At 72.5% G+C, this 230686-nt stretch carries 192 protein-coding genes and 2 pseudogenes (2 of these 194 running past the window's edge); 85 read left to right on the top strand and 109 right to left on the bottom strand.

Annotated features, from left to right (window positions below; genetic code table 11):
- The 4 genes from M4486_RS13250 to M4486_RS13235 form a co-directional block, all read right to left on the bottom strand.
- Positions 1–127, bottom strand: the 5' portion of a protein-coding gene (locus M4486_RS13250; protein WP_249477720.1) for a hypothetical protein. The gene continues 143 nt to the left of window position 1, outside the view; 127 of the gene's 270 nt are visible here — the first part of the coding sequence; it begins with the start codon at positions 125–127; its stop codon lies beyond the left edge, outside the window.
- A 61-nt stretch (positions 128–188) separates the two neighbouring features.
- Complete coding sequence (locus M4486_RS13245; RefSeq protein ID WP_249477719.1) at positions 189–422, bottom strand: hypothetical protein; 234 nt, start codon at positions 420–422, stop codon at positions 189–191.
- Positions 423–441: 19 nt separating this feature from the next.
- Positions 442–1068: a cysteine hydrolase family protein gene (locus tag M4486_RS13240; protein ID WP_249477718.1), complete on the bottom strand. Its 627-nt coding sequence runs from the start codon at positions 1066–1068 to the stop codon at positions 442–444.
- 136 nt (positions 1069–1204) lie between these two features.
- On the bottom strand, positions 1205–2755 hold the full coding sequence (locus tag M4486_RS13235) for a purine-cytosine permease family protein (protein ID WP_249477717.1): 1551 nt from the start codon (positions 2753–2755) through the stop codon (positions 1205–1207).
- A gap of 201 nt (positions 2756–2956) precedes the next feature.
- On the opposite strand from M4486_RS13235, the gene M4486_RS13230 reads away from it, so the two are divergent.
- From M4486_RS13230 to M4486_RS13215, 4 genes are all read left to right on the top strand, one after another.
- The gene (locus M4486_RS13230; protein ID WP_249477716.1) at positions 2957–4048 is read left to right on the top strand and encodes an FUSC family protein; all 1092 of its coding nucleotides are present in this window, start codon (positions 2957–2959) and stop codon (positions 4046–4048) included.
- A 99-nt stretch (positions 4049–4147) separates the two neighbouring features.
- Complete coding sequence (locus tag M4486_RS13225; RefSeq protein ID WP_249477715.1) at positions 4148–4975, top strand: hypothetical protein; 828 nt, start codon at positions 4148–4150, stop codon at positions 4973–4975.
- 45 nt (positions 4976–5020) lie between these two features.
- The gene (locus M4486_RS13220) at positions 5021–5443 is read left to right on the top strand and encodes a PH domain-containing protein (protein ID WP_249477714.1); all 423 of its coding nucleotides are present in this window, start codon (positions 5021–5023) and stop codon (positions 5441–5443) included.
- A gap of 64 nt (positions 5444–5507) precedes the next feature.
- Positions 5508–5912: a PH domain-containing protein gene (locus M4486_RS13215; RefSeq protein ID WP_249477713.1), complete on the top strand. Its 405-nt coding sequence runs from the start codon at positions 5508–5510 to the stop codon at positions 5910–5912.
- A gap of 49 nt (positions 5913–5961) precedes the next feature.
- On the opposite strand, the gene M4486_RS13210 is transcribed toward M4486_RS13215, so the two are convergent.
- Together M4486_RS13210 and M4486_RS13205 are read right to left on the bottom strand one after the other, a co-directional pair.
- Positions 5962–6399: an ASCH domain-containing protein gene (locus M4486_RS13210; RefSeq protein WP_249477712.1), complete on the bottom strand. Its 438-nt coding sequence runs from the start codon at positions 6397–6399 to the stop codon at positions 5962–5964.
- The gene (locus M4486_RS13205; protein WP_249477711.1) at positions 6399–7997 is read right to left on the bottom strand and encodes a phospholipase D family protein; all 1599 of its coding nucleotides are present in this window, start codon (positions 7995–7997) and stop codon (positions 6399–6401) included. The genes M4486_RS13210 and M4486_RS13205 overlap by 1 nt, the downstream gene beginning before the upstream one ends.
- Before the next feature lie 102 nt (positions 7998–8099).
- Between M4486_RS13205 and M4486_RS19885 the strand changes: the two genes are divergently transcribed.
- Positions 8100–10160, top strand: coding sequence for a nicotinate phosphoribosyltransferase (locus tag M4486_RS19885; protein ID WP_346731749.1), 2061 nt, complete (start codon positions 8100–8102; stop codon positions 10158–10160).
- Between the two features lies 1 nt (position 10161).
- Positions 10162–10932 carry an NUDIX hydrolase gene (locus M4486_RS13190; RefSeq protein ID WP_249477710.1) on the top strand — a complete coding sequence of 257 codons (771 nt, stop codon included), beginning with the start codon at positions 10162–10164 and terminating at the stop codon, positions 10930–10932.
- 12 nt (positions 10933–10944) lie between these two features.
- On the opposite strand, the gene M4486_RS13185 is transcribed toward M4486_RS13190, so the two are convergent.
- Positions 10945–11433 carry an SRPBCC family protein gene (locus M4486_RS13185; RefSeq protein ID WP_249477709.1) on the bottom strand — a complete coding sequence of 163 codons (489 nt, stop codon included), beginning with the start codon at positions 11431–11433 and terminating at the stop codon, positions 10945–10947.
- Positions 11408–11776: an ArsR/SmtB family transcription factor gene (locus M4486_RS13180; RefSeq protein WP_239204966.1), complete on the bottom strand. Its 369-nt coding sequence runs from the start codon at positions 11774–11776 to the stop codon at positions 11408–11410. The genes M4486_RS13185 and M4486_RS13180 overlap by 26 nt, the downstream gene beginning before the upstream one ends.
- 97 nt (positions 11777–11873) lie before the next feature.
- Between M4486_RS13180 and M4486_RS13175 the strand changes: the two genes are divergently transcribed.
- Both M4486_RS13175 and M4486_RS13170 read left to right on the top strand, forming a co-directional pair.
- Positions 11874–12272 carry a hypothetical protein gene (locus tag M4486_RS13175; protein WP_249477708.1) on the top strand — a complete coding sequence of 133 codons (399 nt, stop codon included), beginning with the start codon at positions 11874–11876 and terminating at the stop codon, positions 12270–12272.
- On the top strand, positions 12272–12874 hold the full coding sequence (locus M4486_RS13170; protein ID WP_249481141.1) for a TetR/AcrR family transcriptional regulator: 603 nt from the start codon (positions 12272–12274) through the stop codon (positions 12872–12874). Before M4486_RS13175 ends, M4486_RS13170 begins: the two co-directional genes overlap by 1 nt.
- A gap of 25 nt (positions 12875–12899) precedes the next feature.
- Here M4486_RS13170 and M4486_RS13165 read toward each other — a convergent pair whose 3' ends face one another.
- The 3 genes from M4486_RS13165 to M4486_RS13155 form a co-directional block, all read right to left on the bottom strand.
- Positions 12900–13382, bottom strand: coding sequence for a nuclear transport factor 2 family protein (locus M4486_RS13165; RefSeq protein WP_249477707.1), 483 nt, complete (start codon positions 13380–13382; stop codon positions 12900–12902).
- A complete protein-coding gene (locus M4486_RS13160; protein ID WP_249477706.1) occupies positions 13379–13996 on the bottom strand; it encodes a DJ-1/PfpI family protein in 618 nt (205 codons plus the stop codon). The genes M4486_RS13165 and M4486_RS13160 overlap by 4 nt, the downstream gene beginning before the upstream one ends.
- 75 nt (positions 13997–14071) lie before the next feature.
- Entirely contained in the window at positions 14072–14614 is a 543-nt protein-coding gene (locus M4486_RS13155) for a DinB family protein (RefSeq protein ID WP_249477705.1), read from the bottom strand.
- Between the two features lie 155 nt (positions 14615–14769).
- On the opposite strand from M4486_RS13155, the gene M4486_RS13150 reads away from it, so the two are divergent.
- From M4486_RS13150 to mraY, 5 genes are all read left to right on the top strand, one after another.
- On the top strand, positions 14770–15456 hold the full coding sequence (locus M4486_RS13150; RefSeq protein ID WP_249477704.1) for a TetR/AcrR family transcriptional regulator: 687 nt from the start codon (positions 14770–14772) through the stop codon (positions 15454–15456).
- Positions 15456–18152: an ABC transporter ATP-binding protein/permease gene (locus tag M4486_RS13145; protein ID WP_249477703.1), complete on the top strand. Its 2697-nt coding sequence runs from the start codon at positions 15456–15458 to the stop codon at positions 18150–18152. Before M4486_RS13150 ends, M4486_RS13145 begins: the two co-directional genes overlap by 1 nt.
- Positions 18149–19897 carry an ABC transporter ATP-binding protein gene (locus M4486_RS13140; RefSeq protein ID WP_249477702.1) on the top strand — a complete coding sequence of 583 codons (1749 nt, stop codon included), beginning with the start codon at positions 18149–18151 and terminating at the stop codon, positions 19895–19897. Before M4486_RS13145 ends, M4486_RS13140 begins: the two co-directional genes overlap by 4 nt.
- 110 nt (positions 19898–20007) lie before the next feature.
- Entirely contained in the window at positions 20008–22176 is a 2169-nt protein-coding gene (locus tag M4486_RS13135; RefSeq protein ID WP_488154000.1) for a HelD family protein, read from the top strand.
- Positions 22173–23273 carry a phospho-N-acetylmuramoyl-pentapeptide-transferase gene (mraY, locus tag M4486_RS13130; RefSeq protein WP_249477701.1) on the top strand — a complete coding sequence of 367 codons (1101 nt, stop codon included), beginning with the start codon at positions 22173–22175 and terminating at the stop codon, positions 23271–23273. The genes M4486_RS13135 and mraY overlap by 4 nt, the downstream gene beginning before the upstream one ends.
- Here mraY and M4486_RS13125 read toward each other — a convergent pair.
- Positions 23243–24097 (bottom strand): alpha/beta fold hydrolase, encoded by an 855-nt coding sequence (locus M4486_RS13125; protein ID WP_283257926.1) that lies wholly within the window; start codon positions 24095–24097, stop codon positions 23243–23245. The genes mraY and M4486_RS13125 overlap by 31 nt on opposite strands.
- A gap of 43 nt (positions 24098–24140) precedes the next feature.
- Entirely contained in the window at positions 24141–25475 is a 1335-nt protein-coding gene (locus M4486_RS13120) for an FAD-binding oxidoreductase (RefSeq protein ID WP_249477698.1), read from the bottom strand.
- A 438-nt stretch (positions 25476–25913) separates the two neighbouring features.
- On the opposite strand from M4486_RS13120, the gene M4486_RS13115 reads away from it, so the two are divergent.
- Both M4486_RS13115 and M4486_RS13110 read left to right on the top strand, forming a co-directional pair.
- Positions 25914–27788, top strand: a complete 1875-nt coding sequence (locus M4486_RS13115; protein ID WP_249477696.1) for an HNH endonuclease signature motif containing protein — start codon at positions 25914–25916, stop codon at positions 27786–27788.
- Positions 27789–28126: 338 nt separating this feature from the next.
- Positions 28127–28819: an aspartate/glutamate racemase family protein gene (locus M4486_RS13110; RefSeq protein ID WP_249477695.1), complete on the top strand. Its 693-nt coding sequence runs from the start codon at positions 28127–28129 to the stop codon at positions 28817–28819.
- A gap of 58 nt (positions 28820–28877) precedes the next feature.
- Here the strand turns inward: M4486_RS13110 and M4486_RS13105 are convergent, their stop codons facing one another.
- From M4486_RS13105 to M4486_RS13090, 4 genes are all read right to left on the bottom strand, one after another.
- Positions 28878–29309, bottom strand: coding sequence for a VOC family protein (locus tag M4486_RS13105; RefSeq protein ID WP_249477693.1), 432 nt, complete (start codon positions 29307–29309; stop codon positions 28878–28880).
- A 26-nt stretch (positions 29310–29335) separates the two neighbouring features.
- Positions 29336–30649 (bottom strand): MFS transporter, encoded by a 1314-nt coding sequence (locus M4486_RS13100; RefSeq protein ID WP_283257925.1) that lies wholly within the window; start codon positions 30647–30649, stop codon positions 29336–29338.
- Positions 30646–31485, bottom strand: a complete 840-nt coding sequence (locus M4486_RS13095) for an alpha/beta fold hydrolase (protein WP_283257924.1) — start codon at positions 31483–31485, stop codon at positions 30646–30648. The genes M4486_RS13100 and M4486_RS13095 overlap by 4 nt, the downstream gene beginning before the upstream one ends.
- A gap of 65 nt (positions 31486–31550) precedes the next feature.
- Positions 31551–32435, bottom strand: a complete 885-nt coding sequence (locus M4486_RS13090) for an oxidoreductase (RefSeq protein ID WP_249477691.1) — start codon at positions 32433–32435, stop codon at positions 31551–31553.
- A 133-nt stretch (positions 32436–32568) separates the two neighbouring features.
- Between M4486_RS13090 and M4486_RS13085 the strand changes: the two genes are divergently transcribed.
- Both M4486_RS13085 and M4486_RS13080 read left to right on the top strand, forming a co-directional pair.
- Entirely contained in the window at positions 32569–32967 is a 399-nt protein-coding gene (locus M4486_RS13085) for a serine/threonine protein phosphatase (protein WP_249477690.1), read from the top strand.
- 10 nt (positions 32968–32977) lie between these two features.
- A complete protein-coding gene (locus M4486_RS13080) occupies positions 32978–33727 on the top strand; it encodes a VOC family protein (protein ID WP_249477688.1) in 750 nt (249 codons plus the stop codon).
- A gap of 27 nt (positions 33728–33754) precedes the next feature.
- Here the strand turns inward: M4486_RS13080 and M4486_RS13075 are convergent, their stop codons facing one another.
- From M4486_RS13075 to M4486_RS13065, 3 genes are all read right to left on the bottom strand, one after another.
- The gene (locus tag M4486_RS13075) at positions 33755–34174 is read right to left on the bottom strand and encodes a YccF domain-containing protein (protein WP_249477687.1); all 420 of its coding nucleotides are present in this window, start codon (positions 34172–34174) and stop codon (positions 33755–33757) included.
- An 83-nt stretch (positions 34175–34257) separates the two neighbouring features.
- Positions 34258–35301 (bottom strand): cation diffusion facilitator family transporter, encoded by a 1044-nt coding sequence (locus M4486_RS13070; RefSeq protein WP_249477686.1) that lies wholly within the window; start codon positions 35299–35301, stop codon positions 34258–34260.
- Positions 35298–36275, bottom strand: coding sequence for a LysR family transcriptional regulator (locus M4486_RS13065; protein ID WP_249477685.1), 978 nt, complete (start codon positions 36273–36275; stop codon positions 35298–35300). The genes M4486_RS13070 and M4486_RS13065 overlap by 4 nt, the downstream gene beginning before the upstream one ends.
- A 71-nt stretch (positions 36276–36346) precedes the next feature.
- Between M4486_RS13065 and M4486_RS13060 the strand changes: the two genes are divergently transcribed.
- Positions 36347–37318 (top strand): EamA family transporter, encoded by a 972-nt coding sequence (locus M4486_RS13060; RefSeq protein ID WP_249477683.1) that lies wholly within the window; start codon positions 36347–36349, stop codon positions 37316–37318.
- On the top strand, positions 37315–38139 hold the full coding sequence (locus M4486_RS13055) for a methyltransferase domain-containing protein (protein WP_249477682.1): 825 nt from the start codon (positions 37315–37317) through the stop codon (positions 38137–38139). Before M4486_RS13060 ends, M4486_RS13055 begins: the two co-directional genes overlap by 4 nt.
- A 33-nt stretch (positions 38140–38172) precedes the next feature.
- Here the strand turns inward: M4486_RS13055 and M4486_RS13050 are convergent, their stop codons facing one another.
- Entirely contained in the window at positions 38173–38961 is a 789-nt protein-coding gene (locus tag M4486_RS13050; protein ID WP_249477680.1) for a fructosamine kinase family protein, read from the bottom strand.
- A 37-nt stretch (positions 38962–38998) separates the two neighbouring features.
- On the opposite strand from M4486_RS13050, the gene M4486_RS13045 reads away from it, so the two are divergent.
- Together M4486_RS13045 and M4486_RS13040 are read left to right on the top strand one after the other, a co-directional pair.
- Positions 38999–39250 carry a hypothetical protein gene (locus tag M4486_RS13045; protein ID WP_249477678.1) on the top strand — a complete coding sequence of 84 codons (252 nt, stop codon included), beginning with the start codon at positions 38999–39001 and terminating at the stop codon, positions 39248–39250.
- A 66-nt stretch (positions 39251–39316) separates the two neighbouring features.
- Positions 39317–40267 (top strand): CPBP family intramembrane glutamic endopeptidase, encoded by a 951-nt coding sequence (locus M4486_RS13040; RefSeq protein ID WP_249477676.1) that lies wholly within the window; start codon positions 39317–39319, stop codon positions 40265–40267.
- Here M4486_RS13040 and M4486_RS13035 read toward each other — a convergent pair.
- Both M4486_RS13035 and M4486_RS13030 read right to left on the bottom strand, forming a co-directional pair.
- Entirely contained in the window at positions 40257–41795 is a 1539-nt protein-coding gene (locus M4486_RS13035) for an APC family permease (RefSeq protein ID WP_249477675.1), read from the bottom strand. The two genes, M4486_RS13040 and M4486_RS13035, sit on opposite strands and share 11 nt — an antisense overlap.
- Before the next feature lie 166 nt (positions 41796–41961).
- Positions 41962–42753 (bottom strand): SDR family oxidoreductase, encoded by a 792-nt coding sequence (locus tag M4486_RS13030; protein ID WP_249477674.1) that lies wholly within the window; start codon positions 42751–42753, stop codon positions 41962–41964.
- A gap of 183 nt (positions 42754–42936) precedes the next feature.
- On the opposite strand from M4486_RS13030, the gene M4486_RS13025 reads away from it, so the two are divergent.
- Positions 42937–43245: a 2TM domain-containing protein gene (locus M4486_RS13025; protein WP_249477673.1), complete on the top strand. Its 309-nt coding sequence runs from the start codon at positions 42937–42939 to the stop codon at positions 43243–43245.
- A gap of 33 nt (positions 43246–43278) precedes the next feature.
- On the opposite strand, the gene M4486_RS13020 is transcribed toward M4486_RS13025, so the two are convergent.
- On the bottom strand, positions 43279–43872 hold the full coding sequence (locus M4486_RS13020; protein ID WP_249477672.1) for a mycothiol transferase: 594 nt from the start codon (positions 43870–43872) through the stop codon (positions 43279–43281).
- A gap of 142 nt (positions 43873–44014) precedes the next feature.
- Here M4486_RS13020 and M4486_RS13015 point away from each other — a divergent pair, with 142 nt between their 5' ends.
- On the top strand, positions 44015–44893 hold the full coding sequence (locus M4486_RS13015; protein ID WP_249477671.1) for an alpha/beta fold hydrolase: 879 nt from the start codon (positions 44015–44017) through the stop codon (positions 44891–44893).
- Positions 44894–44990: 97 nt separating this feature from the next.
- Positions 44991–47252 (top strand): FUSC family protein, encoded by a 2262-nt coding sequence (locus M4486_RS13010; protein WP_249477670.1) that lies wholly within the window; start codon positions 44991–44993, stop codon positions 47250–47252.
- 36 nt (positions 47253–47288) lie between these two features.
- Here M4486_RS13010 and M4486_RS13005 read toward each other — a convergent pair whose 3' ends face one another.
- The 3 genes from M4486_RS13005 to M4486_RS12995 all read right to left on the bottom strand — a co-directional run bounded on the left by M4486_RS13005 (position 47289) and on the right by M4486_RS12995 (position 50828).
- On the bottom strand, positions 47289–48647 hold the full coding sequence (locus tag M4486_RS13005; protein ID WP_249477669.1) for an MFS transporter: 1359 nt from the start codon (positions 48645–48647) through the stop codon (positions 47289–47291).
- A gap of 409 nt (positions 48648–49056) precedes the next feature.
- Entirely contained in the window at positions 49057–49791 is a 735-nt protein-coding gene (locus M4486_RS13000; RefSeq protein ID WP_249477668.1) for a MerR family transcriptional regulator, read from the bottom strand.
- A 170-nt stretch (positions 49792–49961) separates the two neighbouring features.
- Positions 49962–50828, bottom strand: a complete 867-nt coding sequence (locus M4486_RS12995) for an EamA family transporter (RefSeq protein ID WP_249477667.1) — start codon at positions 50826–50828, stop codon at positions 49962–49964.
- 105 nt (positions 50829–50933) lie between these two features.
- On the opposite strand from M4486_RS12995, the gene M4486_RS12990 reads away from it, so the two are divergent.
- Positions 50934–51911: an aldo/keto reductase gene (locus tag M4486_RS12990; RefSeq protein WP_249477666.1), complete on the top strand. Its 978-nt coding sequence runs from the start codon at positions 50934–50936 to the stop codon at positions 51909–51911.
- Between the two features lie 53 nt (positions 51912–51964).
- Here the strand turns inward: M4486_RS12990 and M4486_RS12985 are convergent, their stop codons facing one another.
- The 3 genes from M4486_RS12985 to M4486_RS12975 form a co-directional block, all read right to left on the bottom strand.
- The gene (locus M4486_RS12985) at positions 51965–52363 is read right to left on the bottom strand and encodes a MerR family transcriptional regulator (protein ID WP_249477664.1); all 399 of its coding nucleotides are present in this window, start codon (positions 52361–52363) and stop codon (positions 51965–51967) included.
- 40 nt (positions 52364–52403) lie between these two features.
- Entirely contained in the window at positions 52404–53234 is an 831-nt protein-coding gene (locus M4486_RS12980; protein ID WP_249477663.1) for a phosphotransferase enzyme family protein, read from the bottom strand.
- 63 nt (positions 53235–53297) lie between these two features.
- The gene (locus tag M4486_RS12975; protein ID WP_429798301.1) at positions 53298–54815 is read right to left on the bottom strand and encodes a dicarboxylate/amino acid:cation symporter; all 1518 of its coding nucleotides are present in this window, start codon (positions 54813–54815) and stop codon (positions 53298–53300) included.
- A 184-nt stretch (positions 54816–54999) separates the two neighbouring features.
- Between M4486_RS12975 and M4486_RS12970 the strand changes: the two genes are divergently transcribed.
- The gene (locus tag M4486_RS12970) at positions 55000–55824 is read left to right on the top strand and encodes an IclR family transcriptional regulator (protein ID WP_249477662.1); all 825 of its coding nucleotides are present in this window, start codon (positions 55000–55002) and stop codon (positions 55822–55824) included.
- A gap of 22 nt (positions 55825–55846) precedes the next feature.
- Here M4486_RS12970 and M4486_RS12965 read toward each other — a convergent pair whose 3' ends face one another.
- A complete protein-coding gene (locus M4486_RS12965; protein WP_249477661.1) occupies positions 55847–56683 on the bottom strand; it encodes an aldo/keto reductase in 837 nt (278 codons plus the stop codon).
- A gap of 327 nt (positions 56684–57010) precedes the next feature.
- Between M4486_RS12965 and M4486_RS12960 the strand changes: the two genes are divergently transcribed.
- Together M4486_RS12960 and M4486_RS12955 are read left to right on the top strand one after the other, a co-directional pair.
- Entirely contained in the window at positions 57011–58498 is a 1488-nt protein-coding gene (locus M4486_RS12960) for an APC family permease (protein ID WP_249477660.1), read from the top strand.
- An 85-nt stretch (positions 58499–58583) separates the two neighbouring features.
- A complete protein-coding gene (locus tag M4486_RS12955; protein ID WP_249477659.1) occupies positions 58584–58982 on the top strand; it encodes a universal stress protein in 399 nt (132 codons plus the stop codon).
- Positions 58983–59024: 42 nt separating this feature from the next.
- Here the strand turns inward: M4486_RS12955 and M4486_RS12950 are convergent, their stop codons facing one another.
- Complete coding sequence (locus tag M4486_RS12950) at positions 59025–60458, bottom strand: sulfatase family protein (protein ID WP_249477657.1); 1434 nt, start codon at positions 60456–60458, stop codon at positions 59025–59027.
- Between the two features lie 35 nt (positions 60459–60493).
- Positions 60494–61924, bottom strand: a complete 1431-nt coding sequence (locus M4486_RS12945) for a sugar porter family MFS transporter (RefSeq protein WP_249477655.1) — start codon at positions 61922–61924, stop codon at positions 60494–60496.
- Positions 61925–62072: 148 nt separating this feature from the next.
- Between M4486_RS12945 and M4486_RS12940 the strand changes: the two genes are divergently transcribed.
- The gene (locus tag M4486_RS12940; protein ID WP_249477654.1) at positions 62073–63038 is read left to right on the top strand and encodes a sugar-binding transcriptional regulator; all 966 of its coding nucleotides are present in this window, start codon (positions 62073–62075) and stop codon (positions 63036–63038) included.
- A 39-nt stretch (positions 63039–63077) separates the two neighbouring features.
- Here the strand turns inward: M4486_RS12940 and M4486_RS12935 are convergent, their stop codons facing one another.
- Entirely contained in the window at positions 63078–63803 is a 726-nt protein-coding gene (locus tag M4486_RS12935; protein WP_249477653.1) for a FadR/GntR family transcriptional regulator, read from the bottom strand.
- Positions 63804–63810: 7 nt separating this feature from the next.
- A complete protein-coding gene (locus M4486_RS12930) occupies positions 63811–64536 on the bottom strand; it encodes an SDR family oxidoreductase (RefSeq protein ID WP_249477652.1) in 726 nt (241 codons plus the stop codon).
- Positions 64537–64666: 130 nt separating this feature from the next.
- Here M4486_RS12930 and M4486_RS12925 point away from each other — a divergent pair, with 130 nt between their 5' ends.
- A complete protein-coding gene (locus M4486_RS12925; RefSeq protein ID WP_249477650.1) occupies positions 64667–65458 on the top strand; it encodes an SDR family NAD(P)-dependent oxidoreductase in 792 nt (263 codons plus the stop codon).
- On the opposite strand, the gene nhaA is transcribed toward M4486_RS12925, so the two are convergent.
- The 3 genes from nhaA to M4486_RS12910 form a co-directional block, all read right to left on the bottom strand.
- Positions 65446–66873 (bottom strand): Na+/H+ antiporter NhaA, encoded by a 1428-nt coding sequence (gene nhaA, locus M4486_RS12920; protein WP_249477648.1) that lies wholly within the window; start codon positions 66871–66873, stop codon positions 65446–65448. The genes M4486_RS12925 and nhaA overlap by 13 nt on opposite strands.
- A 36-nt stretch (positions 66874–66909) precedes the next feature.
- The gene (locus M4486_RS12915) at positions 66910–68415 is read right to left on the bottom strand and encodes a sodium:proton antiporter (RefSeq protein WP_249477647.1); all 1506 of its coding nucleotides are present in this window, start codon (positions 68413–68415) and stop codon (positions 66910–66912) included.
- A 167-nt stretch (positions 68416–68582) separates the two neighbouring features.
- Positions 68583–69860, bottom strand: coding sequence for a M20/M25/M40 family metallo-hydrolase (locus M4486_RS12910; protein WP_249477646.1), 1278 nt, complete (start codon positions 69858–69860; stop codon positions 68583–68585).
- A gap of 203 nt (positions 69861–70063) precedes the next feature.
- On the opposite strand from M4486_RS12910, the gene M4486_RS12905 reads away from it, so the two are divergent.
- Together M4486_RS12905 and M4486_RS12900 are read left to right on the top strand one after the other, a co-directional pair.
- Positions 70064–71503: an MFS transporter gene (locus tag M4486_RS12905; RefSeq protein ID WP_249477645.1), complete on the top strand. Its 1440-nt coding sequence runs from the start codon at positions 70064–70066 to the stop codon at positions 71501–71503.
- Positions 71504–71546: 43 nt separating this feature from the next.
- Positions 71547–72530, top strand: coding sequence for a PhzF family phenazine biosynthesis protein (locus M4486_RS12900; RefSeq protein ID WP_249477644.1), 984 nt, complete (start codon positions 71547–71549; stop codon positions 72528–72530).
- A gap of 115 nt (positions 72531–72645) precedes the next feature.
- Here M4486_RS12900 and M4486_RS12895 read toward each other — a convergent pair whose 3' ends face one another.
- The 3 genes and pseudogenes from M4486_RS12895 to M4486_RS12885 form a co-directional block, all read right to left on the bottom strand.
- Positions 72646–73479: an SRPBCC domain-containing protein gene (locus M4486_RS12895; RefSeq protein WP_249477643.1), complete on the bottom strand. Its 834-nt coding sequence runs from the start codon at positions 73477–73479 to the stop codon at positions 72646–72648.
- A gap of 257 nt (positions 73480–73736) precedes the next feature.
- On the bottom strand, positions 73737–73976 hold the full coding sequence (locus tag M4486_RS12890; RefSeq protein ID WP_283257981.1) for an OST-HTH/LOTUS domain-containing protein: 240 nt from the start codon (positions 73974–73976) through the stop codon (positions 73737–73739).
- A gap of 444 nt (positions 73977–74420) precedes the next feature.
- Positions 74421–74993: pseudogene (locus tag M4486_RS12885) on the bottom strand (NYN domain-containing protein); the annotation flags it as partial.
- 45 nt (positions 74994–75038) lie between these two features.
- On the opposite strand from M4486_RS12885, the gene M4486_RS12880 reads away from it, so the two are divergent.
- Together M4486_RS12880 and M4486_RS12875 are read left to right on the top strand one after the other, a co-directional pair.
- Positions 75039–77240 carry a prolyl oligopeptidase family serine peptidase gene (locus M4486_RS12880; RefSeq protein WP_249477641.1) on the top strand — a complete coding sequence of 734 codons (2202 nt, stop codon included), beginning with the start codon at positions 75039–75041 and terminating at the stop codon, positions 77238–77240.
- 143 nt (positions 77241–77383) lie between these two features.
- A complete protein-coding gene (locus M4486_RS12875) occupies positions 77384–78646 on the top strand; it encodes an alpha-hydroxy acid oxidase (protein WP_249477640.1) in 1263 nt (420 codons plus the stop codon).
- Positions 78647–78891: 245 nt separating this feature from the next.
- Here M4486_RS12875 and M4486_RS12870 read toward each other — a convergent pair whose 3' ends face one another.
- The 7 genes from M4486_RS12870 to M4486_RS12840 form a co-directional block, all read right to left on the bottom strand.
- A complete protein-coding gene (locus M4486_RS12870) occupies positions 78892–80547 on the bottom strand; it encodes a cation:proton antiporter (RefSeq protein ID WP_249477639.1) in 1656 nt (551 codons plus the stop codon).
- Positions 80548–80751: 204 nt separating this feature from the next.
- Positions 80752–81285, bottom strand: coding sequence for a lamin tail domain-containing protein (locus M4486_RS12865; protein WP_249477638.1), 534 nt, complete (start codon positions 81283–81285; stop codon positions 80752–80754).
- A gap of 149 nt (positions 81286–81434) precedes the next feature.
- Positions 81435–83243 (bottom strand): ABC transporter ATP-binding protein, encoded by a 1809-nt coding sequence (locus M4486_RS12860; protein ID WP_249477637.1) that lies wholly within the window; start codon positions 83241–83243, stop codon positions 81435–81437.
- Positions 83240–85081: an ABC transporter ATP-binding protein gene (locus tag M4486_RS12855; RefSeq protein WP_249477636.1), complete on the bottom strand. Its 1842-nt coding sequence runs from the start codon at positions 85079–85081 to the stop codon at positions 83240–83242. Before M4486_RS12855 ends, M4486_RS12860 begins: the two co-directional genes overlap by 4 nt.
- Before the next feature lie 375 nt (positions 85082–85456).
- Positions 85457–86668, bottom strand: a complete 1212-nt coding sequence (locus M4486_RS12850) for a Fic family protein (RefSeq protein WP_249477635.1) — start codon at positions 86666–86668, stop codon at positions 85457–85459.
- 121 nt (positions 86669–86789) lie between these two features.
- Positions 86790–87128, bottom strand: coding sequence for a hypothetical protein (locus tag M4486_RS12845; protein ID WP_249477634.1), 339 nt, complete (start codon positions 87126–87128; stop codon positions 86790–86792).
- A gap of 60 nt (positions 87129–87188) precedes the next feature.
- Positions 87189–88709, bottom strand: coding sequence for an alpha-amylase family glycosyl hydrolase (locus M4486_RS12840; RefSeq protein ID WP_249477632.1), 1521 nt, complete (start codon positions 88707–88709; stop codon positions 87189–87191).
- A gap of 287 nt (positions 88710–88996) precedes the next feature.
- On the opposite strand from M4486_RS12840, the gene betT reads away from it, so the two are divergent.
- From betT to M4486_RS12825, 3 genes are all read left to right on the top strand, one after another.
- A complete protein-coding gene (betT, locus tag M4486_RS12835; RefSeq protein WP_249477631.1) occupies positions 88997–91219 on the top strand; it encodes a choline BCCT transporter BetT in 2223 nt (740 codons plus the stop codon).
- 80 nt (positions 91220–91299) lie between these two features.
- Positions 91300–92775, top strand: a complete 1476-nt coding sequence (locus M4486_RS12830) for an aldehyde dehydrogenase family protein (protein WP_249477630.1) — start codon at positions 91300–91302, stop codon at positions 92773–92775.
- 99 nt (positions 92776–92874) lie between these two features.
- Positions 92875–94437, top strand: a complete 1563-nt coding sequence (locus M4486_RS12825; RefSeq protein WP_249477628.1) for a GMC family oxidoreductase — start codon at positions 92875–92877, stop codon at positions 94435–94437.
- Between the two features lie 242 nt (positions 94438–94679).
- On the opposite strand, the gene dhaM is transcribed toward M4486_RS12825, so the two are convergent.
- The 11 genes from dhaM to M4486_RS12770 form a co-directional block, all read right to left on the bottom strand.
- Positions 94680–95102 (bottom strand): dihydroxyacetone kinase phosphoryl donor subunit DhaM, encoded by a 423-nt coding sequence (gene dhaM / locus M4486_RS12820; RefSeq protein ID WP_249477627.1) that lies wholly within the window; start codon positions 95100–95102, stop codon positions 94680–94682.
- Positions 95099–95794 (bottom strand): dihydroxyacetone kinase subunit DhaL, encoded by a 696-nt coding sequence (gene dhaL / locus M4486_RS12815; protein ID WP_249477626.1) that lies wholly within the window; start codon positions 95792–95794, stop codon positions 95099–95101. The genes dhaM and dhaL overlap by 4 nt, the downstream gene beginning before the upstream one ends.
- A gap of 70 nt (positions 95795–95864) precedes the next feature.
- Entirely contained in the window at positions 95865–96863 is a 999-nt protein-coding gene (gene dhaK / locus M4486_RS12810) for a dihydroxyacetone kinase subunit DhaK (RefSeq protein ID WP_249477625.1), read from the bottom strand.
- Positions 96864–96894: 31 nt separating this feature from the next.
- Positions 96895–97716, bottom strand: a complete 822-nt coding sequence (locus tag M4486_RS12805; RefSeq protein WP_249477624.1) for a TetR/AcrR family transcriptional regulator — start codon at positions 97714–97716, stop codon at positions 96895–96897.
- Entirely contained in the window at positions 97713–99527 is a 1815-nt protein-coding gene (locus tag M4486_RS12800) for an ABC transporter ATP-binding protein (RefSeq protein WP_249477623.1), read from the bottom strand. Before M4486_RS12800 ends, M4486_RS12805 begins: the two co-directional genes overlap by 4 nt.
- Positions 99524–101425, bottom strand: a complete 1902-nt coding sequence (locus M4486_RS12795; RefSeq protein WP_249477622.1) for an ABC transporter ATP-binding protein — start codon at positions 101423–101425, stop codon at positions 99524–99526. Before M4486_RS12795 ends, M4486_RS12800 begins: the two co-directional genes overlap by 4 nt.
- 176 nt (positions 101426–101601) lie before the next feature.
- Entirely contained in the window at positions 101602–104361 is a 2760-nt protein-coding gene (locus M4486_RS12790) for a sugar-binding protein (RefSeq protein WP_249477620.1), read from the bottom strand.
- A 40-nt stretch (positions 104362–104401) separates the two neighbouring features.
- Positions 104402–105526 carry a carbohydrate kinase family protein gene (locus tag M4486_RS12785; RefSeq protein WP_249477619.1) on the bottom strand — a complete coding sequence of 375 codons (1125 nt, stop codon included), beginning with the start codon at positions 105524–105526 and terminating at the stop codon, positions 104402–104404.
- A gap of 17 nt (positions 105527–105543) precedes the next feature.
- Entirely contained in the window at positions 105544–106350 is an 807-nt protein-coding gene (locus tag M4486_RS12780; protein ID WP_249477617.1) for a carbohydrate ABC transporter permease, read from the bottom strand.
- Positions 106347–107228: a carbohydrate ABC transporter permease gene (locus M4486_RS12775; RefSeq protein ID WP_249481136.1), complete on the bottom strand. Its 882-nt coding sequence runs from the start codon at positions 107226–107228 to the stop codon at positions 106347–106349. The genes M4486_RS12780 and M4486_RS12775 overlap by 4 nt, the downstream gene beginning before the upstream one ends.
- 86 nt (positions 107229–107314) lie before the next feature.
- Entirely contained in the window at positions 107315–108670 is a 1356-nt protein-coding gene (locus M4486_RS12770) for a sugar ABC transporter substrate-binding protein (RefSeq protein WP_249477615.1), read from the bottom strand.
- Between the two features lie 117 nt (positions 108671–108787).
- Between M4486_RS12770 and M4486_RS12765 the strand changes: the two genes are divergently transcribed.
- The 3 genes and pseudogenes from M4486_RS12765 to M4486_RS12755 form a co-directional block, all read left to right on the top strand.
- Positions 108788–109558: a DeoR/GlpR family DNA-binding transcription regulator gene (locus M4486_RS12765; protein WP_249477614.1), complete on the top strand. Its 771-nt coding sequence runs from the start codon at positions 108788–108790 to the stop codon at positions 109556–109558.
- Positions 109555–110997 carry a family 4 glycosyl hydrolase gene (locus M4486_RS12760; protein WP_249477612.1) on the top strand — a complete coding sequence of 481 codons (1443 nt, stop codon included), beginning with the start codon at positions 109555–109557 and terminating at the stop codon, positions 110995–110997. Before M4486_RS12765 ends, M4486_RS12760 begins: the two co-directional genes overlap by 4 nt.
- A 105-nt stretch (positions 110998–111102) precedes the next feature.
- Positions 111103–111723 (top strand): annotated as a pseudogene (locus M4486_RS12755) (alpha/beta hydrolase); the annotation flags it as partial.
- 381 nt (positions 111724–112104) lie between these two features.
- On the opposite strand, the gene M4486_RS12750 reads toward M4486_RS12755, so the two are convergent.
- Genes M4486_RS12750 through M4486_RS12740 form a run of 3 tightly spaced genes read right to left on the bottom strand, consistent with a single transcriptional unit; the run spans position 112105 to position 114272 of the window.
- Positions 112105–112551 (bottom strand): hypothetical protein, encoded by a 447-nt coding sequence (locus M4486_RS12750; protein ID WP_249477611.1) that lies wholly within the window; start codon positions 112549–112551, stop codon positions 112105–112107.
- Positions 112548–113708, bottom strand: coding sequence for a serine hydrolase domain-containing protein (locus tag M4486_RS12745; RefSeq protein ID WP_249477610.1), 1161 nt, complete (start codon positions 113706–113708; stop codon positions 112548–112550). Before M4486_RS12745 ends, M4486_RS12750 begins: the two co-directional genes overlap by 4 nt.
- Before the next feature lie 3 nt (positions 113709–113711).
- Entirely contained in the window at positions 113712–114272 is a 561-nt protein-coding gene (locus M4486_RS12740) for a helix-turn-helix domain-containing protein (protein ID WP_249477608.1), read from the bottom strand.
- 391 nt (positions 114273–114663) lie between these two features.
- On the opposite strand from M4486_RS12740, the gene M4486_RS12735 reads away from it, so the two are divergent.
- The 3 genes from M4486_RS12735 (at position 114664) to M4486_RS12725 (ending at position 116637) form a co-directional block, all read left to right on the top strand.
- Positions 114664–115509, top strand: a complete 846-nt coding sequence (locus M4486_RS12735; protein ID WP_249477607.1) for an undecaprenyl-diphosphate phosphatase — start codon at positions 114664–114666, stop codon at positions 115507–115509.
- Positions 115510–115657: 148 nt separating this feature from the next.
- Positions 115658–115945 (top strand): YciI family protein, encoded by a 288-nt coding sequence (locus M4486_RS12730; protein ID WP_249477605.1) that lies wholly within the window; start codon positions 115658–115660, stop codon positions 115943–115945.
- A gap of 113 nt (positions 115946–116058) precedes the next feature.
- Positions 116059–116637, top strand: coding sequence for a dihydrofolate reductase family protein (locus M4486_RS12725; RefSeq protein WP_249477604.1), 579 nt, complete (start codon positions 116059–116061; stop codon positions 116635–116637).
- Between the two features lie 69 nt (positions 116638–116706).
- Here M4486_RS12725 and M4486_RS12720 read toward each other — a convergent pair whose 3' ends face one another.
- The gene (locus M4486_RS12720) at positions 116707–117201 is read right to left on the bottom strand and encodes a hypothetical protein (protein WP_249477603.1); all 495 of its coding nucleotides are present in this window, start codon (positions 117199–117201) and stop codon (positions 116707–116709) included.
- Between the two features lie 44 nt (positions 117202–117245).
- On the bottom strand, positions 117246–118160 hold the full coding sequence (locus M4486_RS12715) for a LysR family transcriptional regulator (protein WP_249477602.1): 915 nt from the start codon (positions 118158–118160) through the stop codon (positions 117246–117248).
- A 164-nt stretch (positions 118161–118324) separates the two neighbouring features.
- On the opposite strand from M4486_RS12715, the gene M4486_RS12710 reads away from it, so the two are divergent.
- From M4486_RS12710 to M4486_RS12700, 3 genes are all read left to right on the top strand, one after another.
- Positions 118325–119155 (top strand): LamB/YcsF family protein, encoded by an 831-nt coding sequence (locus tag M4486_RS12710; protein ID WP_249477600.1) that lies wholly within the window; start codon positions 118325–118327, stop codon positions 119153–119155.
- Positions 119152–121083 (top strand): 5-oxoprolinase subunit B/C family protein, encoded by a 1932-nt coding sequence (locus tag M4486_RS12705; RefSeq protein ID WP_249477598.1) that lies wholly within the window; start codon positions 119152–119154, stop codon positions 121081–121083. The genes M4486_RS12710 and M4486_RS12705 overlap by 4 nt, the downstream gene beginning before the upstream one ends.
- Positions 121084–121369: 286 nt before the next feature.
- Positions 121370–123952 (top strand): alkaline phosphatase PhoX, encoded by a 2583-nt coding sequence (locus tag M4486_RS12700; protein ID WP_249477596.1) that lies wholly within the window; start codon positions 121370–121372, stop codon positions 123950–123952.
- Between the two features lie 130 nt (positions 123953–124082).
- Here the strand turns inward: M4486_RS12700 and M4486_RS12695 are convergent, their stop codons facing one another.
- The 5 genes from M4486_RS12695 to soxR form a co-directional block, all read right to left on the bottom strand.
- The gene (locus M4486_RS12695; protein WP_249477595.1) at positions 124083–125663 is read right to left on the bottom strand and encodes a carbohydrate-binding domain-containing protein; all 1581 of its coding nucleotides are present in this window, start codon (positions 125661–125663) and stop codon (positions 124083–124085) included.
- A gap of 119 nt (positions 125664–125782) precedes the next feature.
- On the bottom strand, positions 125783–126604 hold the full coding sequence (locus M4486_RS12690; RefSeq protein ID WP_249477594.1) for a VTC domain-containing protein: 822 nt from the start codon (positions 126602–126604) through the stop codon (positions 125783–125785).
- Positions 126601–127350, bottom strand: a complete 750-nt coding sequence (locus M4486_RS12685; protein ID WP_249477592.1) for a DUF4956 domain-containing protein — start codon at positions 127348–127350, stop codon at positions 126601–126603. The genes M4486_RS12690 and M4486_RS12685 overlap by 4 nt, the downstream gene beginning before the upstream one ends.
- 149 nt (positions 127351–127499) lie before the next feature.
- The gene (locus tag M4486_RS12680; protein WP_249477590.1) at positions 127500–127988 is read right to left on the bottom strand and encodes a VOC family protein; all 489 of its coding nucleotides are present in this window, start codon (positions 127986–127988) and stop codon (positions 127500–127502) included.
- Between the two features lie 23 nt (positions 127989–128011).
- Positions 128012–128521, bottom strand: coding sequence for a redox-sensitive transcriptional activator SoxR (gene soxR / locus M4486_RS12675; RefSeq protein WP_249477588.1), 510 nt, complete (start codon positions 128519–128521; stop codon positions 128012–128014).
- Positions 128522–128603: 82 nt separating this feature from the next.
- Between soxR and M4486_RS12670 the strand changes: the two genes are divergently transcribed.
- Entirely contained in the window at positions 128604–129476 is an 873-nt protein-coding gene (locus M4486_RS12670) for an MBL fold metallo-hydrolase (RefSeq protein WP_249477586.1), read from the top strand.
- 31 nt (positions 129477–129507) lie between these two features.
- On the opposite strand, the gene M4486_RS12665 is transcribed toward M4486_RS12670, so the two are convergent.
- The gene (locus M4486_RS12665) at positions 129508–129915 is read right to left on the bottom strand and encodes a VOC family protein (protein ID WP_249477584.1); all 408 of its coding nucleotides are present in this window, start codon (positions 129913–129915) and stop codon (positions 129508–129510) included.
- 219 nt (positions 129916–130134) lie between these two features.
- On the opposite strand from M4486_RS12665, the gene M4486_RS12660 reads away from it, so the two are divergent.
- The 3 genes from M4486_RS12660 (at position 130135) to M4486_RS12650 (ending at position 132992) form a co-directional block, all read left to right on the top strand.
- Positions 130135–131466, top strand: a complete 1332-nt coding sequence (locus M4486_RS12660; protein ID WP_249477583.1) for a multidrug effflux MFS transporter — start codon at positions 130135–130137, stop codon at positions 131464–131466.
- 319 nt (positions 131467–131785) lie between these two features.
- Complete coding sequence (locus M4486_RS12655; RefSeq protein WP_249477581.1) at positions 131786–132382, top strand: manganese efflux pump MntP; 597 nt, start codon at positions 131786–131788, stop codon at positions 132380–132382.
- A gap of 34 nt (positions 132383–132416) precedes the next feature.
- On the top strand, positions 132417–132992 hold the full coding sequence (locus tag M4486_RS12650) for a sugar O-acetyltransferase (protein WP_249477580.1): 576 nt from the start codon (positions 132417–132419) through the stop codon (positions 132990–132992).
- Between the two features lie 76 nt (positions 132993–133068).
- Here M4486_RS12650 and M4486_RS12645 read toward each other — a convergent pair whose 3' ends face one another.
- Complete coding sequence (locus tag M4486_RS12645; protein ID WP_249477579.1) at positions 133069–133851, bottom strand: ABC transporter ATP-binding protein; 783 nt, start codon at positions 133849–133851, stop codon at positions 133069–133071.
- 152 nt (positions 133852–134003) lie between these two features.
- Here M4486_RS12645 and M4486_RS12640 point away from each other — a divergent pair, with 152 nt between their 5' ends.
- The 6 genes from M4486_RS12640 to M4486_RS12615 all read left to right on the top strand — a co-directional run bounded on the left by M4486_RS12640 (position 134004) and on the right by M4486_RS12615 (position 140678).
- The gene (locus M4486_RS12640) at positions 134004–135059 is read left to right on the top strand and encodes an Ldh family oxidoreductase (protein ID WP_249477578.1); all 1056 of its coding nucleotides are present in this window, start codon (positions 134004–134006) and stop codon (positions 135057–135059) included.
- Positions 135059–136057: a proline racemase family protein gene (locus M4486_RS12635; RefSeq protein ID WP_249477577.1), complete on the top strand. Its 999-nt coding sequence runs from the start codon at positions 135059–135061 to the stop codon at positions 136055–136057. The genes M4486_RS12640 and M4486_RS12635 overlap by 1 nt, the downstream gene beginning before the upstream one ends.
- A gap of 85 nt (positions 136058–136142) precedes the next feature.
- Positions 136143–136754, top strand: coding sequence for a P-loop nucleotide/nucleoside kinase family protein (locus tag M4486_RS12630; RefSeq protein WP_249477575.1), 612 nt, complete (start codon positions 136143–136145; stop codon positions 136752–136754).
- 9 nt (positions 136755–136763) lie between these two features.
- The gene (locus M4486_RS12625; protein WP_249477574.1) at positions 136764–138245 is read left to right on the top strand and encodes an amidohydrolase family protein; all 1482 of its coding nucleotides are present in this window, start codon (positions 136764–136766) and stop codon (positions 138243–138245) included.
- A gap of 313 nt (positions 138246–138558) precedes the next feature.
- Positions 138559–139482 (top strand): phosphodiester glycosidase family protein, encoded by a 924-nt coding sequence (locus tag M4486_RS12620; protein WP_249481135.1) that lies wholly within the window; start codon positions 138559–138561, stop codon positions 139480–139482.
- Between the two features lie 5 nt (positions 139483–139487).
- A complete protein-coding gene (locus M4486_RS12615; protein ID WP_249481134.1) occupies positions 139488–140678 on the top strand; it encodes a bifunctional glycosyltransferase family 2/GtrA family protein in 1191 nt (396 codons plus the stop codon).
- A gap of 223 nt (positions 140679–140901) precedes the next feature.
- On the opposite strand, the gene M4486_RS12610 is transcribed toward M4486_RS12615, so the two are convergent.
- The 5 genes from M4486_RS12610 to M4486_RS12590 form a co-directional block, all read right to left on the bottom strand.
- Positions 140902–141144, bottom strand: coding sequence for a hypothetical protein (locus M4486_RS12610; RefSeq protein WP_249477572.1), 243 nt, complete (start codon positions 141142–141144; stop codon positions 140902–140904).
- A 94-nt stretch (positions 141145–141238) separates the two neighbouring features.
- Positions 141239–142090 carry a response regulator gene (locus tag M4486_RS12605; RefSeq protein WP_249477571.1) on the bottom strand — a complete coding sequence of 284 codons (852 nt, stop codon included), beginning with the start codon at positions 142088–142090 and terminating at the stop codon, positions 141239–141241.
- On the bottom strand, positions 142087–143466 hold the full coding sequence (locus M4486_RS12600) for a sensor histidine kinase (protein ID WP_249477570.1): 1380 nt from the start codon (positions 143464–143466) through the stop codon (positions 142087–142089). Before M4486_RS12600 ends, M4486_RS12605 begins: the two co-directional genes overlap by 4 nt.
- Before the next feature lie 125 nt (positions 143467–143591).
- The gene (locus M4486_RS12595; protein WP_249477568.1) at positions 143592–144158 is read right to left on the bottom strand and encodes a universal stress protein; all 567 of its coding nucleotides are present in this window, start codon (positions 144156–144158) and stop codon (positions 143592–143594) included.
- On the bottom strand, positions 144155–145672 hold the full coding sequence (locus M4486_RS12590) for an MFS transporter (RefSeq protein ID WP_346731747.1): 1518 nt from the start codon (positions 145670–145672) through the stop codon (positions 144155–144157). Before M4486_RS12590 ends, M4486_RS12595 begins: the two co-directional genes overlap by 4 nt.
- Before the next feature lie 306 nt (positions 145673–145978).
- Here M4486_RS12590 and M4486_RS12585 point away from each other — a divergent pair, with 306 nt between their 5' ends.
- From M4486_RS12585 to M4486_RS12575, 3 genes are all read left to right on the top strand, one after another.
- Positions 145979–147457, top strand: coding sequence for an amino acid permease (locus M4486_RS12585; protein ID WP_249477567.1), 1479 nt, complete (start codon positions 145979–145981; stop codon positions 147455–147457).
- 105 nt (positions 147458–147562) lie between these two features.
- On the top strand, positions 147563–148489 hold the full coding sequence (locus M4486_RS12580; protein ID WP_249477566.1) for a class II glutamine amidotransferase: 927 nt from the start codon (positions 147563–147565) through the stop codon (positions 148487–148489).
- A 16-nt stretch (positions 148490–148505) separates the two neighbouring features.
- On the top strand, positions 148506–149450 hold the full coding sequence (locus tag M4486_RS12575) for a CPBP family glutamic-type intramembrane protease (protein WP_249477564.1): 945 nt from the start codon (positions 148506–148508) through the stop codon (positions 149448–149450).
- A gap of 102 nt (positions 149451–149552) precedes the next feature.
- On the opposite strand, the gene M4486_RS12570 is transcribed toward M4486_RS12575, so the two are convergent.
- Positions 149553–152270, bottom strand: coding sequence for a LuxR family transcriptional regulator (locus M4486_RS12570; RefSeq protein WP_249477563.1), 2718 nt, complete (start codon positions 152268–152270; stop codon positions 149553–149555).
- A gap of 533 nt (positions 152271–152803) precedes the next feature.
- Here M4486_RS12570 and M4486_RS12565 point away from each other — a divergent pair.
- Positions 152804–154345, top strand: coding sequence for a sugar transferase (locus tag M4486_RS12565; RefSeq protein WP_249477562.1), 1542 nt, complete (start codon positions 152804–152806; stop codon positions 154343–154345).
- 222 nt (positions 154346–154567) lie between these two features.
- On the opposite strand, the gene M4486_RS12560 is transcribed toward M4486_RS12565, so the two are convergent.
- The gene (locus M4486_RS12560) at positions 154568–156226 is read right to left on the bottom strand and encodes an FAD/NAD(P)-binding protein (RefSeq protein WP_249477561.1); all 1659 of its coding nucleotides are present in this window, start codon (positions 156224–156226) and stop codon (positions 154568–154570) included.
- Positions 156227–156475: 249 nt separating this feature from the next.
- Here M4486_RS12560 and M4486_RS12555 point away from each other — a divergent pair, with 249 nt between their 5' ends.
- The 5 genes from M4486_RS12555 to manA all read left to right on the top strand — a co-directional run bounded on the left by M4486_RS12555 (position 156476) and on the right by manA (position 163178).
- Entirely contained in the window at positions 156476–157426 is a 951-nt protein-coding gene (locus M4486_RS12555) for a serine hydrolase domain-containing protein (RefSeq protein WP_249477559.1), read from the top strand.
- A gap of 136 nt (positions 157427–157562) precedes the next feature.
- Positions 157563–159299, top strand: a complete 1737-nt coding sequence (locus M4486_RS12550) for a pyruvate dehydrogenase (protein WP_249477557.1) — start codon at positions 157563–157565, stop codon at positions 159297–159299.
- 459 nt (positions 159300–159758) lie between these two features.
- Complete coding sequence (locus tag M4486_RS19825) at positions 159759–160544, top strand: transglycosylase family protein (RefSeq protein WP_283257923.1); 786 nt, start codon at positions 159759–159761, stop codon at positions 160542–160544.
- A 146-nt stretch (positions 160545–160690) separates the two neighbouring features.
- Entirely contained in the window at positions 160691–161941 is a 1251-nt protein-coding gene (locus tag M4486_RS12540) for a hypothetical protein (protein WP_249477556.1), read from the top strand.
- Positions 161942–161981: 40 nt separating this feature from the next.
- Complete coding sequence (manA, locus tag M4486_RS12535; RefSeq protein ID WP_249481132.1) at positions 161982–163178, top strand: mannose-6-phosphate isomerase, class I; 1197 nt, start codon at positions 161982–161984, stop codon at positions 163176–163178.
- 33 nt (positions 163179–163211) lie between these two features.
- On the opposite strand, the gene M4486_RS12530 is transcribed toward manA, so the two are convergent.
- Positions 163212–164294 (bottom strand): MauE/DoxX family redox-associated membrane protein, encoded by a 1083-nt coding sequence (locus tag M4486_RS12530; RefSeq protein WP_249477553.1) that lies wholly within the window; start codon positions 164292–164294, stop codon positions 163212–163214.
- 101 nt (positions 164295–164395) lie between these two features.
- Here M4486_RS12530 and M4486_RS12525 point away from each other — a divergent pair, with 101 nt between their 5' ends.
- Positions 164396–165847 carry an MFS transporter gene (locus tag M4486_RS12525; RefSeq protein WP_346731746.1) on the top strand — a complete coding sequence of 484 codons (1452 nt, stop codon included), beginning with the start codon at positions 164396–164398 and terminating at the stop codon, positions 165845–165847.
- A 241-nt stretch (positions 165848–166088) separates the two neighbouring features.
- Here the strand turns inward: M4486_RS12525 and M4486_RS12520 are convergent, their stop codons facing one another.
- On the bottom strand, positions 166089–167441 hold the full coding sequence (locus tag M4486_RS12520) for a GAF domain-containing protein (protein ID WP_249477551.1): 1353 nt from the start codon (positions 167439–167441) through the stop codon (positions 166089–166091).
- 366 nt (positions 167442–167807) lie between these two features.
- Between M4486_RS12520 and M4486_RS12515 the strand changes: the two genes are divergently transcribed.
- On the top strand, positions 167808–168749 hold the full coding sequence (locus M4486_RS12515; RefSeq protein ID WP_249477549.1) for a glycosyltransferase family 2 protein: 942 nt from the start codon (positions 167808–167810) through the stop codon (positions 168747–168749).
- A gap of 40 nt (positions 168750–168789) precedes the next feature.
- Positions 168790–169806 (top strand): glycosyl hydrolase, encoded by a 1017-nt coding sequence (locus M4486_RS12510; RefSeq protein ID WP_249477547.1) that lies wholly within the window; start codon positions 168790–168792, stop codon positions 169804–169806.
- A 92-nt stretch (positions 169807–169898) separates the two neighbouring features.
- Here the strand turns inward: M4486_RS12510 and M4486_RS12505 are convergent, their stop codons facing one another.
- From M4486_RS12505 to M4486_RS12475, 7 genes are read right to left on the bottom strand one after another with little or no spacing between them, the layout of a single operon-like run.
- Positions 169899–171317, bottom strand: a complete 1419-nt coding sequence (locus M4486_RS12505; RefSeq protein WP_249477545.1) for a lipopolysaccharide biosynthesis protein — start codon at positions 171315–171317, stop codon at positions 169899–169901.
- A complete protein-coding gene (locus M4486_RS12500) occupies positions 171314–172501 on the bottom strand; it encodes an aminotransferase class I/II-fold pyridoxal phosphate-dependent enzyme (RefSeq protein WP_249477543.1) in 1188 nt (395 codons plus the stop codon). Before M4486_RS12500 ends, M4486_RS12505 begins: the two co-directional genes overlap by 4 nt.
- The gene (locus M4486_RS12495; protein WP_249477541.1) at positions 172498–174354 is read right to left on the bottom strand and encodes a polysaccharide biosynthesis protein; all 1857 of its coding nucleotides are present in this window, start codon (positions 174352–174354) and stop codon (positions 172498–172500) included. The genes M4486_RS12500 and M4486_RS12495 overlap by 4 nt, the downstream gene beginning before the upstream one ends.
- A gap of 10 nt (positions 174355–174364) precedes the next feature.
- Positions 174365–175564 carry a Wzz/FepE/Etk N-terminal domain-containing protein gene (locus M4486_RS12490; protein WP_249477540.1) on the bottom strand — a complete coding sequence of 400 codons (1200 nt, stop codon included), beginning with the start codon at positions 175562–175564 and terminating at the stop codon, positions 174365–174367.
- Positions 175561–176757, bottom strand: a complete 1197-nt coding sequence (locus M4486_RS12485; RefSeq protein WP_249477538.1) for a glycosyltransferase — start codon at positions 176755–176757, stop codon at positions 175561–175563. Before M4486_RS12485 ends, M4486_RS12490 begins: the two co-directional genes overlap by 4 nt.
- Entirely contained in the window at positions 176754–177956 is a 1203-nt protein-coding gene (locus M4486_RS12480) for a hypothetical protein (protein ID WP_249477537.1), read from the bottom strand. The genes M4486_RS12485 and M4486_RS12480 overlap by 4 nt, the downstream gene beginning before the upstream one ends.
- Positions 177956–179140 (bottom strand): glycosyltransferase family 4 protein, encoded by a 1185-nt coding sequence (locus M4486_RS12475; protein WP_249477535.1) that lies wholly within the window; start codon positions 179138–179140, stop codon positions 177956–177958. Before M4486_RS12475 ends, M4486_RS12480 begins: the two co-directional genes overlap by 1 nt.
- 306 nt (positions 179141–179446) lie before the next feature.
- Between M4486_RS12475 and M4486_RS12470 the strand changes: the two genes are divergently transcribed.
- From M4486_RS12470 to M4486_RS12455, 4 genes are all read left to right on the top strand, one after another.
- Complete coding sequence (locus M4486_RS12470) at positions 179447–180412, top strand: acyltransferase family protein (RefSeq protein ID WP_249477533.1); 966 nt, start codon at positions 179447–179449, stop codon at positions 180410–180412.
- Between the two features lie 186 nt (positions 180413–180598).
- Positions 180599–181540 (top strand): methylenetetrahydrofolate reductase, encoded by a 942-nt coding sequence (locus M4486_RS12465; protein WP_249477531.1) that lies wholly within the window; start codon positions 180599–180601, stop codon positions 181538–181540.
- Entirely contained in the window at positions 181537–183969 is a 2433-nt protein-coding gene (gene metE / locus M4486_RS12460) for a 5-methyltetrahydropteroyltriglutamate--homocysteine S-methyltransferase (RefSeq protein WP_249477530.1), read from the top strand. The genes M4486_RS12465 and metE overlap by 4 nt, the downstream gene beginning before the upstream one ends.
- Before the next feature lie 204 nt (positions 183970–184173).
- A complete protein-coding gene (locus M4486_RS12455; RefSeq protein ID WP_249477528.1) occupies positions 184174–187083 on the top strand; it encodes a hypothetical protein in 2910 nt (969 codons plus the stop codon).
- A 253-nt stretch (positions 187084–187336) separates the two neighbouring features.
- Here the strand turns inward: M4486_RS12455 and M4486_RS12450 are convergent, their stop codons facing one another.
- Positions 187337–188725, bottom strand: a complete 1389-nt coding sequence (locus M4486_RS12450; RefSeq protein WP_429798300.1) for an MATE family efflux transporter — start codon at positions 188723–188725, stop codon at positions 187337–187339.
- A gap of 182 nt (positions 188726–188907) precedes the next feature.
- On the opposite strand from M4486_RS12450, the gene M4486_RS12445 reads away from it, so the two are divergent.
- Positions 188908–192846, top strand: a complete 3939-nt coding sequence (locus M4486_RS12445) for an efflux RND transporter permease subunit (protein ID WP_249477527.1) — start codon at positions 188908–188910, stop codon at positions 192844–192846.
- A gap of 151 nt (positions 192847–192997) precedes the next feature.
- On the opposite strand, the gene M4486_RS12440 is transcribed toward M4486_RS12445, so the two are convergent.
- The 3 genes from M4486_RS12440 to M4486_RS12430 form a co-directional block, all read right to left on the bottom strand.
- Positions 192998–193918 carry an endonuclease domain-containing protein gene (locus M4486_RS12440; RefSeq protein WP_249477525.1) on the bottom strand — a complete coding sequence of 307 codons (921 nt, stop codon included), beginning with the start codon at positions 193916–193918 and terminating at the stop codon, positions 192998–193000.
- A gap of 386 nt (positions 193919–194304) precedes the next feature.
- The gene (locus M4486_RS12435; RefSeq protein WP_152353709.1) at positions 194305–195093 is read right to left on the bottom strand and encodes a ferritin-like domain-containing protein; all 789 of its coding nucleotides are present in this window, start codon (positions 195091–195093) and stop codon (positions 194305–194307) included.
- Positions 195077–196270, bottom strand: coding sequence for a hypothetical protein (locus M4486_RS12430; RefSeq protein WP_249477523.1), 1194 nt, complete (start codon positions 196268–196270; stop codon positions 195077–195079). The genes M4486_RS12435 and M4486_RS12430 overlap by 17 nt, the downstream gene beginning before the upstream one ends.
- Positions 196271–196699: 429 nt before the next feature.
- On the opposite strand from M4486_RS12430, the gene M4486_RS12425 reads away from it, so the two are divergent.
- Both M4486_RS12425 and M4486_RS12420 read left to right on the top strand, forming a co-directional pair.
- Complete coding sequence (locus M4486_RS12425; protein ID WP_249477522.1) at positions 196700–198877, top strand: hypothetical protein; 2178 nt, start codon at positions 196700–196702, stop codon at positions 198875–198877.
- 157 nt (positions 198878–199034) lie between these two features.
- Entirely contained in the window at positions 199035–199541 is a 507-nt protein-coding gene (locus M4486_RS12420; RefSeq protein WP_249477521.1) for a mycothiol transferase, read from the top strand.
- A gap of 78 nt (positions 199542–199619) precedes the next feature.
- On the opposite strand, the gene M4486_RS12415 is transcribed toward M4486_RS12420, so the two are convergent.
- The 3 genes from M4486_RS12415 to M4486_RS12405 all read right to left on the bottom strand — a co-directional run bounded on the left by M4486_RS12415 (position 199620) and on the right by M4486_RS12405 (position 202763).
- On the bottom strand, positions 199620–201125 hold the full coding sequence (locus tag M4486_RS12415; protein WP_283257922.1) for a peptide MFS transporter: 1506 nt from the start codon (positions 201123–201125) through the stop codon (positions 199620–199622).
- A gap of 59 nt (positions 201126–201184) precedes the next feature.
- Positions 201185–202111 (bottom strand): SDR family oxidoreductase, encoded by a 927-nt coding sequence (locus M4486_RS12410; RefSeq protein ID WP_249477520.1) that lies wholly within the window; start codon positions 202109–202111, stop codon positions 201185–201187.
- 199 nt (positions 202112–202310) lie between these two features.
- Positions 202311–202763: a DoxX family protein gene (locus M4486_RS12405; RefSeq protein ID WP_249477519.1), complete on the bottom strand. Its 453-nt coding sequence runs from the start codon at positions 202761–202763 to the stop codon at positions 202311–202313.
- Between the two features lie 195 nt (positions 202764–202958).
- Here M4486_RS12405 and dnaB point away from each other — a divergent pair, with 195 nt between their 5' ends.
- Positions 202959–204338 (top strand): replicative DNA helicase, encoded by a 1380-nt coding sequence (dnaB, locus tag M4486_RS12400; RefSeq protein WP_200503355.1) that lies wholly within the window; start codon positions 202959–202961, stop codon positions 204336–204338.
- A 278-nt stretch (positions 204339–204616) separates the two neighbouring features.
- Positions 204617–205825, top strand: coding sequence for an ATP-binding protein (locus M4486_RS12395; RefSeq protein ID WP_346731745.1), 1209 nt, complete (start codon positions 204617–204619; stop codon positions 205823–205825).
- 29 nt (positions 205826–205854) lie between these two features.
- Here M4486_RS12395 and M4486_RS12390 read toward each other — a convergent pair whose 3' ends face one another.
- Positions 205855–206472: a GNAT family N-acetyltransferase gene (locus M4486_RS12390; protein WP_249477517.1), complete on the bottom strand. Its 618-nt coding sequence runs from the start codon at positions 206470–206472 to the stop codon at positions 205855–205857.
- Positions 206469–207473: a hypothetical protein gene (locus M4486_RS12385; protein WP_249477515.1), complete on the bottom strand. Its 1005-nt coding sequence runs from the start codon at positions 207471–207473 to the stop codon at positions 206469–206471. The genes M4486_RS12390 and M4486_RS12385 overlap by 4 nt, the downstream gene beginning before the upstream one ends.
- 57 nt (positions 207474–207530) lie before the next feature.
- Here M4486_RS12385 and M4486_RS12380 point away from each other — a divergent pair, with 57 nt between their 5' ends.
- The 3 genes from M4486_RS12380 to yczE all read left to right on the top strand — a co-directional run bounded on the left by M4486_RS12380 (position 207531) and on the right by yczE (position 210714).
- On the top strand, positions 207531–208922 hold the full coding sequence (locus tag M4486_RS12380) for an MFS transporter (protein WP_249477513.1): 1392 nt from the start codon (positions 207531–207533) through the stop codon (positions 208920–208922).
- Between the two features lie 89 nt (positions 208923–209011).
- On the top strand, positions 209012–209989 hold the full coding sequence (locus M4486_RS12375; RefSeq protein ID WP_249477511.1) for an alpha/beta hydrolase: 978 nt from the start codon (positions 209012–209014) through the stop codon (positions 209987–209989).
- Positions 209990–210051: 62 nt separating this feature from the next.
- A complete protein-coding gene (gene yczE / locus M4486_RS12370; RefSeq protein WP_249477509.1) occupies positions 210052–210714 on the top strand; it encodes a membrane protein YczE in 663 nt (220 codons plus the stop codon).
- Here yczE and M4486_RS12365 read toward each other — a convergent pair.
- Positions 210692–211228 (bottom strand): GNAT family N-acetyltransferase, encoded by a 537-nt coding sequence (locus M4486_RS12365; protein ID WP_249477507.1) that lies wholly within the window; start codon positions 211226–211228, stop codon positions 210692–210694. The genes yczE and M4486_RS12365 overlap by 23 nt on opposite strands.
- On the bottom strand, positions 211225–211524 hold the full coding sequence (locus M4486_RS12360; RefSeq protein WP_249477506.1) for a hypothetical protein: 300 nt from the start codon (positions 211522–211524) through the stop codon (positions 211225–211227). Before M4486_RS12360 ends, M4486_RS12365 begins: the two co-directional genes overlap by 4 nt.
- Before the next feature lie 200 nt (positions 211525–211724).
- On the opposite strand from M4486_RS12360, the gene M4486_RS12355 reads away from it, so the two are divergent.
- Positions 211725–213065: a serine/threonine-protein kinase gene (locus M4486_RS12355; RefSeq protein ID WP_249477504.1), complete on the top strand. Its 1341-nt coding sequence runs from the start codon at positions 211725–211727 to the stop codon at positions 213063–213065.
- Positions 213066–213080: 15 nt separating this feature from the next.
- On the opposite strand, the gene M4486_RS12350 is transcribed toward M4486_RS12355, so the two are convergent.
- From M4486_RS12350 to upp, 6 genes are all read right to left on the bottom strand, one after another.
- Complete coding sequence (locus tag M4486_RS12350) at positions 213081–214760, bottom strand: serine hydrolase domain-containing protein (protein WP_249477502.1); 1680 nt, start codon at positions 214758–214760, stop codon at positions 213081–213083.
- Between the two features lie 265 nt (positions 214761–215025).
- Positions 215026–215907: an SWIM zinc finger family protein gene (locus M4486_RS12345; RefSeq protein WP_249477500.1), complete on the bottom strand. Its 882-nt coding sequence runs from the start codon at positions 215905–215907 to the stop codon at positions 215026–215028.
- On the bottom strand, positions 215904–219254 hold the full coding sequence (locus tag M4486_RS12340; RefSeq protein WP_249477498.1) for a DEAD/DEAH box helicase: 3351 nt from the start codon (positions 219252–219254) through the stop codon (positions 215904–215906). The genes M4486_RS12345 and M4486_RS12340 overlap by 4 nt, the downstream gene beginning before the upstream one ends.
- 88 nt (positions 219255–219342) lie before the next feature.
- Positions 219343–221157: a chromosome partitioning protein gene (locus M4486_RS12335; RefSeq protein WP_249477497.1), complete on the bottom strand. Its 1815-nt coding sequence runs from the start codon at positions 221155–221157 to the stop codon at positions 219343–219345.
- Between the two features lie 528 nt (positions 221158–221685).
- Positions 221686–222582 (bottom strand): winged helix family transcriptional regulator, encoded by an 897-nt coding sequence (locus M4486_RS12330; RefSeq protein ID WP_249477495.1) that lies wholly within the window; start codon positions 222580–222582, stop codon positions 221686–221688.
- A gap of 386 nt (positions 222583–222968) precedes the next feature.
- Positions 222969–223607, bottom strand: a complete 639-nt coding sequence (gene upp / locus M4486_RS12325; protein WP_200503340.1) for a uracil phosphoribosyltransferase — start codon at positions 223605–223607, stop codon at positions 222969–222971.
- Between the two features lie 122 nt (positions 223608–223729).
- Here upp and M4486_RS12320 point away from each other — a divergent pair, with 122 nt between their 5' ends.
- Positions 223730–224275, top strand: a complete 546-nt coding sequence (locus M4486_RS12320) for a dihydrofolate reductase family protein (RefSeq protein WP_249477493.1) — start codon at positions 223730–223732, stop codon at positions 224273–224275.
- 64 nt (positions 224276–224339) lie between these two features.
- Positions 224340–224783: a nucleoside deaminase gene (locus M4486_RS12315; RefSeq protein ID WP_249481128.1), complete on the top strand. Its 444-nt coding sequence runs from the start codon at positions 224340–224342 to the stop codon at positions 224781–224783.
- Between the two features lie 13 nt (positions 224784–224796).
- On the opposite strand, the gene M4486_RS12310 is transcribed toward M4486_RS12315, so the two are convergent.
- The 5 genes from M4486_RS12310 to M4486_RS12290 form a co-directional block, all read right to left on the bottom strand.
- Complete coding sequence (locus M4486_RS12310; RefSeq protein WP_249477492.1) at positions 224797–225411, bottom strand: response regulator transcription factor; 615 nt, start codon at positions 225409–225411, stop codon at positions 224797–224799.
- Positions 225408–226712, bottom strand: coding sequence for a sensor histidine kinase (locus tag M4486_RS12305; RefSeq protein WP_249477490.1), 1305 nt, complete (start codon positions 226710–226712; stop codon positions 225408–225410). The genes M4486_RS12310 and M4486_RS12305 overlap by 4 nt, the downstream gene beginning before the upstream one ends.
- A 97-nt stretch (positions 226713–226809) precedes the next feature.
- The gene (locus tag M4486_RS12300; RefSeq protein WP_249477488.1) at positions 226810–227649 is read right to left on the bottom strand and encodes an ABC transporter permease; all 840 of its coding nucleotides are present in this window, start codon (positions 227647–227649) and stop codon (positions 226810–226812) included.
- The gene (locus tag M4486_RS12295; protein WP_249477486.1) at positions 227646–228626 is read right to left on the bottom strand and encodes an ABC transporter ATP-binding protein; all 981 of its coding nucleotides are present in this window, start codon (positions 228624–228626) and stop codon (positions 227646–227648) included. The genes M4486_RS12300 and M4486_RS12295 overlap by 4 nt, the downstream gene beginning before the upstream one ends.
- Positions 228623–228928 carry a hypothetical protein gene (locus M4486_RS12290; RefSeq protein WP_249477485.1) on the bottom strand — a complete coding sequence of 102 codons (306 nt, stop codon included), beginning with the start codon at positions 228926–228928 and terminating at the stop codon, positions 228623–228625. The genes M4486_RS12295 and M4486_RS12290 overlap by 4 nt, the downstream gene beginning before the upstream one ends.
- A 237-nt stretch (positions 228929–229165) precedes the next feature.
- On the opposite strand from M4486_RS12290, the gene M4486_RS12285 reads away from it, so the two are divergent.
- The gene (locus tag M4486_RS12285; RefSeq protein WP_249477484.1) at positions 229166–230194 is read left to right on the top strand and encodes a methionine ABC transporter ATP-binding protein; all 1029 of its coding nucleotides are present in this window, start codon (positions 229166–229168) and stop codon (positions 230192–230194) included.
- A protein-coding gene (locus M4486_RS12280) for a methionine ABC transporter permease (RefSeq protein ID WP_249477482.1) crosses the window boundary here: on the top strand, positions 230191–230686 show its 5' portion. Its footprint extends 200 nt past the window's final position; only the first 496 of its 696 coding nucleotides appear in the window; it begins with the start codon at positions 230191–230193; its stop codon lies off the right edge, out of view. The genes M4486_RS12285 and M4486_RS12280 overlap by 4 nt, the downstream gene beginning before the upstream one ends.

Below are 230686 nucleotides of genomic sequence, written 5' to 3'. Positions count from 1 at the left end.
GGGAGGCGAGCGCGACCCGCTGCCAGCGGAATCGGTCGGCGGCGCAGTGATAGCAGGTCACCGCCTTCGAACCCGCGACGGCGGTGACGACCATGTCGCGCACCGCACGCAGCTGCTTCGCGTCCATCGGCGTATGCCTCCTGCCCCTCCGGCCGTCCGTCGCGGTCTCTTCCGCCTCGTCTACCTGGTCAGTCCTCGACGGGCACGAGCTCGACGCGGCCGTCCTCGAACTCCTGCATCTTGCCGCACTGCACGCAGGCCAGCGCGATCGCCTCGGGGCTGAAGGCCGCGAAGCCGAACAGCTCGGAGGTGCCGGAGTTCAGCAGCACGCGCCGCGAGCGGAACTGGTTGCCCTCGCAGTGCCCGCACACGATCTGCGTGCCTGCGGCGCCCGCGATGAAGATCTCGTCCTTCTTGGCCATCGGTGCCCCCTCGGATCGATCAGTTCTGCCTCTCACCCTGCCATGACCCGGCGGCCCCCTGCAGCAGCTCGGCGGACGTCGTCAGCCGGACCTGCGGCGCGTACAGACCCATGACCTGCAGGGCCGTCGTGGCATTCTCGCCCGTCGAGGCGGCGCAGGCGTCGGTCACCACGCGCACGCGCGCCCCGGCGTCGGCCGCGGCGAGGGCGGTGGAGAGCACGCAGCAGTCGGTCGAGACACCGGTCAGCAGGAGGTCGGGGTGCGGTCCGACGACCTCCTCGAGCCCGGCGCCCCACTTGCCGAACGTGGGCTCGTCGACGGTCGGATGCGCGGTGAGACCGTGGGCGGCCCCGACGAGATCGAAGAGCGGATCCTCCGGGGCGACGTCGGCGAAGGGCCAGGCGGCGAAGTAGTCGGCCCAGGACCCCGAGCGGTCGGCCGTCGGCAGCCAGCGGGTCACGACCGTGCGCTCGGGGCCCACGTGCGCCGCGAGGAGCGCGATGCGCTCCATCGCCTGGTCGAAGAACGGCGAGGACCACTTCGAGGACGGGTCGGCGAAGATCCGCTGCGGATCGACGACCACGAGCCAGGGGGAGGGGGACGACACGGGGTCGTCGGGGTGCGGATGCGCAGGCTGCGAGGTCATGGGACTCCTTCGTCGTGAGGCGGACGGCGCGCGGGATGCCGATGACCGCGCCGAGCGGAGCCCCAGACTATGACCCGCAGCCCCTGCCGCGCCGCCCGGTTGCCCGGGTCTCGGAGTCGCCCGAGCGCTTCGCACCTCACCGCCCGCGGCGCGTGAGCCCGACCTCCTGGTGGCGGATGCGCGGGCGGCGGAACACCATCGCGACCGCGAAGGACAGCACGAGCGCGAGCAGCACGCCCAGGTTCGAGTACGCCCACGGGCCGTCCCAGTAGGCGCCGTCGGGCGCATCGATGAAGGTGCCCAGGCCCAGCGGCTCGAGCAGGTAGCCCTGCCAGTCGTTGTACGACGCGTCGGAGTACTGGTTGACCACGAGGCCCCAGCCCAGCGCCGAGGTGACCACGAGGGTCGCGATCGAGGTCCAGTCCACGGCCCCGTAGCGTCCGCGGGCGTCGAACAGCGAGGTCTCGTCGTAGTCGGTGCGGCGGGTGAGCACGTCGGCGATGAGGATGCCGGCCCAGGAGGCGATCGGCACGCCGAGCGTGACCAGGAAGCTCTGGAAGGGGCCGATGAAGCTGCCCGCGAAGAACACCACCCAGATGGTGCCCGCGGTGAGGATCGCGCCGTCGACGAACGCGGCCGCCGGTCGGGGGATGCGGATGCCCAGGCTCAGCAGCGTCAGGCCCGAGGAGTAGATGCCGTTGACCGCGCCGGAGACGAGGGTCAGCACGGCGACGATCCAGAAGGGGATCAGCGCCCACAGCGGCAGCAAGGTCACGAGCGTCCCCACCGGGTCGTCGCCGATCTTCGCCATCACGTCGGCGTCGGAGCCGGCCAGCAGCAGTCCGAACACCACGAGGATCACGGGGGCGGCCGAGCCGCCGATCGTGTTCCAGGCGATGATCGCGCCGTCGGACGTCGCGCGGCGCTGGTAGCGGGACCAGTCGGCCGCGATGTTGATCCAGCCCAGACCGAAGCCGGTCATCACCATCACCAGCGCGCCGATCATCTTCTGCACGTTCCCGCCCGGGGCCGCCATCACCGCGGAGAGGTCGATGTGGGGGATCGTGAGGATCATGAACAGGATCGTCATCGCGCCTGTCGCCCAGGTCAGCACCGACTGGATCCGCATGATCGTGTGATAGCCCAGCACCGAGGCGGTCACGATGATCGCTGCGATCGCGAGGGTGGCGATGACCAGCACCGTCGTCCCGGAGGCGAGGCCCAGGGCCTGGAACACGGTCGCGGTGGCGAGCACGGCGGAGATCGCGAGCGAGGTCTCCCAGCCGATCGAGGTGAGCCACGAGATGATCCCCGGCAGCTTCTGACCGTGCACGCCGAAGGCGGCGCGGGAGAGCACCATCGTCGGTGCGCTGCCGCGCTTGCCCGCGATCGCGATCAGGCCGCACAGGGCGAAGCTGACGACGATCCCGATCACGGCGACGACGACCGCCTGCCAGAAGGAGATCCCGAAGCCCAGCACGTAGGCGCCGTAGCTCATGCCGAACACCGACACGTTCGCGGCGAACCACGGCCAGAACAGCTGGTGGGGCTTCGCGGTGCGCTCGGACTCGGCGATGATCTCGATGCCGGTGGTCTCGACCAGCGGAGAGCCGACGGGGCCGGCGGGTCCGACGGGGCCGACGGAGGAGTCGGACGGGCCGACGGGGCGGGGATCTGCGGACGACATCGTCGCCTCCGGGGTGTGTGGTCACGCGGGCGGACCGCGCTGCAGGGACGGGGTGCATGCCATGCGCCCCGGCCGACGCGCGGTCCGACCAGGGGACAGCGGGAGACCCATCATCCCACCCGGGAGGGCGCATGAGAGATTGCAGGCAATCGACGGGACACCCGGGACCGCAGGCGGTCAGTCGTCCTATCGTGGAAAGCCGTGCGCCCCTCTCTCCCCGATCCCCGGTCCCTCAGCGGGCATGTGTCCTCGACCGCCCGCAGCATGGTCACGCTCGGCCCGGGCAGGGCCGACCTCGCGCCCGCCGTGAGGATCGCGGTCTCGCTCGCGGCGCCGCTCGTGATCCTGCTGCTGAGCGGTCACATCCAGTGGGCGATGTTCGCCTCCTTCGGCGGGTTCACCTCCATCTACGCGCGGTACGTGCCGACCGCGATCCGCGTGAGCCACCACGTGCGCGTGGGCGTCCTGCTGACGATCTGCGTGGGCATCGGCGCCCTGCTCTCCCAGCTCGCGGCCGCCGACGTGCTCGGCCACGGGATGCACCTCGCCCTGACCACGGTGGCCGGGGCTCTCGCCGCCGCGATCGGCTCGGTGCTCGTGATGAGCAAGGGCCTGCGTCCGACGGGGGCCGTGTTCCCCGTCTTCGCGGTCACCGCGGTCTCCAGCGCCCCGTCGGTCGCCTCCTGGTGGCTCGCCCTCCTGATCGCCGGCGCCTCGGCCGGATGGTGCGTGCTGCTGGGATTCCTGGCTCGCTGGACGGGCGAGGCGAACGTCGACGCCGCAGCCCCGGACACCTCGGGCATCACGGGCAGGATGCGCCGCCAGGAGTTCGCCCGCTACGGCTTCGCCGCGCTGGTCAGCGGCATCATCGCGTCCCTCACGGGGATCCCCTCCCCGTACTGGGCGCAGGTCGCGGCCGTCGTCCCGCTCTCGGCGCCCGGTCGGCGCCTGCAGGTGGAGCGCGGGCTGCACCGGATCGTCGGGACGGCCCTGGGCGTGGGGGTGACGGCGTTCCTGCTCTCGTTCCCCAGCCAGCCCTGGCAGCTGCTGGTGTGGGTCATCCTCATGCAGTTCCTCGCCGAGTTGTTCGTGCTGCGCAACTACTCGCTGGCGCTCGTGTTCATCACGCCGCTCGCGCTGCTGATGGTGCAGCTGGCGAGCCCGCGGCCCGTGGGATCGCTGCTCGCCGCGCGCGTCTCGGAGTCGGCGATCGGTGCGGTCGTGGGCATCGGCACGGTGCTGCTGGCCGTCGCCCTCGAGCGCCGGCGGGCCCGGCGCCTCGGCGCGGCCTGACGGACGCCACGGGCGGCGCCGCCGGCGGCCTCGACACAGGAAGCAGACGGGCGAGGCCTACCGATCAGCGCCCGACAGGCTCTGCATAGGGTGTTGCCCGTGACCACCACGATCGCCGAGACCACCCTGCTGGCCGCCCTCGACCGCACCTATCGCGGGCGCCCGGCGAAGCCGTCGATCTATCGCCGCCTGCACGAGATGCTCGATCCCGAGGAGACGGTCCACTGCGTCGCCGACGGGTACCGCGACTACACGAGCGAGCATCTGCTGCTGCTCACGGATCGTCGGGTGCTGCTGGTCAAGGCGCCGATCCCAGGCCGCTGGAAGGCGATGCGCGACGTGCCGGCGACGGCGGTGCTGGGAGGGCGACAGGTCACCGGGACGCTCACAGCGGCGTCCGTGGAGATCGGGGTGCAGGGGCAGAAGCCGGTCACGATGAAGATCGGCAGCCACGAGGCCGCGGCCGAGCTGCTGCGCACCCTCGAGGCGCTGCGTGCCGGCGCCGCCCCGGGAAGATCCGCGGAGGGCAACGGCGCCCTGCCGGAGACCGACGGGGGCGCCACGGCCGTGTCCGTCCCCTCCGAGGTGCAGGGGCTGCTCGCGCGGGGCGAGCGGGTGCACAGCGTCTTCGAGGGCTGGTCGACGTGGTCGAGCGAGCACCAGCTGCTCGTGCTCAGCGACCACCGAGTGCTGCTCGCGGGTGAGCAGACGCCGGGGAGCTGGATCACCCAGCGGGAGACCGCGGCGCCGTCGGTCACCGGCGTGCGCAGCGCGGGAGGGACGGCCCTGAAGGCGGCCTCGGTCACGGTCGAGGTGCGGGACCAGAAGCCGATCAGCCTGGGCAAGGGAGCAGCGGAGCCGGCGCAGGCCTTCGTGCAGACGCTCGAGGGCCTGCTGCGCCAGGGGCGCGGGCCGGCACTGCGCTGACCGCTCGGCACGGGAAGCCGATGCGGCCCGCGCTACGGTGACCCCGTGAACCACGCCGACCCGACGCATGCCGAGCAGACGTTCTTCGCCGTCATGCAGCGCAATGACGAGCCGCGCGACGTGTGGGACCTGAACCTTCCTGAGAAGATCCTCGATCCGGACGAGACCGTGATCGACGTGAAGGTCGGGGACACGACCTCCGATACGAACCCGCTGCTGATCGCCACTGACAGGAGGGTGCTCCTCGCGAAGGAGGGCTCCATCAGGTCGTGGAGGGTCCTCAAGCAGGCGCCGGCGGCGGAGGTCGTCGGCGTCGATTACAAGCCCACCCTGTTGTCGGGGAAGCTGCGCGTGCACCTGCGCGACGGGTCCGCCATCACGCTCGTTACCGCCACGAAGGGCCATGCTGAGCGCTTCGTCGCGACCATGCGGGGCCTGCTGGATGGCGCTCAGCGTTCGCGGCACTGACGCCGACGAAACACGCGGGCCCCTTCCGGCCCGGCCCGGCGCGTCCCCCCGCTACGGTGGCCCCGTGAGCCTTGCCGACCCGACACACGCCGAGCAGACCTTCTTCGCCGTTCTGAACAAGAACGACGAGGCAAAGAACGCGCTCACCGTCGATCTGCCGGAGCGGGTCCTCGATCCGGAGGAGACCGTCCTCGACACGAAGGTCGGCGACATCCAGAACGACACCACCCCGATCCTCCTGGCGACCGACCGACGCGTCGTGCTCACACGCCGACGTGCGTTCGGCTCGTGGAAGATCCTCAAGCAGGCGCCGGCGGCGGAGGTCGTCGACGTCGACTTCAAGCCCACCCTGCTGTCCGGGAAGCTGCGCGTGCACTTGCGCGACGGAACGCAGATCGTGCTGTCGACAGGGACGAAGGACCACGCGCAGCGGTTCGTCTCCACGATGCACGGGCTGCTCGGGCGCTGAGAGCGCCGCACTCCGCCCCGCCACCGGCGAGATCGGCCGGCCGACTGCCTCAGAGCCTGCGCACGACCTCGAAGGTCTCGCACACCACCTCGGTGTCGTCGTCGATCACGATCCGGGGCTCCCCGAGCCCCGCGATGAACTCGACCGAGCCCCAGAACTCCTCGTGGCCCTCGCGCCAGGCCGCGGCGTCGGGATGGCCCTCGCCCTCGGCGCGCGCGTGGCCGTCGGTGACGTCGGCCAGCCGCACCACTTGCACGCCGGTCGCGCGGATCACCGCGACGGGGCGCTCGTCGGAATCGACCACCGCCTCCTCGGCCCCGACGACGGGCAGGGGCGCGCCCTCGCGCACGTACTCCTCCCGCAGCGAGGCGGTCGCGGTCTTCGCGCCGGACAGGATCGCCCCGACCAGCTGGTCCCTCAGGGGGCCCGGGAAGGCGAACTCGGCGAGGGGGAGTGCGGCATCGTGCGCCGCGTCGTGCGCGTCCATCAGAACCAGTCCGTCCCGCGCAGCCTCCGCGGCCGCGCATCGGGGTCGTCGGCGATCTTGTAGACGAGCCGGCCCAGCGGCAGCTCCCGTGCGGGGATCGGCGTCTGCACGTACCGGCGCAGGCGCCCCGCGGGCCGCGGGCCCTGCTTCCCGCCGTCGTGCCAGGCGTCGAGCCGTGCGGCGCTCTCCTCGAACGCCCGCACCATGGCGTCCGGGTCCACGAGGTCTGCGTCGTCACCGTCGGCCCGATCCAGGTGCTCGCGCGCGAGCTCGAGACGCACGTCGCGGGGGAGGACCCGGGCGAGGTCGTCGTCGGAGCGCAGGCGCGTGGGCTCGCGCGGATCCTCACGCTGGTCCACGAGCGCGCACGCGATCTCGGTGTCGTAGGTCCAGGAGCGCAGGTTCACGTTGTCCGAGCCCACGGTCATCCAGACGTCGTCCACGAGGCACACCTTCGAGTGCACGTACACCGGTGTGCCGTCGTGGTTCTCGATCCCGAACACGTGCACGCGCTCGCCGCCCGCCTCGTGCAGCAGGTCCAGGGCGGCGTTCCGCGAGCTCATGGCGCTCGCGTTCGCGATCGTCGTGTCCGCGGTGGTGAAGGTCGACAGGACGATCACCAGGTGGGTGCCGGGGTGCTGGCGCAGCGCGTCGGCGAAGCACGAGAGCACCTCGGGCGACCAGATGTACTGGTCCTCGAGGTAGATGATCCGCTCGGCGCGCGGGACCGCCTTCACGTAGGCGCGGGCGATGCTCCGCTCGCCCGAGGGCGCGAAGGGGAAGCGGGGTCGCTTGTGCGGGTAGGTGCGCAGCACCTGCACGTCGACCGTGCCCGAGGGGTCCGGATCGGGCTCCTGCAGCGGGAGCGGCTCGGCGTGCTGGTCGTCGCGGTGGATGCGCGCCTGGATTCGTGAGAGCGGGTCCAGGGAGGGCGGTGTCGGGTCCTCCCAGCGCTCCCGGAAGGTCGCCTCGAGGTCGCCGACGGCGGGCCCGCCCACCTCGACCATGAGGTCGTGCCACGCGGGGGTCCCGCCCCAGATCGCGCCCATCGAGACGGTCTGCGGATCGCCCAGGTGCCGGGCGTCGTCGCGGCGGGTGTGGCACAGGTCGATGCCTCCGCAGAATCCCGCGTCCCGCTCGGGATGCCCGGGGTGGCGCAGCACCAGGAACTTCTGGTGCTGGGAGCCCAGCGGCAGCACGCGCTGGTCGAGGATGACCTCGCCGCCGGCCGCCCGCACCGTGTCCGCGAGGCTGCGGTTCTCCTCCTCGGAGTAGTGGATGGAGTCCAGGTGCGAGCGCCAGAACAGCGCCTTGACGATGACGCCGCGGCGGGCGGCGTCGGCGATCAGCTCGACGATCGTGAGCTCGTCCTCGCCGACCCTCTCGTCCGGATCGCCGCGCCAGTCGGTGAACAGCAGCAGGTCGCCCGGTCCCTGGGCGGTGATCAGCTCCCGCAGGCGCGCGAAGTAGTCGGCGCCGTGCACGTGCACCCGGGCCGTGTTGCCGCTGGTCAGCGCCCGTCCCTCGTGCCGGTGGTCGAGGCGCGTGAAGGTGTTGCCGCGCTCGATCGTCGAGAGGAACCAGTCGTCGGTGCTCATCCGTCCATCACACACCATCGCCCTGTGCGCGCGGGGCTAGGCTGGGACGGGCCCTCGGGCCCGCCATTCCGTCACTCCGCAACCGATGAAGGGCGAGCGCTCATGACGGCATCCGCGTCGCGCCGCGGCACCGGCAGCATCCCCGCGAGCACCGCACTGCTGACCGACATGTACGAGTACACGATGCTCTCGGCCATGGTCGAGGACGGTAGCGTCCACCACGAGGCCGTCTTCGAGGCCTTCGCCCGTCGCCTCCCCGAGGGCCGACGCTTCGGCCTGTTCGCGGGCCTCGGCCGCCTGCTTCCTCTCCTCGAGGACTTCGCGCCCGACGCGGAGGACCTCGCCTACCTGCGCGAGGTCGGAGCGATCACGGAGGCGACCGCGGAGTACCTGCGCGACTGGAGCTTCACCGGCACCATCACCGCCCTGCCCGAGGGCAGCCTGTACTGGCCGCACACGCCGCTGCTCACCGTGCACGGGACCCTCGGCGAGTGCCTGCTGCTGGAGACGCTCGTGCTCTCGGTGCTGAACTTCGACTCGGCGATCGCCTCCGCCGCGGCGCGCATGGTGATCGCCGCGGGGGATCGCCCCCTCATCGAGATGGGCTCGCGCCGCGTCCACGAGGAGGCGGCCGTGGCCGCCGCCCGGGCCGCCTGGATCGCGGGCTTCGCGACCACCTCGAACCTGGAGGCCGGCAGGCGCTTCGGCGTCCCCGTCGCGGGCACCGCCGCCCATGCCGCGACGCTCGCCCGGCCCACGGAGCGCGACGCCTTCGCGGCCCAGATCGCGACCTACGGGCCGGGCACCACGCTGCTCGTGGACACCTACGACATCCCCGCGGGCATCCGCACCGCGGTCGAGGTCGCCGGGACCGGGCTCGGCGCCGTGCGCATCGACTCCGGGGACCTGATGACCGTCGCCCCCGCCGCCCGCGCCCAGCTCGACGCGCTCGGCGCGACGAGCACCCGCATCACCGTGACCAGCGATCTCGACGAGTACGCGCTCGTCCACCTCGCCGGCGCCCCGATCGACGGCTACGGCGTGGGCACGCGGGTCGCGACGGGCTCGGACCATCCGACGGCGGGCATGGTGTACAAGCTCGTCGCCGTGGGCGACGGTCCCGGCACGCCGCTGCGCAGCGTCCAGAAGCTCTCGGCCGACAAGGGGTCGACCGGCGGCGCGAAGACCGTCTCCCGCTTCCCCGACGGCCGCGAGGTCTGGACCCTCGACGGCTCGGTGCCGGAGGGCGCGAGGCCCGTGCACGTCGACGTGATCCGCGACGGCGTCCCGCAGCGCGTCGCGAGCGCCGAGGAGGCGCGCGAGGTCGCCGCCGTGAGCCTCGCGAGCCTTCCCGCGCGCGCCCGCGAGATCAGCGAGGGCCAGGCCTTCCGCGCCAGCGAGCAGTGGGACGAGGCGGGGACGGGCGACGCGGGGGAGAGGATCGACGGGGGAGAGACGGCCGACGCGGAAGAATCGCCGCGCGACGGAGTGGCGGCCGACGCACCCCGCACCCTCGTCGTCGTCGACGTGCAGAACGACTTCTGCGAGGGCGGCGCCCTCGGCGTGACCGGCGGGAACGCCGTCGCCGAGCGCATCGCCGCCCACCTCTCCGAGCGCGCCGGCGACTACCGCCGCGTGGTCTTCTCCCGCGACTGGCACCTCGCCGAGGGCGACAACGGCGGCCACTTCGCCCTCCCGCCGTCCGCGCCCGACTTCGTGGACACCTGGCCCGTCCACTGCGTGCAGGGCACCTGCGGCGCCGAGTACCACCCGGCGATCCTGGGGGCCCTCGAGCGGCTCGTCGGCAGCGGCGCCGAGGTCGTCCACGTGGTGAAGGGCGAGGGGGCCCCCGACTACAGCCTCGCCCAGGGCCGCGTGGCAGGCGTCGACGGCGGCGCCCCCGCCGGCGGCACCGACCTGCCCTCCCTGCTCACGGGAGATGTCGACGTCACCGGCCTGGCCTTCGACTACTGCGTCGCCGCGAGCGCCCGCGACATCGCCGCGCTGCCCGGCGCGGGCACCGTGCGGGTCCTCGGGGACCTCACCGCCGCCGTGCATCCCGAGGCCGATGCGGAGACCGTGCAGCACCTGACGGAGGCGGGGATCCGGACGGTCTCGCCCGCACGCTCCGCCGCCCCGACCGACTCCCGGAAGGACGCCTGAGATGCCCGGCAACACCGCTCCCGCCGGCTACGACGCCAGCAAGCACCCGCCCTTCGCGGTGACGGTCGACCTCGCCGTGTTCACCATCCGCTCGGGCGCCCTCAGCGTGCTGCTCGTGCGGCGCGGCGCCGACCCGTACGAGGGCAGCTGGGCGCTGCCCGGCGGCTTCATCGAGCCCGACGAGGACGCCGCGACCGCGGCGGCGCGCGAGCTCGTCGAGGAGACCGGCATGGACACCGCCGGCTACCACCTCGAGCAGCTGCGCACGTACTCGGCGCCCGACCGCGACCCGCGGATGCGCGTCGTCTCCGTCGCCCACCTGGCGTTCGCCCCCGACCTGCCGGATCCCACGGCGGGCGACGACGCGGCGTTCGCGCGCTGGTGGGGCGTCGAGGAGATCCTCGAGGACCCCGACGCCCCGCAGCTCGCCTTCGACCACCGCGAGATCCTCACCGATGCCCTCGAGCGCGTCCGCGCGAAGGTCGAGTACACGACCCTGGCCACGCAGTTCCTCTCCGAGCCGTTCACGCTCGCGGAGCTGCGCAGCGTCTACGGCGCCGTCTGGGGAGCCCTCCCGGACCGCGGCACCTTCATCCGCAAGGTGCTCTCGACCGACGGGTTCGTGGTGCCCGACGACCGCTCCGTCGACGGCACGCCCACCGGCAGCCCGCACCCCGCGCTCTACACGCGCGGCGAGGCCACGGCCCTGCAGCCGGCCCTCCTGCGCCCCCGCGCGGGAGACGAGGTCTGGGAGGGCTTCGGCGAGGTCTGAGGCGGGAGCCCCTCAGCCCACCAGCGCGTCGATCTGGTCGATCGACTCGCGCGAGCCCTCCTCGACGCCCATGTCGATGACCTGCTGCAGGCCCTCGCGCGTGGGGTGGATCGAGACGTAGACGGCGCGGGTGCCGCCGTCCGCGGCCTCGAAGGTGGCGGTGTTCTCGGCGACCGGGAGGTCGGTGTTCACGGCGAAGCCGTTCTCGGCGTCCGCGAATCCGTCGCGGTAGCGGAAGAAGCGGGGCTCGTCGACCTCGAGGATCTCCCAGAAGCCGCCGAGCTTCTCGCCCTCGGGGCTCGTCATGTAGTAGTTCATGCGGCCGCCGGGCGTGAGGTCGTGGTCGACGAAGGTCGCGGGGTACGTGGGCGGGCCCCAGATCCTCTCGAGCTGGCGCGGGTCGGCGTAGATCTGCCAGATGCGCTCGACGGGTGCGTCGAACTGCGCGGTGATGGTGATGGTCAGGGCGTCGAGGTCAGTGGTGATGTCGGTGACCGGCATGGTGGTCCTCCTGGTCGGGGCCGTCGGCGAGCAGGTCGTCGATGCGGCTGATGCGGTCGCGCCAGATCTCCTCGAGATCGCGCAGCAGGGCGGCGGCCGATCCGACCGCCGCGACGTCGCCCCGGGCGAGGGATTCCCGCCCCTGGCGGCGCCTGGTCACGAGCCCCGCGCGCTCCAGCACGGCCACGTGCTTCTGGACCGCGGTGAGGCTCATGTCGTACTTCGGCGCGAGCGCCGACACCGACTTCTCCCCGACCAGCACGCGCCGCAGGATGTCCCGCCGCGTGCGATCGGAGAGCGCATGGAACAGCGCATCCGCGCGGTCCTCGTCGATGTCGAGCACACGCACAACTTACAACCGAATGGTTGCAGGTTGTCAAGGGGTGCGAGTGTACGCGCGACCCCTTGCCTGTTGACCGAGCGGTCAATAGGGTGGCCGCATGGTCGCATCGCCCCGCCTCCCGCTCGCCTCCACCCTCGCCGCCGTCTACCTCGTGCTCGTGCTCGTGACGATCCCGGCGCTCGTCGTCCTCGCGGTCCTCGCCCCGCACCTCGCACCGGTCGAGGCCTGGATCCATGCCGTGATCGTCCTGCTGCTGGGGGTGCTGCTCCCGCTGCGGCTGCGCCGGGCCGCCACCGGCTCCCGCTCCGCACTGCGCGCGGCCGGCATCATCGCCGCCGTGCTGCTGCTGGCCAACGTCGTCGAGGCGCTGGTCCCCGGCCTCTTCCCGGTCTGGATGCGCGCGGAGATGATCGTCATCGCGGTGCTCATGGCCGGCGTCGTCACCGGCGTGAGCCTCGAGGCCGCCCGCACGAGCCCCGGCGGACGGGCCGCGTGATGGCGGGCCGCCGGCTCCCGCCCGACCAGCGTCGCGCCCAGATCGTGCAGGCGACCATCGATGCCGTCGCCGCCCGCGGCTTCGCGGCCAGCAGCCTCGAGGTGATCGCCGCCCGGGCGGGCGTCTCCAAGGCGCTCGTCGCCCACTACGCCACCTCCCGCGACGCGCTCATGGCCGAGGCCGCGCGGACCGCGCTCGTCCAGCTGCGCAGTCAGGTCGCGCAGGGGCTCGACGCGGAGGTCGACGCCGCGGCCTTCCTGCGCGCGGCGATCAGGGGAGCGGCGCGGCTCGCCCGCACCCACGAGCGCGAGCTCGCGGCCCTCGAGCAGATCGTCGCCGGCCTGCGCGACGAGGACGGCGGGCCGGTGCTCGGCATCGCGGACATGGAGGAGACCTTCGAAGGGCAGGAGGGCGTCTTCGCCCGAGGACAGCGCGACGGGGTCATCCGGGCCGGGGCGGATCTGCGCACCCTCGCCCTCGTCTACGAGGGCGCCGTCGAGGCCATGGTCTCGCACCTGCGCGCCCATCCCGAGGCCGACGCCGACGCCTTCGCCGAGGGCGTCGCCGACGTGCTGCTGTCCGGGATCGCGGGGCGGGACTGACGGCTCGACGCCCGGGCCCGACGGGTCAGTGCGCGGGCAGCTCGCCCTCGCCGGGCGTGACGCGCAGGTCCGCCTCGTCGATCGCCACGTCGTTGATCGAGGCCTCGCGGCGGCTCATGTACCCGAGGTCGTCGAACTCCCAGAGCTCGTTGCCGTAGGAGCGCCACCACTGGCCGTCGGCGTCGTGCCACTCGTACTGGAAGCGCACGGCGATGCGGTCGTCAGTGAACGCCCAGAGGTTCTTGCGCAGCCGGTACTCCTGCTCGCGCTCCCACTTGCCGCGCAGGAACTCGATCACCTGCTCGCGGCCGACGAGGAACCGGTCGCGGTTCCGCCACACGGTGTCCTCGGTGTACGCGCCGGCGACGCGCTCGGGGTCGCGGGTGTTCCACGCGTCCTCGGCGGCCTGGACCTTCGCCCGCGCGGTCTCCTCGGTGAAGGGCGGCAGCGGAGGGCGCGGGGCCGGATCGGTGCTCGTGGGGTCGCTGCTCGCGGGATGTGTGCTCATCGTGCGTCTCCTTCGTCGTCCCACACCGGCGGCGCGGGGTCGTACTCGATGCCGTGCTGCACGTCCCGGCCGCGCTGCGGGGAGACGAGGCGCCCCACCAGGTGCAGCGCCATGTCGATCCCCGCGGAGACCCCGGCCGAGGTGACCACGTCCCCGTCCTCCACCCAGCGCTCGCCCTCGCGCACGTCGATGCTCGGATCGATCTCGCGCAGCAGGTCGACGGAGCCCCGGTGGGTGATCGCGGGACGGTCGCGCAGCAGCCCGGCGGCCGCATAGACGAGAGATCCGGTGCACACGCTCGTCATCAGCTCTGCGGTGCCGGCGATCCGGCGCACCCGCTCGAGGTGTGCCGCGTCCTTGAACAGCGCCCGGGTGCCGCGGCCGCCCGGGTGCAGCAGGACGTCCACGTGCTCGAGGTCCTCGAGGGCGGTCGTCGGCGTGATGACCATGCCCTTCGCGGCCGTGATCGCGCTGCCGCCGACGCTCGCGGTGGCCACCCGCCAGCCATCATCGGGATGGTTCTGCGTCCAGTACGAGAGGGCCTCCCAGGGGCCCACGGCGTCGAGCTCCTCGACGCCGTCGAACAGGAGGATGGCGAGAGTGCGCGCGGTCATGGCTCGATCCTCGCGCGGGGCGGCCGCGAGCACCAGGGGTCGGGCGCGCCGACCTGCCCGCCGAGGTGCTCGCCGCTACTCGCCGACCTCCCCGTCGATCGACTCGCGCAACAGGTCGGCGTGGCCGTTGTGGCGCGCGTACTCCTCGATCATGTGGGTCATGATCCAGCGCAGGCTCGGGCTGCGCCCGTCGGGGAACCGGCGCTTCGCGGCGATGCCCAGCCCGCCCTCCTCGTACGCCCGGGCGGCGAGCTCGCGGGCCCGCTCGACCGACGCGGTCCACAGCGCGCGCACCTCGTCGGGGTCGTCGACGACCGCGGTCTCCCACTCCCACTCGGGTCGGGCCCTCCAGTCGACGGACGCCCAGGGCTCCCGCAGCGGTTCGTCGTGCAGGTCGCGGCTGAACCAGTCGTCCTCGACGTAGGCCAGGTGCTTCATCATCCCCGCGAGCGTCATCGGGCTCGGCGGGAGGGTGCGTGCGAGCTGCGCGGCGTCGAGGCCCCGGCACTTCCAGGCGAACGTGGCCCGCTGGTAGTCGAGGAATCCGCACAGGGTCCCCCACTCGTCGGCGTCCAGGGGCGGGTCGAGGCGGCCGTGCTCGTCGAGTTCCGGTGTCATGCTCCGCGAGCCTAGACCCGGGGTCCGACGGGCCCGTGGCCGCCCGCCCGTCGGCCCGTCGCGGACCGCTCACCGGCCGACCCTTGCGCCGCCACCCGGGTTCGCTTAGCCTCCCCTTAGTTGATACCCATAACTTCGAGGACGGGAGGGCGCCGATGGCGCGCGTCGGCGGACGGCCCCCGCAGATCCGGAGCGAGGACATCGTCCGCGCCGGGCGCGAGCTGGGACTCGAGCGCCTGAGCCTGAACGCCGTCGCCGAGCGCCTCGGCGTGACCTCGACAGCGCTCTACCGGCACGTCGAGGGGCGGTGGGGCCTCGAGCGCCTGGTGGGGGAGAGCATCCTCGCCGACATCGAGCTCGAGGACGACCCCGCCCACAGCACCGAGCGCCACCTGCTGAGCTTCGGGATGCAGCTGCGCGCCGCCATCCTCGCGAGCCCCGGCCTCGCGAGCTACGTGCAGACCCTCTTCCCGCGCGGCGAGAACGGCCGCCGGCTGCTCGCGACGGAGGTCGAGGCACTGGGTCGACGCGGCTACGACGCCGACGCCGCGATCGTGCTCGCGACCGCGGTCGCCTCGGTCGCCATCGGCTATGCCGCCGCCGAGGAGACCCGCAGGCGGCACGAGGAGGGCCTCAGCTCGCAGCAGCTCGCGGCCGAGGCCCAGCTGCGGGCCGACACGACCCTCGGGCCGGCGGTGCGCTCCCTGCCCGATGTGGGCGACGACGACTACGTGCGGCTCTGGCTGGGCGCCGTGGTGCGCGGATTCGCGGCGTCGGCGCCGCCCGGGTCCAGCGCCCACCAGATCAGGGCCGCGCTCGACGCGGCGGAGAAGGAGCAGTGATGGCCAGGAGAGGCGTGGGCGGCGCGATCATGCGCGCGTACGGCGCGAAGGACCACGAGGCCACGGTGACGGGCACCGAGACCCTCGCGCCGGGGTTCGTGCGCATCCACATGCACTCGGACACGCTGCTCGAGGACGACGTGCTCGCCCCGGCCGCGGCCGTGCGCTTCTGGTTCCCGGACCACGAGGGCAAGGACTTCGAGCACCAGCGCGGATACACCGTCGCCCAGGGCGACGCCGCGACCGGCGACTTCGCGATCGACATGGTGCTGCACGAGCCCGCCGGGCCCGCCTCCGCCTGGGCGCGCAGCGCCGAGGTCGGGACGACGGTCCAGGTGACGCCGTTCGGCAGTCCCCGCTTCGACCTGCCCGACGAGCTCCCCGCCGGGTACCTGCTGATCGGCGACTCGGCCTCGATCCCCGCGATCAACGGGATCCTCGCCGTCGTCCCCGCCGAGGTGCCGATCGAGGTCTACCTCGAGGAACACGCGGAGACCGATCGCAGCATCCCCCTCGTCGACCATCCGCGGGCCGCGGTGCACTGGGTGCCGCGTCGGGGCGAGCAGTCGCTGGCCGCCGCCATCGAGACCCGCGACTGGTCGGACTGGTACGTCTGGACGGCGCCGGAATCGGGCTCGCTGAAGATCCTGCGGACACGCCTGAAGGAGGAGTTCGGCTTCCCCCGCAGCGAGATGCACGCGCAGGCCTACTGGTACTACGGCCGGGCGTTCGGATCGAACCGCTCCAAGGCCGCACCGGAGCCCGTGCCGGAGCCGGTGCCGGCGCCGGTGCCGGAGAGCGGGGCGGAGCAGGAGGCGCGGGCGTCCGCGCCCGCGATCGAGGAGGAGCAGGAGAGCGCACCGGTCCCCGCTGCCCGCACATCCACAGGCCGATGGCGCACGCAGGCCGGTGGCCGTCTGCTCGCCCCGATGCGGACGCACCTGATCGTCGCCGGCGTCGTGCAGGCCCTCGTCACCCTGCTGCAGCTGGCGCCGTTCGTGCTGCTCGTCGAGCTCGCGCGCCGTCTGCTGCGGGGCGACGACCCGTCCCGCCTGTGGGCCCTCGGCATCTGGGCCGTGGTCCTCATGGGACTCGGGGTGCTCGCCTCGGCGGCGCTCATGGCGTGGCTCCACGCCGTCGACGCGCGCTTCGCTCGCGACGTGCGCGAGCGTCTGCTCGCGAAGCTCTCGAGGGTCCCGCTGGGATGGTTCGACGCCCGCGGCTCCGGGCGCATCAAGCAGCTCGTCCAGGACGACACGCTCTCGCTGCACTACCTGGTCACCCACGCCGTGCCCGACGCGGCGGCCGCCGCGGTCGCGCCGATCGGGGTGCTCGTCTACCTGTTCGTCGTCGACTGGCGGCTCGCCCTGATCCTGCTGATCCCGGTGCTCGCCTACGTGTGGGGGATGATGGTGATGCTGGTCCAGTCCGGCCCGAAGACCGCCCTCGCGCTGCGGTGGGCCGAGCGCATGAACGTCGAGGCCGGCGCCTACCTCGACGGGCAGCCCGTGATCCGCGTGTTCGGCGGCGCCGCGGCATCGAGCTTCCGCGCCCGCCTGGGGGAGTACGTCGAGTTCCTGCGGGCCTGGCAGCAGCCGATGCTCGGGCAGCGGACCTTCATCGACCTCGTGACCAGGCCCGGAACGTTCCTGCTGCTCATCTGCGCCCCCGGCACCCTGTTCATCGTCACCGGCTCCATGGCGCCGATCGACCTGCTGCCGTTCCTGCTGCTGGGAACGACGTTCGGGGCGCGCCTGCTGGGCGTCGGCTACGGGCTGGGCGGCCTGCGCACGGGGATGCTCGCCGCGCGCCGCATCCAGGTGGCGCTCGACGAGCCGGAGCTCGAGACCCTCCCGTCGCCGACGGACGGGACGGCCCCCGCCGCCGCCTCCTCGGCCGAGCCCGCCCGCGCGGGCCGCGTCGAGTTCGACCGCGTCGGCTTCTCGTACCGACCCGGCGTGCCCGTGCTGGAGGACATCGACCTCACCCTGGAGTCCGGCACGGTGACGGCGCTCGTCGGCCCCTCGGGATCGGGCAAGTCCTCGCTCGCGGCGCTCCTCGCCCGCTTCCACGACGTCGACGGCGGCGCGATCCGCGTGGACGGCGACGACCTGCGCTCCCTCACCGCCGACGAGCTCTACACCCGCATCGGCTTCGTCCTCCAGCAGACCCAGCTGGTCCAGGGCACCGTGCGCGAGAACATCGCCCTGGCCGCGCCGGACGCGGGCGACGCGCAGATCGAGGCCGCGGCCCGCGATGCGCAGCTGCATGAGCGGATCCTGCGCATGCCGCAGGGCTACGACACCGAGCTCGGTCCGGACGCGGCGCTCTCGGGCGGGGAGCGCCAGCGCCTCACCATCGCCCGCGCGCTGCTCGCCGACACCCCCGTGCTCGTGCTCGACGAGGCCACGGCCTTCGCCGACCCCGAGTCCGAGTACCTCGTGCAGAGGGCGCTGAACCGGCTGACGGCCGGGCGCACCGTGCTCGTGATCGCCCACCGCCTCCACACCGTCACCGGCGTGGACAGGATCGTCGTCCTCGACCACGGGGGCATCGCCGAGACCGGCACGCACCAGGAGCTGCTCGCGCGCGAGGGCAGGTACCGGCGGCTGTGGGACGCCGGCAGGCCCCTCGCGTCGGCCCACGGTGCGGGACCCGGCACGGGCTCCGGCACGGGAACGGAGGCGGTCCGATGATCCGCGCGATGCTCTCCCTCCTGCCCCCGCACAGCGGCGGCCTCGTCGCCCGGCACCTCGCCCTCACGGTCCTCGGCGTGGTCTTGCGCGCCGTCGGCTGCGTGCTGCTCGTGCCCCTGGTCGCGGCGCTGTTCAGCGGGACGCCCGCCGACGCCTGGCCGTGGCTGGGCGCGCTCGCCCTGGTCACCGTCGTCGGCTGGATCGTCGACCGCTCCGCCGGCCGGCTCGGCTTCCGCCTGGGCTTCGGGATCCTGCGCGACGGCCAGCGCACCGTCGCCGACCGCATCACCGGCATCCGCCTGGACTGGTTCACGGCGGAGCACACCTCGACCACGCGGCAGGCCGTCGCCGCGACCGGTCCGGACCTCGTGGGCATCATCCTGAACTTCGTGACGCCGCTGCTCAGCGCGGTGCTGCTGCCCACGGTGATCGCGATCGCGCTGTTCCCGATCGCCTGGCAGCTGGGCGTCGCCGCACTCGCCGGGATCCTCGTGCTGCTGGGGGCCATGTGGGCCTCGGGGCGCCTCTCGCGCAGCGCCGACCGCGCCGCCGCGCATGCGAACAGCAGACTCACCGAGCGGGTCCTCGAGTTCGCGCGCACCCAGCAGGCGCTGCGGGCGGCGCGCCGCGCGGAGCCCGCTCGCAGCCACGTGGGGGCGGCGCTCGCCGCGCAGCACGGCGCGACCATGCGCACCCTGCTCCTGCAGGTCCCCGGCCAGGTGCTGTTCGGGCTGGCCAGCCAGATCGCCCTGCTCCTGCTCGCGGCGACCACCGTCGTGCTCACCGTGCGGGGCACGCTCAGCGCGCCCCAGGCGATCGCGCTGATCGTCGTGATCGTCCGCTGCCTCGAGTCCTTCACCGTGCTCGCCGAGCTCTCCCCGGGGATCGAGACGACCACGGGCGCGCTGCGGAACATCCGCGAGGTGCTGCGCGCACCCCGCGACCCCGAGGGGACGGCGGATGCGGCGCCGGCCGACGCCCCGCGGATCGAGCTGCGCGGCGTCGACTTCCGCTACGGGGAGGACGACCAGGCGGGGCCGGCGGTGCTCGAGGACTTCGATCTCGCGCTCGCACCGGGCACCACCACGGCGATCGTCGGCCCCTCGGGGTCCGGGAAGAGCACCGTGCTCGCCCTCCTCGCCGGGCTCCAGCAGCCGAGCGCGGGCTCCGTGCTGATCGACGGGACGGACCTCTCCGCGCTCGACCCAGACACGCGCCGCGGGCTCATCAGCATGGTGTTCCAGCATCCCTACCTGTTCGAGGGCAGCATCCGGAAGAACGTCCTGGTGGGGGACCCGCAGGCCGGTGAGGACCGGGTCTCGGAGGCCGCGGGCCTCGCCCGGGTCGACTCCCTCGTGGACCGCATGCCCGACGGCTGGGACAGCGCGGTCGGCGAGGCGGGCGGAGGCCTCTCCGGCGGGGAGCGCCAGCGCGTCTCCATCGCCCGCGCGCTGCTCAAGCCCTCGCCCGTGCTGCTCGTGGACGAGGCCACGAGCGCGCTGGACACGGAGAACGAGACGGCGGTCGCCGCCGCCCTCACCGACGATCCGACCCCGCGCACACGGGTGATCGTCGCCCATCGGCTCAGCAGCATCCGCGCCGCCGACCGCGTGGTCTTCCTCGAGGACGGACGCATCGTCGAGGACGGGACCATCGCGGACCTGCTGTCGGCGGGCGGCCGCTTCGCCGAGTTCTGCCGCCAGCAGGACGCCGCCGGGGCCTGGCGGCTGACCAGCCGTCCCTGAGCGCCGGCGGCGCTCCGCCCCTGCTCAGGACACGAGCCGGGAGAGGAAGTCAACGTTGACCTTCGCCGCCGCCGTCCTCATAGTTGGTGGGTCTTCGAGAGGCGGGGTGCGTGGACGAACGGACGAGTTCGGCAGGTCATAGCGATATCGATGCAGGTGGGAGCCGAGAGGGCCAGACGGAGGTCGAGCAGCGCGCGGTGGACCGCATGCATGAGCGGCTCGACCGGGAGGTGCAGGAGCGGACGGCCGCGCAGCAGCGGGCCCTCGCGGCCCCCGTCGGCGGCCCGGCGGACGCCTACGCGCGGGACGTCGAGGTGCACCGGCTGGCGGAGAGGATCCGGCAGCTGCGGGCGGCCGAGCGCTCGCTGTGCTTCGGGCGCATCGACGGCAGCGGCGAGGCGGGCTCCGCGCCTGAGGACGGTCTGCACATCGGCAGGATCGGCATGCGCACCCCGGACGGCGACACGCTGCTGGTGGACTGGCGGGCCGAGGCCGCGCGCCCCTTCTACGCCGCGACCATGGTCAGCCCGATGGGGCTGCGCAGGCGCCGCCACCTGCGCACGGACGGCCGACGGGTCGTCGGCGTCAGCGACGAGATCCTCGACGGCAGCGCCCCGCTGCCGGGCGACGTGGTCGGCGACGGGCCGCTCACCGCGGCCCTCAGCGGACCCCGCACGGGACGGATGCGCGAGGCCGCCTCCACCCTGCAGTCCGAGCAGGACGACATCGTCCGCTCGCCCCACCGCGGCGTCACCGTGGTCGACGGCGGACCGGGCACGGGCAAGACGATCGTCGCCCTGCACCGCGCCGCCTTCGTGCTCTACGCATGGCCGGCCATCGCCGGGCGCGGCGTCATGGTGTTCGGCCCGAACCGGCGGTTCCTCACGTACATCTCCGACGTGCTGCCCTCGCTCGGGGAGAACGACGTGCACCTGGCGACGCTCCCCGACCTCGTCCGCACGGAGCCCGCGCGCACCGAGCCCGACCGCATCGCCCGGCTCAAGGGCCGCGCCGAGCTCGCGGACGCCCTCGCCGCGCACGTGCGCGGCCATCAGCCCCACGGGGTGCCGCTCGAGCTGCGCACCGCTCACGACACCGTCGTGCTCGACGCCGAGCTCGTCGACGCCGCCCGACGCTCCGCGCTGCAGGGCGCGTCCGGGCACACCGAGGCCCGCGCCCTGTTCCTCGAGGCGATCGTGGACGACCTGGTCAGCGAGCTCGAGGCGCGCACATCGGGCGAGGACAGCGCCTTCGAGGCGGAGCTCGAGGCCGCCTACGGTCTGAACCTCGACCGGGCGGTCGCGGGAGACCTCACCCGCATGGGCGGCGACGGCGCGCAGGGGACGGGCGCTGATCTCGACATCGACTGGGAGCAGATCCACGAGGACCTGCTCGAGGATCCCGCCATCGACCGCGCCGTCGAGACGGTGTGGCCGCGACTCGATCCCGAGGACGTGGTGCGCCGGGTCCTCGCCGATCCCGCGGCGCTCGCCCGCGCACTGCCGGAGGCGTCGGCCGAGGACCTCGAGCAGATGGCGGGGACGGACGGCCGCGCAGGTTCGGACGGCCCGACGGGCTGGTCGTTCGCCGATCTCGCCCTGCTCGACGAGGCGCGAGCGCTCGTGGACGGTCCGCCCGAGGACATCGTCGGCCACATCGTCGTCGACGAGGCGCAGCAGCTCTCCCCGATGCAGTGGCGCGCTCTCGTGCGGCGCTGCCCGGAGCGCTCGATGACGGTGGTCGGGGACCTCGCCCAGGCGGGCCCCACCAGCACGATCCGCAGCTGGGACGAGGCGCTCGCCCCCTTCGTCCAGGACCGCTTCGAGCATCGGACGCTGAGCATCAACTACCGCACCACCGCGGAGATCCTCGAGTCGACCCGCGAGCTGCTCGCGCGGATCGCCCCGCAGCAGCGGCTCTCGCGCTCCCTGCGCCACGGCGAGGAACCGTCCCGGGTGCCCTCCTCGCGCGGCAGGCTCCTCGAGGACCTGCGGCGCGCGGTCGACGAGCTCCGCGCGAGCGACCCCAACGGCCTCGTCGGCGTGATCACCACGGCCGACGACGCGGACGCCGCGCAGGACGCCCTCCGCGGCGGCGGCGCGAGCGTGATCGCCGCGCCCGAGGCCCGCGGTCTCGAGTTCGACAGCGTGATCGTCGTGGACCCCTCCGCGATCGAGGCGGCCGGGGAGGCGGGGGCGCGGGACCTCTACGTGGCGCGCACCCGCGCGACCCACCGACTGGTGACCCTCGAGCCGGGATGGGATGATCCCGAGTCATGACCCTGATCCTCCTGGGCACGGCGATCGCCCTGATCGTCGGCGCCGTCGGCACGCGGCTCTACACCGAGCTCGCCAAGCGCAGAGGGTGGGCCCAGTTCGTGCGCATGGACGGGCCGACGACCCACCTGTCCAAGCGCGGCACCCCGCAGATGGGCGGGATCGCCATCATGGGCGCGACGCTCGCCGGCTACCTGCTCGCGCACCTGGTCACGTGGTCGGCGCCCACGGTCTCCGGCATGCTCGTGCTGTTCCTGATGCTCGGCGTCGGGTTCGTCGGCTTCCTCGACGACTGGACGAAGATCCGCCGAGAGCGCTCCCTCGGGCTGCGGTCGTGGCAGAAGCTGCTGGGCCAGACCACGGTGGCCGTCGTCTTCGCCCTGCTCGCCACCCGCTTCGCCCGCGACGGCATCACCCCGGCGAGCTTCCGGATCTCCCTGGTCCGCGACACGGCGATCGACCTCGCCGCCTTCGGGGTGATCGTGGGGACCCTCCTGTTCGTGGCGTGGGCGGTGCTCATGATCACCGGCGCGAGCAACGGCGTGAACCTCACCGACGGCCTCGACGGCCAGGCCGCCGGCGCCTCCGCGATGGCCTTCGCCGCCTACGCGTTCATCGGGATCTGGAAGTCGCTGCAGAACTGCCGCGCACTGGTCGAGCCGGGCTGCTACGAGGTGCGCGACCCCCTGGACCTCGCCCTCGTCGCCGCCTGCCTCGCCGGCGCCTGCATCGGCTTCCTGTGGTGGAACACGCCGCCCGCCATCCTGTTCATGGGCGACACCGGCTCCCTCGCCCTCGGCGGGGCGCTCGCCGGCCTCGCGATCATGACCCGCACCGAGCTGCTGATGGTCGTCCTCGGCGGCCTGTTCGTCTTCGAGACCGTCACCGTGATCCTGCAGGTCGGCTTCTTCAAGCTCACCAAGCGGCGCAACAACGGCGTGGGCAGGCGCCTGTTCCTCATCACCCCCATCCACCACCACTTCGAGATGCGCGGCTGGAGCCAGGTCACCGTCTCGATCCGGTTCTGGCTGATCAGCGCGATCTGCGTGGGCGCCGGGCTGGCGCTGTTCTACGGGGAGTGGGTGCTGAGGGCGGGGTGAGCGCGGTGGCCGTCGGCGCTCTCGCCGGCGGCGCGGCGCAGCACCTTCGTGAAGCGCTTGGGCCGGGAGAGGTTCGCGAGGTGGCCGGCGTCGTCGAGGATCACGAGGCGCGCGTCGCGCGCGGCCTCCACGAACAGGGCTTCGTGCCGTCGGAAGGGATCCTGCGCGCCGTTGATGAAGGTCAGGGGCACGTCGATCGCGGCGACGTCGGCCAGCAGGTCGAGCGATCCGATGGTGCGCACGACGCCCCGGACCACCCCGTGGGCGCGCCCGCCGCCGTAGTAGCGCCGCGCGGCCTTCTCGCTGTGCCGACGCGCGAAGGCGCGGGCGACCCGCGCGTCGGAATCCCCGGGGACCCAGTCCTTCATGCTGATCCAGAGCCCGTAGATCCGGGCGAGCGCCGGGCCCGGGACGATCGTGCAGTCGGCGGCGACCACGCCGGCGAGGCGCCCGGTATGCGTGCCGGCCCAGTGCAGGGCGAGGAAGCCGCCCAGCGAGAGGCCGACCAGCAGCGGCGGCTCCTCGCACGCGCTCACGGCGTCCTCGATCGTCGCGAGCGCCCCGTCGAGCGTGAACGGCTCGTCCCGGCGCCGTCCGTGCCCCGGCAGGTCCGGTGCGATCACCGTGTACCCGCGGCGGCGCAGCCTGCGGGTCTGGCCCTTCCACATGGTCCGCGATGACCGCACGGCGTGGACGAGGACGACGCAGCGGGTCGCGTCGTGTCCGACCGTCTCGCTCAGGTGCACAGGGTTCCCCGCTCTCGCACGTTCTCGGCTCTCTCGGCTCTCGGGCGATTGACGCTCTTTCGCCCCATGATCGGGCATGCGGGGCGCGCTGTCAGCGGTCGCGAGTCGGGATGATGGTGCCTCAGGAGGGCAGGGGCGTGGCGGTGAAGACGCCGTCGGGGTCGAAGCGGGCCTTCGCCCTGCGCAGACGCTCGGCGTGGTCCCCGTACGAGGCCGCGACCTGATCCGTGAACTGCGGGGCGAGGAAGTTCGGATAGCCGCCGGGGAGGGCGAGCGGCTCGAGGACGCTCCGCACCTGCTCCGCCCACTCGACGTAGGGCTCCGGGTCCTCTCCGTCGGTCCATCCGGCTGAGATCTCCAGGGCCACGTGCTGCTCGCGTCGGCCGAAGGCGGTGGCATCCGCTGGCACGTCGGTCGCCGCGCCGTGGAACTGGCGCATACCGATGCCGGCACCGGGGCCCGGCCGGTCCTCGGCCGCGGTGAGCAGCGCCTGGATGACCTCGGGGGTCAGGGCGCGGACCGTTCGTGCGCGCATGCACCAGTGCATCCCGTGCGGCACCTGCTGGTCGAAGCCCGCGAGCAGATCCTGCTGCGTCGTCGGCTTCATGTCCTCGACGAGGGGAGTGCCGAGTCCTCGCACCTCGTCGAGCGCGGGGCCCGCCCCGCCGGGCTCTCCGGACCACACAGCGACCACGAGCACGCAGGGGCCGACGTCGGGGACGTGCGTGAGCTCGGCGAGCAGGGTCAGGCCGCGATCCGCACGTGCGATGAGCTCGGCGCAGCCGTCGAGCACCGTCGACGCCTGCGACCCCGGGAAGAGCACGGTCCCACCGACGATGCCGGAATCGCGGTGCAGGGCGATCCGCATCGACGTCACCACGCCGAAGTTCCCACCGCCGCCCCGCAGCGCCCACAGCAGCTCCGGGTCCTCCTGCGTCGAGGTGACCGTGCCGTCGGCCAGGACGACCTCCGCACCCAGGATGTTGTCGCAGGCCAGGCCCGCCGTGCCCAGAAGCGGGCCGTAGCCGCCGGCGAGGGAGAGCCCGGCCAGCCCCACCGATCCGGCGGTGCCGGTCGCGGCGAGCAGCCCGCGGGGGCTCGACTCGGCGACGAGATCCCGGGCCAGGGCGCCGCCGCCGACGATCGCCTCCGTGCCCTCGATCCTCACGTCGCGCAGGTCGGCGAGGTCGATCGTGAGCCCGTCGGCCGCCAGGGACCGGCCCAGCCAGTCGTGGCCCCCGCCGCGCACGGCGAGGGGAGTGCCGTGCTCCCGGGCGAGCCGGACGAGCGAGGACACCTGGTCGGTGCTGCGTGGTCGCGCGATCACGGCCGGTCTCGTCGTGACCCCGCCGTTCCACAGGTCGAGCGAGCGGGCGTACATGTCCTCGCCGGGCAGGGCGTGGGTGATGTCCGGGTGCCGGGCGTGGAGGTCGGTGATGAGGTCGTGCTGGCTCATGCGGGTCCGTTCTCTCGGGTGGCGCTTCGTGCGGGGTTCGAGGGGGCGTGAAGAGTTCATCGGAGACCGTGTGGTCGGCACAGGGTCAAGGGGTCGGGATGTGGGGTGTTGGGGGTGCCCGCTGAGGTCTGGGTATTCGCGGCGGTTCCTCCACATGGGGGTGTTTTCCACGGGGTTATCCACTACGGGGCGGCGGATGCAGAGGAAGCGGGGAATATCCGCAGGCTTATCCACATTCTCCATAGAGGTCTGGCTTTCCGTGGCGCGGCGGGATAGAATCGGACATATCGAGAGCGAGCGCCAGCGGTTTCATTGGTGATGTCGACGGGTTCTGCTTTCTGGCCTCTCGAATCAGAGTTATCGCATCGCGCAGTCTCGCGGAGTCTCGCGCGGGGTCGTGGAATGCCGGGGAAGGGGGGGGTGGGTGAGATGAGTGCGGTGGAGCAGCCGGAGTCGCAGGGGCGGCTGGACCTGCCCGGGGAGCCGGCGATCGAGTCGACGTTCACGATCCTCGATGATCTGGAGAAGATGACCGAGCGTCAGCGCGAGGACATGCATGCCCACACGCCCCGGTTCGTGACCGCACCCCCGGAGGGTGTGAAGCCCTTGTTCGTCGTGAAGGAATCCAAGAAGCCGGTCTGCCGCGATGTGGTGGCACGCAGGGTCAAGGCCCGCCCTGATGTGGAGCTCACTGCGCAGGTCCGTGCCCTGTGGGACGAGGGTGTCGATGAGTCCTATGAACTCTCCCGGCGTTTCGTGGCCCTGGCGCCGTTCTGGGCGGGGCGCGAGGACATGGACGCCGACCCCTACGAGGTCGAGCAGCAGGACCTGATGGTCGCTGTGGCGATGCGCTGCACCCGCGGCCAGGCCACCAAAGCCATCACCGACGCCCACCGGGCCGTGGACCTCCTCCCGCGCTGCACCCAAGCATTGGAGGCGGGGGAATTCCCGGCGGAATGGTTCCGGACCCTGTTGCGGCGCACCGCGGATTTCACCCCGGCGGAAATGGTCCTCGTGGATGTCACGGTCGCCTCGTGGTGTCTGGCGATCATGCCGAGAGTATTCACGAAATGCCTCGACCTGCTTGTCACGAAGATTCAGCAGCGACACCCGAAAGAACCCGAAGAAGTCTCCGCCACCCGCCGCCGCATGGTCCTGGACCCTGGAACCCTCGACGGCGTCGCGTCCCTGCGGATCATCGGCCCGGCCCCGGAGATCAAAGCATTGGCCGGGAAGTTCGACCTGGCGGCTCGTGCGATCCAGAACGCCCAGCGTCACGCCCTGATGGAGGGCACCGAGATCCCCTTGGATCCGGATCGTCGGGTGGAGAACGAGGGCATGCCCCTGTCGCTCAACCTGATCCGCTATCACCTCGCCCACGCCGCGCAGATCGACACCGGCGGCATCACCGTCCCGGAGGCACGGTTCCGGTTGAACGTCCTCGTTCCCTTCCTCACCCTGGTTGGTGGCGACGACGCACCGGGTGTGTTGGAGGACGGGACGCCGATTCCCGCGCAGATGGCCCGTGAGATCGCCGGCAAGAGCGAGGAATGGTTCCGGGTCCTCACCGATCCGTCATCGGGTGAGTTCTTGCCGCGGCCGGCGGACAAGTACCGGCCCACGGGGGCGATGCTCGAACACCTCCGCCTCCGCGGCCAATCCTGCGGCGTTCCCGGCTGCGAACGCGCAGCGTCCGTGGCCTCCGAAGCGGACCACATCGTGGAGTACAACCATGCGGATCCGGTGTGTGGTGGTCGGACGGCGGTGGAGAACCTGCACTTCTTGTGCTGGTTCCACCACGCGATGAAGACCGCCGGGCGACTCGACCCCATCCGTGTGGAAGCGGACGAGTCCCCGGCAGGGACCGCGGGCACGGTGTGGGAGATGCAGGAACGCTTCCGCGTGTTCCGCGAGGACGACACCGACCTCCTCACCCCACAAGCCGTCGCCCAGCTCGACGCCGTCTGGGACTCGATACAGCGCAGGCAGGACGACTACGAGCAGCGGGGCGCTGGCGAGCACGACAGCGAAACCCCCAGTGGCGGGGTGACTGGTTCGCCTGAGCCGTCAGTTCTGGACTCACCGTGGCCGATCCGGCCTGGTGTCCCTGACCCGTGGCCCCGCGTCGACATGGACCACGCCGGAGCACCCGACCTGGAAGAAATCCCCGTCGAGAAACCCGTCAGGCGCAGGTACCAACCACTCCCGACGTTCCAGTACGACGGCGACATCCCCATCAGCGCCACCACCCGAAAACCACGCAAACGCCAGGATCCACCTCCGAAGTTCGACCCCGGACCACCACCCTTCTGACCCGAGAGCCCGGCCCGGTCGGCTCCGGCAGAGCGCGAGGTCAGACCCCGCACAGCACCACCCCCGCCTGTAGAGGGGCACACCACCGTGCCCCTCTACAGGCGCGCCCCAAAGGAGGCGGACGGCTGATCGTCGCCCTGCCAGCCCCTATAAGCCGGTGCGTCATCGGCTTCTCGGCCTTCGCAACGCAGAGCCCAGCTCGCACCGACGCCTGCGCGCCTTCGCCGTATCCGCGCCACGTGCAAGGATCGGGCCTCGGCGGAACGTGCCGCAGAGACCCGAGCAGCACGCTCGGAACGCAGACCCGAAGCGCAGACACCAGGTAGAGGAGCACTCCCATGAGGATGATCGGCATGCTGGGCGGGATGAGCTGGGAGTCGACGGCCGAGTACTACCGCCTGGCCAATCAGGCCGTGCGCGAGCGCCTGGGAGGGACGCACTCCGCGCGGATCGTCCTGGACTCCGTGGACTTCGCACAGATCGAGGCCATGCAGGAAGCCGGGGACTGGGACGCGGCCGGGCGGCTGCTCGCCGAGCGCGCACACGCCCTCGAAGCTGCCGGCGCCGACCTCCTGGTGCTGTGCACCAACACCATGCACCTGGTGGCCGATGCCATCGAGGCGGCCGTCGACATCCCGCTCCTGCACCTCGTCGACATCACGGCCGATGCGGTCGCCAGTGCCGGGATCCGCCGCGTCGGCCTGTTGGCCACCGCCTTCACGATGGAACAGGGCTTCTACGTGGACAGGATGCGCGAGCACGGCATCGAGGCGATCGTCCCGGACCCCGAGGACCGCGCACTCGTGCACCGCGTGATCTACGAGGAGCTGGTCGTCGGCGTCGTCAGCGACTCCTCGCGCCGCGAGTACCAGCACGTCATCCGGCGCCTCGTCGACCGCGGCGCCCAGGGGATCATCCTGGGCTGCACCGAGATCGAGCTGCTCATCGGGGCCGACGACTCCCCGGTCCCGGTGTTCCCGACCACGCGACTGCACGCGCAGGCCGCCGTCGACGCGGCGCTGGCCGAATGAGCCGCAGTCTCGGCGCTCACGAGAGGCTCAAGGGAAGCGGGGCGACATCCTCACCCCCTCACCCCAGCTCAGGAATGCGCAGCGACCCGTCCGCCTCGAGCGGGAACCCGGGGTTGAAGGCGATCTCCCAGAGGTGGCCGTCGGGATCCGCGAAGCAGCCGGCGTAGCCGCCGTAGAACGTCTCCGCCGGAGCCCGCGTGATCGCGGCGCCGGCGGACTCGGCCCGCGCGATGAGCTCGTCGACCTCCTCGGCCGAACGCAGGTTCTGGGCGAGCACGATCCCGTCGAACCCGTCGCCCGACGGGAGAGCCGGGACTCCCGAGTCCCGGGCGAGCTTCTCGCGGCTCCACAGGACCAGCCCCATGCCTCCCGCCTGGAAGAACACGGTCTCCTCGACCTCCTGGCCCCGCCAGCCGAGCGCCTCGTAGAAGGACGTCGAGCGGCGGAGGTCGGAGACCCCGAGGGTGATGAGGGTGATGCGCTGGTCCATGATGTGCTCCTCGTGTCGGGCGGTGCTCAACCTGCTGCGGGGCCTGCAGCGGGCTCGGGTGTCGTGGCCTCGTCCTCCGGCGCCGCCGAGCGGAACCGCCCGCTCAGCGGCAGCATCAGCAGCGCCGCGAGCAGCGGGCCGATCGCGAGGGTCACGAACGCCGAGTACACCGATCCGGTCGAGGCGAACACCGCCCCGACCACCGTCGGCACCACCACGCTGCCCAGCTGCCACACCGCGTTGAGCGTGCCCGCGGCCGAGCCGGAGTCGCCCGCGCCCGCGTAGTCGAGGATCAGAGCGTTCTGGATCGGCGAGTAGCAGTATGCCGCGAAGCCCAGCACGGGGGCGGCGATGTAGAACGCCGGCAGGGAGCCCAGCGCCCCGAACACCAGCAGCATCAGCGCGAACAGCACGAGGATGCCCGCGGCCAGGTACTTGCGGTGGAAGGGCACGCGCCCCGCCACCAGGCCGATCACGGGCTTCATCACCACGGCGGTGATCGCGAACAGGGCGACGATCCCGCCCGCATGCACCGGGTCGATGCCCTTGCCCTCGATCATCAGGGTGTTCGACCAGGTGATGAAGCCGTACGTGCCCCACAGCGAGAAGAAGCCGGCGATGCCCAGCACGAGCAGGTCGCGGCTGCGCAGCACGCGGCCCAGGTGCGGGGTGCGCGGCGCCGCCGGTGTGGCGAGCTCGGCGCCCTCGGCCTGCGGGGGCCGCGACCGGTGCAGCACGGCGATGACCAGGCCCAGCACGATCGAGATCGCGCCGAACAGGTGGTAGGAGAGCCGCCAGCCGTGCTCGGCGATCATCGTGGGCACCACGAGGTTCGCGACCACCGTGCCCAGCGACGTCGCGGTCGTGAACAGGCCGACGGCGAAGGTCCGCTCGCGGCCCGAGAACCAGGAGGAGATCGACTTCGCGCCCGCCGAGTAGTCGGCTCCCGCGAAGAACCCGACGAGGGCCTGCGCCACGAGACCGAGCGCGAAGGACTCGACGCTGCCGAAGAACACCATCCCGGCTCCCGCGAGCACCATCGACGCGGTGAGCACCACGCGCGGCCCCACCCAGTCGGAGGCCAGGCCGCCCAGGAAGTTCGAGACCACGTAGCCGATGTAGTAGCAGGTCGCGAACACGCCCAGGGAGGCGAGCGCGACCCCGAGGGCCTGGCCGACGCTCGGCGCCGCCGGGCCCCACACGGACCGGTCGAGCGAGGTCATCGTGAAGGCCGCCCAGGCCAGCACCAGGATCAGCCAGCGGCGCGGATGCGGGGCCGGGAGGGCGGAGGCGGCGGGAGCACCGGGGGCGGGGGAGAAGGCCGAGGAGGAGGTGGTCATGCGGATTCCTGACGCGTCGATGCGGGGGAGGGGGCGGAGGGGGACGGGGCGTCGAGCAGCGGCATGACCTGCTCGAGGATCGGCTCGGCGGGGGCGAGCGTCCCGGCGTGGGTGCGGCCGGGCAGGGGGACGAAGCGCGCGTCGGGCATCATCGCCGCCGCGTGCTCGGACTCCTCGAAGCGGGGGTGGTCGCGATCGCCGGCCATCCAGAGTGCGGGGACCGGGCACGCGGCGAGTTCGGCGTCGGGGATGCCGGGGGTGGTCTCGGTCGCCGTGAACAGGGCGGCCATCGCCAGGGGATCGGCGGCGAGGAAGGCGGTGCGGGTGCCGCGGTCGCGTCGGCCGCTGACCTCCGGCCCCAGCCCCTGCGCCCGGCAGAAGCCCTCCATGCCCTCGCTGCGCAGGGTCTCGACGGTGCCGGGGAAGAACACGGTGTCCACGGAGCCCTGCTGCGCGGAGGCGGAGCCGCCCAGGGAGACCAGGTGCGTGACGCGCTCGGGACGGCGCACGGCCGCGGTGACCGCGATGCGCGCGCCGAGCGAGTAGCCCATCAGCGCGGCGCGCTGGATGCCCTCGGCGTCGAGGACGGCCATCATGTCCGCGACGAACGCGTCCTGGGTATAGGCCGACGCCTCGTGCGGGGCGTCGGACCGTCCGTGCCCGCGCAGGTCGATGCGGATCACCGTGCGGTCGCTCCTCAGCGCGTCGACGTACCCGTAGGCGCGCCAGATCGCGCGGGAGAGCACGGATCCGTGGAGGAGGACGACCGCGGGGCCCGAACCGGTCACGTCATAGGCGATGCGGGCGCCGTCGGAGGGGGAGGGGATCTTCGGCACGGGCTGACGGTAGTCCTCGCCGCGCGGGAGCGGCAAAGCCGTCCCGCGCGGCGAGGTCCTCCCGGTCAGTGGCTGACGGGCGACTCCTCGACCTTCGCGAGCTGCAGGAGGTCCTCGGGGTCCAGCTCGATGTCGTCCACCGCGAGGTTGTCCTCGAGGTGGGCGACGGAGGCGGTGCCGGGGATCAGCAGCACGTTCTCGTACTGGGCGAGCAGCCAGGCGAGCGCGACCTGCGTGGGCGCGACGCCGTGCTTCTGGGCGACCGCGGCGATGTGCGGCTCGGCCGCGATCTTCTCGGGGCCCCCGGTGAACGCCGAGCCCAGAGGGAAGTACGGGACGAAGGCCAGGCCGTGCTCGCGCGCGACCTCGAGGGCCTCCTGCCCGGAGCGGTCCAGGATCGAGTAGGGGTTCTGCACCGAGACCACGCCTGCCGCCTCGACCGCGCGGCGCACCGTGGCCGCCGGGACGCTCGAGATGCCGATCTGCGCGATCTTGCCCTGCTCGCGCAGCGTCACGAGCGCGGCCAGCTGCTCGTCGAGGTCGGGCTCCTCGCCGCCGGGAGCATCGAGCTCGTAGCGGCGCAGGTTCACCATGGCCAGCTGCTCGGTGCCCAGGGAGCGCAGGTTCTGCTCGACCTGCTCGACGATCTGGTCGGGCTCGCCCGCGGGCAGCCACTCGCCCTTCTCGCCGCGCTGCGCGCCGACCTTCGTCACCAGGCGCAGGTTCTCGGGGTAGGGGTGCAGGGCCTCGCGGATGAGGTCGTTGACGACGTCGGGACCGTAGAACTGGGCGGTGTCGATGTGGTCCACGCCGAGCTCGACGGCGCGGCGCAGCACCTTCTTGTTGTTCTCGGGATCGGCAGGCGGTCCGAAGACGCCCGGGCCGGCGAGCTGCATGGCGCCGTATCCGACGCGGCGGACGGTGAGGTCTCCGATGTGTCCAGTGCTCATGGGGGCCATCCTGCGCCTCGCCGACGGGGAGCGCCAACGGGTGCGCTGTGGGCGGAATGCGCGGCGGGCCCTTGGGCGGCCCGGCGCGCAAACACCTCGCCATCCCCGACGGCGCCGCGTAGATTCGCACGCCATGAGCACAGGTGCCTCCCCGCGTCCCGATGCGGCCGACGTCTTCGACCACCTGCGCGCCGAGGACGGCGAGCACGTGGGCTACATGGAGATGACCGCCGACGGCGGCTTCGTCCCCTACGACCTGCTGTGGCAGCGCCGCGGCGAGCCGATGGACCTGGATGAGGCGGAGGCCGTGCTCGACGGGATCGGCCTGCGGCTCCTCGCCGAGGACTGGCTGCTGCAGGAGGAGGCGGGGTGGACGCGCGTGCGCATCCGCGAGATCGATCGCGACCGCGTCATCGTCGGCCGCACGACAGAGAACATGTCCGGGCACGTCGCCAAGGCCATCGACCTGGTGGGAGGCATCGACGTCGAGCTGCCCACCGACCGGCTGCGGCCCGCGGGCGCCGCGCGCTGAGGGGGACGCCGTGCACCTCGAGAACATCGTCATCGACGCGGTCGACCCGCACCGACTGGGCGGCTTCTGGCGGCAGCTGCTGGACGCCGAGCGCCTCACCGACGGGCCGGAGGGGTTCGAGATGCGCGTGCACCTCGATCCCGGGAACGGCCCCGAGCCGGGCGCCTTCCTCGACGTGTGCCTCCAGCCCGTCCCCGTGCCGCCGACCGAGGCCCTGCGCCTGCACCTCGACCTGCTCGGCGGGCCCGGGCAGGCGGAGGTCGTCGAGAGGGCCCTCGCGCTCGGCGCGCGGCACCTGGACATCGGACAGGGCGACGTGCCGTGGGTGGTGCTGGGCGACGTCGAGGGCAACCCCTTCTGCGTGATGGAGGAGCGCGCGGCCTATCGCGGCACGGGCCCGATCGCCGCGCTCCCGCTCGACTCCGCCGATCCCGCGCGCGACCGGGAGTTCTGGTCGTGGCTGACGGGATGGGCGCCGGTCGAGGGCGTCGCCGACGCATCCCTGCGCCATCCCTCGCGCCGCGGGCCGCTGCTCGAGATGTGCGCGGAACCGGCGCCCAAGCGCGCGGCCGACGGCAAGAACCGGATCCACCTCGACGTGCGCCTCGGAGCGGGCGAGGACGCCGACGCGGTCGCCGCGGAGATCGTCGCGCGCGGCGGCGCCGAGCAACACCCCGACTGGGGCGACCTGCCCTGGCGGGTGTTCACCGACCCCTCGGGCAACGAGTTCTGCGTGCTGCCCGCGCCGTCGGGCGCCTGAGCGGGGCCCTCGCCGGGACGGCCGACCTCAGCGGGCGGTCGGGAACATCTGCGCCCGGGCATCGGAGGAGGAGATGACCTCCTTGCCGAACGGGAAGCAGGTGACCGGGATCAGCTTGATGTTCGCCCAGGCCAGCGGGATGCCGATGATCGTCACGGCCTGCGCGACCGCGGTCAGCACATGCGCGATCGCCAGCCACAGCCCGGCGACCAGGAACCAGATCACGTTGCCCACGGCGCTCATGGCGCCGCCGCGATGGGTGTCCACGACCTCGCGCCCGAAGGGCCAGATCACGAAACCGGCGATCCGGAACGACGCCAGGCCGAAGGGGATCGTGACCACCAGAATGCAGGCGATGATCCCGGCCAGCACGTAGCCCAGGAACAGCGACCAGCCCGCGGTGAGCAGCCAGATGATGTTGAGGATCAGGGTGAGGATCGAACGCATGCCCCGATCGTAGGCGGGGCGGCGCGGAGGCGTCGATGGGGGTTTCCCCCGGTCCTCGGCCCCCGGTCCTCAGGCTTCGGCCTTCAGTCCCCGTCGGAGGGTCCGTACCAGTCGGGCAGCGGCGAGGGCTCGAGCCGGGTGGTGTCGCCGGGGCGGGCGAGCGTCAGCAGCGCGCGCTCCACGTCGTCCTCGCGCTCGAGCAGATCCTCCACGGCCTGCACCTTCTCGCGCAGCTCGGACTCCTTGACGTCGCCCACCACGTCCACGGACGCGACCACGAAGAGCTTGTTCGCACCGATCCACTCCGTGTGCAGGAAGGTCACTGTCTCGATGTCGGGGTTCTCCTCGAGGATCGCCAGCAGGCGGTTCCTCACCAGCGGCGTCCCGCCCTCGCCGGTGAGCAGCGAGGCGTTGCGGCCGATGAGGATCACGGCGATCACGCCCAGCAGCACGCCGACGAGGATCGAGCCGAGCGCGTCCCACATCGCGTTCCCCGTGATCTGGTGCAGGAACAGTCCGAGTCCCGCGATCACGAGCCCCACGAGCGCCGCCGAGTCCTCGGCGAACACCGCGCGCAGCATCGGGTCGGACGTGGTGCGCACGTAGCGCAGGGGGCTGATCCGACGCCGCTTCGCCCCCGCGCGCGTCTGCCGCAGGGCCTGCAGGAACGAGGTGCCCTCGAGCAGGAAGGAGATGCCGAGGACCACGTAGCCCCAGGTGTAGTCGGCCCCCTCGTCGCCGCTCGCGCCGAGCGACTGGATGCCGTGCCAGATCGACACCCCGGCGCCGACGGCGAACAGGCCGATCGCGGCGAACATCGCCCACACGTAGCCCGAGCGGCCGTAGCCCATGGGGTGGGCGGCGTCGGCCGGCTTGCGGGCGCGGCGCTCGCCGATCAGCAGGAAGACCTCGTTGCCGGTGTCGGCCCAGGAGTGCGCGGCCTCGGCGAGCATCGAGGCGGATCCCGTGAGGGCCGCGACGATCGACTTCGCGATCGCCACCAGCAGGTTCGCCCCGAAGGCGAGGATCACGGTGAGGCCGCTGCCGGAGGAGTCGTCGGAGCCGTCCCCTGCCTGCGGGGTCGGCGCGAGCGGCGCCGGGTGAGCCTCCTGCGGGGCTGTGCTCATGCCTCGTCCCTCTCCTCGTCTCCGGTGCTGCGGGCCCTGCCGTCCCATGGGCCGCCCGCCCATTGTGCGCCCGCGGCGGCCCGCGTCGCCGCGTCGGCCGCCTCGCGCAGCACCTCGAGCACCCGCCGCACGGCCGAGCGCTGCGCCGCGTCGGGCCGCATCAGGGCGCTCACGTGGCGCAGGGTCGGCACGCCCTCCACGGGGCGCAGGGCGATCCCGCGATCGGTGCGCGTGGTGTATCGCGGGAGGATGGCGAGGAGGTCGCTGCGCGCGACGAGGGCCTCGATGAGATGGTTGTCGCGCAGGCGCTGGACCACGTGCAGGCGGGTCCCCGTGGCCATCGAGATCGTCTGCAGCACGCGGTCGAAGGGGAAGCCCTCGGGCACGCCGATCCAGTCCTGGTCAGCGAGGTCGGCCGCGGTGAGGGTCGCGCGGGAGGCCAGCGGATGGTCGGCGGACATCGCCACGTCCAGCGGCTCGGCGCCGAGCGGCACCACCCGGCAGCGCTCGCTCCCGGCGGGCGCCGGCCCGATCAGCGAATGGCCGATGACGATGTCGTGGTCGGCGGTGAGCGCGGCGAAGCGGGCCTCGGCGATGTCGTCGTCGTGCAGCACGAGGTCGATCCCGGAGCCCTCGAGCGTCGACACCGCGTGCGGGTAGAGGTAGACCGCGGCGCTCGCCAGGGCGAGCACGTCGACCGTGCCGCTGGGTGCGCCCAGCAGGTCGTCGAGCCGGGAGGCGACCCCGGCGACCGCCTCGGCGACCTCGTCCCCGCCCCGGGCCAGCAGGTCCCCGGCCTCGGTGAGCCGCAGACCCCGGCCCTGCGGCCGCACGAGCTGCACCCCCAGGTCGCGCTGGGCGGCGCGCAGCTGCTGCGAGACGGCCGACGGGGTGCGGTGGGTCGCGGCGGCGACGGCGGTGACGCTGCCGCGCGCGGCGAACTCGCGCAGGAGCTCCAGGTGACGCACGTCCATGCAGCAACGCTACAGCGATGGTGCAGAACTCTGCGATTGTGCTGAAGTGAGGGCCGGTGCACCGTGGACCCATGCCCAGCCGCCACCGCCTCCTCGCGATCGCCGTCGCCGCGATCTGGGGCGTCAACTTCCTCGCGATCGACGCCTCCCTGGCGCAGTTCCCGCCGCTGTTCCTGGTCGCCCTGCGCTTCGCCCTCATCGCGATCCCCACCGTGCTGCTCGTGCGCCCGCCGCAGGTCCCCCTGCGCTGGCTGCTGGGCTACGGCCTCGGCTTCGGCGTCGCCCAGTACTCTCTGCTCTACATCGCGATGACGCTGGGCATGCCCGCGGGCCTCGCCTCCCTCGTGCTGCAGGCGTCGGCCCCGTTCACGGTGCTCCTCGGCGTCCTTTTCACCCGGGAGTCGCTGGGGCGGCGGGCCGGGATCGGGATCGGCGTGGCGGTCCTCGGCCTCGCCGTCGTCGGCTGGCACCGGGCGGAGAACGCGGCCATCTGGCCCTTCGTCCTCACCCTCCTCGCGGGCCTCGGGTGGGCGATCGGCAACATCTGCACGCGGGAGGCCCGTTCGACCCAGCCCCTGCGGCTCGTGCTCTGGATGTCGGTGATCCCGCCGATCCCCACGCTCGTGCTCTCCCTCCTCGTCGAGGGGCCGCAGCGCATCGCCGCCTCCGCAGACGGCCTCCTCACCGGCCCCGGCCTGCTCGCGATTCTCGGCCTGCTGTACACGGTGGTCATCGCGACGCTGGTCGCCTCGGGGATCTGGAGCTGGCTGATGTCGCGCCATCCCGCGGGGTCCGTCGCGCCGTTCTCGATGCTGGTGCCCGTGGTGGGGATGAGCGCGGCCTGGATCGTGCTCTCCCAGGGCGTCGCCCCGCTCGAGCTGGCCGGGGGAGTGCTCGTGGTCGGTGGCGTGCTGCTCGCGTCATGGGCGCCGCGGCGGGCACGACGGGCACGACGGGCCGGAGGAACCGTGGCCGACGAGGAACATCAGATGGCGAGACCTGCGCCCGGGGCCGAGGAGGCGCGCGTAGCGTCGCGCCCATGAGCGAGCACCCCGGTCACGGCCACGAGCACCACTACACCCACGGCTACGAGGACGCGGTGCTCTCCTCCCACCGGCACCGCACCGCCGAGAACTCGGCCGCGCACCTCCTCCCGCACCTGCGCGAGGGCATGCGTCTGCTGGACGTCGGCAGCGGCGCGGGCACGATCACCGCGGACCTCGCCCGCATCGTCGGCCCCGAGAACGTCACCGCGATCGAGGTCTCCGAGGAGTCCGCGGGGATCACCCGCGACGAGCTCTCCCGCCAGGGCCTCGAGGGCGTCGAGGTCCGTGCGGCCGACGCCCACCACCTGCCCTTCGCGGACGCCGCCTTCGACGTCGCCCACACCCACCAGGTGCTCCATCACGTCGCCGATCCCGTCCGCGTGCTGGCCGAGATGCGCCGCGTGACCGCGCCCGGAGGCATCGTCTCCGCCCGCGAGGCCGACTACGGCGCCTTCCGCTGGTGGCCCGAGCTGCCGGGCCTGGAGACGTGGCGCGAGCTGTTCATCGAGGCCATGGCCGCCAACGGCGGCACGCCCGACGCCGGTCGGCGCCTGCTGGGCTGGGCGCTCGAGGCGGGGCTGAGCGACGTGGAGCCCGGCGCGGGCACCTGGTGCTACGCGACCCCCGCCGACCGCGCCTTCTGGGCCGGTTCCTCCTCGCAGCGCATCACCGCGGGCGCCGTCGCCCAGCAGCTCCTGAACGCCGGCCGCGCGAGCCAGGACGAGCTCGACGCGATCGGCGAGGACTGGAAGCGCTGGGCCGACGATCCCGCCGGCTGGTTCGTGCTGCTGCACGGGGAGATCCTCGCGCGGGCGTGACCGGCGCGGACGGCACCCGCGTCCGGGCCGTGCTCAGGTCGTGAGATCCCGGGCGCGCTCGGTGATCTGCTCCGCGACGCGCACGCTCTCGGCCCCGTAGCCGCCCCCGAACAGGACCACGTGCGCGAGCAGCGCGAAGAACAGGTGCGCGGGCAGGTCCTCGCGCCACCCCGTCGGCATGGGGTGCGCGGCCTCGTAGCCCGCGAGGATCGCGTCGATGTGGGGCGCGCCGAACATCGTCAGCAGCGCGAGATCCTCGAGACGGTGCCCGCCGTGCGCCGAGGGGTCGATGAGCGTCCCTCCCGCGTCCGTCCACATCAGGTTCCCCGACCACAGGTCGCCGTGGACGCGCGAGGCATCCTCGCGCCCCTGCCCGCTCACGCCGTCGAAGGCGCCGCCGGCGATCGCGTCGATCGCGCGGGAGACGGCCGCGGACCCGTCGGCCCCGAGCTGCGGGGAGGCGCGGCGCGCGAGCGGCTCCAGACGGTCCTGCGCCCAGAAGGTCGCGAAGTCCTCGCGGGCGGTGGTCGGCAGTTCGAACGGCGAGTCGAGCGGACCGAACCACGAGGTGTCCGACGGGGAGGCGCCGAATCCCTCGGCCCCTGCGTCGTGGAGATGGGCGAGGCGCCCGCCGAAGGCGCGGGCATCCTCGGGGGAGGGCCGCACCGACTCGAGGCGCTCGAGGCGCAGGTGGTCCTCACCCTCCTCGAGCACCTCGACCACGGGCACCGCGCGCGGCGCCGCGAGCCAGGCGAGGCCTGCGGCCTCGGCGGCGAAGAAGCCCTGCGGGGCGCCGGGACGCTGCTTCAGGAAATCAGACATGTGCCACCGTAGGCATGACGACGGAGAGGAGACCACCATGACCGACGACGAATCCACCGACGGGAAGCAGTCGCGCAATCCCCTGCGGCGCGGCGCGATCCCCTCGCTCCCGCCGACCGCCGCGTTCCCCTGGTCGCGACCCGACGAGGACATGGAGGAGGTCGCCGAGGCCGAGAGCGCGAGCGAGACGGATCCCCGCCGCGACGCGGACTTCCTGGACAGCGGCACCATCACCCTCGACGTCCCCGCGGAGGGCGAGAAGGGGCCGGGCAGGCACGACGCCCCCTGACCAGCGGACCCGACGGTTCGGGCCCGGGCCGGGACACGGGCGCCCATCGGGTCCATGATCGGTGCCATGAGCACCTCGGCCCCGCCGCCGGCCCTCCGCCCGACGGCCTCCCGCGACCCCTCGCCCACGGCCCCGATCGACCGCAGCGACCGCCGTCGCTGGCTCCAGCTGATCCTCGGGGTCGTCCTCTTCCTCGTCGCCGAGGTCGTGATGGGGGCGGTCTCGGTCCTCGCCTCCGTCCTCGCCGGCGGTGACGTCGCGGACGGGCCGGCACCCTGGGCGTTCCTGCTCGGCGGTGTGCTCGCCGCGGCGGTCGGGGTCGGCGGCTTCCTGCTGATCGTCGGGCCCGTCGGCCGCAGCCCCGGCCTCGCCCTGCGCGGGCGCGGCAAGCTCGTGGAGCTCGTCGTCGGCCTCGTCATCGGCACCGTGCTGATCTCGCTGAGCGTCGCCCTGATCGCCCTGCTCGGCGGCTACCGGGTCACCGGCATCTCGCCGTCCCCGCAGCTGCTCGCGCCGCTCGCGATCGGCATCGGCGCGGGATTCGTCGAGGAGATCTTCTTCCGCGGCATCCTGCTGCGGCTCATCGACGCCTGGATGGGCAGCTGGGGCGCGCTCGTGCTCACCTCGCTCGTCTTCGGACTGATCCATCTCACGAACGACGGCGCGAGCGCCGCCAGCGCCCTGGGCCTCGTGATCGAGGCGGGGATCCTGCTGGGCGCCGCGTATCTGCTCACGCGCAGGCTGTGGCTCGCGATCGGCATCCACATCGCCTGGAACGCGGTGCAGGCGGGCGTGTTCTCCTCCGTGGTCTCCGGCACCGGGCGGCAGGAGGGCCTGCTGATCGCCGACATCGACGGGCCGACGTGGCTGACGGGCGGGTCGATGGGCGTCGAGGGCTCGCTCGTCACCGTGCTCGTCGGGCTCGCCGCCGGGGTGGTGATGCTGGTCCTCGCGGTGCGGCGCGGGAGGATGCTCGGGCCCGTCGGCCGACGGGAGAGGGACGGGATCAGCGGGTGATCTCGGAGCTCTCCGCCCCTTCAGAACGGGACCCGGCCGACTCCGCCGCGACCGTCTCGCGCCGCAGCCTGCGTCCGGCGACGAAGCCGACGAGGGCGATCGCGATGATGAAGACGATCGTGCCCAGGGTGAGCGCCTCGAAGGCCGCGTAGGGCACGCCCATCGCGCTCGAGAAGTCGTAGGGGACGCCCAGCAGGGTCTCCAGGGTGCCCGGGAACACCGAGACCCAAGAGCCCAGTGCCACGAAGGCCGTGGTCACGACGCCCAGCGCGATGAACACGCCGTTCGGGCCGGGCACGCGGAAGGGCCGCGGCTGGTCCGGGAAGCGCAGGCGCAGGCGCACGGCAGCGGGGATCACCAGCAGGTAGCTGAACAGGTAGGTGGTGATGGCGACGGAGAGCACCACGTCGAACAGCGCCGCGCTCGAGCCGGTCAGCTGCATCGCGGCGATCATGAACACCGTCGCGACCGTGCCGGAGAGCAGGTTGACGCGGATCGGGGTGCCCAGGCTGCGGTGGAACTTCCCGAAGAAGCCGCCGAAGAAGGAGCCGTCGGCCGCGGCGATCGCCTGCATGCGGTCGGACATGATCATCCACGCCGCACCCTGCCCGATGTTCGCGAGCAGGAACAGGATGACGGCCGCGGTGAGCACGACGGGCGCCGCGGCGCCGTAGACGGAGAACACGGTCGCGACCGCGCGCAGCAGACCGGAGACCCCGTCGATGTCGGAATGGGGGATGACCAGCAGGATCGTGAAGACCGGGATCAGGTAGAGCACGCCGGCCATCGCCGAGGAGCGCAGCACGGAGAATGCGACGTCCTTCTCGGCGTTCTTCATCTCGCCCGAGGCGCTGGAGCCGGACTCGAAGCCCAGGAACGCGAACAGCAGCAGCGGGGTCAGGGTGATGAACCCGGTGACGGTGGGGGAGAAGTCGCCGATCGCGAGGCTCTGCACGCCGTGCTGGGCCGCATAGATGATCGCGGTGAGGATGAACAGGGCCAGGAACACGATCTTGCAGACCGCGCCCATCGTCGGGATCCACTTCGCGCGTTTCAGGGACAGGATCGCCGCGAGCACGGTGATCCAGATGAACGCCGTCTTGAAGGCGTAGTCGGCGAACGAGCCCTCGGCGAAGTGCACAAGATGCTCGCGGGCGGCCTCCGCGCACAGGAACGCCATCGACCCGCCCACCCACACGGGCTGCGTGATCCAGGTGAACGCCGAGGCCACGGCCGCGGCGGGGCGCCCGAAGGCCTGGCGCACCCACAGGTACACGCCGCCCTCGCCCACGAACGCGGAGCCGGTCTCGGCGAAGATCAGCGCGTAGGGCACCAGGAAGACGATGATCAGGAAGACCAGCCAGGTGAACGTCTCCGGTCCCTGCGAGGACACCGAGCCGAGCATCTCGAGGCCGACGACGGCCGAGACCACGATGAACACGATGTCGAAGCGCCCGAGCGTCCGATGCAGCACCTGGTTCTGCTCCTCGGCGAAGCGGGTGCTGCCGTCGGGGCCGATCTCGGTCATGCCGGTGCTCTTCTCTGGCGGGGGCGGAGGAGGGGCGCGGAGGGCGTCCGGGTGACGGGACACCGTCTCTGCGCCGGGGCGAGCATAGTCTCCGCGGCCGCGCCCGCGCCCCCGCGCCCTCGATGCGGCCGGGCATCCTCACACCGCGGGTCTCACACCGCGGGTCTCACACCGCGGGCGTCGCGAAACCTCCGTTGGACAGCAGCAGCTGGCCGCGGATCCATCCGCCGCGCTCCGAGACCAGGAACCGCACGAGGTCCGCGACGGTGCTCGGGGCGCCGAGACGCCCGCCGGGGGTCTGGGCGGCGCCGGCCTCGCGCACGGCGTCGTCCATCCAGCCGGTGTCGATCGGGCCGGGGTTCACGACGTTCGTGCGGATGCCGCGATCGGCGAGCTCGTGCGTGCCGGCGAGGACGAGCCGGTCCAGCGCGCCCTTGGTCGCCCCGTACGGGAGGTTGTGGGCGGTGTGGTCGCTGGTGAGGGCGACGACCGCCCCGCCGGGGGTGCCGTCGCCGACCTCCACCTGCTCGGCGAAGGCCTTCAGCAGCAGCCAGCTGGCCCGCACGTTCACCGCATAGTGGCGGTCGAAGCTCTCCACGGTGGTGTCGAGGATCGCCGAGTCCACGGACTCGCAGTGGCACATGACGAGCGCACCCAGGCGGCCCAGCTCGGCGCTCGCCGCGCCCAGGATCCGCGGAGGCTCGGCCGGATCGGACAGGTCGCCGGGGACGAGGACCACGCGCCGGCCGAGGCCGCGCAGCTCCTCGGCGAGCACCTCGACGTCGGAGGGCTCGGCGTTCACGCGCCGGTCGTAGTCGTCGGAATAGCTCAGGGCGAGGTCGAAGCCGTCCTCCGCCAGCGCGCGCGCGATCGCGGCGCCGATCCCGCGGCGCCGGCCCACGCCGGTCAGCAGCGCGGCGCGGGGGAGGGGCAGGTCGTCGGTGTTCTGGTGCGTCATGGGGCGGACGCTACGGCGGGGCGTGCAGGTGGGCAACGGGATTAACGGGCGGCCCGGCCGACGGACAGGAGGGTTGTCCCGGGCCGGACGTGACAGCTGTCAGGGGAGGCGCGGGCCGGTCGCGCCTAGCGTCGAGTGCATCGACAGCACACGCGCCGACGGCGCTCGGCCAGGAGGGTCACCATGGATCGCTTCGACGACAGCTTCCCCCGCTCGGACAGCAGCGACGCGGAGACGGATCTCCGCCGCCGCGCGGTCGACCGCCTGCACGCCCGTCGCAACCTCGTCATGAGCCTCGCCGTGTACGTCGTGGTCAACGGCATGCTCGTGGTCTTCTGGGCGCGCAACGGCGGCGGCTTCTTCTGGCCCTTCTTCCCCATCGCCTTCTGGGGCATCGGGCTGCTCTGGCAGGTGCTCGGCGTCTTCGGCGGCGGGGTGAGCGAGGAGAGGATCCAGGCCGAGATGCGGCGGCTGGGCGGCGAGGGCCGCTGACGTGCGCGGGCGGCGCGGCCCCACGGGTTCCGATCAGCCCGTGATCGTCCCGGCGGGCGCCTCGTAGGGGCTGAAGAACTCGTTGGCCCCCTGCCCTGACAGGGTCATGAGGATCGCGGGGATCGTGACCCCGTCGATCTGCTCGCGGATGATGTCCGCGTGGCCCGCGTGGCGTGCGAGCTCCTCGACCTGGTGGACCAGGTAGTAGCGCTGCAGGATCGGCATGGGTTCGGTGATCCCGAACCAGGGGGCCGGCGCCTCCTGGGACGGCGCCGCCGGGTCCGTCGCCCGCAGGGCGGCGAGGTAGTCCTCACGCGTGGCGTCGAAGACGGGCAGCAGCGCCGCGGCCGACTCGTCCTGCCCGAGCCGCGTGCTGTCCTCGAACTCCACGAATCCCTCCTGCGTCGGGGGAACGAGGCGCGGCCCGTCGGTGAGGCGCTCAGTCGCCCCGCGCATCACGTAGATCGAGTGCTTGATCAGAGCGCCCACCGAGAGCGCGCTGCGGCAGGGCGCGGCATGCGCCTGCTCCTCGGTGAGGCCGTGGATGCTCGCGCGCAGGGCATCGAGCTGTGCGTCGATGTATCCGACGAGGCCGTCGATCTCGGTGTCCTGGGCGGGTGCGTACATGGTGTGCTCCTGGCTCGGTGCGGGGCCGTGAGCGGGACGCTCCGCGGCCATGACCACAGACTGCGCTGCGATGCGGACGATTCCTGTCCCCTGAGACGGGGACCCGCGCGGCGCGCCCCGCGTCCCCGATACCGTCGGCCCCATGCGCATGATCCCTCTCGCCGACGGCACCGAGCTCGCCACCTGGACAGACGGCGAGGCCGGGGCCCATCCGCCCGTCGTGCTCGTCCACGGCGGGCCGGGCCTCTGGGACGACCTCGGCGACCTCGCCGCCCTGCTCTCCGACCAGACGCTCGTGCACCGTTACGACCAGCGCGGATGTGGACGCAGCGTGCCCCGCCCGGTGCCCGACGGGCAGCTGGCCGTGGAGCAGTCCGTCGCCGACCTCGAGGAGCTGCGCGCCGCCTTCGACGCCCAGCACGGCGGCCACGAGCGATGGATCGTCATCGGCCACTCCTTCGGCGCCTCCCTCGCCCTCGCCTACGCGGGCGCGCACCCCGAGCACGTCGCCGCCGTCGGCTTCCTCAGCGGCACGGGCATCGGGGACTGGCGCACGGGCTTCCGCGCCGAGCGCGACCGCCGACGCGAGGGCGCCGGGATCACCGAGGAGCTCGCCCGGCTCGACGCCCTCGGACCGGACGGACGCACCGGGGAGCAGGAGACCCGCTGGCGCACCCTGCAGTGGGCCACCGACTTCGCCGACACCGCCGACGGGCTCGTGCGCGCCGAGCGCCTCGCCGCCGTCGGGCTCGACATCGAGCACACCGCGAACCGCCTGCTGGCGGCCGATCCCGCCGTGGCCGACGATGCCCTCGTCGCCGACCTCGCGAAGACCGACGCGCCCGTCTGGTTCCTCCACGGACTCGCCGATCCGCGCCCGGTCACCGGCGTCGTCGCGCTCGCCGCCCACGCGCGCCGCGGACGCAAGCGGATCATCGAGGGCGCCGGCCACTCCCCCTGGATCGAGCGGCCCGAGCGCACCCGCGAGGTGCTCGAGGAGGTCCTGCGCTCCGCCGGGTGAGCAGGGCGAGGACGACGACGGGCAGGGAGCGCTCGGGAGGCGCGGCTAGACTCCATGGGTCCCCGACACCCCTGCCGCCCGAGGAGGCTCCCACCCAGTGCCGCCGCTGCTCTCGCGCCCGTTGGACGCTCTCATCGCCTCCGATCCGGGTCTGAGCAGACTCCGCATGGGCCTCGCCGGGGCCTGCTGCGTCGCCGCGAACCTCGCCGCCGAGGCACTGCTGGGCACGGCCCTGCACCTGGAGCCCGCCGCACTGCTGCCGACGATGATCCTCGGCGCGGTGATCGCGATGATCGGCTCGAACGCCCTCGCGCGGCCGATGGCCCGCGAGAGCCTGCGCGCAGCGCTCTTCTTCCCCGTCGCGATGGGCGTCGGCCTGGTCGTCGGCACCCTCGTCGGCGACTCCCTGTGGCTCTCGCACCTCGTGTTCGTGCTGGTCATGTTCGGTGCCGTGTACGTGCGGCGCTTCGGCCTCGACTTCTTCTTCTACGGCTTCCTGCTGTGGATGGGGTTCTTCTTCTCGCTGTTCCTGCGCCCGACGCCCGGTCAGCTGCCGCACCTCATGCTCGCCGTGGTGGTGGGCACCGCGGTCGTCACCCTGCTGTGCACCACGGTGTTCCGGCCCCATCCGCGGCGCACGCTCGCGCGGGTCTTCCGCAGCATGGTCGCGCGCCGCAGCCGTCTGCTGCGGCTGATGGCCTCCCGTCTGCGCGCGCAGTCGCAGAGGGAGCGGGACCGGCTGACCCGACGGGTCTTCGACGAGCGCGCCCTGTTCGACGAGATGGTGCTCATGAGCGACGGCTGGGCGGCGAACGCCCGGGCGCTGCCGGTGGGCTGGAGCGCGGAGACCGTGCGCCGCAGCCTGCTCGAGGGCCAGCTCTCCCTGGACCTCGTGGGCTGGGCGTCCCTGCACCTCATGGAGGCGCCGCCGCGCGTGCGCTCGCTCGCGGCGCGGGCCCTGGTCCATCTGGCCGACGGCGACGCCGAGAGCGCCCGCAGGGTCGCCGCGCTGCTCGAACGGATGATGGCGCGCGAGGGCGCTCCCGGACAGGACCCCGCGGCCGACGGGGCGATGGATGCAGGCCGTCTGCGCCGCGAGGTGCGCTCCCTGGTGCGCGGCATCGACGAGCTCGTGCGTCGGCCGGCCGATCCCCATCTGCCCCCGGACCTCGAGCGCAACGCCGAGTTCACCCCGGCCGCTGCGCTCACGGGTCTGGGCATGCTGCCGGGGCCGCCGTCGGTCGCGAAGGACGTGCGCGCCCGCGGCGCCCGCTGGAACCCGGTCGTGCGCGCGCAGGCGACCACGCGGCAGGCCGTGCAGGTCGCGATCGCCGGTGCGCTCGCGATCCTCGCGGGCACGCTGATCAGCGACTCCCGCTATTACTGGGCGGTGATCGCCGCGTTCGTGGTGTTCACGGGCACCGGCACCCGCATGGACTCCTTCGGCAAGTCCCTGAACCGCGTGATCGGGACGGTGCTGGGCCTGGTGGTGGGCATCGCGCTCGCCGCCCTCACCGCGGGCCATCCGATGATCGAGCTCGCGGTCATCCTCATCAGCGTCTTCTGCGGCTTCTACCTGATCCGCATCTCCTACGCCTACATGATGCTGTTCGTGACGATCCTGGTCGCGCAGCTCTACGGGATCCTCGGTCTGTTCTCCGACGCCCTGCTCCTGCTGCGCCTCGCGGAGACCGTCGCGGGCGCGGGCATCGGCGTGCTCGTGGCGCTGCTGTTCGCCCCGGTCAGCACGCGCGACACCGTGGCGCGCGCGGAGCGCGAGGTCGCCGCGTCGATCGGCGACCTCATGGAGGGCACGGCGCTCGCGCTGCGCGAACCCGGCCCGGGGGCCCAGCACGAGGTCGACGCCCTGCTGCTCGCGACGATCGGCGCCCGCAGGCGGCTCGCGCTCGCGGCGGCGCCGCTGACGCGCTACCACCTCACCGAGCACCGTCCGCGCCGGGTGCGCCGCCGGCTCACCGTGGTGGCGACGTCCGTGAGCATCGCCCGCACCGTGACCAGTCGCGTCATGGCACGGGCCGCGAGCGGTGACGCTGTCAGGCCGACGGACCCGTCGGACCAGGTGGAACCGGTGGACCCGCCAAGGGTCGATCCCCGGGTGGCCGACGCCTGCGATGCCGTCGCCGCTCTGGCCCGCGACGTCGCCGATGAGGAGCGCGTGGCGGAGGCGAGCGCCGCCGTCGGCGCCGCACCCGCGCCCGACGAGGGGCCGCAGGACTCCCGCGCCGCCCACGGCTCCCATGCCGCCCGCACCTCCCGGACCTGGGAGGACGAGACGCTCGAGCAGCTGTCGATGCTCGCCCGCTCCCTGCGCGAGATCGGCCACCCGGCCGCGCGCTGACCGACTGACCGAGGGGGCGGGCCGGCGGCCAGCGCCTCAGAGGTGCTCGGTGGGCCTCTCGAGCAGCTCCTCCGCCTCGTCGAGGACCTCCTGCTGCGAGGCGGGGAGATCCGAGGTCTCCGCGTCCACGTCGCCGGTGCCGGGAGAGGCGCTCGGCGCCTGGCCGTGGGCCTCGCCGAGCGCCGCGTTCACGAGGGCCGCGAGCACCACCAGGCCGGCCGCACCGGCCGGCAGCCACATGGCGGCCTGCGCCCCGACGTTCTCGGCGAAAGCCCCGGTCAGTGCCGAGGCGCCGGACTGGCCGACGATCGTCGCCGAGCCCAGCATCGTCATCACCGTCGCCGAGCGCCCGCGCGGGGAGCGGTCCGCGGCCAGGCTGTACAGCGTCACGACCGTCGGCCCGATCCCGATGCCCGCGATCGCCATCGCGCCCGCGGTCCCGGCCAGGCCGCCCGCGAGGCCGAAGGCGATCATCGCGGCGAGCATCAGGGCGGAGAACACGAGCCAGCGCCAGCGGAGCGCGAACCGCTCCGGGAACAGCGAGATGCTCAGCGCGAGGATCGTCGAGCCCACGCCCATGATCCCGTAGACGAGCCCGGCGGAGTCGCCGTGGCCGGTCTCCGCGAGGAAGGCCGTGAGCGAGGTGAGGACCGCGCCGAAGAAGAGGCCGACGCCGAGCGCGCCCGCGACCACCACGAGCACCCGCGCGCTGCGCAGCTCCCGCGCCGGGGCCTGGATCACGGGCGATCCAGTCGCCGGCGCCGCGGCGCGCGCCGTCGGATGCAGAGCGAAGGCGGTGACGAACACGAGGGTGAGGACCGCCGCGCCGATCATCGGGGCCGCGGCGCTCATCGTCGTGGCCAGCAGGCCGACCACGACGGGGCCGAACACGAAGGCGGTCTCGTCGGCCGCGGACTCGTAGCCCATGGTCGCGTTGAGGCTCTTCGCACGGCGTCCCGAGGGCAGGCGGGTGAGGATCAGGTGCACGAGGCGGCTGCGCGAGAGCGGACCGATCTGCGGGGAGGACGCGCCGATCACGAAGCCCACGGCGAGCACCGCGGGATCGGGCAGCGAGCTGAAGGCCACGGCGGCCATCGCGAGCAGGGCCAGCGAGTTCACGATCCCCGCGAGCAGGATGACGGGGCGCTGGCCGATGCGGTCGGCCGCCGCGCCCAGCAGCGGGCCGACGAGCGCCGAGCCGAGGCCCACGACCGCCGAGTTCAGTCCGCCCAGCGCGATCGAGCCGCGTGCGGAGACGACGAGGGTCAGCGTGCCCACGACCATCATCGCGAACGGGAAGCGGGCCACGAACGCGATCGGGAAGTAGGCGAGGCCGGCGGCGCGCGTCAGGGTCGTGGCCTGCGGGGCCGGCGTCGGGTTCTGCGGCGAGGTCATCGATCCTCCGGACGGTGGGGTGCCGCCTTGGACGGCCCGCGCCGGAAGAGATGTGCCGGATGATCTGCGGACCCGAGGTGATGCACTGCTGATGGGACGCACGGAGCCTATCCGGGGGCGCCGCTCCGCGGCCAGGGGTCCGCTCCGGGACGGCCGCGGAGGTCACAGATCCGAGGGTGCGGGATCGCACCTGATATCCGGTGCGTCACGGTATGGCGCACGGCGCACGGGGCACGGGGCACGGGGCACGGGCACGGGTCGTCGACGGGCGGTTGTCACGGAAGGGCCGCTGGTGAGGAGCCATGGCGATATCGCCACGGCTCCCCAGCATCGGCCCGTCCGCGACAGGACCGGCCGGATCCCCCCGCCCTGCCTCGCCTGCGGCCGCCCCTGCCCCGCCTGCATCTCGTCAGCCCGGGCCCATGGCCCCCGATTCGACGTAGGCGAGGAGGGCGTCGCGCACGTATGCGCCATGGCCCCGGTAGGTCGCGTCGAAGCGCGGGTCGTCGGCGTACATCGGCACGAGGTTCCGGATGTACGTCGGCGTCGGGTCGGTGTACCGCGCGAGCCAGGCGACGTGCCGCGCGCAGATCGCCTGGACCTGGGGATCCTCCGGGGGCAGGCCCTGCTCGTCGGCGGAGGCGAAGGCGTCGACGAGGGACTGGGAGAGGGCGCGCTCCGTCTCCTTCTCCTCGGCGCTCATCGAGTTCCAGGCTCCGATCGACCGCCGATGGGCGTCGGCGCCCCAGCACTCGGTCACCTCCTGCGCGAAGACCTCGGGGTCGAAGCCGTCGAAGGTGCGCTCGGTCATGATGCTCTCCTTGCTCCGCAGTGACTGCAGGGTCGTGGTGACCGACGCGAGCTGCCTGCTCAGGCGGGAGATCTGCTCCCACAACAGGTCTGCGTGCTCGGTGAGGGCGTCGACATTCGGGGTGGGCCGGGAGAGCATCTCCCGGATCGCCTCGAGTCCCAGGCCGAGGTCCCTGAGCGCGACGATGCGCAGCAGCACGGCCACGGCCTCGTCGTCGTAGAACCTCTGCCCGGCATGATCCGTGCGCGACGGCGGGAGCAGTCCGCTCGCGTCGTAGTGGCGCAGGGTGCGGGTCGAGATGCCCACGCGCTGCGCGAGCTCCCCGATCGGCACGTCGGCCGGCTACGTCGTCATCGGTTCTCCTGTGCTCGGCCTGTTCTCGGCGTGGTCGCCGGATCATCCTCGTCGAACGCGGCGGTCCCGCGTCGGCAGGAGCGACGCGAGGAGTTGACGTCGCGTCAAGCGCAAGGCCGGCCGTGCGCCGATCTCTGCGCGAGGCCGGATCACGCCACGATGAGGACGATGCCGCCGAGCACGATCGCCGCCCCCAGCACCCGGCGCACCGGGTCCGGCTCGCGGAACAGCCACCAGGCCAGCAGCGACCCCACCACGATCGAGGACTCGCGCGCCGGCGCCACGAGCGAGACCGGCGTGGACCGCATGGCCTCGAGCACGAGGACGTACGCGAGCGGGGAGAGCACGGCGACCACGCCGATCTCCTGCCACCGTCGGCGCAGCACGCCGACCACCGGCAGCGCGCGTCGCCGGCGCAGGGCGCCGGGCGTCATCGCGAGCGCCTGCAGGGTGCAGCCGAAGGAGAAGTAGACGACGGGCGCGAGGCCCCACGCGGTCACCGCGTGGTCGTCCCACAGGGTGTACGCGGCGATGCCGACGCCGGTCGCGGCGCCCCAGGCGATGCCCGTCGACGCCCGGTGCCGCAGGGCGCGCGCACCGCCGGCGGCCACGACCACGATCCCGGCGATCACCACCACGGCCCCCGCGATCGCCGGCCACCCGGGGCGCTCCCCGAGCACCGTGAGGGCGAGCACGACGGTCAGCAGAGGGCCCGTCCCGCGGGCGACGGGGTAGACGACGCCCAGGTCGGCGCGCTGGTATCCCGTCTGCAGGCACAGCTGGTAGGCGATGTGGAAGACCGCGGAGACCGCGGGACCCACCAGCAGCTCCCAGCTCCAGGGCCACCCGGCGCGGGCGAGGAGCATGAGCCCGATCGGCAGCCACAGGACGGCGGAGAAGACGTTGTACCACCACACGAACACGTACCCGTCGCCGCTCGCGCGTTTGGCGGCGAGGTTCCAGAGGGCGTGCAGCACAGCCGCGGTGAGCACGAGCGTCAGGGCGGAGGGCGTCATGGGCGCTCGGCCGCACTCACGATCGTGCGGGCGTGGGACGACATTCGAGAAGGCTACGCGGAGGCCCTTGACCTGGAGCGCGCTCCAGCATCCATGCTCATGCGCATGGCACGCATCGCAGCACCCGCACCCGCCCTCCCGACGACGCCCGCACCGCCCGCCCTCGGCACCATGCACATGGGCACGCGACTCGACGAACGCGAGAGCTTCGGCCTCCTGGACCGCTTCGTCGAGCTCGGCGGACGCTGGCTCGACACCTCCGACAACTACTACTTCGACCAGGACCCTTCGGGACTCGGCGGGCAGAGCGAGGCCGTCATCGGCCGCTGGCTGCGCGCGAACCCCGGCGCCCCGGTCAGGATCAGCACCAAGGTCGGCGCCGAGCCGAACCGTCCTGGTGGTTTTCCGGACGATCTCGAGGGCCTCGCGCCGGATGCCGTAGACCGCGCGCTCTCCCGCAGCCTCGAGCGCCTCGGCGTCGACGCCGTCGACCTCTACTGGGCGCACATCGAAGACCATGACGTGCCGTTCACGCAGGTCGTGGACACCTTCGGAGTTCTCGTGGCCGACGGGCGCGTGCGCGCCTGGGGGCTGTCGAACCATCCCTCCTGGCGCCTCGCCGTGGCCCGGCTCCACGCCCGCGAGGCGGGCCTGGCGGGCCCGTCGGCCTACCAGCAGCGCTTCTCCTACCTGCAGCCCCTGCCCGGCACCGAGGTCGAGGGGCAGCCCGTGGAGCTCGGCATGCTCGGCGCCGACGGTCTCGACCTTCTGCGCCGCGACCCGGCGCTGACCGGCTGGGTCTATACCCCGCTGCTGCGCGGCGCATACGACCGCGCGGACCGTCCGCTGTCCACCGAGTACCGCCATCCTGGCAACGAGAGGCGCATGAAGGCCCTCGCCGAGGTGGCGGGCGGTCGCGGGCTCAGTCGCGGCCAGGTGGCGCTCGCCTGGCTCACCGGCGGTGCGCCCGCCCTGGTGCCCATCATCGGCGGCAGCCGGATCGAGCAGCTCGACGAGGCCTGGCGAGGAGCGACCACCGTTCTCACCGCGGAGGAGAGGGAGACCCTCGACGCTGCGGGGTGAGGGCCGACGCCGTCGGAGGGGGCGGACTCGCTCCGCGACCGTCACCCCTGCACTCAGTCGCGCGCTCCGTAGTAGGCGATCTTGTCGTCGAGCACCTCGAGGGCACGCCGCGTCGCCCGCTGCCGCTCCTCGAGCTCGGCACGCCGCTCCCCCAGGAAGGCGACGCGATCCGTGGGATCCGCGCTCTGCGTCAGCAGCCTCGTGAATCGTCGCAGGTCGTCGATCCCGAGGCCGGCATCGCGCCGGCAGGTGACGATGCCGATCCAGGCCACGTCGTCGGCGGAGTACCGGCGTCGGCCGGCGGCGTCGCGTGCGATCGGGCCGATCAGCCCCTCGCGCTCGTAGTAGCGCAGGGTGTCGAGGCTGAGCCCGGTCGCGGCGGCTGCATCCGCGGGGGAGCGATCGGCGCTGTCCGGGTCGACGGCGCTGCGGGGCTGGTCGGCGGCGTCCATGCCCCGGAGAGTACCGGGGCGACCGGCGGTCTCCGCGCCCTCAGCTGAGCGCGCCTCGCCACTCCCCCTCATGGGCGGCAGCGAACGCGGCCGCCTCCCGCCAGTGCTCGCCGTGACCCGTCATGAACATCGACCCCCACGGCTCGCGACCCTCGGCGTGCGAGCGCACGAGCAGGTCGTGCATCGCCTGCGTGCGCTCGGCCAGGAGTCGCGGCAGCTGGGCGCGCAGGTCCGCGTCGGCCTCGTAGCCGTCGACGACGAGGGCCCGCAGGCGCGCGGCGACGTCCGCGGGGTCGGCCCCGGCGACCATTCCCGAGAACGACTGCGCCGCATAGGCGAGGTCCCACGCGCGGGTGCTCGGCCCGGCGCCGTCGAGGTCGATGAGGATCATCCGCTCGCCGTCCACCAGCAGGTTCCAGGGGGCGATGTCGTGGTGGCAGATCAGCTCGGGCGGTGTCGGGGCGGGCAGCAGCACCTCCCAGCGGGCGCCGAGCGGGTCGGAGGTCCCGCGCCCGGCGGCGGTGATCCCCGGAATCGGGGAAAGCGGGAACCGGTCCCGCGGCAGGGCGGCGCTCGCCTCGTGCACGTCGCGCACCAGGCGGCCGACGCGCTCCAGACGGCCGACGTCGAGCTGCCCGATGTCCATGGCGAGGACGCCCGGCACGTGCTCGATGATCTGCCGGCCCGTGTCGTCACGGCCCAGGTGGGCGGGCACGTCGATCCCCGCCGCGCGCAGCGCCTCCGTGTACCGGGCGACGAGCGGCGTGCCGGCGTGCCACGGCTTGCGCACGGTGTCGCCGACGCGCACCACGCCCGCGCTCGCGTTCCCACCGGTCAGCGGGATCTCGCGGGCGTCGTCTCCGGTCTCCACGCCCGGGACGGTACCGCGCAGAGGCCGAGCACGGCGACCGATTTCCACTGGTCGCGGGCGCGCTCAGACCTGCGGGCGCGCCGCCTCGGCGGCCTCGGTGCGCGTCGTCCTGTCCGCGTCGGGCGCAGTGGGATCCGCGATGGCGTCCTGCGCCGGTGCGCCGGGCTCCTGGGCGGCGACCTCGGCCTCGACCTCTGCGAACGCCTCCGCCTCGGCCTTCTGGTCGGCCTGGATCTCGGCGAAGGACGTGCGCACGGAGTCGTCGTAGGCGTTCTGGTCCAGAATCTTCTCGCGCTTGGCGACGATCACCGCGACCAGGGACTGGCCGGTGACGTTCAGGGCGGTGCGGCCCATGTCCAGGATCGGGTCGATCGCGAGCAGCAGGCCCACGCCCTCGAGCGGGAGGCCCAGGGTCGACAGGGTCAGGGTGAGCATGACGGTCGCGCCGGTCATGCCGGCGGTCGCCGCCGAGCCCAGCACGGAGACCAGCACGATCAGCAGGTAGTCGGTGATGCCGAGCGGGACGCCGAAGAAGTTCGCCACGAAGATCGCGGCGAGCGCCGGGTAGATGGCGGCGCAGCCGTCCATCTTGGTGGTCGCGCCGAGCGGGATCGAGAAGGAGGCGTAGTGGCGCGGCACGCCCATGCGCTCGGTGACCGTCTGGGTCATCGGCATGGTGCCCAGCGAGCTGCGGGAGACGAAGCCGAGCGAGGTCGCGGGCCACACGCCGCGGAAGAACGAGCCGATCGAGAGGCCGCTGGTGCGCAGCAGGATCGGGTAGACCACGAGCAGCACCAGCAGCATGCCGATGTAGACGTCGGCCACGAACACGCCGAGCTGCCCGATCGCGTCCCAGCCGTAGCTGGCCACCGCGTTGCCCAGCAGGCCCACGGTGCCGATCGGCGCGAGGCGGATGACCCACCACAGCAGCTTCTGGACGATCTCGAGGGCGGAGCCGGTGATCTTGAGGAACGGATCGGCCTTCTCGCCGACGGAGAGCACGGCGATGCCCACGGCGATCGAGATGACGAGGATCTGCAGCGCGTTGAAGCTCAGGGAGATCGAGCCGTCGTCGCCCGCGCTGCCTTCGATGCCCAGGAAGTTCGAGGGGACCAGGCCGATGAGGAAGTCGAGCCAGGTGCCCTGCGTGTCGGAGGCCTGCGCGGTGTCGGCCGAGACGCTCGAGTTCGCGCCGGGGCTCGTGATCGCGCCCAGGCCGATGCCGATGAGCACGGCGATCAGCGAGGTGATCGCGAACCAGAGCAGGGTCTTCCAGGCGAGTCGGGCGGCGTTCGTGACCTTCCGCAGGTTCGCGATCGAGGTGACGATCGCGAGGAAGATCAGCGGCGGGACCAGGGCCTTCAGCAGCGTGACGAAGGCGGTGCCGATGGTGTCCAGGGTGGTGGTCAGCCAGTTGGCGCCCTCCTCTCCGCTGCCGGGGCCCATCGCCGAGGCCACGAGGCCGAGGGCGACGCCGAGGACCAGGCCGATGAGGACCTGCCAGCCGAAGGGGATGCGCGCGATCGCGCGCAACGGGTTGCGGGTGCTGCGCGGGGCGGGGGAGGGGGTCGTGGTGCTCACGAGGGACGACGTTAGGAGCACGCCCCGGCCAGGTCAATGCCTTGACCATAGGGTCACATAAGCGAGGCTATGGATCTGGTCGGTCGGCGGCCGGTCATCCGCGCGGAACCGGGTGCCCCGCCGCGGAGGAGAACCGGCCGACGAGTCCGGCGATCCGGGCGCGCAATGGCATCCTGGTCGGACTATGGCATCCCGAACCCCGGACCAGACGTCCCCGAAGCCGCCCAAGGCGCCGGCCGCGGACGCCACTCTGCGCGTGCTGACGTACCTCTCCTCGCGGCGGGCGCCCGTGGCCGCCGCGCGCGTGGCCCAGGACCTCGAGCTGCCGAGGTCGACCACGTACGACCTGCTCGGGACGCTCGTCGCCCACGGCTATGCGCTGCATCTTCCGCAGGAGCGGCTGTACGCGCTGGGGCCCGCCGCCTACGAGGTCGCCGTCGGCTACATGCGCCATGCGCCGCTCGCCCGGGTGGGCCGGGTCGTCCTCGAGCGCACCGTCGACACCATCGGCGAGTCCGGTCACCTCGCGGTGCTCCACGGCCGCGACGTCCTCTACGTCGTCGAGGACCGCGCGAAGGGGCGCGGCAGCCTCGTCACCGATCAGGGTGTGCGCCTCCCCGCGCACCTCACCGCGACCGGCCGGGCGATGCTCGCGGCCCTGCCCCTCGTGCAGCTGCGCAGCCTGTTCACCTCGCGCGAGGATCTCGTGCCCCGTCGGCCCGGGGTCGGGCCGACGACGCCCGCGCAGCTCGCCGCGATCCTCGAGCAGGTGCGCCGCGACGGCTTCGCCCGCGAGGACGGCGAGGTCACCCCCGGATACCGCTCGGTCGCGGCGCCCGTGCTCGACCACGCGGACTGGCCGATCGCGGCCATCGGCCTCACCTGGCAGTCCAACCGCCTGGGCGAGGACAAGGTCGCCGAGTGCGCGCGTGCCGTGCGGGCCGCCGCCGAGGAGGTCGCCCGCGCCGCGACCGGCCGGCGCCCTCGCGAGGAGCGCGCCGAGGACTAGTGCGCCGCCGGGCCGCGGCGTCTCAGAACTCGATGCCCGCCGGGTCGGCGCCGATGCGGCCGGCCTCGCCCCGGTCGAGGGTCGCGAGGCGCTCGAGGTCCTCGTCGGTGAGCTCGAGCTCCGCGGCGGCGAGGTTCGAGACGATGCGCTCGGGCGTCACGGACTTCGGGATCACGATGTTCCCGATCGCGAGGTGCCAGGCGATGACGACCTGCGCGGCGGTGGCCCCGTGGGCGGCGGCGATCCCCGTGATCACCGGGTCCTGGAGCAGCTCGCCGCCCTGGCCCAGAGGAGACCAGGCCTCGGTGAGGATGCCGTGCTCCCGGCCGAAGGCGCGCAGCTCCTCCTGGGCGAAGTCGGGGTGCAGCTCGATCTGGTGGATCACCGGGGTCACGCCCGTGGCCTCGATGATCTCCTCGAGCTGTGCCACGGGGAAGTTCGAGACGCCGATCGAGCGCGCCTTCCCCCGCTTCTGCAGCTCCACGAGCGCCTTCCACGCCTCCACGTGCTTGCCCTGCTTGGGCTTCGCCCAGTGGATGAGGTAGAGGTCCACGTACTCGAGGCCCAGGCGCTCGAGCGAGGCGTCGAGCGCCGCGATCGCGCGGTCGTAGTCGTGGTCGTCGTTCCACAGCTTGGTGGTGACGAAGACGTCCTCGCGCGGCAGGCCGGAGGCGCGCAGGGCGCGGCCCACGCCCTCCTCGTTGTCGTACGCCTTGGCGGTGTCGATGTGGCGGTAGCCGGCCTCGAGGGCCTGGCCGACGACGTCGGCCGCGACCTCGTCCTCGACCTGCCAGACGCCGTAGCCGAGCTGGGGGATGGTGTTGCCGTCGGCAAGGGCGATGTTCGCGACGCTGCTCATGGTGCTCCTCGTGCGGGTGGTCTGCGGGGCGGGCGGGTGCCGGTGCGGGGCTCGGGCGCGCAGCCGCCTCTCGATCGGGAGGTCGGCCGACGCCGCGCTGCGCACGGGTGCGTCCAGCCTAGGCCGACGGAGCTCCACCGTCGGCCCCTGCGCCCCGGCGCTGATCCCGTGAGCGCGCTCACGCTGCGGTAGGATCCCCAGATCGCGGGCCCAGGGCCCGCGCCGCGGGTGCCCCGCCCGCCCGAGTCGGCGTCACCGAGCGCGAGATCCGCGCCGTGCGCCGTACCCGCCCGATACCTTCCCCACCTCCGACCCCGGGAGTCCCTCATGACACAGGAAACCGGCGCCGGCTCCGGCGCACCCGGCGATCCCACCCTCCCCGCCCCCGACGGCGACGGCTCGTCCTCGGGCCAGGGCACCGAGCTCAAGAAGGCCATCACCCCCGGCCTGCTGCTGCTGTTCATCGTCGGCGACATCCTGGGCACCGGGGTCTACGCGCTGACCGGCCAGGTCGCCGGCCAGGTGGGCGGCGCGGGCTGGCTGCCGGTGATCCTCGCGTTCGTGGTCGCGATGATGACGGCGCTCTCCTACGTGGAGATGGTGACGAAGTACCCGCAGGCCGCGGGCGCCGCCCTGTACGTCCACAAGGCCTTCGGCATCCACTTCGTCACCTTCATGGTGACCTTCGCCGTGCTGTCCTCGGGCATCACCTCGGCCTCCAACAGCGCGATCTTCCTCGCGGAGAACGTGCTGGCGGTCTTCCACCTCGAGGACTCCCTCGGGGCCGACGCCTCGCATCACGTCGCGGTGATCATCGCGCTCGTCTTCATCGCCGTCGTGGCCTGCGTGAACTCCTACGGCGTGAGCGAGTCCGTGAAGGCCAACGTGGTGCTCACCCTCATCGAGCTCAGCGGCCTGGCGATGGTGCTGATCATCGGCTTCCTCGCGATCGGCCGCGGCGACGCGGACTTCTCGCGGGTGGTGCTGTTCGAGGCGCCCGAGGACAAGAGCATGTTCATGGCCGTGATCGGCGCGACCGCCCTCGCGTTCTTCTCGATGGTCGGCTTCGAGGACTCGGTGAACATGGCCGAGGAGACCGTGAACCCCTCGAAGAACTTCCCGAAGATGCTGCTGGGCGGCCTGTCGATCACGGGCGTGGTCTACGTGCTGGTCTCCCTCACGGCAGTCGCAGTGGTCCCGATCGGAGAGCTCACCACCGCGACCACGCCGCTGCTGAGCGTGGTCTCGCACGGCGCGCCGAACCTGCCGATGGACACGATCTTCCCGATCATCTCGATCTTCGCGGTCGCCAACACCGTGCTGATCAACATGATGATGGCCTCGCGACTGCTCTACGGCATGGCCAAGCAGGGCGTGCTCCCGCCGTTCCTGGGGGTCGTCCTCAAGGGGCGCCGCAGCCCCGTGGGCGGCATCGTCTTCTCGACGCTCCTCGCCTTCGCGCTCGTCGTGGTCGTCAGCTACGCGCTGCCGGAGACCATCATCAAGAACCTCGGCGGCACCACGGCGCTGCTGCTGCTGATCGTGTTCTGCCTGGTCAACGTCTCCGTGATCGTGCTCCGCAAGGACCCGGGCGCGAAGGGGCACTTCCGCACCCCCACCGTGGTGGCCGTGATCGGCGGGGTCACCTCCCTGATCCTCGTCACCCCCCTCGCCCAGCCCAAGGAGAACTACTACATCGCGGGCGGCCTGCTGGGCGTGGGCCTCGTGCTGTACGCAGTCACCTACCTGTACAACTCCGCGATCAAGGGCAGGCGCACGCGCTTCCACGACCAGGACGAGATCGGCCGCGAGTGAGCGGCCGGGTGCCTGGTCGCGGCGCTCGTCGAGACCTCGCGATCCCGATCCACCCTGAGCAACCCCGAGACACCTGGAGTCGACGATGAAGATCCTGCTCGGCTACGTGCCCAGCCCCACCAGCGAGGCCGCCCTCGAGTACGCGCTGGAGGAGGCGAGGACCAAGGACGCGACGCTCGTGGTGCTCGCCTCCGAGCGCAGCGACGATCCCCGCAAGAACGCGGGCGACGCGGGGCGCGAGCCCCTGCACGAGCGGCTGGAGGCCGGCGGCGTGCACTTCGAGCTGCGGAACGTGCCGCGGCGCGACGACGCGGCCGACGACATCCTCCAGACCATCGACAACGAGAAGATCGACCTGGTCGTGCTGGGGGTGCGCCGCCGCACCCCCATCGGCAAGATGCTGCTGGGCTCCACGGCCCAGCGCGTGATCATGGAGGCTCCGTGCCCCGTGGTCTGCGTGAAGCCGAAGGCGCGGGGGCGCTGACCTATCTGGCGTGCCGAGTTGCGTCACCCGCTAGGGATACGGTCAGCGGAAGGCAGCTGACCAACCGGCGGTGAGGAGTGCGCTCTCGGCTCTCCAACGGGCGATGACACGGGAAAGCCGGTCTCGCTGACTCCGATGGGCGGCAGATTCCCACAGGTTCACCATCTCGTGGGGGTCGTCTTCGAGGTCGAACAGTTGCCCGTCCTCGTGGTCGATGAACTCGACGAGCTTCCAGCGGTCGTCCCGCACCATCGTCATCAGGTCAGTCTTCTGCAGGATCATGTCCCTGGCATGCTCCGCGAAGGCGTATTCCCTCCCGAAGTCGGCGTCACCTCGGATCCCAGGCATCAGCGAGTGCGCCTCCATCCATTCAGGCGGGGTCACGCCAGCGAGCTCGAGGATCGTGGGCCCCAGATCGAAGAGGGAAGTGAGTCCGTCCACCCGATGGTCTGCGACGATCCCTGGGCCCGCGACGATCGCCGGTACACGGACGCTCGACTCGTACATCGACCACTTCTGGATGTGCCCGTGGTCGTTCAGGCAGTCACCGTGGTCGGAGGTGAAGATGATGACGGTGTCCTCGAGGACGCCGCGCCGCTCTAGGGCGTCCAGCAACTGTCCGACCTGGGCATCGATCATCGTCACATTCGCCATGTAGTGCCTGCGCTGGCGGTCGATCTGCTCGGGGCTGGGGTGCTCGAGGTGCACGATCGCGTCGTGGTCGACCTCAAGGTTGTCGCGGATGAGGTCCTTGATGGCTGCCGGCTGGTGCTCGCGATCCTCCGGCGAATCGTAGGGCGTCGGCATGGTGCGGCCCGTGTATTGCCGAAGGGCGTCGGCCGTGGGGTCGTATGGGGGGTGTGGGCCAGGAAAGCCGACCTGCAGGAAGAACGGCTCATCGCCGGGGTAGACATCCAGCCAGTGACTCGCGAGGCCGCCGACGAAGTTGTCGACATGGAGGTCGTCGGGGGCATCCCATTCGAAGGCGCCGAGCCGCTCCCGGTAGTCCGGGATCCCGCGGTACTTCGTGGCGCGGTCCGGCTTCACGAGTCCACGGGCATGGAAGGCCTTGTCCCACTCGTCGAGGAAGAAGGGGAGAGCGGGGTTCGATCGGTCCTTGTTCTCCACGACATGGCGCTCGTGGAAGCCGACGCTGCTGGTGTACGGGTAGGTGTGCATTTTCCCGACGTTGGCACAGCGATAGCCCGAATCGGCGAGCAGCTCGACCCAGGAGTGGGTCCAGGGATCGTTGTTCTTGAGGACACCCGTCGAGTGGGGATACATCCCCGTGAACAGGCTTGCGCGCGACGGCGCGCACGACGGCGCGGTCACATAGGTGCGGGTGAACGTTGTTCCGGAGCGCACCAGCTGATCCAGGTTGGGGGTGATCGCGTGCTCGTGGCCGAGTGCCGCGATCGTGTCGAAGCGCTGCTGGTCGGTGATGACAAACAGGATGTTCGGGCGGTGCGAGGTCATGGATTCCTTTCGGACTCAGGTCGTGGTACTGGCGCTCAGGAGTGGGGAGCGTGCGAGTGGCGCGGCGCGATGGTGCCATCCGATTGTGTGGCTTCCGGCAGCGAATCGGCCGTTCCGCGCCGTATCTGCGCCTCGATCTCTTCGAGTGACCGTCCGGACGTCTCAGGGACGACGATCAAGAGCAGAGCGATCGCGATCGCGCCGACCGTCGTGAATGTCAGGAACGCAAAGCCGGCGCCCCCGGCCTGGAGAAGGATGGGGAATAGCAGTGTGACGACGAAGATCGAAGCGAAGTTCGCGACCTCGGAGATGCTCATGGCGGTGCCGCGGATCGAGATCGGAAGGATCTCGGTCTGCACCACGCGCGAGACGGGTGCCCAAGTGGAGGCGTAACCCGCCTTGAAGACCGAGAAGCAGATGATCGCTACGGTGCCTGTGACCACGCTGGTCAGACCGAACGACCAAGTGGCGATCGCGCACAGCAGCATTGCGCTGCCGGTGATTGCCGCACCGCCGATGAGGATCCGTCGACGGCTGAAGGAGTCGGCGTAGCGCAGAGCCCAAAGCGTCGCCGAGACCGCGATGGACCCGAATCCAATGGTCGTGATCAGCGAGGCGCTCTCGCTGAAGCCGATTGCCGTGAGCACGGTGGGGGAGTAGTACGTGATCGCGTTGATGCCCAGGAACTGCGCGAGGACAGTCAGCAGAATCGCGATCAGCGCAGGTCGGCGCGCCCACGGTGCGAGCAGGGTCCGCCAGGAGCCGTGGGAGGCCGCCAGGCCGAGCTGGATCTCGGCAATCGTGTGTGCGGGATCGGGCCCGTCGTCACGGCGCGCCAGTCCGGCTGCGGCCTCCTCCAGGCGTCCCCGAGCCACCAGCCAGCGGGGGCTCTCGGGCAACAGGAAGACGCCGACGAACAGCAGCACCGCTGGGATCACAGCGAGCGCGAGCATGATCCTCCAGGCTCCGGAGGCCGACAGCGCGAAGTTCGCGATGTACGAGAGAAGGATCCCGAAGGCGTTCATGAACTGCACGAGGGAGACCACCCGGCCGCGGGTGCCTGCGGGAGAGAGCTCCGAGAGGTAGATCGGGATGTTCACAGAGACGAACCCGATCCCCAGGCCCAGCACTGAGCGACCCAGGATCAGTACGGCAGCGCTACCAGCGGTCGCCGCCAGAAGAGTCCCGACGAGAAACACGATGGCGGCGACCTGGAGCAGGCGGCGTCTACCCAGACGATCCACGAGCAGCGCACTGGAGACCGCCCCGATGATGGCGCCGATCGTGAACGAGGAGGTGATGAGGCCGGACTCGGTGGCCGTCACCGGGAAGTCATTCTTGATGTAGAGCAGGACTCCCGAGACCACCCCGGTGTCGTAGCCCCAGAGGATCGCGCCGAGTGCTCCGAACAGATAGATGAACCACGGGGGGATCTGGCGCGCGGAGCGCGACGGAGTCGAGTGCATGTCCTGTCCTCCTGGGGACGCCGGTGTCGCGGAGTGCACATGTGAGCGTTCGAAGAGCGCCGCAGATGTGCCCTCAGCGTAAAGAGCGACCGAACGACCGCGCAATCAATGACGGTATAGAGTGCTCACATGTGCAATACTGGCGCGCATGGTGGATATGCGACGCCGGGAGGAATCGGTCAGCGAAGAGCTGATGACTGAGGTTGCTTCGGCGTACTACTTGGAGGAGTGCTCGAAGACCGAGATTGCGCACTCAACAGGTCTCAGCCGATGGCAGGTTGCCCGCGTGCTCACGGAAGCACGGGATCGTGGATTGGTGACCATCCGTGTCGCGGTCCCAGAACCGCCGCTCGGAACTGCCGGCGTTCTGGCGGAGTCCCTGGGCGTGCGGCGTGTGATCATCGCCGGGCGTTCCGCGATCTCTCCTGGCGAGGGGTCGCGGTGGCGAAGCACTCACGCCGTCGCCGCAGCGCTGGCTGCGTACCTCTCCGAGTCCGTGCAGCCCGGTGAATCCCTGGGCCTGGGATGGTCCCGGGTGATCGAGTGCCTGCCCGCGGAGCTGGATCGACTGGCGCCGTGCGACGTTGTCCAGATCGCAGGGGCTCTCACGTTCGCGGGTGATCGGATCGGGTCGGTCGAAGTGGTCCGTCTGGTCGCGCGCATCGCCGAGGGGACGGCGCACCCGATCTATGCTCCGCTGGTCGCGCCGAGCAGCGAGATCGCCACCGCACTCATGCGCACGGAGGAGATCTCCCGGGCGCTGGGGCGAGCAGAGCGCGTCGACCACGCTGTCGTGGGGATCGGCACCTGGACCAGTGAAGGGTCGTCGATCCTCCCTCTGCTCCCGGTCGATCTCGTGCGGCGCACCACTGCAGCCGGGGCATGCGCCGTCATCTCCGGCCGAGTCCTGGACCAGAGTGGTGCAGCGCTCGATGCAGGGTCCGACGGCCGCATCGTCGGGATGACGCTCCAGCAGTTGCGCCAGGTGCCCTACGTTGTGGGCACCTGTGTGGGCGCACATCGCGTGGAGGCCGTGCGTGCTGCCGTGCGGAGTGGGCTCATCGACACGCTCGTCGTCGATGAGCCTTTGGCAGTAGCTCTTCTGGATTCTTGAGGGCGAACCGGTAGCGAAGTGAGTCGAACCAAGGCCCAGTCAGGAATCGAGGTCTCCGGTGCGTTCCACGATCTCTCGCATCGCGGCGGTTGCGGCGTGGGGCTCACCTGCCAGGATCCGCCGGACGACCTTTCCATGCAGATCGACATCATGGGGCTCGGGAGCCAGGTCCATGCGCTCGTGGAGCGCACGCTCTCTCAGGCTCTCGTCGATCACGGCCTGCAGGCGGATGAACATCGCATTCGCCGAGAGGGCGAGCACCTGCGAATGGAGCAGGCTATCCGCGTGTAAGTATGCGGCGGCGTGGGCAGGCTCCGTCGCGTCACCGATGCCGCTGGCCACGGTGCGTAGCTCGCGACCGGCGTGAGCGAGGGCTCCGCAAGCCCGATTCGAGACTTCACCTCTGCTCACACGCCGTGCCGCCAGTGCCGCCGCCTCGGGTTCGATGGCTCGGCGCAGCTCGCGCAGCTCCGCGATCTGCTTGATCCGGCCAGGAGAGCGCAAGCGCCATCGGATCACCAGCGGATCCATCGTGTCCCAGTGGTCGAAGGGCAGCACGCGCAGGCCCACACGGCGCCCTGCCGTCAACATCCCCAGCGTAGAGAGCACTCGCGTCGCCTCGCGCACCACGCTGCGCGAGGCCCCCGTGCGTGCGACCAGTCCCTCGATGGTGTCGGCGTGCTCAGCGGGGAGCTCACCGAGGACGATGGCGCAGCCCAAGGTGTCCAGCGCGCTGTCAAAGCGGGATTCGCCAGGGGGCCTCATGGGCGTATCACCTCTGAGACACGGGTGAGACGACCAGCTCGTCGACCCGCACGTGCGAGGGTGAATCCAGGACGAACTGCACCGCGCGTGCGATGTCGTCCGCGGTGAGCATCACAGATCGGGCTTCGGCGTCGGGGACCTGCGGGCGCTGCTCGAGGAAGTCGGTCGCGACGTCGCCCGGACACAGGTGACAGGAGCGGACACCGTACGGGGCCTCCTGTTGATTGAGCGTACGAACGAGGGAGCTGAGTGCCGTCTTGCTGGCCGAGTACGCGACGCCGGCTCCGGGCTGGAATGCCCAGCCTGCGAAGGACGAGATCACCACGATGAGTCCACCGCCATCACGCAGGTGCGGCAGCGAAGCACTGATCACGCTGGCCGTCGCTTGAAGATTGGTACGCACGATGGCGTCGAACTCCCCGAGGTCCTGGTCCTCCCATCGTCGCCGTGGTGTGTTCAGGCCGGCGGCGAGGACCACGGCATCGAGCCCGCCGAAGTGGTCAGCGACCTGGCGCGCGGTCGACGCGACTGCGTCGCGGTCTTGGACGTCCAGGGGGAGGACGGTCGTGTCGCCCCCGGCCGCGGTGATTTCGGCGGCTGTCTCCTCGAGCGCCTCGCGGCGCCGTCCGCTGATGGCCACCCGCCAGCCGGTCGTTGCTGCGCTGATCGCCGTAGCTCGTCCCATGCCGCTGCCGCCACCGGTCACCCACAGGCTCGGTCCTCGAGTTCGCATCCGGTCTCCTCGGGTCAATAGTCGTCGGAGCGAAATGGCCCCGACCGCAATAGTATGCTTATTGTCGTCGGCGCGCTCGCGATGGGCGATTCCGCCCGCCGTTCCGACAGCGCGAGAGAAAGGATCATCGATGGAGCTGGATCTCAAGGACCGCGTCGTGGTCGTCACGGGCGCCGCGCGCGGCATCGGCGCAGTGATCGCCGGGCGCTTCGCCGCCGAGGGCGCGCGCGTGGTCGCCCTGGACCTCGCCTTCCCCGAGGAGGGCGACGGACCGGGCTCTCCCTCGACGAGCGGCCCGTCGACCTCTCCGATCACCCGCCTCACCTGCAACGTGGCCGACCCGGAGTCGGTCTCCGCTGCCGTCTCGGAGATCGTCGAGCGCCACGGCACGATCGACGTGCTCGTGAACAACGCGGGCATCAACGTCGACGGGCCCGTCGCCGACCTCGAGTGGGAGCGCTGGCGCGCGTGCTTCGACGTGAACATGGGCGGCGTGTTCCTCATGAGCCGCGCCGTCGCCCCGGTCATGCAGGAGGCCGGCCGGGGGCGGGTCCTCAACGCGGCGTCGTTCGCGGCCATCGTGCCGAGCGTCGGCAGCGCCGCCTACGCGGCCTCGAAGGCGGCGGTCGTCCAGTTCACGCGGGTGCTCGCCTCCGAGCTCGGTCCGTGGGACATCACGGTGAACGCCTATGCGCCGGGCATGGTCCCCACCGCGATGAACGGCTTCGCCGAGATGCCCCCGGACGCCCAGGACCGCCTCCTGGACACGCTCTCGCTGCGGCGCTGGGAGAGCCCGGACGACGTCGCGAACCTGCTGATCTTCCTCGCGAGCGACGCCGCGGGCTTCATCACCGGCACGCTGCTGGACGTCTCCGGCGGCAAGCTCGCCACCCAGATCCCGGCGCGCGCCTACGGGCGCTGATCCGAGGGGCCCGTCGGGCCCGTCGCACCCGGCCGGCCCGTCGGGCCCGTCCGATCCGACGGCTCCTCCGCATCCCCGCCGAACACGTCGGGGACCCCGTCGGCGTCCGCGTCGGCCGCCTCGCGCTCGGCGATCTGCTTGTAGTGCCGGTCTCGGGGCAGCAGGATCACCGCGCCCACCACGGCGGCGAGCACGGAGGCGGTGAGCACGCCGACCTTCGCGTGGTCGTGCATGGGGTCGGACGCCTCGAAGCTGAGCTCCGAGACGAGCAGCGAGACGGTGAAACCGATGCCCGCGAGCGCCGCCATGCCCACGAGATCCATCCAGCGCACATCGGGATCGAGGTTCGCGCGCTGCAGACGCGTGACCAGGAACGTCGAGCCGACGATGCCGAGGATCTTGCCGCACACGAGCCCGACGACCACGCCGATCGTGACGCTTGACTCCCAGGCCTCGAGGAGCCCGCTGGCGCCGCCCACGGCCACGCCCGCGCTGAAGAACGCGAACACGGGCACCGCGATCCCGCTGCTCAGCGGCCGGAAGCGGTGCTCGAAGGTCTCGGCCAGCGAGTACTGCGCGCCCAGGCGGGTGCGCGAGCGGACCGGCACCATGAAGGCGAGGACCACGCCGGCGATCGTCGCGTGCACCCCGGAGTTCAGGAACAGCGCCCAGGTGATCGCCCCGAGCGGCAGCAGCAGGAACCATGCCGCGCCGTAGGAGATCCGGAACAGGGACTCGGCGCGCGTGGCCAGCAGGCGGTACGCGGCGATCGGCACGATCGCGAGCACGAGGTAGAGCAGGTGCAGGTCGCTCGAGTAGAAGATCGCGATGATGAGGATCGCGATGAGGTCGTCGACGATCGCGAGGGTCAGCAGGAACGTGCGCACCGCGCTGGGCAGGTGCGAGCCCAGCAGGGCGAGCACGGCGAGGGCGAAGGCGATGTCGGTCGCGGCGGGGATCGCCCAGCCCGTGAGCGCCCCCGGCGGACCGAAGACGTTGATGACCGTGAAGATGACGGCGGGCACGGCGACGCCGCCTGCCGCGGCGACGACCGGCACCAGCGCCTTCCCCGGTGAGCGCAGGTCGCCCACCGTGAACTCCATCTTGAGCTCGAGGCCCGCGAGGAAGAAGAAGATCGCGAGCAGCCCGTCGGCCGCCCAGTGCCCGATGCTGAGGTTCAGGTGGAAGCTGCCCACGTCGAAGCCCAGATGCGCATCGCGCACCCCGAAGTACGCCGGGGCGAGCGGAGAGTTCGCGAGCACGAGGGCGAGCACGGTCGCCCCCAGCAGCACGAATCCGCCGGTGGTCTCCTGCGTGAGGATCCGCTCGATGCGCAGGTGCTCGCGGTAGGTGCCGCGTTCGAGGATCCTGCGGCGTCGTCGGGACTCGTGCTCGGTGCGTCGCTGACTGGTCATGGTGCGGCTCTCCTCGGGAGTGGGGGTGCCGGGGTCTCAGGGCTCATCGGGCCGGGGCGGGGAGTCGAAGGCCCCTGCGGGCTTCCGGCTGCGGCCGACGGGCGGCACGGCGGGGCGCGTGCCGCGCACGTCGGGGTCCAGGTGCGCGAGTGCCGCGCCGACCTCGCCGTCTGTCGTCACGAACAGCATGATGATCCGGCCGAGCAGCAGCAGGGTGAGGGCGAGCCCGATGGCCTTCAGCCACAGCGGCTGGGCGATGAACAGCAGCATCATCGCGATCAGCGTGGGCGCGAGGTACATGACGGCGCGCTGCACGTAGCCGCCGAAGCTCGGCATCTTCACGCCCGAGGTCTCGGCGAGCGACTTCACCATGAAGTTCGGGCCGTTGCCGATGTACGTCATCGCTCCGCACAGCACGGCGCCCAGCGAGATCGCCATCAGGTACAGCTCGGGGACGTCGGCCACGCGCGGCTCGCCCGGCAGCTGCGAGGCCATCTCGAAGAAGGTCGCATAGGTGGGGGCGTTGTCGAGCACGGAGCTGAGACCGCCCGTGAACACGAACAACGTGATCTCGTTCAGGGGGAGCGACGGGGCGGCGGAGCGCAGCACCGCGAGCGCCGGGATCATGGTCAGGAAGATGCCGACGAAGAGCGCCGCGACCTCCTGGATGGGCCCGAACTCGAACTCGTTCTCGTCGTAGCGGATGCTGCGGCTGCCCAGGAACAGCGAGCACAGGGCCGCGCCGATCATGACGATCTCCCGCCAGGGCACGTACTGGGTCCACGTCGCATGGCCCTCGACGATCGCGTCGGGATCGAGCGAGGGGATCAGGGCGACCGCGAAGATGATGATCGCGAACCAGATGGCGTTGCTGGCGCCCACGAGCTTCAGCGGGATCACGTTCACGGTGTCCGCGTAGACGTCCTCCTTCGCCTCGTGCGCGATGATCCGCCGGTCCAGCGCCCAGTACGTCAGCAGCAGCATCGCGTTGACGAACAGCCACATCGGCAGCAGATGGAAGGTCCAGGTGAACGGCACGCCGCGCAGCATCCCCAGGAACAGCGGCGGGTCGCCGAGCGGTGTGAGCAGGCCGCCGCAGTTGGCGACGATGAAGATCGCGAACACCACGGTGTGCGCCTTGTGCCGCCGCTCGAGGTTCGTGTTCAGCAGCGGACGGATCAGCAGCATGGCCGCGCCCGTGGTGCCGATGAAGCTCGCGAGCACCCCGCCGATCGCGAGGAAGATCGTGTTCACGCGCGGCGTCGCGGCGATGTCGCCGCGCAGGAAGAAACCGCCGGAGACGATGAACAGGGCGAGGAGCAGCGCGATGAACTGCCCGTACTCCACGAGCGCATCGACGACCAGGTGCCACTCGCCCACGGCGATCACGCCGATCGCGACGGGCAGGCCCAGCAGGAGGGCGTAGACCAGCTGGTTGCGCGGGCGGTCCCAGAGCTTCGAGAGCGCGGGGACGAGCGGTGCGATCGCGATCGCCGCGAGCATCAGCACGAACGGGGCGATCGTCCAGGCCGGGAATGTCATCGGGCCTCCAGGGCAGGACGGGGTCGGGGATCAGGGCACTCTATGCCCTGATGCCGACCAGACTTCCCGGCTCACCGCAGCCCATGGTGCCACGGCGCACGCGTTCGGGCGTGAGCGTCCGGGAGTCGGGAGGACGTGGGTTGCGAGGGCCGAGATTCCGCTGACGCTCAAGAGGCCGCGAGCGCTCCCGCGACGTTCCGCAGGAAGCGCTCGCACCAGGCGAGCTGCTCGATCTCCACGAACTCGTCGGTGCCGTGGGCCTGGGCGATGTCTCCCGGGCCCACGACCACCGCGGCCATGCCCGCGTGCTCGTAGATGCCCGCCTCGGTGCCGTAGGTGACCTTCTCCTCCGTGCGCTCGGCGCCGAGGGCCACGGCCGCGCGGGCCGCGGGCCCGTCGGCCGAGCCGTCGAGCCCGTACAGCAGGGAGACGACGTCGAGCTCCGCGCCCACCCTCTGCGCCGCCGCGGGGTCCGACGGGTCGACGGGTGCATCGGCCTTCATCTGCTGGTCCAGTCGGTCGATCTCCTCCTGGATGCGCGCGACGATCGGCTCGACGTCGACCTGCGGGAGGGCGCGGAACTCGAATTTCAGGTGGACGTCCTGGGGGACGGTGTTGGTGGCGATGCCGCCGTCGAAGAGGTTCACGCCGCCGGTGGTCCAGGCGACGGGGAAGGCGGGGTCGTGCGGGCCGTTCTCCCGCAGGTCGTCGACGATCTCGCGGTGGAACCAGTCCACGAACCGCGCGGCGTAGCGGATCGCGTTCAGGCCGTGGGGGAGGAGGCTCGAGTGGGCGGCGACGCCGTGGAAGTCGGCGTGCAGCACGTTCATCGACTTGTGGGCGGGCACGGCCCGCATCGACGTCGGCTCGCCCACGAAGGCGACCGCGGGCCGGATCCCGAGCTCCTCGAGCTGGGTGACGAGGGCACGGGCGCCGTTGCAGGTGGTCTCCTCCTCCCAGGTCGCCGCGATGTGCACGGGCACGGTGCGGCGGGCGGCGGCGAATTCGGGTGCGAGCGCCGTCGCGATCGCCAGGTAGGACTTCATGTCCGCGGTGCCGCGCCCGTACAGCCGCCCGTCGCGCTCGGTGGGCGTGAAGGGGTCAGACGCCCAGTCCTGGCCGGTCACCGGCACGCAGTCGGCGTGCCCGGCGAGCAGGACGCCACGGCGGCTCGGATCCTCGGGGTCGATGAAGCGCCCGTCGGCCTCCGGCCCGTCCTCCGCGTTCGCGGGGAAGGTCGCCACGAGGTTCGCGTTCCTCCCGTCGCCCCTGGGCAGCACGTGCACCTCGGCGCCGGCCTCCCGCAGCGCCCGCTCCATGAGCGCGATCGCGGGCAGGTTCCCGGTCGCGGAGGTCGTGTCGAGCGCGACGAGCGCCTCGACGAGCTCGCGAGCGGTCGAGGCCAGTGTCGGATCGGGGGTCGGAACAGCGGAAGACGAGGTCATGGGCCCACTGTACGGGCGGCGGCACCGGTGGCGGGCGGCCCGATGACGGCATGCGTCCGGGCGTGTCCGCCCGCAATGTCCGGTGGTCACAGCCGCAAGAGGCTGTGCATTCTGGCATGTGCCTGGTAGGGCACATACGCTGAGGCGTCGGCCGAACTCGAGTGCGGGGGCGAGTCCCGTGCGTCATCGTCGATCGGAGACACGTGAACACGTCATCCGCAGTCCCGTTCAAGCATCCGGACGAACCTCCCACGACGACGACGGGAGGGACCCCTTTCGCGGATCTCCCGCCGCGCAAGACCATCAGAGAAGCGGTCGCGGCCTCGGCGATGGGCAACGCCACCGAGTGGTACGACTACGGCGTCTACGCCGTGGTCTCGACCTATATCGCCTCGCACTTCTTCCCCGAGGGCTCCGCAGCCCAGTTCTGGACCTACGCCTTCCTCGCGATCTCCTTCATCGCCCGCCCCTTCGGCGGCTTCATCTGGGGACCTCTCGGCGACCGGCTGGGCAGGAAGCACGTCCTCGCCCTCACGATCATCATCATGTCGCTCGCCACGACCCTCATCGGCGTGCTCCCCACGTACGAGCAGGTCGGCATCCTCGCGCCGATCCTCCTCGCCGTGCTGCGCATCGTGCAGGGCTTCTCGACGGGCGGCGAGTACGGCGGCGCGGCCACGTTCATGGCCGAGTACGCGCCGGACAAGCGTCGCGGCCGCTACGGCAGCTTCCTCGAGTTCGGCACGCTCGGCGGCTTCGCGCTCGGCACCATCGTGGTGCTGATCCTGCAGCTCATCCTCTCCGAGGACGCCATGGCCTCCTGGGGCTGGCGCCTGCCGTTCTTCCTCGCGCTGCCGATGGGCCTGATCGGCCTGTACCTGCGGTCGCGCCTGGACGAGACTCCGGTCTTCCAGGACCTCGAGCACGAGGGCGAGGCTCAGCAGTCCGCCGTCCACGGGCTCGTCAGCCTGATCCGCGACTACTGGAAGCCGATCCTCACGATGGCGGGCCTCGTGATCCCGCTGAACATCGCGAACTACACCCTGCTCACCTACATGCCGGGCTACCTCGAGACCAAGATCAACATGTCGGCGAACCAATCGCTGGCGACGATCCTCATCGGCGAGGTCATCATGATGGCGCTGCTGCCGTTCTGCGGCGGTCTCTCCGACGTCATCGGCCGCAAGAAGATGTGGTGGACCTCGATGATCGGCCTGTTCGTCATGGCCCTGCCGATGTACTACCTCATGGGCCAGGGCTTCTTGTGGGCGATCATCGGCTTCGCGGTGCTGGGCCTGCTGTACATCCCGCAGCTCTCGACGATCTCCGCGACGTTCCCGGCGATGTTCCCGGCCCACGTGCGCTTCGCGGGCTTCGCGGTGACGTACAACTTCTTCACGTCGGTCTTCGGCGGCACGGCCGCGCCGATCAACGAGGCCGTGGTGAGCGCGACCGGGTTCCTCGAGTTCCCGGCCGTGTACGTCATGTTCGGCTGCCTCTTCGGCATCGTCGCCCTGTTCTTCCTCAAGGAGACCGCGGGCGCCTCGCTGGTGGGCACCGACGTTCCCGAATCCCAGCGCGAGGACTACGGCGTCGAGGCGATCACCGCCGAGACCCAGGCCCTCGACGACTGCGGCCGCTGACCGCGAGGGGGCCGAGGCGCGGCCGGTCTGACAGGATCGAGCCATGACCTCGCCCTCCGCGGCCTCCGGCGCCCGTGCGGCCGACGCCGCAGTATCCGCATCCGCCCCGAGCACCGAGCCCGGGAAGACGCCGAGCACTCGGCGCTTCCGACAGGTCGACGTGTTCGGGGCGGATGCGTTCTCCGGCAATCCTCTCGCCGTCGTCGTCGATGCCGACGGTCTGAGCGAGGAGCAGATGCAGCGCATCGCCTCCTGGACGAACCTCTCGGAGACGTCGTTCCTGCTCGGCCCCGCCCGACCCGGCGCCGACTACCGCGTCCGCATCTTCACCCCCTCGACCGAGCTCGACTTCGCCGGCCACCCGACCCTCGGCAGCGCCTTCGCCTGGCTCGCTGCTCAGGCGGACGGCGGGGAGGCGACGGGCTCGGCCGACGAGCGCATCCTCGTGCAGGAATGCCGTGCGGGACTCGTCGAGGTGCGGGTGGACGGCGACGATCTCGCCTTCGCCGCTCCGCTCCTCGTGCGGAGCGGACCGATGGACGCCGACCACCTCGCGGACGCCGCCGCGGCGCTCGGGATCGACCCCGCGGACGTCCTCGATCACGCCTGGGTCGACAACGGTGCCGGATGGTGCGTCCTCGAGCTCGCCTCCGCGCAGGACGTGCTGGACCTCGAGCCCGACATGGCGGCGATCCCGGGGCGCAAGATCGGGGCGCTCGGGGTCGTCGGGACAACGGCCGACGCCCCGACCGCGGACGCCGACGGGCCCGCCTACGAGGTCCGCGGCTTCGTCGCGGCTGATCCCGACGCAGGCACGCCCGGCTACGAGGACCCCGTGACCGGCAGCCTCAACGCCGGCATCGCCCAGTGGATGCTCGAGCGTGGGCGGCTCGTCCCGCCGTGGACAGTCCGGCAGGGCACCCGGCTGGGGCGCGACGGCCGCGTCCTCGTCGACGTCGACGTCGAGGGGACGGTATGGATCGGCGGGACGGTGAGGACCGGCATCCAGGGCGAGATCATCGCCTGAGACTCGGTTCCGTGGGCCCGGTGGGTCGGCGCCGACTGCTCGGCGGGGTCGGATCCGCATCCCGAGCCGGGCCCGAACTGCTCCGATCGGCCGGGTCGGGACGCGTCGCGTCGGGTCAGCCGATCGACGGCGGAGCCGTGTTGGTGCCCGCGAGCCCGTACGCCTCGCCTTCCTCGACGAACAGCCGCAGCCGCTCGTTGAGGTCCAACCAGCCCGCGTCGTAGCCGGCGGCGACACCCTCGGGGATCTCGCCCATCTGTGAGTGGTCGACGGTGACGCGGGTGCCCTCACCCTCGTCGGCGAAGACGTACGTCACGATGCCCCAGCTGGGGCCGCCCATGCCCATGTTCCCCGTCCAGGCGTAGGTGAGCTCGTGGTCGATCTCGGTGAGGGTGCCCCAGGCGGCGCGGTGGGACCCGGAGTGCTCGACGATCGGCGCGCCGATCTCGACGGGCATCTCGATCGCGGACCCGGGCTGGTCGAGCAGGGTGTACGGCGCGCCCCACCACTGCGAAGGGTGCTCGCGGAAGGCGCGCCACACGGCCTCCCGGGACGCGGCGATCACGATGGACTGGGTGACGTGCATGGTCGTGAGTGACATGGCGTTCTCCTCGGCGCTGAGTCGCAGTCGATGCAGGGAGGCGGCGAGAGAGCGGTCCGGCGGAGCGAGCCAGCCGATCGTCGCCTCGTAGAGGGCGGAGCCGTTCAGTGTGTTGATGCGCTCGCGGCCGCTGCGGGTCGCGAGCACGAGATCCGCTTCGCGCATCTGCTGCAGATGGCGCAGAGTCGCGAAGCGGCTGGTCGAGAGGCCCTCGTCCTCGAGGGTCTCGTGGATCCGTCCGGTGGGGGCGGGAGCGCACCGCAGGATCTCGACGATCCGGCGCCGCGCAGGATGGGCGAGGGCGTCCCAGACCGACGTGTGCCCGGTGAAGGCATCGGGATCGGCCATCGGGGACCTCCGCCAAGACATGTGCGGTAATCCGCACATGTTGAGCATGCGCGCGGCGCGGTCAGGAGTCAAGGGGGCCGAGGGACCAGGGGGCGAAGGGAAGGCGCGACGCCGAGAGCCGACCCCGGCTGCCGTACCGAGCATCGAGAGGTGAGTTGTTGCTGCTATCCGGGCTCCATAAGAGCAACAACTCACCTCTCGCCGTCCGATCTCGTGCGCCGACCTCGCCGGTCAGGCGCGCCGACCGACGGGGCCGCTCAGCTGGTGCGGCGGCGCCTGCCCGAGCGCTTGGCCGTCTGCTTCACGGGCGGCTCGATCGCGCGCACCAGGCGCTCGTGCCCGGTCTCCTCGAGCTCGGCGATCTCGTCGTTGGCCTTGAGGAAGTCGGAGAACGAGCGGAAGCCCAGCAGCTTCTCGCTGAACGAAGGGTCCATGCGGCGCATGTACGTCTTCACGAGCGAGCTGTGCAGCCACTCGGTGTCGTCCCGCTCGCCCAGCTGTAGGGCGCGGCCCAGCAGCCTGCTCGCGGCCGCCTGCGCCTCCTCGGGGCTGATGTCGTCGGAGTCGTCGATGTCCAGATCCGCATCGAGAGCGTCGAGGTCCGCATCCGAGGCGACTGCATCGGCTGCATCGGCCTGGGCTGCGCTGTCGGCCGCGTCGCCTCCGCGCTCGGAGCCCTTGTGCTTGCCGCTCTTGCCTCCGTTCCCGGCGGCGCCCTTGGCGCCCTTCGACCCCTTGGCAGCGGAGCCGGAGCCGTCGGCCGTCTCGGCGCCGGTGGGCCCGGCGCCGGCACCGTCGGACCCGTCGGACCCGTTGGGCCCGTCGGACCCGCTCGGCCCGCCCGCGCCGTTCGTTCCGTCCGATCCGTTCGAGCCGTCGGCCCCGCCCCGGCCCTTCTTCGCGCCGGAGCCGCCGCGCGAGGAGCGGGACTTCGCCGGCTTCTCGGGCAGCTCGATCCCGGGCAGGGTCTCGTAGGAGTCGAACTGGTCGCAGGCCGCGGCCAGGGACTTCGCGGTCGAGCCGGCGACGCCCACCGCGGCGACGTACGTGCCCAGGCGCTTGCAGCGCTGCGCGAGCGGGACGTAGTCGCTGTCCCCGGCGACGATCACGACGTGCGTGAGGTCGGGGATCCGGAAGCAGTCCTCGACGGTGTCGACGGCCAGGCGGATGTCCGCGCCGTTCTTCGCGTAGGCGGCGGCCGGGAAGAGCTGCACGAGGTCCACGGCGCGCGCCACCAGCTGCGAGCGGTACTCGGCGTTCACGGGCGCGGACCAGTCGGCGTACGCCCTCGTGAGCATGATGGAGCCGAAGGACGCGGCGTGGTCGATGAGCGCGCCCACGTCGACGGTCGCCTCGGCGAGGCGCTCGGCGACGTCGGGGTCGTTGGGATCGGCGGCGATCTTCTGGCGGTCGCGGCTGAAGGAGTGACGCCCGTGCACACGGTCGTACCAGGACATGACGATGTTGTCGAAGTCCAGGTAGACGGCGACGCGGGGATCGGTGGAGTCTGCCATGGGTCCAGTCTGCCCGCTCCGCGTCGCCCGGCATACTCTGGCCCCATGACGACGACGCTTCCGTACGGCACCTGGCCCTCGCCCATCACCGCCCAGCAGCTCGCCACCGGGGGAGCACGTCTGGGCGGCCCGGTGTTCGTCGGCGAGCAGCTGTGGTGGCTCGAGGGCATCGCCGCCGAGGGCGGGCGCCAGGCGATCGTGCGCACCGCCGATGCCGTCGCCGCCCCCGCCGCCGCGGGCGAGCGCTCACCCGCGACGGGCTCCGAGCGCACCGGGACGGTCACCGTGCTGCCCGCCCCCTTCAACGCCCGCTCCCGCGTGCACGAGTACGGCGGCGGCTCCTGGGCCGCGGTCCCGGACGCGCCCGTCGACGAGGACCCCACCGGTTTCCGCGGCCCCCTCGTGCTCTTCGTGAACTTCGACGACCAGCGGGTCTATGCCTTCACCGAGGGGCAGGAGCCGCGTCCCCTGACCCCCGTCGGCCCCGAGGTCGGGTCCGCCCACGGACCCTCCCTGCGCTGGGCCTGCCCCGCTCCGGTGACCCTCGCCGACGGCTCCCGCGAGGTCTGGTGGATCTGCGAGGACCACACCGGCGGCGCCGAGGGGCCGCACGCGGACCCCGACGGCGCCCCGCACATCGAGCGCTTCGTCGCCGCGGTCCCGCTGGACGGCTCGGCCGCCGAGGACCCGGGCGCCATCCGCCGCGTCACCCCCGCCTCCCGCTTCGTCGCCTACCCGCGGCTCAGCCCCGACGGCACGCGCATCGCCTGGATCAGCTGGGAGCATCCGCGCATGCCCTGGGACGGGACGCTCCTGCACGTCGCCCCGCTGATCGGCGGCAGCGCGGGGACCGGCGAGATCGTCGCCGGCGGACCCGGCGGACCCGGCGGACCCGGCGGACCAGGCATCCCCGGCGGGCCCGGCGGCGCGGCCGAGGGGGACCGCGAGATCTCCGTGCTGCAGCCCGAGTGGCTCGACGATGAGCACCTGCTGTTCGTCTCCGACGAATCGGGCTGGTGGAACCCGCGCGTGTGGTCGTCGGCCGACGGGAGCCGTGCCGTGCTGCCCGCGGACTCGCCCTTCGCGCAGCAGGAGTTCGGCGGCGCCATGTGGGGCCTGGGCACCACCTGGTACGCGGTGCTCGACGCCGACCACGCCCTCGTCGCCCACGGACACGCCGGCGAGACCCTGGGCGTGCTCACGATCTCCAGCGGGGAGCTCGTCGACCTCGACCTCCCGCTGACCTCGGTCACCGCCATGGACGTGCGCGAGGACGGCGCCCTGACCCTGCTCGGCGCCTCACCGGCCCGCTTCCCCGCCGTCTACCTCACCCGCATCGAGGGCGGGCTCGCCGCCCCGCACATGGGCGTCCTCCACCAGGTGCGCTCCTCGCGGGACGACGCCCCGGACCCCGACGTCCTCCCGAGCGCCGAGGAGATCGAGGTGCCCCTGCCCGATGGCGGCACCGTCCACGCGATCTGGTTCGCCCCGCGCCAGAGCGGCATCGAGGGCCCGGCCGAGGAGCTCCCGCCCGTCATCGCCCGGGTGCACGGCGGACCCACGTCGGCCGTCCCGCCCGTGCTCAGCCTCCCGGTCGCCTACTACACCTCGCGCGGTATCGGCGTGGTCGAGGTCAACTACGGCGGCTCCACCGGCTACGGTCGCGCCTACCGCGACCGCCTCAAGGGCCAGTGGGGCATGGTCGACGTCGCCGACACCGTCGCCGTCATGGAGCACCTGGTCGACTCGGGGCTGGCCGACGGTCAGCGCCTCGGCATCGAGGGCGGCAGCGCGGGCGGCTGGACCACGCTCGCCTGCCTGACCCGCACCAGCACCTTCTCCGCGGGCGTCTCGAGCTTCGGGGTCGCCGAGCTCGAGAACTTCATCCGCGACACCCACGACTTCGAGTCCCGCTACATCGACGGGCTCGTCGGCCCCTACCCCGAGCGGAAGGACCTGTACGCGGAGCGCGCCCCGCTCAACCACGTCGACGAGCTCGAGTGCCCCGTGCTGCTGCTGCAGGGGGACGAGGACCGCATCGTCCCGCCCAGCCAGTCCGAGATGTTCCGCGACGCGCTCGCCGCCAAGGGCATCCCGCACGCCTACCTCCTGTTCGCCGGGGAGCAGCACGGCTTCCGCAAGGCCGAGAGCATCATCCGGGCGACCGAGTCCTCGCTGTCCTTCTACGGGCAGGTCTTCGGCTTCACCCCGCCCGGGGTCCCCGTGCTCGAACTCGTGACACGCTGAGGGGGCGGCCGACGGTGTCCCACACCGCGGTCCCTCTCGATCCCCGGCCGCCCGACGGCGATGCGCCGCCGTCCTCGGCGCCATGCTCCAGGAATGATCCGCACGCGACGCCCCGGCACCGCACCCCGCACACAGGAGGCCCCATGGTCACCCGCCAGTTCCCCAAGCCCGCCGAGATCTTCGAGCTGATGAAGTTCCGCAAGCCCTCGCTCGACTTCACCGGCACGCGCCTGGAGAAGGCGCAGTCGATCTACGATCTGCGGGCGATCGCCAAGCGCCGCACGCCCGCCGCGGCCTTCGACTACACCGACGGCGCGGCCGAGCGCGAGATCTCGATGAACCGTGCCCGCAAGGCCTTCGAGGACGTCGAGTTCCACCCCGGCATCCTCACCGACGTCTCCCACGTCGACACCAGCGTGCAGATCCTCGGCGGGTCCTCGGCGCAGCCGTTCGGCATCGCCCCCACGGGCTTCACCCGGCTCATGCAGACCGAGGGCGAGATCGCCGGTGCGGGCGCCGCGGGCGCCGCCGGGATCCCGTTCACGCTGTCCACACTGGGCACCACCTCGATCGAGGACGTGAAGGCGACCAACCCGCACGGGCGCAACTGGTACCAGCTGTACGTGATGAAGGACCGGTCGATCTCCTACGGGCTCGTCGAGCGGGCCGCGAAGGCCGGCTTCGACACCCTCTTCTTCACCGTCGACACCCCCATCGCGGGCGCCCGTCTGCGCGACAAGAAGAACGGCTTCTCGATCCCGCCGCAGCTCACCCCGGGCGTCGTCATCAACGCGATCCCTCGCCCCTGGTGGTGGATCGACTTCCTGACCACCCCGAAGCTCGAGTTCGCCTCGCTCACCTCCACGGGAGGCACCGTCGGCGAGCTGCTGGACTCGGCGATGGACCCGTCGATCGACTACGACGACCTGCGCGAGATCCGCGAGATGTGGCCCGGGAAGATCGCCATCAAGGGCGTGCAGAACGTCGAGGACGCCAGGAAGCTCGCCGACCTGGGCGTCGACGCGATCGTGCTCTCCAACCACGGCGGCCGACAGCTCGACCGCGCGCCCGTGCCCTTCCACCTGCTGCCCGAGGTCAAGCGCGAGGTCGGCTCGGACGCGGAGATCATCGTGGACACCGGCATCATGAACGGGGCCGACGTGGTCGCCGCGATGGCGCTCGGCGCCGACTTCACACTCGTGGGCCGCGCCTACCTCTACGGCCTCATGGCCGGCGGCCGGCGGGGCGTGGACCGCACCATCGAGATCCTCTCCGACGAGGTCCAGCGCACCATGCGCCTGCTCCAGGTGCACTCGGTCGAGGAGCTCGAGCCGCGCCACGTCACCCAGCTGCGCGACCTCGGGCCGATCCCCCGGCCGGGAGTGCACGAGGGCGCCGAGGGCTGACGTCCGGGGCCGGGGCCGGTGCCGGTGCCGGTGCCGACTGGGCCTGGGCCGGTGCCGGGCTGGGCCCGGGCTGGGGCCGACGGCTTCATCCGGAGCTTCGATGTCGCTGGGTGAGGTCTCAACGCCTATATGGGCTCGAGACCTCACCCAGCGACATCGAAGCGGGGACTGCCAGCTGCTGGTCGGGCAGGCAGCCGCCCCGGGGGTGGAAAGCTCCCGCCGACCTCGGTGCTCGTCAGTGCTCGTCAGTGCTTGCGGGCGCGCATGCGCGGCGGGGCCGCGAGCATCTGCAGGTCCAGCTGGCGCAGCACCACATCGGCCGCCTCGGGGTCGATGCCGGGCTCCGAGCGCGCCAGGAGCACCTCGGTGCGCGCGGCGTCCAGGCCCACGGTCTGCGCGGCGACCATGAGCTCGCGCCCGCGCTTCATCTTCTTGCGCCGCGCCGCGAGGGCCTTCTGCGCCTCTGGATCGACCGGGGAGCCGTCGGGGTTGATCGCGCTCATCGCCTGCGTCGTGGAGTCCAGCTCCTGGCGCAGGCCCTTGAAGCGCTTCTTCACCGCGCGCATCTGCTCCTCGGTGAGCTCGCCGGTCTCCTCGAAGCGCTCGTGGATCGCGCCCAGCGCGGCGCGCTGCGCACGGTGGGTGAGCTCGGCGATCTCCTGGTCGGCGACCGTGCCGTCGTCCTGGAGCTTGAGCAGGCGCAGCAGCCAGCCCAGCACGAGGCCCGTCGGCACCAGGGTCACCAGCAGCACCGAGCAGGCCACGATCACCATCATGTTGCGGGCGTCGGCCTCCGACCCGGAGACTCCCGAGGTGGGGATCGCGAGGGCCAGGGCCAGGGTCGCCAGGCCGCGCATGCCGCACCAGGTGAGGACCGTGGAGTCCTTGAGCGTGAGGTTCTCACCGGCGTCGAAGCGGGCGATCGGCTTGATCAGGAGCATGCCCACCAGTCGCACCGCCACCACGATCACGCAGGCCACGCCCGCGACCGGGAGGTAGCGGAGCACGTCCGCGCCCTCGTTGGCCACGATGTCGCGCAGCTGCATCCCCATCAGGCCGAAGGCGAGGCCGGTGACCAGCAGGTTCGCCACGTCCCAGAAGGTCGCGCGCGAGATCCGGGCCTCGGAGTCCTCCGCGCGGGCGCGGCGACGGGTCTCCAGCGCGGTGACCACCACGGCGATCACCCCGGAGGCGTGCAGCTCCTCGGCGAGCATGTAGGCGGCGAAGGGGACGACGACGCTCATCGCGGTGCGCGCGGCCGTCGTGGTCACGCGATGGGAGGCGAAGCGGTAGAGGAAGCCGATCACGAGGCCGATCGCGACGGCGATCGCGGCGCCCACGAAGAAGTTCAGCACGAGGCCCACGCCCTGGCCCACGCCCAGGGTGTCCGGACCGGTGAGGGCGCTCAGCGCGGAGGTGAACAGCACGATCGCGACGGCGTCGTTGAACAGGCCCTCGGTCTGCAGGATCGACAACAGGCGCCGCGGCATCCGCGCGGGGCCGGCGACGGCCTCGACCGCGACCGGATCGGGAGGGGCGACCATCGCGCCCACCATGAGCGCGAGCGGGAAGGACACGGCCGGCACGAGCACCCACACAGCGCCCGCCACGAGCAGGGCCGTGGTCGCCGTGAGCCCGACGGCGAGGAACAGCAGGGTGCGCCAGCGGAAGCGGAAGACGGACCAGTCGGTCTTCTGCGCGGTCGCGAACAGCAGCGGCGGCAGGAACAGGGGCAGGATCAGGTCCGGGTCGATCTCCAGGTGCTGAAGACCGGGGATGCAGGCGATCGCGGAGCTCGCCAGGAGCATGAGGATCGGATAGGGGAGTCGCAGACGCTCGCCCAGGGCGACGCAGACGACGGTGACGGCGAGCAGGCCGATGACCAGCGCCAGGTTGATCATGGGCGGCTCCGGGATCGTGGACGGCCGGCTGCGCGGGAACCGGCAGCGGCGGGCGGTCAGAGGCTTCGGGCGAAGTGGACGCACACCGCCGGCGCGGTCCCAGGTCGCGGGAGCCCTCCCACTCTATCGCCCACTCCGTGCGTCACCTGCTCGCCGGCTGGGCGCGCAGGTGACGCACGGGAAGGGAAGGGAGCCGGACGGGAGTCAGCAGTACGCGGTCGTCGCGGTGGTGCGCACGTACTTCTTCGTCGCCTTCTTGGTGAGCTTCTTGTACGTGCAGGACTCGAGCTTCTTGCCCTTGGAGTTGTAGGTCCGGGCGGTGTCGTGGGTGTTGTTCCAGATGTAGCTCTTGGTGCCCCAGTACAGGGTTGAGGAGGTGTTCTTCCCCTTGCCCGAGCGGATCGTGAGGGTCTTGCCGGGCTTGATCTTCGTGCCCTTGGGGAAGCGGAAGCGCTGCGGGCCGTTGTCGCGCAGCGTGTACCCGGTCAGCGAGAGGGTCTTCTTCCCCGTGTTCTTCAGGACGATGTACTCCTTGTTCAGGTGGCCGTTCTTCCACGTGTCGCGGCCCGAGGGGTCGTAGACGATCTTCACGATGTCCAGCGGCTTCTTCGTCGCCGCGTCGGCCGACGGGGCGATCGCGAGCGGGCCCGCGACGAGCGCGAGCAGCAGCAGGAGGGCGAGCAGCGGACGGATGTGGGCGTCCTGGAATCGGGCGCGCTGGAGGAGGGGCAGATGCATGGTGACCTCTGGAGGATCTGAGGGGCCGCGGGGCGTCATCGTCCTGCGGGAACCCGGTCCGACGGGGATATGTCGGAAGGTAGCACCCGGAACGGACGACGACACCCCCTGGGCCATGTCATCTGCGCGACATGGCCCCGCGGACACCGTCAGAGTGACTCCTGCCACGCCTGGTAGAGCGCGGCGAAGCGACCGCCGGCGGCGACCAGCTCGGCGGGGGAGCCGTCCTCGACGACCTCGCCGCCGTGGACCACGAGCACCCGGTCGGCGATCATCACCGTCGAGAGGCGGTGTGCGATGATCAGCGCCGTCCGCTCGCCGAGCAGCTTGGTCAGCCCCTCCTGCACCATACGCTCGCTGGGGATGTCCAGCGAGCTCGTGGCCTCGTCGAGGATCAGCACGCGCGGATCGGCGAGGAAGGCGCGGGCGAAGGAGATCAGCTGCCGCTGGCCCGCGGAGACGCGGCCGCCGCGCTTGTTCACGTCGGTGTCGTAGCCGTCGGGGAGGTTCTCGATGAAGTCGTCCGCGCCGATGGCGCGGGCCGCCCGCTCGATGTCCTCGCGCGGGGCCCCGGGCATGCCCAGCTCGATGTTGTCCGCGACCGTCCCGGAGAACAGGTACGCCTCCTGGGTGACCATGACGATGTTGCGCGTGAGGTCCTGCATCGAGATGTCCCGCAGGTCCACGCCGTCCAGCAGCACCTCGCCCTCGGTCGCGTCGTAGAAGCGGCTGATGAGCTTCGCGACCGTCGACTTGCCCGCGCCCGTCTGCCCCACCAGGGCGATCGTCTGCCCCGGTGGGATGTGGAGGTCCAGGGGCTTGAGCACGAGGGGGCCGTCGGCCGTGTAGCGGAAGGAGACGTCCTCGAAGTCGACGCGCCCGGTGGAGGCCGGCATCGGCGTGGGGTGCTCGGACTCCTTGACGCTCGGGGACTCCGCGAGCAGCGTCGCGATCTTCTCGAGGGCCGAGAGCCCGCTCTGCAGCGTGTTGTAGAAGCTCGCGAGCTGGTCGATGGGCTGGAAGAAGCGCCGCGAGTACAGCGCGAGCGCCACCAGCGAGCCCACCTCGAGGTGACCGCCGAGCACGCGGAAGCCGCCCACCAGCAGCACCACCGCGATCGTCGCGTTGGCGAGGATGCGCAGGGCCGGCTGGTAGATGCCGAAGGTCATCGTCGAGGCCAGCGAGGCATCGCGGTAGTCCTGGGCGAGGTCGTCGAAGCGCTTCTCGTCGGCCGGCTCCTTGCGGAAGGCCTGGACGGCGCGGATGCCGCCCATGGTCTCCACGAAGTGGACGATGAGCCGCGCCGAATGGGTGCGGATCTGTCGGTACTGCTCGCGCGAGCGCTTCTGGAACCAGCTGGTGAGCATGACGCCGGGGACCAGCATCAGCAGCATGACCACGCCGGTCACCCAGTCCATGGTGACGATGAGGACCACCGTGAACACCATCGACAGGGTGGAGCCGACGAGGATGTCGACGCCGGAGTCGACGAGCTCGCGCAGGGCCTCCATGTCGGAGGTCTGGCGGGAGACCATGCGGCCGGAGGTGTAGCGCTCGTGGAACTCGAGATCCTGCTTCTGGGTGAAGCGGAAGACCTTCCTGCGCAGGCTCAGCAGCATCCGCTCGCCGACCACGGTGCCCTGGCGGACGTACCCGAAGGTCAGCACCCCGCCGACGATCGCGCAGCTCAGGTGCAGGGCGGCGGCGCCGAGTGCGGGCGCGGGATTGCCCTCGACCATCGGCGTGAGGGCGTTGTCGATGCCCCAGGCGATGATCGCGGGGCCCGCGACGACCGCGAGCTGGGCGATCACGACCATCACGCTCATGGCGGCGAACTGGCCGCGCACGGGGTGCAGCAACTCGCGCAGCAGGGTCAGCGAGCGGGACCTGGCCCGCTTGTTCTCCTCGGGGGAGAGGACGCGCTGCTCCTCGTCCTCCTCGCGTGCGGGGGCGCTCATCGCTCTCCCTCCTTCCCTGCGGTCTCCTGGACCTCCCGCAGATCGAGCTCCCCGGTGAGGGTCTCGATGTCCTGGTTGCTGCGGGCCTCCTCCTCCTGGTTCGCGATCACGTACCGGTAGCGGGCGGAGCTGCGCATGAGGTCGGTGTGGGTGCCCACCGCGACGATCTCCCCGTGGTCGATGAGGGCGACGCGATCGGCGAGGGCGACCGTGGAGGTGCGGTGGGCGACGATCAGCGTGGTGGTGCCCTCGAGCACCTCGCGCAGACGGTCGGTCACGCGCTCCTCCGTCTTGGTGTCCAGGGCCGACAGCGGGTCGTCGAGCAGCAGGACGGCGGGCCGCGCCGCGATCGCGCGGGCGAGCGCCAGGCGCTGGCGCTGACCGCCGGAGAGGCTCATGCCCTCCTCGCCGATGCGGGTGTCCAGGCCGTCGGGCAGGTCGAGGGCGAAGCCCGCGTCGGCCGTGCGCAGCGCCAGGTGCAGCAGCTCCTCGGACTGCTCGGGGGTGAGGGCCTCGTCGGCCCCGAGCATGACGTTGCCGCGCACGGTGTCGGAGAACAGCGTCGCGTCCTCGAAGGCGACGGCCGTGAGCGAGCGCAGGTCCACGAGGTCCATGTCGCGCACGTCGATCCCGTCGATCGTGATGCGGCCACCGGTGACGTCGTAGAGGCGCGGGATCAGCTGCAGCAGCGTGGACTTGCCGCTGCCGGTGACGCCCACCAGCGCCATCGTCTCGCCGGGGCGGATGTGCAGGTCGGCGCCGTCGATGACGTCGGGGATGCGCGCGGGGGCGTCGGCGTAGCGGAAGTGGACGCCGGTCAGGCGCACGTCGCCGCGGGAGCCTGCGGGTGCGGGCTCGTCCGCGCTCTCGGGCGAGGTGATGTCGTTGGACAGGTCCATGACCTCGAAGTGGCGGTCGAGTGCCGTGTTCGTGTTGATCGCCTGCCCCAGGTGGTTGCCGAGCATCCGGACGGGGCCGATGACCATCGTCGCGGTCGCGAAGTACGAGGCCATCTGACCGGTGTTCATGTGGTCCTGCGAGGTCTCGTACAGCCCCAGCAGCAGCGCGAGGCCGAGGGCGATCTCGGGGAGCATGAACATGAACATGTTGAAGGTGGCCATGGCCGTCGCCATCTTCACCTCGGTGCGGCGCAGCTCGTCGGCCTGCTCGGTGAAGCCCTCGAGGGCCGTCGGGCCGCGACCGAAGGCCTTGAGCACGCGGATGCCCTGCACGGACTGCTCGATGGTGGTGGCGAGGTCGCCGTTCTGGTCCTGCGAGAGGCGTGAGAGGTAGGCGAAGCGCTGGTTGAAGCGGAAGGCGAGGATGCACACCGGCACCGCCGCGCACACGAAGATCAGCGCGAGCAGCGAGCTCGAGCGGAACAGCAGCACCATGCCGACGATGATCGTGACCACGTCGGTGACGATCATGATCATGCCGAAGGCGACCCAGCGGCGGATCAGGCTGATGTCGCTCATCATGCGCGAGAGCAGCTGGCCGGACCCCCAGGCGTCGTGGAACGCGACGGGCAGGTGGATCACCTTGCGGTAGAAACTGACGCGCATCTCCTTCTCGACCGTGGTCGAGGGCGAGACGGCGAACATGCGTCGCAGCCAGATGAGGGAGGCCTCGAGCAGGCCGATGCCCATCACCATCGCCCCGCCGGTCCACACCGCGGCGGCGGTCGGCTCGGCGTCCAGGCGGTTGATGATCCATTCGAGGACCTGCGGGATGAGCAGGGCGCTCGTGGAGGCGACGAGCGCACTGAGGAGTCCGAGGAAGAGGCGGAAGCGGATGGGTCGGACCGTCTGCCAGAGACGGCCCATGGACGCGATCATGAAGAGGCGGCACCTCGCTGGGGTGGTGGGCGGGGGAGTGCGGAGCGGGCGGCGCAGGCGGGGCCTGCCGGACGTGCGGAGCGGGCGGGGAGGACGGTCCAGCCCGGATGCTCCAAGGGGTCGGGGCACCGGGCTGAGAAGGGTCGGGTGATGAGTGCGTGCGGGGCGATGCGCGCCGTGGGTCTCATGGACGACGGGCCGGCCGGTCCGCGAGGACCGGCCCTTTAGCCTAGTCAACGATCACGTGGGAATCCAGGGGCATCCGGGGCGTGGTCGCTGCGGCGTCCCATCTGTTCGAGCCGACGGGTTGCCGGATGGACCGGTGCCCGGTCGACATGCTGCGACCGGAGGGGCGGGCAGGTGGCGTCAGCTGGGTTACGCGCGCCGACCGAGCCGGGACGCGTGGTCGTCGAGCAGGTCGAGCACCTGCTTCGCCTGCCACACGCGGTTGCGGCGGGCGGCCGTGGTCTCGCTGACCACCCCGGCCTCCTCGAGCACTCCGAGCGCGGTGCGGGCAGAGCGATCGGTGACTTCCAGCTGCCGAGCCGCCCATGCAGCATTGACCACCGGCTGTGCGAAGAGCAGATCGGCGAGTCTCCAAGCCGTCGAGTCCGTGCGAGCCCGGATGAGTTCGGTCCATCGGTCCCTGAGCCCGCGCAGCTCGTGATCGAGCATCCGCCCGCTCTCCGTCGCGAGGTGCGCCGCCTGGGACATCTGCTCCACGATCGGTGCAGGATCGCCGTCGCGATAGGCGGTGAGCGCAGAGAAGTAGGCGTCGGTGTTCTGGAGCAGGCCCGAGGAGATGGGCAGAGTCGTGTGTCGGGCGAGGCCGCGCCGTCGCAGGACGAGCTGGGCGAGCACTCGGCCCGTGCGCCCATTGCCGTCCTCGAAGGGGTGGATCGTCTCGAACTGCGCGTGAGCGAGCGCGGTCTGCACGAGCGGGGGGAGGTCGGTCCTCGCAGCGAACGCCGACAGGTCGTCGATGGCGGCCGAGACCCGTTCATGGTGCGGAGCGACGAAGTCGGCGCGGTGCGGACTCGTCGAGCGGCCTCCGATCCACACCTGCTGGTCGCGGAACCGGCCGACGATGTCGCTCTGGGATTCCCCCAGCAGTGCCTCATGGACCTGCAGGATGAGGGCGGCGTCGACCGGCCCGTCGGCGGAGAGTGCATTGCTCATCGCCTCCACGTTCGCGGCGACGAGCTGAGCGTTCTCCCGATCGCTGAGTCCCAGGGAGGCGAAGGCGAGTTGCCGCGCGCTCGTGGAGAGGTGCTCGATCTGCGAGCTCGACGCGGACTCGGAGCGCAGGAGGACCGCGGGCATGGGGAGCGGCCGCGTGGTCATCTGCTCGTCGAATCGGCTGATGTCCTCGGAGGCCTCCATGACCCTCACGAGCAGAGCGCCCGGAAGATGAGGAGTCGCCGTGGCGATCTCCGGTGCGAGCACTGCTCGGTAGGGACGTGAGATGCGGTGGCGCTCGAACGCGTCGAGCGTCGCGAGCATGCGCTCAGACGGAGTCCATTCCCGCTCCTCGGTCGTCGTGCGCGGCCATGCGGATCCCGCGTACTCGCTGTCGTCCGGGGTCATCGCCGGATCCTTCCGTCCGCCCGCTCCTTACGGAAGGATAATCTACAGCCTTCCGTAAGGACCCTTCGTGTGGAAGGATCCAGGGGGTCGGAACCGGGTGCTCCGCCCGGGGACGACGTTGTCAGTCCCGCGCGGGCTTGGCGTCCGAGAGCAGCGCCGCGGCGCCTGCGCTCGCGCCGGCGACGGCCAGCCCCGACGGCCAGGCACCGATCTTCTTCGCGAGCGGGTGCGAGAGCCCGAAGCCCAGCACGTACAGCGCGCTCAGCGCCGCGGTGGTGCCGACGCCGCGCTTGGCGAGCCAGGTGCGGCCCGCGTAGACCCCGGCGGCTGCGAGGACGACTCCGCCCAGCGGACGGATGCCCGTCTCCCGCGCCGTGATCCAGCCGCCCAGCAGACCTGCGGCGGCGACGGGGGCGGTGCGGACGGACTCGGCGGGCTTCAGCGTGGTGGAGGTGCTCATGCGGCCGAGCCTATGACCCGTCGCTGGACGATCACAGGGGGCGTCCGCGCACGGGCTCTCTCAGATCAGCCGGGTCACGGCGACACCGTGCGGGGGTACGGCGCCGGGCGCCGGAGGGCCGACGGCGTCGAGCATGTCGGCGCCCGAGACGAGAGTGAGGACCTCGCCCTCGTCCGGCAGCGCGAGCGGATCCTCGCCGAGGTTGAGCCAGAGCGCGAGTTCGCGCAGGGCGTCGGATCCGTCGGCGGCACCTCCCCCGGCGGCCTCGAGCACGATCCGCGCCGACGTGTTGGTCAGCGAGTCCTCGTCCACGCGGACCTGTGCGGTCGAGAGCCAGCCCTCGCGGCGGCGCAGGCCGAGCAGGCGCTGATGCACCTCGAAGAGGCGCGGCGCGGCGGGCCGGGAGAGCAGCGCGAGGGAGGGGGAGGTGCCCGCGGGAGCCCCGCCGTGCCAGGTGCCGACGGGCCCGATGCCGGAGCGCAGGGCGTCGGGCGAGGCGGGGAACAGCGGGCGCACGGCGTCGTCCCCGCCCGCGCGGTCCTCCTTGGTGCCGACGGCTCCCAGCTCGTCGCCCGCATAGATCGCGGGGATCCCCGGCAGCAGCGCGAGCAGGGTGACGGCGACCGCGAGGTCGCGGCCATCGGGCAGCTGCGAGGCGATGCGCGTGGTGTCGTGGTTGCCCAGGAAGGTCAGCGGCAGGAACGGGGAGCCCCCGCCGTCGCCTTCTCCGCCGTGCACGAACGCCTCGTGCCGGCCGAGCGCGTGGGCGAGCTCGAAGAGGTTCGTCTCGCGGATCGAGGACCAGATCGCCTTCCACAGCTCGTACTGGGTGATCGAGTCCGCACCGGAGGCCTCGGCGAAGGTCCGGTAGTCGCCGTGGATGACCTCGCCGAGGATCCACGCCTCCGGGTTTTCGGCCCGCACCACGTCCAGGATCGGCGCCCAGGCCTCGGGACCCGCCGCGTACATGGCGTCCAGCCGCCAGCCGCTGATCCCGCGGTCGAGCCACAGGTTCATCACCTGGGCGATCCGCTCCTGGACCGCGGGCTCGGCGAGGTTCAGCTCGACGAGGTCCTCATTGCCCTCGAAGCCGTACGGGTGCGCACCGGACCAGCGGATGCACGCGCCGGCGGGGGAGTCGGGGCCGTCGGCCAGCGCCCGCCGCACCAGCGGGTGCAGGTGCGAGACGTGGTTGAAGACGCCGTCGAGCACGAGGGAGATGCCGCGCTCGCGGCATGCCGCGATGAGCGCGTCGAGGTCCGATTCGTCGCCCAGCCGGGGGTCCACGCGCAGATGGTCGAGGGTGTCGTAGCCGTGGGAGGCGGAGTCGAAGATCGGGTTCAGGATCAGCACGTCCGCGCCGAGCGCGAGCAGGTGGTCGAGCCAGCCGACGATGCGGTCCAGCCGATGGACCACGTTGTCGCCATGGCGCTCGCCGTAGGTCTCGGCTCCCAGGTCCTCGCGGTGCAGCGGGGCGCCGCAGAACCCCAGCGGATAGACCTGCCAGCAGATCGCGTGCTGCCACCGCGGCGCGTCGGAGTCGGGAGCGGGCAGGGCCTCAGGGGCGGATGAGGTCTCCATCGGTCCATCGTACGGACACGGGCTGTGACGTGCCTCCCGATCCGCGGGGTCGCTCTCGGGAGTTCGGGCCGCTCCGCGCGTCTCGCGGAGCACCCCGGGAAAGCGGGGGTCTGCGCTGGTGAGGCAGGGTCTGTCCCGAGGGCTGCCGCAACCGGTCAGCCGGTTGCGGGGGACCGCTGCTGCCGCCCGATGCCTCGTCTAGGGTGCTGGAGGATCGACGGCGAGCCCTGGGCGCTCGGCGTCCTGGTGCCGGGATCCGCGACCGCCCGCAGCAGGACGAGGAGCAGATGACAGCAGGCACCGACCGCACCCCAACCACTACGGCCGCGCTGACGCCCGACCCGTCGGCCGCAGCCCCGATCTACCCGGCACCGGGGGCCCCGCGCGGACCCCGCGCGAACCCGCCCGTGCTGATCGGGTCCGCCGCCCTGATCGGCGCGGTCGCGCTCTGGGCGATCCTGGCGCCCGCTCAGGCAGGGGTGGTGATCGGAGCGATCGTCACCTGGACCTCCCAGAACCTGGGCTGGTACTACATCGTCACCGCGGGCATCGTCGTCGCCTTCGTGCTCTTCCTGGCGCTCGGCCGCACGGGCGCCACCAAGCTCGGCCCCGACCACGCCCGGCCCCAGTTCAACCTGTTCACCTGGACGGCGATGCTGTTCGCCGCGGGCATCGGCATCGACCTCATGTTCTTCTCGGTCTCCGAGCCGATCTCCCAGTACTACGAGCCGCCCACGGGCGGCGGGCAGAACATCGAGGCCGCCCGGCAGGCGATCGTCTGGACTCTCTTCCACTACGGGCCCGTGGGCTGGGCGATGTACGCGCTGATGGGCGCGGCCTTCGCCTACTTCGCCTACCGGCGCAACATGCCGCTGAGCATCCGCACGCTGCTCTCGCCGCTGTTCGGCCGGCGCATGGACGGCTGGGCCGGGCACACGGTCGACATCGCCGCCGTGCTGGGCACCGTCTTCGGGATCGCGACCTCGCTGGGCATCGGCGTGGTGCAGCTGAACTACGGCCTGCACCAGCTCTTCGGACTACCCGAGGGCGTCGGCGCGCAGATCGGCCTCATCGTGCTGAGCGTGCTGATGGCGACCGTGTCCACCGTGAGCGGCGTCGAGAAGGGCATCCGCCGGCTCTCCGAGCTCAACGTCATCCTCGCGATCGTGCTGCTCGTCTACATCGCCGCCACCGGGAACACGCGCCGCATCCTCGAGGGCCTCGTGATGAACGTCGGCGACTTCCTCTCGCGCTTCCCGGGCATGCTCCTGGACACCTTCGCGTGGGAGCAGCCGGACACCTGGTCGAGCACCTGGACCCTGTTCTTCTGGGCCTGGTGGATCGCCTGGGCGCCGTTCGTGGGCCTGTTCCTCGCGCGGATCTCCCGCGGCCGCTCGCTCCGCCAGTTCGTCCTGGGCGTGCTGGTGGTGCCGTTCCTGTTCATCGCCCTGTTCATCTCGGTGTTCGGCAACAGCGCCCTCGAGCTCGTGATCGGCGGGGACGACGCCTTCGGACAGGTCGCGATGGCCACACCCGAGCGCGCCTTCTACGACCTGCTCGCCCAGTACCCGGGCGCGACGCTGCTCATCGGGCTCGCGACCCTCACCGGCCTGCTGTTCTATGTGACCTCGGCCGACTCCGGCGCGCTCGTCCTCGCGAACTTCACCTCCGTGATCGAGGACCCGAAGCAGGACGGCGCCACCTGGCTGCGCGTGTTCTGGGCGGTCCTCACCGGCGTGCTCACCCTCGCGATGCTGCTGGTTGGCGGGATCACCACCCTGCAGGGGGCGACGCTCGTGATCGGCGTGCCCTTCTCGATCGTCCTGTACCTGGTGATGATCTCCCTGTACCGCGCGCTGCGCAGCGAGACCCAGCAGGTCGACAGCTTCCGGGCCACCTTGGTGGCCCGCTCCGGCGCCTCCGAGCACTCCTGGCGCTCGCGACTGCGCCGCTCCATGTCCTACCCGCAGCGCGGCGCGACCCTGCGCTACCTCGAGCGCACCGTCGCCCCGGCCCTGCAGGAGGTCGCCTCCGAGATGCGCGAGGGCGGCGCCGAGGTCGACGTCGAGCGGCAGGACGTCGAGGGCCATCCCGTGCCCAGCCTCGTGCTGCGCGTGCGCCTGCCCGGATGCGACGACTTCGTCTACCAGGTGCACCCCGTCGCCCAGCCCATGCCGTCCTTCGCCGTGCGCGTCGCCCCCGAGGACGACGACTACTACCGGCTCGAGGTCTTCACCGCGACCGGTTCACGCGGCTACGACGTGTACGGCTACTCCTCGGAGCACCTAATCACCGACGTCCTGGACCTCTACGAGTCGCACCTCGAGTACCTGCGCGTCTCGCAGGGAGGGGTCGACGGGGCCCTCGCCTCGGCCGTCACCACCGACTGGCACGAGGACTTCCCGGCGGTCGAGGAGGATCCTGAGGGCCCGTCGGCCGACGGGGATCCGGCGCGCGGGGACCGGGCCGACGAGGACCGGACAGACGACGAGCCCACCCCGGTGCGCTGACCCCGCCCGACCCCACCCCACCCGCCGACAGCACCGACCATCACCCCCGGGGCCCGCGCCCCACCACGAAGGGAGAGACCATGCCCAGCACACTGTTCATCGACGGGACGTGGCGCGCCGCCGCCGAGGGCGGCACCCGCGAGATCCGCTGCCCCGCGGACGGCGAGCTCGTCGCCGTCGTCGACGAGGGCACCGAGACGGACACGATCGCCGCGATCGAGGCCGCCCGCCGCTCCTTCGACTCCGGGGTGTGGACCTCCGTCCCGGCCGCCGACCGCGGCGCCCTGCTGCTGCGCGCCGCCGAGCAGCTGCGCGAGCGCAAGGAGGAGTTCTCCCGCGCCGAGTCCCTGGACACCGGCAAGCGTCTGATCGAGTCGCACCTGGACATGGACGACATCGCTGCCTGCTTCGACTACTTCGGGCGGATCGCCGCCCAGGATGCCGGCCGCGTGGTCGACGCCGGCGACCCGGACGTCGCCAGCCGCATCGAGCACGAGCCCGTGGGCGTGTGCACGCTGATCACCCCGTGGAACTACCCGTTGCTGCAGGCCGCCTGGAAGATCGCGCCCGCGCTCGCCGCCGGGAACTCCTTCGTGCTCAAGCCCGCCGAGCTCACCCCGCACACCGCGATCCTCATGCTGCAGGTGCTCGAGGACCTCGGCCTGCCCGCGGGCGTCGGCAACCTCGTCCTCGGAGCCGGCGCGAGCGTCGGCGGACCGCTGTCCACGCACCCCGACGTGGACATGGTGTCCTTCACCGGCGGCCTCGTCACCGGGCGCCTGATCGCGGAGAACGCCGCGCGCACCGTCAAGAAGGTCGCCCTCGAGCTGGGCGGCAAGAACCCCAACGTCGTCTTCGCCGATGCCGACTTCGACGCGGCCCTGGACAACGCCATGAACGGCGCCTTCGTCCACTCGGGGCAGGTGTGCTCCGCGGGCGCCCGGCTGATCGTCGAGGAGACCATCGCCGAGAGGTTCGTCGACGAGCTGGTGCGCCGCGCCGAGCAGATCCGCCTGGGCGGCCCCTTCGACGAGCAGGCCGAGTCCGGCCCGCTGATCTCGAAGGCCCACCGCGAGAAGGTCGACGCCTACGTGCGCGCCGGCGAGGCCGAGGGCGCGCGCGTGCGCACCGGCGGCGCCTTCGCCACCGGCGAGGGCCTGGACGAGGGCTTCTACTACCAGCCCACGGTGATCGACCAGGTGCGCCGCGGCATGTCCGTGGTGCGCGACGAGGCCTTCGGGCCGACGGTCACCGTCGAGACCTTCACCAGCGAGGACGAGGCGATCGCCATCGCCAACGACACCTTCTACGGCCTCGCCGGCGCCGTCTGGACCCAGGACGCCGGCCGCGCCCAGCGCGTCGCCCGCGCGCTGCGCCACGGCACCATCTGGATCAACGACTTCCACCCCTACCTGCCGCAGGCCGAGTGGGGCGGGTACAAGCAGTCCGGCTCCGGCCGCGAGCTCGGGCCGACGGGCCTCGCGGAGTACCAGGAGGCCAAGCACATCTACCAGAACCTGCGTCCCGCGGTCACCGGCTGGTTCCCCCAGCACTGAGCGCGCGAGCGGCCACCGGGCGGAGCGGAACCCCCTGACCGGCCCGTCGGCCCCGCCGCGCCCCGACCCCCGGACACCGAACGAAGGAGAACACCACACATGCAGACCACCCACACCTTCGACTACGTGGTGGTGGGCGGCGGCTCCGCCGGCGCCGCCGTCGCCGCCCGCCTGAGCGAGGACCCCGAGGTGAGCGTCGGCCTCCTCGAGGCGGGCCCCTCGGACCAGGACCACGACGTCGTCCTGCAGCTGGACCGCTGGATGGAGCTGCTCGAGTCCGGCTTCGACTGGGACTACCCGATCGAGCCGCAGGAGAACGGCAACTCGTTCATGCGCCACGCCCGCGCGAAGGTGCTGGGCGGCTGCTCCTCCCACAACTCCTGCATCGCCTTCTGGGCGCCGCGCGAGGACCTCGACGAGTGGGCCGACGTCCACGGCGCCAAGGGCTGGGAGTCCGACCGCACCTACCCGCTGTACACGAAGCTCGAGACCAACGAGGACACCGACGCCCACCACGGGCACGACGGTCCCGTGCACCTCATGAACGTGCCGCCGAAGGACCCCTCCGGCGTCGCCCTCCTCGAGGCCTGCGAGCAGGCGGGCATCCCGCGCACGCGCTTCAACGCCGGCCAGACCGTCATCAACGGCGCGAACTTCTTCCAGGTCAACCGCCGGGCCGACGGCACCCGCTCCTCGTCCTCGGTCTCCTACCTGCACCCGATCCTCGAGCGCGAGAACCTCACGATCCTCACCGGCACCTGGGCGCGCGAGCTCGAGTTCGACGACGACCAGCGCTGCACCGGCGTGCAGGTCGTCGACAACGCCTTCGGGCGGCCCTCGCTCATCGAGGCCCGGCGCGAGGTGATCGTCTCCTCCGGGGCGATCAACACCCCGCAGCTGCTCATGCTCTCGGGCATCGGCCCGCGCGAGCACCTCGAGGAGCAGGGCATCGACGTGCGCGTGGACTCCCCGGGAGTCGGCTCCCACCTGCAGGACCACCCCGAGGGACTGGTCCAGTGGGAGGCGAAGCAGCCCATGGTCCGCGAGTCCACCCAGTGGTGGGAGATCGGCGTGTTCACCCCCACTGAGGAGGGCCTGGACCGGCCCGATCTGATGATGCACTACGGCTCAGTGCCCTTCGACATGCACACCTACCGGGCCGGGTACCCCACCGCGGAGGAGGTCTTCTGCCTCACCCCGAACGTCACCCACGCCCGCTCGCGCGGCACCGTGCGTCTGCGCTCGCGCGACTTCCGCGACAAGCCCAAGGTGGATCCGCGCTACTTCACCGATCCCGAGGGCCACGACATGCGCGTGATGATCGCCGGGATCCGCAAGGCCCGCGAGATCGTCTCCCAGCCGGCCATGGCCGAGTGGGCGGGCCGCGAGCTCTCCCCGGGCGTCGAGGCGCAGACCGACGAGGAGCTCGCCGCGTACATCAGCGCCACCCACAACACCGTCTACCACCCCGTGGGCACGTGCAGGATGGGCCCGCTCGACGACGCGGACTCGCCGCTCGACCCGCAGCTGCGTGTCAAGGGCGTCACCGGCCTGCGCGTCGTCGACGCCTCCGCGATGCCCGAGATCGTCACCGTCAACCCCAACATCACCGTGATGATGATGGGCGAGAAGTGCGCGGAGATGATCACCTCGGGCGAGTGAGCCGGGGCGCCGCGCGTCGCGCCGATGGGTGCGGCGTTCGCGCCGATAGGACGCCGACTTCGCGACGATCGGGCGCGGGCGTGGCGTGAGAAGTACGAAACGGTTGCCAAGAGCGCTCTTGGCAACCGTTTCGCACTTCTCACGGCCCGGACTGGCTGGGTGCGCTGCGGAGTGGGGGTCGACGGTGCCGACGGTGAGGTGCGGCCCGGCCGGGCTGGGTGCACCCGGCGCAGCGGCGCCCGTCAGTCCGCGAGCTGCTGGTGCTTGGCCTCGGAGGCCACCTCGGCCTGCGCGGCGACCTCGGCGGGATCGGCGCCGCTCGCCGCGGTGACGACCGCGCCCACGAGCCCCTCCACGAGCGGTGCCCAGCTCAGGCGAGTGCGCTCGACGATGTCGGGCTCGGTGAACTCGAGGGCAGTGCGCGCGGAGAGGATCGCCGAGCCCAGGTCCATGAGGACGACGACCCCCTGGCCGTCGTCAGCCTCCTCGATCGCCGCGCTGATCGCGGCCGCATCGGTGCCGAGTCCCGGCTGATCGGTCTCGGGGTCCTGCACGCCGGCCGCGATCTCGATGCGTGGACCGCCGTCGCGGACCATCTGCCGGGCGAGGTCGACGGCGGCCTCGGCGAGCTGACGCGAGTGCGAGACGACGACGATGCCGGTCATGAGGCCGCCTCTCCGTCGGCATCGGCCTCCCCGTCGGGCGTCGGGCCGCCGGGGCGGACCACGTCCGCGAGCGCCTCCCAGAGCAGTGCGGTCGAGGCGGCGCCCGGATCGATGTGGCCGACGGAGCGTTCGCCCAGGTAGGAGGCGCGTCCCTTGGTGGCCTCCATCGGACCGGTCGCGTCGCGGCCCTCCTGTGCTCCCGCGGCACCGGCGAGGACCGCGCCCTGCAGGGTCTCGCCCGCCCGCTGGTAGGCGTCCAGCGCCGGGACCCAGGCGTCGAGCATGGTCTTCTGGCCGATCATCGACTTGCCGCGCTCCTCGATGCCGTGCACGCCGGCCTGCAGCGCGGCGAACAGGGCGTGCAGGTCGAGCGCGTCGGCGCCCTTCGCGCTGGTCGCGAAGCGCAGGAAGAACGTGCCGTAGAGCGGCCCGGAGGCGCCGCCGACGCTCGAGACGAGCGTCATCCCGACCTTCTTCATCAGCGCCTGGACGTCCTCGTACTCGCCGTCGAGGATCCCCGCGACGGCGTCGAAGCCGCGCTGCATGTTCGCGCCGTGGTCGGCGTCGCCGATCGCCGCGTCGAGGTCGGTGAGGTGCGGGGCGTTCTCGTCGATGAGCTCCGTGCAGCGGCGCAGCCAGGTAGTCAGCTCGTGCAGTCCGAGCTCCGAGACGGGGGTGTTCTCGCTGGTCATCGCCAGCTCCTTTCGTGGTGGCTGATGAGGGAAGGCCGCCGGGAGTGGCCGACGGGAGCGGCCGATGGGCTCAGAGCCCGCGGCGCAGCGCGGGCGTGGCGACCGGTGCGTCCCAGAGCGCGGTGAGCTCCTCGTCCAGGCGCAGCAGGGTGATCGAGGCGCCGGCCATGTCGAGGCTCGTGACGTAGTTGCCGACCAGGTCGCGGGCGACCTCGACGCCCTTCTCCTCGAGGACCGCGTGGGCGTCGGCCGCGAGGATGTAGAGCTCGAGGAGCGGGGTCGCGCCCATGCCGTTGACCAGCAGCAGCACGGGGCCCTCGCCGGGGAGCTCGGCGAGGATCGGCTCGAGCATGGTGCGGGCGATCTCGCGCGCCGGGGCGATCTTCTCCCGGCGGCGCCCGGGCTCGCCGTGGATGCCGATGCCGATCTCGATCTCGTCCTCGCCCAGCTCGAACGACGGCTTGCCGTTCGCGGGCACGGTCACCGAGGTCAGCGCCACGCCGAGCGAGCGGGCGTTCTGGTTCACCCTCTCGGCGATCGCGGTGACCTCGTCGAGCGACCGGCCCTCCTCGGCGGCGGCGCCCGCGATCTTCTCGACGAGCACGGTGCCGCCCACGCCGCGGCGGCCGGCGGTGAAGGTGGAGTCCTCGACGGCGACGTCGTCGTTCGTGACGACGCTGCGCACCTCGGTGCCGGACTCGGCGTCGGCCAGCTCCGCGGCCATCTCGAAGTTCATGACGTCGCCGGTGTAGTTCTTGACGATCTGCAGCACGCCGGCGCCGCGGTCCACGGCGGCGATCGCGGCGGTGATCTGGTCGGGGACAGGGGAGGTGAAGACCTCGCCCGCGCAGGCCGCGTCGAGCATGCCCTCGCCCACGAAGCCGCCGTGCAGCGGTTCGTGGCCGCTGCCGCCGCCGGAGATGATCGCGACCTTGCCGTCGGCCTTGGGGCGGCCGCGCAGCACGACGCGGTTCTCGAGGTCCACCTGCAGGTCATCGGGATGGGTGAGGGCCATGCCCCGCAGGGCGTCGACGACGACGTCGGCCGTGGCATCGATGAGCTTCTTCATGGCTCGACGCTACCCCGTGCGGTGAGCGGCGTCACGGGGTGCTGAGGAGTCCCTGCTCGATGCCGGCGATGATGAAGTCGATCTTCCGGTCGAGCATCCCGCGTCCCGTCCACGATTCGTCGATCGTGAGCACCGACGGGGCGCCCGGGTCGTCGTCGCCCGCTGCCGGGCCGTCGCCGACAGCCGCGGTCTCGCCGCTGTCTGCGGCGCGCCCGGCGTGCTCGTCGTGCCCGGCAGTCCCGTCGCCCGCTCCCGTCCACGCGGCCCCGCGCAGGTCGGCCTGCTTCTCGAGCGCGCGGTCGATGCCGCGACGGCCCGAGGCGTCGGCCTGGCGGTAGGGGAGGATCCCGATGTGGGTCACGAAGACCGTGTCGCCCAGGAAGTCCAGGGCGAAGGCGATCTCCTCGGCGCCACCGGGGAAGTCGGCCGCCTCGAGGCTGCCGATGAGTGCGCGCATGGTGCCCGCGAGGTGCAGGTGCGCGCCGGGCCGCTCGAGGATGGTCGCCGGCAGCCCCGGGTGCTCCTGCGTGAGGCGCCAGGTCTCGTCGGCGAAGAAGCGCAGCTGGTCCTGCCAGCTCGCGCCGGACGTCGGCAGCCGCATCTGCCCGGCGATCCGCGCCAGGCACAGGTCCACGAGGTCCTCGTGGCTGTCGACCACGCGGTAGAGCGCGGGCGCGGAGATGCCGAGCGCCGCGGCGACGCCCGCCAGCGTGAAGCGCTCGATCCCCAGGCCCAGCGCCGCGTCCACCGCTTGATCAGCGGTGAAGCGGGGCTTCGGGCCCGTGCGGAGGGCACGGCCAGACGGGGCCGGCTTCGACGACGCGGGGCTCGACGGGGCGGGGTCGGGGCTCATCCGCCCAGTGTCCACCCCGCGGCCTGCACGCGGCGATCCCAGAAGCGCCGGTAGTCGCCCCCGCGAGCGAGGAGCTCCTCGTGGCGGCCGCGCTCGCGCACGGTCCCGTCGGCCCCGAGCACCAGGATCTGGTCGGCCTTCTGCACCGTGTCGAGCTTGTGGGCGATGACCAGCAGCGTCGCGGTCTCGCGGAGATGCTCGACGCTGCGCAACACGTGCGCCTCGTTCTCCGCGTCCAGGGCGCTCGTGGCCTCGTCCAGCAGCACCACGGGGGCACGCTTGAGCAGGGCGCGGGCGATCGAGACGCGCTGGCGCTCGCCGCCGGAGAGCGCCCTGCCGCCCTCGCCCACACGGCTCGCCCAGCCCTCGGGCAGGCGCGCGGCGATCTCAGAGACGCCGGCGAGCTCCGCGGCCTCGCGCACTTCGGCGTCCGAGGCGTCCTCGCGGCCCAGCCGCACGTTCGCCTCGAGGGTGTCGTCCAGCAGGTAGACGTCCTGGAAGACCATCGAGATCTGGTCCATGAGCTGCGTGGTCGGCTGGGTCCGCAGCTCCGCGCCGCCCACCCGCACCGAGCCGCCGTCGGCGTCCCAGAAGCGCGCCACGAGGCGCGCGATCGTCGTCTTCCCCGACCCCGACGGGCCGACGATCGCCGTCATCGTCCCCGGAGCGGCGTCCAGCGAGACGCCGCGCAGCACGGGTCGCTGCGGGTCGTAGCCGAAGGCGACGTCCTCGAGCTCGACCCGGCCGGGCGAGGGCAGGTCCGTCTCGCCGCTCGCCTCGAGCAGTGTGGGCGCGGTCATGATCTCGCGGGTCGCCTCGAGCGGCTCACGGGCGTTCTCGACGCCGACGATCCGCGATCCCAGCAGGTCGAGAGTCTTGGCGAAGCGCAGGGCGATGCCGATGAATGCGATCGTCTGGATCGCGCCGAGCGCCCCGGAGGTCGCGAGCTGCGCGGCAAGCACGATGAGACCGCAGATCAGCCACTGGCCGGCGCCGCCGTTGATGAGGAGTGCGAGCGAGGACCACCAGAGGTTCTTCCGTCGTGCGGCGTCGTCCGCGCGGCAGGCCTCGCTCAGCGGAGCGAAGTCGTCGGACCGGCCGGCCGCGCGCAGGGCGCTCTGGCAGGCCGCGTACTCGACCACGCGCGTGGAGACCTCCGCCGTCCCGGCGACCAGGGAGGCGTCGGACCAGCTCTTCAGGCGCTTGCCGAGCAGCAGCACGACGAGCAGCAGGGGAGCCGAGACGGTGAGCGCGAGCCCCAGGCGCCAGTCCCAGAACCAGGAGCCGACGCCCAGCGTGACCAGCGCCGCGACGCCCGAGACGACGGGACCGGCGATGTGTGCGAGGACCTGGCCCGCGGCCATCGTCCCGTCGGAGACCAGGCGCGAGATCCTCCCGGCGCGCTCGCCCGTGAACCAGCCCAGTGGCAGCACGGTGAGGCGGTCGCCGATCGCCCGCTGCGCGCTGTCGATGAAGTCCGTGGCGACGCTGTAACCCAGGATCGCGTCGCGGAAGCGGACGATGCCCGCGACTATCGCGAGGACCACCAGCACGATCAGCCAGCCGCCGACGCCGAGCCCGGCGGCGGGGCTGCCCTGTGCGAGGGCGGCCGAGAGCGGCAGCAGAGCCAGCAGGCTCAGGCCCTCGAGGACGCCGGTCGCGCACTCGAGCACGAGCGAGCCGCGCAGCAGTCTGCGGCCCCGCGTCGAGAGCAGCGGGCGGAAGTCGCGCAGCATGAGCGGATCGGGGAGCGGGAGCCGACGGCCTCCGGCCGGTCGGGTGCGGGGCGGAAGGGTCTGCTGGGCGGTCATCGGGTCTCCTGGATCGACGGGACGGACGTGGACTGCGGCGCCTCCATCGCCGCGCGGATCGCGGACGGGGTCACCTCCTCGCCGATGAGTCGGCGCACCACGCGCCCGCCCTCCAGGCGCACCAGCTGGTCGACGCCCAGCACGGCCTCGGGCCTGTGCGCGATGACCAGCACCGTGCGCCCTCGGGTGAGCCGGTTCAGGGCCTGCTGGATCTCCGCCTCGCTGTCCGGGTCGGAGGCGGCGGTGGCCTCGTCGAGGATCAGCACCGGGGCATCGGCGAGCAGCGCCCGCGCGATCGACACGCGCTGCGCCTGCCCTCCGGAGAGCGAGACCCCCTCGCCGACGACCGTGTCCAGGCCGTGCGGCATCTGCTCGATCTCGTCGAGCACGCAGGCGGCGCGGGCCGCCTCCCGCACCGCGGTATCGTCCGCATCCGGCCTGGCCAGGCGGATGTTCTCGCGCAGAGTGATGCGCAGCAGCTGCGGATCCTGGAGCACGAAGGAGACGGTCGAGTACAGCTCGCGCTGGGTCATCGAGCGCACGTCGCGGCCATCGATGCGCACGGATCCGCGGTCGGGATCCTGGAAGCGCGCGAGGGTCGTCGCGAGCGTGGACTTGCCCGACCCCGAGCGGCCGACGAGTGCCGTCACGGTGCCCGGCGCGAGCTCGAGGTCGACGCCGTCCAGCGCGAGCGTGCGCCCGTAGGAGTACGAGACGTCCGAGAACTCGACGCGGCCGACGGGGCCGACGCGGCCGATGGCGCCTGCGTCGGCCCGCTCGTCGCCCCGTCCGTCGGCCCCGGTCTCCTCGAGCTGCGGAGCCTCGAGGACCTCGCGCAGGCGCAGCGCCGCACTGCTGGCGATCTGGCTGCTCCAGGTGGCATTGCCGATGGTCAGCACGGTCGCGGGAAGGACCAGCGCGATGAGCGTCGCGGCGAGCGCCGCGGCGGGCGTGACGGTCCCGGCGGTGACCAGGAGGGCGCCGCCGCTCATCATGATCAGCACGATCACGGGCACGGAGACGAGCGCCTCCGAGAGCGCGCTCGCGCGCAGCATCGGCCCCACCCAGTCCAGGTAGAAGCGGGAGAAGGCGCGCGCGGCCTGCGTGTACCGGTCGTGCGCGCGGCCCACCTGCCCGAATGCCTTGATGACGGCGATGCCGTCGGCGAGCTCGACCGCTCGGGAGGAGACCTCGCCGAGCCGGGTGTCCATCTCGGCGGTCTTGTCGCCCATGCCGCGCATCGACCAGGCCTGGAGGCCCAGGTAGATCGGCAGGGTCACCATCGCGAGCAGGCCGAGCCGCCAGTCCAGGGCGAAGCTCGCCGCGAGCATGGCGATCGGGGAGGCGATCGCCATCGCGTTCTCGACCGGCGCGTGCGCGACGAGGTGGTGCAGCGAGGCGGTGTCGTCCTGGATCGCCTTGCGGATCCTGCCCGAGGAGTGCGCGGAGAACCACGACAGCGGCGCGCGCGAGATCCGCCCGATCATCCGCTCGCGCAGCAGCGCGCGCAGCCGCAGGTCGGAGACGTGCGTGACCATGAGGCCCGCGAAGAGCAGCAACGCCTGCACGATGAAGGCCGTGACCAGCCACATCACGACCGGGCGCACCTCCTGCGAGGCGGGGAGGCGGCCGTCGGCGGCGCCCGCGAGCATCACGTCGCCCAGCCGCACCAGCGCGAGGTACGGAGCGGCGGTCGCGATCCCCGCGAGCACGCCGAGGATCCGGCCGGCGAGCAGACTCCCGCGCACCGGGGCCAGCATCTCGCGCAGCGCCGCGTCGGCCTCGCGGCGCTTCTCGGCATCCGTCGTCGCGGACGTCGTGGACGTCGTGGGCGGGAACACGGAGGGCGTCTCCACTGCGGGTGGGGGAGAGGTCTTCTCCTCGCTCATGGCGCGCATGCGCAGGCTCCTTGATCGGGTGCGGTCACCGGGCCGTCGCACGTGAGCGCGGCGAGGCATCACGCGAACCCGGTAAGGGCAACCTAATACTTAAGGGGCTTAAGCGCTAGGGGCGGTGAGGCTGAGGTGAGACGAGCTGGGCTGTGATCAGCCCGGAAGTGGCGGCGCGGACCCGCTCAGGCCTTCGCGGTCGCGGCCGCCGTCGCGCCGTCGGAGTCCTCGAGGGAAGCGGCGAGGACGATCAGGTGCCGCGCGGACGACCCGCCCTTCGGCGCCTCGATCGCGAAGGAGACCCGCGTGGTGCGGCCCGCGCGGACCTCGACCTCCTTCGCCCGGCCCAGCGTGCGTTCGCCGTCCCAGGCGAGAACACTCAGGGTGCCGCCGCGACGCGAGCGCACGCGGGCGCGCACGCGGCCGCCGGAGCTGCGCACGTCGTGGATGCTCAGCACGGAGCGCCCCAGGTCGGGCCGCCCGCCGAGCCCCACGCCATCGGCCGCCGACTGGATGATCGACTGGGCCGACTCGACCGAGCGGGCGGCGGTGTTCGGGATGACGGGATCCTTCGGCGCGTCGTCCCCGGCGTCGGCCTGCGGCAGCTGCAGCACGCCCCAGCGGAACGGGTCGGCCTGCACGCCGGGGAAGGTCGACCAGCCGATGCGGGACTGTCCGGTGCGGTCCTGGGTGTCCGAGTCGTAGACGACGACGTTCAGGCCGATGCGCTCGGGATCGATCCCGTTGGGAAGCGCGTCGAAGGGGATGGTCGCCTCGAGGTCGTAGCCCTCGTACGGGTCGCTGATGCGGGAGGCGACGCGCACCCCCGGTGCCGTCTCCGCGAGCGCGCCCTGGTGCTGGTCGTGGTCCCGGCCCGCGGCGACGCCCGCCGAGGCCCCGTGGGCGTCCAGGGTGTCCGGGAGGATGCCCAGGATGAACGTCGAGGCCGTTGACTCGGAGTCGCCGCGCGGGTCGATCATGATCTCCACGGAGTCCGTGCGGAAGCGCTGCTTGTTGTCATCGGCCCCGAGCACCGTGCCCTCGGTGTCGTCGACGACGTGCACGAAGACGTGGAGCGCCTCCTCGTCGAAGGTGACCCAGGCGGAGCCGGAGGCGTCCGCCGCGGTGACCTCGGTGCCCTCCCACAGGGTGCCCACGTCGATCGGATCGCCCGGGTACTCGCCGTCCTCCCGGCGACCGTCGACCGCGACCTCGTCCGAGGGCTTCGCGACCAGCCGGGGCACGAGCACGAGCCCCTGCTTCTCCACGTGCGCGGTGCCGTCGCTCACGGCGCGCACCGTCACCGGGTAGACCCCGCCGTGCGGCGCGCGGTTGGCCGTCGGCAGGGACGCGTCCGTGTTCTCGAGGGTGACCTGCACGGTCTTCGTCCCGTGGGCAGGGATCGAGGCGACGGTGAGCGTCGCGGGGTCCGCCGTGATGCCCGCGGGAAGCGTGAGCTCCACATCTGCGGAGCGGGCCTCGTCGGTGAGGTTGCGGGCCTCGACGTCGAGCGTCCTCGCGAGCCCCGAACCCAGCGCGTGCTGCGTCGGGACCAGGGCGTCCAGGCGCTGCATGCCCAGGTCGTCGGTCCAGTCCAGGAACTGCGCGATCTCCGAGCGGGGCGCGAGGCCCGCGCGGACAGGACCGGAGACCTGCAGAGGGAGCACGTTGCGGCCCTCGCCCCGCGGGCAGCGCAGAGTCGCCGTCAGCTGCACGGCCGTCCCGGTCTCGGCGTCGGAGGCTGGCGTGACGGTGAGCCGGGCCAACGCGCTGCGTCCCTTCGCGATCGTGCCGAGGGAGGTCCGACCCTGAACGGTCCAGCCCTTCGGCGTCTCCAGCGCCACCTCCGCCCGCGGCAGGGCGCTGCGCGCGGCGCGCGCCGTGACCTCCACGGTGAACGGGACGCCGGGGACCACCTCGAAGGCGTCGGCGGTGATCTCCAGTCGCGTGCCCTCGGGCAGCCCGCCCTTCGCCGACGGCAGGGACGCGCCGCGCAGGGCGGCCTCGTCTCCGCTGGTGGGATCCGCGAGCGGCGTGCGGGAGTCGAGGAGCGTGAACCAGGCGACGGGGATCTCCGCGGGGTCGGTCGGCGACGGCGGATTCACCGTCCATCCCTGCGTGGCGTAGGAGTGGATCGACTCGTCGAGCAGGGCGCTCCAGCGCGTGCCGTGCTCCGCGGACCCCGTCCCGTTCCAGGCGCCGAAGACGACGTCGGAGGCGACGGTGGGCTCGAAGCCGTCCGCCACCGCGTCCGGGCCGGTGCCGCCGGTGCCGTCGGAGCCCGAACGAAGGATCCGGGCGGGGGAGAAGGGCTTCAGCCCCTCGTCGAAGTGCTCGGGGAAGACGTCCTCGCGGCCGGCCATCAGGTAGGCCTCGAGGGCGAAGCGCGCCGCCTGCTGGTGGTTGCCGTGATTGCCCTCGATGGCCGACGGGTTCATCGTCACGATGACGTCCGGCCGCGTCGCGCGCACGACCCGGATGATGCGGCTGAGCACGGCCTTCTCACCCCATACCTCCTGGGTGAGCGGCGCGGAGAGCGTGTAGTAGAAGTCCACTGCGTCGAGGTTGAAGACGTGGCGGATGCCGGCGATGCCCACCGCGGTGCGCTCCTCGGCCTCGCGGATGACGCCCAGCTCGGGGCCCTCCTCGAGGCCGACGGCGTTGCCGCCGCCCTCGCCGCGGGTCACCGTGATGACCCCGGCCTCCTGGTCGTGGAACTCGTGCCACTGGCCGAAGGCGGCGAGCGCCCACGCCTCGTCGTCCGGATGCGCGCCGATGTACAGCACGTCCAGGTCGATGGCGCCGGCGGCCGCGGCCTGCTCGGCAGGGGTGAGCGCGCCACCGGCGAGTGCTCCGACGCCGCCCGCGAGAGTGAGGGCGGCACCGCCGCGCAGGACGCTGCGGCGGGTCGGGCGGGTCGTGGACTGGGGGATCGGGATCATCATTCCTCCTCGAACGGATCCTCGGGATGCTGCCGGCCCGCGCTCAGTGCGCCCCGGCGTCGGAGCGCAGCGCGAAGGTGCCCTGGGCGCGGCGCTTGCCCTGGACGGCGTGGTCCGGGATCACCTCCTCGAGGAAGCAGTAGCCGTCGCGGGTGTGCTTGGCGCGCAGGTCGCCGCCGTCGGAGGAGCTGGTCAGCGCCCTCCACCAGTCGGTGATGTCGCCCCAGCCGGGCGCGGCGAGGGAGCCGCCGAACTGCTGCACGGCCAGCGCCGAGCACAGCGAGGCGAACTTCAGGCGCTGCTCGAGGGGACGGCCGGCGAGGGTGCCCAGCACGATCGCCGCGGCGAACACGTCGCCCGCGCCGGTGGTGTCCAGGGCGCGCACCGGGACGGCCGGGCAGTACTCCTCCTCGCCGGTCGAGGAGTCGATCGCGTAGGCGCCCTCGGCGCCGTCGGTGACGATCGCGAGCGGCACCTTCTCGGCGAGCGCCCGCACGGCGGCTCCCGGGGTGGAGGTGCGCGTGTACCCCATCGCCTCGACCGCGTTGGGGGTGAAGGCGTGGCAGTGGGTGAGCGGGGCGAGGTCGGCCGGGTCCCAGCGGCCGGTCGCATCGAAGCCGATGTCGGCGAAGATCATCGTGCCCGCCTCCGCCAGGCGCGACCACCAGGCGGTCTCCCCGGCGAGGTCCACGACGGCCGCGCGGGCGGCGGGCGCCCTGTCGATGAGCGTCGAGAGCGGCTCGGGCAGGGGGTGGCCGTGGGTGACCATCGCCCGGTCCTCCGGGGTGGCGACGGAGACGGTGAGCGGCGAGTGGAAGCTGGGGAAGCGGCGCGAGGCGTGCAGGTCGATGCCCTCGTCGCGGCTGAGGGTCTCCCACATCCAGTCCGCGTAGGCGTCGTCCCCGAAGCCGGCGACGAGCCCGGTGCGCAGGCCCAGGCGGGCGGTCGCCGTCGCGAGGTTCGCGATCCCTCCGGGGCACGATCCGAGCCCCTCGGACCACAGCTCCTCGCCCGGAGCGGGCATCCGTTCGAGGCCCGTGAACACGATGTCGAAGAAGACCGTGCCCGAGAGCAGCACGTCCAGCGGCGGGTCGTCGGGGGTGCGCTGGGAGGCCAGCGGGTCCCAGTCCCCGGCCGCGGAGGTCGTGGTGGGTGCGGTCTCGTCCATCTCTCTCACTCCGTCTCTCATTCCTTCGAGGCGCCGTCGATCATGCCGCGGATGAAGTGCCGCTGGAGCACCAGGAACAGGATCAGCATCGGTGCGGCGACGATGATCGCGCCCGCGGCGAGCAGGGCGTTGTCGGCGGTGTACTGGCCCTGGAAGTTCGCCAGGCCCAGCGGGGCGGTGCGGTGGCGGCCCGACGGGGTCATCACCAGGGCGATGAGGAACTCGTTCCAGGTCCACAGTCCCACCAGCACAACGAGGGTCACGATCGCGGGACGCGAGGCCGGCACCAGGATCCGCAGCAGGGTGCGCAGCGGCCCCGCCCCGTCGAGCGCGGAGGCCTCGACGAGGCTCTGCGGCAGGGCGCGGAACTGGGCGCGCATCCAGAAGGTGCCGAAGGCGATCGACTGCGCGATCTGCGGCAGGGCGATCGCCGCGTAGGTGTCGGTGAGGCCCACCGTGCGCAGGTCGTAGAACAGCGGGATCACGATCGCCTCGGCGGGGATCATGAGGCCCAGCAGGAACAGCGGGAACAGCGCGCGCGAGCCCGGGAAGCGCATGGTGCCGAAGGCGTAGCCGGTGCCCAGGGACAGTGCCACGGAGACCACCACGACGATCAGCGCGACCACGAGCGAGTTCCCGAGCGAGGCCCCGAAGCCGCCGATCCGCCAGGCGTCGATCAGGTTCTCCGGGTGGATGCCGCCGGCGGCGCCGATGCGCGGGGAGAAGGCGTCGCGCAGGATCGTGAGGACGGGGAACAGCGCGAACACGGCGAACGCCGCGAGGACGACGTAGTTCATGGTGCGCTCGGCGGTCGAGACCCTCATCGTCGGCCCCCTCGCGTCTCCGGACGCTCGTCGATGCGTGTGACCAGCAGGTTGATCGCGAACACGAGGATCGTCAGCACGATCGCGACGGAGCTCGCCGAGCCGACGTCCTTGAGCTCGAAGGCGCGCCGGTATACCTCGTAGCTGGGCACGGTGGTGGCGTCGCCCGGTCCGCCCGAGGTCGTCATGTAGACGAGGTCGAAGGTCTTCAGGGCCGCGATGATCGTGAGCACGAGCGCCGAGACGATCTCGCCGCGCACCGAGGGCAGGGTGATCGCGAAGAACTCCCGCACCGGTCCGGCGCCGTCGAGGCGCGCCGCCTCGTAGAGGTCCTCGGGGATGCGGCTCATGCCCGCGAGCAGCAGGAGCATCACCAGTCCCATCTCGAGCCAGGTGCCGATGAAGCCCACAGCGGGCAGCGCCGCCCCGGGGTCGCCCAGCCAGCCGCGGGCGAGGGAGTCCAGGCCCACGGCGCGCAGCACGGTGTTCAAAGGGCCGTCGGGCGCATAGATGTGCTTCCAGGCGACGGCGACCACCACCAGCGCGACCACCTGCGGCAGGAAGATCACGGTGCGGAAGAAGCCGAGTCCGCGCACCTGCGCGCGGCGCAGCACCGCGGCGAGCAGCAGGCCGATCGCGAGCGGCAGCAGCGCGTAGAAGATGATGAGCACCAGTGCGTTGCCGATCGCGGCGAGGAAGCCGCCGTCGCGCAGCAGGTCCGCGTAGTTGCCCAGCCCCACGAACGTCGAGGCGCCGATCCCCGACCAGTCGTACAGCGAGAACTGGGCCGAGCGCACGAGCGGGTACAGCGCGAACGCCCCGTAGACCACGAACCCGGGCAGCAGGAACAGGTAGGGCGTGAGGCGGCCGCGGACCACGGCCGACGGGGCGCTCCGGCGCCGCGTCCTCGCGTTCGCCGCGTCTGCCTGGTCCCTCGTGGCTCCCTGTTCCCCCGCGCGCGTGCTCACGAGGCTCCCGTGAAGTCCGCGTAGTCCTTCTGCAGCGCCGCGGCGGCGTCCTTCGGCGAGGACTGCCCGCCGATCAGCTCCTGCAGGGTCGCGCCCGCGGTGTCGGAGAACGTGGGGGTCGCGTAGTCGAGGTAGGGCAGCAGCACGCCGTCGTTCGAGACCGCGTCGAAGGCCTCGAAGATCTCCTTGTTCACGCCCTTCTCCGGAGCGAGCGCCGCGGTGTCCAGCACGGGCATGCCGCCGTTGTCGGCGATCAGTTTCATCGCGTCCTCGCTGGTGATGAAGTCGATGTAGGCCGCGGCCGCGACCTGGTTCTTCGCCTTCGCGGGGATCGAGAAGGGCAGGCCGGTGCCGCCCGTGGTCGCGACCTTGCCGCCGACGCCGGCGGGCGGGGCCATGAAGTGCAGGTCGTCTCCCATGGCCTTGGCCATGTCGGTGCCCAGCCACGAGCCGCCGATCAGCAGCACGCCCTTGCCCTTGGTGAAGTCCGCCCAGGCCGCGTCGTAGTCCAGGCCGTTGGGCGAGTCGCCCAGGTACTTCTTCTCCGCCCAGTCGGCGAGCTCGGTGAGGGCGTCCACGTTCTTCGCGTCGGTCCAGTCCCCGCCCGCGTTGCCCATGGCGAGCTTCGTGATCTGCTCGGGGTCCACGGAGGCGGCCTGGAGCGGGCCGAACACGTGCAGCGCGGGCCATTTGTCGAGGTTGCCGAGCATGATCGGCTGCTCGTCGGCCTTCTGGGCGGTCTCCAGGACCGTCCGCAGCTCGTCCCACGAGGTCGGCGGCTCGGCGCCGATGCCCTTCAGCTTCTTCGCGCTGTAGTAGATGCCGCAGACCTCGCCGGTCTGGGGCACGCCCCACAGGGAGCCCTCGCCGAAGGTCTTCGCGTCCTCGGAGTAGCGCGCCTTGGAGAGCACGGAGTCCGAGAAGCGCTTCGTCCAGCCGTAGGCGTCGGCGTAGCCCGAGAGGTCCAGCAGCTGCCCGGCCTTGACGAACTCGCCCATGTCGGCGCGCGCGTTGTTGACCTGGAGGACGTCGGGGACATCCGCCCCGGAGAGGGTGAGGGCGGTCTGCTTCTGCAGATCGTCGAAGGACTGCTTGACGCGGTCGACCTTCACGTTCGGGAACTTCTTCTCGAAGGCCTTGATGAGGGCGGTGATGGCCTCGTCCTGCGAGCCGCGGACCTCCTGGTCCCACACCCGCAGGGTGATGTCGCCGAGCCCGGCGACATCGGTGTCGACCTCGTCGGCCGACGGGCCGGTGGGGTCGTCGGTCGTGCCGGTGCCGGGAGCGCAGGCGGCGAGGGCTGCCATGCCGCCCGCGGCGGTGGCGGAGGCGAGGAACTGGCGACGGTGCATGAGGTCCTCCAGGGGAGCGGGGACCTCAGCTTCCCACAGGTTGCGCGAGGATGCGAGAAGATGAATGCCGATGTTCGGAACTGCGTGAAGATGCGCGGACGGTGCTAGGTTGACCGCATGCTCACCGATGACCGCCGCCGTGGGATCGTCGCCGCCGTGCGCCGCCGCGGCTCGGTCCCGGTCGCCGATCTCGCGCAGTCCTTCGCCGCCTCGGAGGCGACGATCCGACGGGATCTCGAGCAGCTCGCCGCGGACGGCCAGGTGCGGCGGGTGCGCGGAGGCGCCTGCGACCCGCGCGGCGACGCGCATCCCGAGCCCGACCCGCGTCGCTTCGAGCAGGTCGCCCGCGACGCCGTCGGCCCGAAGCGCGAGATGGCGCAGCGAGCGGCGGCCCAGGTGGCCGACGGGGACGTGATCGCCCTGGACATCGGCACCACCGTCGCCGCCATGTGCCCCTTCCTGCTGGGCCGCTCCATCACCGTGGTGACCTCCTCCCTCGCCGTCGTGCGGGGGCTCGCGGGGGCGCGCGACGTGGAGCTCGTGGTGCTCGGCGGGATCCTGCGCCCCACCTACGGCAGCCTCGTCGGCCCCCTCACGGAGTCCGCGCTGCGCCAGCTGCGCGTGGACCGCGCGTTCCTGGGCACCTCGGGGATCCGGGCCGACGGGACCGTGCTGGACACGACCCCCAGCGAGGTGCCGATCAAGCGCGGACTGCTCGACATCGCGACCGTCTCCTGCCTGCTGGCCGACCACGAGAAGCTCCCCGGCACCGGGTACCTCGAGGTCGCGCCGCTCGCGCGCTTCGACCAGCTCGTCACGGACAGGAAACCCTCGGCCCGCGAACTCGACCTTCCCCCCGACTCCGACCTGGAGGTCCTCACCCCATGAAGCTCACCATCCTGGGCGGCGGAGGCTTCCGCGTCCCGCTCGTCTACGAGGCCGCCGCGACCGGCGCCACCGGGCTCACGATCGACGAGATCGTCCTGCAGGACGTCGATCCCTCCCGCCTGCGCACGATCGAACGGGTCGTCGAGGAGCTCGGGGCCGAGCTGCGCGCACAGGGACGGACCGTCGGCCCCCTGCCCCGCCTGATCGCGACCACCGACCTGCGCGAGGCCGTGGCCGGCGCGGACTTCGTGTTCAGCGCCGTGCGCGTGGGCGGGGCCGAGGGGCGCACGGTCGACGAGCGCGTCGCCCTCGACCTGGGCCTGCTGGGCCAGGAGACCGTGGGCGCCGGCGGCCTCGCCTACGCCCTGCGCACGCTGCCTGTCGCCCTCGAGATCGCCCGCACCATCGCGGGGGTCGCGCCCCGCGCCTGGACCATCACCTTCACGAATCCCGCGGGTATCGTCACGGAGGCCATGCGCTCCGTGCTCGGCGACCGCGTGGTGGGCATCTGCGACACCCCGATCGGCCTGGTGCGCCGCGTGAGCCGCCTGATCGGCGAGGACGTCGACGCGCCCGACGCCCTCGACCGCATCGGCATCGACTACGTGGGCCTGAACCATCTGGGCTGGCTGCGCGGCCTCTCGGTCGACGGGGAGGACCGCCTACCGGGGATCCTCGCCGACGACGCCGCCCTCGAGCAGATCGAGGAGGCGCGGCTCGTCGGCTTCGACTGGGTGCGCGCCATGCGCGCCCTGCCCAACGAGTACCTCTACTACTACCTGTTCACCCAGCAGGCCCGGGAGCGGATCCTCGAGGCCGGCACCACCCGCGGCGAGTTCCTCGTCGAGCAGCAGGGCCGGTTCTACCGGCAGGCCGCGGAGAAGTCGGAGGCCTGCTGCGACGGGCCGCTCGCGGCCTGGCGCGCGACGCTGCACGAGCGGGAGGCGACCTACATGGCCGAGTCCCGGGAGGCCGACGAGGAGCGCCGTCCCGAGGACGTCGCCGGGGGCGGCTACCAGGAGGTCGCGCTGCGCCTGATGACCGCGATCGCGAGCGGCCGCACCGAGCGGATGATCCTGGACGTCGGCAATGCGCCGGCCGGATCATCGACCGCCGCCGCCGACCCCTCCGGCCGCATCGTCCCGCAGCTCCCGGACGACCTCGTCCTCGAGGTCCCCTGCCTGGTCGACGGCGACGGCGTTCACCCGCAGGCCGTCGGCCCCGTCCCGCTCGAGCAGCTCGGACTGATGGCGCAGCAGCGCGGCGCCGAGCGCTGCATCCTCGAGGCCGCGACCGTCGGCGATCCGGTGCGCGCCCGCCGCGCCGCCTGGGAGGGCTTCTCCACGCACCCCCTCGTGCGCTCGGTCGACCTGGGCGGGAAGCTCGTCGACGCCTATGCCCGCCGGCAGCCCGCCGTGGGGCGGCTGCTGGGATACTGAGGCGGATCCACCGGGGCGGCGCCGCGCACGAGCGACGGGCGAGGCCGCGCGCCCGCTGAGCCGCTGACCGCTGAGCCACGCACCGCAGAGCCACGAGGAGCCCCCATGATCCGCATGCGCACCGACTTCTTCGCCGAGTCCCTCGGCATGGGCACCTCGATGGTGGTGCTCATGCCGCAGGAGGCGGCCGGCATCGGGATGGGAGGGGCCGACGACGCAGGCGCTGCAGGCGGCGACGGGGTCGCCTCGCGCGGCGTCCCTGTGCTCTACCTCCTGCATGGGCTGAGCGACGACTGCACGATCTGGGAGCGCCGCACCTCGATCGAGCGCTATGCCTCCGAGCGCGGGATCGCCGTGGTCATGCCCGAGGTGCGCCGGTCCTTCTACACCGACGAGGTCGTCGGCGAGAAGTACTGGACCTTCGTCTCCGAGGAGCTTCCGCGGCTGCTCGCACGCACGTTCCGGATCTCCACCGCGCGCGAGGACACCTTCGTCGCGGGCCTGTCCATGGGCGGGTTCGGCGCCTTCAAGCTCGCCCTGAACCACCCCGAGCGCTTCGCCGCCGCCGCCTCGCTCTCTGGCGCCCTGGACCCCACGGCCCTCGACCTCAGCCAGCATGCGGGCCAGCTCGCCGAGCGCATCTGGGGCGGTCAGGACATCGCAGGCACGGCCGACGATCTCCTGGGCCTGCTGGGGTCGGCCGACCCCACTGCCCTGCCGCGCCTCTTCCTGGACTGCGGCACCGAGGACCACCTGGTCACCCAGAACCAGGCGTTCATCGACCTGGCCGAGGAGCGGGGCGTCGACCTCACCTCCCGCCTGCGCCCCGGCATCCACGCCCTGGGACTTCTGGGACCGCGGCATCCAGGACGTCCTGGACTGGCTGCCCGTCCGCGCGCGCTGAGGGGCGGGGCGCCACCCGCTCAGCCGCAGCCATCCGATCCTCGAGCCGCCATCCGGTGCTCGAGAGGTACGAAGTCGTTGCCAAGACGGTTCTTGGCAACGACTTCGTACCTCTCGAGGGCTGCGCCGGGCGCTGGAGGGCTGCGCCGGGCGCTGTGCGGGCCGCGGCGGGATGCCGAGTGCGGCGGACCCGGGACCGCGGGATCAGCCGGCGACGAGCCAGAGCGCCGCGGCACCCGCGAACAGGGCGACCGTGATGACCACTTCGAGGACCGATGGCCGTGTCGCCCGGCGGAGCCGACGGCGGTCCCGCCGCGCCGCGGCAGCCCCAGGAGTGCCGCGTGCGGGGAGCGCGTCGCCCGGAGCCGTCACCGCCGTCGGGGCGGCGGCCCGGCTGCGCGCGAGGGCGACCGCCGCCGCGCCGAGCGACAGCGCCACGAACACCCACCAGACGATCGTGAGCGCGCCGCCGATCGGCACCATCAGGCCCGCGAGCAGCAGGAAGAACCCGCAGCTCAGCACGTGATCGAGGATGCGCAGCGGGTGGCGGCGCCCCAGCAGCATGTGGACGAGCTCGAGAATCAGCAGCAGCGCGAGCAGCAGTGCCGCCCCGTAGGGTGCGAGGGCGAGCAGCAGAGTGGAGACGTTCATGCCGCGACCTCCCCGCCGAGGATGCGGAAGGCGAGGTCGTCGGTCCCGGAGTCGGCCGTGTCCGAGAGCAGGACCCACCCCCGCTCCGCCTCGGGCGAGAAGCCGCAGAAGCTGTGGAAGCCGCCGGTCTCGCCGTTGTGCCAGACGGCGGAGCCGCCGCCCGCCAGCGCTGTCGTGAACCAGTTGACGCCCACCGAGGTCGTCTCGTCCTGCTGCGCGGTGGGACGGATCCCGTCGGCCCCGGGATTGGAGCCGTCCATCATCGAGCGCACCCACGCGACCATGTCGGCCGCGGTCGAACGGACGCCGCCCGCCGGCGCGAAACCGTCCATGGTCCACGCCGCGCTGCGGTGACCGGTGCGCGTGAAGCCCGTCGGGGCGTGCGCGCCGAGCCGCGAGGCGGTGATCGGGGCGCGCGTGGACGCGAGGTCCATCGGCGTGAGCACGCGCTCCGCGAGCAGGTCCTGCCAGGACGCGCCGGCGGCGTGGGCGACGAGCTGCCCTTCGAGGGCCACGCCGTGGTTGGAGTAGGCGACCGTGCCGCGGCGCGCGGGCGTGGCGTCGACGGCGAGGTCCACGACCTCCTGCGCGCTGACGCCCGCGTACGGATCGCGGTGCAGGGGTGTGCGCCAGAGATTCTTCGCGAGCACGGGGCCCGGCAGGGACGGGATGCCCGAGGTGTGGTTCGCGAGCTCGCGCACGGTCACGTCCGCGATGGCCGAGCCCTTCGCGCTCGCGCCGAGCACGTCCTGCACGGTCGCCTCGAGGTCGAGCTCACCACGGCGGGCGGCGTCCATCACGAGCGCCGCGGTGAACGTCTTCGTGGCCGAGCCGACCTCGAACTCCCGGTGCTCGTCGGCCCCGAAGCCCGCGAAGCGGACGTCGTCGCCGTCGATCAGGGCGCACGCGACGGTGCGCTGACCGGCGAGGTGGTCGGCGAGCTCGGACGCGAGATCCTGGTCGCCCGTCGGTGCGCCGAGCCGCGCAGGTCGGGGGCCGGCCAGCGCGCCCGTGCCCAGCAGCGCGACGGCCGAGACCGCGCCGACCCCGAGGACCGTGCGGCGGGAGGGTCGGACGATGTCAGGGGCGCCCGACGCCGGGCACTCGGATCCCGTGCCGTCGCCGTCCGCGGCGGTGGTCGTGGGTTCATCGCTCACCGTTCACGCCTCCTCGAGTGCCGTGATGATCGCGAGCAGGGGCACTACCCGCGTGGCCGGGATCGCCCAGCTCCCGCGGGCGGGCGAGGTGACCCAGCCGGCGCCCTGCAGCTGGTGGAGGTGGTGGTAGGCGACCCCCGTCGAGGCGAGGTCCAGCTCGTCGACGAGCTGGGCGACCGTGCACTCGGCTTCGAGCAGCTTCTGCAGCAGCGAGAGCCGAAGCGGGTGGCCGAGCGCCGCGACGCGCTCCGCCCGATCGGCCCAGTCCGCGCGCAGCAGCGGATCGGTGGGGCGGCCCCACTGGTACTCGACGTGGCCGATCGGGAGGTCGACGGCGCCCGCGTAGACCACGCCGCCGGGCGTGGGGAGCTGCGACTTCAGCGCGTTCAGCGCCCAGAAGCGGTCCGAGGCGGTGGGGTCGGCCGGTGCGGTCGGATCGGTGGCGGGATCGACCGCGTCCGACGAGGCTGGTTCCCCATCGGCGCCCGACGGAGCGGAGGGCTCTCCCGCTGCTGACTCCAGTCGCGCCAGGACGCCCTCGAGCCTCTGCTCCATCCGGTCCATGCGGTCCTCGAGGCTGCCTGTCGAGGTCGAGGTCGAGGTCGAGGTCGAGCTAGGGGTGGAGTCGGGGATAGACGCGCCCGATGGAGCTTGCGTGGACGCTTCCTCGCTGTTCGTCGTTCCTCGAGCCATCGTTCCTCCTCGTCGTCACCCGCAGTCAGCCATACCGATCGTCGGTGTCATCGCCTGTCGACATGGAGATTACGGAAATCCGGAGGAGTTGACAAGCGTGAGGGTGGGGACACGTTCTGCCGCGGTCCCGGCCTCGGGCCGGAGTGGGTGTCCTTGTTCCACTTTTTCCGGGGCCAGGTCGCCGCCCGCGCCGCTCAGGCTCGCCCCGCACCTCGGCGGTATGCTCCGGGCGTCCTGTCCGCACCGACATCCGGAGACGCCCGTGAACTGGCTGCATGCGATCCTCCTCGGCATCATCGAGGGGATCACCGAGTTCCTCCCGGTCTCCAGCACCGGCCACCTGAACATCGTCGAGAAGCTCCTGGGCTACGACATCGACTCCCGCGGCATGACCGCGTTCACGGCGGTGATCCAGGTCGGAGCGATCATCGCCGCGATCCTGTACTTCTGGAAGGACATCGTGCGGATCGCCGTCGCCTGGGTGCGCGGACTGGTCAGCGCAGAGGCGCGCACCGACCCGGACTGCACGCTGGGCTGGGGCGTCATCGTGGGGTCGATCCCCGTGGCGGTCGTGGGCCTGGCCTTCAAGGACCTCATCGAGGGCCCGCTGCGCAGCATGTGGGTGATCGCGATCGCGCTGTTCGTGTGGTCCTTCGCCATGTGGGCGGCCGATCGCATCCAGGCGAACCAGGTCGTCGCCAAGGAGATGCACCACGTCTCGGTGCTCGACGCGCTGATCATCGGCGTCTTCCAGGCGCTCGCGCCGCTGTTCCCCGGCGTCTCCCGCTCGGGCGCGACGATCTCCGCGGGGCTCATGCTCGGCTTCGACCGGGTCACCGCGACCCGCCTGAGCTTCTTCATGGGCATCCCTGCGCTGGTCGCCGCGGGCGGGCTCGAGGCCGTGGGCTCGGCCGGCGACATCTCCGACGCCGTGGGATGGGGGCCGACGATCATCGCCACCGCGGTGTCGTTCGTCGTGGCCTACGCGTCGATCGCCTGGCTGCTGCGGTTCGTCTCGAAGAACTCGTTCACCTCGTTCATCGTCTACCGCATCATCGTCGCGCTGGTGCTGCTGGGCCTGCTCGCGGGCGGGGTCGTCAGCGCCTGACGCGCGTGGCGCGGGTCGTGATGGGATCCGCGGCCTGCGGACGGGCCTCGCTGCGCGGGCGTCGACGACCTATCCTGCTGTGACCAGCGCCGCCGCGAGTCGCCCCGGTGGACGCCGGGCCCGACCGTCGAGCACGAGGAGAGCACCCGTGACCACCTTCGCCGTCACCTACCACTACGCGAACGACCCGGCCCGTCTCGACGAGCACCGCCCCTCCCACCGGGAGTTCCTGGGCGGCCTGCAGGAGCGCGGCACGATCATCGCGAGCGGCCCGTACACCGACTCCGACGGCGCTCGCGCCCTCCTGCTCGTCGAGGCGGCCGACGTCGCCGCCGTCGAATCGGCGCTCGAGGACGATCCGTTCCGCCGAGAGGGCCTGATCGCCGAGCGCGAGATCCACACCTGGAACGTGGTCATCGGCTCCCTCGGCTCCTGACCGTGCCCGTCGCCTGACGGCGCCTGTCGTCCGACAGCGCCTGGCCTTGACCGCCGGCGTCCGCCGGCGCTCGTCGTCGTCCGCGTCGACGCCCCACTCCAGAACGGAACCCCATGCGCGAGCTGACCTACTACGTCGCACTGAGCCTCGACGGCTTCATCGCCAGTCCGGGCGGTGAGTTCGATGCCTTCCTCGCCGAGGGCGATCACATGGGGCCCCTCTGGGAGCGCTACCGCGGGACCGCGCCGACCGCCCTCGCCCGCTCTGTCGGGCTCGAGGTCGAGGACGGCCCCTTCGACACCGTGGTCATGGGCTGGAACACCTACGGCGTGGGCCTGCCCGATCACCACCTGGCCGACCCCTACCAGCACCTGCGGCAGATCGTCTTCACCCGCTCCCACGTCGCTCCAGCGGGCAGCGACGGCGTGACCTTCACCGACGCCGATCCCGTCGAGACGGTCCGCGCGCTCAAGCAGGAGGAGGGCAGGGGGATCTGGCTGTGCGGCGGAGGAGCGCTCGCCGCGGAGCTCGCCGACGAGATCGATCGACTCGCCCTGAAGATCAACCCGGTCCTGCTCGGCGGGGGCGTGCCGCTCTTCGGCCAGCGCCCGTACGCGCCCTCGGCGTGGACGCGCGAGCACACGCGCGCCTTCGAGTCCGGCGTGGTGCTCGCCGAGTACGCCCGCTCCTGAGCGGGTCTCGCGAGCGGGCCTCTCGAGCACGTCGTCTGATCGGACCCTCCGACCGCCCGCGCCGCGGCCTCAGTCCGCTGCGGCGGATCGCTGCTCGCCCTCGGCCTTCGCCTCGAGGTACTGGCTCGCGGTCGCGCGTCGCAGCACGGTCGAGCCGACCACCACGAGCGGCAGCGCGCCGCGACCGCCGTGGGCCTCGAGGAACTCGACCGCACACGGGTCGCGCAGCACGTTCACCCAGGCCACGTCCTCGCGGTCGCCGCGCACAGCGGTCTGCAGGCGCGCCGAGAGCGGATCGCCGGGGGCCCAGAGGATGATCGCGTGGGCGTCGTCGCGGCGCGAGAGCGCCTGGGCGAACGGCTCGTGGCGCCCGGCGCGCAGCGGCGAGGTCCAGTAGCCCATGAACACGGCCGCGACGACGAGCACCGCCGCCGCGATCTCCTGATCGGCGAGCAGCAGCAGCGCGGCCACCGCGAGCCCGCCCACGGTCATCAGCACGGGGCGGACCCACAGGCTCGCGCGGCTCATCCGTCGGCCCGCATCGGGGGCGATCGTCGGCTCCATCGGCTTCTCCTCGAGTCCTTAGATCCTCGGGTCCCTGTCGGACCTCAGATCATCACGGCGGCGCTCGAGCGCTCCGCCGCGACGTCGATGAGGGCGTCCCGCAGCGCCTTGACCGCGGGGATCGCGGTCGCGCCGGGACGGTTGATCAGGCCGATCGTGCGCTCGTTGAGCCCGGTCAGCGGGCGCACGGTGACGTCCGCGCACGGCGCGGCCTCGATCGCGCTCTCGGGCAGCAGGGCGATGCCGCCGCTGTGCTGGATCAGGCGCTGCACCACGATCGCATCGTCGGTGGTGTGCCGGACCCTCGGGCTGAACCCCGCGCGCTGCGCGTTGACCAGCAGGTTCGCGCGACACCGCTCGCAGCCGGCGATCCACTCCTCCTCGGCGAGGTCGGCCATGGTGAGGTCGGGGTCCTCGGCCCGGGCGTGGTCCTTCGGCAGCACCGCGAGCACGCGGTCGTCGAGCACGGGCGTCCACTCGAGGGCGCCCTCGGCGTCCACGGCGGTGCCCTCGTAGCGGAAGACCAGCGCGAGGTCGAGATCGTTGCTGAGCAGGCGCTGGATCGCATCCGGCGGCTCGAGCTCGTCGAAGGTGACGTCGACGCCCTCGGCCTCGCGGCCCATGCGCGCGAGCGCGGGCGGCAGCAGCAGCGCCGCGGCCGACGGGAACGTCGCGAAGCGCACGCGCCCGCGGCGCAGCGCCGTGATCTCGGCGAGCTCCTCCTCGGCGGCGTGCAGCGAGGAGGCGATCCGCTCGGAGTGGCGGAACAGGCGCTGTCCCGCCTCGGTGGGTGTGACGCCGCTCGAGGAGCGCAGCAGCAGCTGGGTGCCGACCTCCTTCTCGAGGGCGGCGAGATGCTGGGAGACGGCCGGCTGGGTCCAGCCGAGCTCGCGGGCACCACCGCCGATGGTGCCGTTGCGCACGACCGTCCGGAAGATGAGCACACGACGAGGATCCATGGGGACGAGCGTACTCGGGTGACCCTAGGGATGCTTATGGGTTGGGCGCGAAGTCACCCGATCGGTCGCACGGAATGTCCGGGATCGCGGTCCGGGCCGGCTGTCGGGGGAGTCTGCGATCCTTGGAGAGGAGATGCGTCCACGAGCGTCGACGGAGAGGCCCCATGAGCACGATCGATCTGAACAGCGACATCGGCGAGTCCTTCGGCGCCTGGACCATGGGTGACGACGAGGCGATCCTCGACGTCGTGACCAGCGCGAACATCGCCTGCGGCTTCCATGCCGGGGACCCCTCGCACATGCGGCGCACGGTGCGGGCGGCGGCCGCGCGCGGTGTCACGATCGGCGCGCACGTCTCCTACCACGACCTCGCCGGCTTCGGCCGGCGATTCGTCGACGCGAGTCCCGACGAGCTCGCCGACGACGTCGTCTTTCAGATCGGCGCCCTGCAGGGCATGGCCCGCGCGGAGGGCGCCCGCGTCGCCTACGTGAAGCCGCACGGCGCCCTCTACAACACGATCGTCCACCACGAGCAGCACGCCCGAGCCGTCGTCGACGCGGTGCGGGCGGTCGGCGGAGCGGCCGACGCGGCCGATGCGGCCGGCGCGACCGACGGGTCGGGCGGGCCCGACGGCGCAGGAGGGTCGGGCGCGCTCGCCCTGCTCCTGCTGCCCGGCTCCCGCGCGGCCGAGCTCGCGCGCGAAGCGGGGATCGCGGTGATCGGCGAGGCCTTCGCCGACCGCGCCTACACCCCCTCGGGCACGCTCGTGCCGCGACGGGAGAGCGGCGCGGTGATCGAGGACCCCCGTGAGGTCGCCGAGCGCATGGTCCGCTTCGCCACCCGCGGAGAGATCGGGGCGACGGACGGGACGCTCCTGCGACCCGAGGCGACGAGCATCTGCCTGCACGGCGACACCCCGGGGGCCGTCGACCTCGCCCGTGCCGTGCGCCGCGGCCTCGAGGACGCGGGCGTGGACGTCCGGAGCTTCGCATGAGCCCCCGCGAGGACCGGGCGGGGAAGGCCCGCGACACGAACCCGAGGCCCGCACGCGGACGCGCCGCGAAGCGCGGGAACGGAGCCGGCGCGGCCTCGCCCCGCGTGCTGCCGATGGGGGAGCGGGCCCTGCTTCTCGAGCTGCCCAGCCTCGAGGACGCCCTGGCCTGGAACGACTCCGTGCGCACCGCGCCGCTGCCCGGCCAGGAGTGGAGCGTGGTCGCCGCCCGCACCGTGCTCGTGCGCTTCGGGACCTCGGCCGACGCCCTCGCGGCCGCCGAGGAGATCGCCGTGCGCACCCCGGAGGCGGGGAAGGCCTCGACGGGACGGACCCGCCGGATCGGCGTCGTCTACGACGGGGAGGACCTCGAGGAGGTCGCGCGCGCCACCGGACTGAGCGCCGAGGCCGTCGTCGCGGCCCACACCGGCACACCCTGGACCGCGGCCTTCGGAGGATTCGCCCCCGGATTCGTGTACCTGACCGGCGGCGATGCGCGCCTCGCGGTGCCCCGACGGGACAGTCCGCGCACCCGCGTCCCGGCCGGGGCGGTCGCGCTCGCCGGAGAGTTCTCGGCCGTCTACCCGAAGGCCTCGCCCGGCGGCTGGCAGCTCGTGGGCCGCACCGACGCCGTCCTCTTCGATCCCGACGCGAAGGATCCCGCGATGATCCGCCCCGGCGACACCGTGCGCTTCGAGGCGCGGCGCGAGAGCGCGCGGGTGATGCGGCGCGGGCGCGGGACGGTCGACGAGGGGACGGCGGACGGAGTGGCCTCTGACGATGCCGCCGCTGACGGCGCCGCGGCCACCGGCGAGGCGCAGCCCGCCCCGCGCCCCTTCCCGGATGTCGCCGCAGGATCGGCCGCGCTCGAGGTCCTCGCCCCCGGCCCGCGCACCCTCGTGGAGGACTCCGGCCGGCCCGGTCTCGGCGACCTCGGCGTCACGGGCTCCGGTGCGGCCGACGGCCCCTCGGCCCGCCAGGCGAACCGCCTGGTGGGCAACGCCCCGGACGCGGCGGTCCTGGAGACGCTGCTGGGCGGGCTCCGCGTGCGCGCCCGAGGCGACCTCGTCCTCGCGCTGTCCGGGGCGATCGGCGAGGCCAGGATCCACCGGGCCGACGCCGACGCCGCGCAGGAGGACGAGAGCGACCTCGACGAGGGAGAGGACGCGGCCGAGCGCGAGGACGCGGGCTTCCCCGTCTCCCTGTGCGAACCCTTCGGCCTGCGCGACGGCGAGACGCTCGCCCTCGCCGCGCCGACGTCGGGACTTCGCGGATACGTCGCCGTGCGCGGAGGCATCGACGTGCCCTCACAGCTCGGGAGCCGCGCGGCGGACACCCTCTCCGGCCTCGGCCCGCGCCCCCTCGCCGCCGACGACGTGCTCGCCATCGGTCAGGCGGATGCGCACCGCAGCGTCGGCTCCCCCGAGGAGCCGGCGACCGTCCTGCCCCGGTCTCCGCAGGCCCCGGACCTCGACGACGATGCGGCCGCGGACCACGCGCCGTCGGACGACGATGCGGCCGCGGGCGATGCGCCGTCGGACGACGCGGCGGCGGAGGACTCGGCCGCCGGCGGCCTCACCGGTGCCGTGCTCCGGATCCGACGCGGCCCGCGGGCGGACTGGGCCGAGGACGATGCCCTGCTCGGACGGACCTGGGTGGTCGGCGGCCACAGCGACCGGGTGGGCGCGCGCCTCGAGGCGGCCGACGGCGACGCGCCCCTGCGCCGGGTGCGCACCGAGGAGCTCGCGAGCGAGGGCCTGGTGCCGGGAGCGATCCAGCTGCCGCCCTCCGGGCTGCCCGTCGTGTTCCTCGCGGACCACCCCGTGACCGGCGGATATCCCGTGATCGCGGTGGTCGACGAGGCCGATCTCCCACTGCTCGCCCAGCTCCCGCCCGGCTCGAGCCTGCGCTTCGCACCTTCCGGGCACTGACGCCGCGCGTCCGCCGCGCCGCGCTCACCGTCCCGACACCTCCCTGTCATGTCGGCGTGGGGCCCTGGACATTCCGGGACGACATGCTCGATCCGCCCCTCGCGCCCCGGGGGAGTGCGGACGCGCCACTGCGACACGAGCGTCCGCGCAGGATCACGCCGCGCCCGTCGGTGCGGCGGCGGAGTCCGCGCTGCGCCCGATGGTGCGGCGACGGAGACCGTGCCGCGCTGCGCATGCCGCCGGAATCCTTCCGCCGGGGCCTCGTCCCCACGCGAAAGGACCCCTCGTGGTCATCCAGCTCCCTCTGCTCATGAAGGATCACGTGGCCGGCAAGCGGTCGCCCGTGACCTGTGCCCTGAAGTGCGCGAACGCGTGCCTCGGCGAGACCTGCAACAGCTCGTCGAACTCCTACTTCCGTGACGTCGCCTCGGCCGCGCTGAGCCGCCGCGCCATGCTCGGCGGCACCGCCGCGGGCGCTCTCGCGATCGCCGTCGCCGGCACCGCGGGCGCTCCGTCGGCCGACGCGGCCCCCGTCGGCCCCCTGGCCGACGCCGGAAAGGGCCCCAAGGCCCCGAACGGCAGCCCGCTGCGCTTCGAGGCGATCGACCCCGTCGACTACACCGTCGACGAGTTCACCGTCCCCGAGGGCTTCGAGTGGCACCCCATCATCAAGTGGGGCGACAAGCTGTTCTCCGACGCCCCCGACTTCGACTGGGGCGCCCAGACCGCCGAGGCGCAGAAGCGCCAGTTCGGCTACAACAACGACTACACCGAGATCCAGGAGATCCCGGACTCGGACGGCCTGCGCGCCGTGATGTTCGTGAACCACGAGTACACGAACGAGAACATCATGCTGCCGGAGGACACCGACGCCGAGACCGTCGCCGAGGTGGGCCTGAACGCCCACGGCCTGACCGTGGTCGAGCTGCAGCGCGAGGACCACGACTCGCCGTACGAGTACGTGGTCGACGCCGAGCTGAACCGCCGCTTCCTCGCCGACACGAAGTACGCCTTCACCGGCCCCGCCCGCTTCTCCGACCTGCTGAAGACCAAGGACTTCCCCCGCGGCAACGCCACCCACGGCACCTTCGGCAACTGCTCGGGCGGCCTCACCCCGTGGGGCACGCAGCTCAGCGGCGAGGAGAACTTCAACGGCTACTTCCGCACCGCCGGCGACACCGACGAGGACAAGCGCTACGGCATGAGCGCGAAGGCCACCGCCCGCGGCTGGGAGAACGTGGACCCGCGCTTCGACACCACGAACGACGGCTACGAGAACTCCGCCCACCACTTCGGCTGGATCGTCGAGGTGGACCCGTGGGATCCCGAGTCGACCCCGCGCAAGCACACCGCGATGGGCCGCTTCAAGCACGAGGGCGCGAACGTCATCATCGCCGAGGACGGCCACGCGGTCGCCTACATGGGCGACGACGAGAAGTTCGACTACCTCTACAAGTTCGTCTCCGCGAAGAAGTACAAGGAGGGCAACCGCAAGCACAACATGACCCTCCTCGAGGAGGGCGACCTCTACGTCGCGAAGTTCGAGGGCAACTCGGGCACCATCAACGGCTCGGGCGCGGTCCCGAAGGACGGCTCCTTCGACGGCACCGGCCGCTGGATTCCGCTGATCGTGGACGGCAAGTCCGAGGTCGAGGGGATGGACGTGGACGAGGTGCTCGTGAAGACCCGCCTCGCGGCCGACAAGGTCGGGCCCACGAAGATGGACCGCTGCGAGGACGTCGAGCCCTCGCTGAAGAGTCGCAAGGTCTATGTGGCCTGCACGAACAACGACGGCCGCGGCACCGAGGGCAAGGCCGGGCCCGACGAGGTCAACCCCCGCACCGTCAACCGCGACGGCCACGTCGTCGAGATCGACGAGCTGGGCACGCAGTCCGGCACCTCCTTCGCCTGGAACCTGCTGCTCGTGTGCGGCGACCCCGCGCAGAACACCTCCACCTACTTCTCGGGCTTCCCGAAGAAGAAGGTCTCGCCGATCTCCTGCCCGGACAACCTGGCCTTCGACTCCGTCGGGAACCTCTGGATCTCGACCGACGGCGCCCCGAGCACCATCGGCTTCAACGACGGCCTGTTCCGTGTGACCCTCGAGGGGAACCAGCGCGGCAAGGTCGAGCAGTTCGCCTCCGTCCCGGTGGACGCCGAGACCTGCGGCCCGATCGTGCGCGACCAGGACCGCACCGCCTTCGTCTCGGTCCAGCACCCGGGCGAGGACGGCACCTTCGACGAGCAGGTCTCCTACTGGCCCGAGTTCGAGGGCACCGGCCCGAAGCCGACCGTCGTGCAGATCCTGCCCGCGCGCACCGAGTTCAGCGACGTGAAGAAGGGCTCGGAGCACTACGACGCGATCCAGTGGGCGGCCCTCAAGGGGATCATCCCCGGCCGGGCCGACGACACCTTCGCCCCGCGCAAGAAGGTCACCCGCGCGGCGCTCGCCGCGTTCCTCTACCGGGCGGCCGGGAAGCCCGAGGTGCGCCTGCCGCGCAACGAGCCCTTCCGCGACGTCGAGCAGGGCGAGACGAACAACTACCGGGCGATCATCTGGGCGAAGCAGGAAGGGATCGTCGGCGGCTACTCCGACGGCACCTTCCGCCCCACCCAGGCCGTCACCCGCCAGGAGAGCGCCGCCTACCTCTACCGGTACGCGGGCTCCCCGTCCGCCCCGAAGCCGACCAAGGCGCCGTTCGGCGACGTGCCGGCGAGCTCCACCTTCGCCCGCCAGATCGCCTGGCTGAAGAAGGAGGGCGTGGCCTCCGGCAGCACCTTCCGGCCCACCGAGGCGCTCACCCGCGAATGGGCCGCCGAGTTCCTGCACGGCCTGATCGCCGAGCAGAAGGTCGCGTTCAAGGGCTGACGCCCGAGCCCGCGCGGGCACGGAGGTGCCGGCGCGGGCGTGAAGATGTGAGCGTGGCGAACCAGGATCCGCGGATTCTTGTTCGCCACGCTCATATCGTGTGGGCCTGCCGGCCGCTGGGGACCCGACGTCAGGACTCGGTCGTCGAGGACGCGGAGTCCGTGCCCGCATCGCTGCTCTGCTGGTCGGGAGGCGTGCCGCCCTGGCCACCGCCCATGCCGCCGGCCTGCGACTGCAGGTCGTCGGCCGAGGTGATCTCGGTGCCGTTCGCCGTGAGCGTCGCCCCGTCGAAGGTCACGTCGCCGTTGGCGTCGACAGGGGAGTCGCCGCCGTTGTCGGCGCTCGTGATGGTGGTGTCGCCGCCGGTCAGCGAGATGGAGCCGTTCGAGTCGAGGCCGTCGAAGTCGGCGTCGATGGTGACGGTGCCGCCGGAGATCGACAGCCACGAGCCGTCATCCTCCTCGCTGCCCCCGCCCGGGCCCTGCTGCTGGGCGTCGGTGCTGTCGCTCGAGCTGCTCGAGTCCGTGGAGTCGGTGGAATCCGAGGAGGTCGAGGCGTCCGACGACTCCTCCGCCGCGGCCTCCTCCTCGGTGGTCGCCGCGGTGGAGTTGATGCCGTCGTCCGAGGCCGTGATGTCCACGGTGCCGCCCTCGATCATGACGTCGTTCGCCTCGAGGCCCTCCTGCGACTTCTCGATGGTGAGCGTGCCGTCGGCGAGCTCGATCGCCTGCTCGGCGTCGATGCCGTCATCGCCGGCGTCGATCGTGAAGCTGCCGGCGGTGATGAGCACCCAGCCGCGGTCCTCGTCCTCGTAGTTGTCGGACTTGATGGCGTCGCCCCCGCTGGTGATGTCGAAGGTGCCGCCGGTGATGTCCACGTAGTCCTTGCCGCGGATGCCGTCGTCGGCCGCGGTGACCGTGAGGTCGCCGCCGACGATCGCGAGGCCGTCCTTCGTGGAGATGCCGTCGTTCGTGTTTCCGGTGACCGAGAGCGCGCCGCTGCCGGCGATCGTGAGATCGGAGGCGGAGGCGATCGCCGCGACGGGCGTCGCATCGTCCGCGACCTCGTAGTCCGAGCCGTCCTCGACGGAGTTCTCCGTGCCGTCGGCCAGATACAGGGTCGCCTCGTCCGCGCTGGTCACGGAGATGCCGGGGCCACTGCTCGAGGTGATCGAGGCGTCGTCGAGGATGATCGTGACGTCCTCGTCGTCCGGGGCGTCGACGACCAGCTGGCCGTCGCTCAGCGCCCCGGAGACCCGGTACACGCCGCCCTCGGTGATCGTCACGGTCGAGCCGTCGACGCTCACCCCCGAGGAGTCGGAGGTCGAGCCGTCGTCGGAGAGGGTGATCGCCTGCTCGTCGGCCTCGTCCCAGTTCAGGTCGTCCTCGTCGTAGTGGGTGTCGAGGGTGGTCAGGTCCAGGCTCGACAGCATGTCGTTGCTCGCCGAGGTGCTCGAGCTCGAGGTGGTGCTCGCCGCCGCCTCGCTGCTCGAGGAGGCGCCGGTGACCGCGGTCGCCGCTCCGCACGCCGCGAGGGCGAGGGTCGCGGCGCCCGCCGCCACGGCGGCCATGGTCCGGCGGACGCTGCGCGCGCTGCGGTCGCGTCTGCGTCCGGTCGGCGGCGGGGTGGTCGACGGAGGTGCGGACGACGGCGGGGCAGGTGTCGCGGGCTCGGTGGTCGACGGGTTCTCAGGGGTGTGCTGGCTGGTCATGGTGATCGTGTCCTCTCGCGGCCCGGGGCCGTGGTGGTGGAAGAAGTGCTGGTGACTGAAGAAGTGCCGGCGACTGGTGTGGTGCCGATGGTCGGTCCGGTGGTGATGCGGGGGCCTCCTCACGCTGCGTGCTGGGCCGGCGAGCGGACCTTCTGGAGGGTGCGGTGCCAGCGGTTCGTCGGCAGACGCGGATCCAGCAGGGCGAGGCCCGTCGCGAACTTCGAGATCCGCACCGGTCGGTGGCCGTCGGCCCAGAGCAGGCGGTCGGCGCGTCCCGGTCGGGTGCCCGCCTTCGTCTCGATGACGACGAGGCCCTCGAGGTCGTAGCCGGGCGGCGGCGCGGACGCGGCGTGCCTGCCCGTGCCCGTCGGACGCTGCGTGCCGGGGATCTCCCAGTGCAGGCCGGCGTCGATCGTGACGCGGCTCTCCTCGCCGGTGACCAGGAGCGTCGTGCGGTCGTAGCGGGTGGTGAGCACCGGTCCGAGCTCGCCGTCGAGGGCGCATCCGGCGCCGTCGAGTGCGATGTCGACGAACTCTCGGGAGGTACCCTCCAGGGGTCCGGCGGACGGGTCGCCGTCGGATCCGGACGGCAGCGGGATCCTCTGTTTGGAGGAGCCCCCGCGTCCGGTGGCGGTCTTCACCTCGAGGAACGCGGTGCCGGAGTCGACGTACTCGCGGCAGCGGATCTTCGCGCGCCGGCGGCGCCTGCCGGCCGCGGCGCGGAAGGTCGCGAGGTCGGCGGTGTCGTAGTACGTGGAGGCGTAGCGGAAGGTGCGCCGGCCGCCGATCTCGAGGACGCGGACGCTGCCGTCGAGCTCCGTGAGCAGCATGTGCACGGTCTCGCGGGGCACCAGGTACTTGCGGTCCACGCGGGTCATCAGGCCAGCGCGCTCGGAGATCTCCTCGAGGCCCACGGCGGGGAGGGTGCTCAGGCTGGTCATCGCGCGACCCCCTGCACGTGGCGGGAGGCGTCGGCAGCAGAGTCGGCACCGGCGCCGGCGTAGGCCCGGGAGTCGGACCGTGAGTCGGATCGAGTGTCCGACTCGGCGCCGACGGGGGCGGCCATGCTGGTGCGCCCGGCCGAGGTCGTCGAGCGCTCGGCGGCGCTCGCCTCGATCGGCACGGCCGCGCCCGCGGGGCGCTCGCCGGTGAGGCGGTAGCGGACGTCGACCGTGGTGGTGTCCGAGACGGTGTCCAGCCGCTGCACGCTGAGCGAGGTCACGCGGCCGCCGAGCATCCGGGAGAGGTGCTCGCGCAGTTCGTCCTCGTCGGCGATCGCGCGATCGACGACCACCACCTGTCGGCGGTGCGCGGCGAGCAGCGCCGGGTGGTCGACGAGCGTCATGGTGAGGACGATGAGCGCCATGAACACCGCGCCCATCCAGGCGGGGGTGACGGACAGCCCGCCCACGAGGCCGAGCGCCAGGAACGCGAAGTAGTAGGCGATCTCGTGCTGCGCGAGCTCGTCCGAGCGCAGCCGGATGATCGACAGGACGCCGAACAGGCCCAGGCCGATCCCGGCGCTCACGGCCGAGTTCGCGAGCAGGGCCGAGACGGCGAGGACTCCGACGTTGATGCCGAGGAACGCGACGACGAGGTCGCGTCGGCGATGGCGGGGCCAGTAGATGCCGAAGGTCAGGGTCGCTGCGGCGACGAGATCCAGGGCGTACAGGGTGATGGCGGACATGACGTGTGCTCCTCGATGATCGGTATGACATCGAGAATCCGGCCCGCTCCTGTGGAGCGCCTATGCCCGCCCTGTCGCGGGTGTATGAGAGATGAACGCCGGGGTGGCCCAGGGTGACAGCGCTGGTCAGGGGACGATGGGTGTGGTCCTCAGGCCACGATCTCCATCTCGAACCCCTGCGCGTTCTCGAGGAACAGGGCCGTGTGCTCGGGGCCTCCCGCGTGCGGATAGGCCTCGGCGAAGAGCTCCGACCAGCCGTGCGCCGGGGCCTGCTCGCGCAGACGGTCGAGCGCAGCGGGGGCGGAGCCCGCGGCCGCGTGCCGGTGCGGCGCCGACTCCGTCCCGGGCACCGTGCCGAGACGGGGCGGGAGGCGCAGCGCGAGATGGTTCAGGCCGGGCCGCATGCGGTCGTGGACCTCGCCGACGACGGCCGGGGACTGCTCGAGCACCACGTACACCCCGCTCGGATGCCGCCAGATCCGGCCCGTCGGCCAGTCCGGATCCGACTCGCCCGTCCAGCCGAGCGCCCCGAGCAGCCAGTCGAACGACGGCGCGGCGCCCGCGAGGTCGTGCGTCCACAGCTCCACGTGGTGCAGGGGCTGAAGGGCCGGTGAGGGATGGTCGGCGGGCTGATCCATGGAGCGAGCGTACGGGGGCGCCCTCACTCCTCGTCAGGGTGCGGGAACACGCGGCGCGCACCGGGGCCCGACGCCCCGAGCGCGTCGTCAGGGTTAAAGATCGCGCACTGGCGCATGGAGAGGCAGCCGCAGCCCACGCACATCGAGAGCCCGTCGCGCACCTGCTCGAGCTCCCGGATCCGCCGATCCAGCCGCGGCCGCCATTCGCGGGCGAGCCGCGCCCAGTCGCGCTTGGTGGGCGCGTGGTCGGGCGGGAAGCGCGAGAAGGCCTCGGCGATCTCTGCGAGGGAGAGGCCGACGTGCTGCGCGGCCTGGATGACGGCGATGCGGCGCAGCACGGTGCGCGCGTAGCGACGCTGGTTGCCGGAGGTGCGGTCGCTGGTCAGCAACCCGCGCGATTCGTAGTGGCGGATCGCGCTGGTGGCGACGCCCGCGCGCTCGGCGACCTCGCCGATGCTCAGCCGCTGCTCGGGCGAGGCATGCGCCCCCGAGGACTCGTCGCGGAAGGCGCGGTCGGTGCGGTCGGCGGTCATGCGAGAAGTCTGCGCCGTGAAGCCCTTGACTTCAAGCGGACTTGAGGTCGGAGGGTGAGGTCATCCGAGGAGAGGCCTGATCATGGCCCAGAACGTCAGCACCGCCGCCCGAGCCGAAATGCTCGACGCGCAGACCGCCACCCGCGGGATCCTGCAGTGCGCCACGTGCGGCGTCGAGTACGACGCGAGGGACCACCCCGGGATCTGCCCGATCTGCGCGGACGAGCGGCAGTACCTCCCCGCCGACGGGATCCAGCACTGGGCGGACCCCTCCCGCTACGCCGGGCCGCTCGAGCTCGTCGAGCTCGAGCGGGGCCTGTTCGCGATGCGGGGCGTCGAGGGCGTGGGCATCGGGCAGGAGGCGAACGTGCTGGTCACCGAGCACGGGAACGTCATGGTCGAGGTGCCCGCCGCGATCACCGACTCCGCGATCGAGGCCGTCCGCGCCCTCGGGCCGATGCGCGCCATCATCCCCAGCCACCCGCACATGTTCGGTCTGCAGTCGGCGTGGTCGGAGGCGCTCGGCGGCGCGCCGGTGTGGGTCCCACGGGCCGACGCCGCCTGGCTGGGCCGCGCACCCGCGCGGATCCGTCTGTGGGAGGGCGAGGAGCAGGTGGTCCCCGGCATCACGGCGGCCCAGCTCGGCGGCCATTTCCCCGGCAGTGCGGTCGTGCACTGGGCGGGGGCCGACGGGCGCGGGGTGCTGCTCTCGGGCGACACCATCGCGCCGAACCCGGACGGTCGCACGCTCGCCTTCATGCGCTCCTACCCCAATCGGATCCCGCTGTCCGGAACGGTCGCGCTGCGGGTCGCCGAAGCGGCGGCGCGCTTCGACTTCGACCGGCTGTACGGGAACTTCGCGGGCGCCGTGCTGCAGGATGCGCGCGAGGCGGTCCTCGCCTCGGCGCGTCGGCACGCGGCCTGGACGAGCGGCGAGCACGACGACCTGACCTGAGGCGTCCTCACCCGTGTGGGCCGTCGGCGGATCAGTCCGGCCGCACGGCGCTGAGGCAGAACGGGTGGCCGACGGGATCGAGCATGACCCGCCAGCGTGTGGGATCGGGCTGCGTCGGTGCTTCGACGCCGCCGATCGCGAGGACCGCGCGCGAGGCGGCGTCGAGGTCGTCGGCGGCGAGGTCGAGGTGCATCTGCTGGTGCTGCGGGCCGTTCGGCCACTGCGGGGCGACGTAGTCGTCGGCCCTCATCAGGGTGATCATCGGACCCGCCCCCGCGAGGGAGACGACGGATCCGTCGGGAGTCGCGAAGGCCTCCGCGAGACCCAGCAGCGAGCAGTAGAAGGGTGCGAGCGCGCGCGGATCCGGGCAGTCGATCGAGACCGAGGCGAGCGGGGCGATCGCGGCGGGAGCGGCGCCGGGAGTGGGCGTGGAGGTCATGGCCTCACCGTAGGCCTGTGCACCGACGGACGACCCGCCCGGATCTTCGAGCCGCTCCGGAGCCTTTTCCTCGGTCGAGTGGCCTGCGGCACGCGTCTCTCGCGAGATTGCGATGAATACATAACAATATTTGTGCGGTGCGTCGGAGCGCCCGACGGACCCATGACGAGCCGGCGAGGAGCCGCACGGTCCGTGCACCGCGAAGGAGGACTGCGCCCCGTGACCAGCGAAGCGACGATCGACCCGCCCACCCAGGAGCCCGCGCAGGCGGTGAGCCCTGCAACCGAGCGCCCCGCGCCCGCCCGCCCCATCGGCGTCGCGATGCTGGTGACCCTCGCGATCCTCGCGGCCGTCGCCCCCTTCGGCACCGACCTGTACCTCTCCGCGTTCCCCGCGATGACCTCGGACCTCGCGACCACGGCCACGGGCGTGCAGCTCTCGCTCACCGCGTTCCTCGTCGGCGCCGGGCTCGGGCAGGTCGTGTTCGGCCCCTGGTCGGACCGGTCCGGGCGCATGCCCCCGCTGCTCATCGGGCTCGTGCTGTTCCTCGGGGCGAGCATCGCCGCCGTCCTCGCCGTCGACGTGCAGATGCTCGTGATCGCGCGGCTCCTGCAGGGCCTCGGCGGAGCCGCCGGCATGGTCATCGGCCGCGCGATGATCCTGGACCGCGAACGCGGACCGGCCGCCGCGCGGGCCCTGAACGTGATGATGATGATCGGCGGCGTCGCGCCCGTGATCGCCCCGCTCAGCGGCAGCCTGCTCGCCGAGCCGCTCGGCTGGCGCGGCCTGCTGGGCATCGTCGCTGCGCTCGGCCTCGTCGCCCTGGTCGCGACGCTGCTGTGCGTGCGCGAGACCCTCCCGGTCGAGGCCCGCGCGGGGCGGCGGCATGCTGCGGACGGCTCTGCCTCCGACGGCCCTGCTGCCGGCGACCCTGCTGCTGTCGACTCCGCGTCCGCCGACGCCTCGGCGCCGCGCTCGGCCTGGTCGGCGATGCTGACCCGCGGCTATCTCGGGCACGTCGCGGCGTTCGGCTTCGGGATGGCGATCATGATGGCCTACATCTCCGCTTCGCCCTTCGTCTACCAGGACATGATCGGGCTGGGCACCGTGCAGTACGGGCTCGCCTTCGCGGTCAACGCCGTCGGCCTCATGGCCTCCTCCGCCCTCTCCGCCCGTCTCGCCTCCCGCGTCAGCGTTCGCACCCTGACCGGCACGGGGCTGGCGATCAGCAGCTGCGCGGTGCTCGTGATCCTCGCGTTCACCCTGGTCGGAGCGCCCCCGGCATGGCTCATGGTGCCGCTGTTCGCGGCGATCGCACCGCTCGGACTGGTCTTCGGCAACGCCACCGCGCTCGCGCTCTCGTCGGTCCCGCAGCGCGCGACCGGCTCGGCTTCCGCGCTGCTGGGCATGCTCCAGTTCGTGCTCGCCGGCATCGTCGCGGGGCTCGTCGGCCTCGCGGGCGAGGACACCACGCTCCCGCTCGCCCTCACCATGCTCGTCTCCGCGGTCATCGCGCTCGGCGGGTTCGCGCTCGCGGGCGGACGCCGCTGAGACGGGCGGACGCCGCTGAGAAGAGCGGCCGACGGGCCGTGAGGCCTCCCACCGGCGCTTCGCCCCGCCGTCGGCCTCCCGTACCCTGCAACCAGAAGGGGAGTAGTTCCCAGCGCGCGAGCGCCGCAGGCACGTCGGCCCGGCCGTCGGCCCCTGGCGCAGCGCCGAGGCGACGTCGACATTCTGGTGCCCCGGCACCCGGCCCGCCGCCCGGCTCCACGACCGCAGCACCGGAGGAGCCAGGGTGAACGAGACCTTCGGCATCTGACCATGCCGGAGGACTCCATCCGCCGGCCCGACTCGTGAGGCCCTCGACCCCATGACCCTGGCCACCACCGCCACCCTTCTGATCCTCGCCCTGGGCGTCTCCGCCGACGCCTTCGCGGTCGCCCTGGGCCGCGGCCTGCAGATCCGCGGCAAGCTCCTGTTCAACGCACTCGTCCTCGCCGCCGCCTTCGGCGTCGCGCAGGCCGTGATGCCCCTGCTGGGATGGCTCCTGGGGGCCGCCTTCGGCACCTACGTCGACAAGATCGACCACTGGATCGCCTTCGGTCTGCTCGCGATCGTCGGCGGCAAGATGATCTGGGAGGCCTTCCGGCCCGACGATCCGGCCGACGAGCTCCCCGAGGACCCCGACCATCCCGACCATCGCGTCACCCCGCGCGAGGTGGCCGTTCTCGCGGTCGCGACCAGCATCGACGCCTTCGCCGTCGGGATCTCGATCGCCTTCTCCTCGCTCTCGATCTGGGCCGCCGTGCCCGTGATCGGCGTCGTGACGTTCGTGCTGTCCTTCGTCGCCGTGTTCCTGGGGCAGAGGATCGGCGCCCGCTTCCGCACCCCCGCCGAGGTCGTCGGCGGCATCATCCTGATCCTCATCGGCCTGCAGATCCTGCTCGAGCACCTCGGGGTGCTGTGAGAGGCGGAGCCGCCTGCTCTGAGACCATCGGGCCATGGGAGAACATGCCGAGCGCCTGGCCCGTGGCGAGTGGTACCTCGATGACCCGGAGCTCCAGGAGCGCCGACGCCGCTGCCGGCGCCTGCTGGATGACTTCAACTCCGCCGGGGCCGACGAGGACGACGAGCGCCACCGCGCCCTGACCTCGATGCTCGGGCACGTCGGCGCCGACGTCGAGGTGGTGCCACGGTTCCAGTGCACCTACGGCGCCCATGTCCGTCTGGACGACGGTGCGTTCGTCAATGCGAACGCGTTCTTCATGGACGATGCGGCGATCACCGTGGGCGCCCATGCCCGGCTCGGGCCCGGCGCCCAGCTGATGACGGCCCTGCACCCGATCGACGACCATGCCCGCAGGCGCGAGGGCTGGGAGCGGGCGCTGCCGATCTCGATCGGGGAGAACTGCTGGCTGGGTGCCTCGGTCACCGTCGGCGCCGGCGTGAGCATCGGCCGGAACACGGTGGTCGGCGCGGGCAGCCTGGTGCTGCGTGACCTTCCCGATCACGTCCTGGCAGTGGGCTCGCCGGCGAGGATCATCCGCACCCTCCCGCCGGAGGACGGGCCGCGCTGAGCCACGGCTCTGCCCGGGGAGACCCGGGGCGATCGGCGCGCGTGCACGTGCGGCGTGCGCCGCTTCGGGGGTCTGCTCAGCGGAAGCGCTGCGCGGCGAGCGGGGCGCTCGCCGCGAGGTCCCGGATCGCCGGGTGCTCGGTGCTCGCGAGCACCTCATGCATCGTGCCGCGGGCGAGGATGCGTCCCTGCCCGAGGAAGGCGACGTCCTCGGACAGCCGCTGCAGCAGCTCGAGGTCGTGCGAGGCGATCAGCATGCCCACGCCCAGCTCGTCCGCGCGCGAGCGCAGGCCCGCGGCGATCTCCCCGCGCATGCCCGGGTCCACCGCGGTCAGCGGCTCGTCGAGCACGAGGATCCCGGGGCGTGTGGCCAGCGCCGTCGCGAGCGCGACGCGCTGCAGCTCCCCGCCGGAGAGGGAGCGCAGCGTACGGTCCTCGAAGCGGGGCTCGAGGCCGACGGTCCCGAGCATCTCGGCCACCGACACCGCGTGCGTGCGGCCGCCCTTGCGCGCCTCCCGCGCGGCGTTGCCCAGGGCCCCGGCGACGCTCGCCCGCGGATCGGTGACGGTCATCGCGTACTGGGAGACGAAGCGGACGTCGGCCGTGAACGCCTTGCGGTGCGCGCCGCGCAGCCGGGAGACGTTCCTGCCCTCGTACATGACCTGGCCCGACGTCGGCTTCAGGATCCCGCGCAGCGCATCGATCAGCGTCGTCTTTCCCGCGCCCGACGGACCGAGCAGGCCCATGGGCGCCTGGCCCGAGCGGATCTCCAGGTCGATCCCGTCGAGGACCCTCTGGCCCGGGTAGCCGGCGTGGAGGTCGGACGCGGTGAGGGCGGTGGACGAGGCGGAAGAGGCCATGATCGCTTTCTGTCGGGTGCGGGTGCGGGTGCGGGTGCGGGTGCGGGTGCCCGACCTCCGGCACTGTAGCGACGGAGGCTGGGGCCGGGTCGGGAGCGTCGAACGTCGGACGCCCGCGAGCCGGGCGCGCCGCTCCGATAGCGTGGACGACCATGACCTCGAGCTCTGCTTCTTCCGGCCATGCCGCGCCCGCCCCGAGCCGTCGGCTCACCCTCGTCGAGCTGACGGACCTCTGCCGTGAGGCGGTGCGCGCGGCCGGCGGGTCCGCCGAGGTCGCCGAGTCCCTGGCAGCGGCCGTCGCCTCCGCCGAGCGCCGCGGCAAGTCCGCGATCGGCGTCGCCCACCTGCCCGACTACCTCGACGGTCTCCGGTCGGGCCGGATCGGGCCCGATGCCCGACCGCGCGTGACCGTGTCCCGCCGGGCCGTGGTCGCGGTCGACGCCGACGGCGGCACCGCACAGCTGGCCTTCGACACCGCCGAGGACGCGCTCGTCACGGCCGCCCGCGACTGCGGCGTCGCGGTCCTCTCCGTGCGCGACGCCTTCACCGCCGGCGAGCTCGGCGACTACGCGACCCGCCTCGCCGAGCACGGCCTCGTGGCCGTGACCGGCGCGAACTCGCCCGCGCTGATGGCGGTGCACGGCGCGAGCCAGGAGGTCACCGGCACCAACCCGATCGCCTTCGCCCTCCCGCACCCGGACGGCCCCCGCATGTTCGACCAGGCCACGAGCGAGACCGCCTGGGTGAAGATCCGCGACGCCGCCGACGACGGCTCCTCCATCCCCGAGGGCTGGGCCCTCGACCCCGACGGCGAGCCGACGACCGACGCCCGCGCGGCGCTCGCCGGCGCGCTGCTGCCCTTCGGCGGCGTGAAGGGCGGGAACATCGCGCTCATGGTGGAGATGCTCGCGGCCATGTCGGGCGGCTCGTTCTCGCTGGACGCCGCGCCCTTCGACTCCGGCGCGACCTCGCCGAGCCTGGGCATGTTCGCGATCGCCATCGACCCGTCGGCCTTCGCCGAGGACTACCCGCAGCGGGCCGAGGAGCACCTGCGCCGGCTGCGCGAGGAGCACGGCGTGGACTTCGGGCGGCGCAAGGCCGAGGTCACCGAGGTCGAGCTCCCCGTCGCCCTGCTCGACGAGCTCGCGGGGGCAGGGTCGACGGGCTCAGCGTCGACCGCCCCGGCCGCGGCGTCGGAGGTCCGCTGATGCGCGCGCGACGTCTGCTGCAGGTCGTCGACACCCACGTCGAAGGACTCCCGGTGCGCGTGGTCACCGGGGGAGTGGCGCCGCTGCCCGGCGACACCATGGAGGAGCGCCGCGCCCGCTTCGTCGCGGAGCACGACGACCTGCGCACCCTGCTCATGTGCGAGCCCCGCGGCACCGGCTGGACGTCCGGGGCGATCCTGCAGCCTCCCACCCGCGAGGACGCCGACTGGGGAGTGCTGTTCATCGAGGTCACGGGTGTGCTGCCCATGTGCGGAGCCGGTACGATCGGCGTGGCGACGGCCCTCGTCGAGACCGGCATGGTCGAGGTCAGCGAGCCCGTGACCCGCATCCGCCTGGACGCCCCGATCGGTCTCATCACGGCCGACGTCGAGGTGCGCGACGGACGGGCCCTCTCGGTGACCATCGCGAACGTCGCCTCCTTCGCGCACGCCTTCGACCAGCGCATCGACGTCCCCGGATACGGAGAGGTCAGCGTCGACATCGGCTTCGGCGGGAACTTCTACGCGGTCCTCGGCGCCGACGCGCTTGGGCTCCGCGTGGAGCGCGAGGCGTCCGGAGAGCTCATCCGCGCGGGGAGCGCCGTGATGGACGCGGTGAACGCTCAGATCCTGCCGCGCCATCCCGGGACCGGCTACGAGGGCTGCGAGCACACGATCCTGCTGGATCCCGCCTCGGACGCGCGACGGGCCCGCCATGCCCTCGTCAACCACCCGGGCTGGATGGACCGCTCGCCCGGCGGCACCGGCACCAGCGCGCTCATGGCCCTCCACCACGCCCGCGGGGACCTGGGCCTCGAGGAGGACTTCGAGAACACGTCGATCCTGGGCACGTCCTTCACCGGGCGCCTGGTCGGGACCACCCGCATCGGCGCGACGGAGGCCGTGCTGCCCACGATCACCGGCAGCGCCTGGCTCACCGCCCTCTCGCAGGTCGTCCTGGACCCCAGCGACCCGTTCCCGGCCGGCTTCACCCTCTGAGCGGCTGACGGGCTCGGTCCGTCGGCCGGCTCGGCCGGCTCGGGCGACGGAGGAGCAGGCGGGACACCCTCTACGCTCTGTCAGCATGAGCCCCGAGCGACCCGCGCCCTCCCGCCTCTTCCTCCTCGTCGGCCCGCCGGCCGTCGGGAAGCTCAGCATCGCCCGCGAGATCGGGCGGCGCTCGGGCGCGATCGTCGTGGACAACCACCTGGTCAACAACGCCGTCTTCGTGCCCATGGGCCTGGATCGCGGGGGCAGGGGCCTCGCCGACACCGACGCGCTGCGCGCGCGGGTCCTGGACGTCGTGCTCGAGGCGACGCTCGCCGCCCCGGCGGGCCTCTCGCACGTCTTCACCAACTGGCTGCCCGAGGATCCGGACAACGCCGCCCACGTGCAGCGCCTGCGCGAGCTCGCCGCTGAGCGGGGCGCACGGTTTGTACCTGTCTGGCTCACGGCGTCGGCCGACGAGCTCTCCGCGCGCGTGGACTCCCCCGAACGGGCGGAGCGCTCGAAGCTCGTCGACGCCGGCGTCCTGCGCGAGCTGCTCACGATCCCTTCGCTGCCCGCCCCGCCGGACGCGATCGAGGTGGACACCTCACGGATGAGCATCGAGCAGGCGGCCGCGCACATCCTCGCGTCCTCGCGCGTCCTCGACCCCTCGGACCCTGCCGGACCCGCGCACATCGACGGGGCATAGCCTCGGGGCATGACTGCCGCGAGCTACGTCCCCGCACCCACCGCCGCCGGCTCCGTCGTCCTCGCGGACGTCGCCGTCGTCGACCCCGCGAGCGGAGAGGTCACCGCCCACCAGGACGTGCGGCTGGAGGGCGAGCGCATCGCCTCCGTCGCAGCGCACGACGACCGCTCCCCGGACCGGTCGCACGGCGAGGGATCCGCCGCGTCCCCGCGCGTCGTCGACGCCTCCGGCCTGTTCGTCGTCCCCGCCTACGTCGACTCGCACGCGCATCCGCTGAACGATCCCGACGACGTCGACGCGACCTACGCGCTCATGCTCGCCGCGGGCGTCGCCGGGTACCGGCAGATGTCCGGCAGCGACGAGCTGCTGGCCCGCCGCGCCGCCGGCACGCTGCGCACCCCGGAGGGCTCGCCCCGTCTGCTGGCCCTGCCCGGGGATCTGCTCACCCCGATCACCGCGCCCGACGCGAAGGGCGCCGCCGCCTCCGTGCGCCACCAGGCCGAGCACGGCGCCGACTTCATCAAGGCAGGCTTCACCAACCGCAGCACGCTGCTCGCCGCCATCGCCGAGGGCGAGAGGGTCGGCCTGGACGTCGTGGGCCATGTGCCCGACGACATCGACGCCCGCGAGGCCTCCGACGCCGGCATGCACTGCATGGAGCACCTGGGCACCGGCGTCGCCCTGTACGCGGCGTCCTCGCGGCGCGAGCAGCAGGTGCGCAAGAACGCCGGCGGCGTGCCGAGCCTCCCGCGGATCCCCGGTCTCGCCCCGATCGCGAACCGGATCTTCCAGCCCTTCCTCATGAAGCTCGTGGTCAATCCCGTGGCCCGCACCAGCGCGAAGACCGCCGAGAACTACCGGCTCGTGGACCGCACCTTCGACGAGCAGCGCGCCGCGTCCCTCGCCGAGCTGCTCGCGGCCAACAGCACCTGGCAGTGCCCCACGCTCATCCGCGTGCACACCCAGCAGTTCCCCGGCACGCCGCGCCACCGCGACGACCCCCGCAAGAGGTTCATCGCGCCCGACGTGCTCGCGGTGTGGGAGTCGGTCACCGACACCTTCGAGGAGCTCCCGGCGCCCACGCGGGAGGCTCTCGCCGAGCACTGGGAGGCGCAGCTGAGGATGACCCGTGTGCTCGCCGACGCCGACGTCCCGATGCTCACCGGCACCGACTCCAACGGCGCGAGCTGGGTGATCCCGGGCCTGGGCCTGCACGACGAGTTCGCCCTGCTCGCCGAGGCCGGGGTGAGCCCCACGAAGATCCTCCGCGCGGCGACCAGCGACGCCGCCCGCTTCTTCGGCCGCGAGGACCGCTCCGGTACGGTCCGCCCGGGCTTCGAGGCGGACCTCGTGCTGCTGGGCGGGGACCCGACGGCCGACGCCGCCGCGCTCGCCGACGTGCGCGGCGTGGTCCGCGACGGCGCCTACCGCGACCGCGCCGCGCTCGACGAGACGCTCGAGCGCCTCGCCGCCCGCCCGACGGCGCGCTGAGTCCGGGGCGCCGACCCGCTGAGCCCGGGGTGCTGATCCGCTGAGCTGCTGAGCCGAGGCCCGCCGGGCCGCACAGCACCCCCACAGCCCGCCCGGGGCTCCCGGCACAGTCTGCGCGCCGACTCTATGGCGCATGAACGCACCCCACGCACCCACCCGCGATCCCGGCGAGCATCCGCCGGGCCAGAACCCGTCGCACGAACCCTCGTCGGACCGGATCCCCTCGGACCAGACCCCGCCGGGCGAGCTCCCACCGGACCAGTCCCCGTCGGACCAGCCCCCGGCGGGTCGGCGCACCCACCGCGGGCGCAGCATGATCCGCCGGCGCGTGCTGCTGGGCTCCGGCGTCGCCCTGCTCGCCGGCACCGGCGGCTCCGCGGCCTGGGCCTACGACCGCTTCCTGCGGGAGAAGGTCGAGGTCTCCGACGTCTCCGCCGCCGAGTCCGAGGCCGGCACCGCGCAGGCCGCGGCGCTCGCGACCGACGGCGAGTACTCGAGCACCGGGTTCACCTCGTCGACCACCACGATCACCCTCACGCAGACGGAGACCGGCAGCGGCTCCGAGGCCCTGGCCTGGTACGCCGCGGAGATCGAGATCGACGACGCGACGATCGTCCGCTCGGCCTTCGCGCAGGACGAGTTCGGCCAGAACATCACCGCCGAGCCCAGCGAGATGGCCTCGGACAACTCGGCGGTGCTCGCCATCAACGGCGACTACTACGGCTTCCGCGACACCGGCATCGTCATCCGCAACGGCGTCTCCTACCGCGACGAGCCCGCCCGCGACGGCCTCGTCTTCTATACCGACGGACGCATCGAGATCTACGACGAGACCACCACCAGCGCCGACGAGCTGCTGGCCGACGGCGCCTGGAACACCCTCAGCTTCGGCCCTGCCGTGCTCGAGGACGGGAAGGTCCCCGACGGCGTCGAGGACGTCGAGATCGACACCAACATCGGCAACCACTCCATCCAGGGCGAGCAGCCGCGCACCGCCATCGGCGTGATCGGCGAGAACCACCTGGTCTTCCTCGTCGTCGACGGCCGCTCCGAGGGGCACTCGCGCGGCGTCGGGCTCACCGAGCTCGGCGAGATCCTCGCTGACCTCGACTGCACGAGCGGCTACAACCTCGACGGCGGCGGCTCCTCGGTGATGATCTTCGACGGCGAGATCCTCAACGAGCCCTCGAACGGCGGCGAGCGCGCCACCTCCGACATCCTCTACGTGGCCGGGTGAGCGCGATGGTCACGATCCGCCCGCACCTGCGCCCCGAGACCGCTCCCGCCCGTCCGGGAGCATCGCTCGCACCGACCGAGCCGGCCGCTCCGGCCCGTTCCGTGGTCCTGATCCCGGCGCTCGCCCCCGCGCGACCGCTCGTGGACCTGGTCGCGAGGCTCGCCGCCGACGACATCGACGCTCTCGTGGTCGACGACGGCTCCGGCCCCGACTACGAGGTCGTCTTCGACCGCTGCGCCCTCGAGGGCGCCGAGGTCCTGCACCTGCCGGAGAACCGCGGCAAGGGCGGCGCCCTGCGCGCCGGCATCGCCCACGTGCGCGCCACCCGCCCCGGAAGCGGCGTCGTCACCGCCGACGCCGACGGCCAGCACACCCTCGCCGACATCCGCCGCGTGCGCGACGTCCTCGACGGGATCGAGGCGTCGGCCGACGGGCCAGCGGGTCCAGCGTCGGCCGATGGGGCAGTGCGCCGCGCGTCGGCCTCGCGGGCAGTGCCCCGCACGGATCTCGTGCTCGGCGTGCGCGGCTTCGACCGGGCCGAGGTGCCGCTGCGCTCGCGGCTGGGCAATGTGGTGAGCTCGTGGGTGCTGCGCTTCGCGTCCGGCGCGCGCCTCGGCGACACGCAGACGGGTCTGCGCGGCCTGCCCGCCTCGCGCCTGGCCTGGGCCGAGGCGATCCCGGGCGACCGCTACGAGTACGAGTATTCGATGCTCGTGCGCGCCGGCCGCGAGGGCATCGGCCTGCACCAGGTGCCGATCGAGACCGTCTACCTCGACGACAACGAGGCCAGCCACTTCCGTCCCGTGCGGGACTCGCTGCGCGTCCTCGGCCCGGTGGTCGCCTTCATGGGGTCGGGGCTGCTGACCTTCGCCCTGGACACCCTGCTGTTCCTCGCGGTCTCCGCGCTCGGCGCCCCCGTGTGGCTCGCCCTGGCGGCGGCACGGCTGCTGAGCGCGAGCGGGAACTTCGCCCTGAACAGGCGCGTCGTCTTCGACGGCGGGGCCGACGTCCCGCTCGGCAGGGCCCTCGCCCGTTACGGGGTGCTCGCCGCCGTCGTGCTCGGGGCCGGGGTGCTGCTCGTCGACGCGCTCGTCGGCCTCGGGGCCTCGCTGCTGGTCGCGAAGGTGACGACCGACCTGGCGCTGTTCGTGCTCAGCTTCGTCGTCCAGCGCCTGGTGGTCTTCGGGCGGCGGTGAGGGGGCAGCTCAGGGCGCGGGCGGCGAAGGCGGGAAGGCGGCCCGGTGCCGGGGAGGCGATGCCGGCCGGGCGGGTCGCTCCTGTCACCGAGCGGCAAATACGGGACCTCACTGCCACCTGTGGCAGAGGGGTCCCGTATATGCCGGTAGACGACATGTCCCCGCCGGATCGCCGACCCGCCGCAACGCGCCGGTCCGCACCGCCGCCCGGCCCTCCGGCGGATCAGTCGCGCGGAGTTCGGGAACGCGCCGCCTCGATGATCCGCAGCACGAGCAGCACCACCACCAGTGCGAGCAGCAGCCAGTACTTCGTGGCGACCGCGGCGACCCCGGCGATCACGAGCACGGCGACGTAGATGATGTCGAGCACGCGCCCGGAGACGCCGAGGAATCGCGAGCCCCATCGCCCGCGCAGCAGACGCAGCGCGAGCAGGCCCAGGAGCAGGGCGATGGCCAGGTACTTCACGTGAGGATCTCCTGCGGTCGGTTCGCCGCGAGCCTACCGGTGCCGCGGCGGGTGAGGCCGCCGCCGGGGTCGGTCGGGCCTCGGCCGCGGCGGGTCAGGACCCGCCGTCGATCTCGAGCACGCGGATCGCGAGCTGGACGCGGTTGGTGACCTGGAGCTTCTCGAACAGGTGCCCGATGTGCGTCTTGATCGTCGGCAGGGAGAGGAAGAGGGCGTCGGCGATCTCCGAGTTGGTCAGGCCCTGCGCGACCAGCCGCCCCACCTCCCACTCGCGCTCGGTGATGGCGTGGGGGATCGCGCCCGCATCGGCGGGGGCCGGCTGCGTGCGCTCGGGGATCCCGTTCGACGCCTGCTCCGCTGCGGATCCCCGGTCGGACGACGGGTCGGTGCGCTCGGTGCGGCCGGCGGCGGGTCCGGCGCCGGTCCCAGGGCTTCCTGCCGCGAGGGCGACGAGGCGGCGCAGCACCGTGGGGGAGAAGCGCGCCTCGCCGCGGGCGGCCTCATGGATCCCCTGCACGACCTGCTCGGGCGGGGAGTCCTTGAGCAGGAAGGAGACGGCGCCCGCGCGCAGCGCCTCGAGCAGGAACCCGTCGGTGTCGAAGGCGGTGAGGACCACGACCCCGGGTCGCGCGCCGTCGCCGCTCAGCCGGCGCGTCGCCTCGATGCCGTCCATGTGGGGCATGCGGATGTCCATGAGCACCACGTCGGGGTCGAGGGCTGCGACGGCGTCGAGGGCGGCGGCGCCGTCGGCCGCCTCTCCGACCACCTCGATGCCGTCGCTGCCGTCGATCATCAGCCGCAGACCGGCGCGCATGAGCTGTTCGTCGTCCACGAGCAGCACGCGGACGCCGGCCGGTGCGATGGTGGGCGACGGAGCGGCCTCGCCCCCGCGCCCGGGCGTGAGGGGATCGGGGACCGGGTCGGTCGCGGGGTTCCCGGGCGTCATGCGTCGTCCTCGTCTCGTGATCGGTGGTCGGGCCAGGGGAGGGAGAGCTCGACCTCGAAGGCGGGTGCGTCCCGCTGGTGCTCCGCCGGGCTGTGGTCGTCGTCCGTGTCGTCGTCCGTGTCGGCGCCGCTCGCGGCGACGGCCGCTTCGGCCCTCATCGTCCCCCCGAGCAGGCGAACGCGCTCGCGCAGCCCCGTGAGCCCGAGCCCGGATCCGAGCTCGGAGGCCGCGGTGCGCACCTCCTCCGGCACGGTGTTCCGCGAGGTCAGACGCAGCATGCCCGTCTCGTGGGCGATCCGCAGCACCAGCGGCTGCCCGGGCGCGTGCTTGCGGGCATTGGTGAGCAGCTCGCGCACCGCGCGGGAGAGGGTCACCACGAGGGCCGAGCCGGCGGCATCGACGTCGTGCGGATCGGTGCCCATCCACTCCAGGCGCACGTCCTGGCCCTCGGAGCGAGCGCGCTCGATCTGCTCACCGATCTGGGCGCCTGTGGGCAGAGGCTCCGCGTCATCGGTGCGCAGGGCGGAGAGCACGTGGCGCAGCTCGGAGTTCGCGGCACGGGCGTCGGCGAGGATCGTGGCCGAGACGTCGCGCATCTGCTCCGGTGGCATGTCCGCACGGTAGGAGAGGGCGCCGGCGTGCATCGCGATCAGGGACAGGTGGTGGGAGAGGCTGTCGTGCATGTCGCGGGCGATCGCGGCCCGCTGCTCGGACTCTGCCTGGGCGACGAGCGCGCGATGCTCACGGGCCAGCGCCTCGTGCTCGCGCTCGAGGGCCTCCCGCTCGCGCCGGGCGGTCGCGGCCTGGCTGCGCAGGGAGGTGATGAGGACGGCGCGGGTGCCGCGGACCCTTCCCCAGAGCAGAGCGGCGGCGGCGAAGACGACACTGAGCAGGACGCCTGCGCCGTCCTCCCACGACCACGCATCGTCGGCCCAGCACTCCAGAACGCTGTACCCGAGAGCGCCGAGAGCGGAGACCGCGATGCCCGCCAGGTCCGTCCGCAGGTCGCGTCGGCTGCCGATCCGGGCGAGCCCTACTGCGGCCGCTGGAAGTGCGGACCCGCTCAGGACGCTCGGTGCCACGAGCAGCAGATTCCACAGACCCGCACGGCGCATCGGGCCCGCGGCGATGTTCGTGAGCACGCCGACGAGGCCGTCCACGAGCAGCAGCAGACCGAGGCCGCCGGGGAGTCGGTCGCCGTACTCGTCGTAGTTCGCGGCGAACAGGACGACCAAGAACGCTGCGCCCAGCAGCACGCAGACCAGGGAGATCACGAGCATGCGGCCGGCCTCGGCGAGACGACGCACGAGGCGTCCTCGTGCCGGGGGATGGTCGACGCCGCTCGGGGCAGGGGCATCGACGGGCGAGGAGGTCATCCGCACATCGTAGGAACCCGTGCGGGAGTCCCGGATCGGCCGAAGGGACGAGTGCAGGGGGTGGGGCCATGCTTGAGGCGGCACCCGACGTTCGCCGTGAGAAGAGCCTTGCGGCCGCCCCGCCGTCACTCCACCTGGGACTGTGCGGCCCCGCGCACGGGCCCGGGCATGATGACGACGGGGCAGCGCGCCCGCTGCACGAGCTGCGCGGCGAAGGTCGGCCCTGTGCGGATCTCGCGTCGGCGCGGCGCGTCGACCACCAGGAGCGAGGCCGCGTCGCTCGCCTCGAGCAGCACCCGCGCACGTGCCCCTCGCACCGCACGGAGCTCGACCCCGCCCATCTGATCGACGCCAGCCGTCGCGTCGGACCCGCCTGCCCCGTCGACCGTCGAGCCGAGCGCGCTGCGGACGTCGGCCCGCAGCGCGTCCAGTGCCGCGGTGCGCAGGGGGTCGTCGCTGTCGGCGACCCGGGAGGGCATCGGCCGCACCGACCCGGCCGCCGTGCCCGGCACCCGGTAGGCGCGCAGCGCCACCATCGGCACTCCCCGCACCCGCGACTCCTCGAGCGCCCAGCGCAGAGCGGCCGGGGACCCCGAGGACCTGCTCACCCCGACGACGATCGGCAGCGCCTCCGCCGTCGTCCCCTCTGGATCCCGGTCGGCGTTCCGACTCGTGTTCTCCTCGGTGCTCATGCCCTCGCCTCCTGCTCGCCCTGCTCCTCGGCCTCCGCGTTGCGCTTGCTGAGCGGGTCGGCGACGTCCTCGAGACCCTTGCGCTCGGCGTCGACGCCGAGCACCAGGGCCACGATGCCGCCGATCAGCATGATCAGGCTGCCGCCCAGGTAGCCGATGACGAGCGGCCCGCGCGAGGAGCCGTCGCCGATCAGGACCCCGTAGATGAGCGGCGCGATCGCGCCCGCGATCTGCGCGATCGAGAAGAAGTAGCTGATGGCCTGCCCGCGCACCTCGAGCGGGAACACCTCGGAGACCGTCAGGTAGGCGGAGGAGGCGCCGGCGCTCGCGAAGAAGAACGCGACGCACCAGAACACGGTGTGCGTGGTGGCCGTCAGCAGGTCCATCGAGAACGCGATCGCGGAGACCGTGAGGATCACCGCCGCGAGCCCGTACGTCCCGAAGATCATCTTGCGTCTGCCGATGGTGTCGAACAGCGGACCGAGCAGCAGCGGGCCCAGCAGGTTCCCGATGGCGAAGGGGATCATGTACAGCCCCGCCGCGTCCTTCGCGACCCCGTAGAACTGCTCGAGGACGATCGCGTAGGTGAAGAAGATGGCGTTGTACAGGAACGACTGGGTGACCATGAGGGTCACGCCGAGCACGGTGCGGCCCGGGTAGACCTTGAAGAACACGTGGGCGACCTCGCGGAACGGCAGCCGCTCCTCGGGCTTCACGGTGATCGCCCGCGACTCGTCGACCTCGCCGAGCTCGTGGCCGCTGTCGTGGACCCGTTCCTCGATGCCCGCGATGATCTGCTCGGCCTCCTCACCGCGGCCGTGGGTGAGCATCCAGCGCGGCGACTCGGGGATCGCCCGGCGCATGAGGATCAGGATGAGGCCGAGGACCGGGCCGATGAAGAAGCCGATCCGCCAGCCCCAGTGCTCGTTCACGAGCTCGGGGTCCAGCAGGAAGATCGTCGAGGCCGCACCGAGGGCGACGCCCGCCCAGTAGGTGCCGTTCACGGCGAGGTCCACGCGCCCGCGGTACTTCGCGGGGATCAGCTCGTCGATCGCGGAGTTGATCGCCGAATACTCGCCGCCGATGCCCGCGCCGGCGATGAAGCGGCACAGGTAGAAGAACCACATGGAGAACGACAGGCCCGCGAGCGCGGAGCCCGCGAGGTAGACCGCGAGGGTGAGGGCGAACAGCTTCTTGCGGCCGATCCGGTCGGTCAGCCGCCCGAACACGAGCGAGCCGAGCACCTGTCCGAACAGGTAGAAGGTCGCCGAGGCGGTGATCTGCTCGTTGCTCATGCCGAGGTCGGCGGCGAAGCCGTTGGCCGCGACGATCTGCACCTCGATGCCGTCGAGGATCCAGGCGGCGCCGAGCCCCACGATCACCAGGGTGTGGAAGCGGGCCCAGGGCAGGCGGTCCATGCGGGCCGGGATCAGGCTGCGCACGGCCTGGAACGACGGCCCCGCCGTCGTGCGTGCGTCCCTGCCTCCCCGGGCGGGGTGTGCGGTCTCGGACATGCGTCCCCCTCGTCATCTGCGGTCGGCGACAGCGGTCGGCGGGCGCCCAGGTGGGAGCGTCACGTCGGCCGGAGCGGCCGTGGACGTGACGCAGGCTACTCCCCGGAGGCGAGGCGGGGTGCGATCGGACCGCCCTCTCGGCCGTCGGCCGGACCGTCCGCGCGGCGCCCCTCCGGATCACAGCGCGATCACGGGACCGCACGGTCACGGCGCCCGGGAGCGGCGCTGGTAGTCTCACCGCCTGCAGAACCCTCTGCCTCGGTGTGGCGCATCGGCGCGCCCCGCCCCCTCCTCTGAGGAGTCCTCATGAGCCAGACCTTCTTCCGCACCAAGTCCGTGGAGCAGTCGATCCAGGACACCGAGGATCCCGAGCATTCCCTCCAGAAGAAGCTCGGGGCGCTCGACCTCATCGTGTTCGGGGTCGGCGTGTGCGTCGGCGCGGGCATCTTCGTCCTCACCGGCCAGGCCGCCGCCTCCAATGCGGGGCCAGCGGTCTCCCTGTCCTTCCTGATCGCCGGCATCGCCTGCGGGCTCGCCGCCATGTGCTACGCCGAGTTCGCCTCGACGGTCCCCGTCGCCGGCAGCGCCTACACCTTCACCTACGCGACCATGGGCGAGTTCCTCGCCTGGGTGATCGGCTGGGACCTGATCCTCGAGTTCACCGTGGGCTCCGCGGCGCTCGCGACCTCCTTCAGCCAGTACCTCGCGGTGGTCCTGGACGGCACCCCGCTGCAGATCCCGGAGGCCGTCGCCACCGCCGAGGGCGGGTTCATCAACCTTCCCGCCGGGCTGCTCGTGCTCGCCATGACCGCGATCCTGGTGGGCGGCGTGAAGATCTCCTCGCGCGTGAACCAGGTGGTCACGGCCATCAAGCTGATCGTCGTGCTCGCCGTCATCATCGCCGGGATCTTCCTCGTGAAGGTCTCCAACTGGGTGCCGTTCGTGCCGCCCTCGCAGGGCGCCTCCGGCGAGCAGGGCTCCGCGCTGAGCCTCCCGCTCGTCCAGACCCTCTTCGGCCTCGAGCCCAGCGTGTTCGGCTGGGGCGGCGTGGCCGCCGCGGCCGCCATGGTGTTCTTCGCCTTCATCGGCTTCGACGTCGTCGCGACCACCGCGGAGGAGACGAAGAACCCGCAGCGCAACATGCCGATCGGCATCTTCGGCTCCCTCGCGATCGTCACCCTGCTCTACATGGCGGTCTCGCTGGTCATCACCGGCATGCAGAGCTACAAGGACATCGACCCGAGCGACGGCGCCCCGCTGGCCACGGCGTTCGTCGACGTGGGCCTGCCGGTGATGGGCGACCTCATCGCGATCGGCGCCTGCATCGGGCTGACCGTGGTCTGCATGATCCTGTTCATGGGCCAGTCCCGCGTGGGCTTCGCGATGGCCCGCGACGGACTGCTGCCCACGTGGCTCGCCAAGACCCACCCCCGCTTCAAGACCCCGTACCGCCTCACCATCATCGCGGGCATCATCATCGCGATCCTCGCCTCGTTCATCCCGCTCTCGGAGCTCGCGCACCTGGTGAACATCGGCACCCTGGCGGCCTTCGTGCTGGTCTCGATCGGCGTGATCGTGCTGCGCCGCAAACGCCCCGACCTGCCGCGCTCCTTCAAGGTGCCGTTCGTGCCGGTGCTCCCGATCATCGCCGCGGTGGTCTGCTTCTACCTGATGCTGAACCTCACCGCCGAGACCTGGCTGCGGTTCGTCATCTGGCTGGTCGTGGGCGTCCTCATCTACGTCTTCTACTCCCGCCACCACAGCCGCCTGAACCGGAAGGGCTGACGCCGCCGGACCGGGAGGTCTGAGGGCGGGGCCGACGGGCCATGCGGGTCCGCGGATCACACTCGCCGGGCGGCCCGCGCGCGCCCGCCTTACAGTGGGAGGACCATGTGCCGCCTCTTCGCCCTCCACGCCGACCGTCCCGTCACCGCCCGCTTCTGGCTGCTCGACGCCCCGTACTCGCTCGCGCACCAGTCGCAGTTCAACGCCGACGGCACGGGCATCGGCTGGTTCGACGACGAGGGCGCGCCGCACGTGCAGAAGCGCCCGGTGGCCGCGCACTCCTCGAGCCGGTACGCCCGGATCGCCTCCGACCTCCGGTCCCGCGCGATGATCGCCCACGTGCGCAACTCCTCCGGGACCGCGAACGACCTGGTCAACACCCACCCGTTCCTCATGGACGGCATCATCGTCGCCCACAACGGGGTGCTGCGCGTGACGGACGAGCTGCGCGGGCGCGTGCGGGAGCTCGGCGCCGGTCACCTCGTCGAGGGCGCGACCGACAGCGAATGGCTCGCCGCGCTCATCGCCGGTGAGACCTCCGCGGCAGGCGGTGACCTGCACGCGGGGCTGATCTCCGCGATCTCCTGGGTGCTCGAGCGCGTGCCCGTCTACTCGTTGAACCTCGTCGTCGCCCGGGACGAGCACCTCTACGCGCTGCGCCTGCCCGAGACCAACGAGCTGTGGGTGCGCGACCGGCCCGCGGGCGGCAGGAACGACGATGCCCTCCATCAGGCCTCCGACACTCTGCGGGCGACCAGCGCGGACCTGCGGGACGTGCGCTCGGTCGTGATCGCGAGCGAGCCCATGGACGACTCCGACCAGTGGCGCCTCCTGGACGACGGCGAGCTGCTGCACGTGAGCCCCTCCGGCGAGGTCTCCTCGCAGACCCCGTTCCCGCAGCCGGCGCATCGCCTGGGCATCGAGGACCTCGGCCTCAGCGAGGCGGCCTCCCAGGCCCACGCTGCCGAGGCGAAGGAGCGCGCCGAGCGCCGCGCCAAGGTCGCCGGCCCCGGGACCCGTCGTGCCGCCTGAGGGCCGGAGCCGGCCCGTGCCCGACGCGCCCGCCCCGTCGGCCGCGCTGCCCTATCATCGGCTCGCCCATCTGCGGCCCGAATGGGCCCGCTGGTTCCGGCCGCTGCTGACCGCGCTGGCCGCGGGCGTCGCGCAGATCGTCTTCGCCTACCTCGTGCTGGTGGGCACGGTGACCGTGCTCGCGATCCTCCCGGGCGTCGATCCGATGGCGATCGGCCGCAGCCAGGGCGATCCGGCCAGCCCGCTGAGCATCTTCGTCGCCCTCGCACTCGGTGCCTTCGCGGTGCCCGCGGCGCTGCTGGGCGTGCGGCTCGGCGGCTGGCGACCGGTGCGCACGCTGTGGTCGGTGGCCGGCCGCGTCCGCCGGGACGTGCTGGCCTGGGGCGCCGTGCGCATGCTTCCCGTGCTGGCCCTCGCAGCCGTGGCGGGAATGCTCGTGGGCACCGGACCCGCGCAGCTGGGAGCGCGGGGGAGCGCCGGCGCGATCGTCGGCGTGCTCGTGCTGACCGTGCTCCTCGTGCCCCTGCGCGCGGTGGGCGAGGAGCTCGTGTTCCGCGGGATCGGCCAGCAGGCCGTCGGCACCTGGCTGCGCAGCCCCTTCTGGGCGATCGTGCTGCCCGTGCCGCTCTCGCTGATCGGCCGCGGCTTCGGGGCCGACGCGGGCGCTCTCGCCGGTGCCGCCCTCATCTCGCTGTGCAGCGGGATCCTGGCCTGGAAGAGCGGGGGCCTCGAGCTGCCGATCCTCCTGCAGCTGGGCACCTTCGGGCTCAGCGGCCTGCTCTCGCCCTTCGGAGCTCCCGTGTTCCCCGGCCAGGGCGCCTCGATCGCCCCGTGGGGGATCGCCGTGTTCCTGCTGACCGTGCTGCTGTGCGACGCGTTCGACCGGCGCCACGGCCTGCGTATGGGCGAGGGCCTCGCCCGTTCGGCCGACGCCCCGTCCCCGCAGCGCGTGCGCGTCTGAGGTCCGCGGCTCCGCGGCTCGGCGCCTCATCGGCGCGGGCGTCGGCGTGGTCGCGGTCGCGCTCGCCCTCGACCGAGGGTCACCGGAGCGGGTTCGTCCCTGTCAGATCGTCGACCCGGCTCCGGCTCGCGCGCCGGGCGTGCTCGCGCCGTGCCTGCCGCGCACGCCCGTGGCCTGCAGGATCTGGACGAGCTGGGCGCGGGATCGGATGCCGAGGGTGCGGTAGATGCGGGTCAGGCGCAGCTCGACCGTGCGCACGGAGACGAACAGCTCGGAGGCGATCGCCTTGTTGCGCATGCCGCGGCCGACGAGCTCGGCGACCGCGCGCTCCTTCTCCCCGAGCCGGGCCAGCGGATCCGCGCTCCCGGTCGCGCGCGGAACCGGTGCGGGCGCCAGGTCGGCGACGGTCTGTCCCGTCTTGTCGATCGCCAGGAGGCCCGCATCGCGCGCCGACCGCGAGTCCGTCCTCCGCCCCAGCTCCTCGAGGCGCTGGGAGTAGGCGAGCAGGAACTGGCCCCGCTGGAGCTCGTGGCCCGTGTCGGGCCCCGTCTCGATGACGTCCTGGATCTCGCCGTCCGGGGACTCTCCGATGCTGAGCAGGGCGCGGGAGTTGGCGATCGCCAGACGGGCCCAGGGCGACGGGGATTCGTGGGAGAGCGCCGTGAGCTCCTCGAGGACGGCGGCCGCCTCCTCCCGTCGTCCCAGCTCCACGAGCGTCTGGATGTAGTGCTCGTGGAAGCGCAGCAGGTGCGGTGCGTGGAAATGCGCCGACTGCACCCGGGCCCGCGCGAAGTGCTGGGCGGCGGACTCGAGGTTCCCGCTCATCCGCGCGGCGCGGGCCATCAGCACGGTGACCTCCGACTCCAGCCGCGGGTTGCCGCCGGGGGCGAGCCGGCGCTGGAGACGGGAGAGGATCGTCTCCGCCTCCTCGACGTCCCCGCTGCTCAGGAGGAGCACGGCCTGTGCCCGCAGCACCAGGGGCTGCATCATGCGCGCGCTCGAGCTGAACGGTGCCAGGGTCCGGAAGGACTCCCGCGCGCGTGCGGGCAGGCCCGCGCGCAACTCGATCTCGGTGAGGTCGAGGGCGCGGCTGAGTGAGCGCGGGGCCGGCGAGGAGGTGCCCCCGCGGCCGGACGGATCCACGACATCGCGCGCCTCGGCGTAGGACTCCGCGATCGACAGCGCCTGCGCGAGCACGGTGCGCACCAGCCCCTGGTCGCCGGGGCGCCCGAGGTCCGCGATCATCTCCTGATCGCAGGCGTCGGCCGGCGCGCCCTCTCCGTGCAGCACGCGGCGGTAGAGGCCGGTGAGGCGTGCGGTCGCCGCGAGCAGGGGCGTCGAGCGCTCCCCGGAGTCCTGCGCGAGGCCGATCAGCTCCTGCGCCGCGCGCAGCTCCCAGCGGTGGAGGAGCAGCAGGGCGCCCATGGCGACCAGGTCGACGCGCTCGGCCTCCGTTCCCGCCGCGCGGTCCGTGATGCTGTGCCGTAGGAGGTGCACCGGCAGCGCCTCGCCGCGGACATGGGCGAACAGGAGGGCGGAGCGGACCAGGGGCGCGGGCATCCCCGATCCCGCGAAGCGCTCGCGGGCGAAGCTGAGGTATCTCTCGGCCAGCTCGATCTCCCCGTGGGCGAGGAGGGACTCGACGAGCTCGCACAGGCGCCGCGCGATCTCGGAGTCCTCGCCCGAGGGCAGGGACAGAGCGCGTTCCACGAGGTGGAGGGCGGGCCTCGGGTCCGCCGCGTCCACGAGGGCGCGTGCTCCCTCGAGCAGCACCCCCGGCTGCGCGTGCTCGGGGTCCACGAAGCTGAGGTGCCACTGCCTCCACTCGGGCGCGTCCCCGACGGCGGTGGCCGCGAGCTTCTCGTGGAGGGACTGACGAGCGTGTGCGCTCTGGCCCCAGTAGACCGAGGAGCGCAGCGAGAGCGAGCGCAGTCGCACCAGGCGACCGGTGCGGGTCACCAGCCCGGAGCCGAGCAGGTCGTCCAGCGCCACGGCCGACGCCCCGGGATCCCCGCACGTCAGGAGCACGGTCTCGGGGGTGGCGGGCGCGCTCGAGAGCATCTGCACCAGCAGCATCTGCTGCTCGTCGAGGGTGCTCAGGAGCGCCCGATGGGCCTCCTCGAACCGTGCGTCCGCGGGCAGCGGCACCTGCAGGGGCGAGGTGCCGTCCAGGGCCTCCGGAAGAGCGGCGTCGACGAGTCCCTCGAGGGCGAGGGGGTTGCCGCCGGCCGCGGTCGCGAGCAGCAGCAGGACGGCGGGGTCCGCGTCCTCGGGGGCGAAGCTCTCCGCGAGGCGGCGCATGGTCTCCAGATCGAGGTCGAGCAGGTCGATCGCCTGACGCCGGCCGGAGTCGGGGCCGTGCGCGCCGGGACGGACCGCGAGAGCGCAGCGCATCCCGTGCGGGGCGCAGCGCAGGGTGACGACCTCGAGGACGGTGCGGCTGGGCTCGTCGAGCAGCTCGGCGTCGTCGACGATCACGAGGAACTCGGAGACCGAGCGGCGCTCGATCTCCGCGGCGATGCCGCGTGCGAGCGAGGGCAGATCCGCCGGGTCGTGCGCGTCGAGCACGGGGAGGGTCTCGGTGCCCAGCAGCCCGTCGAGCGCGGCCAGGACGCTGGACAGGCCGCCGAGCGGCCAGTCGACGGGAGCGGACCCGGCGCGGACGATGGTCGAGGGGAGGGAGAGGCTTCCCCGCAGCGCGTCGAGCAGGAACGACTTGCCGCTGCCGAGGGGGCCGGCGACCGTGAGCATCCGGCCGGCGGGGTCCGAGAGGTCGCGCTGGAGCTGCGCGAGTTCGTCCGGGCGCGCGACGAAGACCATCTCTCCTCCTCCTGCGAGATCGGGTCGGGGCTGATGCGGGGGCCTCTGCGTGGTGCGGGTCGCACCGCAGTCCTCGCGACGGGTTCCGAGCCGCTCCGGTTCCGTGGAACGGGCAGATCGAGGATGCCACGTCGCTCCCGAAGTGTCCGACTTGCGAGGATTATACGGGATGCGCATCACATCCCGATTCGCCGCTCTGCCGGGCTCTTGCCTGTACGACCCCCGGCGAACCCTCGGTCCATCGTCCGCCGGGATCGGGGCCCTCCGCGAGTCGTTGCGGGATTGCCGGAGACCCGCAACGCACCGCAGTGAACCCGCATGTCGTGGGCGCGGATCGGTGGTGACCCGCAAGTAGGCCGCACCCCCCTTCGCTTCGGGTCTGCCCATCCCTAGGCTGTCCGAAGTGTCCGGATTGAGTCCGGATGACCAGAACGTGAAGTACGTCGGATATCGGGGGCGGGGTGCCCCGCCGACGGCTCGGCCAGGACGTGGGGTCCGGCCGGGCGAGCGAGTAGACACCAGGGGGCCTTCCTATGAGTACACAGGTCGCGGAGGTGCGCGGGAACCGCGCACACGCAGCGAGCGAGACGGCGCAGAGCCCCGTCGATGTCGAGGAGCGCGCGTCGTCGCTCCTGCTTCTCCCGGATACGGGCTTCGCGGAGCCCGGCACGGAGATCGCCGCGAGCGCGAGCGCACGCAGCGCCGAGAGCCTCGTGGTGCCGCTGCGGCCGGAGCTCGCTCCCGCCGCACCGCATGCGGACCGCTCCCCGGCGCGCCTCGGGGCCCACGGTCGCCGCGTCGCCCTCACCGTGGTCCTCTCCCTCGCCGTCGCCGTGATCACGGTCGGTGCGAGCGCTGTCATGACTGCGGCGCCCCTCGCCGGTGCGGCCCCCCTCGCCGTCCTCGCACTCGCGTGGGCGGTGATGATGAGCGCCCAGTCCTCGCGCCCGCTCGACAGCGCTCGGACGCTCGCCGCGCGTCCCCTGCTGCTCGTCCTCGGGGGAGCGCTGCTGCTGGCGCTCGCGCGTCCGTTCCTCGGGGAGATCGTGCCCTCCGGCCCCGCCCTCCTCGTGCTCACCCTCGCGCTCGGCGCGGGCGGCGCCGTCATCGTGGCGCTGGGCCGCCTCCTGCACCCCGTGCGCTCCGTCCTCGTCTCCACCGAGCCCGTCGACGCGATGGCCTCCGGTTTCCTCGAGGAGGAGGCCGCGGTGGTCGTGGGCGACGGCTCCGTGCCGATGGACGAGCAGGTCCAGGACGTGCTCGATCGCGTCGAGGAGACCGGCAGCGAGGTCGTCGAGGTCCGCGGCGCCGCGCCGGCTCAGCTGCTCACGCACCTGAGCTGGGAGCTCCGGGGCCGCGGCATCCCGCTCAAGCTGTCCTTCATGGCCCCGGGAGCCCGCCGGTCGCGCGTGCGGGTGGTCTCCGGCGCCCATGGCGCCTCCGTCGTGATCCGGCCCCCGCGCCAGCCGGTGCCGGTGCGCATGGCCAAGCGGGCTTTCGACATCCTGGGCTCGGCGCTGCTGCTGGCAGCGCTCTCGCCGCTGCTCATCGCGGTGTCCTTCGCCGTGCGGCTGGACGACCACGGGCCGATCTTCTACCGCCAGGAGCGCGTGGGCAAGGACGGCAGGCCGTTCCACATGTTCAAGTTCCGGAGCATGGCCGTCGATGCCGACGCGAAGCTGGCCGAACTGCTGCGCGAGCAGCAGACGGACGACAAGCCGCTGTTCAAGATCCAGAACGATCCCCGCCTGACCCGGATCGGCGGCTTCCTGCGCCGCTACTCGATCGACGAGATCCCGCAGCTGCTCAACGTCCTGGGAGGCTCCATGAGCCTCGTCGGGCCGCGCCCCCAACGCGACGGGGAGGTGGCCCTCTACACGGGTTCCGCGTTCCACCGTCTGGGAGTCGTACCCGGGATGACCGGCCTCTGGCAGGTCTCCGGCCGCTCCGCGCTGAGCTGGGAGCAGGCGCAGGCGCTCGACGTCCGCTACGCCCACAACTGGTCGCTCGGCATGGATCTGTGGATCATGCTGCGCACCGTCAAGGCCGTGGTCGGCAAGGACGGCGCCTACTGAGCACTGAGCCGCTGCGCGGACGGCGCCTGATGGGCTGCTGCACGGCCGGCGCCTGCTGAGGCGTCGCGCGGCGGGCGTCAGGACTCCGCGCCGACGACGACGAGAGGGGCCGACCCGCCTGGCGGGTCGGCCCCTCTCGTGCTGCTCGCGACGGATGTGCCGCCCGCGTCGGACGCGCGGTCCGCGTCAGCCGGTCACTCCGCGTCCGACGGGGTGCTCCCGTCAGACGGGCTCGAGCTCGGTGGCGCGGAGATGGGCTGCGATCTCGGCGCCGATCCTGTCGGCCATCGCGAGGATCCGCCGGCAGCTCTCGAGGTGCCACACGCGCAGGGCGCTGTTGAGGTTCCCCGCGAGGAGCGGGCCCGCCACGAACACGCCGGGGGCGGCCTGGAAGTGCTCGTCCACCTGGAATCCCGTGCGCGAGGTCGAGGAGCGCAGCCCCGACTCGTCCTGGAGGGAGCGCAGGAAGCCGTCGCGGGTCTCGGCGACGTTCTCGAAGCCGGCGCAGTTGATGATCACGCCGAAGGTCCGGTCGAGGGTGGAGATGCCCTCCTCGGTCGAGGTCGTGACCCTCCAGCCGGCGGCGCTGTTCTCCGCGTGCTCGAAATGGCCGCGCACCGCGTGGACCCGCCCGGACTCCAGGAGCGCCGAGGCGGTGCGCTGGTAGTCGCCGCCGGTGGGTCGGGCGAAGCGCCCCACCTTGGTGCCGTAGACGTCGACGTAGAGCTTCTGCTCCGCCGCCGGCAGCCGCTCGAGGATCTGCGAGCACAGCTCCTTCAGCTCGTCCACGGTGTCCTGCTCGCAGAAGCCGCTGGCCATCGCGTCGTCCACGTCCCGCACGACCGCGTCGTACACGGCGCGGGCGGTGAGGTCCGCGTCGGGCGTGTGCGCGGCGTAGTCGGCGAGGTGCCGGGAGCGGTACTCGCTGCGACGGTCCGGGTGGACGGTCCAGGTGTCGGGGATGCCGTGGGTCGCGAGCACGGTCACGTGGTGGTCCCAGGCGCGCTCGAGGCCGGCGCGGACTGCCGCGTGCAGCAGCTCGAGCGCATCCGCGTTCGCGCCCACCACGAGGATGTCGCGGCTCGCGCCCTCGGGCATCTCCCGGATCGCGGCACGCGCCTCCTGCAGGAGGCGGTCCATGCCGTGGAGATGCGTGTCGTCGAGGAAGCGGCCGCTGCCGGCGTCCGCAGGATCGTGGCCGAGGATCCGGGTGGGCGGACTGCCGACGGCCAGGACGACGGAGCGCCCGCGGACGCGCGTCTCGCCTCCGGGTGCGCCATCGGCGCCGCCGGCGGCTCCACCCCCGGTGCAGGCGCCCGGTGCGGCGACGAGGATCTCGAGCTCGAGGTCGGCGCCCGTGCCGGTGCCCGCCCGGCGCAGCGAGGCGGCCTCGCCGGCGATCCGGAGGACCTCGACGTCGGACGTGCTCGCGAGGATCTTCTCGACGCGGCCGCGCAGGAAGTGGCCGAACAGTCGGCGGGGGATGAACAGCGCGTCCCACTCGCCGCATCGGATCTCCTCGGCGTGGTCCTCCGCCCAGTGCGGGGAGATGCCCAGCGACTCGTCGGCCGCCAGGATCCGCTCCTTCCGGGCCTCCAGCCAGGCGATGAAGTCCTGGCGGATGCCGTCGGGCAGGAACTCGTCGAGCGAGGTGACGATGAGCGACGCGCTGCCCGAGCGCGAGCCGTAGGGCAGGCCCGTGAACATGTCGTCGCTGCGATCGATGACCGCCACGCGGAGCCTGTCGGTCCCCGTGGCCCCCGTTCGCTGCTCCTCCAGGAGCCTCAGCAGGGTCGATGTCCCCGATACCCCTGCGCCGACGATGATGACGTCGGCCGATACGTCGTTCCTGATGTCTTCCGAGATCTTCTGAGTGCTCATCCGCGTTCTCTGTGAGGTTCCGTCTGCAGCAGGATCGGACGCGCTGCGGCCGGGGGGATCCGCTGCGTCCGAGGCGCCCGCCCACCGCGGGCGCGCCGCGTCGATCCTACTCCCGAGTACGGGCATTTCGCCCAGATCGGGCGACGAGGATCTCGTGCCCACCGTGCGTTCCGCATGCGGCCTGCCCGGATCCGCCGACGGGGCGGGATCCGCCCGCCCGGCGCGGCGCCGCGCGTCTAGGGTCGGGGCATGACTCCCGCGTCCGCCCCGTCCGCCGTGCCGTCGGCCCCCGTGCCCGATCCGCTGATCCTGCTGCCCCTGCGCCAGCGCATCCTCGAGAAGCGGCTCGGGGTCCGTGCGGTGCACCTGCACCGCGAGGGCCACGACGACCTCGAGGTGCGCTTCGTCGAGGACACCTCGGAGAATGTCTGGTCGGTGTCCAAGACGGTGACGGCGCTGGCCGCCGGCATCGCGCAGAAGGAGGGCCTGCTCGACCTCGAGGATCGCCTCATCGACCATCTGCCCGCACCCGCCGGCGGGTACGGACGCGGCATGGAGCTGGTGCGCCTGCGCCACCTCATCACGATGACCTCCGGGAACCCGGTCACCGTGTTCCTGGACTCCGAGCGCGAGGACCCGCACCTCACCGATCTGCTGCTGCGCACGCCGCTGGTGCGCGCACCGGGGGAGAGGTTCGAGTACTCCAACGGCTCGATCTTCCTGCTCGGGCGCACGATCGCCGAGCGCTCCCGCTCGAGCCTGCGCGACTACCTGCTGCCGCGGCTGTTCGAGCCGCTGGGGATCGTGAACCCCCAGTGGCACTCCGACCGCGAGGGCCGCACCTGGGGCGCGACCGGTCTCCACCTGCGCACCCGCGAGGTGGCCCGCATCGGCCGGCTCCTGCTGCAGCGCGGCGCCTGGGAGGGCGAGCAGCTGGTCCCCGCGGAATGGATCGACGCCATGCATGCCGAGTCGTCCTGGGTCCCCACCGGCGAGATGGAGCCGGAGAACACCCGCTACGGCTACGGCGTCTGGAAGTGCTCGGTGCCCGGGGCCTGGCGGGCCGACGGCGCCTTCGGCCAGTTCTCGATCGTGCTGCCGGACCAGCGCGCCGTCGTCACCCTCACCTCCCATCACGAGGCCGGGCCCACGCAGGAGATCCTCCGCGCGGTCTGGCAGGAGCTGCTGCCGCTGCTCTGAACCGCCGGACACGAGGCCCGACCTGTCTTCTCTCCCACGTCCGGGGGCTGGGCGCACCGGCGATTCACTAGGCTGGATCACGTCATGCGGCCCGCAGGACGGGGTCGCGGATCCGCCGAGTCGTCAGGAGCACGCCATGGCAGTCACCCTCGCCCAGCACCTCGTCACCCAGCTGCGGGACTTCGGTGTCGAGCGCATCTACGGGGTCGTCGGGGACTCCCTGAACCCGATCGTCGACGCCGTGCGCACCACCAAGGGCATCGACTGGGTGCACGTGCGCAACGAGGAGGCGGCCGCCTTCGCCGCCGGCGCCGAGGCGCGCGTGAGCGGGAAGCTCGCCGTCTGCGCCGGGTCCTGCGGCCCGGGCAACACCCACCTCATCCAGGGGCTGTACGACGCCCACCGCGACGGCGCCCCGGTGCTCGCGATCGCCTCGCACATCCCCAGCGGCAAGATCGGCACGGGCTTCTTCCAGGAGACCCATCCCGAGCGCCTCTTCCAGGAGTGCTCGCACTTCTGCGAGATGGTGAACTCCGGCCAGCACGGCGCGGACATGCTGCACATCGCCGCGCAGACGGCGCTCGCCAAGAAGGGCGTCTCCGTGCTCGTGATCCCCGGCGACGTCGCCGACGAGGAGGTCGGCTCGGGAGCCACCAAGGACCTCGCCACCCGCTTCGGCCGCGTCCAGCCCGATCCGGAGACGGTCGAGGAGCTCGCCTCCCTCGTGAACCGCGCGAACTCCGTGACCCTGTTCGCCGGGGCCGGCGTGCGCGGCGCCCGCGAGCAGGTGCTCGCTCTCGCCGAGGCCGTGAAGGCCCCCGTCGGCCATGCCTTCGGCGGCAAGGAGTGGATCCAGTACGACAACCCCTACGACGTGGGCATGAGCGGCCTGCTCGGCTACGGCGCCTGCTACGAGGCGATGCACGAGGCGGACCTCGTGATCCTGCTGGGCACCGACTTCCCGTACAGCGAGTTCCTCCCGCAGAAGGACGTGACCGTCGTCCAGATCGACGCCGACGGGTCCCGGCTGGGCCGTCGCGTCCCGCTGGAGCTCGCCGTGAACGGCGACGTCGCCCTGACCATCGACGCGCTGCTGCCGCTGGTGCAGCCCAAGCGCTCGAGGAAGTTCCTCGACTCGCTGCTGCGCAAGCACGAGAAGGCGCTCAAGGGCGTCGTCTCGGCGTACACCCGCAACGTCGAGAAGATGAAGCCGATCCACCCGGAGTTCGTCGCGGCGACCCTCGACGACCTCGCCGACGACGACGCGATCTTCACCGTCGACACCGGCATGTGCAACGTGTGGGGCGCCCGCTACATCACCCCCAACGGGAAGCGCCGCGTGTTCGGCTCGTGGCACCACGGCACGATGGCCAACGCGCTCCCGCAGGCCATCGGCGCCTCCGCCGGGAACCCGGGCCGCCAGGTCATCTCGATGTCCGGCGACGGCGGGCTCGGCATGCTGATGGGCGAGCTGCTCACCGTGAAGCTCCACCAGCTCGACACGAAGATCGTCGTCTTCAACAACTCGAGCCTGGGCATGGTCAAGCTCGAGATGCTCGTCGAGGGCCTCCCCGACTACGAGACCGACCACGAGCACGTCGACTTCGCGGCGATCGCCGCCGGCGCGGGCATCCACTCGGTGCGGATCACCGACCCCAAGAAGCTCAAGAAGGAGCTGGCGGCGGCCCTCAAGCACAAGGGCCCCGTGCTCATCGACGTGGTCACCGATCCGGCGGCGCTCTCGATGCCGCCCAAGGTCACCTCGCAGCAGATCCGCGGCTTCGCCATGGCCTCCACGAAGGTCGTGCTCGGCGGCGGCGTCGGCAAGATGCTGGACATGGCCGCCGCGAACGTGCGCAACATCCCGCGCTGAGGCGAGGGGCACTGAGGCCGCTGAGGCGCCCCGAGATCCTCTGAGACGCTCCGCGGCGTCCGCCCGCCGCCCATCATCGGCCGGCGGGGATCGTGACCAGGTTCTATGACGGATGACCGCCATTTCTGTCATAGAACCTGGTCACGGTCGCTCCGGACGACGTCCGTGCAGACGCGGCCTCCGCGTCCGAGCCGGCCGTGTGCGGCGGGTCCGGACCCGGCCAGGGCCGCCCGGTACGCGTCGCCGTGCGCGCTGTCGACCCGACATGCCGTGCCTGGGAGGTAAAAGTTCGGCAAAACGAGCGGCCGGATGTGGTCACGAGGCCTTCTCGCGGTGACGGGGCCGGTGCACGGTAAGGGGTATCCCACGACGGGACCGCAGGTCACGCGTTCGCGTACCGGTGTTCCTCCTCGTCCTCCCCGCCCTTCCCCCGCTTCCCGCATCCCCCAGGAGCACGTCATGTCCGAAGCCCGCCGCACCCCCACCCATCGCGCCGAGGGCGCAGCCGTCTACTTCCGCGGGACGCGCGTCGCCCCGAAGCTCGCCGCCGCGACCGGCGGCGCCGTGATCGCCGCCGGGCTGGGCATGGCCGGCGCGGGCGTCGCCGAGGCCAGCACCCCCGCCGTCTGGGACGACGTCGCCCAGTGCGAGTCGAGCGGCAACTGGTCGATCAACAACGGCAACGGCTTCTACGGCGGCCTGCAGTTCACCCGTTCGACCTGGATCGCCTACGGCGGCGGCACATACGCGTCGACCGCGGACAAGGCCACCAAGGCCGAGCAGATCGCGATCGCCCAGCGCACGCTGCAGGACCAGGGCCCCGGCGCCTGGCCCGTGTGCAGCGCCCGCGCGGGCCTGACCAAGGCCAACGGCGGCGCCTCCTCGAGCGCGACGCCGTCGAGCAGCTCGAGCTCCTCGAAGTCCTCGAGCTCGACCTCCGGCTCCTCGAAGTCCGGCTCGACCGGCTCGTCCTCGAGCGGCAGGCTCGTGGTCGACGGCAAGTTCGGACCGAAGACCACCGCGAGCCTGCAGTCGTGGGTCGGCGTGAAGGCCGACGGCTCCCTGTCCACGAGCGACATCAAGGCCCTCCAGAAGAAGGTCGGCGCGGTGCAGGACGGCAAGATCGGCTCGGAGACCACGCGCAAGCTGCGCGCGAAGATCGGCTACTCGAACAACGGCGTGTGGGACTTCCGCACCTCCTACTCGACCGTCCGGGCCCTGCAGATCCACCTCAACGGCAACTGATCCGCCGCGGGCGGGGCCTTCCGGGGCCCGGCCCGATTCCCGCCGGTCACATGCATTCCGCCCGGTCGTCGCGTCGCGACGACCGGGCGGTGGTGCGTGTGCGACAGTGTGGACGTGCGGCCGGGGAGCACCGGCCCGTCGTCCCCATGTCGGATCGCGGAGGAATGATGGCCGGTCTCGTCCACCCCGAGAGCATCGAACTGTGGCGGGACTGGGCTCGCTCCCGCGGAGGACTTCCGCGGCACCGCGGCTCGGTCGCGGATGCGGTCCGCACGCTGCGCGGCACGCGTGGTCGCGACGACCACTGGGAGGAGCCCCGGTGGGTGCTGCACTCGCGCGAGGGCGAGACCTCGGCACGGGTGGTCATCGGTCTCGAGGACGCCTCCCCGCGCAGCCGCGCCGCCCTGCTCGCCTTCCTCCCGTACCTGCGCGTGGGCGTCGACGTGATCGCCCCGCGCGGCCTGATCGCCCCTGAGCTCGGCGGGCACGACTGGCGCCGGCGGGCGTTCGAGTCCGCGCGCGACGCCGTCCCCTCCGATGCCGCCGCGGTCGTCACCGCCGGTCAGGGCGGGCCGACGGGCGCCGCCCTGCACTCGGTCGCCGAGCGCCGCGGCCTGCAGTCCTTCGTGGTCCAGACCGATGTGCTGACCCCGTACGCCGCGCCGCTGCCGGCGGAGGCGACCGTGCTCTCCTGGTCCGCCGACGACGCCGACTTCTGGCGCTCCGGACGCGAGGACCTCACCCTGCTGGCGGTCGGCTCCCAGCGGCTCTGGCAGCTGGGGCACCACAGCGGGGAGGACGACCCGACGGCCGAGGGCACCGGGAAGGGCCGCGGAGGCGGCGGCGGAGGCGGCGAGGACGACGCCGAGACGCGCAGCGACGACGGCGCGGGGACACGGGCCGACGCGGGCGCCGACGCGTCGGACGAGGGGGTCGACGACCAGGCCGATCCGACGTCCGTGCCCTCGCCCGTCGTGCTGGGACAGCTCTCGCGCATCGAGCTGCCGAGCCGTCTCGCCGCCCGCGCGGCCTCCTCGTTCTGCCGCGACGGCGTCGCCCGCTACCTGCCCGAGGCGGGGGAGACCGGGAGGCTCGCCCGCACCCAGCACCGGCTCTGGGAGCGACGGGGCATCGAGGTGCTGCCCGCGGGCACGGATCCGCTGACCCTGCGCGCACCGGTGGTCTCGATCCTCGCCGCGGAGGTCCTCGAGGTCGCCGCCCGCGGTGGAGAGGCGTGGGTGCACGCGCCGGGAGCGCCCGGCTGGGTCCACGAGTTCTGGCACCGCTACGGGATGCGCCGCCACGGCACGCCCACCCCGGCGCCCGCCATGCCCGAGGAGGAGCCCGCCGCGCGCATCGCCCGGGAGGTCGAGAACCGCGTCGAGGGTGTCGCATGACGACCTCCAAGTACCGCGTCACAGAGTGCATCGCCGCATGATGCGTTCGATTGACGGCCGGATCCAGCATTATGCGTGGGGGTCTTACACACAGTTGCCTCGTTTCCTCGGTCAGCCGTCGGACGGCAGGCCGTGGGCCGAGGCGTGGTTCGGAAGTCATCCGCTGGCGCCTTCTCTCCTGGACGATGGCCAGACATTGATGGATCTCGTGGCTTCCGATCCCCCCATGCAACTTGGAGGCGGTGTCGCTCGCAGCTTCGGTGGTGAGCTCCCGTTCCTCCTCAAGGCGATCGCGCCTGAGCGGCCACTCTCACTACAGGTACATCCGAATCAGGACCGCGCTGAGGAGTCCTTCGCCGCGGAGAACGCCGCAGGCCTCCCCTTGGAGTCCTCCCGGCGCAGCTATCGGGACCCGAAGCACAAACCGGAGCTCCTCGTCGCACTGGAGCCGTTCACGGCGCTGTGCGGATTCCGGGCACCTCGCCGAGCCACCGAGATCCTCGAAGGTCTTGGCACGGATCTCTCCGATCGCCTGCATCTGCTCCTGGTGGAGAACCCCGATGCACGCGGCATGCATGCGGCCCTGCGCGTACTCCTCTCGCCTTCGCTCCGCCCCGGACCATCGCTCGTGCAACAGGTCGTCGGAGCTTGCCGTGATCGTGAGCGACGCGGTGCATCCCCGTCGCCTCGCATCGATCGCATCGTTGTCGAGCTGGCGGAGCACCATCCAGGCGATGCGGGCGTCGTCGCTGCACTCCTGCTCAACCCTGTGTCACTGCAGCCGGGCGAGGCTCTCTTCATCCCCACGGGTACACTCCACGCGTACCTCAGCGGGTTCGGGATCGAAGTCACTGCAGCGAGTGACAATGTGCTCCGTGCCGGCCTGACCGAGAAGCGCGTGGATGTCGACGAACTGCTGCAGTGCGTGAGCGTCGTCGCTGCGCCGCCGGTTCGGATAGCGCCCGAGCGACGCAGTGAGATCACCGAGTCTTACTACGCCCCTGTTGATGACTTCGAAGTCTCCTTCACCACTCTTCACGGGGCGACCCACTCGGGGGCGTGGCCGATGCTGGGCAATGGTCCGAGGATCGTGCTCGGCCTCGAAGGGACTCTTCTCCTCGAGTCGGCGACCAGCAGCATCGCGGTGCGCTCCGGGCAGGCTGTCTTCGTCCCCGCCTCCGAGGGGGAGGTCTACGTTCGAGGCTCCGGCCGCATTGTGCAAGCGTGCGTTCCCTGATCGCTCCGCTTCCGGATCCGGCATTTGCCGGGTTCAGGCCGATGGCGAGACGAGCTCCCCTCTCTCCCTCGCCTGCCCGATCTGCTCGATGATCTCCTCGACGAACGCAGTCACGCCCTCCGCGCCGGCGACGGGGCCGCCTGCCAGCAGTCCGTCGGCCCCCAGCAGGACGGCGGCAGGGGAGGAGTCAGCCCGGAGTGAGATCGCAAGGTTGCCCTCGATGTCCCTGGCAAGGCTGTCGCCGGCGCGCTCTCGCACGGACGGGGCGAGGCTCGCCGGATCCGCACGGACGAGCGTGCGCACGCTCACGGTCTCCTCGAGTGCCGCGCGCCAGGGCCCGACCGCGTTCAGCACCCTCTCGCACGGACCGCAGCCGGGACGCACCCAGATCAGCAGCGCCGCGCGCTCGGCGGTCAGTGACGCGAGGGAGACGAGCTCCTCGCCGCTCCTCTGCAGCATGCCGAACGGCGTCGGCGTGCGCTCGTAGTCGAGATCCGCATCGTCCGCAGAACCCGTTCGCGGACCCACGGCGTCCGACCGCTCGTGCGCGGAGGGGCGATCGCCGACGGTGGCCGTGCCCGGTCCGGTCTCACTCCGGCGCGAGGTGCCTCCGAGGGTGAGCAGAGTGAGGGTCCCCGTGAGGAGCACCGCGAGGACAAGCTGCACCAGGAGCCCGGACGCGTCCGCGACCGCGTGTGCGGGGAGAGAGCGGGCGGTGCCGATCACCGTGAGAGCCCCCAGCGCCAGCAGCAGCGTGTTGCGCACGAGGGTGGTCCGGGAGACCGTCGGCGAGCCCAGGGTTCCGAAGCATGAGCAGGACACGGACTCTTCGAATCCGAGGGCCCTGGCGATGATCGCCCAGTAGAGGACGAGCAGCACGACGATGAGCACGGAGAATGCGAGGGGCACGAGAGGAACTGGCAGCCAGATCCCGAGCGCGAGCGCGATCTCCGCACCGGGCAGAAGCAGCGCCGCAGTGGCGTGGGCGCGTGGAAGGGGCAGGCGCAGGGACACCATCGCGTCCTGTGTTCCGCGCCTGTCCCCGAGCTTCGCGGCACCGCTGATCAGCAGCGTCAGACTGATCAGCAGCTGGGCGGTGAGCAGCAGGATCGGCACCGAACCAGGGTACTCGAGCCGCCGCTGTTCGCGAGATGCCCCGCACAGGAGCGCCTGCACACGCCATCCCACCCCTCGACACCCTCCGTATCCTTGATCGGGTGAGCGCTCCCGACCCCAGCACCCGTCCTGCCCCGACCGCCCAGGCGCCCGCGCACCCTCGCCGGGTGCTGTTCGTGCTCCTGCTCCCCCTGTTCATGGCGCTGGTCGCGGTCTCGGTCATCAACGTCGCGCTCACGCCCATCGGCCACTCCCTGAAGGCCGACTCCGAGGGCCTGCAGTGGGTGCTCTCCGGGTACGCCCTCGCCTTCGCCGTGCTGCTCGTCCCTGCCGGGCGCGTGGGCGATGCGACCGGCAAGAGGCGCATCCTGCTCCTCGGCGTCGGCCTGTTCACCCTGGGGTCCCTGATGGCCGGGCTCTCGCCGAACGTGGGAGTCCTGAACGTCTCGCGGATCCTGCAGGGCCTCGGCTCGGGACTGCTGAACCCGCAGTCCATCGGCCTGATCCAGGTGAACTTCCGCGGCCAGGCCCGCGCGAAGGCCTTCGCGATGTTCGGCACCACGGTCGCCGTCGCGACCGCCGTCGGCCCCGTCATCGGCGGCCTGCTCATCCAGGTCCTCGGCGAGGACATGGGCTGGCGCTGGATCTTCTTCTCCAACGTCCCGATCGGCATCCTCGCGATCGTGCTGGGCCTGCTGTGGATCCCCAACGACAAGCTGCGCACCAAGGACACCAAGCCGGACCTCGACCCCGTCGGCACGATCCTGCTCGGCCTCGCGATCCTCATGATCATGCTGCCGTTCCTCGAGCGCTCGGTGTCCGCGCTCGTGTGGCTGCTGCTGCCGCTCGGGCTGCTGCTCGTCTTCGGCTGGGTGACCTGGGAGAACCGCTACCGGCGCGGGGGACGCCCGCCGATGGTGGACCCCGACATCTTCCGGAGCCCGCCCTTCCGCAACGGCATCATCATCGTCACCGTCTACTTCCTGGGCTCCACGAGCATCTGGATCGTGCTGCCGCTGTTCCTGCAGATGCATCTGGACCGTACACCCTTCGAGGCCTCCATCATCGGCCTGCCGTCCTCGGTCGCGGCGATGATCTCCTCGCAGCTCGGCGGTCGCTATGTGCTGCGCCTGGGCAGGCGACTCGTGATCGCTGGCTTCGTCGTCGTCCTCGTCGGCCTCGCCCTGGTCGCGGTCATGGCCGGCGTCGTCGAGAGCGGCGTCCTGCCGTTCTGGACCCTCGCGGTGCCGCTCACGCTGGTGGGCATCAGCCAGGGCATGACGATCTCCCCGAACCAGACCCTCACCCTGAACGCGGTGGACCCGCGCTACGGCGGCGTCGCCGGCGGCATCCTGTCGCTGGGCCAGAGGATCGGTGCGGCCGTCGGCACGGCACTCATCCCCGGCATCCTGTTCTCCCTCACGGAGAACGGCACGCCCTGGGTGGAGGCCTTCATCATCACCCTCACGGTGATCATGCTGATGGCGATGGCGGCGCTCGGCGTCAGCGTCGTCGACCGCAAGCGCGAGAGGGTCACCGGGACCGACGCCTGACCGGGAATGCGTGGGGTTCCGACGACGGCCGCAGGTGGGGGTCCAGCGGAGGCGGGGGCTTGGCTGGGGCGCTACGGGGGCAGCGCGCCTGCCGACCGTCGTCGGTTGCTCGAAAGCTACGCGGCGGGACGTTGCACGAAGGTTGCACGCGCGTGATCGCCACGGTGACGCAGAGCAACATTCCGTTGCTCCTGCTGGTCACGGGTCCGTGCTGGAGGGCCGTCCGTCGGCTCCCGGGTGCTCAGCGGACGTCCGCGCGCGTCCGCTCCTCCTGCTCCTCCGCCTCGAGAGCCTCCGCACGGGCGGCCGCGGCGGCGCGCTCGGGGGCATCGGGCGGGGCCAGGGTGAGCACGGCCATCAGCACCTCGAGGTCGCTCTCGTTCTCGGGGAGCTGGGCGTACCGCCACAGCTGCTCGTGGTCGGCGTTCTCGAGCATGAGCGCCCGCACCACGGCCGACGTCCGCTCGCGCAGCCGTCGGATCTCCGGCGCCTCGCTGGCGGGCAGCAGGCGGCCCTCGTAGTGCGCGAGGACCTCGTCGACGTCCCCGCCGTCCACCGCGGCGCGCGTGCGCAGCAGGTCGCTGTCGAGCTCTCCCTGCAGGTGGTAGGGGCGCGAGTCGAGTGACAGCGCATCGCCCGCGAACCCCTGGAGGACGCGGCGCAGGCGCAGCACCTCGGCGCGCACCGTGCCCACCGCATCGACCGACCCGTACAGGGACTCCGCGAGCTCGCCGGCGCCCAGCCCGTCGGGATGCAGATGCAGCAGGGTCAGCAACTCCGCGTGGCGGCCGGAGAGGCACGCCGTGACCCGTCCGCGCCGGATCAGTGAGGTGCGCCGGCCGGTGAGCAGCAGCTCGAGGTCGCCGGTGCGCGGGTCCGCCACGGTCCGCTGGAAGCGCAGCATCGGGGCGGGATCCGCCGCCTCGTCCCCGCGGTGGGGGAGCTCCGCCTGGGCGGCGCGGGCGGCGGCCCGCAGCAGGGGCAGCACGAGCGGGCCGACGGCGCGTTCGTCCCCGGTCACGTCGATGACTCCGAGGACCTCGCCGCTCGCGGGGTCCAGCAGTGGCACCGCGCTGCAGCTCCAGCCCTGGATCACCTCGACGTAGTGCTCCGCGCCGGCCACCTGGATCGCGCTGCCGCTGGCCAGGGCGAGCGCCGGGGCGTTCGTGCCCATGGCGTCCTCGGACCAGTCCGCGCCCACCACGAAGCCGACGTCCTCGGCGAGGGTGCGCTGCGGCGAAGGGCCCTCGAGCCACAGCAGCCGTCCCTGCTCGTCGCCGAGCGCGACCAGCAGCCCGGCCTCGACGGCGGGTTCGATCAGCCGCTCGTGGAGCATGGGGAGGACGGCGCTGAACACGTGCCGACGACGGACCTCGGCGAGCTCGGCGCCGGAGACGCCCGCGCGCACGGGCGCCGACGCATCGCGGGGGAGCAGGTCCAGGGATCGCCGCCAGGACTCGAGCACAGGGCCGCGGACCATGCTGCGCTCGTTCTCGGGCGAGGTCGCCGCGGGCAGGTCCTCGTGCGCCCGCAGCACCCCGTGCTGGTATCCGGCGTCCGTGGGGAGCCGGCCGGCGCGGGAGGGCAAGTGCATGTGCCACCTCCCGGTGCGGCAGCGCCCCCGACTCTCGATGCGCGCCGACGATCCGAGCGTACGCCACGAAACGGACTTACCGGAGGGGAAGCGAAGCTCGCCGCGCACGGGCGCGGGGCGCTGCGGACGGCGCAGCAGCCGCCGTCGCGGGCGTCACGGGGAGTGGCGTGCGCCGCGAGCCCCGGACGCCGTCGGCCATCCGAGAGTGAGCGCACATCGGTTGCCTGCGCCGGAGAGTGGGCCTGTATGATCCGAAATGTACGTTTTGGGAGTGGGTTCCGGCCGCATACGTGGTCGAGGCCAGGCGTGCGCCGCCGCCTCGACGCTCCCATCATCAGAACGCGCTCGCGAAGAACTGAGGGACCCGTGTCCGCCGAACCAGCCCCGCGCATCAGCGTCATCATCCCGGTCTTCAACGGCGAGCCCTTCCTCTCGGAGCAGCTGGACGCGCTCGCCGCCCAGGACTTCGCCGAGCCCTGGGAGCTCATCATCTCCGACAACGGCTCGACGGACGGCACCCGGGCCCTGGCGATGTCCCGCCGCGGATCGTTCCCCGCGCCCCTGCGCATCCTGGATGCGAGCGCCGAGCGCGGCGTCAACTTCGCGCGCAACGCCGGGATCCTCGCGGCCCGGGCCGAGAAGATCGCGTTCTGCGACGCGGACGACCGCGTCTTCCCCACCTGGCTGCGCGCGGCATTCGACGAACTCGACACGCACGAAGTCGTCCAGGGCCCCCTCCACGTCATGCGCACCGCCCGGGATTCGAACCCGCCCGTCCTGCGCCACGCGATCGCCGAGCGGACGGCCGCCTGCGGGAACCTCGGCATCCGTCGGGAGACCCTCGACCGGCTCGGCGGGTTCGACGTCTCCTGCGTGCGCTACGGCGTCGCCGACATCGAGTTCGCCTCCCGGATGTGGAAGGCGGGCGTGAGGGACGTGCTGGTGCCGGAGTTCGGGATCGACTACCGGCTCATGGAGTCCTCCTGGGGCTTCCTGCGCAAGATCTGGTCCAGCTGCATCGCCGAGGTCGAGGTGTGGCGCCGCCACCCCGAGGCCTACCCGGACAAGCAGGGGCGGGGCTATGTCGCCCGCGAGGCGCTCCTGTTCGTCCCGCACATCGTGACCGCCGCGCGCGGCGGCGGGCTGCGGCGAGCGGTGCGCGTGGTCATCACGCTCGCAGCGCACGCGGTGGCCATGCTGCCGCCGGCTCCCGAGCTGCCCGAGCCGCGGCTGCTGGACTCCATGCCGGCAGTTCCCGAGGTCGGGGCCGACGAGGCAGGGGTCGACGACGAGCGCGTGGCGAACTGACGGCGCCCGGATCGCGCGGCGCAGCCTGCTCGCCGGAGCCGTGATCGCTGCCAGCGCGATCCCGGGCGTCCGGCCGGGCCCTCCCTCGCAGCCCGCGTGCGGCGGCTCCCTGCGGTTCGGCTTCACCGGCGCGGAGGTCCACGACGCCTCCGCGCTCGACGACGCCCTCGCGCAGCTCGAGGAGATGGCAGCACTCGGCGCCAGGGTCGTGCGCTGCGGGATCGGCGACACCCAGGTGCTGCGCAGCTGGGGGACCAGCGCGCAGAGCGCCTCGCTCGCACCCGACAGGGTCAGCGCGATCCACCGCGTGTTCGCGCGCGCCCGGGAGCTCGGCATGGACGTATGGATGATGCTCATCGTGAGCTACCCCGACGAGTCCGCGTCCGCGGCCGACTGGAAGAGGAAGACCGAGCAGTGGTGGCAGCTCGTCGCCGAGGAGTTCGCCGACGAGGTCGCGGTCGTCCAGATCTTCAACGAGGCCGACGGCTCCCACTACCGCTTCCACACGGAGATCGCGGACTCCGATCGGGACTCCTACTACGGGGAGCTCGCCGAGCTGCTCGCGGCCGCCTCGAAGACCTTCCACGCCATGTCCCCGCACGTGCAGGTCACTACCAATCTCAGCGGATGGCCCTCCGGCGACCGGGTGCAGGCGCGGTGGGAGCGCGCACTGGACGTGATCGCCTCGTCGCTCGATCTCGTCACCGTCGACATCTACTTCGACCACGCCGTGGACGACACCGAGATGCCCCGCTTCCCCGCGCGCATCGCCGCGCTGCGGCGCCGCTACGGCAAGCCCGTGGCGATCGGCGAGATCGGCGACCCCACGCAGGGATCCGCACGGAAGGAGCGGGCCCAGCAGCAGTACTACGAGCAGTACGTGCGGCTGCTGCGGGGGCTGGACCTCAGCTATGCCGTGTTCTACCAGTACCGGGACCGGGCGGCGACCACGGATGCCGAGGCCACGTTCGGGATCACCCGCGCCGACGGCACGGCCAAGCCCGCCCACCGCTGGCTCGAGAACCATCCGCTGCCCTGGAGCTGCGGGCCCGCCTGAGTCCTGCGCCCTGCACCCTGCGCCCTGTGCCCTTGGACCTGGGGTCTGGCCACCGAGCTCCGGGACCTGGGCTCGGGAACTAGCGCGGCACGTCAGGTGTGCGAGGGATCCACCTGGGCCACGTCGGCCTGCTCCGACGGCGCGGCGTCCCGCGCCTCGCGCCTCTCCCGGCGCCGACGCAGGGCGTCGCGCGTATAGAGCACACCCATCAGGGTCTCGGTCACGATCATCGCGCAGCCGATGCCGTGCGCGCCCCACAGGCTGCCGGTGACGAACAGCAGCACCAGGTGCTCGCAGGCGCCGATGAGGGCGAAGCGGGCGACGAGGCGGAAGCGGTGCTCGGCGGTCGCCTTGAGCATCAGGGCCGTCTCCACACCGCCGATCGCGAGGGCGATGCCGACCAGCTGCGTGACACCGGCCGCAGGCGCCATGTCGGCTCCCAGGTACCAGGGCACCACCATCGGCGCGAAGATCACCAGGCACAGCCCGGCGACGACGTACGCGCTCATGATGCCGATGAGGATCATGCGCTGGAGGGAACTGGTCCCGGGGCCCTCCGAGTGCCCTCGGGTCATGCGGGGGAGCATCGCGTCGACGACGCCGCGCATCACCCCGCGCGCCGCGTTCCCGAAGCGCTCGGCGGCGCTGAAGTAGGCGACGGCCGTCGGGCTGGAGACGACGCCGAGCACGACGGAGTTCGCCGAGCCCATGATGATGCTCGCGACGTTGGAGAAGAACATCGGGGTGGAGTCCCGCAGCGCCTCGAGGGTCTCGCTCGCGCGGGGGCGCACCACGTGCACGTCCTTCCACCACCACAGGATGATCACCCAGCTGGAGACGGCGCTGAGGGCGAGGGGGAACTGCTGCCACGTCATCGCCAGCCAGTCGTCGTCGGCCGAGTTCACGGTGAACACCAGCAGGACGAGGGCGACCAGGCGCGAGACCGCGGTGAGCAGGGCGAACGCCTTCACCCGACCGGTGCCCTGCAGCAGCCACTTGGGATACATCGCGCCCACTCCGATGAGGAGCAGACCGATCAGGTAGATCGGCCACTGGTCGTGCAGGCCCGGCACGATCAGGACCACGAGCATGAGCACGGCGCTCGCGACGAGCCACAGCCCCGCGGTCGCGGCGAGCGTCGCGAAGGCGACCCGCGACCGTTCTGCGCGGGTCCGGGCGATCGCGATCCTCCGAAGCGCGCTCATCCCGAAGCCGAAGTCGGTGAACTGGACCACGAGCTGCAGCACCGCGAGGGCGAACATGAAGCGACCCAGGTCCTCGACGCCGAAGACGCGCGCGAGCAGGGGGAGCGAGACCAGCGGGTACGCGAAGGACGCGAGGTACCCGAGACCGACGGCGAGGGCGTCGGAGGCGACCCGCCGTGTGGTGTCCACCGGCGGCGGCACGTGGTCGGCGGGATCCTCGCCCGCCGGACCGGCACCCGCCGGACCAGCGCCCGTCGGGCCGTCAGGGGCCCGGCGGGGCTGCTGCTCGTCGTGGTCCTGGGTCATAGGCGGTCACCGGAGGCGACGGGCCGGGCCGCCGAGGCCCGAGGTGCGGCGGTGCGGAGGATGACGCGGATCCGTTCGCACACCTCGCTGATGTCCTCGGGGGACGACGCCGGCGAGCTCGGCAGGCTCAGGCCCGTGCGGTAGAGCCGGTCGGCAACGCCGTTCAGCAGGCGGGGGTAGCGCTCCGCATCCGCGAACACGGGCTGGCCGTGCATCGGGGCGAAGACGGGGCGCGATTCGATGCCGTCCTCGGCGAGCAGGGCCTGCACGGCCTTCGCGTCCGTGCCCGCGACCTCGGGGTCGATGAGCACGGAGCTCATCCAGCAGTTGTCGCCGCGGTCCGCGCCGCCCAGGATCTCCAGCCCGGGCAGCTCCTCGGCCAGGGCCCGGTACTGGGCCCGGTGGGAGCGGCGGGCGGCGATGAAGTCGTCGAGCTGCTCGAGCTGTGCGAGACCGAGTGCCGCGAGGATGTTGGAGAGCCGGTAGTTGAACCCGATCTCGCGGTGCTCGTAGTGGAGCACGGGTTCGCGCGCCTGCGTGGCGAGATGGCGTGCACGATCGGCCAGCGCCGGATCGTCGGTGAGCACGGCGCCGCCCGAGGACGCGGTGGCGATCTTGTTGCCGTTGAAGGAGAACGCCGAGACGAGACCGGCCGAGCCCGCGCGGCGGCCCTGGGCGTCGGTCGCCCCGAGGGACTCGGCGGCGTCGACGACGAGGGGCACCCCGTGGGCGTCCGCGATCGACTGCAGGCGGTCGTGGTCGGCGACCTTGCCGTAGAGGTCGACGGCCAGCACCGCGCCGACCCTGCGGCCGGAGTCCCCGATCTCGCCGAGGGCGCGGTCCACCAGGGCCGGGTCGATGCTGCCCGTCTCGTCGGAGTCCACGAACATCGGCGTGGCCTGCGCGAGGACGATCGAGGACGCCGAGGCGATGAACGTCAGCGTCGGGCACACGACCACGTCGCCGGGACGCACGCCCGCGACGAGCAGGGCCAGGTGGAGGGCGGCGGTCCCGGAGGAGACCGCGACGGCCCGGTCGCGCCCCGCGAGCTGCGCGGCGCGCGCCTCGAAGGCGTCGAGCTGCGGGCCGGCGGGGGCGATCCATCCGGACTCGACGGCGGCGATGAGAGCGTCGCGCTCGCGCGCGCCGACAGTGGGGACGGACAGGGGGATCCTGGGACTCATCGGCTGGAGACCTCCTCGACGGGGTGGAGCGCGGCGCTGCCGCGGAAGGTGTCCGCGCCGTCCAGGACGGAGCGGCCGAAGGTGACGATGCTGTCGAGATCCGACTCGGGCTGCGGCAGCGTCACGGGATCGATGGGATGGCCGAGGACGTGGAACACACGATCGTGGCGACCCACCACGTCCTTCTCGTCCGGGGTGAACAGGACCTCGTGCAGCTTCTCGCCGTGGCGCAGGCCCGTGTAGCGGATGGGGCAGGTGGTGTCCATCAGCGCCATCATCCGGCGGGCGATGTCGACGATCCGCACGGGGCTGCCCATGTCGAGCACCAGGATCTCGCCGCGGTTGCCCACGGCGCATGCGAACAGCACGAGCGCGCAGGCCTCGGGGATCGTCATGAAGTAGCGGGTGACGTCCTCGTCGGTCACCGTGACCGGACCGCCGTGGCGGATCTGCTCGGCGAAGGCCGGGATCGCCGAGCCGCGGGAACCGATGACGTTCCCGAAGCGGACGGAGGCGAACACGGCGTCGGTCGTGGCGGCGGCGCTCGCGGTGAGGCCCTCGGCCACGCGCTTGGAGGCGCCCAGCACGCTCGTCGGGTCGGCGGCCTTGTCCGTGGACACGTTCACGAAGCGCTGGACGCCGTGGCTGCGGGCGGCGGCGATCACGTTCTGGGTGCCGTGGACGTTGGTCTTCCACGCCTCCTCGGGGTAGCTCTCGAGCATCGGCAGGTGCTTGAGGGCGGCCGCGTGGAACACGATCTCGGGGCGGTGACGGGCGAAGACCTCGTCGAGCGCCTCGGGGTCCCGGATGTCCGCGAGCACGAAGTCCGGGGTGTCCAGGAGGGCGGAGCCGCTGAGGCTCATCGAGAGCGCATGGAGTGCGGACTCGTCGCGATCGAGCATGATCAGCGAGGCCGGGTCCATCGCGTGGATCTGTCGGCACAGCTCGGAGCCGATGGACCCGCCGGCGCCGGTGACGAGCACGCGGTGTCCGGTGATCATCGAGCGGGCGAGCGTGAGGTCCGGGAAGCTCGTCGGCCGGCCGATGAGGTCCGCGACGTCGATGTCTCGGATCGAGCCGACCCCGGGCTTCACGCCCAGCATCTCACGAGCCGACGGCACGGTGCGGACCCAGTGGTCCGTCCCCGCGAGCTGCTCGGCGATGTCCGCATAGAGATCGGCGTCGGCCCGGCCGATCGCGACCACGGCGCCCTCGGCGCCGGTCTCGCTGATCACCTCGGCGAGCTGGGAGGTGGTCCCCCTGACCCTCACCCCGCGGAAGCTGAAGCGCCGACGCGCGGTGTCGTCGTCCACGAAGGCGACGGGCAGGTACGCGCCGTCCTTGTCGCGCAGCATCTGCTCGACCAGCGTAGTGCCGACGAGCGACGCGCCGACGACGACCACGGGCGTGCCCGAGAGAGGACGGCTGCCCCGGTCGAGCCACACGCGCAGCAGGAACCGCGACGTGCCGGCGAGGACGACGGTCAGTGCCCACGCCAGCAGGATCTCGACGAGCGCGCCCGTGCCCGCGGTGGCGAGACCGACGATCAGGACGGCGACGAGCGGCACCAGGCTGGTCGCGACCAGCAGGCGGAACTCGGCCGCGGACCCGATCGCGACCCGCCGCAGGTACAGGCCTGTGACCAGGCCTGCCGCGAACTGGACGATGACTGCGACCGCGCCGAGCAGAAGCGTCTCCAGCGGCGCCAGACGCGAGGAGATCAGCAGGACGAAGGCCCAGGAGACGATCGCGAGGACTGCGTCGGACGTCCCGAGGACGGCGACCGCGACCTGTGGCGCGTTCCTCTGGAGCCCTGGACGCTCCGCTCTGCTCTGGTCGGTTTCCGTGTTCATGGTTTCCCCCTCATGAGTTCTCTGATGTGGACACGCGCACCGGAGCGTCCGCACGCGCCGGATGGTCCTCGGGATCCGCGGGATCCGCGGGATCCGCCGCGGTGAGGCGCTCGTCGATCCGTCCGAGCTCCTGCGCCGGGACGCCCCGGTGCCGTGAGAGATCGCGGGCGGCCTCCGCCGACGCGACCACGACACCGCGCACGCGGACGCCGTGACCGCGCGCGAAGCGAGCGGCGTGCTGCAGCGTGCGCACCGAGCAGGCGGCGCTGACCACGAGCACCGCTCCCGCCCCGGCGGGAAGCTCGGAGAGCTCGTCGGTCAGCTCGAGGCGGCGGATCACGGTCTCCGCCTCGGCGCCGGACCGGGCACCGGTCCGGATCTGCGCGTCGGGCTCTGCCGCGGACGCGGACCGCTGCAGTGCGGAGAAGGCCCGCTCGTCGATCGACCCGACGCCGACCAGGGCGATCATGGGATCACCGAGGCGGCGGACACGGCCGCCGATCCCTGCGGCCGTCGTGGGCAGCCCTCGGCGGGAGGCGTCGCGATGCAGTCGCGCCCCGCGCGGTGCGAGCGTTCCGAGAACGGGGGCGTCGGCCAGATAGGCGAGCTCGCGCGCGCTGCGGGGCGGGCGTCGGCGACCGGGGCTGAGAAGCGCCAGGAGGAAGGCGGCGAGCAGGCCGAGGATCATCAGGGCGGGGCCGACGACCAGCGGATCGGGGCTGCTGGGAAGCTTCGCGGCGGACGCCTGCTCGAGGATCTGGACCGTGGTGTCCTTCGCGCCGGAGGCGTCGGGAGTCTGGTCGACGAAGGTCTCCGCGGCGGCCTCGGTGAGCGTGCTCGCGGTCTTCGGGGTGTCTCCGGTGCCGGTGATGGTGATGACCGCGGAGTCGGAGTCGGCCTCGTAGGTGAGGCCGTCGCGGACGTCCTGCTCGTCGACGCCGTCGCCGGAGGCCTTCGCGATCGCCCCGAGGCTCGAGTCCGACTCCGCCAGGGCGATGAAGGTGGGCAGCATCGAGTCGATGTAGGTCTGCTGGTCAGCGGCGCGTGCTTCGTCCGACGGGGTGGACTGCACCAGGACCCGCGCGGTCGAGGTGTACTCCTTCGGTGCGATCGCGAGGACCGGCACGGCCAGGAGGGCGCCGATCAGGAGTCCCGCGAGGAGCTTCCACCACGAGGTGGCGAGCAGCTGCCGGAGTCGTTCGGTGCTCATCGGATTCCTTTCGTCGTCGTCACGGGCAGCCCCAGCGACGTGTACGCGGTGAACGAGCGCTCGGCGAGGCCGTCCAGGTCGAAGTCGGCCGCGACCTCTCGGGCCGCGGTCCGGCCCAGGGCGCGGCGCTGCTCGGGGGAGCCCAGCAGGTGTCGCAGGGCCTCATGGCCCTCGTCCTCCGTGGTGAAGAGGAGGCCGGTGCGCCCGTCGTCCACGAGGTCGGCGATGCCGGTCACCCGGCTGCCGACGATCGGGATCCCCATGGCCTGCGCCTCGAGCAGGGAGACCGGCATGCCCTCGGCCGCGCTCGTGAAGAGGACGATGTCGGTGCGGGCGAGCTCGCGGTGCAGCTGCGCCGGCGTGAGCCATCCGGTGACCTCGACCGACGGAGGGAGCAGCGAGCGATCGCCTTCGCCGAGCCAGGTGAAGCGCGGCGCGTCCGCCCCCTCGGCCCCCGCGGGGGCCTCGGCCGCGCGGGCCGCGCCGCCGACGAAGCGCTCGGCGATCCGGCCGAACAGGTCGGGGCGCTTCTGCGAGGCGATCCGGCCGATGTGGGCGACCCGCAGCCTGGGCGCGTCGGGCGCGCCCTCGTGAGTCCCGTCCTGGACGCCGGGGGTGCGCTCCTCCTGCGCTGCGCGGCGCTCCTGCGCGAGCGACCGCGCATCCACGGCATTGGTGAGGATCGCCGTGCGCGCATCGGGGATCGCGCTGCGTGCCACGGCCTGCTCCGAGGGGGAGCAGGCGATGATCGCGGACGAGATCCGTGCGCCGAGCCGTTCGAGGGACCGGTAGGCGATGCGCCGTGCGCGCGAGGTGTCGGGCCGGTCGAAGGCGAAGCTGTGCGGGCTGTAGACCACGGTGGAGCGTCGGCCTGCGATCAGGGCCGCGATGCGACCGAGCATCCCCGCGAACGACGAATGCAGGTGCACGACGTCGAAGTCCCCGCGCGCGATCAGTCCGGGGAGCCGGGCGCCGAGCGCGGGGACTCCCAGGCGCGGCGAGCGGCTCAGCCGGACCACGCGGACGCGCGGCCCCACCATCTGCTGGATCTGGTCAGGGGCCGGGGAGACGGTGCGGGGCGACCAGGCGTAGGTGACCTCGACCCCCGGGACCTCGGCCTGGGCGCGGGCGATCGCCGTCGAGGACGACAGCACGCCGGCGAACGATGCCTGGGTGACGTGGAGGATTCTCATAGGACCGCCTCCTGCGGCCGACGGGTCGGGTGCGGGGTGAGGGCGGTGGGCACGTCCTGCGCCCGTGCCTGCGCCTGCGCCTGTGGCGAGGGCTGCTCGTCCGCCTGTGTCCGCGCGTGGGGCTCGGCCCCCGCGCCCACCCGACCGATCGAGGACGGCAGCATCGCCAGGAACAGAGGGAGCAGCGGTGAGAGATGCTTGAGACACGAGCCGAAGTCCGGTTCGAACAGCGCCTGGACCAGCAGGAATGCCAGCAGCAGGGCGGCGCAGCGGCTCGCGGTGACCCGCGCGCGGGGCTGCGTCGGCCCCGTCCGGCCCTGCACCTCGCCCCGGACGACGGGCAGCAGCACGGTGAGCCAGATGCCCAGGATGAGCACGGCGCTGACCATGTGGTAAGGGCTCAGCGAGAGCAGCAGCGGCACCGGGACGACCATCAGGATCAGCATCACCAGCGCCGCGACGACCCCCATCGGCCCGGCCGCGTCCGGCAGCGGGCTCACGATCAGCGAGGCGACGTCCCCGGCGGTCTCGCGGGTGCCGTTGACCGCCGTGCGCTGGGACTGCAGTCCGCCGCCCAGCACCGTGAGGAACGCCGGCTGCAGTGCGGCGTACACGAGCACGGGCACCGCGAGCAGCCAGATCGGGCGCTTCAGGTATCGGAAGGCCAGACGCCACAGCACGTAGAGCGCCGCGACCAGGATCCAGTACGGACGGACGGCGGCGCCGTACGCGAGGCACGCACCCACGACCACGATCTCGCCCTGCCAGCGCCGCGGGGCCGCGAGCACCAGGAGCATGACGACCAGCGTGAGCAGCTCCTTGCTGTACTGGCCCAAGTAGGCGACGGACAGCAGCACGCTCGCGGCGACGGCGGCCAGCGAGATGACGCCCATGTGCCGGATGCGACCCCATCCGATCGCCGCGAACATGCCCACGAGGAACAGCGCTTCGCCGAGCAGGGCCGCGAGGGAGGGGGCGTCGGCCAGACCGAGCCCTCTGTACAGCGCCGCGACCATCTGGAACGAGGGGTCCGAGAGGTACGCGTGCTGCGGATCCATGGCGTCGCGGAGGTGGCCGTCGTCCAGCAGGAACTGTGCGGGCAGCACGAAGCGGGCGACGAGCGCCGCCAGCAGCGCCGCCCCGGCGAGGACGACGACGGTGATCTGGTTCCCGAGCCCGGTGCTCTGATCGTTCTCCATCAGAGGACCGCCCTGTCGTGCGACGGCCGATCCTCGGCCGGCGTGCCGCCGTCGGCCCGGCCGGCGATGACCTCGCAGGCCTCCACGAACTCGCTCACGGCGTCGGCCGCGCCGGCCGTGCGTGCCCTCTCGCCCATCGCCCGGAAGCTCTCGGGGGCCGCGGCGAGGTCCACGAGTCGCCGGGCGGTGGTGTCGAGATCGCCGTGATGCTGGATGCAGTCCTGTCCGTCGGAGGTGTCCGCGGCGAGCTGACCGACAGGTGTGAGCACGCAGACGAGCCCCGAGGCCAGGGCCTCGTGCGCGGACATCGCGAAGCCCTCGGAATCCGAGAGCTGGACGAACACGTGAGTCCGTGCGATCTCCTCGGAGAGCTGCTCGCGGTCCATGGGGTCGAGGAAGTGCACGCTGGCCCCGAGGCCGGCGTCCCGGATCTGCTGGTCGAGGGCGGCCCGCTCGCCGGCGTCGGGCCCGATGAGGGTGAGCTCCGCCCCCGCGTCCCGGATCTCTCGCAGACGCGCCAGGAGGCCGACCACCAGGTCCAGTCGCTTCTGCCGTGCGAGGCGCCCCCAGAAGGCGAGGCGCAGCGGCTCGTCGGGTCGCGGGGCGTCCCTGACGGACGAGGACGACGAGCCGTTCAGGGCGACCGCGGCAGGCTGCACGATGTGGACCGGAACCACTCGCCCCGACCTGGCGAGGGCGGGGCGCACGAGCTGCGCGGCAGTCGCCTCGGAGTCGCAGATGACGGCGTCGGCGCGGGGGAGGCACCAGGTGTGGACCAGTCGGTCCAGCGGGTTCGTATAGCGGGGGAGATGCACCCAGATGGCCCAGCGCGTGCGTCGCGACACCCGGAGCATGCGGGCAGCGGCACCGAGTGCGACCGCCCGCCACAGCGAGGTGACCAGGACGTCGGGCCGCGAGGCGCGGACCTCCCGGAGCATCCGCAGAGCGGAGAGGGGACTGTTCACCCCGGAGCCGACGACATGGGCGCGCACCGCCTGCAGGCGCTCGGGCGCGGCGGCGAGGGCTGCGATCCGGTAGCGCGGCCGGGTGCCGGCCGATGGGGCCTCGAGGGTCCGGCGGAGGTTCTCCGCGGAGGACTCGACCCCGCCGAAGGCGGTGGTGTGGATCAGATGGAGGACGTGCAGGGGCGCGGTGTCAGCGCGCGATGATGCGTTCTCGACCATTCCATCCCCCGATGTCCTGCATGTTCGTTCCCCACGTGCCCCTGCGGCGTTCCGCGGCGGTGCCCTGTCCGTGACGGACGGTGGGGCACCGCGCTCCCGGGATCGACGGTGTCTACCGTTCGGTCACCAAGCCCATCTTGTCACCATATTGACGGGAATGCCCGACTTCCACCCATCTGCGAGCGCGCTCACTCCCGGTCGGGCGGGCGAACCGCGGCTCGACGGGGCGCGGGAGGCTGTCTGATAGCTTCCTGTGACGTGAGCAGATTGACCGTTTCGTCCGCCACGTCCGGTTCTGCGCCGCGCGTGCCCGCACGCGTCACATGGATGGACCTGTACCGGGGGTTCGCGGTCGTGCTCGTCGCCGCAGGGCACTCGATGGTGCCCGAGACGAATCCCGTCATCTCCCACATCTGCATCGCGCTCTCCGCGTACCGGATCCCCGCCCTGCTGTTCCTCTCCGGGGTCCTGCTCCCGCGCTCGCTCGAGAAGCCGACCTCCGTGTTCCTCAGCGGGAAGCTGCGACGGATCGTCTGGCCGTGCGTGCTCTGGACGGCGATCATGCTGGGCATCTTCGGCATCGACAACGCCCTGCATCCGAGGTACTGGCTGCTGGCCGAGCAGCCCCACACCTGGTACCTCGATGCGCTCGTGATGTTCTATCTTCTGGGACTGCTCACGCGTCGGATCCCGCCGATCGTCGTGGCGCTGGCGCTCCTGGTCGTCTCCCTCCCCGTCGGGATGCTCGGGTCCCCGGACGACTTCCCGGGGATGGTCTGGCACCGTCCCTGGTACGGGTTCTTCTTCTTCCTCGGCGCAGCGCTGCAGCCGCACCTGCACCGCGTGATCCGGGCTCCGTGGTGGATCGCGCTGATCGCAGCGGTCTTCTCGGTGCCGTGGATGGTGCACGTCGCCCGGCTGGGCGGCGAGGCGAACGGCGGGCTCCTGGCGGCGCTCGGTTCCGGGGTCGGGCTCGTCGTGGTGCTGTGGGCGGCCCCGCGCGTGCCGCGCATCGCGCCGGTGCGCGCGCTGGAGTGGATGGGCCGGAACTCGATCGTCATCTACCTCGTGCACTTCCCGGCGATGTTCGCCTGGCATCAGATGGGGTTCGGTGCCGGCGGCGTGCTGCCCTATCTGCTGATGTTCGTGCTGTCCGTCGGCGCCGGTGTGGGCGCGGTGCTGCTGCGTCCCTGGTCGCGCTTCCTCTACGAGTTCCCCGGCGCGTGGCGACCGCGAGCGGAGAGTCGCACCGAGATGCAGCCGGCGCGGTGACGCGCTCCCTGAGTTCCGTGCGTCTCCTGCGTCCCCTGAGCTCCGTCCGTCGTCGGCGATCGGGCGATGCGGGCGTCAAGCCCCGCGGGGTTCGCACGGCCCACTGACCAGCCCCTTCATATGACCGGGTTCACACACGGTCACCATCCTTCAGTCGGCGCGACCCGCTCCCGTAGCTTCCCGGGCATGACAGCGCCCACGACCCTGCCCGAGCTCGAGCGCACGGTGGCCTCCCGCCGGCGGCCCGCGCTCAGCTACGAGCTGTTCCCGGCGCGCACCGACACCACCTTCGAGCGCCTCCGAGACACCATCGCCCAGCTCGAGACCACCGCGCCCGACTACGTCTCCGTCACCAGCCGCACCGGACAGCGGAACCTCGCTCGCGTCCTCGAGCTCACCGACCACGTGCTGCACGAGACCGACCTGCGGCCCCTCGTGCACGTGACCTCGATCGGCTCGCGCCGGGCCGAGCTGCGCACCGTCGTCCAGGCCCTCCTGGACCGCGGCGTGCGCGGGATCCTCGCCCTGCGCGGCGACCAGGAGGAGGGGCACGACCTCGAGGGCGACGAGATCCCCTTCGCCCGTCCGCTCGTGGACCTCATCCGCGAGGTCGAGCGCGAGCGCACGGCGGCCCTGGCCGGCGGGCGCGTGAGCGTGGGCGTGGCCGCCTACCCGCACCGCCACCCCGAGTCGCCCACCTCCCAGCACGATCTGGAGGTGCTGCTGTCCAAGGAGCGCGCGGGCGCGGACTTCGCGATCACGCAGGTCTTCTTCGATCCCGCCGAGTACTGCGCGCTGATCGGGAAGGCCCGCGACGCGGGCCTGCGGATGCCCGTGATCCCCGGCTTCGTGCCCGCCACGAATCCGCGGCGACTCGAGCGCCTGGGCGAGCTCTCCGGCGTGCCGCTCCCGCGCGATCTCATGCATGCCCTGGAGACCGCGCGCGACGAGTCCGAGCAGCGACGCATCGGCGTGCGCTGGACGGTCGACCTGATCACCCGCGTCCTGGACGCCGGCGCCCCCGGACTGCACCTGTTCACCTTCAACCGCCACGCCGAGTCGCTCGACGTGCTCGAATCCCTCGACCTGGACCGCTGGTCCGACCCGACCACAGGAGATGCCCGATGACGACCGCTCCCCGCACCCCGGACGCCGCCCACGCCCCGGACACCGCCCACGCCCCGGACGCCGCCCACACCGCGCTGCCCGCCGCGACGCCCGTCGGCTACCCGCGCATCGGCCCCGACCGCGAGCTCAAGAAGGCCGAGGAGGCCTACTGGTCCGGCCGCATCGACCGCGCCGAGTTCGCGCAGCGCATCCGCGCGCTGCGGGACGCGACCCGCTCCCGACTCGCCGAGCTCGGCCTCACCGGTCCCGCCGCGATCCCCGAGACGTTCTCGCTCTACGACCAGGTGCTCGACGCCGCGCTCGCCGTGGGCATCGTCCCGGACCGCTTCGCCGACGTCCTCGGGGCCGACGGGACGATCGACCTCGACGGGTACTTCGCCCTGGCCCGCGGCACTGCCGAGCAGCCTCCGCTCGAGATGACCAAGTGGTTCGACACGAACTACCACTACCTGGTCCCGGAGATCGGCCCCGACACCGACCTGCACATCGCATCCACCCAGGTCATCGACCTGTTCCGCGAGAGCCTCGAGGCCGGTGCCGGTGCCGGTGCCGGTGCCGGTGCCGGTGCCGCGGCCCGCCCGGTCCTCGTCGGCCCCCTGACCCTGCTCCTGCTCGCCAAGGCGCAGGACGGCGCGCCGGCGGACTTCGACCCGCTGGACCGCCTGGACGACGTGGTCTCCGTCTACGCCGAGCTGCTGGCCCGCCTCCACGAGGCGGGCGCGACCTGGGTGCAGCTCGACGAGCCCGCGCTCGCCGCCGACCAGCGCGTCGACCCGCAGGGGCTCGCCGCGCTGCTCGAGCGCGCCGAGGGCCGCCTCGCATCTGCCGAGGACCGTCCGCAGATCCTCGTCACCACCCCCTACGGCGGCATCGGCGACCTGCTGCCCGCCGTGCTCGCCACCGGCGTCGAGGCCGTCCACCTCGATCTCACGCGCGGCGAGATCCCGAGCGCCGCGCAGCTCGCGGGCATCGGCCGCACCCGGATCGTCGCCGGTCTCGTCGAGGGCCGCTCCGTGTGGCGCACCGAGCTCCCCACGGCCGCCGCGCGCCTCGCCCTGCTGCGCGAGCGCGTGGCCGAGGCCGCCGGGGATCCCAGCGGCGTCGTCGTCTCGACCTCGGTGTCCCTCCAGCACGTCCCGCACACCCTCGAACGCGAGACCCATCTGCCCGCCGAGCTGCGCGCGACCCTCGCCTTCGCCGACGAGAAGATCGCCGAGATCGTGGCCCTCGCGGGCTCGTCCATCACCCCCGGCTCCGTCGACGGGCCCCGCTCCGTGCCCCGCGACTTCGCGGGGGTGCGCCGCAGCGAGGTGCGCGAGCGTGCCGCGGGCCTGACGGCGGCGGACCTCGAGCGCTCGGCCTTCGAGGTGCGCGGCGCCGCCCAGCAGTCCAGGCTCGGCCTGCCCGTGCTCCCGACCACCACCATCGGCTCCTTCCCGCAGGTCGCTAGCGTGCGCAGGGCGCGCGCCGACCACCGCGCCGGGCGCATCGACGCCACCGCCTACGAGCAGGCGATGCGCGAGGAGATCCGCCGGGTCGTCGCGCTGCAGGAGGAGCTGGGCCTGGACGTCCTGGTGCACGGCGAGCCCGAGCGCAACGACATGGTCCAGTACTTCGCCGAGCACCTCGACGGCTTCGCGACCACCGCGCACGGGTGGGTGCAGTCCTACGGCTCCCGCTGCACGCGCCCGTCGATCCTCTTCGGCGACGTCTCGCGTCCCGTACCGATCACCGTGGGCTGGTCGGCGTACGCGCAGTCGCTCACCGACAAGCCGGTCAAGGGCATGCTCACGGGTCCGGTGACCATCCTCGCCTGGTCGTTCGTGCGCGACGACCAGAGCCTCGGCGAGACCGCCGACCAGGTCGCCCTCGCGCTGCGCGACGAGATCGCGGACCTCGAAACGGCCGGCATCGGCATCGTCCAGGTCGACGAGCCCGCGCTGCGCGAGCTGCTGCCGCTGCGGGCCTCCGATCAGGACGACTACCTGCGCTGGTCCGTCGACTCCTTCCGGCTCGCCACCTCCGGCGCGGCCGACGCCACCCAGATCCACACCCACCTGTGCTATTCCGAGTTCAACGAGGTCGTGGACGCGATCGACGCCCTGGGGGCAGACGTCACCAGCATCGAGGCCGCCCGGTCGCGCGGCGAGATCCTCGAGGCTCTCGATCCCGAGCGGTTCTCCCGAGGCATCGGCCCGGGCGTCTGGGACATCCACTCACCCCGCGTTCCCGCCGCCGAGGAGATCCGCTCCCAGCTCGCGGCGGCCCTCGACCGCGTGGGGGAGGGGCGCCTGTGGGCGAACCCCGACTGCGGGCTCAAGACCCGCGGCTACGAGGAGACCACCGAGAGCCTCCGGCACCTGGTCGAGGCCGCGCGCGCCGTCCGCGAGCAGGCGGCTCGGGAGGGGTCGGGTCTGCCGGTCGGCTGACGGGCGCGGGGCCGAGCGGGCGCCCGAAGATCGGGCGTCCGCGCGTCGGGATTCCCCTGGATTCGTGGGTGGGCGACGCTAGTCTGAGAACAGGGTGAAGATCTTCCGCACGGACCCTGATCATCGGCTCCTCATGGTGGGCGCGACCGGTGCGGGTGGGGATCCGATCCTGCACATCACGGATCAGCACGAGGGGACCTTCCGATGACGACGCCCGACGACGGCACGACCGCGCCCGACGGCACGACGCCGTCCGCGCAGCCGCCTGAGCACACTGCCCAGAGCTCGCCCCAGGACGAGCAGCGCACCGCAGACTATTCGTACGGCTCGTACGGCTCGTACGGTCAGGAGCCGACCCGGTCCGCCGGCGATCCGGCGGACCTCGGGCAGCAGGCACCCGCGGCTCCCGGGCAGCAGGGCTCCGCGTCCGCCGGGTCGCCGGCACCTGCCGCTCCCGTCGGCGCGGCGCCCGGGCAGGGCGCGCCCACGGCCCCCGGGCCGCAGGCGATGCCGACCTCCTCGTCATCGATGAGCACGGAGCAGGTGGTCGCGACCCTGAGGGGTGTCGGTCTGGAGAGCCCCCTCCGCTCGCTCGCGGTGGGCGGCGTCGCCTACGTCGGCGCGCTCCTCACCTCGCTGCTCGCGGTTCTGCTCACGGCGGCGGCGATGGCCGTGGGCGCCTCCGGCACAGGTGAGGTCGGCGACGAGCTGGATTCCGCGGGCATCGATCCCGAGGGCGCGCTGAGCGGGATCGCGATGATCGTGCGCATGCCGTTCCAGCTGGTCGCGATGGCATCCTTCGGCTCCTGGGGGACGCATGCGGAGTACGAGGGGGTCGCCCTGCGGGCCTCCGTGCGGCTGCTCCCGTTCGTCGTCACCCTCGTGATGGTGCTGCTGGCCTTCTACGGCGGTCGCCTCGTCCAGCGCGGGCGCACCACGGGGCTGCTCGGCATCTGGGTCAGCGCGCTGATCACGGGCATCGCCACCGCACTGGTCACGGTGCTCGCGGCCCTCATCCTCGCCCAGCCCGTCCCGATCGAGGAGGGCTTCTCGCTGCGCGTGCACGCCGCGGGCTTCGACGCGTTCTTCGGCTCGCTGGTGCTGATCACCCTCGCGATCGGGCTCGGCCGGATGAGCCGGCGCGCACGCTGGGCCTGGTGGCCGCTGGTCGCGGACCTGCCCGGCGCTGCGAAGCTCGCCGTCGTCCACGCGCTCGTCATCGGCATCGCGCTCGGGGTCCTCGGCGCCATCGGCACCACGATCCAGGCGCTCGCGGACGGGGAGCAGCCGCCGGTCTTCGTGTTCGTGCTCCTGCTGCCGCTGCTGGGCGGTCAGATGATCGCGGCGCTCACCGGGCTGCCGCTGCTGTCCTCGCTGACGGCGAAGGCGAACGCTCCCGACGTCCTCGGCGAGCTCCTGCCCTCCTCGAGCTTTACGGGCCGCGCCACGGTCTTCGACCTGCCCTGGTACGCGTGGCTGCTCACGATCCTGGTGGGGATCGGCGTGCTGCTGGTGGTCTCGCTGCCGTGGAACCACGGCCGGCGCATCGTGCCGGGGAACATCATCGCCCTCGTCGTCTCCTGGGCCGCGCTCCCCGTGGTCTACTTCGCCGGCGGGATCGTGCTGCTCGTGCTGGCGCGGGTCTCCGTGTCCTTCGGCGTGGAGGGCGGGTTCTTCGGCGGGGGCGAGCAGATGTCCGGCTCCGTCGGGCTCGCCTGGTGGACGCCCTTCCTCGCGCTGCTGGCCGGGGTGATCGTCGAGGTGCTCTCGCGGTTCTTCGCCCCGCTGCTGGTCCCGGTCCTGCCGCGCCGAGCGCTCTCGTGGTTCCGTCGTCCTCTGGCGCCTGCCGACGTCGTCGATTCCCAGAGCGCCGTCGGTGCTCCGGGGGCCGCCGCTCCCGGGAGCCCGGCGACGGGGACTGCCGACGGCACGGCGCCAGGCGCCAGCGCCGCCCCGACCGGCGCCCCGACGGGCGCCGCTGGCCTCGCCGCCGGTCCAGCGACCGGGCTCGCCGGCGGTGCCGCGGCCGGCGGCACCACCCCCGTGGACATGTCCGGATCGGCGTCGGGCACCCAGGAACGACGGCCGCTCTCGAAGAAGGCGCGCCGCCGCCTCATCGCCGGCTTCGCCGGAGCCGGCGCGATCTGCATCCTGGTCGTGGGGCTGGTCATCGCGTACAACGTGGTCTCCAGGACCGTCTACGCGCCGGAGAAGAGCGTGGACGCCTACCTCTCCGCACTGGAGGACGGCTCGGCCTCGCAGGCGTCCGAGCTGGCGCCTGCGAACGTGCCGACCGCTCAGCAGGTGCTGCTGACCGACGAGATCGCGGGCGCGGCGGCGCAGCGCCCGGACTCCCACGAGATCACGGGCACAGACCGCCAGGACGACGGATCTGCGCAGGTCACCGCGCGCATCACGCAGGACGGCGTCACCAGCGAGCAGACCTTCACGGTCGAGCGCGCGGGCCGCTCCGCCGTCGTGTTCCCGTCGTGGCGGCTGGGCGCCGTCGAGTACTCGACGCTCCGGCTCGTGGTCGACCAGGGCACGTCCACGATCCTCGTGAACGATCAGGAGGTCGACGTGTCCGGGCTGGATCTGTCGCCGGGCTTCGTGGACCTGCCGGCGCTGCCCGGGACGTACACCGTGTCGCTTCCCGCCGCTTCCGATCTGGTCACCGTGACGGACAGCGAGGTGCCGGTGCTCGTCGAGCCGAGCGGTGACGAGGACACCTACGCCAGCCCCTTCTACCAGCTCTCCGAGGCCGGTCAGAAGGAGGTCCAGAAGCAGGTGAACGCGAGGATCGACGAGTGCGCGACCAGCAAGGACGCCGCTCCCGAGGACTGCCCCTTCGAGGCGTACGTGTACGACGAGGTCGACGACTCCGGGTCGTGGAAGATCGAGGACTACCCCACGGTCACCGTCGAAGAGGAGGACGGCTGGTACTTCTCGACCGGGTACGAGGACGCCGGCTCCGCCGTCTACTCCTACAAGCAGGAGCCGTTCCTGGACGACGAGAAGCCGACCGACGAGACGAGCGACAGCTCGATCACGGTCTCGGGCGCGGTCTCCGTCGACGACGACGGGAAGCTCTCCGTCCAGTACAGCGAGTACTGAGCCCCTGCGGGCATTCGGTCCGTCGGCCCGTCGGTCCGTCGGCCCGTCGGTCCGTCGGCCCGTCGGTCCGGCGACCCCCGGCCTTCCCGCCCGACGATGACCAGGATCTATGACAGGAACGGGCCGTTCCCGTCATAGATCCTGGTCATCGTCGCGTGTTCCCGCGAGGCACGTGGGACCGTGGCCGGGGCCCGTGGCTCAGTGCGTGCCGTGCGCCGCGCACCGCGCGTACCCGCGCCGGATCCGTGCCGCCCTACGCCCCCGTGCGCATCCAGGCGTCTCCGCGCACGCGGACGCCGAGGGCGACGGCGCGGGCGACCATGAACAGCAGGTTCGTGGCGACCCAGAGGGCGGCCAGGCCCAGCGGTCCCGCCGGCGCCCAGAGCCAGACGACGATCGCACCGGGCATCACGGCGAGCATCGTGAGCATGCCGGCCCGGGCCAGGTAGGGGGCGTCGCCCGCGCCCATGAGGACGCCGTCGAGCACGAACACGTAGCCGGCGACGGGCTGGGCGACGACCAGCACCCACAGCGCCGCGCGCAGGCTCTCCTGCACGGCCGGGTCGGGGCTGAACCAGGAGGGCACCACGTAGCTCGCCGCGAGCAGCACCACGCCGACCACGGCTCCGCCGCCCACGCCCCACCGGGTGAGTCGGCTGGTCACGGCGTGGACCGTCGTGGTGTGGGCCGCCCCCAGGTGCCGGCCGGTGAGGGCCTGCCCCGCGATCGCCAGGGCGTCGAGCGCGAGGGAGAGCAGCGTGAACACGGTGGTGGCGAGCTGGTGCGCGGCCAGCTGCACCGCGCCGAGCCGCGCGGCGACGAGCACGGTGACGAGGGTGACGATCCGCAGGCTCAGGGTCCGCACGAGCATCGGGAACGATTCGCGACCGGTCGCGGCGACCGAGCCCAGGTGCGGCCGCAGCGCCACGCCCTCGCGCCGCGCATGGCGCACGACCACGCCCAGCAGGACGCCTGCCATCAGCCACTGGCAGATCACGGTGCCCGTCGCGCTTCCGGCGATCCCCATGCCGAGGCCGAAGATCAGCGCGGCGTTCAGGGGGATGTTCAGCAGTGCTCCGCCCACGGCCACGAGGAGTGGGAGGCGCGCGTCCTGGAGTCCTCGGATCAGCCCGGTGGTCGCCTGCACGGAGAGCATCGCGGGCAGGCCGAGCGCGGAGATCCGCAGGTAGACGGCGGCCTCGGCGGTGACGTCGGTCCCCGCCCCGAAGAGCGGGAGCAGCACGCCGCCGCCCGCGACCAGCAGGAGCAGGCAGCCCGCGCCGATCATGAGCGCGAGCCAGGCGGCGTCGACCCCGCGGGCGATGGCCTCGCGCATGCGCCCGGCGCCGACGGCCCGGGCGACCGCCGCGGTCGTCGAGTAGGCGAGGAACACGGAGAGGCCGACGACCGTCGTCAGCACCGTCGAGGCGAGTCCGAGCCCGGCCAGTGAGGTCGTCGAGACGCGCGCGATGAACGCGGAGTCGGTGATGACGAAGAGCGGCTCGGCGACGAGCGCGCCGAGCGACGGCAGCGCGAGGCGCAGGATCTCGCGGTCGACGGAGCGCCGCGCCGCCGCGGGGGAGGCGTCGGCCGGGCGCGCGGGGGAGGAGTCGGGGGGAAGATCGGGCGAGGGGTCGGGCACGGATCCATCGTGCCAGGGGCCGGGCGGCCGACGGGCGGGGCACGGATCACACCCGATGCTCCGACCTTCGGCTGATGCTCGCGATGTCCGGACTGTGGTCGAATGCCCGAGGATGGCCGCGCTGCGTCGGCCGAGTCCGCACGCCCCGCTCGACCGTCCCGGCCCATCGGCCCAGGAGACTCATGAACCGTCTGGCCAAGCTCAGCCTGAACAATCGTCCGTTCATCGCTCTGGTCTGCATCGCCGTCTCGATCATCGGGATCTTCGCGATGACGACCATGCGCCAGGAGCTGATCCCCTCCGTCTCGCTCCCGCAGATCCAGGTGATGACCACCTCGCCGGGGGCCTCCTCGGAGCAGGTGCAGAAGCAGATCAGCAAACCCATCGAGCAGGCTGTCACGGGCATCGAGGACGTCGAGAAGACCTCCTCGTCCTCGCAGGCGGGCGTCTCGGTGGTGACCGTCGAGCTCACCTACGGCACGGACACCGCGCGCGCGACCAACCAGGTCGACGCGGCCGTCGGCCGCATCGACGACCAGCTGCCCGAGGGCGCGGACCCGCAGGTCATCTCCGGCGGCACGAGCGACCTCCCGGCCGTGGTGCTGTCTGTCTCCTCCGATCTGGACCCGTCCGAGCTCGCCGACCGCCTCGACACGAGCGTCACCCCGGAGCTCGAGCGCGTGGACGGCGTCTCCTCCGTCGCGGTGATCGGCGCGCCCGAGAAGATCGTGCGCATCACGCCCGACGAGGACGAGATGGAGAAGCGCGGCCTCACCGACGACGACATCTCCACGGCGCTCGATGCGAACGGCCTCTCCCTGCCCGGCGGCAGCGTGACCGACAAGAAGCAGAGCATCGACGTGGTCATCGGCCAGGAGATGACCAGCATCGACGACCTCAAGGGCATGGTCGTCATGCCCGGTTCGCAGGGCGGGTCGTCCGGCTCGTCCGACTCCTCCGGTGCCTCCGGCGGATCGGCCGACGGGTCGAGCGGCGGCGGGACCGGCGGCGACGCCGCAGGCCAGCAGGGCCAGACCGGTCAGTCGGGCCAGACGGGCCAGCAGGGCCAGACGGGCGCCGACCAGGGCGCCGCGACGGACCAGGGCCAGTCGGGCCAGCAGGGCCAGACCGGCCAGCAGGGCCAGACCGGCCAGCAGGGTCAGCAGGGCCAGGCGGGCCAGCAGGGACAGTCCGGCCAGCAGGAGGTCAGCACCCTGGGCGACGTCGCGAAGGTCGAGGAGACCACCGAGGACCCGACCTCGATCTCCCGCACCAACGGCCGTCAGTCGCTGGTGATGATGGTGACCGCGACGTCCGACGGCAACGTCGTGGACATCTCCAAGGACGTCTCCTCCACGCTCGACAGCACTCTCACCGAGGTCGGCGGCGACGCGAAGAGCGACGTGGTCTTCGACCAGGCGCCGTTCATCCGCGAGTCGATCGTCTCCCTCGCGGAGGAGGGCCTGCTGGGCCTGGTCATGGCCGTCGGCGTGATCCTGCTGTTCCTGCGCCGCCTGCGCCCCACCCTCGTCACCGCGATCTCGATCCCGACGTCGCTGCTGATCGCGTTCATCGGCATGCTCGTCACGGGCTACACGCTGAACATGCTGACCCTGGCGGCGCTCACGATCTCCATCGGCCGCGTGGTCGACGACTCGATCGTGGTCATCGAGAACATCACCAGGCACCTGGCCTACGGCAAGACCCGCAGACGCGCCATCCTGGACGCCGTCAAGGAGGTCGCGGGCGCGATCACCGCCTCGACGCTCGCGACCGTGGTGGTGTTCCTGCCGATCGCGATCGTCGCCGGCATGGCCGGGGAGCTGTTCCGACCGTTCGCCCTCACCGTCGCGATCGCGATGCTCAGCTCGCTGCTGGTCGCGCTCACGATCGTGCCGGTGCTCGCGTACTGGTTCCTGCGCCCGCCCAAGAAGCAGCCGGTGCCGGACGATCCGGACGACGAGGTGCAGGTCGCGAAGGTGCGCGAGGCCGCCGAGGCGCGCGAGGAGCGCACCTGGCTGCACCGCCTCTACGCGCCTGTGCTGCGCCTGACCCTGAACTCGCTGCCGCGGCGCCTGATCACGGTCGTCGTCGCGATCGTGGTGCTCGTGGGCACCGTGTTCCTCACGCCCCTTCTGAAGGTGAACTTCCTGGGCGACACCGGGCAGAACATCGCCTCGATCACCCAGACCCTGCCCGCCGGGACGAGCCTCGAGGACTCCTCGAAGAAGGCGAAGGACTCCGAGAAGGCCCTCATGGACCTCGACGGCGTCGAGACCGTGCAGACCACGATCGGCTCCGGCGGCGACGGCGGCTTCAGCGCCGGCGGAGGCGGCGGGGAGAACGAGGTCAGCTTCTCGATCACCACCGACGCCGACTCCGACCAGCAGGCGCTGCAGACGAAGATGGTCCGCACCCTGCAGGACCTCCCGGATCCCGGGGACGTCGAGGCGGCGGACATGACCTCGGCGACCGGCTCGAGCACCGTGGACATCCAGATCACGGGGCCCACGGCCAAGGACCGCAAGGCGGCGAACGACGCCATCCTCGACCAGCTCGACCCGGCGCCCAGCGGCGTCAAGGAGGTCACGAGCGACCTCGAGGGGGACCAGCCCACCGCCGTGGTGACCGTCGACCGCAAGAAGGCGGCCGAGAAGGGCCTCACCGAGCAGGCCGTCGTCGGCCTGGTCGCCCAGAAGATGAACCCCGGCTCCGTCGGCACCATCACCCTGGACGACGAGGACCTCGACATCTACGTCGAGCAGAAGGACGACGTCACCACCCTGAAGAAGCTCAAGGACCTCGACCTCGCCGAGGGCCTGCCGCTCACCGACGTCGCGAAGGTCAGCCAGGAGGAGTCCCGGCCGTCGATCGCGACCCAGGACAACGTCGAGACCGTCACCGTCTCCCTCGCCCCCACCTCGAGCGACAACGTCGGCGCGGTCTCCCAGGCGGCGCAGAAGGCGATCGACGACGCGGATCTGCCCAGCGGCGTGAAGGCATCGCTCGGCGGCTCCGCCTCGGACATCGACGAGACGTTCGGCCAGCTGGGCATCGCGATGCTCGCGGCGATCCTGCTGGTGTACGTGCTGCTGGTGTGGATCTTCAAGTCCCTCGTCCAGCCGCTCGTGCTGCTGGTGTCGATCCCGTTCGCGGCGACCGGCGCGCTGGGCCTGCTGGTCCTCACCGGCGTCCCGCTGGGGCTGCCCTCGATGATCGGCCTGCTGATGCTGGTCGGCATCGTGGTCACCAACGCGATCGTCCTCATCGACCTGGTCAACCAGTACCGACGCGGGGGCATGGCCCTGGACGAGGCGATCCACATGGGCGCCGCCAAGCGTCTGCGCCCGATCCTCATGACCGCGGCGGCGACGATCTTCGCGCTGCTGCCGATGGCCTTCGGCATCACCGGCAAGGGCGGCTTCATCTCCCAGCCGCTGGCCGTGGTCGTGATCGGCGGCCTGGTCACCTCGACCCTGCTCACCCTGGTGATCGTGCCGGTGCTCTACCGGCTCACCGAGGGGCCGGGCGAGCGTCGCCGCCTGCGTCGCGAGGCCGCCGAGCGCGACCGCCGCGAGGCAGCGGAGCGCGAGGCCCAGGCCAAGCGCGAGGCGCAATCCAAGGAGCTCGGCGAGCGGGCTGCCGCCGCGGCGGCTGCGCCCGCGGCGACGGAAGCGGCGTCGGGCGCGTCCGCCCCTGCGGCCGGCGCGGAGGATCCGACGGACCATGCGGCCGCTGCACAGGATCCGGCGGACGCATCGTCGACGAATGGTGGCCCTGCGGCGGTGGGGGAATCGGCCTCCGCGCCGGTCTCCCCGGCCTCACCTGCCGAGGCACCCGCTGATTCGTCGCCCGCGGACACGGCCAGCGGCACGTCGTCCGCGGAGGCTCCCGCCAGTGACTCGCCGAGCACCGACGGCTCCGCCGGTTCCGATGCCTCGGCCAACTCGCACCGGGCTCCCGGCCCCGCGCACACGGCTCCCGCGGGGGAGAGCGGTGCGCACGCCGCCGGCCGCGGCGACGCCGGCGAGGGGCGCACGGGGTCCGGGTCGGCCGGAGCCCGACGCACGTCGGGTCGCGGTGGTCCGCTGCGCAGGATCCGGAACCGCTTCCGCCGCTGAGCGCGAGAGGTCCGTCCCACCGCGGGGCGGGTACCGATCGACTGCTGCGGATGCGGCCGTGTCGGCGAACGGCGTGGGCGGGCTGTCTCTGCCACATGTGGCAGACACAGCCCGCCCACGCCGTTCCACGACGCCGCTGCCCTCGCACGCGTCACACCGGCAGGGCCCTGCGATGCAGACGGCGCTGGAGAAGCGTCATGAGCACGGCAGAGGTCCTGTCCCAGGTGAGGAACACCTGCTCCCAGGTCAGCCGCGTGACTTTGTAGCCGAGGGCGGCGAGGGCCAGGTCGCGCCGACGGTCCTCGCGGGACTGCTCAGGGTCGTCGTGGAACCGTCTGCTGTCGCACTCGATCACCCAATTCGTGCCGATGAGGATGTCGACGCGTATGCCGGGCAGCACGCGCACCTGCGTGCGGACGGGCACACGGCGCTGCTCGAGCCACCAGCGCACAGCCGTCTCGGTGCCGGACTGGGCGTCCGAGCGAACCCGACCCAGGGACGTGCGCTTCCTGCGGGGGAGTCCGGCCAGCAGGTCGTCGAGCTGTCGCCGGCTGAGCACGTCCTTGTTGAGCGCGGACTCGATGAGGATGGCGATGTCGAGGGTCGTCAGGCATCTGGCCGCGTGCTCGAGCGTGAGTGTGATGTCAGGGACCGGGTCGTCGTCCGGCCAGGTGCGCAGGCTGGGCCGGTGCAGGATCAGCGGCTCCAGCGGGCGCCGGGGTTCGCCGGGCCCGGGCTGCGGAGGTGGGGCGAGTCGCCCGGTCCTCGGATCGATCCTGCGGCGGATCTGCATCAGCATCGGCGGCGGTGAGGGAGCCGACGTGACCCGCGGGCAGAACGCATGGACGCCGTGCCCGACGGGGACCCAGAGGCCATGCAGCGCCGCCGCGTCCAGGCAGGTGGGACGCATGTCCATCTCGAGCAGCGCGACGAGGTCGTCCGGTGCCTCGGGTGTCACGTACCACTGGCCTGCGGAGCGCATGGCGCCGTCGCGCAGCAGCCGACGCCGGACGTTCGGGTCGGGCTCGATGCTCGAGAGCCGGGACTTGCGGATGACTCCGGGGATCTTCATGGGGCGATGCCACCAGCAGCGTCCCGGGTGCGGGGGTGGGACAGCCCGGATGTGGACGAAGCGGGTATGGGGAGGACCGACGGCCAGCGGCGCGAGCAGCCGCACAGCCGCACGGCCGCACGGCCGCACAGTCGCACACCGGGTTCATCCGGGGTGCGCCTCATCGCATTGCTGTCACCGACCGGTATATACGGGACATCTCTGCCATATACGGCAGAGATGTCCCGTATACGCCGCTCCATGACGTTTGCCGACCATGCTGGGCGCCGACCGTGCTGGGCGCCGACCGTGCTGGGCGCCGACCATGCCGGGTGCCGACTGTGCTGGGCGCAGGCCATGACGGCCCCAGCCAGGAGGAGTGGGCCCTCACGCGGGGCCACCACCGGTCAGATCGCGATGCCCATCCGTCCGAAGGCGTTGCGGAAGATGGTGAGGTCGTCCAGGCCCGGCAGCTTCTGGATCTTCTTGTCGAGGGCGTCGAGCTCCTCGCCGCGGCCGCCGAAGAGATGGCCCATGACGTGCACGACCTCGTCGTCGCTCATGACGCCGGAGCCGACGGGCCGCCACGCCTTCGAGAGCGCGAGGCGGGTGGCCAGGCGTGCCTTCTTGGAGGCCTCGAGGCGCTCGCGGCCCTGCGTCGTGTAGAAGGCGACGTGCCGGGTCTCCTGCTGGGCGATGCGCTTGAGCAGGGGGCTGAGGGCCGGGTGGTCGGTCATCGCGGAGAGTCGGCGGTAGGCGGCGACGGCCGAGAGCTCGTTCGCGGCGCCCCATGTCATGTGCACCGCGACGAAGTCGGTGCCCGCGAGGTTGGAGAGTGCGGACTGCTTGAGGGGGCTGAGCGCCTGGGTCCAGCCCAGCTTGACGCGCTTGGACTTCAGCTCGTCGTAGTCGACGACGATGCCGTGGCGCTGGAGGACGGCGGCGAGGGCCTCGCCGTGCCAGAACTCCTCGCGGTTCCACACGGTCATGAAGCCGCCGGTGGCGTGCTCGCGCCGCGAGGGCGTGACCAGCATGTCCCGCAGGTAGCAGGAGGTGTGGTACTCGACGTCGCACATGTAGCGCAGGGAGCGCAGGGTGGGCTCGTCCAGCGGCTGGGTCTCGAAGGTGTCGAAGTCGAGGTCGTCCCAGCCGACGGGCTCGGAGGTCTCCGCGAACTTCTCAAGGTCGAATGCCATCGGCTCCTCCGTCCGCTCGTCCGACGCCCTGCTGCACGATCCCGGCGCCCTTCTGCGCCACGGCACCGCCCGCGTGGGCGACGGCCCCGCCCGCCTGTGCCATGACGCCGCCCGTCTGTGCCATGACGCCGCCCGCGTGCGCGACGACGCCGCCGGCACGTCCGACCCCGCGACGGATCGCGCGGGCCGGCCCGAGCAGACCGTGCAGGTCGGGCCCGGGGAGCAGGCGCGTGATCTCGAAGCGGGCCGAGCGCAGGGCGGCGCGGTCGGAGGCGCGCCGGAAGATGCTGGGAAGCGCCGTCTCCTCGTCCGGCAGATGCTGACCGGCCGGGCGCATCGGGTCGCCGCCGACGGCGAGGACCGCGCGGGCGGCGATCGCCTCGCCGCGCGAGCGCGTGATCCGGGCGATCGCCTCGAGGCGGAAGAACTCCATGGTGCGGGTGCGCCGGGCGAGCAGCTCGCCGAGCACGCGGCCCGCCTCGGGAACCTGCGTGGCGCGGGGGAGGAGGGCGTCGACGGCCGCCCGCAGTCCGCCCTCCTGGATCGCCATGCGCGCCATGTGTCCGGCGGTGACCTTTTCGCCGGCCAGCCAGGTCCAGCCCGGGCCGACGATCGGCAGCGCCCGCTCGACGTACGCGTGGCGCAGTGCGGCGGCGGCGTTCGGGAGATGCGGGTGCGGGAGACGCGGATGCGGGAGGTGGGGCCGCTCGACGTCGTGCCCGCCGCCGGGCAGGGCCTCGACGATCTCCTGGAGGGCGTGGGCCCACCAGTGGCGCTCCCACAGCCAGCTGCCGAGGAACGCGGTGATGCGGGCCTCGTTCGCCGTCCACGAGCTGTACATCGTGCGGGTCTCGGTGAGGGCGGTCGACTCCAGGGAGTGGAGGAACGCCAGGTCGCGCCGCAGATCCTCGAGGTCGTGGGCCTCGATGCCGTGAGGGTCCGCGGTGAGGTCCCGGGCGGCGCGCGCGATCTCCTCGGCGTCGACGTCGATCTTCCCGGGCACCTCGATCGTGTAGGCGCTGACGTCGAAGGACGTGCGCATGACGGGGGCGACGGAGCCGTCGGAGAAGACGCGCGTGCCCTCGCGCGGCGCGTCGTCGTGATAGGCGACGGGGCGCGGCGTCGGGCGTGGGGTGCGGCTCCGGGGGGTGGAGCCGCGCCGTGCGGGAGCGCTCACGGGTGCTGGAACCTCCTGGCGCGCGAGGGGATGGGCCGCGGAAGCATCGGTTGTCGCCGGAACGTCCGGGACGCCGTCGCTGCGGACTGCGGCGGTCGGGCCCGGGCTCCACGAGGGAGCGGATGCCCGTCCATCCTAGTGACGCCCGGGTGCTCGTGGGAATCCGGGGCGCCGCTGTGAGCGGGTCCACGTCGGGGCGGGGGCCGCGCGGAGAGGCCCGTCGCCGCCTCGAGCGGCCGACGGGTTGCGCGGGGTGTCCCGGCTCCGCCTGAACATCCCATGACGAGGGCCGATGCGCCACATCGTCCCGCACCAGCAGAACCGGACGAAACGGACACGCGACGGGAGGTGTCGCGCATCCCGCCCGGGCGTCCCGCCGGCTCCCTTCCCGACAAGACCCTCGGACGCGCTCCTTGGTAAGTTGCCCCCATGACCGCTCCCCGCTCCGCGTCCTCCGGGACCGGGACGGCGCACCCTGGTGACGGTGCGGGCGGGCGCGTCCCCGATCTCGCGGCGGTGCCGGTGCAGGTGCCCTCGATGGCCCGTCTGCGCGAGGCGCTGCGGGGCCCCGAGACTCCGCTGCCGCCGCCCCGCGGGGTCCGCGAGGCGGCCGTCCGCGTGCGCGATCTCGTCCACGCCGAGCGCTTCGCCGAGGCTCTGTACGTCGCCGAGCGGTTCCGCAGCGTTCCCGCCCCGCCGTCCGAGCGGCTGGAGCTGCTGAGGGCCCAGCTCACCGCCGCCCTCGCCGCGCACGACGAGCGAGGGGCGCACGGCGAGCGAGGGGCGCACGACGGGCGAGGGGCGCACGAGGGCCGCGCCGGGCAGGGCGACCTCGCTGCCCACGACGACCGCGCCGGACAGGGTCCGACGAGCCCGCAGGACCTGGTCGCCCTGCAGGAGCTGGTGCGCGACATGGTCCGGACCATCGAGGACGCCGGCGCCCCCGAGCAGGCCTCCGCGACCCTCGAGGTGCTCGGGGCCCACCTGCGTCGCCTGGCCGCCGCGCCGTCGGACTCCTCAGCCTCCGCCACCGCCGCCTCGGCGGCCGCACCCGCGGGCGCGAGCGCCCACGGTCGGCATCGCCGTCGGCGCGATGGCGACGCGATCCCGCCCGGTCTGCTCGCGGTCGTCGGCTGCCTCGAGCTGCCGAGGCCCGGCGCCGTCGATGTCGAGCAGCGCGCCCTGCGCGAGGCCCTCGTCGCCCTCCCGGAGCTGCAGGTGGCGCTCGTGGACGACCCGGGGCCGCTGCTCGCCGTGCGCTACGCGCAGGACCTCGAGGCGATCGGCTGGCTGCCTGAGGCGACGCGCCTCGCGCTCGACGTCCTCGACGAGGCCTCCCGGCTCGAGGCCCGCGAGGGCGGCTTCGCCGATGCCGCGCGCGTGGTGGTCTCCGCGCACGCCGTGCTCGCCCGGACGCTGCTCGAGGAGAACCCGCTGGCGGCCGTCGGCCACGCGCTCGCCGCTCTCGAGGGCCTGCGCGAGGTCGAGGACCCGCCCCTGCGCGTCGGCCTCATCACCGAGCTGCTGCGCGCGCTCGTGCGCTGCGACCTGCAGGATCAGGCGACGTTCACCGCCGGGCGACTGGCCTCCCTCACCCGCACCCTCCCGCACGACGAGCAGCGGATCGAGCCGCTGCTCGCGGTCGGTGCGCAGCGCGTCGCCGCGCGCCGGTACGACGGGGCCATGGTCGCCCTCGGCGAGGTGCAGTCCCTGAGCGCGCAGCTGCGCGATCGCCGCTCGCGCCTCGAGGCGACGCGCCTGCTCGCCCGGCTGCACCACGAGCAGGGGCAGGGCCTCGAGGCGCTCGACCAGCTCCGTCTCGCGGCCGCGGATGCCCGCTGGGTCGCCGACGATCTCTTCACCCCGCTCGCCGAGCGGCCCCGTTTCATCCGCGCCGAGCTCGACGCGGAGGCCCTCGTGCTGCGCCACGCCCTGGATCTGGGCAGGCCGGCTGAGGCAGCCGCCGCGTCCCGCGAGGTCGTCCGCCGCGTCCGCTCCGAGCGCGGCACGGGCAGCCTTCCCGACGCGCTGCTCTGGGATCACGAGGCCGACGCCCGCATCGGCGCGATGATCGCCGAGGGCCTGCGCGCCGCCGCCGAGCTCAGGGCCGTCGGTGCCGCGGACGCCGGGGACGCCGCGGGTGCCGGGAACGCCGCGGATGCCGCAGGCGCGGCGGATGCCGGGGACGCCGGGTCGCCCGGCGGGACCGGTGGGACCAGCGGAACGCGCGTTGCCGGCGGGTCCGGCGGGGCCGGACGGATCGGCAGGGGCCACCAGACCGACGGCGCCCGCGGGGCGGGAGCGAAGGCCCGCACCCCGTACGAGAAGGCCCGGCGCGAGGCGATGGCGACCCTGGAGCGGGTGCCGGAGGGCCATGAGACGCGCGCCTCCTACTGGGGCGCCTACCTCGAGGACCGCCACGCCGCGATGCTCGCCGCCCGCGGCGAGCGCTCACGGGCGCTGAAGGCCGCACGCCGCGCCGAGCGCGCCTGGCGCCAGCTGGGCCGCGAGGACGAGGCGGTGCGGATCGCGGAGGAGATCGCCCACTGGTCCTCGGGCGGAGCGCCCCGGCACGCGGGCCCCTCACTCCCCACAGACCCTCACTGATCGGCCGACGGACAGTCGCCGTCCCGGTCCCGGACCCCGCGGAACCCGACTCCTCGGACCGTGGGACACCGACCGGTCGGCCCGCCGGAACGGGGCTCGACGGACCCTCGGAACCGGGCTCGACGGACCGTCGGACCCGGGGCGTAGCGTGAGGGACATGAACGCCATCGACATCCTCATCGACGCCGCGGCCCGCCCGGCGGACGCCGTCGACGCACTGCGACCCACCCTCACTCCCGAGCTGCTCGTCCAGCACCCGGGCGGACATCCGAACTCCATCGCCTGGCTGCTGTGGCACACGGGGCGCGAGATCGACGTGCAGCTCGCGGACCTCTCCGGCGAGCAGGAGGTCTGGCGCAGCGGAGGCTTCCGCGAGCGCTTCGGTCTCGGCGAGCTCGGCGATGCCGTCGGCTACGGCCAGAGCGCCGACCAGGCCCACTCCGTCGTCGTCACCGACGGCGCCCTGCTCGCCGAGTACGTGCGCGCCGCGACCGACGCGCTCATCGCCTACCTGCGCACCCTTTCCGAGGACGAGCTCGGCGCCGTCATCGACGATGCCTGGGACCCGCCGGTCACGCGCGGCGCGCGGCTGGTGAGCGTCATCGACGACGCCGCCCAGCACGTGGGCCAGGCCGCCTACGCGGCGGGCATCCCCCGCACCTGACCCGCCGGTGGTCGGTAGACCCCACCGCGGGTCGCTCGACCCGCGGGCGCCTCAGGTGCCCGCGGGCCGGTGGTCGGCTCAGTGCACCCCGGCCATGCCGCGGGTGACGGGCTTCGCGATCGCGAGCATGATCAGGCCGACAGCGATGGTGACCAGGCCGGTGATGCCGAAGTAGGCGACCTCGTGGTCCACCGAGTACAGCGTGGACAGCGAGCCGGACAGGGCGGTGCCGAGCGCGACGGCCAGGTTGTACAGCGCCATCATCATCACCGGGAACGCGGCGGGCGCGAGCCGGGTCGCGAGGGAGAGGCCGACGGGCGAGATCGAGAGCTCGCCGAACGTCGCGACCAGCAGGATCAGCGCGACCCACAGCACCGGCACGCCCGCGACAGGCGCCATCGGCACGAACAGCAGGAAGGCGACGCCGACCAGCAGGATGCCGATCGCGAACTTCACCGGTGTCCCGGGCTGGCGGCGGCCGAGCTTCGTCCACAGCGCGGCGAACACGGGCGCGAGCAGCAGGATGAACAGCGGGTTGAAGGACTGCGGCCAGGAGATCGGCATCTCCCAGCCGAAGATGCTGCGGTTCAGCCGCTCGTCGGCGTAGACGACGAGCACCGTGAACTGCTGCTGGAAGAGCGCGAAGAACGCGGCGGTGCCGATGAACATCGGGATGAAGGCGAGGACGCGCGAGCGCTCGGTCGCGGTGATCTTGGAGCTGGTCAGCATGATCGCGAAGATGATGATCGCGGCGACCACGGAGATCCCCACCACGATGTTCGCGAGGTTGCCGGGGTTGATCACGCCGGCGAGCACCAGGATCACGACGAGCAGCACGGCGACCACGGCGATGACGCCCCACAGGACGAACCGGGAGCGGGGAAGCGGGTCGGGCACGCGGTTCGCGTTCGCGGGCAGGGAGTCGCGGGTGAGGACGTACCAGACCAGGCCGACGGCCATGCCCACCGCGGCGGCGCCGAAGCCCAGGTGGAAGCCCCAGTTCTGCTGGAGGAAGCCGGTCACGAGCGGTCCGAGCAGGCCGCCGATGTTCACGCCCATGTAGTAGAGCGAGAAGCCGGCGTCGCGCTTGGGGTCGTCGACCGCGTAGAGCGAGCCGACGAGCGTCGCGGCGGTGGCCTTGAGTCCGCCGGAGCCGATCGCGACGCACAGGAGGCCCGTGACCAGGCCCGGGACTCCCGGAAGCAGCGCCAGGGAGATGTGGCCGAGCATGATCAGGACGGCGCTCGCGAACAGGGTGCGCTGCGGGCCGATGAGCCGGTCGGAGACCAGCGCGCCGACGATGCAGAACACGTACACGGCGCCGCCGTAGGCCCCGACGATCGAGGTCGCGACGCCCTGGTCGATCCCGAGACCGCCCTGGGTCATCGCGAAGTACATGTAGATCGCGAGGATCCCCTGCATGCCGTAGAAGCTGAACCGCTCCCACATCTCGAGGCTGAACAGGTTCATCAGCGGCCAGGGCTGTCCGAAGAACGTGCGGCCCCCGTGGTGCGGGGCGGCGGGATCGCCGGATGCTGCGGAGGGGACCGCCTCGGTGCGGTCCGGGGGCTGGGTGGCATTCACGGGCCGCCATCGTGCCGCCGCTGCGCGCCGGGCACAAACCCGTGCGCGCTCCTCGTGACCTAGCAGACGCCGCGGTCCGTGCTCGTCCATTCGCTCAGAGAGGGGCCGATCAGGCGGGCCGACGGGCTCGGCAGGAGGGTGTCCGCGCTGATCAGACCGCCGAAGTAGGGGGCGCGGGGTGACTCGCGGAGGGTCGGCGAGTCGGTCCCGAGGGCGGTGCGCACGAATGCGGCGAGGGGCATCCGCTCGGGCCCGGCGATCTCGAGGTCGCCGCCGAGGGTCGTGGTGACTCCGTCGGCCCCGAGGATCCGGGCGACGAGTCGGGCGAGGTGCGCGGCGACCGCGTCGCCGGCGATCGGCTGGACCTGGATCGCCGGGAGCAGGATCGCGGGGCGCGTCCCGTCCGGCTCGTCCGTGCGCTCGGTGTGCTCCGTGCGCTCCGTGCGCTCCGACGCCTCGGCGATGCCGCGCGCGAACTCGAAGAACTGGGTGGCGTGCAGGATCGTCCAGGGGATCCCGCCGTCCCGGACGATCTGCTCCATGCCGGCCTTGGCGCGGTAGAAGGGCACGTCGGGCGCGCGGTCGGCCCCGACGATCGAGAGCGAGAGGTGGCGGCGCACTCCCACGGCGCGCTCGGCCTCCAGCAGGTGGCGGATCCCGGTCGTGAAGAAGGCCTCGAGGACCTCGGGCGCGAAGGACCGTGGCTTCGAGGTGTCGACCACGATGTCCGCGCCGCGCAGGGCCTTCTCGAGGCCCTCGCCGGTCACGGTGTCCACGCCCGTGGAGGGCGAGGCGACGACCACCTCGTGGCCCTCCGCCTCGAGCAGCCGCACGAGCTTCGCGCCGATCGTGCCCGTGCCGCCCACGACGACCACGCGGGCGGACGCGGACCCGTGAGCGGCGGCGGACCCGTGGGCGGTCGCGGTCGTGGTTGCGGCGGTGGGCGCGGGCCCGCCGGGCTGCTCGGAGCGTGCGGAACCTGCCATCGGAAGGGGCCTCCTGGAACGCGACGGGGCACGAGGAGCGCGGATCGCTCCGCACCCATCGTGCCCCGTGGTCGTCACCGATGGGCCCTCGGCCCGTAAGCGGTGTCGAAACCCTGTCGAGCCGGTGCCGAGCCGGTGCCGATCGGACCGTGCGTCGTGCGGCCCGTCGGTCGTTCAGCCCGTGCGCCGTGCGCGCGTCTCAGGCGCGCGCGGAGCGCCTGCCCGAACGCCGGCCCACGAAGAGGTGGTCCAGGGAGAGGCGGCCGGAGCCGGTCGCGGCCAGCGCCAGCGCGCCGGCGCCGAGGCCGCCCACGAGCTCCCAGCCGCCGCCGTCGACGAAGACGCCCGAGCCCACGTGGACCAGCAGGGCCGCGACGAGCATGTCGATCGCGAGCAGGATCCCGACCCACGGCGTGAGCACGCCGAGGATGAGGGCGATGCCGCCGGCGAGCTCGAGGATCGCCACGACCGGGGCGGCGAGCTCGGGCATGGGAACGCCCATGCCCGCGAAGTTCTGCGCGGTCGCGTCCAGTCCCCACTCGGAGATCTTCTGGATGCCGTGGGCCGTGAAGACGACGCCCAGGACGATGCGGGCGACGAGCAGGCCGAGGTCGCGGGTGGTCGAGTGGCGCTGTGCGGTGGCGGTGGCCATGAGGGGTCCTTCCGTCGGATGCGGGGGTCGACCCGGGCCCGCGCCCGCCACGGCGAGCGTCCGGCATCGGGCGGTGGCCGCCCACGGTAGTGGAAAGATCAAAGAGTTGGGAAGGGGGCGTGCGACTCCACACGCGGTCCGCGTGGATCCACAGCCCCGTCGGGCGGCGTCGGCCCTCTTCCCTAGACTGTCCCGGTGACCCAGAACGACGCCTTCGAACCCGGCCCCGATCGCGGACTCGAGCGGACCCCGCCGCAGGACCTCGCCGCCGAGCGCGGCGTGCTGGGCGGGATGATGCTGTCCAAGGACGCGATCGCCGACGTCGTCGAGAAGGCCCGCGGCTCGGACTTCTACCGCCCCGCGCACGAGGTCATCTTCGACGCGATCACCGACCTCTACTCGCGCGGCGAGCCCGCCGACCTGGTCACCGTCTCCGACGAGCTCACCAAGCGCGGCGAGCTGCAGCGCGTGGGCGGCGGCGCCTACCTCGCCGACCTCATCGACATGGTCCCCACCGCCGCGAACGCCGGCTTCTACGCGGACATCGTCGTCGAGCGCGCGACCCTGCGCCGCCTCGTCGAGGCCGGCACCCGCATCGTCCAGCTCGGCTACGCGGCCGACGGCGGCGAGGTCGAGGAGGTCATCAACGAGGCGCAGGCACAGGTCTACGCGGTCACCGAGCGCGGTCAGAGCGAGGACTTCCTGCCGCTGTCCGAGGTCATCGGCGGCACCATCGACGTCATCGAGGCCACGCAGAACCGCGGCGGCCAGGTCACCGGCATCCCCACGGGGTTCTCCGAGTTCGACGAGATCACGCAGGGCCTGCACCCCGGGCAGATGATCATCTTCGCCGGCCGCCCCGCGATGGGCAAGACGACGCTGGGCATGGACGTGCTCCGCTCGGCGTCGATCCACAACGGCCAGACCAGCGTCATCTTCTCCCTGGAGATGGACAAGACCGAGATCACCATGCGTCTGCTCTCGGCCGAGGCGCAGGTGCCGATGGGCAAGATGCGCGACGGCTCGATGGACGACCGCGACTGGCAGGCGATGGCGCGCGCCATGAGCCGCATCGGCAACGCGCCGCTGTTCATGGACGACTCCGCGAACATGTCGCTCATGGAGATCCGCGCGAAGTGCCGCCGGCTCAAGCAGAAGCACGACCTCAAGCTCGTGGTCATCGACTACCTGCAGCTCATGAGCTCCGGCAAGCGCGTGGAGTCGCGGCAGCAGGAGGTCAGCGAGTTCTCCCGTGCGCTCAAGCTGCTGGCCAAGGAGCTCGAGGTCCCGGTGATCGCGATCTCCCAGCTGAACCGCGGCAGCGAGCAGCGCCAGGACAAGAAGCCGATGATGAGCGACCTGCGCGAGTCCGGCTCGATCGAGCAGGACGCCGACCTGATCGTGCTCATCCACCGCGAGGACTACTACGAGAAGGAGTCCCAGCGCGCCGGCGAGGCCGACCTCATCCTCGCCAAGCACCGCAACGGCGCCGTGGGCACCATCGCGGTGGCCTTCGAGGGCCACTACTCGCGCTTCAAGGACATGCCCGGGGGCGGCGGCTTCACCGGCGGGTGAGCGGCGGCGCGGCGGCACTGAGCGCCGCCGAAGAAATGAGGACGGCGGGCCGGGATGCACGCGTGCGTGCCCGGAATCTTCGTGGAGCGGGGCTCGCTCCTGTCCGGGTGTCCTGCAGATCCTTCTCGTGCTGATGGTAGCGTCGAGTCCGTGCTGAAGGTAGCGTAAAGGTCCTGCTGAAGGTAGCGTACGCGCGGCCTTGTGGCGTCAGATGTGCACGTCAGGGGGAAATCGTGGGATACAGACGACGAAGTCTCGACAGCTCGCTCGACGCGCTGATGCCTTCGTTGCCCGCGATCGCGATCGACGGGGCCAAAGGCGTCGGGAAGTCGGCCACGGCCCTGCGGAGGGCATCCCGCGCCTACTTGCTGGATGATCCCGCGCAGCGCGAGCTCCTGGCATCCGATCCGTCGCTGCTGAACGGTGACCAGGGCACGGTCCTTCTCGACGAGTGGCAATGGCTGCCGGAGGTGTGGGATGTCGTGCGGCGTCGAGTGGATTCCGGGGCACGCCCGGGCCGGTTCCTCCTCACCGGCAGTGCCTCGGAGTCCGCTGCGCAGGGGACGCACAGTGGTGCGGGCCGGATCGTCTCGCTCCGGATGCGGCCCATGGCAGTGCACGAGAGAGGTGTCGTCGAGCCGACCGTCAGCCTTGCAGCGATGATGGACGGCGAGGGGGACGCCAAGGTCACCGGGATGACGGACTGGACGACGTCCGACTACGCGGAGGCCCTCTCGCGCAGCGGCTTCCCGGGAGTCATGGGGGCCGAGGCGAGGGCCGGACGCGTCCTGCTGGACAGCTACCTCCTGAGGATCATCGATCGAGACCTTCCCGAGGTCGGACTGAAGGTGCGACGCCCGGAAGTGCTTCGCCGATGGATCGCCGCCTATGCGGCGGCGTCGTCGTCGACCACCGCGTACGCCAAGATCATGGATGCCACGACGGGCGGTGATGGGACGCAGCCGGCGAAGACGACGACGATCGCGTACCGAGAGCATCTGACGCAGCTGTGGGTGCTCGACCCCGTACCCGCGTGGGAGCCCGTACGGATCTCGCTGGGACGACTGCAGCAGGCCCCCAAACACCAGCTCGTGGATCCCGCCCTCGCTCTGAGGGCATTGGGGATGAGCGCGAAGACGCTGATGGGCCCGCGGGGCGCGCACATGGCGGGACCGCTGTTCGAATCGCTCGCCACGCTGTCCGTCCGCGCGTCGGCGACTGCGGCCGATGCGCACGTGGGCCATCTGCGCACCCGGAACGGAGATCGCGAGGTCGACCTCATCGTCGAAGGGCCCGACGGGCGGATCGTGGGCATCGAGGTGAAGCTCGCGAGGTCGGTCGACGACCACGACGTGCGCCACCTGCTGTGGCTGCGGGAGAAGCTCGGGGACGACGTCGCAGACCTCGTCGTCCTCACCACGGGACCCGAGGCCTACCGGCGCGCGGACGGGGTCGCCGTCGTCCCTCTCGCACTGCTCGGCGACTGAAAGTCGGCCCGTTCGCGTGGGCGAGGCCCTCACCGCAGGGTCTCGACCAGCTCCTCGTCGCTGAGCTCCCGGTCGGAGAAGACGAGCCGGATCGCCGACGGATCGGGGTTCCCCGCGTCGGGTCCCCGGTGGCGCTGCACCAGTCCCAGGCGCCGTGCGAGCGCCGCGGAGGCTTCGTTGTGCTCGAGCAGGAAGGCCACCACCGGCACCTCGGGGGCCGCTGCGCGGGCCGCCTCGATCGCGGCCTGCGCCGCCTCGCGGGCGAAGCCCTGCCCCTGCGACTCCGGGCGGAAGCGGTAGCCGAGGTTCCAGAATCGCGCACCCTGCGCCGCCTCGTCGACCGCCCCGCGCAGCGAGCAGCCGGCATTGCCCAGCAGCTCGTCCTCTCCGCGCGGGCGCACGATCCAGGTGCCCAGGCCATCGCGCTCCCACTGGGCGATCCAGCGCTCGAGCATCGCGCGAGTGTCCCGCTCCTCCGTATGCCGCAGCTGCGGGAAGTGCTGCCACACCCGGGGATCCTCGTACAGGGCGTGCAGCTCGGGAAGATCGGAGAGCCGCGGCACGTGGAGGTCGAGGCGCTCGGTGCTCCGCTCCGGGCCGACGGGTCCGTCGGGCCCGCCCCGATCCCCGCGCTCGTCGACGCTCATGCGAGCCCGTGGCCGGAATCGGCGCCGGAGCGCTCGTCGTGCAGGGCCAGCAGCCGGCGCTCGGCATCGCTCGTCGGCTCGACGCCGTTCCACCAGACGCGCCGGCACGCGGCGCTGTCCGCGCAGGAGGACTCGAAGTCCCGCACCCATGACGCGTACTCGTCGGCCGCCCGGCCCTCGGCCGGCCAGCGCACACGCAGCGCCGCGCGGCCCACCCGCCACGGCTTCGGCGCGAGCCGAGCCCGGTAGGAGCCCTGCGCCGCGCACAGCCTGACGTACAGCGGATCCGAGCCGAGCTCGTCGAGGATGCCGCGGGCCTGCTCGCTCGCGGGCGCCGCGCCCGTCCCGCTGATCAGCACGCGGAAGCCCGCAGCCGTGCGGTGCAGGTGCACGCCCCAGTCGGGGTGGGCCCCGGCGAAGGCCTCGACCCTCTCGCGCACGGCCGTCGCCTCGGGCGTCGCGTCGAGCGCATCGGACACGCCTGGCGCGTCGTCGAGTCTGGTCCCCGTGCGCGCATCGGCCCCGGCGTTCGCGTCGTCGCCCGCGGTGGCGGGCGCCTGCGCCCGTCGGCCGAAAAGACGCCCCAGCAGGGACGGGCGCTCCCCGCCCGCGCCCCCAGCCGGACCCGCACCGCGCGCGGACCGCCGTCGGCCCCGCGCCAGCGCCGAGGCCGGCAGGTCCACATCGGCGATGAGCACGGCGTCCGTGTTCAGCACGGCGGCGCCGTAGCGGTTGCGGGTGATCACGGCGAGCAGCGCGCCGTCGTCGCCGCGCACCTCCTCGAGGATCTCCTCGCGCACGGGCCGGCCGGGGTAGTACTCGGCCGCGCGGGTGTCCTCGATGCCGCGCGCCGCGAGCTCCTGCGCCCGCCGTTCGGCGCGCGAGAGCGCGTCCTCGCGGGAGCGGTCCGACCACCCCCACACGTCCACGGGGACCTCGCCGCGGCGACGGGTGGGGACGGTGGTGGTGCGCGAGGCCCAGAAGCGGGGGATCGGTTCCATCGGTCCAGCGTATGGGGCGATGCGCGGCGAGTGGGCGAGGAGGGGGAGAATCGACCGGTGACGTCCCCGGACACTCCTTCCTCCTCGACCCCCGATCCCGACCTTCCCGCGGCCTCGACGCGCCCCGCCGCGTCCCGCCGTGCCGCCGCGTCCGGCCGCACCGCGGGCGCCGTCGGGCTCGCGCTCGCGATCGTCTTCGTGGTGACGATCTCGCTGAACCTGCGCCCCGCGGCGTCCGGGCTGGGCCCGCTCATGGAGGACATCACCGGCGCCTACGGAGTGGGCGCCTGGGCCGACGGCCTGCTCACCGCGCTGCCCTGCCTGTGCTTCGGCGCGTTCGGCCTGCTCGCGGTGCCCCTGTCCCGGCGGATCGGCCTCACCGGGACCATCGTGCTCGCCTTCTCGCTGCTCGCGATCGGGCTGATCCTGCGGCCGCTCTCCGGCTCGTTCGGGCTGTTCGTGCTGCTCAGCGCTGTCGCGCTGATGGGGCCGTCGCTCGTCAACGTGGTCACGCCGGCCTGGGTCAAGCACCACGGCGGGCGCTCGACCGTGCTGCTCATGACCGCCTATTCGATGCTGCTCTCGGTCGGGGCGGCCGTCGGTCCGGCGATCGCCGTCCCGCTCGCCTCCGGGGGCAGCGGCTGGCGCTTCTCCCTGCAGGCCTGGACCGTGCTCGCTGTGCTGCCGGTGCTGGTCGGTCTCGTGGTGCTCGCGAAGGTCGGCAACGACTTCCCGCGCGCGGCCGACGGCGTCCTGCCCCCTGAGGACACCGCGTCCGACCCGTCGGTCCCCGATGCCGCGACGGAGCGCTCGCGTGCCCGGGCCGCCGCGCGCGTGGCGGCGCGCAGCGTCCCCCTGCGCCGCTCGCCCACGGCGCTCTTCCTCACGCTCATGTTCGGCCTGCAGTCGATGAACGCGTACACGCAGTTCGGCTTCCTCCCGCAGATCCTCACCGACGCCGGGCTCTCCGGCGCCGCCGCTGGGGCGACGGTCTCGCAGGTCGCCGCCTGGGGCATGATCGGCGGCCTCGTGATGCCGACGGTGATCGCCCGCTCCCAGCGCCTGGGCGTCTTCGCGCTCGCCTTCGGCGTGCTCACCGCGGTCGGCTACCTCGCCCTGATCATCGCGCCGGCTGCCGCGCCCGTCGCCTGGGCGGCGCTGCTGGGCATCGGCGGGTTCGCCTTCCCCACCGCGATCGCGATGATCCCCGGCCGCACCCGCGACCCCGCGATCACGGCGAGGCTCTCGGGGATGGTCCAGCCCGTGGGCTACCTGCTCGCGGGCATCGGCCCGCTCGTGATGGGCGCGCTGCTGCAGGCGACCGGCTCGATGACGCTCGTGCTGTGGCTGCTGGTGGCGAGCGCCGTCCTGCTGGGAGTGGCCGGCTGGCGGGCGAGCGCCAACAGGCTCGTGGACGACGACCTCGTGGACGCCGTCGAGCGCGCCTGAGACCCGATCAGGGGCCGACGGGTAGGGCATCACGCGGCATCACGCGGTGTCCGCACCGCGCGGTCGAGAGCGCATGCGAAGATGCCCTCATGAAGTCCATGCACGTCGAGACCCCCGTCCCGCAGGTCGACGAGGAGGAGGCCTCCGGGGCGCGCGCCCTGCGCGTCGGCGCGTTCATCAGCGCCCAGATGCCCATCGGCCTCTACGAGCTCAACGTGCGCCGCACCCACCACCCCACCAAGCCCGACCGCGAGCTCGTCGACCGCTCGCTGGTCACCCGCTCCCGCCACCGCGGCATCCCCGTGACCTGGATCGACCGTGCCCGCGCGAACACCGGTCTCGTCATCCATCTCCACGGCGGCGCCTACGTGAACGGCGAGAGCCAGAACCACTGGGACTGGCTGTCGGACCTGCGCCGGCGCACCGGCGCGGCCGCCGCGATGCTGCACTACCGGATGGCGCCGGAGATGCCGTACCCCGCCGCCTACGATGACGCCGTCGAGGGCGTGCTCGGCATCCTCGAGGACCTCGACGCCGTCTCCCCGCGCTGGGTCCTCTCCGGCGACAGCGCCGGCGGCGGGCTCGCGCTCGCCGTGGTCCAGGCCCTCCGCGACCGCGGCGAGACCCTGCCCTCGGCGCTGCTGCTGACCTCCCCGTGGGCGGACCTCACGGGCGAGGACCCGCGGCGCACGGCGCAGATCGAGAAGGACCCCGCGGTGCGCCCGGATCTGCTCGCGCGCTGCGCGGCCATGTACGCGGACGGCTTCCCGCTCGACGACCCGCGGCTCAGCCCCCTCGACGGCGACCTCCACGGCCTGCCGCCCGTGCACCTGACCGTCGGCGACCAGGATCTGCTGCTCGGCGACTCCCAGCGCCTGCGCGACGCCCTCGGCCTCGCCGACGTCGAGGTCACCTACCTCGAGCAGCCCGGCGGCTGGCACTGCTACCCGCTGGTCTGGCGCGGACCCGCCGCCCAGCGCGCCCGCCGCGCCCAGATCGCCTTCGTGCGCGACGCCCTCGGCTTCGACGCCCCCGTGAACGAAGGTCGCCGCGCCGCCGCGCACTGACCTCCCCCGCGGAGCGTGGGCCGTCGCGTCGTCGACGGGCGGATTCCTGGGATGCTGGACGCATGCCCGCCGCTCTCGAGAACGTCAGCCTGCGCGACCAGTTCCACCTGGACCGCATCGCGCTGCGCCTGCTCTCCCTGTTCCTGGGCCTCACCGGATACGGCGCCGCGCTCGCGCTGCTCATCCGCTCGGGTCTCGGAGCGGATCCGTGGGACGTGCTGCACGTGGCCATCTCCCAGCGCATCGGACTGAGCGTGGGCACGGTGATCATCCTGGTGAGCTTCCTGGTGCTGGCCGCCTGGATCCCGCTGCGCCAGCACCCCGGAATCGGCACCCTCGCCAACGCGCTGTGGGTCGGCGTGGCCACCGACCTCACCCTGTTCGTCGTCCCGCCCGTGCACGGCCTGCCGCTCGCGATCACGATGATGGTCGGCGGCGTGCTGCTGAACGCCGTGAGCGACGCCGTCTACATCGGCGCCCACCTGGGGCCCGGTCCCCGCGACGGACTGATGACGGGCCTGCACCACCGCACCGGACGGCCCGTCGGCCCGCTGCGCTTCGGCATCGAGGCGACGGTGCTGGTCGCGGGCTGGCTGCTGGGCGGACCGGTGGGCGTGGGCACCTTCGTGTACGCGATCGCGATCGGCCCGATCGTGGGCTGGGTGCTCCCGCACGTGACGATCCCGGTGCGGCGCCGAGCGGTCAGAGGAGCAGCTGGAGCGTGACCAGGTCCCACCAGCGGTCGAACTTGAAGCCGGCCTCGGGCATGCGGCCCACCTCGTGGAACCCGCAGCGCTCGTGCAGGCGGATCGAGCCGACGTTGCCGGCCTCGACGAGCGCCACCAGGGAATGCATGCCGTGCTCGCGGGCGTGCGCGACGAGGGCCCCGAGCAGGGCCCGGCCCACTCCGCGCCCCTGCGCCGCGGGCAGCAGGTAGATCGAGTCCTCACCGGTGAAGCGGTAGCCCGCGTAGTCGCGCAGCGGGGAGAAGCACGCGTAGCCGAGCACCTCGTCGTCGGGCCCCGAGGCCACGAGCATCGAGCCGCGGTCCAGGTGGGCGTCGAACCAGGCGCGGGAGGACACGGACTCCGGGACCTCGTCGATCCATAGGCCCGAGGAGCTGCGGATGGCCTCGTCGCGGATGCCGAGCACCACGGGAGCGTCCTCGGCGAGGGCCAGCCGGATGCGCGGGGGAGCGGCGGTCGACGCCGCGGCGGCCGGCCTCGGATCTGCGCTCATCGGCGTGCGCCCCCTCGGACGTCGGCTCCGCGACCGGAGTCCGCGTCCATCTCGCGCCGCACGCGCGCGGCCTCCTGCTCGCTGCGCGCGGCGATCCGCGCGAGGGGCGAGGAGCCCTCCGCGGCGGCGCCGTCGGACCTGCCGTGCCTGCCGCGCCGAGTCGACGGCTCCTCGCGCTCCAGCACGAGCCAGACGATGCTTCCGAGGGTGAGCAGGACGGTCAGGGCGACCAGCACGACGAACACGAACGGGTCGAACTCGGAGGGGTCGCTCAGCCAGTCCACGAGCCAGTCCATGTGCCGTCCCCTCTCGCTGTGCGGTGCCGTGCGGTGACGCGCCGTGTCGTGCGCTGCTGTCCTGCGCGATCGCACGGCGCTCGAGGACGTCCACAGGCACGCCGGGAGCGCTGACCTCGCGCACGATCCATCGTACTGTGGACCTGCGCTCCCGCCGCGGGCAGAGCCGCGGATCGGGAGCACGGAGGGAACCGGAGAACATGGCCGACGTCATCGTGGGGCGCTTCGCGCTCATCGACCTGATCGCCAAGGGCGGATCGGGCGCCGTCTGGCGCTCCTGGGACTCCAAGGCCCGTCGACTGTGCGCGGCGAAGGTGCTGCGTCAGCGGGACTCGGCCGATCTCATGCGCTTCGTGCGCGAGAAGGGCGTGAGCTTCGACCATCCCCACCTGCTCACCCCCTACGGCTGGGGCGCCGAGGACGAGCACGTGGTGATCGCGATGCCGCTGGCCAGCGGCGGGACCCTCGAGTCGATGGTCCGTGCGCGGGGGCCGCTCGGCGAGCCCGCCGTGGTGGTGCTGCTGGACCAGCTGCTCGACGGCCTCGCGCACGTCCACTCCCACGGCTGGATCCACCGCGACGTGAAGCCCGCGAACATCATGCTCGAGTCCACCGGGCCGCATCTGCCGCACTCGCGCCTTGCGGACTTCGGGATCGCCGTGCACGAGACCGATGTGCGCTTCACCAGCGTGGGCATGATCAACGGGACCCCCGGGTACATGGCTCCCGAGCTGTTCTCCATGGCCGAGCCGCACCCCAGCCACGACCTCTATGCGGCCGGGGTCGTCGTGCTGTTCGCGCTCAACGGGCCCTTCCCGCTGCGCGACGGCGCCTTCCGACCCGAGGAGCTCTCGCGACGCCTGCGCGGTGTCTCCCCGAAGCTCGCCGCCGTGATCCGACGGATGCTCGAACCGCAGCCCGAGCGCCGCTACCAGGACGCCGCGAGCGTGCGCCGGGACCTGCCGCGCGTGCCTCCCGGCCTCCCGCTCGCCTTCGCCGACGGCGCGCCCCTGCACATCCCGGACACCCTGCCGCCGCTCCCGCCCGACGCCCCGGGCGCGCAGCGCCCCGAGGCCCCCGCGCGCACCGGCCCGTCGATGGAGGAGATCCGCCAGGGCAGCGTCTCGCAGGCCTTCACCCCACCGCAGGGACACGGCCGGCCCTCCGCGCCGGTCGCCCCGCAGGGCGGTCCGCAGGACCACGGCCCCTACCCCTACGGAGGCACGCCGCGGAACGCGGCAGGTCAGAGGCTCGTGGACGGCCATCCGCAGGGGCCGGCGGGCCAGGGGCCCGCGTCCCACGGCTCAGCAGGCGCGCACTCACCGGGCGTGCACTCCGCCGGCACGGGCGAGCAGCCAGGGTCTCCTGCCGCTGCCCCCGCGGGTGCTCCCGCCTGGACGGCCGCGCGACCGGCCCCGGTCCACGCGCCGGCGCCGAGGCCGAGCGGCCGCGGCGCCACCCTCCTGGGAGCGGGCGTCGGCGCCGTCCTCGCGGTCGTGGTCGGAGTGCCGACAGCCGTGCTCCTGGTGAGCCTCCTCTGACCCTCCCGGACCCGGTCAGCCGGCCGTGACCGGCGCGCCCGTGCTGTCGAGGGCCACCGTGTCGAGGGACTGGATGAGGGCATCGGCCCGCGGATCCATGAGCAGCGTGACGCGCAGCCTGCGCCGGCCGGCGGAATCGTCGCCGCCCGCGCCGTCCCCGGCGCCGCCCGCCACGGTCCAGCGCACGCTCGCCCGCGAGAGCACCTCGGCGTCCTCGGCGTGCAGGGCGTCGAGGGCATCGGCCCCCAGCCTCGCGCTCTGCAGGGCTCTCGCGAGGCGTCGGCGCCGTTCCTCGCGAGAGATGTCGAGGTCCATGTTGTCGGCGAACCAGGTGTCGGCGACGCCGTCGGCGAGCCCGTCCGACGTCGCGCCGGTCGTGCCGCCGGGCGCCCCACTCGCCGCCCCGTCGGCCCCGATCCCCGCGCGCAGCCAGTCCAGCGCCGCAGCGGCGGCCTCGAGGGTGCGCGGCGCGGCCGTCGGCAGTCGCGCCGCGAGCAGATGCGGCGCCTGCGCGTCGATGACCCGCAGGGCGTCCATCGCGATCCGCGTCGCGGGCGCGTACTTGCTGTTGGCGAGGACCACCACGCCCAGGCCGCTGTCGCGATGCCACACCATGAAGGACCCGTACCCGGGGTAGCCGCCGGAGTGGGAGACGACCTCGCCGAGGTCCGGGTAGCGCTCGACGACGAGGCCATAGCCGTACCCGCGCACGTGCGTGAATCCGGGGGAGACGCCGTCGGGCCCGTCGGGCAGTGCGGGAGTGTCCTGGATGCGGTGCAGCTGCTGCATCTCGCGGCGGGAGGAGGTGCGCAGCAGCGACTGGTCGCGGTCGGCGGCGTCCGATGCGTCGGCCGCGGCCAGGAAGCGCACCCAGGTCGCCACGTCGGAGACGGTCGAGTACAGGCCCGCCATCGCCCCGTAGACGCCGGGGGAGTCGAACTCGACGGCCTCGAAGCGGGTACGGTCCTCGCGGTCCGCCAGACGGTGACCGGTGGCGATGCGCGCAGTGTCCAGGCCTTCGCGGGAGAAGGCGGTGTCCTCCATGCCCAGGGGCCGCAGGAAGGTCTCGGCGATGTACTGGTCGTAGGGGGTGCCGGTGAGCTCGTCGATGAGTCGGCCCAGCAGGGCGAAGCCGGTGTTGGAGTACTCGAAGCCGGTGCCGGGGGCGTGCACGTGGCCGAGTCCGCCCGCGAGCATCGCCGCGAACTCCTCGCGGGTCATGGCCTCCTGGCGGTCGCCCCACGGGTTGTCGGTGACCAGGCCCGCGGACATGCTCAGCAGGTCCTGCACGGTGATCGCGGGGGAGTCCGGGGTGACGGGGTCGAGGTGTGCGGCCTCGGGCACGTGCCGGGAGATCGGATCGTCCAGGCGCACGCGGCCCTCGTCGCGCAGTCGCAGCACGGCCGCCGTGGTGAAGGACTTGGTCATCGAGGCGATCCGGGAGATCGTCGCGACGTCCATGGGCGCGGAGTCCGGGGCGCGCTCGCCGTCCACCAGGCGGCGCTCGCCCGCGGCCCCGGCGGCGAGCACGGGGGTCTCGTGGTCGTGGCCGCCGACGACCGCCCAGACCACACCGGCGGTGCGGTTCTCATCGACGGCGTCGCGCGCGAGGCGGTCGATCTGCGACGTCGCCTCGTCGGGCAGGACGGCGGGGCCGACGGAGGCAGGGGAATGCGAGGTCGTGGTGCGGGGCATGGCTCCCACTCTAGGGGTGCGGATCGCGGCGCGCGGACCCGCCGATCTGCGGCGTCGGAGCGCCCGACATAGCGAATGCACAGGGAAGCACCAGTGGTTTCCCACGTCGGGGGAGTTCCATGATTCTCGTGACGGACACCCCCTCGTCCCGATCCGGCACAGCTGTCGTGTCGTGATGGTTCCCTGAGTGCCGGGCCGGCGCGCTACCCCCTCTGCGCGCCGGCCCGGATTCTTCTCCGGGACCCGAACGCGCGGCGAGCAGGGATCAGTCCTCGCCGGCGGTCTCGTCCGGTGCGGAACCCGCGCCGGAGGCATAGAACGAGACGAGCATCGCGGACGCCTCCTCTCCCAGCGCATCCTGCAGCAGGGTCGGGTCGGCGATCGCCGGATCGAAGCTCGCGGGACGGCTGGCCGCCGTCCCCTCCGCCGCAGGCTCCGCTCCCGCCGTCCCCTCCGCCGCGCCGTCGGCCGATGACGAACCGGCCGACGGGCTTCCCGCCGACGCATCTCCCGAAGCATCTTCCGACGACGGGACCCCCGCAACAGACGAGTCCTTCGGGGGCTCGTCGTCCGACGGGCTCGCGGCCTCCGCGAGGGCCCGTGCGCCCCTGCCCGTCGCGACGGGCTGTGCGATCTCGGAGAGGGTGAGGCCGCGCAGTGTCAGCAGGTGCACGGGGACCTCGTCGATCGCCTCGACCAGCGCGTAGGCGAGCGCGGCGACGTGCACGCACGGGCCCGGCCAATCCAGGCAGGTGCAGTCGTGGGTGACTTCGGAGGCGCTGCCCGGCAGCAGGGTCGCCATGTGCGCATCGAGCTCCGACTCGATCGCCTGCGGGTAGGTGCCGCTGGTCAGAAGCGCGGGCAGCTCGGTGTGGGTGCGCAGGGTGTCGACGACGATCTGCCGGTCGGCGGCGCCGAACGCGGAGACGTCGAGCTCGGGCTCGTAGATCGTGCCGTCGTCGTCGAGGACTCCGGCGCGGGCGCGGCGCGGGGCGACGTCGAGCCATTGCACGCGGTCCGCGCGCGCGAGGCGCCTGCCGGCGGATCTGCGGCCGCTGCTGATCACGCTCTCGAGGGACTCGCGCAGGGCGGCGCCCTGCCAGCTGGCGCCGATCTGCCCGCGGCGCGAGCGCATGCGAATGCTCATCGTCCGCCTCCCTCCGCCTGCTCGCCCGGGGCCTGTCCTTCCGGCGCGTCCCCGTCGGACAGCGCGAGCATGCCCCACAGCTGCGCCGCATCCATGTTGACCAGGGCGTTCTCGACGGGGGTGATGGTGAGGTCGGCGAGCGTCTGCTTCTCGGCGAGGACGTTGTCGATGCGCTCCTCGACGGTGCCCGCGGCCACGAGCTTGCGCACCTGCACGTCCTTGGTCTGGCCGATGCGGAAGGCGCGGTCGGTGGCCTGGTTCTCCACGGCCGGGTTCCACCAGCGGTCCAGGTGGACGACGTGGTTGGCGGCGGTGAGGGTGAGCCCCGTGCCGCCCGCGCGCAGGCTCAGCAGCATCGCCCCGGGTTCGCCGGGCGTGGACTGGAAGCGGGCGACCATGTCGTCGCGGTCGGCCTTCTTCACCCCGCCGTGGAGGAAGGGGATCTCGCGGCCGAACCTCTCGCGCCAGTAGGGGACGAGCATGTGCCCGAAGGTCGTGAACTGGGTGAACAGCAGCACCTTCTCGCCGTCGGCGAAGGCGGATCCGAGCAGGTCGTCGACGTACTCGAGCTTGCCGGAGCGGTGCTGCCCGTCGCGCAGGATCGCGGAGCCGTCGCCGAGGTAGTGGGCGGGGTGGTTGCAGACCTGCTTGAGCTTGGTGAGCGTGGAGACGACGAGCGTGCGGCGCTGGTTCTGGTCGGCGCCGTCGATCTGGGCCATGAGCTCGCCGACGAGCGCCTCGTAGAGCCCGGCCTGCTCGGGGGTGAGGTTCACGGTGCGCACCATGTCGATCTTCGCGGGCAGGTCCGAGATGATGCTCGGATCCGTCTTCACGCGTCGCAGCACGAACGGGCTGGTCAGGGCGCGCAGACGCTCGAGCGCCGACTCGTCGCCGTCCTTCTCGATCGGGCCCGCGAGGTGCTCCTGGAAGGAGGTGGCGCTGCCCAGCAGGCCGGGGTTCACGGTCTCCATGAGGGCGTGCAGGTCGCTCAGGCGGTTCTCGACCGGGGTGCCGGTGAGCGCCAGACGGTGCGGGGCCCGCAGCGCCCGCGCCGCCTTCGCGACGGCCGTCCCGGCGTTCTTCACGTGCTGTGCCTCGTCGAGCACGAGGCGGTGCCAGCGCACCTGGGAGAGCACCTCGAGGTCCCGGTCCAGCAGGGAGTAGGTGGTGATCACGAGGTCGACGTCTGCCGCGCCCTCGGCGAAGGAGGCGTCGCGGATGCGATCGCCGCCGTGGTGGACGTGCACGGCGAGGTCCGGGGCGAAGCGCGCGGCCTCGCGCTGCCACGAGCCGACGACGGACATCGGGCACACCAGCAGGGTGGGACCGGGCGCGGGGCCCGCGCCCGCGGTGCGCGAGCGGGCCCCGGGGCGCGGACGCACGCGCGCGGGCCGCACCTCGGGGGCGACCGCGGCGGGATCCGGCTCCCGCTCACGGCACAGCAGCGCGAGAACCTGCATCGTCTTGCCGAGCCCCATGTCATCGGCGAGGATCCCGCCGAGCCCCAGCTCGTGCAGCGCCCACATCCAGTTCAGCCCCTCGAGCTGGTAGCCGCGCAGCGAGGCGTCCAGGCGCTCGGGCTGCGGAAGGGGGAGCGGCCCGGGCCCGCCGGGCACCAGATTGCGCAGACCGTTGGAGCGTCCGCGCGCGGGGGCGCCGGCCCGTGGCGGCACGGGCTCCGCGTCGTCCGCCTGCAGACGGACCTGCAGGCCCTCGGCCTGGGCGCTGCCCAGCAGCGCGAACATGTCGCCCCAGTGCATGCTGCCGGCGCTCGCCGCGATCGGCTCGGTGCGCCCGGGGGCGCGGGACTCGTCGGGCCGACGGGCGGGCGCCCGTCGCGCGGCGCCGGCGGCGCCACCGCCTCCGGAACCGCGTTCCCCGTGGTGCCCGCTCGCCCCGTCGGGCCCGCTCTCCCCGCCGTCCCGTCCCCGCCTCCGCGCGGTGAACGCGTCGAGGAAGCGCTCGGCGGCGCGCAGCGTGGTGGAGTCCAGGCGCACCCACTGGCCGCGCAGCTGCACGAGCTCGGCCTGGGCGGCGCGGATCTCCGCGACCTCGTCCTCGGTGAGGTCCACGTCCCCGACCGACATCTTCCAGTCGAAGCGGGCCATGGCCTGCATGCCCACGCCGCTGCCCGTCTTCTCCTGCTCGGCCTCCTCCTCGCCGACGACGGCCTGCAGGCGGGTCTTCTGCTTCGTCCACTCGCGCGGGAGCATCACGGTGACGCCCGCGGCCTCGAGAGCCCCGGTGTCATGGGCGAGGAAAGCGGAGGCCTGGGCGGTGGTGAGCAGCCAGTCCACGCCGGTGTCGTCGACGGCGGCCCCGCGCACCGTCGGTGCCAGGCGCATGACCTCGGCCGATGCCTCCGCGGCTCCTTCGACGCCCACGTCGCCCACGGCACGCAGGTCGGCGACGGGCCGCACCGCCCCGTCGGCGTCGCGCAGGCAGGTCTGCAGCGGCCACGCGGTGCCCAGCGGCGGCTCGTGCAGGCGCACCACGAGCTCCGAACCGGTCGAGGAGAGGTGCACCCGGGCGCGGCCGGAGTCGATGAACGCGTCGAGCGCCGCCTGCATGCGCCGCTGGGTCGGGACGTCGGCCCGCACGGGGGCATCCGCGGAGGGCGCGGACAGCGAGGAGATGAGGGCCGTCGGGTCCTTCGCGGCCGCATCCTCAGACGTCTCCGTCTCCGTCTCCGCGCGGCGACGGGAGGCGACGTGCCGGGCGAAGACCTCGCGCGCGCGGGTATCGACGAGGGAGTGCAGCAGCGGCTGGGCGTCCTCCTCGAGCGCGGACCAGCGCGCCCAGGGGCGGCCGAAGCGCTCGACGATCCGCACCCGCAGGTGCCGTGCGGCGACGAGGCGCTCGGCGTGCAGGTCCAGCACCACGGCCGTGAGCAGGTCCGGCATGGCGATGACCTGGTCGGACAGTCGCAGGGACGTGCCGGCCTCCACGAGCGGCCCGATCACGGCGGCCACCTCGCTCCCGGTGTCCGAGGCCCCCGTCGGCCCGCTCGGCCCCGTCTGCCCCGCGACTTCCGTGCCCGCTCCCGTGCGCGCGGCCACGAGGCGGCCGATCGCGCCGACCACGTCCAGCAGCGCCTCCCCGTCGAGCGGCAGGGCGGGGACGCGGTGCTCGCTCGTGCGGCCGCGCACGCGCGCGCGATGGCGCAGCGTGCCCTCGTGCCGGCCGAGCGCGCGGGACAGGGCGTCGGCGAGCCCGCTCGGCGCCTCGTCGAGCAGACCGGAGAGGTCCGCAGCAGGGCGGGAGCCGCCGCCCTCGACCTGCACCCGCACCCACAGCGCGGGGCCCAGGTCGTCGTCGACGACCAGATGCAGGCGGTTCAGCGGCATGAGGGCGAACCTACGCGCACCCTCCGACGTCCGGGGCGCGCGGTGGACGGGAGCCCGGTGGGGAGGAGCGAGCGGGTCGGCCCCATCCTCACAGGCCGTCGACGATCTCGGCGGTCGCCCGCAGCCACGCGGCCCGGGTCTCCGGGTGGATCCGCGAGAAGTCCAGCGGTGCGCCGTCCACGAACTGCTCCTCGAAGGGGACCTCGACGATCGCGCGGGTGTGCGCGCCGAAGTGCTTGTGCAGCTGAGTGCGCAGCGAGGGGTCCATCTTCTTGCCCGAGGAGTGCGACAGGATCGTCACGGCGTGGTCGACCTGCTCGGCGAGACCGGTCGCGCGCAGCTCGTCGATCATCCAGGCGGCGGCGTTGAAGGTGTCCTCGCGCAGGGTCGAGATGATCACCAGCTGATCGGCCGACTGGACGCCGGCCAGCCAGTTCGAGGCGCGCACGTTGTTCCCGGTGTCGATGACCTTGAGGCGGTAGAACCGCGAGAGGGTCTCGTCGAGCTCGCGGAAGGCGGCGTCGTCGATCAGGGCGGAGGAGCCCGGATCCTCGTCGGAGGCGAGGATGTCGAAGCGGGTGGCCTCCTGCCGGCGCACGTAGCGGTCGAGGTCCGAGACGGTGGCCTGTTCGGTGCGCAGCTGGTCGAGGTCGCGCAGCAGGTCGATCGCGGTGCGGTGGTGCTCGGCGGGCGCGCCGCGCCAGCCCAGCGTGCCCCGGGTCTCGTTGTTGTCCCAGGCCAGCACGCCGCCGCCGCGGGCCATGCCCAGCGTCGCCGCGATCATGAGCGAGGCGGTGGTCTTGTGGGCGCCGCCCTTGAGGTTCACGACGGCGATGTTCTTCGGGCCGTCGAGGGTGCGGGAGATGCGCTGCATCTGGGCGCGCTCCTCGCGCTCGGCGCGGCCGGGGCGCGGGGAGATCCGCCCGCCGGTCAGTCGCGTGAGGGTGCCCTGCCAGCCGCGGGTCGCCGGGGCGGGCGACGGCTGACGGCCGGCGGACTGGAGGTCCTGGAGGGTGGGCCGACGGCTCTCGCCCGACGGCTGCGGGTCCGCCGCCTGCGGCGCGTCCGCCACCGGTGCGGAGGAGGGAGCCTGCTGCGCCGTCGTCGGGGCGGCGCGGCGGCCGTGGCCGGGACGCGCCGAGCGGCCCGCCTGGTCGCCGGGCTCGGCGGGCGAGGCCGCCGTGGAAGCGGGGGCCGGCGCCGTCGGGGCGGCGGGGGCCGGCGCGGGCGATGCGGCGGAGGCGCTCGGCGCGATCGCCGTCGTGGGGCCGACGCCCGGCCCGCTCGCCGCACCGGTCTGCGCACCGGAGCCGGCGGCATCGGCGACGCGCTCCTCGTGGGCGCCCTGGGCGTCGTGGGAGCGCTGCTCGTCGCGGGGGTCCCGGACTCCCGGAACGTCCTGGGAGTCCTGCTCGTCCTGCGCCTCGTGGGTCTCCTCGCCGAGCAGCGACGGCGGGATCCAGGAGGGGCTGTCCGCCGTGCCGCCCTCGGGGACCGCGGGGTGCACGGCGGTCGCCTCGACGTCCCCGTCGGGATCGAACGAGCCCTGTCCGAACGAGGCCACGTCGAACGAGCTCGCGGAGTAGGAGTGCGCAGGGGAGGAGTGCGCTGAGGGTGAGCCCGTCCCGTGGCCGGCACGGCCTGCGGACGGGCCGAAGAGCGGCCGGTCGTCGGCCTCGCGGGTGCTGATGCGGCCCGAGGGCTCCACGCGCAGATGGTGCGTGGCGTCGGGCTCGACGATCACGACGTCGAGGTCGCGCCCCGCGCGACGGGCGGCGTCGATGAACACGCTCTTGACGTTCGCCCGCACCTCGGAGATGTGCTCCCCGTGGATCCCGATCTCCTCATCGGCCAGGTGGACGGTCGCGGACCGGTCGGAGTCGATGCGCGCCTGCGCGATCATGGATGGGCTCTCCCTCACTACGGTGGTCGACACACCCGCGGTGCGCGCGGGGCCATGCTCCACTCTACGAGACGCCAAGCGCCTGACCGGTGGACACGTGCCAGAGGCAACGGCAATCCCGACTTGGTCATGGCTGCGCAAAAGCATGCAAAGCATTGCATGTTCGCGTTTACATCATCGCGCCGGGACCCGTAGCATCGTCCCGGACGTCGCCTCCTCGATCCCCCTCGCGGGAGGCGACGAACGGGTCCTCCGACGTTCCCCCCGATATCGGTGGACCCGTGTTGCCTGGTCGTCCGCACCCACCACCATTGAGGGACGGCTGGCATCGCGAACGGCCCGTGAGCCCCGACAGTGCGTCGATGTGTGCTCCGGGCCGTTCGCTCTTCCCGGATCCTCGTCCTTCCCGGAACGGGGGCGATGACGAGCACCCTGCGCGGAATGCACCGACCCGGACGAGCGGCTGCCCGTCCGGGCCGATGGTCCTCGGGTGGGGGACTGGGGTGAAACGCCGGGGGAGGAGCGCGATCAGTCGAGGATCGCGACGTCGCTGCCGGTGTCCAGGCGGTAGCCCGCGCCGCGCACCGTGGAGATCAGGCGGCGGTAGCGGCCGAGCTTCGCGCGCACGCGGCGCACGTGCACGTCGACGGTGCGCTCACCGGTCTCGGACGAGGCGTCGGCCCACACGGACTCCATGAGCTCGTCGCGGCCGATGATCCGACGGGCGCCGCGCGCCAGGTGCGCGAGCAGCTCGAACTCCTTGTAGGTGAGGTCCACGTCCTCGCCGTCGATGCGCACGCGGCGGCCGAAGAGGTCGATCACCAGCGAGCAGTCCGTGCTCGCGGCGGGAGCGACGTTCGGGCTCACGGCGGTGGCGCGCAGCAGGCGCTGACGTGCCGCCTCGGCGTCCCGGCGGGCCGGGGAGTTCGGCGAGACGACGCCGGTGCGGCGCGTGCGCTCGGGCTGCGCGGCCTCGCCGTCCTGGGTGCGCGGCGGGAGCGCCCGCAGGGTGGGCGCGGTGCTCGTGGTGCCCGTCTCCGCAGCCTCGCCGGCGGGGGAGAAGGGGCGCGGGGAGCGCACGCCCACGCTCGCCGAGGCGCGGCGGCCGGCCGTCAGGCGACGGGCGTTGGCGCGCAGCGCGTCGGCGATCTGGGCCGCTTCGACGTCGGGCGTGCCGGCCGGCAGCGTGACCGTGAGGGTCAGCGTGACCTGGTCGGACTCCGGCGCGGCGGCCAGTGCCGACGATCCGGCGGACTGCCCGGCGGCACCGGGGGCCCGGAAGGCGGGACGGCCGGCGTGCTGGGGGCGCAGGGCGCGGGGTCCGCGATCGTGCGCGGGGCGCTCGACGCGGGCGGCCGGGCTCTGACCGGCGGCGCTCTGCGGGGTGCGGGTCTGGGTGACAGGACTGTTCAGGGTGATGCTCATGATGCGTTCTCCGGGTTCGTGCACGACTGGTGCAACGGGTGGGGACCCGGGATCCCAGTTCCGATCGACGCGTCAGGTTCGCGGATCGCTGGGTTGTGCTCCCGGCCGGCACCTGGAGCCCGCGCCTTCCGGCCGGCTCCTGTCAGCCGACCCCGGAGGATTCTCGAGCGCTCAGAGGCTCGGCTGACGGTGCATCATGCACATGCACATCATCATCGAACGCATCATCGAGCGGGCCGCCGTCGTGGCGACCTCTCGGCTCGGAGCGTTCGTGAACATGTCGGCCATCATGCCCGAGGCCGACGCCCGGCCTCAAGCAGGTGTTCGCATCCTGGGACGCGCGAGGTCAGAGCCCGGTGGGGCCGATCGTCGGTCGACGGGTCCCGTCAGTCGACGACGCCGAAGAGGCGGTCGCCCGCGTCGCCGAGGCCGGGGACGATGTAGCCCTTCTCGTTGAGCTTCTCGTCGATCGCGGCGGTGACCACGGTGAGGTCGATGGCCGGGTCGATCTGCTCCTCGAGGGTCTTCAGGCCCTCGGGGGCGCACAGCAGGGTCACGCAGGTGATGTCCTTCGCGCCGCGCTCGTGCAGGTAGTTCACGGAGGCGATGAGGGTGTGGCCGGTCGCGAGCATCGGATCCAGCACGAAGCACTGGCGGTCGGTGAGGTCGTCCGGGAGGCGGTTCGCGTAGGTCGTGACCTCGAGGGTCTCGTCGTTGCGGACCATGCCCAGGAAGCCGACCTCGGCCGTGGGCAGCAGGCGCGTCATGCCGTCGAGCATGCCCAGGCCCGCGCGCAGGATCGGGACCACCATCGGCTTGGGATCCGTCAGACGCGTGCCGGTCATCGTGGTGACCGGGGTCTGGATCTCGACGGGGGCGACGGCGACGTTGCGCGTGGCCTCGTAGGCCAGCAGGGTCACCAGCTCGTCGGCCAGGAGGCGGAACATCGAGGACCGCGTCTCGGCCTTGCGGAGCGCCGTCAGCTTGTGGGCGACGAGGGGATGGTCGAGTTCGAGCACGCGCATGGCGCCGAATCTACCCGACGCCCCTGCACGCGGGATCCGTTCGGGGGAGCCCCGGCGAATACTGGGACCAACACCTCGCAGCACCCGACCCGCGGCGCTGCGCCGCCGCGCAGGAGGCCCCGATGACCCGCTATCGCTTCTTCACCGCGACCAGCCTCGACGGATTCCTCGCCGACGAGCACGAGAGCCTGGACTGGCTGCTCTCCCAGCCCACCGACGCGGAGCAGAGCATCCTGCCCTACGACGTGTTCGTGCAGGACGTGGGTGCGATCGTCACGGGGCGCGCCACCTATGACTGGGTCGTGGGCCACCTCGAGACCGTCGCTGACGCCTGGGTCTACGACCAGCCCACGTTCGTCTTCTCCCACCGGGAGCTGCCCGAGGACTTCACGGGCATCACCCGCGTCTCCGGTCCGCCCGCCGCGCACCGCGCCCGGCTCGAGGAGGTCGCGGGCGACAAGGACGTCTGGATCGTGGGCGGCGGGGACCTCGCGTTCTCCTTCGCGGAGGCCGGGATGCTCGATGAGGTCTTCGTGTCCATCGCCCCCGTGACCCTCGGCAGCGGGAAGCCGCTGATGGGAGGGCGCCTCGACCTCGAGCTGCGCGAGCTCGGGCGGAACGGCGCCCTGCTCGAGGCGCGGTTCGCGGTCACGGGTGCGCGCAGCTGACGGCGCGGCCGGGGAGAATGGGGGTGTGGACGACGACACCCCGCCCCTCTCCGACGACGCCCTCATGGGCCTCGCCCTCGACGAGGCGCGCGCCTCCGCGGAGCGAGAGCCGGCCGACGTCCCGATCGGCGCCGTCGTCCTGGACCCGACCGGGCGCGTGATCGCGCGCGCCGGCAACCGCAGGGAGGCCGACGAGGACCCCACCGCGCACGCCGAGATCCTCGCCCTGCGCGAGGCGGCCCGCGCGACGGGCCGCTGGAACCTCACCGGCTGCACCCTCGCCGTCACCCTCGAACCGTGCACCATGTGCGCCGGGGCGATCGTGCTCGCGCGGATCGCGCGGGTGGTCGTCGGCGCACCCGACCCGAAGGCCGGGGCCGCCGGGTCCCTCTACGACCTCGTGCGCGAACCCCGGCTGAACCACCGCGCGGAGCTCACCACGGGCGTGCGGGAGCAGGAGTGCGGGGACCTGCTGCGCGGCTTCTTCCGGGCGCGGCGGGGGCGATGACGCGAAGGGGCCGTCAGATCCAGCCGTGCCGCCGCGCGATCTGCGAGGCCTCGTGCCGGTTGCTGGCCTGGAGCTTCGCCTGCGCGTTCGAGAGGTAGTTGCGGACCGTCCCCTCGGCCAGGTGCGCGCGCCGTGCGATCTGCTCGATGCTGGCGCCGTCGGCCGCGTACTCGAGCACGTCGGCCTCGCGCGGGGTGAGCGGGGAGTCGCCGGAGGCGATGGTCTCCGCGGCGAGCTCGGGGTCGATCGCACGGCGTCCCTGCGCGACGGCGCGCACGGCCTCGGCGAGCTGCTCCCCGGAGACCGTCTTCGGCAGGAATCCCAGCACGCCCTGGGCGAGCGCGCGCTTGAGGTAGCCGGGCCGGGCGTGCGAGGTGAGGATCAGGCACCGGGTGGCGGGGGAGACCTCGAGCGTGCGGGCGGCGAGCTCGAGGCCGTCCCCGTCGGGCAGCTGCAGGTCGAGCACCGCGACATCGGGCGCGTGGGCGGCCATCAGGCCCTCGCCCTCGGCGGCGCTCCCCGCCTGCGCGAGGACCTCCAGGTCGTCCTCCAGGTCGAGCATGGTGGCCAGGGCGGAGCGGATCACGGTCTCGTCGTCCACGAGGACGAGACGGATGGGGGCGGTCATGGGGCCTCCTCAGGGACGGGGCTCTCGGCGACGGGACTCTCGGCGACGGGGCTCTCTGCGGCCGTGCTCTCTGCGACGGTGTTCGTTGCTTCTCCAGGGTCCTCGAACACCGCCGACAGGACGAAGCGCTCGCCGTCGAGGCGGGCCGTCAGGGTCCCCTCCGGCGCGAGCCGCTCTCGGACCCCGCGCAGCCCGCTGCCCATCACGACAGGGGTCCCCGTGACGCTCACCCCGTCGTTGACCACGGTGATCCCGCCCGGTGCGAGGTCGATGCGCACCGAGTCGGCGCTCGAATGCCGCAGCACGTTGGTGCCGGCCTCCCGGAGCACCCAGGCGGCCGTCGCCGCGCGGGACCCGGGGATGTCCTCCGGACTCCCGCCGACCGCCGCCTCGATCCCGGCCGAGCGCAGCAGGGAGACGGTGCCCTGCAGCTCGGCGGCGAGATCGGCCTCCCGGTAGCCGCGCACCAGCGCCCGGACCTCGGCGAGGGACGAGCGGGCGATCTGCGCGACCTCCCGGCTGCGCTCGAGCGCGCGGGGATCCTCGCGCTCGACGAGCTTCCCGGTCAGCTCCGCGGTGACGACGATCGCCGAGAGGTCCCGGCCGGTGACGTCGTGGAGATCGCGGGCGAAGCGCAGCCGCTCCTCGGCGACCGCGAGCTGGGCCTGGGCCACCCGAGCCCTCTCGAGGTCCCGGACGATCGCGGCGAGCCACAGCGAGCTGCGGGCGACCGCGACGAACGCGATCACGAGCCCCGCGAGGATCGAGGCCTCGTTCCTGCTCGTGCCCAGGAGCACGCCCACGCCGGCGGTGGCCCCGGCGGCGAGGATCCCCGTCGTCCAGGGGAGGCGGAGGGCCTGTCCCGTCAGCGCCGCACCGAGGCATGCCAGCAGCACGGGGGCGTGGGCCGACGCGTCGTCGGCCCATGCGGTCCGCGCCGCCGCGAGGGCCGCGGGGACCAGCGGGGACAGCGCCAGGGCGCGCGCCCCGGCCCCGTGCACGCGCAGCGCCCCGACCTCGGGAAGGTCCCATCGGCCGCGGGGCCCGGCCTCGCCCCGCGCCCAGGCGCGGCACAGCACGAGGACGGACACGGCCGAGGTCAGGGACTGGAGGACGAGGAACGCGGCATCGGGGCCATCGCGCAGGGCGCCCTCGGGGGCGAGCAGCGGCGCGTCGGCCGCGCCGGGCGCGCTGAGCAGCAGGAGCGGCAGGAGGAGCATGAGCACGGCCAGCGACCACAGCGTGTAGACGCGGAAGATCTCCCAGGGGCGTCCCACATCAGGCGCCTCGAGCGTGCTCATGCCCCGGATCCTGTCATGACCCGGGCCCGAGGAGCGGCCGGAACGGCGACCGCGGCGTCTGCCGGGTCATGCACGGGCCGCCCCCTGCAAGGGCCCCTCATGCGCGGGGCTCCCAGCGGAAGCGCAGTCGCACGAACCAGCAGGCGAGGACGAGCCAGACCACGAGGATCAGGAGCTGCAGGCCCGCGTCGGCCCAGACGGCCGATCCGGTCACCGGGTCGCCGGCGGGGTCGACGCCCAGCCAGCCCAGGCGCACCAGGGCGACGATCGGGGCCGAGGGGACGAGCGAGACCAGTCGCGCGAACCAGTCGGGCATGAGCGACAGGGGCACGGCGGCGCCGGTGCCGATGACGGCGACGGCCATGAGCGGGAGGCACGTGACCTGCGCGGACTCGACGGTGCGGGTGATGTTCGCGGTCGCGAGCGCGAGCGGCACCAGGAGCACGGCCCCGAGCGCGAGGCCCACCACGGGCAGCAGCGGATGCTGCGGCGTCGGCAGGTCCAGCAGCGGCACCGAGATCGCCGTCATCACACCGATCATGACCGCCGCGATGAGGAGCGCGGGCACGGCGCCCGCCGCGAGGACCGTCGCGTCCGAGGCCTCGCCGGTGCGCAGGCGCTTGAGGACGAGGTCCTGGCGGCGCGCGACATAGGTGGAGAGCAGGTTGTAGTAGACGACGAACAGCAGGACGATCACGAACATCATCCCGAGGGCGTTCGCGAGCTGCGCGGGCCCCGAGCCCTGCCGCGCGATCGGCAGGTACAGGAACGGGACGGCGATGGGCATCAGCACTGCCGTGACCAGCTGCATCCGGTTGCGCAGCAGCATCGTCATCTCGGCGCGGGCCAGGCCCAGCAGGCGGTGCCCGGGCAGGCGGTGCCCGTGCGCGCGCCGCGGGGCGCGGTCGGCGGCGGGAGCGGAGGCGGCGGCGGTCATGACGGATCTCCTTCGTGGGCGATGGTGAGGAACACGGTCTCCAGGCTCGCCGCGCGGGCGTCGAGGCCCTCGAGGACCAGGGAGTGCTGGTCCGCCCAGCGCAGCAGGCGCGCCAGGTCGGTCTGGAGCGAGTCGGTGGTGACCTCCGTGCGCTCGCCCTCCCGGGTCGCGGCGCCGTGGAGGTCCGGCAGGGCCGGGGCCGAGACGGGCACCCGGAAGCGGATCGTGGAGGGGTGGCCGGCGACGACCTCGTCGACGGTCCCCTCCCGCACGATCCGACCGCGGTGCATGAGCGCGAGGCGGTCGGAGAGCGCCTCCGCCTCCTCGAGGTAGTGCGTGGTCAGCACGATCGTGGTCCCGCGCTCGGTGAGGCGCCGGATCAGGCCCCATGCCCCCGCCCGGGACTGCGGATCCAGCCCCGTCGTCGGCTCGTCGAGGAAGAGGATCTGCGGATCGCCCGCGATCGCGCAGGCCAGGTCGAGGCGACGCACCTCCCCGCCCGAGAGCGAGGAGATCCGGGTGCGCGCCCGGTCCGCGAGATCGACCTCCTGCAGGAGCTCGGCCCCCTCGCGCGGGGAGCTCAGCGTGGAGCACCACATCCGCAGGGCCTCGGAGACGGTGAGATCGGCGGGGAAGCCGCCCGTCTGCAGCATGAGCCCCTGCTGCGGGCGCACCGCGGCGCGCTCGCGCCGCGGATCGTGCCCCAGCACCCGCACCGTGCCCTCGTCGGGCCGGGCCAGGCCCTCGAGCACCTCGAGGGTCGAGGTCTTGCCGGCGCCGTTGGTGCCCAGCAGTCCGAAGAGCTCGCCGCGGCGGATCTCGAGATCGATGCCGTCGACGGCCACGAAGGCCTGCCGACCGCTGCCGTAGCGGCGCACGAGCCCCCGTGCGGTGATCACGGCCTCGGCGTCCGGGGAGGCGAGGCCTCGGGATCCGACGGCCGACGGGGACAGGGACTGCGGGCTCGCCGCGCTCATCGTCGACCCGCCTCGGGACGGCCGTAGCCGTGGCGGACGAAACCGGCGATCAGCCGGCCCACGAGCCACGCCCCGACCAGGCTGCCCGCGATCACCGCGGCGATCATCGGCGGCTGCAGGACGAACAGGAGGATCGCGACCAGGGCGGCGTTCACGACCAGGGCGAAGAGCTCCCGGGCGAGGGTCGGTGCGGGGGTGACCCCCAGCACGTCCATCAGCAGGCCGCGATCCGAGGCGGACGCGGGCGCTGAGGTCGGGGCGGTCGGCGTCGTCGAGGGGTGGGAGGCGCGTGTCGTGTTCATGTCCTCCACGCTCCCGGAGCCGCGGATGCGGGGGTAGGGCGCAGGATCACCGCTCGTCGTGAACGGCTCACGGCCCGGGCATGACGTATGTCAGATCGGCCCGGGGCCACGGCCTGAGTCCCGCACCACACGCCGCGGCCCTGCGCGGTGATCCCGACCACGCCCCGCCCCGGTCAGATGACGTTTCGTGAACGTGAGGGTCGGCAGGTGCGCTAGGGGGATGCTCTACTTCTGCTTGTGATCACTCTCGAAGACCTCACCAAGGTCTTCCCCGCGCCGGGCGGGGGAGACCCCGTCGTCGCGCTCGACGGCATCGATCTTGATGTCGACGCGGGCCAGATCCATGGGATCGTCGGCCGCTCCGGCGCCGGGAAGTCCACGCTCATCCGCTGCCTGACCGGACTCGAGAAGCCCACGCGCGGCAGCGTGCGCCTCGACGGCACCGACATCGCGGCGCTCGACGGCCCCGAGCTGCGCGCCGCTCGCCGCAACATCGGCATGGTGTTCCAGCACGCGAACCTGCTGGACTCGCGCACCGCCGCCCGCAACATCGCCCACCCGCTCGAGATCGCGGGCGTGGGCCGTGAGCAGCGCACGGCGCGCGTGGCCGAGCTCGTGGACCTCGTGGGCCTCGCCGGCCGCGAGCACAACCATCCCGCGCAGCTCTCGGGCGGGCAGATCCAGCGCGTGGGCATCGCCCGCGGCCTCGCGGCCGAGCCCAAGGTGCTGCTGTGCGACGAACCCACGAGCGCGCTCGACCCCACCACCACCCGTCAGATCCTCAAGCTCATCCGCGACCTGCGCGACCGCCTGGGCATCACCGTCCTGCTCATCACCCACGAGATGAGCGTGGTCCGCGAGATCTGCGACGCCGTGACCCTGCTCGAGGACGGCCGCGTCGCCCAGAGCGGCGCCCTGGCCGATGTCGCCTCGGACCCGCACGGCCCGCTCAGCAGCGAGCTGATCCCGCTGCCGCCGGCCCCGACGGGCATCAGCGCGCGCGTCGTGGACTGCGACTACGGCGCCGACCCGACGAACGACCGGGCCGTGGCCAGCAGCGAGGAGCTCGTGCGCATCGCCGCCGAGCACGGCGCGAGCGCGCAGATCGTCGCCGGCAACATCGAGACCATCGCGGGCCGCCAGGTGGGCCGCGTGCAGCTGGCCCTGCGCAACGAGGACGACACACCGATCAGCGAGAAGGGCCTCGCGGCCTTCCTGCGCGAGCTCGAGAGCCGCGGCGTCGTCACGAAGGAGGCCTCGGCATGAGCGAATGGCTGAGCAATCCCGTGTTCACCACCTGGGACTCCAACACGAGCCTGTGGTCGAACACGCTGATCACCCTCTACATGACGATCGGCACGATGATCTTCGCGGCGCTCATCGGCACCCCGCTGGGAGTGCTGCTGTTCGAGACCGACCGCGCGACCGGCGGCGGCGCCCGCTGGGTGAACCGGATCGTCGGCTTCATCGTGAACGTGGGCCGCTCGTTCCCGTTCATCATCCTGATCATCGCGCTGATCCCCGTCACGAGGATCGTGGTGGGCCGTGTGACCGGCCCGAACGCCGCCATGTTCGCGCTCGTGGTCTCCGCGATCCCGTTCCTGGCCCGCCTCATCGAGATCAACCTGCGCGAGATCCCCGCCGGGAAGATCGAGGCGGTGCAGATGATGGGCGCGACCCGCTGGCAGGTGATCCGCCAGGTGCTGTTCCCCGAGGCCCTGCCCGGGATCATCGGCTCGCTGACCACCACGACGATCG

It is taken from the genome of Brachybacterium kimchii, assembly GCF_023373525.1.
GTDB lineage: Bacteria > Actinomycetota > Actinomycetes > Actinomycetales > Dermabacteraceae > Brachybacterium > Brachybacterium kimchii.
This window is presented reverse-complemented; position numbering and strand designations above follow the sequence as displayed.

Bases quoted from the DNA above. Each gene is read 5' to 3' on its own strand.
- M4486_RS12310 (WP_249477492.1), bottom strand. From the start codon at position 225,411: ATGACCGCCCCCATCCGTCTCGTCCTCGTGGACGACGAGACCGTGATC.
- M4486_RS12290 (WP_249477485.1), bottom strand. From the start codon at position 228,928: ATGAACACGACACGCGCCTCCCACCCCTCGACGACGCCGACCGCCCCG.
- M4486_RS12435 (WP_152353709.1), bottom strand. From the start codon at position 195,093: ATGGCATTCGACCTTGAGAAGTTCGCGGAGACCTCCGAGCCCGTCGGC.
- M4486_RS12455 (WP_249477528.1), top strand. From the start codon at position 184,174: ATGACGACGCCCGACGACGGCACGACCGCGCCCGACGGCACGACGCCG.
- M4486_RS13035 (WP_249477675.1), bottom strand. From the start codon at position 41,795: ATGACCGAGATCGGCCCCGACGGCAGCACCCGCTTCGCCGAGGAGCAG.
- M4486_RS12710 (WP_249477600.1), top strand. From the start codon at position 118,325: ATGAGCACGATCGATCTGAACAGCGACATCGGCGAGTCCTTCGGCGCC.
- M4486_RS13005 (WP_249477669.1), bottom strand. From the start codon at position 48,647: ATGACCTCGCCGCAGAACCCGACGCCGGCCCCGCAGGCCACGACCCTG.
- M4486_RS12850 (WP_249477635.1), bottom strand. From the start codon at position 86,668: ATGACCCCGGACGACAGCGAGTACGCGGGATCCGCATGGCCGCGCACG.
- M4486_RS12550 (WP_249477557.1), top strand. From the start codon at position 157,563: ATGGCAGTCACCCTCGCCCAGCACCTCGTCACCCAGCTGCGGGACTTC.
- M4486_RS13065 (WP_249477685.1), bottom strand. From the start codon at position 36,275: ATGGACGTGCGTCACCTGGAGCTCCTGCGCGAGTTCGCCGCGCGCGGC.
- M4486_RS12790 (WP_249477620.1), bottom strand. From the start codon at position 104,361: ATGATGATCCCGATCCCCCAGTCCACGACCCGCCCGACCCGCCGCAGC.
- M4486_RS12875 (WP_249477640.1), top strand. From the start codon at position 77,384: ATGGTCACCCGCCAGTTCCCCAAGCCCGCCGAGATCTTCGAGCTGATG.
- M4486_RS12440 (WP_249477525.1), bottom strand. From the start codon at position 193,918: ATGAAGATCCCCGGAGTCATCCGCAAGTCCCGGCTCTCGAGCATCGAG.
- M4486_RS12985 (WP_249477664.1), bottom strand. From the start codon at position 52,363: ATGGACGCCGCCGACCAGCCCCGCAGCGCCGTCGACCCGGACAGCGCC.
- nhaA (WP_249477648.1), bottom strand. From the start codon at position 66,873: ATGACCAGTCAGCGACGCACCGAGCACGAGTCCCGACGACGCCGCAGG.
- M4486_RS12375 (WP_249477511.1), top strand. From the start codon at position 209,012: ATGAAGTCCATGCACGTCGAGACCCCCGTCCCGCAGGTCGACGAGGAG.
- M4486_RS12650 (WP_249477580.1), top strand. From the start codon at position 132,417: ATGGGAGAACATGCCGAGCGCCTGGCCCGTGGCGAGTGGTACCTCGAT.
- dhaM (WP_249477627.1), bottom strand. From the start codon at position 95,102: ATGACCGGCATCGTCGTCGTCTCGCACTCGCGTCAGCTCGCCGAGGCC.
- M4486_RS12870 (WP_249477639.1), bottom strand. From the start codon at position 80,547: ATGATCAACCTGGCGCTGGTCATCGGCCTGCTCGCCGTCACCGTCGTC.
- M4486_RS13060 (WP_249477683.1), top strand. From the start codon at position 36,347: ATGCCCAGCCGCCACCGCCTCCTCGCGATCGCCGTCGCCGCGATCTGG.
- M4486_RS12740 (WP_249477608.1), bottom strand. From the start codon at position 114,272: ATGGACCGGATGGAGCAGAGGCTCGAGGGCGTCCTGGCGCGACTGGAG.
- upp (WP_200503340.1), bottom strand. From the start codon at position 223,607: ATGCGCGTGCTCGAACTCGACCATCCCCTCGTCGCCCACAAGCTGACG.
- M4486_RS13240 (WP_249477718.1), bottom strand. From the start codon at position 1,068: ATGACCTCGCAGCCTGCGCATCCGCACCCCGACGACCCCGTGTCGTCC.
- M4486_RS12750 (WP_249477611.1), bottom strand. From the start codon at position 112,551: ATGAACGTCTCCACTCTGCTGCTCGCCCTCGCACCCTACGGGGCGGCA.
- M4486_RS12865 (WP_249477638.1), bottom strand. From the start codon at position 81,285: ATGCATCTGCCCCTCCTCCAGCGCGCCCGATTCCAGGACGCCCACATC.
- M4486_RS13040 (WP_249477676.1), top strand. From the start codon at position 39,317: ATGAGCACCTCGGCCCCGCCGCCGGCCCTCCGCCCGACGGCCTCCCGC.
- M4486_RS13155 (WP_249477705.1), bottom strand. From the start codon at position 14,614: ATGACACCGGAACTCGACGAGCACGGCCGCCTCGACCCGCCCCTGGAC.
- M4486_RS13070 (WP_249477686.1), bottom strand. From the start codon at position 35,301: ATGAGCACAGCCCCGCAGGAGGCTCACCCGGCGCCGCTCGCGCCGACC.
- M4486_RS12410 (WP_249477520.1), bottom strand. From the start codon at position 202,111: ATGGCAGGTTCCGCACGCTCCGAGCAGCCCGGCGGGCCCGCGCCCACC.
- M4486_RS12605 (WP_249477571.1), bottom strand. From the start codon at position 142,090: ATGACGCCCGGGAACCCCGCGACCGACCCGGTCCCCGATCCCCTCACG.
- M4486_RS12955 (WP_249477659.1), top strand. From the start codon at position 58,584: ATGAAGATCCTGCTCGGCTACGTGCCCAGCCCCACCAGCGAGGCCGCC.
- M4486_RS13050 (WP_249477680.1), bottom strand. From the start codon at position 38,961: ATGTCTGATTTCCTGAAGCAGCGTCCCGGCGCCCCGCAGGGCTTCTTC.
- M4486_RS12680 (WP_249477590.1), bottom strand. From the start codon at position 127,988: ATGGATCAGCCCGCCGACCATCCCTCACCGGCCCTTCAGCCCCTGCAC.
- M4486_RS12665 (WP_249477584.1), bottom strand. From the start codon at position 129,915: ATGACCTCCACGCCCACTCCCGGCGCCGCTCCCGCCGCGATCGCCCCG.
- M4486_RS12625 (WP_249477574.1), top strand. From the start codon at position 136,764: ATGACTGCCGCGAGCTACGTCCCCGCACCCACCGCCGCCGGCTCCGTC.
- M4486_RS12295 (WP_249477486.1), bottom strand. From the start codon at position 228,626: ATGAGCGCGGCGAGCCCGCAGTCCCTGTCCCCGTCGGCCGTCGGATCC.
- M4486_RS12600 (WP_249477570.1), bottom strand. From the start codon at position 143,466: ATGACCTCCTCGCCCGTCGATGCCCCTGCCCCGAGCGGCGTCGACCAT.
- M4486_RS12640 (WP_249477578.1), top strand. From the start codon at position 134,004: ATGACCTCGAGCTCTGCTTCTTCCGGCCATGCCGCGCCCGCCCCGAGC.
- M4486_RS12915 (WP_249477647.1), bottom strand. From the start codon at position 68,415: ATGACATTCCCGGCCTGGACGATCGCCCCGTTCGTGCTGATGCTCGCG.
- M4486_RS12445 (WP_249477527.1), top strand. From the start codon at position 188,908: ATGAACCGTCTGGCCAAGCTCAGCCTGAACAATCGTCCGTTCATCGCT.
- M4486_RS12620 (WP_249481135.1), top strand. From the start codon at position 138,559: ATGATCCGCCGGCGCGTGCTGCTGGGCTCCGGCGTCGCCCTGCTCGCC.
- M4486_RS13190 (WP_249477710.1), top strand. From the start codon at position 10,162: ATGCCCGGCAACACCGCTCCCGCCGGCTACGACGCCAGCAAGCACCCG.
- M4486_RS12925 (WP_249477650.1), top strand. From the start codon at position 64,667: ATGGAGCTGGATCTCAAGGACCGCGTCGTGGTCGTCACGGGCGCCGCG.
- M4486_RS12480 (WP_249477537.1), bottom strand. From the start codon at position 177,956: ATGGAGAACGATCAGAGCACCGGGCTCGGGAACCAGATCACCGTCGTC.
- M4486_RS19825 (WP_283257923.1), top strand. From the start codon at position 159,759: ATGTCCGAAGCCCGCCGCACCCCCACCCATCGCGCCGAGGGCGCAGCC.
- M4486_RS13170 (WP_249481141.1), top strand. From the start codon at position 12,272: ATGGCGGGCCGCCGGCTCCCGCCCGACCAGCGTCGCGCCCAGATCGTG.
- M4486_RS12365 (WP_249477507.1), bottom strand. From the start codon at position 211,228: ATGAGCGCAGATCCGAGGCCGGCCGCCGCGGCGTCGACCGCCGCTCCC.
- M4486_RS13145 (WP_249477703.1), top strand. From the start codon at position 15,456: ATGGCCAGGAGAGGCGTGGGCGGCGCGATCATGCGCGCGTACGGCGCG.
- M4486_RS13245 (WP_249477719.1), bottom strand. From the start codon at position 422: ATGGCCAAGAAGGACGAGATCTTCATCGCGGGCGCCGCAGGCACGCAG.
- M4486_RS13150 (WP_249477704.1), top strand. From the start codon at position 14,770: ATGGCGCGCGTCGGCGGACGGCCCCCGCAGATCCGGAGCGAGGACATC.
- soxR (WP_249477588.1), bottom strand. From the start codon at position 128,521: ATGACCGCCGACCGCACCGACCGCGCCTTCCGCGACGAGTCCTCGGGG.
- M4486_RS12555 (WP_249477559.1), top strand. From the start codon at position 156,476: ATGACTCCCGCGTCCGCCCCGTCCGCCGTGCCGTCGGCCCCCGTGCCC.
- M4486_RS13140 (WP_249477702.1), top strand. From the start codon at position 18,149: ATGATCCGCGCGATGCTCTCCCTCCTGCCCCCGCACAGCGGCGGCCTC.
- M4486_RS12995 (WP_249477667.1), bottom strand. From the start codon at position 50,828: ATGACGCCCTCCGCCCTGACGCTCGTGCTCACCGCGGCTGTGCTGCAC.
- M4486_RS12965 (WP_249477661.1), bottom strand. From the start codon at position 56,683: ATGAGCAGCGTCGCGAACATCGCCCTTGCCGACGGCAACACCATCCCC.
- M4486_RS12910 (WP_249477646.1), bottom strand. From the start codon at position 69,860: ATGACCTCGTCTTCCGCTGTTCCGACCCCCGATCCGACACTGGCCTCG.
- M4486_RS13075 (WP_249477687.1), bottom strand. From the start codon at position 34,174: ATGCGTTCGATCCTCACCCTGATCCTCAACATCATCTGGCTGCTCACC.
- M4486_RS12595 (WP_249477568.1), bottom strand. From the start codon at position 144,158: ATGAGCACCGAGGAGAACACGAGTCGGAACGCCGACCGGGATCCAGAG.
- M4486_RS12765 (WP_249477614.1), top strand. From the start codon at position 108,788: ATGCTCACCGATGACCGCCGCCGTGGGATCGTCGCCGCCGTGCGCCGC.
- M4486_RS12425 (WP_249477522.1), top strand. From the start codon at position 196,700: ATGACCGCTCCCCGCTCCGCGTCCTCCGGGACCGGGACGGCGCACCCT.
- M4486_RS12845 (WP_249477634.1), bottom strand. From the start codon at position 87,128: ATGAGCACCTCCACCACGCTGAAGCCCGCCGAGTCCGTCCGCACCGCC.
- M4486_RS12390 (WP_249477517.1), bottom strand. From the start codon at position 206,472: ATGAGCGTCGACGAGCGCGGGGATCGGGGCGGGCCCGACGGACCCGTC.
- M4486_RS12485 (WP_249477538.1), bottom strand. From the start codon at position 176,757: ATGAGAATCCTCCACGTCACCCAGGCATCGTTCGCCGGCGTGCTGTCG.
- M4486_RS19885 (WP_346731749.1), top strand. From the start codon at position 8,100: ATGACGGCATCCGCGTCGCGCCGCGGCACCGGCAGCATCCCCGCGAGC.
- M4486_RS12645 (WP_249477579.1), bottom strand. From the start codon at position 133,851: ATGGCCTCTTCCGCCTCGTCCACCGCCCTCACCGCGTCCGACCTCCAC.
- M4486_RS12385 (WP_249477515.1), bottom strand. From the start codon at position 207,473: ATGGAACCGATCCCCCGCTTCTGGGCCTCGCGCACCACCACCGTCCCC.
- M4486_RS13105 (WP_249477693.1), bottom strand. From the start codon at position 29,309: ATGGACCAGCGCATCACCCTCATCACCCTCGGGGTCTCCGACCTCCGC.
- M4486_RS12315 (WP_249481128.1), top strand. From the start codon at position 224,340: ATGGGCCTCGCCCTCGACGAGGCGCGCGCCTCCGCGGAGCGAGAGCCG.
- M4486_RS12690 (WP_249477594.1), bottom strand. From the start codon at position 126,604: ATGACCAGCCTGAGCACCCTCCCCGCCGTGGGCCTCGAGGAGATCTCC.
- M4486_RS12685 (WP_249477592.1), bottom strand. From the start codon at position 127,350: ATGTCCGCCATCACCCTGTACGCCCTGGATCTCGTCGCCGCAGCGACC.
- M4486_RS13015 (WP_249477671.1), top strand. From the start codon at position 44,015: ATGCGCATGATCCCTCTCGCCGACGGCACCGAGCTCGCCACCTGGACA.
- mraY (WP_249477701.1), top strand. From the start codon at position 22,173: ATGACCCTGATCCTCCTGGGCACGGCGATCGCCCTGATCGTCGGCGCC.
- M4486_RS12490 (WP_249477540.1), bottom strand. From the start codon at position 175,564: ATGAGCACCGAACGACTCCGGCAGCTGCTCGCCACCTCGTGGTGGAAG.
- M4486_RS12715 (WP_249477602.1), bottom strand. From the start codon at position 118,160: ATGGATCCTCGTCGTGTGCTCATCTTCCGGACGGTCGTGCGCAACGGC.
- M4486_RS13045 (WP_249477678.1), top strand. From the start codon at position 38,999: ATGACCGACGACGAATCCACCGACGGGAAGCAGTCGCGCAATCCCCTG.
- M4486_RS12330 (WP_249477495.1), bottom strand. From the start codon at position 222,582: ATGAGCATCACCCTGAACAGTCCTGTCACCCAGACCCGCACCCCGCAG.
- M4486_RS12785 (WP_249477619.1), bottom strand. From the start codon at position 105,526: ATGGACGAGACCGCACCCACCACGACCTCCGCGGCCGGGGACTGGGAC.
- betT (WP_249477631.1), top strand. From the start codon at position 88,997: ATGACAGCAGGCACCGACCGCACCCCAACCACTACGGCCGCGCTGACG.
- M4486_RS12895 (WP_249477643.1), bottom strand. From the start codon at position 73,479: ATGGCCGATCCCGATGCCTTCACCGGGCACACGTCGGTCTGGGACGCC.
- M4486_RS12760 (WP_249477612.1), top strand. From the start codon at position 109,555: ATGAAGCTCACCATCCTGGGCGGCGGAGGCTTCCGCGTCCCGCTCGTC.
- M4486_RS12960 (WP_249477660.1), top strand. From the start codon at position 57,011: ATGACACAGGAAACCGGCGCCGGCTCCGGCGCACCCGGCGATCCCACC.
- M4486_RS13055 (WP_249477682.1), top strand. From the start codon at position 37,315: ATGAGCGAGCACCCCGGTCACGGCCACGAGCACCACTACACCCACGGC.
- dhaK (WP_249477625.1), bottom strand. From the start codon at position 96,863: ATGAAGAAGCTCATCGATGCCACGGCCGACGTCGTCGTCGACGCCCTG.
- M4486_RS12695 (WP_249477595.1), bottom strand. From the start codon at position 125,663: ATGACCAGCCAGCACACCCCTGAGAACCCGTCGACCACCGAGCCCGCG.
- M4486_RS12970 (WP_249477662.1), top strand. From the start codon at position 55,000: ATGGCATCCCGAACCCCGGACCAGACGTCCCCGAAGCCGCCCAAGGCG.
- M4486_RS13100 (WP_283257925.1), bottom strand. From the start codon at position 30,649: ATGACCACCTCCTCCTCGGCCTTCTCCCCCGCCCCCGGTGCTCCCGCC.
- M4486_RS12830 (WP_249477630.1), top strand. From the start codon at position 91,300: ATGCCCAGCACACTGTTCATCGACGGGACGTGGCGCGCCGCCGCCGAG.
- M4486_RS12540 (WP_249477556.1), top strand. From the start codon at position 160,691: ATGTCGGATCGCGGAGGAATGATGGCCGGTCTCGTCCACCCCGAGAGC.
- M4486_RS12840 (WP_249477632.1), bottom strand. From the start codon at position 88,709: ATGGAGACCTCATCCGCCCCTGAGGCCCTGCCCGCTCCCGACTCCGAC.
- M4486_RS12300 (WP_249477488.1), bottom strand. From the start codon at position 227,649: ATGACCGCCGCCGCCTCCGCTCCCGCCGCCGACCGCGCCCCGCGGCGC.
- M4486_RS13020 (WP_249477672.1), bottom strand. From the start codon at position 43,872: ATGTACGCACCCGCCCAGGACACCGAGATCGACGGCCTCGTCGGATAC.
- M4486_RS13030 (WP_249477674.1), bottom strand. From the start codon at position 42,753: ATGACGCACCAGAACACCGACGACCTGCCCCTCCCCCGCGCCGCGCTG.
- M4486_RS13185 (WP_249477709.1), bottom strand. From the start codon at position 11,433: ATGCCGGTCACCGACATCACCACTGACCTCGACGCCCTGACCATCACC.
- M4486_RS12780 (WP_249477617.1), bottom strand. From the start codon at position 106,350: ATGAGGGTCTCGACCGCCGAGCGCACCATGAACTACGTCGTCCTCGCG.
- M4486_RS13235 (WP_249477717.1), bottom strand. From the start codon at position 2,755: ATGTCGTCCGCAGATCCCCGCCCCGTCGGCCCGTCCGACTCCTCCGTC.
- M4486_RS13025 (WP_249477673.1), top strand. From the start codon at position 42,937: ATGGATCGCTTCGACGACAGCTTCCCCCGCTCGGACAGCAGCGACGCG.
- M4486_RS12520 (WP_249477551.1), bottom strand. From the start codon at position 167,441: ATGCACTTGCCCTCCCGCGCCGGCCGGCTCCCCACGGACGCCGGATAC.
- M4486_RS12800 (WP_249477623.1), bottom strand. From the start codon at position 99,527: ATGACCGCCCAGCAGACCCTTCCGCCCCGCACCCGACCGGCCGGAGGC.
- M4486_RS12825 (WP_249477628.1), top strand. From the start codon at position 92,875: ATGCAGACCACCCACACCTTCGACTACGTGGTGGTGGGCGGCGGCTCC.
- M4486_RS12585 (WP_249477567.1), top strand. From the start codon at position 145,979: ATGAGCCAGACCTTCTTCCGCACCAAGTCCGTGGAGCAGTCGATCCAG.
- M4486_RS13090 (WP_249477691.1), bottom strand. From the start codon at position 32,435: ATGAGCACTGGACACATCGGAGACCTCACCGTCCGCCGCGTCGGATAC.
- M4486_RS12360 (WP_249477506.1), bottom strand. From the start codon at position 211,524: ATGGACTGGCTCGTGGACTGGCTGAGCGACCCCTCCGAGTTCGACCCG.
- M4486_RS12505 (WP_249477545.1), bottom strand. From the start codon at position 171,317: ATGACCCAGGACCACGACGAGCAGCAGCCCCGCCGGGCCCCTGACGGC.
- dhaL (WP_249477626.1), bottom strand. From the start codon at position 95,794: ATGACCAGCGAGAACACCCCCGTCTCGGAGCTCGGACTGCACGAGCTG.
- M4486_RS12860 (WP_249477637.1), bottom strand. From the start codon at position 83,243: ATGAGCGCCCCCGCACGCGAGGAGGACGAGGAGCAGCGCGTCCTCTCC.
- M4486_RS12630 (WP_249477575.1), top strand. From the start codon at position 136,143: ATGAGCCCCGAGCGACCCGCGCCCTCCCGCCTCTTCCTCCTCGTCGGC.
- yczE (WP_249477509.1), top strand. From the start codon at position 210,052: ATGCCCGCCGCTCTCGAGAACGTCAGCCTGCGCGACCAGTTCCACCTG.
- M4486_RS12705 (WP_249477598.1), top strand. From the start codon at position 119,152: ATGAGCCCCCGCGAGGACCGGGCGGGGAAGGCCCGCGACACGAACCCG.
- M4486_RS12580 (WP_249477566.1), top strand. From the start codon at position 147,563: ATGTGCCGCCTCTTCGCCCTCCACGCCGACCGTCCCGTCACCGCCCGC.
- M4486_RS12945 (WP_249477655.1), bottom strand. From the start codon at position 61,924: ATGCACTCGACTCCGTCGCGCTCCGCGCGCCAGATCCCCCCGTGGTTC.
- M4486_RS12900 (WP_249477644.1), top strand. From the start codon at position 71,547: ATGACCTCGCCCTCCGCGGCCTCCGGCGCCCGTGCGGCCGACGCCGCA.
- M4486_RS12350 (WP_249477502.1), bottom strand. From the start codon at position 214,760: ATGCCCCGCACCACGACCTCGCATTCCCCTGCCTCCGTCGGCCCCGCC.
- M4486_RS12720 (WP_249477603.1), bottom strand. From the start codon at position 117,201: ATGGAGCCGACGATCGCCCCCGATGCGGGCCGACGGATGAGCCGCGCG.
- M4486_RS12495 (WP_249477541.1), bottom strand. From the start codon at position 174,354: ATGAACACGGAAACCGACCAGAGCAGAGCGGAGCGTCCAGGGCTCCAG.
- M4486_RS13125 (WP_283257926.1), bottom strand. From the start codon at position 24,097: ATGCCCGATCATGGGGCGAAAGAGCGTCAATCGCCCGAGAGCCGAGAG.
- manA (WP_249481132.1), top strand. From the start codon at position 161,982: ATGCGTTCGATTGACGGCCGGATCCAGCATTATGCGTGGGGGTCTTAC.
- metE (WP_249477530.1), top strand. From the start codon at position 181,537: ATGACGACCGCTCCCCGCACCCCGGACGCCGCCCACGCCCCGGACACC.
- M4486_RS12950 (WP_249477657.1), bottom strand. From the start codon at position 60,458: ATGACCTCGCACCGCCCGAACATCCTGTTTGTCATCACCGACCAGCAG.
- M4486_RS12935 (WP_249477653.1), bottom strand. From the start codon at position 63,803: ATGAGGCCCCCTGGCGAATCCCGCTTTGACAGCGCGCTGGACACCTTG.
- M4486_RS12725 (WP_249477604.1), top strand. From the start codon at position 116,059: ATGCGCGAGCTGACCTACTACGTCGCACTGAGCCTCGACGGCTTCATC.
- M4486_RS13085 (WP_249477690.1), top strand. From the start codon at position 32,569: ATGAGCACAGGTGCCTCCCCGCGTCCCGATGCGGCCGACGTCTTCGAC.
- M4486_RS12335 (WP_249477497.1), bottom strand. From the start codon at position 221,157: ATGATCGCGCAGGCGCGCATCGACTCCGACCGGTCCGCGACCGTCCAC.
- M4486_RS12880 (WP_249477641.1), top strand. From the start codon at position 75,039: ATGACGACGACGCTTCCGTACGGCACCTGGCCCTCGCCCATCACCGCC.
- M4486_RS13110 (WP_249477695.1), top strand. From the start codon at position 28,127: ATGAGGATGATCGGCATGCTGGGCGGGATGAGCTGGGAGTCGACGGCC.
- M4486_RS12805 (WP_249477624.1), bottom strand. From the start codon at position 97,716: ATGAGCCCCGACCCCGCCCCGTCGAGCCCCGCGTCGTCGAAGCCGGCC.
- M4486_RS12405 (WP_249477519.1), bottom strand. From the start codon at position 202,763: ATGGCCACCGCCACCGCACAGCGCCACTCGACCACCCGCGACCTCGGC.
- M4486_RS13210 (WP_249477712.1), bottom strand. From the start codon at position 6,399: ATGGACGCGCACGACGCGGCGCACGATGCCGCACTCCCCCTCGCCGAG.
- M4486_RS12795 (WP_249477622.1), bottom strand. From the start codon at position 101,425: ATGCGCGCCATGAGCGAGGAGAAGACCTCTCCCCCACCCGCAGTGGAG.
- M4486_RS12655 (WP_249477581.1), top strand. From the start codon at position 131,786: ATGACCCTGGCCACCACCGCCACCCTTCTGATCCTCGCCCTGGGCGTC.
- M4486_RS12570 (WP_249477563.1), bottom strand. From the start codon at position 152,270: ATGGTCTTCGTCGCGCGCCCGGACGAACTCGCGCAGCTCCAGCGCGAC.
- M4486_RS12355 (WP_249477504.1), top strand. From the start codon at position 211,725: ATGGCCGACGTCATCGTGGGGCGCTTCGCGCTCATCGACCTGATCGCC.
- M4486_RS13165 (WP_249477707.1), bottom strand. From the start codon at position 13,382: ATGAGCACACATCCCGCGAGCAGCGACCCCACGAGCACCGATCCGGCC.
- M4486_RS12635 (WP_249477577.1), top strand. From the start codon at position 135,059: ATGCGCGCGCGACGTCTGCTGCAGGTCGTCGACACCCACGTCGAAGGA.
- M4486_RS12500 (WP_249477543.1), bottom strand. From the start codon at position 172,501: ATGAGTCCCAGGATCCCCCTGTCCGTCCCCACTGTCGGCGCGCGCGAG.
- M4486_RS12590 (WP_346731747.1), bottom strand. From the start codon at position 145,672: ATGTCCGAGACCGCACACCCCGCCCGGGGAGGCAGGGACGCACGCACG.
- M4486_RS12340 (WP_249477498.1), bottom strand. From the start codon at position 219,254: ATGCCGCTGAACCGCCTGCATCTGGTCGTCGACGACGACCTGGGCCCC.
- M4486_RS12345 (WP_249477500.1), bottom strand. From the start codon at position 215,907: ATGAGCATTCGCATGCGCTCGCGCCGCGGGCAGATCGGCGCCAGCTGG.
- M4486_RS13160 (WP_249477706.1), bottom strand. From the start codon at position 13,996: ATGACCGCGCGCACTCTCGCCATCCTCCTGTTCGACGGCGTCGAGGAG.
- M4486_RS12855 (WP_249477636.1), bottom strand. From the start codon at position 85,081: ATGATCGCGTCCATGGGCCGTCTCTGGCAGACGGTCCGACCCATCCGC.
- M4486_RS12420 (WP_249477521.1), top strand. From the start codon at position 199,035: ATGAACGCCATCGACATCCTCATCGACGCCGCGGCCCGCCCGGCGGAC.
- M4486_RS12475 (WP_249477535.1), bottom strand. From the start codon at position 179,140: ATGGTCGAGAACGCATCATCGCGCGCTGACACCGCGCCCCTGCACGTC.
- M4486_RS13205 (WP_249477711.1), bottom strand. From the start codon at position 7,997: ATGAGCACCGACGACTGGTTCCTCTCGACGATCGAGCGCGGCAACACC.
- M4486_RS12770 (WP_249477615.1), bottom strand. From the start codon at position 108,670: ATGCACCGTCGCCAGTTCCTCGCCTCCGCCACCGCCGCGGGCGGCATG.
- M4486_RS12940 (WP_249477654.1), top strand. From the start codon at position 62,073: ATGGTGGATATGCGACGCCGGGAGGAATCGGTCAGCGAAGAGCTGATG.
- M4486_RS12305 (WP_249477490.1), bottom strand. From the start codon at position 226,712: ATGAGCACGCTCGAGGCGCCTGATGTGGGACGCCCCTGGGAGATCTTC.
- M4486_RS12930 (WP_249477652.1), bottom strand. From the start codon at position 64,536: ATGCGAACTCGAGGACCGAGCCTGTGGGTGACCGGTGGCGGCAGCGGC.
- M4486_RS12615 (WP_249481134.1), top strand. From the start codon at position 139,488: ATGGTCACGATCCGCCCGCACCTGCGCCCCGAGACCGCTCCCGCCCGT.
- M4486_RS12565 (WP_249477562.1), top strand. From the start codon at position 152,804: ATGAGTACACAGGTCGCGGAGGTGCGCGGGAACCGCGCACACGCAGCG.
- M4486_RS12320 (WP_249477493.1), top strand. From the start codon at position 223,730: ATGACCCGCTATCGCTTCTTCACCGCGACCAGCCTCGACGGATTCCTC.
- M4486_RS12465 (WP_249477531.1), top strand. From the start codon at position 180,599: ATGACAGCGCCCACGACCCTGCCCGAGCTCGAGCGCACGGTGGCCTCC.
- M4486_RS12990 (WP_249477666.1), top strand. From the start codon at position 50,934: ATGGCACGCATCGCAGCACCCGCACCCGCCCTCCCGACGACGCCCGCA.
- M4486_RS13175 (WP_249477708.1), top strand. From the start codon at position 11,874: ATGGTCGCATCGCCCCGCCTCCCGCTCGCCTCCACCCTCGCCGCCGTC.
- M4486_RS12395 (WP_346731745.1), top strand. From the start codon at position 204,617: ATGCCTTCGTTGCCCGCGATCGCGATCGACGGGGCCAAAGGCGTCGGG.
- M4486_RS12670 (WP_249477586.1), top strand. From the start codon at position 128,604: ATGGCCCAGAACGTCAGCACCGCCGCCCGAGCCGAAATGCTCGACGCG.
- M4486_RS12560 (WP_249477561.1), bottom strand. From the start codon at position 156,226: ATGAGCACTCAGAAGATCTCGGAAGACATCAGGAACGACGTATCGGCC.
- M4486_RS13120 (WP_249477698.1), bottom strand. From the start codon at position 25,475: ATGAGCCAGCACGACCTCATCACCGACCTCCACGCCCGGCACCCGGAC.